The following is a 221,620-nucleotide window of genomic DNA, read 5'->3' on the forward strand; positions in this document are numbered from 1 at the left end:
CGAAGGGCTCGCCGTTCTACTCGGCCGCGGGCGCCGACCAGTACAACCAGCGCAACGCCGCCAAGGCCAAGGAAGCCGCCGCCAAGGCCGGCTACAAGGGCGAGCCGATCCGCGTGCTCACCAGCCGCCAGTACGACTTCCACTACAACATGGCGCTGCTGATGGCCGAGCAGCTCAAGCGCGCCGGCTTCAAGGTCGACCTCAACGTGGTCGACTGGGCCACGCTGGTGCAGCGCCGCAACGACGCCAAGCTGTGGGACATCTACGTCACCCATTCGGGCCAGTTCCCCGAGCCCATGCTCTCGCCGCCGCAACTCGGCGATGGCGCGCCCGGGTGGTGGGAAACGCCTGCCAAGAAGTCGGCGCTGCAGGCCTTCAACGTCGAGAGCGACCCTGCCAAGCGCGGCGCGCTGTGGGGCAAGGTGCAGCAGGTGGTGTACGACGAGGTGCCGTACATCAACGTCGGCAAGTTCAACGGCCTCTCGGCCAAGAGCCCGGCGCTGGACAACTACCAGCCCGCGACCTGGCCGTTCTTCTGGAACGCGAAGATCAAGTAAGAAGGCGGAAGACACAGCCATGCCGTCGCGTCGCCAACTCCTGCAAGCCAGTGCACTGGTCTCCGGCCTCGGGGCCCTCGGCCTCGAATCCTCCCTTGCCTTCGCCGCCCGGGCTGCCGCCCAGGGCCCGGTCTACGCCTACGTCGGCACCTACAGCGACGGCGGCAAGCCGTGGCGCGGCGGCCGGGGGCAGGGCGTGCACCAGTTCGTGCTCGACAGCGCCACCGGTGCGCTCAAGCCGATTCCGGGCGCACCGGCAGCGGTGGCGAGCACGGGCGAGGGCGCGAAGCTGCGCAACCCCGCTTCGCTCGCGCGCCACCCGAAGCTGCCGATGCTCTATGCGGCCAACGAGTTCGAGGCCGGCTCGGTCTCGGCCTTCCGTATCGGCGCCGACGGCGCACTGAGCTTCGTCTCCGAGACGCCCTGTGGCGGCAAGGACCCGGCCTACATCAGCGTGCACCCCGACGGCCGCTTTCTCTTCACCGCCAACTACGCGAGCGGTGACGTCAGCGTGCTCGCGCTGCGCGCCGACGGCACGCCCGACCCGGCCGTCGCAGCCGTCGTCTACAAGGACGCGGAAGCCTGCGGCGCCGGCACGCCCTGCAAGCCCGGCGCCGACGTGGTGCCGCAGGCCGCGCGCTCGCATGAAGGCTTCGCCACCAGCGACCACGACGGCCCGCACGCGCACATGGTGCATGCCGACCCCAAGGGCAACTTCGTGCTGGTGGCCGACCTGGGGCTCGACCGCGTCATCTCCTACCGCTTCGACCGCATCAGCGGCGTGCTGAGCCAGCCCAGCACCGTGGCCGTGTCCGAAAGCTCCGGCGCGCGCCACTTCGTGTTCCACCCGAACGGCAAGTGGCTCTACCTGGTGAACGAGGAGGCCTCGACCATCGCCTTCATGCGCTATGACGACACCACCGGCGTGCTCACGCTGGTGAGCGAGACCTCGGCGCTGCCCAAGGGCTTCAAGGGCACCAGCTACGCATCGGGCATCCGCATGCTGCCCGACGGCCAGCACTTCGTGTCGCTCAACCGCCTGCACGACTCGATCTCGATTTTCAAGGTCGACCCTCGCACCGGCGCGCCCACGCTGGTGCGCGAGGAATGGTCGCGCGGCAACTACCCGCGCAGCTGCACGCTCGACCCGAGCGGCAGGTTCCTCTACGTGTGCCACAACAAGCAGGGCGACAACGTGACCGTCTTCCGCGTCAAGGGTGGCGACATCCAGTTCACCGGCCAGTACGTTGCGGTCGGTTCCGCCGCCGCCCTCGAGTTCTCCGCGTGATGAAGAAATCGCTGTTCCGCTACATCGCCTCCCGCGCCGCGGGCATGCTGGTCGTGCTCGCCATCGTGGCGGTGCTGGTCTTCGTGCTCACGCGCGCCGCATCGGGCGACCCGGTCTCGGTGCTGCTGGGCGACCAGGCGACCGCGGCCGACATCGCCCGCGTGCAGAAGGAATACGGCCTCGACAAGCCGCTGCCCGTGCAGTTCGGCTACTGGCTGCGCGAGGTGCTGCAGGGCAACCTCGGCCAGTCGATCTTCCTGCAGCGCCCGGTGACGCAGGCGCTGTGGGAGCGCTCCGAACCCACCACGCTGCTCGCGCTGATGGCGGTGGCCATCGCGGCGCTGATCGGCGTGCCATGCGGCATCGTCTCGGCCGTGTTCCGGGGGCGCGTGGTCGACCAGCTCTTCACCGGCATCGCGATGCTGGGCGCGAGCATTCCGAGCTTCTGGCTGGGCATCGTGCTGATACAGATCTTCGCCGTTTCGTTCGGCTGGTTCCCGGTGTCGGGTTATGGCGCGCCCGATGCGCCGTTCGCGGAACGGTTGCATTCGCTGGTGCTGCCGGCCACCGTGCTGGGCCTGCTGAACTCGGCGCTCATCATCCGCTTCACGCGCGCCTCGATGCTCGACGTGCTGGGCGAGGACTATGTGCGCACGGCGCGCTCCAAGGGCCTGAGCGAAAGCACCGTGGTGCTCAAGCACGCGCTGCGCAATGCGCTGGTGCCCATCGTCACGGTGATCGGCCTCACGGTGGCGCTGATGATCGGCGGCGCCGTCATCACCGAGACCGTCTTCGGCCTGCCGGGCGTGGGCAATCTCGTGGTCAGCGCCGTGCTGCGGCGCGACTACCCGGTGATCCAGGGCGCGCTGCTCGTCATCGCCGCGATCTACGTGCTCATCAATTTCTCCATCGACCTGCTGTACGCGGTGGTCGACCCGCGCGTGAAGGTCTGAGAAAAATGCAGATGCCCCGAATGCTCCGCCAGCTGATGCACAGACGCATCGTGATGGTGTCCGCGCTGGTGCTGCTGGTAATCGCGGTGCTCGCGATCGGCGCGCCGCTGTTCGCTTCCATCGACCCCAACGACACGGCAGTGCTCGAACGCCTGAAGGCGCCGAGCGCCGAGCACCTGCTCGGCACCGACGAGCTCGGCCGCGACCTGTATTCGCGCATCGTGCACGGCGCGCGCTACTCGCTGGCCATTGCCGCGCTCACCGCGCTGGGCGCCGTGATCGCCGGCACCGTGCTGGGCCTGATGGCCGGCTTCTTCCGCCGGCTCGATGCACCGCTGATGCGCGTGGTCGACGCGATGATGTCCTTTCCCGACATCCTGCTGGCCATCGCGCTGGTGGCGATCCTCGGGCCATCGCTCGTGAACACCGTACTGGCGCTGGTGCTTGTCTACACGCCGCGTGTGGCGCGGGTGGTGCGGGCCTCGACGCTGGTGGTGCGCGAACTGCTCTTCGTGGAAGCCGTTCGCGCGCTGGGCGTGCGCACCTCGCGCATCCTGTGGCGGCACATCCTGCCGAACCTGATGTCGCCGATCCTGGTGCAGGTGTCGTTCATCTTCGCCTACGCCATCCTGGCCGAGGCGGGGCTGTCGTTCCTCGGCGTGGGCGTGCCGCCCGAGATCCCGACCTGGGGCACCATGGTCGCGGGCAGCCAGCAGTACGCGCACCAGGCCTTCTGGGTGGTGCTGTTCCCGGGGCTCGCGATCATCTTCACCGCGCTGTCGCTGCAGCTGCTGGGCGACGGCGTGCGCGACCTGCTCGACCCCAAGCTCAAGAAAGGCGCATGAAAGCACTCCCCCAGGCTTGCCCACTGCGTGTGGGCGCCGACCCCCTCGCCGGGGGCGATACCTGCAGCCCGGCAAAGCCGGTTCTGCGGTATCCCGCGCGAAAGGCATATCCGAGATGAACACTGCTTCCAATTCCCCGCGCCTCACGGTCAGCAACCTGAGCACCAGCTTCCCCACCGAGGACGGCCTCGTGCGCTCGGTCGCCGACGTGAGCTTCTCGATCCAGCCCGGCAAGACGACCGCGCTGGTCGGCGAGTCGGGCTCCGGCAAGTCGGTCACCAGCCTCACGCTGATGCGCCTGCTGCCCAAGACCGCCAACGCGCAGGTCAGCGGCAGCGCCTCATTCGTGACGCGCGAGGGCAAGAAGCTCGATCTGCTGGGCATCGGCGAGCGCGAGATGCGTTCGCTGCGCGGCAACCAGCTGTCGATGATCTTCCAGGAGCCGATGACCAGCCTGAACCCGGTGTTCACCATCGGCGAGCAGATCGCGGAAAGCGTGCGCCTGCACAAGGGGCTCGACCGCAAGGCGGCGCTGGCGCATGCGCAGCGCATGCTGGAGCTGGTGGAGATCCCTGCGGCCGCGCAGCGCATCCACGAATACCCGCACCAGCTCTCGGGCGGCATGCGCCAGCGCGCGATGATCGCCCTGGCGATGGCCTGCGATCCGACGCTGCTGATCGCTGACGAGCCCACCACCGCGCTCGACGTGACCATCCAGGCGCAGATCCTCGAACTCATGCGCCGGCTGCAGGCAGAAACGGGCATGAGCATCCTGTTCATCACCCACAACCTCGGCGTGGTGGCGCACCATGCCGACGACGTGGTCGTGATGTATTCGGGCCGCGTGGTCGAGAGCGCGCCGGTGCGGCCGCTGTTCGCGCAGCCGGAGCATCCGTACACGCAGGGGCTCCTGGCCTGCCTGCCGGGCAAGGCGCGCGAGCCCGGGCAGCCGAAGCCCAAGCGCCTGTTCGCCATTCGCGGCCAGGTGTCGAGCCCGCTGGCGCCGCCGCCGGGCTGTGCGTTCGAGCCGCGCTGCGATCTGGCGTTGGCCGAATGCAGTGCGGGGATGCCGCCGTTGCTGGACATCCGGCAGGGGCGGCAGGCGCGATGTGTTCGTGTGCAGCCTGAACAACCGCTCGCGAGGGCCGCATGACGAACGCGCTGTTCCTGTCTTGCTCCCTCTCCCGCTTGCGGGAGAGGGCTGGGGTGAGGGTGACCCCCGTGGCCCTCGCACGCACCCTCATCCCCCGCCTTCTCCCGCGAGCGGGAGAAGGGGCCAATACCGAATACCCACGATGACCACCGCACCTCCCCTCATCGAAGTCCGCGCCCTCAAGAAATACTTCGGCAGCAGCGACCGCCCGGTGCGCGCGGTGGACGACGTGTCCTTCGCGATCCAGCCCGGCGAGACGCTGGGCCTGGTCGGCGAATCGGGCTCGGGCAAGAGCACCATCGGCCGCACCGTGCTGCGCCTGCTGGAGCGCAGCGGCGGCCAGGTGCTCTATCGCGGCGACGACATCGGCGAGCTCTCTGCCGAGCGCATGCGCCGGCTGCGCAGCAAGCTGCAGATCATCTTCCAGGACCCGTACGCCAGCCTGAACCCGAAGATGCGCATCGGCGCGATCCTCGGCGAGGCACTGTCCACGCACGGCCTGCACAAGGGCGCGGCGGCGCGCGAGAAGCGCATTGCCGAGCTGCTCGAAACCGTGGGCCTGCGCGCGGAGCACGCCAACCGCTTCCCGCACGAGTTCTCGGGCGGGCAGCGACAGCGCATCGGCGTGGCGCGCGCGCTGGCCGTGGAGCCCGAGTTCATCGTGGCCGACGAGCCGTTGTCGGCGCTGGACGTGTCCATTCAATCGCAGGTCATCAACCTGCTGGCCGACCTGCGCGAGCGGCTGGGCCTGACGATGCTCTTCATCTCGCACGACCTCGACGTGGTCGAGTACCTGTGCGACCGCGTGGTGGTGCTTTACCTCGGCAAGGTGATGGAAGTCGCCACCACCGAGGAGCTGTTCGCGCGCCCCTCGCATCCCTACACCCGCGCACTGCTGGCCGCGAGCCCGAAGCCCGACCCGGAGATGGCGACCGAGCGCATCGCGCTGAAGGGCGACATTCCCAGCCCCATCTCGCCGCCTTCGGGCTGCGTGTTCCGCACGCGCTGCCCGCACGCCACGCAAGCCTGTGCGCAGACGGTGCCACCGCTCGAAGAGATTTCGGCGGGACACTACAGCGCCTGCATCAGAACCAGAGAACTCTCATCCAACATCGCTGCATGACTTCCATGACCGCCGCCACCGACTTCACCGACCCGCTGCTGGGCAGCAACTTCAAGGGCTACCCGCGCACCGCCGCGCCGCGCCGCCGCAGCGAGATCGGCGCCGCCGGCTGGAACGTGCTGGCCGGCGACCTGCCGCTGCCGCTGGCCGTGCTCAAGCGCGAGGCGCTGGAGCACAACCTGGCGTGGATGCAGTCGCGCGTGCGCGAGTGGGGCATCGACCTCGCGCCGCACGGCAAGACCACCATGTCGCCGCAGCTCTTCCAGCGCCAGCTCGACGCCGGCGCCTGGGGCCTGACCTTCGCCACCGTCACGCAGCTGGCGGTGGGCGTGGCGGCCGGCGCGCGCCGCACGCTCATCGCCAACCAGGTGGTGAGCGACGAGGACCTGGCCGGCATCCAGCTGCTGCTGAGCGAGCATGCCGACCTGCGCATCGTGTTCCTGGTCGATTCGCTGGCCCAGCTCGCGCTCATCGAAGACTGGTCGAAGCGCCACCCGTCGAGCGTGCCCTTCGAGGTGATGATCGAGATCGGCGTGGACGGTGCGCGCACCGGCTGCCGCACGCATGAAGAAGCCGTGGCGCTGGCCACGCGGCTGCGAGCGAGCGAGGCGGTGCGGCTCGTGGGCATCGAGTGCTACGAAGGGCAGGGTGCCACCGGGCAGAGCGAGCCCGACACAGCCTATGCCAAGGCGCTGATGGACCGCGTGGAAGCCGTGGCCCGCCACTGCGACGAGAACAAACTCTTCGAGACCGACGAGGTGCTGGTCTCGGCCGGCGGATCGGCCATCTTCGACCTCGTGGCCGGGCGCCTGAAGCCCGCGCTGGGCGCACCGGTGCGCGGCCTTCTGCGCTCGGGTTGCTACGTGACGCACGACCACGGCTTCTACAAGCGCATGGTGAGCGCGGTGGACGAGCGCCTGGGCTGCAACTGCGGGGAGAGCCTGGTGCCGGCGATGGAAGTCTGGGCCACCGTGCAGTCGCGTCCGGAGCCGGGCCTGGCGATCCTGGCGGTGGGCAAGCGCGACATCTCCTTCGACCTCTCGCTGCCCGTGCCCATCGCACGCGCGGCGCGCGGCGCGCTGCAGCCGCAGGGCGTGCCCGCCGGCTGGAAGATCACCGCGCTGAACGACCAGCACGCCTACCTGCGCTGGGAAGCGAACGAGGAAGCCGAGGCGCCGAAGGTCGGCGACCGCGTGGGCCTGGGCATCTCGCACCCCTGCACCACCTTCGACAAGTGGCACTGGATGCCGGTCGTCGAGCAGGACTACCGCGTGAGCGACGCGGTGGCCATGCACTTCTGACCGAGCGGCTCCTGAACGCATACCGATGACCCCCTCACTGCTCCAGAAGATCGCGGACATCCGCAGCGACGCTCCGGCGACGCGGCGCGCGATTCTCGACCTGATCCTCGAAGACCCCGACCGCGTGCTCGAAGAAAGCTTCGAGCAGCTGGCCGAGCGCTCGCGCAGCTCGGTGCCCACCATCATGCGCACCTGCCGCGACCTGGGCTTTGCCGGCCTGCGCGAATTCAAGCTCGCGCTCGCGCAGGAACTCGCGCTGGGCGGCTCGCCGCTGCACCGCCGCGTGAACATCGAGGACGCGGCCGACGAAGTGGTCGGCAAGATCGCGCGCAGCGCGGCGGCCTCGGTCTCGGGCGTGCGCGGCCAGCTCGACATGCAGGTGCTCGACGGCGCCGTGGCCGCCATCGCGGCCGCGCCGCACGTCGACCTGTACGGCGCGGGCGCCACCTCGTGGTTCATGGCCAACGACCTGCAGGCGCGGCTCTTCCGCCTGGGCCTGTCGGCCAACGCATGGGCCGACTACCACCTGCAGCAGGTGGCCGGCGCGGCGCAGCGGCCGGGCGGCGTGGTCATCGCCATCTCGCACGTGGGCGGCATGCCCTCGCTGCTCGACGCGGTGGACATCGCGCGCGGGCAGGGCGCCAAGGTGGTCGCGCTCACGCGGCCCGGCACGGCGCTCGCGGCCAAGGCCGACTTTCTTCTCGGGCTCTCGGTGCCCGACGACGCGGTGATGCACGTGGGCATCGACGCCTACCTCACGCACCTCACGGTCATCGAGATCCTCACCGTGCTGGTGGCCCAGCGCCGTGGCGAGCCCGCGGTGCAGCGCCTGCAGCGTGCGCGCGAGGCCTTCCAGCGCCACGGCATCGACGCCACTACGCATCCGCTGCAGAGCTGGGACGGCGGCGGCGTGAACGACGGAGGGAGCGCATCGTGAGCGAGAGCAACAAGAAGGCCGTGCTGCTCGAGGCGGGCCTGGTGGTCGACGGCTCGGGCGGCCCCTCGTGGCCGGGCGACGTGCTGCTGCAGGGCGACCGCATCGTCGCGCTCGGCGAAGGCCTGCGCGGGCGGCTGCCCGAGGGCCTGGCGCTGGCCGACGTCGAAGTGGTCGACTGCCGCGCGAAGGTGATCGCCCCCGGCTTCATCGACGCGCACACGCACGACGACGCCATCGTGCTGCGCGACCCGCTGTGCCTGCCGAAGGTGTCGCAGGGCATCACCACGGTGGTGACGGGCAACTGCGGCATCTCGCTCGCGCCATACCGCACGCCGCAGTCGCTGCCGCCGCTCACGCTGCTGGGCGCCGATTCGTTCAGGCACGCGACCATGGCCGAGTACCGCGCCGCCGTCGATGCGACGCAGCCCGCGCTCAACGTGGCCGCGCTGGTCGGCCACACCACGCTGCGCTTCGCCGCCATGCAGGCGCTGGACCGCCCGGCCAATGCCGACGAGCTGGCGCGCATGGAAGCGCTGCTCGACGGCTGCATGGCCGACGGGGCGCACGGCATGTCGTCGGGCCTGTTCTATGAAGAAGCCTTCGCGGCGCCCGCGGAGGAAGTGACCGCGCTGGCGCGCGTGGTCAGCCGCCACGGCGGCGTCTACGCCACGCACCTGCGCAGCGAGATGCAGCAGATCATCGAGGCGCTGCACGAGGCCGGCGACTGCGCCTTCGAGGCCGGCGTGCCGCTGGTCATCTCGCATCACAAGTGCGCGGGCCCCGCCAACTGGGGCCGCACGAAGGAGACGCTGCCGCTGATCGAATCGCTCGCGCAGCGCCAGAAGATCGCGATGGACGTGTACCCCTACGTGGCCGGCTCCACCGTGCTTCGCGAGGACCTGGTGGACGGCGTGATCGACGTGCTGCTGACCTGGTCAGACCCGCATCCGGAGATGACGGGGCGGCTCGTTTCCGATATCGCGCGCGAATGGGGTGTGAGCGAGCAGGAGGCCTGCCTGCGGCTGAAGCCCGGCGGCGCCTGCTACTTCCAAATGCAGGAGGAGGACGTGGAGCGCGTCATCTCCCACCCGCTCACCATGATCGGCAGCGACGGCCTGCCGCACGACCGCCATCCGCATCCGCGCCTGTGGGGTGCCTTCCCGCGCGTATTCGCGCGCTACTGGCGCCAGCGACGGCTGTTCACGCTGGAGCAGGCGGTGCACAAGATGACCGGCATGACCGCGCGCAACCTGCGCATCGCCGATCGGGGCCTGCTGCGCGCCGGCACCATGGCCGACGTGGTGGTCTTCGACCCCGAGACCATCGCCGACACCGCCACCTACGACAAGCCGCACGGCGTGAGCCTGGGCGTGGAGCGCGTGTTCGTGAACGGCGTGCTGGCCTATCGCGGCGGCGAGGCCGAGGCCCGGGTGCTCGCGCGCGCGGGGCGGATGCTCACGCGCGGGAGCGCGAGCTAGCGTCCGCTTACATCGCGATGTTTCGGGGGGCGCAGGCGCCTCGCGGCCGGCCACTTCGGGCCCTGTGCGGCCCCGGAGCCATCGGGCGGTTCCCTGGATCCGGGCCCTGGAGCTGCTGCTCCGGCAGTGCCATGGTGCACCGCAATATCTGTGTAGCTATAACCTCAAGACCTCTAAAGTTCTAACATTCCGGGCAAAAATCAGTCAAACTGCGCACTTACCAGCCGTCGAATTCCTACTGGAGCAAAGATGGACAAGGACGCCGAAGGCCTTGGCGCCGACTTCGAGTTGTGGCAACAGCTCACTGACGACTACGAAGCAGCACTGGGCGCGCTCGCCCGGGGCGAGCCCGGCGCGCGAGAGCGGGTGCTCCGGCTGTCGCTGGCGTTGCGGCAACTGCATCCGGATCTTTCCCCTGTCGGCGACAACGGCTGACGCAGCGTCGGGAAGGCGTTTTGCCGGCGGCAGCGCTCAGGCCGGGCCCGAATCCCCGGACTCCTCTTCCTCCCCTTCTTCCTCAGCCTGCGCCTGGAACATGCGCGCGAAGTCGCAGCATTCCTGCGCCAGCATCACGATCGACGAGGTGAGCGCGCTGCGGTGCTCGCCCTTGTGCATCGCCACATAGCGGACCACCGGCAGGGCCGGCGCCACTTCGATCACCGCGAGCATGCCCGCCGCCACCAGCGGCTGCAGGCACTCGCGCGGCAGGTAGCTCACGCCCAGGCCCGACACCGTCAGCCCGGTCAGCGCCACCAGGTTGCTCACCACGATCACGTCGGCGGGCTGCACGCCCTGTTCCTTCATCCATGCGTCGTAGGCGCGGCCGGTGCCGGAGTTGTTGCCCTGCACCAGCATGCGGTGGCGCGCCAGCTCGTGCAGCCGCATGGCGCCGCCGTTGGGTTGCGGCACCACGCCGGGCTTGCACATCCACGCGCTCCTCACCTGGCCGATGACCTTGTGAGGCAGGCGCGAGTCGGCGAAGGTCTCGGGCACGATGACCAGGTCGAGTTCGTCGGCCAGCAGCTTGTCGCGCAGCTGCAGGCTGTCGTCCACGTCGGGCTCGAGGATCACCTTGGGGTAGTGCTGCCGGATCAGCCCGACCAGCCGCGGCAGCCAGGTCATTGCCGTCAGCTCGGTCACGCCGAGGCGGATGCGCCGCTCCACGACGCCCGGCTTGCCGAACTGCTCGATGGCCGCGTCGCGCTGCTCCAGCAGCTTGCGGGCGAGCACGAACATTTCCTCGCCCTTCTCGGTGAGGCGGGCGGTGCGCTGGCTGCGGTCGAAGAGCTCGGTGTCGAAGAGCTGCTCCAGCTCGTGCACCCGCTTGGAGATGGCCGACTGCGAGGTGTGCAGCTGGTTGGCCGCCTGCGCGAAGCCGCCCAGGCGGGCGATCCAGTACAGGGCTTCGAGCTGTTTGAAGGTCATCACGGGAAGCTGGCTCCAGAGCAGAAAGAACGCTTTTTCTCATGCGATTCGATCACAAAAAATCGCTTTTGGAAATTGATGGCCAGGCCGAAGATTCGCCGGAACCACCTCACCGACTCTTCAAGGAAACCGCCATGGACTTCAAGAAACTGCCCCTCGCGCTCGGACTCGCCATCGCCTTCACCTGCGGCGCCGCCAGCGCCCAGGACGGCGGCACGCTGCAGAAGATCAAGGACAGCGGCACGATCCAGATCGGCGCGCGCGACAGCCAGATCCCGTTCTCATACAAGCTCAGCGCCGACAGCGCTCCCATCGGCTTCACCACCGACATCTGTCTGAAGATCGTCGACGCCGTGAAGGCCAAGCTGGGCCTTGCCAAGATCGACGTGCGCTACACGATGCTCAACTCGACCAACCGCATCCCACTGCTGCAGAACGGCACCGTCGACCTCGATTGCGCGACCACCACCAACACCACGCAGCGCCAGCAGCAGGTCGACTTCGCGCCCAGCCACTTCGTGACCAACATCACCGCCGCGGTGAAGAAGGCCTCGGGCATCAATGCGCTGGCCGACCTCAACGGCAAGAACGTGGCCACCGTCTCGGGCAGCACCTCCATCCAGCTGCTGCGCGGCGCACGCAAGAGCGGCACCATCGAGGTCAACGAGATCGCGGGCAAGGACACCTCCGACGGCTTCCTGCTGCTATCCACGGGCCGCGCCGACGCCTACGTGCTCGACGACGTGCAGCTCGCCGGCATGATCGCCAGCTCCACCAATCCGGGCGACTACAAGATCCTGAAGGAATCGCTGCGCCAGGAGCCCTACGGGATCATGCTGCGCAAGGACGACCCGCAGTTCAAGGCGCTGGTGGACGAGACCGTCACGGGCCTGATGAAGTCGGGCGCCATCGACCAGCTCTACACCAAGTGGTTCCTCTCGCCGATCCCGCCGAAGAACGCGAACCTCAACTTCCCGATGACGGACGCGGTGCGCGAGATCTACAAGAACCCGAACAACAAGGGCGTCTGAGCGATGGATTCCAAGCTGTCATCGAGCCATCCGAACGGCCTGGCCTTTTCCGACGCGCTCATGCGCGAGGTGAAGAGCTGCTTCCTGCAGGTCGACCACGACCACCACGGCCGCGAGCGCCTGTACTTCGACAATGCCGGCGGCTCCTTCCGCCTGAAGGCCGCGGCCGAGCGATTCGCGCAGGTCGATGCCATTCCCGACAACACCGAGCGCATCCACGCCACGGCCGTCGAGCTGCAGCAGATCCAGGCCAGGGGCTGCGCCGACCTGCGCACCATCCTCAATGCCAGCGGCGGCAGCGTGTACGCCTCGCTCACCGCCTCGGGCGCGATGTTCGACATGGTGCGCGCGGTGGCCGAGAACGTGCCGGGCACGAACATGGTCACCACCGTGCTCGAGCACCCCTCTGCCTTCGATGCGATGAGCCTCTACGCCCAGCGCCTGGGCCGCGAGCTGCGCGTGGCGAAGAGCAACCCCGTCACCGGCGGCGTGGACGTCGACGAGATCGTGCGGCTGGTCGACAAGGACACCTGCCTGCTCAACGTGATCCATGCGTCGAACATCTCGGGCGCCAAGCTCGACATGGAAGCCATCGTGCGCCGCGCGCGCGAGATCAAGCCCGACCTCTACATCCTGGTCGACGCCGTGCAGCACGCGCCGCACGGCCTCATCGACTTGCAGAAGACGCCGGTGGACGGCATCAACCTCGCGCCCTACAAGTTCTTCGGCTGCAGGGGCTCGGGGCTGTCGTGGATGTCCGACCGCGCGGCCGTGCTGCCGCACCACAAGCTCGCGGGCAAGAAGCCCGACTACTGGGACCTGGGCAGCGCCTCGCCGTGGCAGTTCGCGGTGCTCACCGAGATCGTCGACTACGTGTGCTGGCTGGGCTCGCACTTCAGCGATGCCACCGACCGGCGTGAGCTCTTCGTTGCGGGCATCACGCACATCGAGCTGCACGAGCGCGCGCTGCTGGCGGCGCTGCTCGACGGCACCGCGAACGCCACGGGCATGCGCAAGATGGAAGGCGTCAATGTCTTCCTCGACTACCAAGACCTGAGCAAGCGCGACCTGATCCTGGGCATCGGCTTCGACCGTATCGACTGCACGCAGGCGGTGGTCGAGTACGCGAAGCGCGGCGTGACGGTCTACGAGCGTGTGGCGAGCAGCATCTACTCGAAGCGCATGCTCGAGTCCTTCGGGCTCACGGGCACCGTGCGGGTGTCGCCGCTGCATTGCCATTCGATGGCGGACATCGAGAAGTTCCTGCGGATCACACGAGAGATCGCCCGGAACGAGCAGTGAGGGGCACCGCATCGTCCACGCTCCACGGCGCGTACACCTCGGCGTGCAGGTCGGGTGAATTCACCTTGGCCAGCAGGTCTCGCACGTCGTCCTTCACGCGCGCCAGCGAGAGGCGCAGGCCCCGCACGCGCACGTAGGCCGCGAAGTCGCACAGCGCTTCGATGCTGGTCGCGTCGAGGTCGGGCGACTCCTCCAGGCTCAGCACCATGCGCTGCAGGCCCTGCGTGGCGTCGATGCGCGCGCGGATGGATGCGAACACCGCGTCCGCGTTGCCGAAGAAAAGCGGCACCTCGGGCCGCGCGATCAGCACGCCCGGGGGCGCCACCGCCTCCGGGTGGCGCGCGATGTCGACGAAGTCGTGGCTCTGGCCCAGCCTCCCGAGCCAGCTGACCGTGGTGCGCGTGAAGCCGCGCAACAGCAGCAGAATGCTCACGCCGATAGCCGCCAGCAGCCCGTTGAGCACGCCCAGCACCAGCACCGCGGCCACCGCCACCAGCGTCACCAGTCGGTCGCGCCGCCACTGAAAGTAAGGCCGCAGCGCGGCCGGGTTCAGCGTGTGGCTCACCGCGTGGATCACGATGGCCGCCAGCAGCGGCTCCGGTGTGTGCGCGATCCACGGCAGCAGCGTGAGCACCGCCACCAGCACCACCAGCCCCGCCACGATGCCGGCCGCGCGGCTCCTGGCACCCGCAGACTCGTTGGCCGACGTGGCCGAGTAGCCCGCGCCCACCGGCATGCCCTGGAACAGCGCCGACAGCAGGTTCGCGCCGCCCAGCGCGAGCAGGTCGCGGTTGGCCGACACGTTGTCGCCGCGGCGCATGGCGAAGGTGCGGATGGATCCGTACGACTCGGCATAGAGGATCAGCGCCATCGCGAAGGCCAGCCCGCCGAGGTTCTGCCACTGCGCGCGATCGAACTGCGGCACGGCCGGATGCGAGAAGTCGAGCGAGATCGGCCCCACCGCTGCCACGCCCCATGCATGGCAGAAGCCCTGCACGTCGAGCACGATGCCCGCCACGATCACCAGCAGCGCCGCCGGCACCGCGCGCCAGCGTGCGAGTCCGCGCAGCATCACCAGCGCCGCCAGCGCCATGGCCGCGCCCGCGATGTTCCAGTGCCGCCATTCGGCCGCGAGCCCGGCGAGGAGCCTGAAGAAATCGCTGTGTGCCGGATGTACGTCGAGCACCTTGGGCAACTGCTTGACCACGATGGTGAGCGCCAGCCCCAGCGCGAAGCCGCGCAGCACGGGTTTGGCGATCAGGCTCGACACCGCGCCCAGCCGGGCGACGCCCGCGATCACGAAGAAGACGCCCGCCAGCAGCACGATGCCCATGCCCATCGCAAGCCGCGTGGCGGCGTCCACGCCCGTCACCGACGTGGTGGCCGCGAACAGCACCGCGGCGGAAGAGGAGGTGGCGGAAACGATTGCGAAGCGGCTGCTGCCGAAAAGGCCGTAGACCAGCAGCCCCGCGAAGAGCGCGATCACGCCCGCTTGCGGCGGCAGCCCCGCGATGCCCGAATAGGCCACCGCCTCCGGAAGCAGCAGTCCCGCGATGGAAATACCCGCCACCATGTCGGCGAAGCCGGGGCGGCGGGCGTTGGCTGTCGGTGTCGGCGAAGGTTCGGCGGCCATGGGCAGGCAAGTGTGCTGTTGTCGTCCCATGCTGGCAACGGCTGGCGGACCGGAAGCTGACTCACCGAACGGGCATACTCGCGCGCGCCCTAAAAACCATATTTCTCTACAACAAGGATCCCATGTCAGGACACGGCTTTCACGTGCACGGCCCGCACGATCACGAACTCGAACACGCTGCATCGGGTGGCCACGGCGACGGCCATCACGCTGCCCCGGCAGCGGAGCACTCCGGCGGCATGAGCATGACGAGCAAGATCGCCATGTGCACGGCCGTCATCGCCACCTTCGGCGCCATCTTCTCGTACATGGGCGGCGCCACGCAGGCCAACGCGGGCATCTACAAGAACAACGCCGCCATCAAGAAGACCGAAGCCTCCAACCAGTGGAATTACTTCCAGTCGAAGAGCACCAAGCAGGCCCTCGCCGAGTTCGCCCGCGACACCGCGACCGACGACGCACGCAAGCAGGGCTGGCAGGCCAAGGTGGCGCGCTACGAGCAGGAGAAGACCGACATCCAGACGGAGGCGAAGAAGCTGGAGGCGGAAGCGAGCAAGTGGGATGCGCAGTCGGATGAGCAGATGCACCAGCATCATCGGTGGGCGCAGGCTACTACTGTGTTGCAAGTGTCGATTGCGCTGGCTGCCATTGCGCTCCTGACGAAGAACAAGTGGCTCGAGCGGGCGATGTTCGGGGTGGCTGTGGCGGGGTTGGCTGTGGGTGGGCTTGCGGCGTTGCACGTCTAGGCAGCACCGCGACGCTCGCTCAGCGGACCTTCGTCCTCTGCATGCTCGCTGCCATCCTTGTTGTGGCATGGCAGTGAGCGGCAGCGACGGTGAAGAGACGGGCTTATCGCGTACCTCCTTCGCTCAAGGCAGCACGCAACGACTGAAGTGCAGAGTCAGCCGACTCGATCCGCCGCTTCAACTCCTCATTGACCACCCGAACCAGCGCTCCGAGTTCGGTGCGAGTCGGATGAATCTCTTCCGTATCGTTCACGTTCTGTGAAACGATGAGCTTCTCCAGGCCTGCATACGCACGCTGCAGTTCGTGCAGGTTGTCGATGTCATCGGATGCCTGCAACGCAAGCGATTCAACGCCGGCGGCTTCGGGTGATTCGGAGATTGAAGAGACGTGCGCGGATGCGCGAGAGGGTGCAGCCATGAAAGGCCTCCAAGTGATTGCGGTTGCTGAAACCGCCGCACCCAACGCCAATTGAGGGCGGCAGCTCGACGGGTTGGCGTACCGGGCAACCACTTGCGTGAAACCGGCAGGGCGCGAGCCCTCCCGTCGAGCCGCCTAAAAAGGAAGCGTGAACGAAAAAAGCCGCAGACCATGTGCGGTAATGAACTGCGGCTTGTGTCGCAGTGATTGCTCGGGACGCCAATCCCGATCACGCCTCTTTTTGACGTGACCGGCGCAGTATAGCCACGCAGCAGGCCTCACAAAGAGGGACCCGAGCGCGGCTCAAAGCGGATCCAACGAAGCATCGCTCAAACGGACACGGAAGAACCCCCACGGAGGCAGGCTGTTAAAGGAGGGCTGCCACAGCCCGTCCGATAGACTTGCGCGGGTGAACCCATCCTCCGAGCCTCCCAGTAGGCCGCTGGCCTGCGCCAGCTTTTCTCTCGCGGCCCCAGCCCGCATCTTCTTCCCCACGCCGTGCTACGCGGCCCGCACCATGCCGGGCCGTGCCTGTTCGCGCGCCATCGCACTCCCGCGGAAACCATGATCGAACTGCTCTCCGACCCGGCCGTCTGGCTCGGTCTTCTGACGCTGGTCGTCCTGGAGATCGTGCTGGGCATCGACAACCTGATCTTCATCGCGATCCTCGCGGAGAAGCTGCCGCCTCGCCAGCGCGACAAGGCGCGGCTCATCGGCCTGAGCCTCGCGCTCTTCATGCGGCTGGCGCTGCTGTCCATCGTGTCGTGGCTCGTGACGCTGACCACGCCGCTGTTCTCGCTGTGGGGGCAGGGCTTCTCGGGGCGCGACCTGATCCTGCTGGGCGGCGGCCTGTTCCTGCTGTTCAAGGCCACTTCGGAGCTGCACGAGCGGCTCGAAGGCGTGACGACGCGGGCGAGCGCCGGTACGGCGGCCTATGCGAGCTTCTCGCTGGTGGTCACGCAGATCGTGGTGCTCGACGCGGTGTTTTCGCTCGACGCGGTGATCACCGCGGTGGGCATGGTCGACCACCTGCCGGTGATGATGGCGGCGGTCATCATCTCCATCGGCATCATGTTGTGGGCGTCGAAGCCGCTCACCCGTTTCGTGAACGCGCACCCCACGGTGGTGATGCTGTGCCTGAGCTTCCTGCTGATGATCGGCCTGAGTCTCGTCGCCGAGGGCCTGGGCTTCCACATTCCCAAGGGCTACCTGTACGGTGCCATCGGCTTCTCCGTGATGATTGAGGCGTTGAACCAGTGGGCGCGGCGCAACGAGCTGAAGCACGAGGCGCGCCGCCCGTTGCGCGAGCGCACGGCCGAATCGGTGCTGCGGCTGCTGGGCGGCAGGGTCCGCGGCGAGCCTGTGCCGCCCGGTGCGACTGCATCGGACGAGGTGCCCGAAGACCAGGAGCAGCCGGCCTTCGCCCTCGAGGAGCGCAACATGGTGAGCGGCGTGCTCACGCTGGCCGAGCGCACCGTGCGTTCGGTGATGACGCCGCGCGCCGACATCTCGTGGGTGGACCTCAACGACGCCCCCGAGGCGGTGCGCGAGCAGCTGCTCGACACGCCGCACGGCATCTTCCCCGTGTGCCGCGGCTCGCTCGACGAGGTGGTGGGCGTGGCACGCGCCAAGGACCTGCTGGGCCAGCTGCTGCGCAACGGCCGCATCGACGAGAGCGCCGGCCTGCGCGCGCCCATCTACGTACCCGAGTCGACCACCGCGATCCGCCTCATCGACACGCTGCGCGGCGCGCGCGGCCAGCTCGCGCTGGTCAGCGACGAGCACGGCACGCTCACGGGCGTGGTGACGCCCATCGACGTGCTGGAGGCCATCGCGGGCGAGTTTCCCGACGAGGACGAGACGCTCGAGATCATGCAGACCGCGCCCGATGCATGGACCGTCTCCGGCAGCGCCGACCTGCACCTGCTGGAGCAGGCGCTGCAGACGCACGGCCTGGTGGGCGACGACGACAGCTACACCTCGGTTGCCGGCCTGCTGCTGGCGCGCTTCGGCGGCTTGCCACCGCGCGATGCCCACTGGACGCACGACGGGTACGATTTCGTGGTGACCGACGTCGATGCGCAGCGCATCCGCACGGTCGTCGTCCGCCGGCTGCCGGTGGATGAGCCCGAAACCTGACTCGCACCGACCGCCATGAATGCCACCCACCGCCAGCCCGTCGCCCTGAACAAGGCCTACCGCCTGCTGAACCACGGCCCCACCGTGCTCGTGAGCGCCGCGCACGGCGGCAGGCGCAACATCATGGCCGCGGCCTGGGCGATGCCGCTGGACTTCGATCCGCCCAAGGTGGCGGTGGTGCTCGACAAGAGCACGTGGACCCGCGAGCTGCTGGAAGGCGCGGGCACCTTCGCGCTGCAGGTGCCGGTGCGCGCGCAGCTCGACCTGACGGAGGCGCTGGGCAACAGCTCGGGCCGCGAGATCGTCGAGAAGTCGGGCCAGGACAAGTTCGCCGCCTATGGCCTCTCGACCTTCGCGGGCGCTGCCACCGATGCGCCCCTGCTCGAAGGCTGCGCCGCATGGCTCGAATGCCGGCTGCTGCCCGAGCCCGCCATCCAGCAGCGCTACGACCTGTTCCTGGGCGAGGTGATCGCCGCGCAGGCCGACGAGCGCGTGTTCTCCAACGGGCGCTGGCATTTCGACGGACACGACGACCTGCGCACGCTGCACCACGTGGCGGGCGGGCATTTCATCGTCGATGGCGAGGCGGTCGACGCGCGGCCGCTGCCCCGCTAGCCGAGGCGAGGCAAGGAGCTCAGGCCGAGCTGCCGCCGCGCGCCGTGCGCGGCACCAGCATCGCGCGCAGCACCAGCGTGCCGAATGCGGCGGCGGCCAGCGCCAGCAGCGCGATCCAGAGCAGGCGCGACGGCGAGGCCGCATCGAGCCAGTCGGCCAACAGCAGCGTGGTGGTGTTGTAGGCCGCGTGCAGCGCGATGCACGGAATGAGCGAGCGCGTGCGCTCGTAGAGCCAGCCGAGCACTGCGCCCATCACCAGGCCGACCACGAACTGGTAGATGTTCATGTGCGCCGCGCCGAAGAGCAGCGCCGACATGAAGATCGCCTGCCATCGCGGATAGCGCTGCAGGAAACCGCGCAGCACGATGCCGCGGAACAGCATCTCCTCGAGCAGCGGCGCCATGACGCACACCGCGAGCACGGCGGCGACGCTGCCGTCCGCCATGCGGCTGAACATCGCTTCTTCCCATGCCGAGGGCGGAAGGATGCGCATCATCAGGTTGAGCGCGGAGGTGATCGTCAGCAGCAGCGCGGGCACGAGCAGCAGCGCAGGCGGCACCACCAGCAGCAGCGTCGCGCCGGCCGAGGCCTGCGACTGATGGAAGAGCGCGCGGTAGGTGAGCTTCTGCGAGTGCATCAGCACCGCGAACACGCAGCCGTTGCCCAGCACGGCCGCGAGCACGCCGATCTGCATGCTGCTGAGGCCGAGCCATCCGTTGGCATCGCTCAGCGCAGCGCCGACGACGAGCTCGACGAGGAACAGCGCCACGAACAGGAGGACGGCCTGCGTCGCCGAGGGGAAGGCGGCGCTTTTCTGGGAAGGCATGGGGCGGGCGAACGGGCGCTGGAGGAGGGTGGCGCGGATGTTACGCGACCGGCCGCGTCAGGTCGGCTCGACCACCGGCGCCGTGCCGCCGGCCTGCGCCGCCGGCCGCGTGTAGCGCCACGCGATCAGCACGCCGATGCCCAGGAACATCGCGGCAATGAAGAACGGCGCGCCCGGCAGCTGCACAGGCGAGTCCGCGGCGATGAAGTAGCCGAAGCTGCCAGCGAACATCGCGGGCCCCACGATGCCGGCCACCGACACGAGGCTCGTCAGCGCGCCCTGCACCCGGCCCTGCTCGGCGGCCTCGACCTGCCGGGTGACGAGGGCCTGCGCCGCCGGTGCGGCAAAGGCCAGCAGCGTGCCGAACGGCAGCGCGGCCAGGAAGATCCAGGCCGCGTCGGCAAGGCCGTAGATCACGAAGCCGAGCACACCGCAGCCCAGCCCGAAGAGCAGGGCGTTCCGCTCGCCGAAGCGCTTCACGCCCGGCCCTATCAGCAGCACGTTGACCAGCACGCTGAGCACGCCCACGAGGCCGAGCACCCAGCCCACGGTGTCTTCCTTCCAGCCGAACTGCCGGTCGGCGAACAGCACGAACACGCTGGGGTACACGTACTGCGCGAGGTTCATGAGGAAGATCACCGCCGCAAGGCCGAACACCTGCGGATGGCGCTTCAGCAGCACCAGCGAGCCGATCGGGTTGGCATGCGACCAGTCGAACCTGGGGCTGCGCCGCTGCGGAGGCAGCGACTCGGGCAGCACGAACCAGCCGTAGCAGACGTTGAGCATCGTCAGGCCGGCCGCGAACCAGAAGGGCAGCCGCGCATCGATGTGGCTCAGCTGCCCGCCGAGCACAGGCCCGAGCACCAGGCCCACGCCGAATGCCGCGCCCACGATGCCGTAGCTCCTGGCGCGTTCTTCCGGCGTCGTCACGTCGGCGATGTAGGCGTTGGCCGCGGTGAGGCTGGCCGAGAACACGCCCGACACCACGCGGCCGATGAAGAGCCACGGCAGGCTGTTGGCCAGGGCCATGAACGCGAAGTCCACGGCCAGCCCCAGGCACGACAGCAGGATCACCGGCCGCCGCCCGAAACGGTCGGACAGCACGCCCTGGATGGGCGAGCAGATGAACTGGATCACCGCGAACGCCGTGCCGAACACCGCGATCCAGTAAGCCGCCGTCGCGGTGCTGCCGCCGGCCAGGCGCTCCACCAGGTGCGGCAGGCCCGGAAGGATCAGCCCGAACGCCAGGAAGTCGATCAGGACGGTGACGAAGATGAAGGCGAGCGCGGCGCGGCGCGCTCGTGGTGCTTGAAGGGGCTGGCTCATCGCGATGTTCGTTCGGGCCCGTTGTGCTCAGCCGCTCTTGCGGCTCAGGTACTCGCCCACGCGGGGGCGCGCCTCGCGGATGCCGCCCAGCCGGCCGAGCAGGCCGTCGAGCACGCCGAACATCAGCGCGAGGCTCTTGCGCAGGCGGTCGCGTTCGAAGATCAGCATCGGCAGGATCTGCTTCAGCGTGTAGACATTGATGAACAGGATCGCGGGGAAGGCACGCACGTGCGCGAGCGAGAGGTCGAGCGCGTTGCGCGTGATGTAGTAGCGCCGCGCGGCCGGGTAGTTGATGACGTGGATCTTCCAGCCGAACAGCGACCTGGCCTGCAGGTCGCCGATCTGGTGCCGCAGCACGACGGCCGGGTTCAGGTAGAGCGGCACCTCGCTGCGCAGCGCGCGCATGCAGTAGTCGGTGTCGACGTGGTCGATCACGTAGCGCTCGTCGAAGCGGCCGATCTTCGTCCACGCGGCGCGCGAGATCAGCGAGCCCGAAGAGATCATGAAGGCGCAGCGGACCAGCGGTTCGATGAAGGGCTTGCGCAGGTCGAACTGGTAGACGCGCTTGCCCTCGAGGCCGAACTGTGGAATGAGCGCATCGAGGTTCGTGTCGTGCACGAGAGGGCCGATCAGGAAGGCGGCGCCTTCAGCTCTTTCGCCAGCCGAAGTTGCGGCCTTGCACATGTCGTCGAAGTAGCCGGGCGGCAGCACGGAGTCCTGGTCGAGCAGGAAGAAGAGTTCGGCGCCGCGCGCCTCGAGCTCCGCGATGCCTCGGTTGAACGCACCCGCGATGCCGCCGCGGTTGCCGTTGTGCAGTACGGCGATTCCTGCTTCGACAAGATCGCCATGCCAGTCGCCTGCCTCCGGCGTGTTGTCGACGACGCACAGGCGCGGGCATGAGCGCAGGAGCGTGTGGAGATTCGCCAGCTGCCCGTCGGTGGGAAAGTACGTGACGACGACTGCACCGAACGACAAGGACATCGCGTTTCTCCGGAGAGTGAAGGCCGGAGCGCGAGCCCGAACCGACGGCGATTCTAAGCATCGCTTCGCGTGCGAATGAGCGATGTCGCGCCCCTCGGAGGGGCACGGGGAGCGGCTTCAGGAGGGCTTCGGCCCTTGTTTCTGCCCTTGTTGATACGGAAGTGTGAGCCTGGGCGGTGTGCGCGTTCGTTCGCTATAGCGAATTCGTATCCAATCGCCGGATATTGCAGGCTGCGAGCGGCTCATGAAATTTTTTGATGGCGTCAGCCATCAGGCCTGCCGCAAGGTTTGCGACAGCGGCGCGAGCTCGATCCTTTCACTTCCACCGGCCGCTTCGAGCCGCAGCCCGAGCAGCGCCGTGTACTCGCGCAGCCGCGCGCCGCCGTGCGGATCGCCGGGCGCGATGCCGGCGGAGGGGTGGCACATGAGCACGTCGCCGGTGCGGCAGGCCGACAGCCAGTCGGACAGGCGCCGCTCGTGCTGCTCGATGTCGCCGGAGAAATCGTAGACACCCAGAAGCCGGCTGCTGGTGGGAATGCCGCGCTTCGCGGCCAGCGCGTTCAGCCGCGAGCCGCCCAGCGAATGGATGATCCGCGCCTTCAGCCGATCGGGACCTTGGCGCAGGCCCGGCGCCGTGCTGCGAATCCATGGCGGCGAGCCCGCATAGCGCCGCGCGATCTCTTCCACCAGCAGCTCGCGCACCACCGGGAACTGGTGCACGTGCCGGTGCCCGTCCACGAAGGCGGGCGCGCGGCCCATCGCGTCTTCGAAGCGCGTCAACTGGTCGCGGATGTCGGCCTGCACGCCCGGCGCGAACACGGTGCGCGTGTAGGTGCGCGCGATCAGTCCACCGAGCCCGGGCTCGGCGCCGCCGGCATGCGCGGGGCGCGTGAGATCCAGATGCAGGCCGGCGTCGAACCTCGCCGGGTCGAGGCGCCTGAGCATCCTCGCGCCGGCAAGCCACACCTCGCGGCGCACCATGGCGCTGGTCGCGGAAATCCTGCCCTGTTCGGCGAGGTCGAGCACGGCCGAGTTGATGCCCGCGCTCATGCCGAAGTCGTCGGCGCAGATGCAGAGGTAGCGCAGCGGTTCACTCATCGCCATGCGTTTGCGAGGACTGCGCGGAAGCGGGTGCGGGTGCCAGCGGCGCATCCAGGCAGTGCGGGTCGCCGGTGGGGCTGCCCGCGAAGCGCCAGGCGGCGACGCCGTCGTTCACCGCCACCAGTTGCGCCCGGAAGAGCCAGGGGTTCGCGAGCTGCGCCGTGTTCGAGCCCACGAGCCAGGTGGTGCGGGGCACGCACAGCGTGTCCGCGAGCTGCGTGCGCTCCACCAGCGTGCGGGCGGCGCGTGCAGGGTCGAAACTGGCGGCGTCGGAGATCTCCTTGCGCCAGTTGTCGCGCGTGTCGAGGGCGGCGGCCTTCCAGTCGTCGGACACCAGCACCGGCTCGCGCAGGTTCCAGTAGAAGGGAATCTCGTAGTGGTAGCTGTCGAGCATCAGCACCTGGTCAGCCGGTGCCACCGCTTGCCCAGCCGGCAGCTTCAGCCGCGTGCCCGGAGGCGAGGCATACATCGCCACGGCGATCACGCAGCCCATGCACACCGCCGCGGCCGCCAGCGCCGTCGCGCGCACCTTCGGCAGCAGCGCGTCGAGCGAGCGGCCCGCGAGTACGCGCTGCGAGATCAGGTACGCCAGCGGCGGCAGCGCGGGCAGCACGTAGCCGATGAGCTTGGAGCGTGGCAGCGAGAAGAACACCACGATCACCGCGAGCCAGATCCACATCAGCCGGTCGATGTCGGGCGCCCTCGCCGCGTCGTTCGATTCGTTCCCGCCGCGAGGCACCAGCACCCATGCGAACCAGGGCAGCGTGAGGCCGGCGAGCACCGGCAGGTAGAACCAGAAGCCATGCTCGTTGTTGAAGCCCGTGGACGCGAAGCGGCGGAAGTGCTGCGTGACGACGAAGTAGTCGAAGAACTCCGGGTACTTCATCTGCATGGCAACGAACCAGGGGCCGGCCACGATCAGCAGGACGGCCCAGCCCGGCAGCCACAGGGCGAGCCGCAGCGCCGCGAGCCTGCGCGTCGCGGCGCACCACGCCGCGATCACCATGGCGGGCAGCACGAGGCCGATCAGCCCCTTGGCCAGCAGCCCGGCCGCGCCGAACAGGTAGGCGCCGGCCAAGAGCGCCCGCCATGGTTCCTCGCGCTCCCTTGCCAGCGCGGCGCCGGCCGCCAGCAGCACCGTGCCCGAGATGCAGCCCGCCACCAGCATGTCGAGGTTCGCGAACTGCGCGCCGATGAAGAAGAAAGGCGTGGTCACCAGCACCACCGTGGACAGCAGCGCCAGCCGCACCGTCGACCACCGGCGCAGGAAGAGGAAGAGCGCCGCGGCCGCCGCGCCGCCGCCGAGGATCGAGGGCAGCCGCGCCGCCCACTCGACCGGGCCTGCGACCGCCATCGCGGCCGCGCCGATCCAGTAGAACAGCGGCGGCTTGTGGAAGAAGGGCAGGCCGTCGAGCCGGGGCACCAGCCAGTCGCCCGAATGCAGCATTGCCAGCGCGACGCTGCCGTAGCGGCCTTCGTCGGGCGCCATCAGCGGGCGGATCCATGCCGTGGCCAGCAGCCAGGCGAAGAGGGCGACGATGAGCCATAGCGGTTGCGGGGCGGTCCACCATGCGGGGGCGGATCGTTTCATGTCTTCCCGGTCTCGAGCCCCGTGCCGCGTTCGTGGCGCACCACGTACAGCGGCCGTCCCTTGACCTCCTCGTAGATGCGAGCGATGTACTCGCCCACGATCCCGGTGGAGATCATCTGGATGCCGATGAAGAACATCAGGCTCACGACGATGGTGGTCCACCCCGAGACCTCGTTGCCGAACAGCAGGTAGTCGATGACCACGTAGGCGCCGTAGGCGAATGCCGGCACCGCCAGCATCAGGCCCGCCACGCTGACCGCGCGCAGCGGCCACGTCGTGAAGGCGGTGAGCCCGTCGATGGCCAGCCGCACCAGCCGTCGCGTGTTGAAGGTGCTCCTGCCTTCGGCGCGCGGCGCGGGCGTGTAGGGCAGCGCCACCGCGCGGAAGCCCACCCAGGCGTACAGGCCCTTCATGAAGCGGCTGCGCTCGGGCAGGCTCATGAGCGCGTCGACCACCTTGCGGTCCATCAGGCGGAAGTCGCCCGCGTCCTTGGGCACGGCGAAGCGGTCCGACGCGTTGAGCAGGTTGTAGAAGAGCCTGCTGCCGATCTGCTTGAAGCGGCTCTCGTCGCTGCGCTGCTCGCGCACCGCGTACACCACCTCGGCGCCGGCCACCCACTGCGCGATCATGGTGTGGATGAGCTCGGGCGAGTGCTGCAGGTCGCCGTCGAGCAGCACCACCGCGTCGCCCGTGGCGGCGGCGAGGCCCGCGGTGAGCGCGGCTTCCTTGCCGAAGTTGCGCGACAGCGAGATGCAGCGAAAGCCCGAGAGCTCGCACCATGCCTCGGCCACGGCCACGGTGTCGTCGGTGCTGCCGTCGTCCACCACGATGATCTCCCAGCGCATGTGCGTGTCCCAGAGGATGTCTTCCAGCAGCGGCAGCAGGTGCCGCAGGTTCGCGGCCTCGTTGTAGCAGGGGATCACGCAGGAGATGCTGCGCGGCCCGGCCGATGGCTCGGACGGCACTGCGGCGTCGGTACGCGGCGCCGGGGCATCGGGCTGCGGCAGGCGCACCGGCGGGCGCGAATGCCTGCTGTTGTCGGTCGACGAGATCATGGAAGCCTCCAGGGCGAAGCGGCCGCGTTCCTGTTGTCGCGAGTGCGGCCGGCCGGCGACATTGGAAAAGAAACGAATCGGTGCGCGAGCCGCTGCGCGATGGCGGCCAGGCCGGCGATCGCGGCGCCGAGCAGCAGCCCGGCCGCGATGTCGATGGGGAAATGCACGCCCACGTAGATGCGCGCCCAGCCCGTGGCGGCGGCCAGCACCAGCAGCGGCACGCCGAGCCTGCGCAGGCTGGGGCGCAGCAGGAAGGCGAGCGCAACCATGAACATCACGGTCGCGTGCGTGCTCGGCAGCGAGCCGCGGCCAGCGTGCTCGATGTAGGAGGGCACCAGCCCCAGCACGAAGGGGCGAGGCGTGTTCAAGGAGCTTGCGATCGCATGCGAGACCATCGACGCGAGGCCCGAGAGCGCCGCCACGACGAACAGGTAGGCGCGATCGGCGCGATGCCGCCACAGCGCGTAGACGAGCACACCCGCGCACAGCCAGGCGCCCCAGAGCGCGAAGGCCAATGCAACGGACAGCACCCACGGAGTCGGCTGGCTGCCGGCCGCGAGCCATTGGAAGAGCGTGAGGTTCAGCGCATTCATGACGCCACCTTGGGCGGGTTCTGGAAAACGGAGGGCGTGCGATGCCGCGCGGCGCGATAGACGCGATCGGCGCAGCAGGAGAAGCTGGACATGTCGGACCTTTCGACAGGGAAGAGAAGGCCCGCCGCGTGGCGCAGCGGACCGCCCGACGCGCGAGGCGCCGTGTCTCAGGTGGCGGAAGGTGGAGCGACGGTCGGCGGCAGGCGCCGCCATGGTTGCGCTGGAGGCGGTGCGCCGCCGTGGGGCGGCACGTGTTCGGGCGCTTCACGCGCGACGGGAACGGCCAATCGCGAAAGGGCCACCGCCAGCGGCAGCAGTGCGAGCACCATCGCCATCAGCGCGTTCAGCGCAAGGTCGAACGCGTCGGGCAGATCGATGCTCGCGGGCGCCTGTGCGAACAGGGTGGTCTCGCGGTCCGCCGGATGATCCGCGCGGTCATCGGCCTCGAACTGAGTGGTGTCGCTCGCGCTGCGCACCCGCAGCATCGGCTCGTCTTCCAGCCCGTCGCAGCGGAAATGCACCGCGATGAAAGGCTGCAGAAGAACCAGCAGCATGCCCGCCACACACCACGCCTTGTGGTGTGCCTCGACAAAACGGCGAACGCGCGCGAGCAGCAGCATGCAGGAATGCTAGGAGGCTCGTGTGAACGGAACCTGATCGGGCGGGTCAGCATCCCGCAAGGTTCAGGATGACGCCCGTATCAAAGGGGCGTCGAGGATGAGGCGCATTGGCACCAGCAGGGCCGCACCGGCCTGCGGTGGCCGATGCGTGGCGCCTTCGCCAGGACCTGCTTACTGGGAGACCGGCTTCAGGTAGATCTCGACGCGGCGGTTCTGCATGCGCCCGTCCTCGGTGGCGTTGCTCGCCACGGGCTGGGTCTGGCCTCGCCCTTCGGTCGTGAGGCGCGCGCTCTTCACGCCATGGTCGACCAGGTAGGCGCCCACGCTTTGCGCGCGTCGCTGCGACAGCGCCATGTTGTGCTCGGCATTGCCGGTGCTGTCGGTGTGGCCGACCACGCGCGCGTTGATGTTGGGCTCCTGCGCGATCGTCTGGGCCACGCCGTCCAGGACGTTGCGGAACGACGGCTTGATGGTGGCGCTGTCGGTGTCGAAGGTCACCTGGCTGGGAATGTTGAGCTTCAGCGAGCCGTCCGGTTGATCGATGATCTGCGTGCCGGTGTCCGCGGTCTGGTTGCTGAGCTTGTTGCGGATGTTGGTCCAGTTGTAGCCGACGCCTGCCCCCACGGCCGCACCGACCGCCGCGCCGATGGCCGTGCTCTTCTTGTCGCGACCGATGAGGTTGCCCACCCCCGCGCCGACCGCCGCGCCTGCGCCGGTGCCTACGGCCGTATGGGTTGCTTGCTCGGATGCGCAGCCCGCGAGGAGCGCGGCAGCGATGGCGAGAGAGGTCAGTGTGATCTTCATGTTCTTCCCTTTTCGATGTTTCGGATCCGGATCGGCGACGTCCGCGGTCTGCCGCGTCGGCGTTCGATCCGAAGGGGAACAACTCATGCAGGCGCAATCGCGCCGACAGCGAAGGCCTCGCAGAGGCCGCGAAGCCTCATCTCTTCCTTGCGGGCGTGAAATAGGTCTCGCGCCGTACGGCTCGTCACACATCGGCGTGAACATTCGTCAACTGCGTTGCCGCATGGGCGTTGGTCGCTACATGCACGTGCTTTCGTGCGATTCACAAGGAGCGATCTTGAAGAAGACCCTTTTCCTGCTGGCGACCAGTTCCGTCCTCGCCGTCTCTGCCTTTGCACAGCAACCAGCCGCTCCCGCGACGACCAGCCCTGCCACGGCGCCGGCTGCTGCCACCGCACCTGCTCCTGCGGCGACGAAGCCCGCTGCTGCGCCTGCTGCCGCTGCGCCCGCCACACCCGCAACAACCGCTCCCGCAGCGGCCAAGCCCGCAGCCGCGCCTGCCGCCGCCACGCCTGCAGCGGCACCCGCCGCCGGCCAGGTATGGGTCAACGGCAAGGTCTATCACTGCGCCAACGACAAGTACTTCGGCAAGACCAAGCGCGGCTCGTACATGTCCGAAGCCGACGCGAAGGCCAAGGGCGCGCACGTCGCCCACGGCAAGGCTTGCTGAGCGTCGAGGCCACGTGAATAGCGCCCCTGACGGGGCGCTTTCTCTTTGCTGCAGCGGAAAGGTGTTGCCCGCTCTTGAGCAGAGCGGCAGCCCTAGAACACGAACGGAATGAAGCGCCTGGTGCCGCGCATGTATGCACGGTAGTCGTCGCCGAAGTGCGCGATGCATTCCTGCTCGTCGCGCAGCGCCGTCATGAACAGCAGCACCGTGGCCGCCAGCACCAGCGCCAGCGTGAGCCAGCTGAACTGCTTCATGAATGCACCCCAGGCCAGCAGCATCAGCGCCGTGTACATGGGGTGGCGGATGTAGCGGAAGGCGCCGCTGCTGACGATGGCCGATGTCTTCTCGAAGCCGTAGAGCGCGGGATCGTCGTTGCGCGCGTCGCTGGGCTTGCCCTGGGCCTTGAGCAGCCGAACCGCATGGATCGGCAGCCAGATCGACGCCACGAAGAAGAGCGAGGAAACGATCTGCCTCGGCGAGAACGGATCGTCATGCCACCAGGGCAGGTTGACCACGATCAGCACCAGCATGCACTCCCACGCGAAGAAGCGGTAGAAGCCATGCGAGCCGGGCTGGCTCAGCGGGCCGCGCGACACGTACACCAGCGCGGCCGTGCCGACGATGAAAAGGAAGATCTGGATCCAGAAGAGCATGGCGGGCGAATTTACACGGCCCGCGGGCTTCAGCCCGAAATGGAGAAGCCGCCGTCTACGGGTATTGCGGTGCCCGTCACGTAGTCCGACGCGGCGCTGGCGAGGAACACGGCGGTGCCGGCGATGTCGGCCGGCTGGCCCCAGCGGCCCGCGGCGGCGCGGGCGTTCACCCGTTCGTACAGGCCCGGCACCTGGCTGCGCGCACCGTCGGTCAGCTCGGTTTCGAACCAGCCGGGCAGGATCGCGTTGACCTGGATGTTGTCGGGAGCCCACGAGAGCGCCGTCGACTTGGTGAGCTGCACGATGCCGGCCTTGCTCGCCGCGTAGGCCGGTGCGTAGGCCGCGCCGAAGATCGACATCATCGAGCCGATGTTGATGATCTTGCCGCCGCCCGCGGCCTTCAGGTGCGGGTGCGCGGCGCGGCTGCAGAGGAAGGCGCTGGTGAGGTTGGTGTTCATCACCTTGTGCCAATCGTCCAGCGGGAGCTGGTCGACCGGCTTGCGGATGTTGGTGCCGGCGTTGTTGACGAGGATGTCGAGCTGCCCGGTGCGCGCGGCGGCCTCGTCGAAGAGCCTCTGCACCGAGGCCTCGTCGCTCACGTCGGCCTCCAGCGCGAAGCTGTCGCTGCCGAGCGCCTTCAACGCCTCGACCGCCGCGGCCGACTTCTGCGTGTTGCGTGCGGCCACGATGACGCGGGCGCCGGTCCTGGCCAGCCCCTGGGCCATGCCGAGGCCGATGCCCCCGTTGCCGCCCGTGACGAGCGCGACTTTGCCGGTGAGGTCGAACATGGAGGACGAGGAAGATGGCATCAGGCGTTGGCCGAGGCCGCGGCGGCTTCGGGCTTCTTGGAGACGAGCGTCAGGATATCGTAGCTGGCGACCAGCTCGCCGTCCTGGTTCGTCACTTCCACGTCCCATGCGACCACGCCCTGGCCCTGGCCGCTCGCGTCCTTCTTGTTGCGGTCGATCTTGCGCTTGCAGGTCAGGCGCGCGCGGATGGTGTCGCCGATGGCCACCGGCTTGGTGAAGCGCAGCGTGTCCAACCCGTAGTTGGCCAGCACCGGCCCAGGCGCGGGCGACACGAACAGGCCCGCCGCTGCCGACAGCACGAAGTACCCGTGCGCGATGCGCTTGCCGAAGGGCGATTCCTTGGCCGCCACCTCGTCGAAGTGCATGTAGAAGTAGTCGCCCGAGATGCCGCCGAAGGCCACGATGTCGGCCTCGCTCACCGTGCGGCGGTGCGTGAGCAGCGAGTCGCCGACGCGCAGGTCCTCGAAGTAGCGGCGGAAGGGGTGCACCTCGCTCTCGTGCACGGCCGCGCCGCGCACGTGCTCGCCGGTGATGGCGGCCAGCATGGTGGGCGAGCCCTGCACGGCGGTGCGCTGAAGGTAGTGCTTCACCGCGCGCAGGCCGCCCAGTTCCTCGCCGCCGCCCGCGCGGCCAGGGCCGCCGTGCTTGAGCTGCGGCAGCGGCGAGCCGTGGCCGGTCGACTCGGCGGCGGCCTCGCGGTCGAGCACCAGCAGGCGGCCGTGCCATGCGGCGACCACCGGAATCGCCTTGGCCGCGGTGGCCGGATCGCGCGTGACCAGCGTGCCGACCAGGCTGCCGCGGCCGCGTGCGGCCAGTGCCAGCGCCTCGTCGATGCCGTCGTAGGGCATCAGCGTGCTGACGGGGCCGAAGGCCTCCACGTCGTGCGCTGCGTCGTGCTCCAGCGGCTTGCGGCTCAGCAGCAGCGTGGGCGCGAAGAAGGCGCCTTCGCTCACGCCGTCGCCCACCGGCGAGAAGCCGTCGCGCTCGCCGTAGACCAGCTCGGCGCCCTTGAGCAGCGTGGCCACGCGCTCGGCCACGTCGGCCTGCTGGTCGCGCGAGGCCAGCGCCCCCATGCGCACTTCCTCGCGCGAGGGGTCGCCCACGACCGTCTTCGCGAGCCGCGCGCGCAACCGTTCGGCCACCGCGTCGAGGTGCTGGCGCGGCACGATCGCGCGGCGGATGGCCGTGCATTTCTGGCCGGCCTTGATGGTCATCTCGCGCGCAACCTCCTTCACGAAGAGATCGAACTCCTCGTCGTCGGGCGTCACGTCGGGCGCGAGGATCGCGCAGTTCAGCGAGTCGGCCTCGGCGTTGAATGGGATCGACTGGCGCACGATGTTCGGGTGCACTCGCAGCTTCGCGGCCGTGTCGGCCGAACCGGTGAAGGTGACCACGTCGGCCCTTCGAGCCGGTCGAGCAGGTCGCCCGTGCTGCCGATGACCAGCTGCAGGCTGCCCTCGGGCAGGATGCCCGACTGCACGATCAGCCGCACCAGCGCCTCGGTGAGATAGCTGGTGGCCGTGGCCGGCTTGCCGATGCAGGGCATGCCCGCCAGGAAGCTGGGCGCGAACTTCTCGAGCAGACCCCACACCGGGAAGTTGAAGGCATCGATGTGCACTGCCACGCCGCCGCGCGGCACCAGGATGTGCGTGCCCGCGAAGCCGCCCTTCTTGCCCAGCGGGAAGGCCGGACCTTCATGCACCAGGTTGCCCGAGGGCAGCTCGTTGGTGCCGATGCCGGCGTAGGCGCTCAGCGTGCCGGCGCCGCCCTCGATGTCGATCCAGCTGTCGGCGCGCGTGGCGCCCGTGTGGGCCGAGATGGCGTAGAGCGTTTCCTTGTTCGCGGGGAGGAACTTGGCCAGTGCCTTCAGGCGCTCGGCGCGCTGCTGGAAGTCGAGCTTCATGAGCGCGGGAATGCCGGTGCGGCGCGCATAGGCCAGCGCCTCGGCGAAGTCGATGGCCTCGGCGTGCGTTGCGGCCACGGGCTTGCCGTTGACGGCGCTGCGCAGCTGCTGCGCGGCCTGCTGGCCGATCCAGCGGCCGGCGATGTAGCTTTGGAGGGTGGTGGTCATGGGCGGTGTCCTTTCGCGATGTCTGTCTTGCTCCTTCCCCCCTCTAGGGGAAGGTTGGGATGGGGGCAGCCCCGTCCTCGAAGGCTGCGCGGCGGTGGAGGCCGCATGCCCCCACCCCAACCCTCCCCCAGCGGGGGAGGGAGGAAATCAAGTCACTCTTTCTTGCCGATACCCAGATAGGTATCGATGATCCGTTGGTCGTGCAGCAGGTCGCGCGCCTTGCCTTCGAGCGCCACGGCGCCCATCTCCAGCACATAGGCGCGATCGGCCACCTGCAGCGCGGCGCGGGCGTTCTGTTCCACCAGCAGCACCGACACCCCGTGGCTGCGCAGCTGCGACACCACGCGCAGCACCTCGCGCACCACCAGCGGGGCGAGGCCCAGCGAGGGCTCGTCGAGCATCAGCAGGCGGGGCCGCGCCATCAGCGCGCGGCCGATGGCCAGCATCTGGCGTTCGCCGCCCGAGAGCGTCGATGCCATCTGCGCGCGGCGTTCCTTCAGGCGCGGGAAGATGGCGAAGATCTCGTCCATGCGCGCACGCTGGTCGCGCTTGCCCTTGCGCCACTGGTAGAAGCCGCCGAGCAGCAGGTTGTCTTCGACCGACATCTCACCGAACAGCTCGCGCCGCTCGGGCACCAGCGCGACGCCGCGCGACACCATGGTCTCGACGCTGGGGCGCGAGACGCGCTCGCCGTCGAGCAGCAGCTGGCCGGTGGAAGGCAGCAGCCCCATGGCCGCGCACAGCAGCGTGGTCTTGCCGGCGCCGTTGGGACCGATGACCGTGACGATCTCGCCCTCGTTCACCTGCAGGCGCACGCTGTGGACCGCCTCGACGGTGCGGTAGGCGACGCAGAAATCCTCCAGCCGAAGAATGGGGTGGCTCATCGTGCGTCCTCCAGCAGTTCGTCGTCTGCGCCGCCCAGATAGGCTTCGAGCACGCGCGGGTTGGCCTGCACTTCGGCGGGCGTGCCGGTGGCGATGACGGTGCCGAACTCGAGCACCGTGATGCGGTCGGCGAGGTTCATCACGAACTCCATGTCGTGCTCCACCACGAGGATGCCGAGACCTTCGGCGCGCAGCTGCGCGAGCAGCTCCGAGAGGGCGCGCTTCTCCAGGTGGCGCAGGCCGGCGGCGGGTTCGTCGAGCAGCAGCACCGAAGGCTGGCCCGCGAGCGCGCGGGCGATTTCCACCACGCGCTGCTGGCCGAGCGAGAGCGACGCGGCGGGCGTGTCGGCATGAGCGCCCAGGCCGCAGCGTTCGATCTGCTTGCGGGCTTCGGCCATCAGCGCGGCCTCTTCGGCGCGGTCCAGGCGCAGCATGGCCGACAGCCACCCGCGCTTCGCACGCAGGTGTGCGCCGAGCGCCACGTTCTCGACCACGCTGCGCTGGCCGAGCAGCCGCACGTGCTGGAAGGTGCGGCCCAGGCCCAGCGAGGCGAAGGCGCGCGAGGGCTTGCCCGACATGGGCTGGCCGACCAGGCGCACTTCGCCGGTGGTGGGGTCGTCCACGCCAGAGATCATGTTGAAGAAGGTGCTCTTGCCCGCTCCGTTGGGCCCGATCAGCGCGTGCACCTCGCCGGCCTTCAGCGTCATCGAGATGTCGTTGTTGGCCACCAGCCCGCCGAAGCGCTTGCTCACGCCGTCGGCCTGCAGCAGAAGCGTGCCGGCGGAAGGCACCGCGCGCTGCGCGAGCTGCACCGTGGCCGATGCGGCCGGGCCGGCACCTGCGGCGCGCGGCACTTCGCGCACCCAGCGGCGCAACAGTCGCGCTAGCGTGGGCCAAAGCCCATCGGCAAAGCGCTGCAGCACGAAGAGCATCAGCAGGCCGAACACCACCACCTCGAAGTTGCCGCTGGTGCCCAGCAGCGCGGGCAGCACGTCCTGCAGCTTTTCCTTCAGCAGCGTGATCAGCGTCGCGCCGAGCACCGCGCCCCACAGATGACCTGCGCCGCCGACCACCGCCATGAACAGCATCTCGATGCCGATGTTCAGGTTGAAGGGCGTCGGGTTCACGAAGCGCTGCATGTGCGCATAGAGCCAGCCCGAGATGGCCGCGAGCAGGGCCGCCAGCACGAAGAGCTTGATGCGGTGGCGCGCGGTGTCCACGCCCATCGACTCCGCCATCAGCCGGCCGCCCTTGAGCGCGCGGATGGCGCGGCCCTCGCGCGAGTCGAGCAGGTTGTGCATGGCCCACAGCGCCAGCAGCAGCACCGCCCAGATCACCACACCCAGCATGCGCGGCGTGGCGAAGGACACGCCCGCCACCACCAGTGGCGGAACGCCGGTGATGCCGGTCTGGCCGCCGAGGAACTCCATGTTGCCCAGCAGGAAGTAGAGGCTCAGGCCCCAGGCGATGGTGCACAGCGGCAGGTAGTGGCCCGAGAGCTTGAGCGTGACCGCGCCGAGCGCCCACGCCAGCGCGAAGGTCAGCACCAGCCCCAGCAGCAGGCCCAGCCACGGCACCAGCGCGGAGCCCGCGAGGCCGCCGAGCCAGCCGGCCGCGGTGGGCGATGTGCAGATCCACGCGGTGGCGTACGCGCCCATGCCGACGAAGGCGGCCTGGCCGAAGGACGTCATGCCGCCCACGCCGGTCAGCAGCACGAGGCCGACCGCCACCAGCGCGTACAGGCCGATGTTGCTGAGCACGCTGACGGTGAACTCGGGCAGCCAGCCCCAGGCCAGGGCAAGCGCGACGATGAAGACGAGGGTGAGCACGCGCGGCGTCACGAGCGGGCGGCCTTCGGGTGCCGCGTTGGCGGCGGTGGATGCGGTTGCGTGTGAAGACGACGGATTCATTCCTCGTCCTCCACGTGATGGCTGTTCAGCGAGCGCCACAGCAGCACCGGGATGATCAGGGTGAAGACCAGCACTTCCTTGTACGCGCTGGCCCAGAAGGAGGAGAAGGCTTCCAGCAGGCCGACCAGCAGCGCGCCCGCGAGCGCCAGCGGATAGCTCGCGAGCCCGCCCACGATGGCGGCCACGAAGCCCTTCAGGCCGATGAGGAAGCCGGTGTCGTAGTAGACCGTGGTGATCGGCGCGATCAACAGGCCCGAGATGGCGCCGATTACCGCCGCCAGCGCGAAGCTCAGGTCGCCCGAGAGCTCGGTGGGAATGCCCGACAGCCGTGCGCCCACGCGATTGATGGCGGTGGCGCGCAGCGCCTTGCCGATCATCGAGCGGCCGAAGAACCAGAACATCGCGATCACCAGCACCAGCGTGACGCCCACCACCACCAGCGACTGGCCGTTGACGGGAATGCCGCCGAGGTCGAAGCGCATTTCGGAGAACGCGCTGGTGCGCGAACCCTCGGCGCCGAAGAAGAAGAGGCCCAGGCCCACCAGCACGCCGTGCAGCGCCACCGACACGATCAGCAGCATCAGCACGCTGGCATCGGCCAGCGGGCGGTAGGCGACGCGGTAGAGCAGCGGACCCAGCGGCGCGATCAGCACCAGCGTGGCGACCGACTGCATCGCGAGCGACGTGGGTTTGAAGCCGAGCACCAGCACCGCGGCGATGGCCGGGAAGGCCACGCACCAGGTCAGCGCCGAGCGCCAGTCGACGGTGGCGCCGCGCTTCCAGCGCCAGGCCTCCACCACCAGCACGATTGCCGCCAGCGCCAGCAGCAGCCACAGCGTGGAGGGCGCGCGCCCGCCCTGCAGCGCGGCCATCGACAGCGCACCGAAGGCGACGAATTCGCCCTGCGGGATGAAGATCACGCGCGTGACCGAGAACACCAGCACCAGCGCGAGCGCCATCAGTCCGTAGACCGCGCCGTTCACGATGCCGTCCTGCCCCAGCAAAAGGGCAATCTGCAAATCCATAAAACAACCTTCGGGCGTCGCCCGTGACTCAATTCAGGAACACCGAGGAACCGGCTTTGCCGGGCCTCTGGTGTTGCCCCCGGTAGGGGGTGGGAGAAGCGACACGAAGTGCGCGGAGCCTGGGGGCGAGCTTATGGTTGGTATTTCCAGGCGCCGTTCTCGATCTTCACCATCACGCGGGCACGCTGGTCGAGGCCCAGGTGGTCCTGCGCGGTCATGTTGAACACGCCGTGCGCGCCGGCCACTTCCTTGGTCTGCTCCAGCGCGTCGCGCAGCGCGGCGCGGAACTCGGGCGTGCCGGGCTGGGCCTTCTTCAGCGCGACGGGCACGGCCGAGCTCATCAGCAGGCCGGCGTCCCAGGCGTGGCCGCCGAAGGTCGAGACAGAGCCCTTGCCGTAGGCGGCTTCATAGGCGGACACGTAGGCGAGCGCGGACTTCTTCACGGGGTTGCCGGCGGGCAGCTGGTCGGCCACGAGCACCGGGCCTGCGGGCAGGAAGGTGCCTTCCACGTCCTTGCCGCCCACGCGCAGGAAGTCGGCGTTGGCCACGCCGTGGGTCTGGTACATCTTGCCGGTGTAGCCGCGTTCCTTCAGCGTCTTCTGCGGCAGCGCGGCCGGCGTGCCGGAGCCGGCGACGAGCACCGCGTCGGGCTTGGCGGCCATGATCTTCAGGGCCTGGCCGGTCACCGAGGTGTCGGTGCGGGCGTAGCGCTCGTTGGCCACGATCTTGATCTTCTTCAGGTCGGCGGCCTTGGCGAACTCCTGCGACCAGCCTTCGCCGTACGCGTCGGAGAAGCCGATGAAGGCGACGGTCTTCACGCCGTTGGCGGCCATGTGCTCGGCGATGGCCAGCGACATCATGATGTCGTTCTGAGGCGTCTTGAACACCCACTTCTTCTTGGCGTCCATCGGCTCGATGATGCGCGCCGACGCGGCCACCGAGATCATCGGCGTCTGCGCCTCGCTGGCCACGTCGATCATGGCGAGCGAGGCCGGCGTGGTGGTCGAGCCCAGGATCACGTCGACCTTGTTCTCCGCGATGAGCTTGCGCGTGTTGTTGACGGCCGCGGTGGTGTCGGAGGCGTCGTCCAGCACGATGTAGTTGATCTTCTGCCCGCCGATCGTCTTGGGCATCAGCGAGATGGTGTTCTTCTCGGGGATGCCCAGCGAGGCTGCCGGGCCGGTGGCCGAGATGGTCACGCCGACGTTGACGTCGGCCCAGGCCGCGAGGGCCGTGGCGCACAGGGCGGAGGTCAGCAGGGGCTTGAAGAATTTCATGGTTGGTTTGTCTCCGTTTGAAGTAATGGTTGAGGCCTGAAGTATCTCAGCGCTCGTCGAAAGAGAGAGTGACTCGTTCGGTCAGGGGGTGCGCCTGGCAGGTCAATACGAAACCCGCGGCCACTTCATTCTTGTCGAGCGCGAAGTTTCTTTCCATGCGGACTTCCCCGTCCACGCACTTCGCGCGGCAGGTGCCGCACACGCCAGAGGTGCACGAGAACGGCACCTCGAGCCCCGCGGCCGATGCCGCATCGAGGATGCTGGGCTGCCCTTCGGTGAAGGTGATCTCGCGCTGCAGGCCGTCGCGCACGATCGTGATGCGCGACTGCTCGGCGTCGCCCGGCTGGGCCTCGTGCACCACCGCGCCCACCTGGCTGGCCGAAGGCAGCGCGACGCCGAAGCGCTCGATGTGGATGCGGTCTTCCGGCACGCCAGCGGCCAGCAGCGCGGCCTCGGCCTCGTCGTTCATCTGGAAGGGGCCGCACACGTAGACGTGGTCGATGTCCGCGGCGGGCACCACGCTCGCCAGGAACTCGCCGATCTTCTCGCGGTTCATCACGCCGAAGCCCAGGGGCGAATCGGTGTGCTCGTCGGAGAACACGTGCTGCAGCACGAGGCGCGTCATGTAGCGGTTTTTCAGGTCCTCGATCTCTTCCTTGAACATCGTGGACTGCAGCTGGCGGTTGCCGTAGATCAGCGTGAAGCGGCTTTGCGGCTCGCGCGCCAGCACCGTCTTCATGATCGACAGGATGGGCGTGATGCCGCTGCCGCCCGCGATGCCGACATGGTGGCGCGCCGAGTCCGGCTCGATCGGCACGAAGAAGCGGCCCTGCGGCGCCATCACCTGGAGGGTGTCGCCCGGCTTCAGGCTGGCGTTGATCCAGTTGGAGAACACGCCGCCGCGCACCTTGCGCACGCCCACGCGCAGTTCGCCGTCGTCGAGGCCGGCGCAGATCGAATAGGAGCGGCGCAGGTCCTGGCCGTCGATGTCGTGGCGCAGCGTGAGGTACTGGCCCTGCGTGAAGCCGAAGACCTGCTGCAGGTCGGCCGGCACCTCGAAGGAGACGATGACGGCCTCGGCCGTGTCGGGCTCGATGGCCTTCACGCGCAGGGGGTGGAAGAGAGTGCTCATCGCGGGGTGCGTCTCAGATGGGTTTGAAGTGTTCGAAGGGTTCGCGGCAGGCCATGCAGCGGTACAGCGCCTTGCAGGCGGTGGAGCCGAATGCGGAAAGCCGCTCGGTGAGCTCGCTCGCGCAGCGCGGGCAGGCGATGCGCTCGCCGGCGATGCGGCCGAAGAGCCTGATCGGCATCGCGGTGCCGGCGGCCTGCTCCGCGTTCAGGTGCGCGGGCGGCGCGATGCCGTAGGCCTTGAGCTTGGCGCGGCCCTCGTCGCTGATCCAGTCGCTGGTCCATGCCGGCGCGCGGCGCAATGTGGCGCGCGCGCGGCCCAGACCGGCCTGCTCGATGGCGGCGAGCACGTCGTGCTCGATGGCCTCGGTGGCGGGGCAGCCGGAGTAGGTCGGCGTGAGCACGATCTCCAGGCCGTCGTCGTGTTCGATCACCTCGCGCACGATGCCGAGGTCGCACACCGACACGGCCGGCACCTCGGGGTCGGGCACCGTGTGCAGCACGGCCCATGCCGCATCGACGCGCGAGGCCAGGGCATTCATCACCACACGCCTCCCGGGTAGGAGCGCTGCAGGTGTTGCATCTCCGCGAGGATGTAACCCATGTGCTCGCTGTGCACGCCGTGCTTGCCGGTGCTGCGGAAGGCGGCTTCCTTCGGCATGGCGAGGCCGGCCGCGTCCAGCACCTGCTGCATCTCGGCGAGCCAGGGTTCGCGCAGTTCGCTCCATGCGGGGCCGAGGCCGCTGGCGCTGGCCGCGGCATCGACCTCGTCGCTGAAGAACAGCTCGGGCATGTAGAGCCACAGCTGCTTTAGCGCCTTCTCGGTGCGGCGGCGCGATTCGTCGGTGCCGTCGCCCAGTCGCACCACCCAGTCGCCCGAGTGCTGCTGGTGGTAGCGCGCTTCCTTCAGCGCCTTGCCGGCGATGGCCGCCACCTCGGGGTCGTTCGATGCGGCCAGGCGCTGCCACAGCAGCTTCAGCAGCGTCGACACCATCGTGTTGCGCACGACAGCGAAGGCGAAGTCGCCGCGCGGCAGTTCGGCGATGGTGAGGTTGAAGTAGTCGCGTTCGTCGCGCAGGTAGGCGAGCTGGTCTTCGTCGTGCTCGCGGCCGGTGCCTTCAAGCTTGCCGGCGTGCGTGAGCAGCGCGCGGGCCTGGCCGACGAGGTCGAGCGCGATGTTGGCCATCGCGATGTCTTCCTCCAGCACGGGCGCGTGGCCGCACCATTCGCCAAGCCGCTGCGCCAGCACCAGGCAGGTGTCGCCGATGCGCAGCAGGTATTGCACGGCGGGCGTGCGGTTCAGTTCGATCGATGCTTGCATGACGTTCTGTCCGCTCACATGTGGTCGACCGACTTGGGCAGGGCGTAGAAGGTCGGGTGGCGGTACACCTTGTCTTCGGCCGGGTCGAAGTACATGTCCTTCTCGCCCGGGTCGCTGGCCACGATCTGGTCGGAGCGCACCACCCAGATGCTGCTGCCTTCCTGGCGGCGGGTGTAGACGTCGCGCGCCATCTGGATCGCCATCTTCGGGTCGGCCGCGTGCAGGCTGCCGCAGTGCTTGTGGTCGAGGCCTGCCTTGCTGCGCACGAACACCTCCCACAGAGGCCATTCCTGTTTCGCTTCGGTGCTCATGCTGCTTCCTTGATCGGTTGATGTTGCTTGTTGGCGTGGGCCAGCGCGGCTTCGCGCACCCATGCGCCGTCTTCCCAGGCGTCGACGCGGGCCTGCAGGCGTTCGCGGTTGCAGGGGCCGTCGCCGCCGATCACGCGCCAGAACTCGCTCCAGTCGATGGCGCCGAAGTCGTGCGCCTGGCGCTCCTCGTTCCACTTGAGGTCGGGGTCGGGCAGGGTCACGCCGAGGATGCGCGCCTGCTCCACGGTGGCGTCGACGAACTTCTGGCGCAGCTCGTCGTTGCTGAAGCGCTTGATGCCCCAGCGCATCGACTGCGCGCTGTTGGGCGACTGGTCGTCCGGCGGGCCGAACATCATGATCGAGGGCCACCACCAGCGGTTGACCGCGTCCTGCACCATCGCCTTCTGCGCCTCGGTGCCGTGGGTCATCATGGTCAGCAGCGACTCGTAGCCCTGGCGCTGGTGGAAGCTCTCCTCGCGGCAGATGCGGATCATGGCGCGCGCATACGGCGCGTACGAGCAGCGGCAGATCGGCACCTGGTTCATGATGGCCGCGCCGTCCACCAGCCAGCCGATGGTGCCCATGTCGGCCCAGGTCAGCGTGGGGTAGTTGAAGATCGAGCTGTATTTGGCCTTGCCGCTGTGCAGCGCCTCGAACATCTGGTCGCGCGAGGTGCCCAGCGTCTCTGCAGCTGCATAAAGGTAGAGGCCATGGCCGCCCTCGTCCTGCACCTTGGCCAGCAGGATCGCCTTGCGCTTGAGCGTGGGCGCGCGGCTGATCCAGTTGCCCTCGGGCAGCATGCCGACGATCTCGGAATGCGCGTGCTGGCTGATCTGGCGCACCAGCGTCTTGCGGTAGTGCTCGGGCATCCAGTCTTTCGCCTCGATGAATTCTCCGGCGTCGATGTGCGCGTCGAAGCGTTCCTCGAGGCGCATCTCCTCTGCGGAGCGCACGGCCTTCTGCTTGCCGTCGCCTGCGTCCTTGCCCATGGTGTCCATCGCCTGGGTGTACATGTGCGTGTCCTTTCGGTCGGTGTTGGTAGTGGCTGGTCTCAGCGCGGGCGCGTGTCGATCACGCGGCGCGCCTTGCCGGTCTGGGTGCGTTCCATCTCGTCGGGGCCGTGCACCACCACGCGGGTGGAGATGCCGATGAGCGTCTTCACGCGGTGCTGCAGCCAGTCGCCGATCGCGGCGCGGTCGGCCGACGCGGCGTCGGCGGGCTTGAGCTCGCAGTGGATCTCGACTTGGTCGAGCTTGTCGGCGCGGCTCACGTGCACCTGGTAGAGACCCGAGAGCGCCTGGTGCGCGAGCACGATCTCCTCGACCTGCGTGGGGAAGACGTTGACGCCGCGGATGATCATCATGTCGTCGCTGCGCCCGACGATCTTGCCCATGCGGCGGAACGAGCGCGAGGTGGGCGGCAACAGGCGCGTGAGGTCGCGCGTGCGGTAGCGCACGATGGGCATGGCCTCCTTGCTCAGCGAGGTGAAGACGAGCTCGCCTTCCTCGCCGTCGGCCTTCAGCTCGCCGGTCTCGGGGTCGATGATCTCGGGGTAGAAGTGGTCTTCCCAGATGACGGGGCCGTCCTTGCTCTCCACGCATTCGCTGGCCACGCCGGGCCCCATCACTTCGCTGAGGCCGTAGATGTCGACCGCGTCGATGCCTGCACGGGCCTCGATGTCGCGGCGCATCGCCTCGGTCCACGGCTCGGCGCCGAAGATGCCGACCTCGAGCGAGCTCTCCTTCGCGTCGAGCCCCTGGCGCTCGAACTGCTCGATGATCACCTGCATGTAGCTGGGCGTGACCATGATGATGTTCGGCTTGAAGTCCTGGATGAGCTGCACCTGCTTCTCGGTCTGGCCGCCCGACATGGGGATGACGGTGCAGCCCGCGCGCTCGGCGCCGTAGTGCGCGCCCAGGCCGCCGGTGAAGAGGCCGTAGCCGTAAGACACGTGCACCATGTCGCCGGGCCGGCCGCCCGCGGCGCGGATGGAGCGGGCGACGAGGTCGGCCCAGGTGTCGATGTCCTGCAGCGTGTAGCCCACCACGGTGGGCTTGCCGGTGGTGCCCGACGATGCGTGGATGCGCGCGACCTTCTCGCGCGGCACGGCGAACATGCCGAAGGGGTAGTTGTCGCGCAGGTCGCTCTTCACCGTGAACGGGAACTTCGACAGGTCGGCCAGCGACTTCAGGTCGTCCGGGTGCACACCCTTGGCATCGAAAGCCTTGCGGTAGTGCGGCACGTTCTCGTAGGCGCGCTGCAGCGTGGTGCGCAGGCGGGCGATCTGAAGCGCAGCGATCTCGTCGCGGCTGGCGGTTTCGATGGGCTCGAGCTCGCCGGGAGCGGGGCGTTTGACTGTCATGGTGTGTTGTCTCCTCAGGCGGCTGCAGCGGCGGGCGGAACGGCCGGGCGGCCCTTGGCGGTGTAGGAGCGGCCGCGGAAGATCGCGATGCGCTCGCCGCGCTGGTTGGTGATTTCGGTGTCGTACACGCCGGTGCGCCCGGCCTTCGACACCTCGTGGCAGCGCGCGGTGAGCACGTCGCCTTCGCGCGCGGGGGCGATGAAATCGATGGCGAAGCCCGAGGCCACGGTGAGCTCGTCGTACGAGTTGCAGGCGAAGGCGAAGGTGGAATCGGCCAGCGTGGCCATGAAGCCGCCATGGCAGATCGCGTGGCCGTTGAGCATGTCGGGGCGCACGCGCATCTCGATGGTGGCCTGGCCGGGGCCGACCTCCACGATGCGCATGCCCAGGCCCTTGCTGGCGTTGTCGTTGGCGAACATGCCGTCGCGGACGTACTCGGCCGTCTGCTGGGGCGTGCGTTGCTGGTTGTTGTCGGTCATGGCTTCAGCGGTCCTTGAAGACGGGCGCGCGCTTGGTGCGGAAGGCCTCGACGCCTTCGCGGTAGTCGTCGGCGTTGCCCATCTCGCGCTGGATGCGGGCTTCCTCGGCCAGCGCCGCGCGCAGGTCCATGTGTTGCGCGGCGGCCATGGCCTCGCGAGTGGCGACGAGGGCGCGCGTGGGCATGCCGGCGAGCTTCGATGCGAGTGCGGCCGCCGTTTCGGCGAGCGCTGCGTCTTCCACGCACTGCCAGATCAGGCCGATGCGCGCGGCTTCCTCGGCGGGCAGCTTGTCGCCCAGCATCGCGATGCCCAGCGCGCGCGCCGAACCCACGAGGCGCGGCAGCAGCCAGGTGCCGCCGGTGTCGGGCACGAGGCCAATCTTGGTGAAGGCCTGGATGAAGCTGGCGGAACGCGCGGCCACCACGAGGTCGCAGCACAGCGCGAGGTTGGCGCCCGCGCCGGCGGCCACGCCGTTGACGGCGGCGACAACCGGCACCGGCATCGAGCGCAGTCGGGCGACCAAAGGGGCGTACCAGGTGGAGATGACATGGCCCAGGTCCTTGGGCGCGGCGCCGGGCGTCGAATCGGGCGCGACGGACGGGTCGGCCAGGTCCTGCCCCGCGCAGAAGGCGCGGCCGGCACCCGTGAGCACCACGCAGCGCACGCTTTCGTCGGCTGCCGCGGCTTCCAACTCGGCCATCAGCGCTTCATGCAGTTGCGTCGTGAAGCTGTTGAGGGCAGCCGGCCGATTGAGGCTCAGCGTGCGGACGGCGCCGGCGTTGCTGGTGAGTACCAAAGGCTCAGTCATCGCTTGTCTCTTTCATCCTTTGTGGGTACGAGTCGGCGTGCAAACACTATTGACCGACCGTTCGGTTGATTTTAGGATCGACCTCGATGGGGGCACAAGGCGGCTCGATCAGGGCAAACCCTGAGAGCGCACCGAAAGCCAGCCAAGACAAGACAAGGAGACAGACCGAATGCCCAGCTATTCCATCGACGGCGTGATCCCGGTCGTCGACCCGAGCGCCTACGTGCATCCCACGGCCGTGCTGATCGGCGACGTGATCGTCGGCCCCAACTGCTACGTAGGCCCCTGCGCCAGCCTGCGCGGCGACTTCGGCCGCATCGTGCTGGAGGAGGGCTCCAACGTGCAGGACCACTGCTGCATCCACGGCTTTCCCGACAACGACACGGTGGTGGAGGTCAACGGCCACATCGGCCACGGTGCGATCCTGCACAGCTGCATCGTGCGGCGCGACGCGCTGGTGGGCATGAACGCGGTGGTGATGGACGAGGCCGAGATCGGCGAGAAGGCCATCGTCGCCGCATGCGCCTTCGTGCCCGCCGGCATGAAGGTGCCCGCGCGCACGCTGAGCGCCGGGATTCCCGCGAAGGTGAAGCGCGAGCTGAGCGACGACGAGATCGCCTGGAAGCTCGAAGGCACCCAGACCTACCAGGCGCTCACGGTGCGCAGCCTCGCGAGCCTGCGCGAGGTGGAGCCGCTTTCCAGCGTGGAGAAGAACCGCCCGAGCCTGCCGGCCACCGAGGTGCGGTCGCTCATTGCCACCAAGCGGGGCTGACGACTGCCTTCGCGCTTCGTGCAAGATCGCCCGTTTCCTTCAACACCGAACGACAACCGAGGAACAGCAACCGATGCCGCGTGGAAGATCCGCCACCTACGAGGACCAGCGTGAATTCATCCTCGCGCAGGCCGCCCAGTTGTTCGCGCGCAGCGGCTATCCCGCCACCTCGATGAACCAGGTGGCCGAGGCCTGCGGCCTCTCGAAGGCCACGCTCTACCACTACTACAAGGACAAGAGCAGCCTGCTCATCAGCATCGCCGAGACGCACGTGTCGAAGCTGGCCGCGCTGGTGGCCGAGGAAGAGGCCTCCACGCACACCGACGAGGAGCGCCTGCGCCGCTTCATCTACCGCATCGTCGAGGAGTACGCCGGCGCGCAGGACGCGCATCGCGTGCTGACCGACGACGTGCGCTTTCTGGAAGAGGCCGACCGCGAGCGCGTGCTCGACAAGGAGCGCGAGGTGGTCGCGGGCTTCGCACGTGCCGTGTCGGCGCTGCGCCCCGGCGCGCCCAGCGACGACCTCGCCAAGCCGCTGACCATGCTGCTGTTCGGCATGATCAACTGGATGTTCACCTGGATGAAGCCCGACGGCCGGCTCGACCACGCGGCCATCGCGCCGATCGTGGCCGACCTGTTCCTGGGCGGCATCGGGGCGGTGAAGTCGCCCGAGGCGCCGGCCGCCCCGCGAGGCGTCAAAGAATCCGGTTGAACCAGAGCAGCGAGAGCCCGGCCGACAGCAGCGTCAGCACCGCCGCGCACATCGCGAACAGCGCGGAGATCTCGGTTTCCTTCTTCTCCACCGTGAGCTTGGAGCTCAGCGTCTCGTAGACCTTCTTCAGGTCGTTGGCGGTGCCTGCGTAGAAATACTCGGCGTTGGTCTTGTTGGCGATGGCCTTGAGCGTGTCCTCGTCGAGGCGCACGCGCATCGACCAGCCCTCGAAGCCGATGGTCTCGCCGTCGACCGTGCCCACGCCCACCGTGTAGATGCGCACGCCGCGGTCCGCTGCCGCCTTGGCCGCGTCCAGCGGATCGACGCCGGTGGTGCGCTGACCGTCGGTCAGCATGATGACCGCGGCCGATGTGAACGAGCCCGGCGCCACCGGCGTGAATTCCTTGAGCTTCTTCTCATTCTGGTCGATGGCCGCGCCGCGCTGGCGGCTGGGCGAGCTGAACTGCTCGACGTCGATGCCCGCGTCGGGGAAGAGCGTCGCCAGCGACACCACGATGGCGTTGCCCGTGGCGGTGGCGCGCTGCAGCTGGAAGCTGTCGATGGCGGTCACCAGGTCTTCGTGGTTGGTGGTGGGCAGCTGCGCCACCTGCGCGCTGCCCGCGAAGGCGACGATGCCCACCTTCACGGTGCGCGGCAGGTCCTTGATGAAGCTCTTGGCCGCCTCCTGCGCCGCCACGAGGCGGTTGGGCTGCACGTCGGCAGCGCGCATGCTGCCCGAGACGTCCATCGCCAGGATGATGGTCTGCTGGTTCGACGGCAGCACCACCACCGCCATCGGCCGCGCCGCGGCCACCAGCATCGCGGCCATGGCCAGCAGGAACAGCAGGGGCGGCAGGTGCCGCCGCACGCTCTGCCCGGCGCCCATGGCCTCGCGCACGATCGACAGGCTGGCGTAGCGCACCGCGAGCTTCTTCTTGCGGCGCAGCAGCCACAGGTAGAGCAGGATCAGCAGCGGCAGCGCCGCCAGCAGCCAGAGGAATTGGGGCCAGAGAAAAGTCATGCTGCCACCGCCTTCAGGCCAGCCGGGCCGATGCGCGCGCGGCGCTTGCGCAGATCGGCGAAACGGACGATGGCTTCCACCAGGTCGTCATTGGTCGAGAGTTCGAGTGCATCGACGCCGGCCCGCGCCAGCGTCTCGCGCAATGTAGTTTCGCGCTCGGCCGCCAGCCGGGCGAAGCGCTTGCGAAAGCCCGCGTCGTGGGTGTCGACCCAGAGCTGCTCGCCGGTCTCGGCATCGCGCAGCGGCACAAGGCCGAGGTCGGGCAACTCCAGCTCGAGCGGGTCGAACAGGCGAACCGCGACCACCTCGTGGCGCTGCACCAGGTGGCCCAGCGGGCGTTCCCAGCCGGGCTCGCTGAGGAAGTCGGACACCACGAACACCGTGGAGCGCCGGGGCATCAGCGTGGCGGCGGACTTGAGCAGGTCGGCCAGGCGCGTCATGCCTTTCTGCGTGGGCGCGGCCTCGGCCTTGCCGGCGCGTTTTTCCATCGCATGCAGCAGGTGCAGCACATGGCGCCGGCCGCTGCGCGGGGGAATCACCGCTTCGAGGTCGCTGCCGTAGACCAGCGCGCCGACCCGGTTGCCGTGCCGCGTGAGCAGCCGCGCCAGCACGCCGACGAAGCCCGCCGAGATCTCGCGCTTGGCCTTCAGGCCAGAGCCGAAGTCGACAGAGCGGCTCAGGTCGAGCACGAACCACGCGGCCATCTCGCGGTCTTCGGTGAACACGCGCACGTGCGGCGTCTGCAGCCGCGCGGTGACGTTCCAGTCGATGTGGCGCACGTCGTCGTGATGCTGGTACTCGCGCAGGTCGGCCAGGTCGAGCCCGGTGCCGCGCATCAGCGTGCGGTAGTCGCCCTGCAGCAGGCCGTCGAGGCGGCGGATCACGGTCCATTCGAGCCGGCGCAGCGCGCGTTCCGCCCCGCCGGCTTCCATGGCGAGCCGGTCGTCGTTCGCGGCCGCGGGGGCCTTACGCCACCAGCTTTTCATGTTCCAGGGGCTTCGGAGGAGCGGGGACCGCGCGCATGATCTTCTCGACCAGGCTGTCGGGCGTCAGGCCTTCGGACAAGCCTTCGTAGGAAAGCGTCACACGATGGCGCAGCACGTCCGGCACCAGCGCCGTCATGTCCTCGGGCAGCGCGTAGCTGCGGCCGCGCAGCAAGGCGAGTGCGCGCGCGCCCTCGGTCAGGCTGATGCTGGCGCGCGGGCTGGCACCGAAGGTGATGAAGCGGCGCAGCTCCTTCAGCCCATGCTTCTCGGGCGTGCGCGTGGCCGACACCAGCTTCACCGCGTACTGGATGAGCGAGGGGTCGACGTACACGCGCCGCGCCTCGGCCTGCAGCGCCGCGAGCTGCTCGGTGGTGGCGACCGGCGTGGCGTTGACCGCGGGGCCGATCACGCGCTGGACGATGACGAACTCTTCCTCGTCGCTCGGATAGTCGACCAGCACCTTCATCATGAAGCGGTCGACCTGCGCCTCGGGCAGCGGGTAGGTGCCCTCGGTCTCGATGGGGTTCTGCGTGGCCATCACGAGGAACGGGCGCGGCACCTTGTGCGTCTCGCCGGCAATCGTCACCTGGCGCTCCTGCATCACCTCGAGCAGCGCGCTCTGGACCTTGGCCGGCGCGCGGTTGATTTCGTCGGCCAGCAGCAGGTTGGCGAACACCGGGCCCAGCGAGGTGCTGAAGTCGCCGGTCTTCTGGTTGTAGATGCGCGTGCCCACCAGGTCGGCTGGCACCAGGTCGGGCGTGAACTGGATGCGCTTGAACTGGCCGCGCACGGTGTCGGCCAGCGTCTTCACCGTGAGCGTCTTCGCCAGTCCCGGCACGCCTTCGACCAGCAGGTGCCCGCCCGCGAGCATGGCGACCATCACGCGCTCCAGGAAGCGGTCCTGGCCCACGACCACGCGCTTCACCTCGTAGAGGATCTGCTCCATCAGTTCGGCCGTGCCGGCTGGCGTGGGGTTGGCGGTGGTCTCTGCTGTGCTCATGCGAAGGGCTTTCGAGAGGAAGGGAAGAGAAGAAGATCAGAAGGGCGGCGAACCCGCGGCCGAGGCTGCGTTCTCTATGGGCACGGCGAAGCCGATGCCGATGAAGGTGCGCTGCTGCGTCGGGTTGAGGATGGCGGTGACGATGCCGAGCACCTCGCCGTCCATGTTGATGAGCGGCCCGCCCGAATTGCCAGGGTTGGCCGCCGCGTCGAACTGGATCAGGTTGCCCAACTCCTGCTTGCCCTCGGGCGAGCGGAACGAGCGCTTCAGGCCCGACACCACGCCGGCCGAAACCGAGGGCCCGATGCCGAACGGAAAGCCCACCGCCGCCACCTGGTCGCCGGGGCGCAGGTCGGCGGTGGAGCGCATGGTGGCGGGAATCAGGTCGTCGGGAATCTTCTGCGCCTGCAGCACCGCGAGGTCGTTCTCGGGCTGCACGCCGGTGATGGTGGCCGGGGCTTCCAGGCCGTCGTAGAAGGTGACCTTGATCTTGTCGGCGCCCGCGACCACGTGCAGGTTGGTGAGGATCACGCCCTTGTCGACGATCACCACGCCCGTGCCCACGCCGCGTTCGACTTCGCCCGGACCGGCTCCATCGTTGGGCGCCTCGGGCGGCTTGCCCTTGGCCATGTTGCGGCCGCGCTTCTGGATCTTGGCCTCGGGCGTGTTCTTCTCCTCGCCGTAGCTCACCACCCGCACCACAGAAGGCCGGATGATGTCGGCCGCCTTGGCCGCAGGCGAGGGCAGGGTGTTGGTCTGCAGCGTGCGCAGCACGGCCGCGTCGATGTCTTTCTGCGTGAGGGCCTTGGCGCCGGGGCGGGGCATCCACAGCGCGGCGCCGGTGACCATCGCGGCCGACAGCAATATGAGCAGTGCGAAGCTGCGGCGGCCGGGCTGCCAGCCGGCTTTCTTCACGTTCACGGGAGCCGCTGGCGGGGCCGAGTCCGATGCGGCGCCCTCGGGCGATGCCGCAGCATCCGCCCGCTCGGCCGCTTCGTCTGCGGCCGAGGGCAGCACGCGGGGCGAGCGGCTGTAGAAAGCGGGCCTGCGCATCGGAGTACCTCCGGCTAAAAAATCGCAAATCGCGTGTACAGGAGTTCACAGTAGCACGCTTTCCGCGCCTGCGCATCCCATCGGGCATCATCGAGCGATGGCTACCTTCATCGATACCCACTGTCATCTGGACGCGCCCGAATTCGGTGCGGAGATGCCGGTCCTGCGCGCCCGCGCCGCCGAACGGGGGGTGGCGATGTGCGTGATTCCGGCCGTGGCCGTCTTCAATTTCGCCACCGTGCGCGAGCTGGCCCACGTGCAGGGCGATGCCTATGCCCTGGGGATCCACCCGCTGTGCACCGGCGAGGCGAAGGACGAGGACCTGGAAGCCCTCGACGCCGAACTGGCCGCGCGGCGCGACGACCCGCGGCTGGTGGCGGTGGGCGAAATCGGGCTCGACTATTTCGTCGAGGGGCTGGACGGCGAAAAGCAGGAGCGGTTCTTTCACACTCAGTTGCAACTGGCACGCAAGCACGGGTTACCCGTGCTCATCCACGTGCGGCGCTCGGTGGACAAGGTGCTCAAGCACCTGCGGCAGACGGCGGGCGGCAAGCCGTGGCCGGGCATCGCCCACGCCTTCAACGGCAGCGAGCAGCAGGCCGGGGCGTGCATCGAGCTCGGGCTCAAGCTCGGCTTCGGCGGCGCGGTGACCTTCGAGCGCGCATTGCAGCTGCGGCGCCTGGCCTCCACGCTGCCGATGGAATCGATCGTCATGGAAACCGACGCGCCCGACATCCAGCCGCACTGGATCTACCGCACGCAGGCCCAGCGCGATGCCGGCGAGCCGCAGGGCCGCAACGAGCCGGCGCAGCTGCCGCGCATCGCGCAGGTGGTGGCGGATCTGCGGGGCATCGGCATCGACGTGCTGGCCGAAGCGACCACCCGCAATGCGGTCTCGGCGCTTCCGAAGCTCCAAAGTCTGCTGTCCGCGTCGGATGGCCGGCCGCACTCCGCGTAGGCCGATTTCCCGAGTTGCGCCCGGGCGCGTCATCGGGCCTTTTTTGCTGTCATCCTTGAAGTTCGGAGTGGCGTTGGTTGTGCAGTGGCACATCCGTCACTCCCATACTTCACTCAAAAAAGGAGTCTTTCGATGACCAAATCCTTCGTACGCACCGTTCCTGTCGTGGTCGCCCTGGCGCTCGCATCCATCGGCCTGTCGGCCGCCGCGCAGACCGCAGCCACCACCACCGAGCCCTCCACCACCGAGAAGGTGAAGGAAGCCGGCAAGGACGCAGTGAACGCCACCGAGCGCGGCGCGGAAAAGGCCTGGGACACCACCAAGAGCACGACCAAGAAGGCCGTGAACGCCACCGAGCGCGGCACCAAGAAGGCCTGGAACGCGACCAAGCGCACCACCAAGAAGGCGACCAACGCCACCAAGAACGCAGCCGCGAAGACCGGCGACGCCGTCGAGAACGCCGGCCACAAGACGGCAGACGGCATGCGCAGCACCGGCAAGGCCATCGGCGAGAAGATCCCGGGCACGGCCGAGAACGAAGCCGCCAAGAAGTAAGCGATCAGCCACAGGGCAGGTCCGGCAGCGTTCCGGGCCTCGCGAACGAATGAAAGAACCCGCCCCGGCGGGTTTTTTCATGCCCGCTCGCCGGCAGGGCCGTGGTGTGCTGCCAGTCAGGTGACGGTGCTACGCTGGACGAGGTCCGTCTCCGGGGCTCCGGGGCCCCGGGATCAGGCGGAAGGATGGAGAAGGAAGAAGTGACTTACTCCAGCGCCTCGCAAGTCGTGCGGCAGATCCTCGAAGGGCCGGTCACCCGGCCGGCGCTGCTGCGCTGGCGGCGCCAGCAGTTTCTTTCCGCGGCCGGCTTCGGCAGCTACTTCGGGCTGTTCGAAAGCTTCGCGCAGGCGCGCGACTGGCTGCCGGCCAGCCCAGAGTTCGACAACGCGGCCCTTGCGTCCGAGTACGTGGACGTGCGTGCGAAGAAGGTCTTCGCCTACGACTACCCGGTGATGTGGTGGCTCCAGCGTGCATTCGGCGAAGGCGCCGCGAGCGTGCTCGACATCGGCGGCTCGGTCGGCGTCCACTTCCATGCGTATGGCCGCTATCTGCGGATGCCGCCCGGGTTGTCGTGGCGCGTCGTCGAGGTGCCCGCCATCGCAGCCGTCGGCCGGGACATGGCGGCCCAGGCCGGCGCCATTGCACTGAGCTTCGCCGGCGACCTCGACCAGGCGCTGCGTGAAGGCGACGAGATCTGGATCGCCGCGGGTTCCCTGCAGTATTTCGAGGATGCGCGCCCCGGCGACCTGCTGCGGCGGAGCAGGGCGCGGCCCCGGCACCTGCTGCTGAACAAGCTGCCCCTCTACGACGGCCAGGACTACGTCACCACGCAGAACATCGGTTCCGGCTGCTTCGCGCCGGCGCATGTCTATAACCGCCGGCGCTTCGTCGAGGAAGTGGAAGAGCAGGGCTACGTCCTGCGCGACCAATGGCAGGTGCTGGAGCGCTCCCTCTACCTGCCGGGTTTTCCCGAGTGCTGCGTTCCATCGTTCAGCGGACTCTGCTTCTCGGCTTCATGAGCCGGGCGCCCCGGGGGGCATCCGGGCGGTGGCACGATACCGTCCATGAAGCTTCCCGTCGTACCCGATGCAGCCGCCGGACCCGTGCTCACCGGCCTGCCGCCCATCGTCTCGCCGAAGACCGTCGTGCTCGTCCTCGGCAGCTTCCCCGGGGTCAGGTCGCTAGAACTGCAGCAGTACTATGCACACCCCCAAAACCAGTTCTGGAAGATCCTGCAAGCCGTGTGGCCCGATATTCCCCTTCCCTCGGGCGTAGACAGCTACGCGCGGCGCTGCCGGTGGCTGCTCGACCGCGGCCTGGGCGTGTGGGACGTCTACGCGTCCTGCGAGCGCGAGGGCAGCCTCGATTCGGCCATCCGTGCGCCGGTGGCGAACGACATCGCCGGCCTGCACCTGCCCAAGCTCGCCGCCATCGCGCACAACGGCGGCGAGAGCTTCAAGCATGCGCGCCACACCCGCACCCTCGGCGTGCCGGTCTACCAGCTGCCTTCCACCAGCCCCGCCAACGCGTCGTGGAGCTTCGAGCGCAAGCTCGCGGCCTGGCGCGAGGTTCTGGCCGCCCACAAACTAGTCGCCTGACCCGCAGCATCGATGGCATCGAGCAAAACTCCCATTTCCCTACCCGAAGTCAATTTTTCCGACTGGGGCGACATCCGTTATCTGCACCTCGGCACCGAATGGGTCCAGGGCTCCATGAAGCTCGATGCGCCCTTCGAGATCGAGCTTGAGTACGTGCAGCGCATGATGGCCTGGCTGCTCTTCGCCGATCCCAAGACCGTGGCCAGCCGCCACGCCATGCAGCTCGGCCTGGGCGCGGCCACGCTCACCAAGTTCAGCCGCAAGATCCTGCGCATGCGCACCACCGCGATCGAGCTCAATCCGCAGGTGGTGTCGGCCTGCCGCGGCTGGTTCAAGCTGCCGCCGGACGACCCGAAGCTGCGCGTGGTGATCGCCGATGCCGCGGCCGAGATCCGCAAGCCCGAATGGCATGGCACGGTCGACGCGCTGCAGGTCGACCTGTACGACCACGAGGCCGCCGCGCCCGTGCTCGACAGCGAAGACTTCTATGCCGACTGCCGCGCGCTGCTCACCGATGACGGTTGCATGACCGTCAACCTTTTCGGCCGCTCGTCGAGCTACGAGCGCAGCCTCGAGAAGATTTCGGCCGCCTTCGGCGCCGATGCGGTGTGGGCCTTCAAGCCGACGCGCGAAGGCAACACGGTGGTGCTCGCGCAGCGCACCCCGAGCCGCCCGAAGCGCGAGGCGCTTGCCGAGCGCGCCCAAACGATCCAGACTCGCTGGGGCTTGCCCGCACCCAAATGGCTCCGGGTCTTCAAGCCGCTGAATCCGACACTCACCCGAACCTGAACCCGAACGACACACGGCTCATGAGCGCTGTACCCGCTGCTTCCGCCCCCGCCACGCTGGCCGCGCGCCACGAAGGCCCGCTCGACCTGCGCCGCCTGATCGAATGGCTTGCCGCCGACGGCGTGATTTCCCCGCACGAGGCCAAGCGCACCATCGCCCGCTGCGCGCAGGCCGAGAGCCGCCAGGCGCCGCTGGTGCGCCTGGCCAACGTCGCCATGACCCGCGAGAGCGACAACAAGCCGCTCGACCTCGAAATGCTCACGCAGTGGCTCGCGGGCCGCGCGGGCCTTTCCTATTTGCGCATCGACCCGCTCAAGGTCGACGTGGGCAAGGTGGCCGACACCATGAGCGCGGCCTACGCCGAGCGCCACAAGGTGCTGCCGGTGCAGGTGCTCCCCAACGAGGTGGTGGTGGCCACGGCCGAGCCCTTCCTCACCGACTGGATCGCCGAGGTGGAGCGCCAGGCGCGCCGCTCGGTGCGGCGCGTGGTGGCCAATCCGGCCGACATCCAGCGCTACACGGCCGAGTTCTTCGCGCTCGCGAAGTCGGTGCGCGCCGCACAGAAGGCGGGCGGCAGCACCAGCACCACGAGCTTCGAGCAGTTGGTGGAGCTCGGCAAGAGCAACAAGCAGCTCGACGCCAACGACCAGAGCGTGGTGCAGGTGGTCGACTGGCTGTGGCAGTACGCCTTCGACCAGCGCGCGAGCGACATCCACCTGGAGCCGCGCCGCGAGCAGGGCGTGATCCGCTTCCGCATCGACGGCATCCTGCATCCGGCCTACCAGATGCCCATGGGCGTGATGAATGCGATGGTCGCGCGCATCAAGCTGCTGGGCCGCATGGACGTGGTCGAGAAGCGCCGCCCGCTGGACGGCCGCATCAAGACCCGCAACATGCGCGGCGAAGAAGTCGAAATGCGCCTGTCGACGCTGCCCACCGCCTTCGGCGAGAAGATGGTGATGCGCATCTTCGACCCCGACACCGCGGTGAAGGACCTCGACGCGCTGGGCTTCGCGCAGCACGACGCGCAGCGCTGGGAGCAGCTGGTCACGCGGCCCAACGGCATCATCCTGGTGACCGGGCCCACGGGCTCGGGCAAGACCACCACGCTGTACTCCACGCTCAAGCGTGTGGCGACCGAGGAGGTCAATGTGAGCACGGTGGAGGACCCGATCGAAATGATCGAGACCTCCTTCAACCAGACGCAGGTGCAGCCGCAGCTGGACTTCGGCTTCACCGAGGGCCTGCGCGCGCTGATGCGGCAGGACCCGGACATCATCATGGTCGGCGAAATCCGCGACCTCGCCACCGCCGAAATGGCGGTGCAGGCCGCGCTCACCGGCCACCTGGTGTTCAGCACGCTGCACACCAACGATGCGCCCAGCGCCATCACCCGGCTCATGGAGCTGGGCGTGCCCTCGTACCTCATCAACGCCGTGATGCTGGGCGTGCTCGCGCAGCGCCTCGTGCGCACGCTGTGCCCCAACTGCAAGCAGCCCGACGACACCGTCAACCGCGAGAAGCTCGAAGCCATCGTCAAGCCCTGGCAGATCACCGGCTCGGTGCGCGCCTACAAGCCGGTGGGCTGCGTCGACTGCCGCATGACCGGCTACATGGGCCGCATGGGGCTCTACGAGCTGCTGAGCGTCAGCGAGCCGTTCAAGAGCCAGGTCACGAAGGAGCCCAACCTCGCCGGGCTGCGCCGCCAGGCCGTGATCGACGGCATGCGGCCGCTGCGGCTGGCCGGCGCGCTGCGCGTGGCCGAGGGCGTGACCACCATCGAAGAGGTGCTAAGCGCCACGCCTCCGCTGGAGTGACCCGCGCCGCGCTCCAGCCACCCCGGGAGCGGCGAATGCTCCCGGGTTATCCCTAAGACTTTGGTTAGTGGAATCCACATCGGGCTGACCGGAAGCTGACTCGACAATCCCGCATCGAAATTTGTTCGAGGAGACTGTTCGTGAAGATCAAGAGTCAGAAAGACTTTTTCTCGGGTCTGATGTTCACGGTGGTGGGCGTGGCGTTCGCATGGGGCGCCACCACCTACACCGTGGGCACCGGGGCCCGGATGGGACCGGGTTACTTCCCGTTGATGCTCGGCATTCTGATGGCCCTCATCGGCCTCGGGATCATGTTCACCGGGCTCAGCGTCGAGACCACCGACGGCGAGAAGATCGGCAAGTGGGCCTGGAAGCAGGTGGTGTACATCCTCGGCGCCAACCTGGCGTTCGGCGTGCTGCTCGGCGGCCTGCCGAGCCTCGGCATTCCGGCCATGGGCATGATCATCGCCATCTACGCGCTGGTGATCATCGCCAGCCTCGCGGGCCACGAGTTCAAGCTGCCCAGCGTGCTGGTCCTGGCCACCGTGCTGGCCGTCGGCAGCTACGTCGCGTTCATCTGGGCGCTCAAGCTCCAGATCCAGGTCTGGCCGACCTTCATCACCGGTTGAGACGAAAGCCGATTCCACCATGGACCTGATCCACAACCTTTCCGTCGGTTTTGGCGTCGCCTTTACCTTCACCAACCTGCTGTACTGCCTGATCGGCTGTATCTTGGGCACGCTGATCGGCGTGCTGCCCGGCATCGGCCCGGTCGCGACCATCGCGATGCTGCTGCCGGCAACCTACGCGCTGCCGCCGGTTTCGGCGCTGATCATGCTGGCCGGTATCTATTACGGCGCCCAGTACGGCGGCTCCACCACTGCGATTCTGGTCAACCTGCCCGGTGAGTCTTCATCGGTGGTGACAGTGATCGACGGCTACCAGATGGCGCGCAAGGGCCGAGCGGGCCCGGCGCTCGCCGCCGCCGGCCTGGGCTCGTTCTTCGCGGGCTGCGTCGGTACGCTGATCCTGGCTGCCTTCGCGCCGCCGCTGACCGAGCTGGCCTTCAAGTTCGGCCCGGCCGAATACTTCTCGCTGATGATCCTGGGCCTGATCGGCGCCGTGGTGCTGGCCTCGGGCTCGCTGCTGAAGGCCATCGCGATGATCGTGCTGGGCCTGCTGATGGGCCTGGTCGGCACCGACGTGAACTCGGGCGTCGCCCGCTACAGCTTCGACATTCCTGAACTCACCGACGGCATCGGCTTCGTGGCCATCGCCATGGGCGTGTTCGGCTACGGCGAAATCATCGCGAACCTCTCGCGTCCCGACGACGAGCGCGAAGTGTTCACCGCCAAGGTTTCGGGCCTGTTCCCGACCAAGGAAGACTTCAAGCGCATGACGCCCGCCGTGCTTCGCGGCACGGCGCTGGGTTCCGCACTGGGCATCCTGCCCGGCGGCGGTGCGCTGCTGGCTGCCTTCGCTGCCTACACGATCGAGAAGAAGACCAAGCTGAAGCCGGGCGAAGTGCCCTTCGGCAAGGGCAACATCCGCGGCGTGGCGGCTCCCGAGTCGGCCAACAACGCCGGTGCGCAGACCTCCTTCATCCCGCTGCTGACGCTGGGCATCCCCCCCAACGCCGTGATGGCGCTGATGGTGGGCGCGATGACCATCCACAACATCCAGCCGGGCCCGCAGGTGATGACCAGCAACCCCGAGCTGTTCTGGGGCCTGATCGCCTCGATGTGGCTGGGCAACGCGATGCTGATCATCCTGAACCTGCCGCTGATCGGCATGTGGATCAAGCTGCTGTCGGTGCCCTACAAGTACCTGTTCCCGGCCATCGTGCTGTTCTGCGCGATCGGGGTGTACTCGACCAACAACAACACCTTCGACATCTGGATGGTGGGCATCTTCGGCCTGGTGGGCTACACCTTCTTCAAGCTGGGTTGCGAGCCTGCGCCGCTGCTGCTGGGCTTCATCCTGGGCCCGATGATGGAAGAGAACCTGCGCCGCTCGCTGCTGCTGTCGCGCGGCGACTGGAGCGTGTTCGTCACGCGCCCGATCTCGGCGAGCCTGCTGGCCGCGGCAGCCCTGCTGCTGATCATCGTGCTGCTGCCGGCCGTGAAGTCGAAGCGCGAAGAGGCTTTCGTCGAGGACTGATCCCGGCTTTGCACTCTCTGCACAACGGCGCCTTCGGGCGCCGTTTTTGTTTGCAGGCTTCTTTTTCTTCAGGGCTTCTGTGCGCGCGGCTTCATGTGTTGCCGCGCCATCGCCAGGAAAGCCATCGCTGCCGGGCTCAGCGGATGCTTGGCCAGCCGGATGGCGACCACCGGGTACTCGAGCACGGGCCGCGTCACGCCCACGGCGCGCAGGTTGCCGGGCATCAGCACTTCGACGTAGCGGGGTGCCAGCGCGACCCCCGCGCCGGCCTGGATGAGGCCGAAGGCTGTGGAGAGCATCGAGACGTGGTGCACGACCTGCGGGTACACGTTGGCCACGCTCGCGAGCTGGCGGCTCACGGCGCGCCACACGTTGGCATCGGGGTTGACGTGGATGAAGGGCAGGCCTTCGAGCCGCCTGGCCTCGACCGTCTCGTGCTGTGCGAGCGGATGGTCGTCGCGCACGAAGAGGGCCATGCGCTCGGTGAAGAGGGGCTCGGTCGCCAGCTCGGAGTGCTTCTGGCCGATGTCGGAGCCGAAGCCCAGGTCGGCCTCCTGCGAGAGCACGCGCGAGATCATCTGCTCGGCGGTGCTGTCGAGCAGCGTGGCGGCGAGCGTCGGATGCGTTTGCGAGAAGCGGCCCAGCAGCGGCGGCAGCAGGGCGCCCGCCGTCAGGTGGCCCACCGCCAGCACGATGCGGCCCTCGCGCAGCTGCGACTGCGAGCGGCAGGCGACGACAGAATCGTCGATCAGCCGCAGCGCCCGCACGGCGGTGTCGACCATCATCTGGCCCGCGTTGGTCATGCGGATGCGGCGCCCGCGCACCACCAGCGGCTGCGCCAGTTCTTCCTCGAGCCGCTTGATCAGGTGGCTGATGGCGGGCTGGGTGAGCTGCAGTGCCTCGGCCGCCAGCGTGAAGCTGCCGGTCTCGGCCACTGCCGCCAGCGCCCGCAGCTGCTGCAGCGAGATTTCCTCGGCGGGGGCTCGTGTCATAAACAGCGTTGATAGTTGAATAAGCTGGATTATCTGGCTTGATCCACCGCCGCTGCATAGCATGCTCGGTCCCCCTCACTGGCACAGAATTCCTTCCCGCACATGAAACGCCTCCAGTTCCTCCAGGTGCTCGCCGTCGCGCTCGGCATGGCCGCCTCGTCCGCCAGCCTGGCGCAGGGCTATCCGAACAAGCCGATCCGGCTGATCGTTCCGTTCCCGGCCGCGGGCGCCACCGACCTCTTCGCCCGCACGCTGGGGCAGAAGATGGGCGACAAGCTGGGTACCACGCTGGTGGTCGACAACAAGCCCGGCGCCGGCGGCGCCATCGGCTCCGACCAGGCCGCCAAGGCCGCGCCGGACGGCTACACCATCCTGCTGGCCACCACCAGCACGCACTCCATCGGCCCCGCAATCAGCAAGCTGCCCTACGACACGGTGCGCGACTTCACGCCCATCGCGCACGTGGGCGATGCCGCCAGCATCATGCTGGTGCCGGTCAATTCGCCCGCAAAGACGGTGCGCGAGTGGATCGATTACGCGAAGAAGAACCCGGGCAAGCTCAACTACGCATCGAGCGGCAACGGCACCATCGTGCAGCTCACGGCGGAGCTCTTCAAGGCGCAGGCCGGCGTGTTCGTCACGCACATTCCCTACAAGGGCACGGCCCTGGCCATTCCCGACCTGATCAGCGGCAAGGTCGACGTGCTGTTCGACTCGCTGCCCACCGGCATGCCGCACGTGCGCGACGGCCGCCTGCGCGCGCTGGGCGTCACCTCGCTCAAGCGCAGCCCGCTGGCTCCCGAGCTGCCGGCCATTGCCGACACCCTGCCGGGCTACGAGTCGAACACCTGGTTCGGCTTCTACGGCCCGAAGAACCTGCCGGCGGACATCGTCGCGAAGATCAACAAGGCCGCCAACGACGCGCTGGCCGACCCCGAGGTGAAGGAAAAGCTGGCGCGCCTGGGCATCGAGCCCGCCGTGCCGGGCACGCCGGACCAGTTCGCGAAGATGGTCGCGACCGATGCGGCCAAATGGAAAAAGATCGTCGTAGACCGCAAGATCACCAACGAGTAATGGCTCTCCCCCAGGCTGCGCGAACTTCGTTCGCTTCGCCAACCCCCTTCCGGGGGCAACACCTGCGGCCCGGCAAAGCCGGTTCCGGCGGTGTTCCCGATTGTTCAAGTCATCTCTGAAGGCACGTTATGAAGTTTGACTACGCCAACCCCTACCTCTCCACGCGCATCCCGATCTTCGCGCGCAACGTGGTGTCGACCTCCCACCCGCTGGCCTCGCAGGCCGGGCTGCGCATCCTGCAGCAGGGCGGCAACGCGGTCGACGCGGCCATCGCCACCGCGGCGGTGATGACGCTGGTGGAGCCGGTGAGCAACGGCCTGGGCAGCGACGCCTTCTGCATCCTGTGGGACGGCGAGAAGCTGCACGGCCTCAACGCTTCGGGCCCTGCGCCCAAGGCCTGGACGCCCGAATACTTCAAGGCCAAGTACGGCGCCGACGCAGCCAATCCGCCGATGCGCGGCATCGACTCGGTCACCGTGCCGGGCGCGGTGCGCGGCTGGGTGGCGCTGAGCGAGCGCTTCGGCAAGCTGCCCTTCGCCGACCTGCTGGCGCCGGCCATCGACATCGCCGAGCGCGGCTACCTCGTGCCGCCGGTGGTGCAGGGCAAGTGGGCCGCGGCCACGCCGGTGCTGCAGTCGCAGCCGGGCTTCGCGCAGACCTTCCTGCCGTGGGGTCGCGCGCCCGAGGTGGGCGAGATGTTCCGCTTCACGGCCGCAGCGCGCGCGCTCAAGGCCATCGCCCGCACCAAGGGCGAGGCCTACTACAGCGGCGAGATCGCCGACGCGCTCGCCAGGTTCTCCGCCGAGCAGGGCGGCGCGCTCACCGTGGCCGACCTCGCGGCCTACCAGCCCGAGTGGGTCGAGCCCATCTCGCGCGACTACCGCGGCCACACGCTGCACGAGATCCCGCCCAACGGCCAGGGCATCGCGGCGCTGATCGCGCTGGGCATCCTGGAGAAGTTCGACATCGCCTCGCTGCCGGTCGACTCGGTCCAATCGCAGCACCTGCAGATCGAGGCCATGAAGCTGGCCTTCGCCGACGTGTACCGCTACGTGTCGGAGCGCAAGACCATGGAAGTGACCACCGAGCAGATGCTCGACGACGCCTACCTGGCCTCGCGCGCACGCCTCATCGACGTGAAGAAGGCGCAGGACTTCAAGGCCGGCAACCCGGTGAAGGGCGGCACCATCTACCTCACGGCCGCCGACGAGAGCGGCATGATGGTCAGCTTCATCCAGAGCAACTACATGGGCTTCGGCTCGGGCTGCGTGGAGCCCGAATACGGCATCAGCCTGCAGAACCGCGGCCACGGCTTCAGCCTGAAGGCTGAGAGCCCGAACGTGGTGGCGCCGGGCAAGCGGCCCTTCCACACCATCATCCCGGCCTTCCTCACGAAGGGCGGCCAGCCGGTCATGAGCTTCGGCGTGATGGGCGGCAACATGCAGCCGCAGGGCCACATGCAGACGCTGGTGCGCATGCTCGACTACGGGCAGAACCCGCAGGCCGCCTGCGACGCGCCGCGCTGGCGCTTCAACGCGGGGCTGGAGATCAACGTCGAGGCCGCGATGAACCCGGCCACGGTGCAGGGCCTGCGCGAGCTGGGCCACCACCTGGAAGTCATCAACGATTCCTACCAGGACTTCGGCGCCGGCCAGTTCATCTGGCGCGCGGGCGAGCCCTCGGTCGAAGGCTACGTGGCCGCCAGCGACCCGCGCCGCGACGGCGCGGCTGCGGGGTACTGAGCGCGGGCGAGGCAAGGGTTCGGGCTTGCCGCGATGATCGGGGGATGAACAAGACTGCCGCGTCGACCGGCGACTCCCCCCAGCCAGCCCTCCAACCCCTGCGCGACAGCGCGAAGAAGGGCGTCGCCACCGGCCTGGTGCTGGCCACCTTGGGCGCCATCGCGTTCAGCGGCAAGGCCATCATCGTCAAGCTCGCGTACCGCTACGGCGTGGACGCGGTCACGCTCATCATGCTGCGCATGCTGTTCGCGCTGCCGCTCTTCGCGCTGATGGCGTGGTGGGCCGGGCGCGGCAAGCCGGCGCTCACCGGGCGCGACTGGATCGGCGTGGTGGGGCTGGGCTGCTCGGGCTACTACCTCGCGAGCTTCCTCGACTTCGCGGGGCTGGCCTACATCTCGGCCAGCTTCGAGCGGCTGATTCTTTATCTCAACCCCACGCTGGTGCTGTTCTTCGGCTGGTTGATGTACCGGCGCAACCCGACGCGCCCGCAGGTGCTGGGCATGGTCGTGAGCTATGCCGGCGTGCTGCTGGTGTTCGGCCATGAGCTCTGGACCGGTGGCGGCGGCAAGGGCGGCGGCGCGGCGGCCTGGGGCGCCTTCCTGGTGTTCCTGAGCGCGGTGAGCTATGCGGGCTACCTCGTCTACAGCGGCGAGTTCGTCAAGCGACTGGGTTCGCTCAGGCTCGTGGGCCTGGCCACCACGGTGGCCTGCGTGCTGTGCATATTGCAGTTCGCGCTGACGCGGCCCATGAGCGTGGCGATGGAGGTGGCGCCGGAGGTGATCTGGCTGTCGGTGCTCAATGCCACGCTGTGCACGGCGGTGCCTGTGCTGATGGTGATGATGGCCATCGAGCGCATCGGCCCCGCGATGGCGGCGCAGACCGGCATGATCGGGCCGCTGTCGACCATCCTCATGGGGGTGGTCATACTCGGCGAGCCGTTCACGCCGTGGATCGCGGCGGGCACCGTGCTCGTGATCGCGGGCATTTTCGTTTTCACGCGCAAGGGGCGCTGAAGCCCCCGGCGCTTCTGCTTCTGTTTCACTGGAGAAAGAACATGGATCTGGGTATTGCAGGCAAGACCGCGCTGGTGTGCGGCGCGAGCAAGGGCCTCGGCTACGGCTGCGCCGAGGCGCTGGTGCGCGAGGGCGTCAACGTGGTGATCGTGGCGCGCGGCGCCGAGGTGCTGGAAGCCGCCGCGAAGAAGCTGGCCGAGGTGGCCGGCGGATCGGGCAACCCGTTCGTCAAGCACGTGGCCGCCGACATCACCACCGAAGCCGGCCGCGCCGCGGTGTTCGCGCTGGGCCATGACTTCGACATCGTCGTCACCAACGCGGGCGGCCCGCCGCCCGGCGACTTCCGCAACTGGGACCGCGAGGCGTGGATCAAGGCGGTCGACGCCAACATGCTCACGCCCATCGAGCTCATCAAGGCCACGGTGGACGGGATGGCCAAGCGCGGCTACGGCCGCATCGTGAACATCACGTCGAGCTCGGTGAAGTCGCCCATCGACATCCTGGGGCTGTCGAACGGCGCGCGCAGCGGCCTCACCGGCTTCGTGGCCGGCGTGGCGCGCACGTCGGTGGCGGCGCAGGGCGTGACCATCAACAACCTGCTGCCGGGCGCCTTCGACACCGACCGCCTCAAGGGCACGATGGCCGGTTCCGCGCAGAAGTCGGGCCAGGACTTCGACACCGTGTGGGAAGCCCGCAAGAAGACCATTCCGGCCAAGCGCTTCGGCACGCCGGCGGAGTTCGGCGCCATCTGCGCCTTCCTGTGCAGCATGCAGGCCGGCTACATGACCGGCCAGAACATCCTGGCCGACGGCGGCGCCTACCCCGGCACGTACTAGGGCTCGCCCCCAGGCTGCGCGCACTTCGTGTCGCGCACGCCTTCCCCCTGCCGGGGGCAACACCTGAGGCCCGGCAAAGCCGGTTCCTCGGTGTTCGCTTGAAGGGGCCGTCCTTCGCTCAGCGCCGCGAGGCCACGACGATCCCGCTCACGATCAGCAGGAACGCCGCACCGTGGTACCAGTGCGGCGGCTCCCGCAGGAAGGCCGCCGACAGCACCGCCGCGAACAGCGGCGTGAGGTTCATGAAGATGCTCGCGCGCTGCGGCCCCGCGCGCTGCACGCCGGTGCCCCAGCAGCGATACGCCACCACGGCCGGGCCGATGCCGATGAACAGCATCGCCGCGATCAGCGGCCAGCCGAGTTCGAGGTGCGCGGGCGTCAGCGTCCATTCGCCTGCGGCCAGCGCGCCCGACCATGCGAGGCCGAACACCAGCTGCGCCATCAGGAACGCGGCCCAGTCCCTGCGCACGGCCGCCGGCTCGTGCGTGCGCGCCGGCAGCCAGCTGTAGAAGGCCCACGCGATGGTGCCCAGGATCATGTAGAGGTCGCCCGGCACCAGCCGCAGCCCGAGCAGCTGCCGCCATTCGCCGCGGCTGAGCACCAGCAGCACGCCCGCCATCGACAGCAGCGCGCCGCCGATCTCGCGGCCGCTGATGCGCGCGCGGAAGAAGAGGGCGCCCACCGCGAGCATCCACAGCGGCAGGCTAGAGCCGACCAGCGTCACGTTGATGGGCGTGGAGGTCTGCAGCGCCAGGTACTGGAAGGCGTTGTACAGGCCGATGCCCAGCAGGCCGAGCACCGCATAGCGCCTCCAGTGCGCCCACAGCGGGCTGTCGCGCCGCAGCACCTGTGCCGCCAGCGGCAGCAGCAGCGCGAAGGCGATGACCCAGCGCACGAAGTTCAGCGTGAGCGGCGAGACCAGCTCCCGCACCATGCGGCCGACCACGGCATTGCCGGCCCACAGCAGCGGAGGAACGAGGAGCAGGAAGACGGTGAGGGGAGCGAGGCGCTGCGGCTGTGTCTGCATGGGCGCCGACTCTACCGGGCAATGATTCCCCGCGCCGTCGCCGGAAGCTCGAACATGGCAGGATGCCTTCCCCTTCTTTCCTTTCCAGAGCTTGGAGACTGCAACGATGAAGAGCAAAGCCGTCCGTATCGACCGCCATGGCGGTCCCGAAGAACTGAAGATCGTCGAGGTGGAGGTCGGCGAGCCCGGCCCGGGCGAGATCCGCATCCGCCACAAGGCCGTGGGCCTGAACTTCATCGACACCTACCAGCGCAGCGGGCTCTACCCGTTCCAGATGCCGCTGCAGCTGGGCATGGAGGCCTCGGGCGTGGTCGAGGCGGTGGGCGAGGGCGTCACCCACCTCAAGGCCGGCGATCGCGCCGCCTATGCGAGCCAGCCTCCGGGCGCCTACAGCGAGCTGCGCGTGATGCCGGCGAAGAACGTCTGCAGGCTGCCGGACGACATCTCCTTCGAGACCGGCGCGGCCATGATGCTCAAGGGCCTGACCACGCAGTACCTGCTGAAGAAGACGCTGCCGGCCGAAGGCCTGCAGGCCGGCGACTTCATCGTGTTCCATGCCGCGGCCGGCGGCGTCGGCCTGATCGCCTGCCAGTGGGCCAAGGCGCTGGGCCTGCAGCTGATCGGCACGGCCGGCAGCGACGCCAAATGCAAGCTCGCGCTGGAGCACGGCGCGGCCCACGCCATCAACTACAGCACCGAGAACTTCGCGGCGCGCGTGAAGGAGATCACCGGCGGCAAGGGCGTGAAGGTGGTGTACGACTCGGTGGGCAAGGACACCTTCGAGGGCTCCATCGACTGCCTGCGCCCCTTCGGCCTGCTGGCGATCTTCGGCAACGGCTCCGGCCCGGTTCCGCCGGTCAACCTCGGCGTGCTGGCCTCCAAGGGCTCGCTCTACATCACCCGGCCCACGCTCTTCACCCACATGGCCACCCGCGAAAGCACGCAGGCGATGGCCGATGACCTGTTCGCGGTGGTGCGAAGCGGCGCGGTGAAGATCCCGATCGACCAGCGCTACCCGCTGGCCGACGTGCAGCAGGCGCACCGCGACCTGGAAGCGCGCAAGACCACGGGCTGCACCATCCTCACGCTCTGAGGGAGCCGGGCCGGTCTTGTCCTACCGGCGCAGTGGTGTCATGCCTTCGACTTGTGCCGGGAGCACTTTGTAGCCTGTGGCCACAGCCAGAGGCAGACAATCCCAGAGGCAGACATTCCCATGACCACCGTTCGCACCTTCATCGTCGAGGACAACCCCACCATCCGCCGCAACCTCGCGGGCACGCTGCGGGAGGTGGCGAGGGTCGAGCCCATCGGCGAGGCGGAAACCGAGGCCGAAGGTTCGCGCTGGCTCTCGGGCAACCTGTCGCAGTGGGACCTGGCTATCGTCGACCTGTTCCTGAAGGACGGCACCGGCTTTCGCGTGCTGGAGGCCTGCCGCAACCGCAGCCCGTGGCAGAAGATCGTGGTGCTCAGCAACTACGCCACGCCGGACATGCGCCGCAAGTGCGCCCACCTGGGCGCCGATGCCGTGTTCGACAAGGCCACCGAGATCGACGACCTGATCGACTACTGCCTGCGCCGCCGTCAGGCGCAGTTCAGTTCGACCACGGCACACTGAAGCGCCGTGGCGGGGCATTCCACGGCCGTCGGCAGCGATGCCGGAATTGGCCGAAAATCACCCCCCTGAAGGCGCGAGGAGCACGCGCCGGGCTCCGCAAAGTGGCGACCAGATTCATGCGCGGAAATCACACATTCCCCTGCTGAGTCGGCCTGCGCGCCTGCAACGCGCGTGGCGTTCGTCCCGAGTTGCAACATGTCCCGCCCCCGTTTTCTTCCCGACAACTTCACCCTCGCGCTTCTCTCGGTCGTGACCCTCGCCAGCCTGCTGCCGGCCAGCGGGCGCCTCGCGCATTTCTTCGAGGGGCTGACCACGGTCGCCATCGGCCTGCTGTTCTTCCTGCACGGGGCCAAGCTGTCGCGCGAGGCGATCGTCAACGGGCTCATGCACTGGCGGCTGCACCTGCTGGTGTTCGGCAGCACCTTCGTGCTGTTCCCGGTGCTCGGGCTGGCGCTCAAGCCCTTCCTGCTGCCGCTGGTGACGCCCGAGCTCTACACCGGCGTGCTGTACCTGTGCGTGCTGCCGGCCACGGTGCAGTCGGCTATCGCCTTCACTGCGATGGCCAGAGGCAACATGCCGGCCGCCATCTGCAGCGCATCGGCCTCCACCCTTTTGGGCGTTTTCATCACGCCGGTGCTGGTCAACCTGGTGGTGCTGCCCAGCGGCGGCCATGCGGCCTCCTCGTCGCTGGACTCCATCGGCCGCATCCTGCTGCAGCTGATGGTGCCCTTCGCGGCGGGCCACCTGCTGCGGCCGCTGGTCGGCAAGTGGATCCAGCGCCGCGCCGCGGTGCTGAAGTTCGTCGACCAGGGCTCGATCCTGCTGGTGGTCTACACCGCCTTCAGCGCGGCCGTGATCGAGGGCCTGTGGAAGCAGGTGCCTGCGCATGCGCTGGTCGGCCTGCTGGTGGTGTGTGCGGTGGTGCTGGGCCTGGCGCTGAGCCTCACGACGCTGCTGGCGCGCAAGCTGGGCTTCGACACGGAAGACGAGATCACCATCGTCTTCTGCGGCTCCAAGAAGAGCCTGGCCAGCGGCATCCCGATGGCGAAGGTGCTCTTCGCCTCGCACGCGGTGGGCGCGATCGTGCTGCCGCTGATGCTGTTCCACCAGATGCAGCTGATGGTCTGCGCGGTGCTGGCGCAGCGCTATGCGCGGCGCGGGCGTGGCGAGACTCCGGTGCTGAAGACGGCCGGGCAGGTCAAATAGCAACCGGCGGGGGCGCTCAGCCCTCGATCTTCCCCAGCCGCGATTCCCTCAGCCGGCTGGGCGCCAGCGCTCCGGCAGACTCCAGGATCGGGTACGCGATCGAGCAGATGTGCGAGTTGATGCGCTTCAGGTCGCTGATCAGGTCGATGTGCAGCGAGCTAGTCTCGATGCTCAGCGTGGTGCGGTCCGAGAGCCGGTCGAGGTGCGTGGTGGCATAGGCCCGCTCCAGGTCGCGAAAGCGCGCCTTCTCCTCCAGCAGCTTCTGCGCGTCGCGCACGTTGCCGTTGAGGAACACGCTCATGCTCAGCCGCAGGTTGGCCACCAGCCGCCCGTGCAGCTCGACGATCTCGGCCATGCCGGCCTCGGAGAAGTTGCGCTGCGGCCTGATCTTCTTGTCTTCGACGTCGATGATCACCCGCTCGATGATGTCGCCGATCTGCTCCATGTTGATCGTGAAGCTGATGATGTCGGTCCAGCGGCGGCTTTCCTCCTCGCCCAGGGCCTCGCGCGAGATGCGCGTCATGTAGTACTTGATGGCCGAGTAGAGCTGGTCCACCGTGTCGTCGAGCTGCCGGAGCTCCTGGGCCAGCCGCAGGTCGTTGTGGCGGATCACGTCGAGCGTGCCGATCAGCATGGTTTCCACCACGTCGGCCTGGTGCAGCGCTTCGCGCGCGGCGTTGGAAATCGCGAGCGAGGGCGTCGACAGCGCCGAGGGGTCCAGGTGGTGGGGCCGGCTCGTGCCGGCCGGCTGCTGCGGCTCCGGCAGGATGCGCGTCACCAGCTTGGCGACCCATTGCGTGAGGCCGATGAAGCCCACGCTGATCACCACGTTGAAAGCCAGGTGGAACAGCACCACGCCGTGGGTCTGGTTCGGCAACTGGGGCTGCACGTAGCGGATCCAGAGTCCGACGAAGGGCGCGACGATGGCCACGCCCAGCACCTTGAAGAGCAGGTTGCCGATGGTCACCTGCCGCACCGACACCGCCGACTTGGCCGTGGTCAGCACCGCCAGCAGGCCGCTGCCCAGGTTGGCGCCGAGCACCAGTCCGAGCGCAACGTCCAGCGGCACCACGTTGGAGGTGGCCATGGCCGCCACCAGCAGCACCACCGCGAGGCTCGAATAGGCCACGATGGCCAGCACCGCGCCGATGGTGATCTCCAGCAGCACGTCGCTGTTGATGGACGCCAGCAGCGCGCGGATCGCCGGCGACGAGAACAGGGGCTCGGTCGCTTCCACCACCAGCTGCAGCGCCAGCAGCATCAGCCCCAGCCCGATCAGCACCCGCCCGATGCGCCCCGCCACGGTGGCCGAGCGCGTGATGAAGAGCACCACCCCCACGAAGATGAACATCGGCGAGAGCCACGAGAGGTCTGCCGAGAACAGCACCGAGATCAGCGCCGTGCCCACGTCGGCGCCCCGCATCACCGCCAGCGCCGCGGGCAGCGTGACCAGCCCCTGCCCGACGAAGGACGAGGTCATGAGCGAGGTGGCGGTGCTCGACTGCACCAGCGCCGTCACGCCGATGCCCGAGAGCGCGGCGGTGAAGCGGTTGCGCATGCTCTGCACGAGGATCTTGCGCAGGTTGGCGCCGAACACGCGCAGCACGCCGGTACGCACCAGGTGCGTGCCCCACACCAGCAGGGCCACTGCCGCCAACAGATTCAGGAGGTGCTTCATGGGTGTCGGGCTCTATCCTTTCTTTTCGTTATGGTTCGTTTCGACCCCATTTTCCACAAGCCGGGGCTTCAGTCGATAAGCGCTCCGTTGTCGTGGAACGGGTAGGGGCCTTCGAAGCTGCCCGAGGCAGCCAGATGGGTGACGAGCCGGCGCCCGCGGGCGGACCAGGCGTGCACCCGGAACGATGGCGGCTCCAGCGTCCAGGCCGAGTCGGCGTCTGGCGCAAGGTCGAGGCAGACCTGGTGGGCCTGCGCCGGCGAGGTGGAGGCGATGGTGCCGCCGAAGCGCACGTCGATCGCGCGGTGCAGGTGGCCGCAGATGATGCGCTCGACGTTAGGGTAGCGCGAGACCAGCGCCTCCAGCGCGTCGGCGCCTTCCAGCAGGCCGATCTCGTCCATGTGGCCGATCAGCGTCTCGAAGGGCGGGTGGTGCATCGCGATGACCACCGGCTCGTCGCGGCTGGCGTCGAGCTGCGCTTCGAGCCAGGCCAGGCGCTTCTCGCACAGCGCGCCGTGGCTGGCGCGCGGCACGCAGGTGTCGAGCGTGAGCAGCCGCAGGTCGCCGACACGCACCGAATACTGGACGAAGCCATCGCCGTCCGTGCCCAGGTAGGCGTGATCGGGAAAGCTGCGGCGCAGTTGTTCGCGGTCGTCGTGGTTGCCGGGCAGCAGGTAGACCGGCATGGTCAGCGGGGCCAGCAGGCGCGCGAGATGCTCGTATTCCGCGGCGCGGCCGAAGTCGGTGAGGTCGCCGGTGACGACCACCGCGTCGGGCTGCTGGCGCAGGGCCAGCACCGACTGCACGGCGCGCTCCAGGTACGGGGCAGTGTCGATACGCCCGTAGGCCAGGCGGCCCGGCTCGCGGATGTGCAGGTCGGTCAGCTGGACCAGGATGGTGTTGCGAAGTGCTTGTGTGGTCATGCGCTGGTTTCCTGCGACGTCATCAGCCGGTCGGGGTGGATGCGCAGGCCCACCGCGTCGCCCGGCCCGAAGGGATTGTCGCGACCCACGTCGGCCACCAGCATCGGCTGGTCCTGGGCGCGAAGGTGAAGCTGCACGCGGTCGCCGAGGAAGGTGCGGCGCTCGACGACAGCGGCGGCCCAGTCCAGCCGGGGCGCGCCGACCTCGATGTCCTCTGGCCGAACCAGCAGCGTCGCATGGCCCTGCCAGGCGCCGGGGCAGGGCAGGGTCGTTCCTCCGAGTCGGACAACGCCCTGGGCGATGGCGTCCTGCGCGCGCTCCAGCCGGTTGACCCGGCCCAGGAACTCGGCCACGAAGGGATGCGAGGGCGAGCGGTACAGGTCCTCGCCGCGGCCCACCTGCACGATGCCGCCGGCGCGCATCACCGCGAGCCGGTCGGCGATGGCAAGCGCCTCCTGCTGGTCGTGGGTGACGTGGATGGCCGTGATGTGCAGCCGGCGCAGCAGTTCGGCGAGCTCGTCGCGCAGCGATTCCTTGAGCTTGGCGTCGAGCGCGGCCAGCGGCTCGTCGAGCAGCAGCACGCGCGGGCGCACCGCCACCGCGCGCGCCAGGGCCACGCGCTGGCGCTGGCCGCCGGAAAGCTCGGCCGGGCGCTTGTTCTCCAGTCCGCCCAGCCGCACCAGGTCGACCAGCTCGCCGACGCTGCGCTTCTCCTCCTCGGGCGAGACGCCCCGGATGCGCAGCCCGTAGCCGATGTTGGCCGCCACCGTCATCTGCGGAAAGAGCGCGTAGCTCTGGAACACCATGCCAACGCCGCGCTGCTCCACCGGGCGCTGGGTGACGTCCTGGTCGCCGAACACGATGCGGCTGCCCGCATCGGGCGACTCCAGCCCGGCGATCAGCCGCAGCAGCGTGGTCTTGCCGCAGCCCGAGGGCCCGAGCAGCGCCAGCACCTCGCCGGCCTCCACGCGCAGGCTGGTGGGTTGCAGGCCGCGCGTGCCGTCGGCGTAGGTCTTCGCGCAGTTGGCGATGTCGATGGGGATGCGTTCAAGTTCCATGGCGTTTCTGAATCAGGTTGGCGAGGTACTGCAGGCCCCACAGCACCGGAAGGATGACGGCGAAGAAGATCAGCGTGTAGGCCGATCCGATCTCGATGCGCATCGAGGCGTAGCTGTCGGCCAGCCCCACGGGCAGCGTGCGGGTGAGCGGCGTGTGCAGCATCCAGGTGAGGTTGAATTCGCCCACCGAGAGCGTGAACACCATCAGGCTGCCGGCCACGATGGCCGGGAACACGGCAGGCACCAGGATGCCCATGAAGCGCTGGCGGAAGTTGGCGCCCAGCGATCGCGCGGCCTCCTCGAGCGCGAGCAGTTCGTCGCGCTGGAAGGCCGAGCTCACGGTGCGCACCATGAAGGGCAGCGTGAAGACGATGTGCCCCACGAGGATGAACGCGAAGCTCTGGCGGAAGGCCGTGAGCTGGCCGTAGGCGAGGATCAGCGCCAGCGCAGTGGCCAGGCCCGGCACCGCGACCGGCAGGGTCAGCAGCTCCTCGAAGATGCGCGCCGCCCGCGAGCGGCTGCGCGCCAGCGCATAGGCGCAGGGTACGCCCAGCAGCACGGTGCCGGCGACGCAGGCGACCGCCAGCGCGAGCGACCACCGCACCGTGCCTCCATAGTTCTCCCACACCTCGCCTAGCCAGCGCAGCGTGAGGCCGCTCTTCAGGCCGGTGCTGTAGTTGTTGACCAGGCCCGCCATCACCGACAGCAGCATCGGCGCGATCATGAAGAGGCTCACGATCACCGTGACGGCGAGCAGGAAGGGGGCCTTGGCCTGAGTGTTCTTTCGCATGGTGTGTGCCTCAGCGCGCGACGGGGCTCGCACCGAAGCGGCGCGCCACGAAAAGCACCAGCCAGGTCACGACGCCCAGCGAGATCGACAGCGACGCGGCGAGCGCGAAGTTGGCGTAGTTGGTGAACTCGTTGTAGATGGTGATCGGGATCACCTCGAACTTGCTGGCCAGCGTGAAGGCCGTGCCGAAGGCGCCCATCGAGGTCGCGAACAGGATCGCGCCGCAGGCCAGCGTGGTGGGCGCCAGCTCGGGCAGCCACACGTCGCGCGCCACGCGCAGCCGCGAGGCGCCCAGCGAACGCGCGGCTTCTTCGAGCTGCGTGTTCATCGACTCGGCCGCCGCCGCGTAGGTGGCAATGGCGCGCGGCAGCGAGAAATACAGGTACGCCAGGAACAGTCCGAGCAGGCCGTAGGCGAAGGTGATGCGCTCGTCGAACAGGCTGTCGCTGATGCTGGCGATCACGCCTTGCCGGCCGCCGAGCAGGATCACGAAGAAGCCGATGATCACGCCCGGAAACGACAGCGGCAGCGTGAGCAGCGACAGCAGCATGCGCTTGCCCATGAAGGAATGGCGCGCGAGATAGATGCCCACGGCAGCGCCCAGCACCAGCGTGGCCAGCGTCACCGCCACTGAGAGCACGACGGTGTTGGCCATGCTCGCCAGGTAGCGCGAATCCGTCAGTACGGCGAAGTAGGTGGCCCAGCCCTTGTCCGCCGGCAGCGCGAGCAGGCGCACCGCCGGCAGCAGCCAGAAGGCCGCGAAGAAGGCGGCCGCGGGCGCGACGCAGGCCAGCAGGCGCCAGCGCGGGTTCCAGGCGCTGGATGCGTTGTGAGAAGCGGCTTGCGTCATCGCACGCGGCGCCCGCTCAGCGGACTTCCTTCAGGTACTCGTCGGAGAAGGCCTTCTGCGCGGCGGCCATGCGGCCGTAGTCCACGCTCTTGGCGCGGGCGTACTCGCTGGCCGGCAGGAACTGCGCCTCGACTTCCTTGGGCATCGCGCTGGCGCGCACCGGCCGCAGGTAGGCCTTGGCCCAGATGGCCTGGCCTTCGTCGGACAGGGTGAAGTCGAGCACCTTCTTCGCGTCGGCCGCGTGCGGGGCCTTGGCGACCAGGCTCATCACGTAGGGCACGGCCAGCGTGCCTTCGCTCGGGATCACGAAGGCGACGTTGGCCTTGTCCTTGTACTTGGCGCGGTAGGCATTGAAGTCGTAGTCGAGCAGGATCGCGATCTCGCCCGAGAGCACGCGTGCATACGAAGTCTGCTTCGGCACGATCGGCTCGTTCTTCTGCAGCGCCTTGAAGTAGTCGATGGCCGGTTTGAAGTTGTCGAGCGTGCCGCCGCGCGCCTCGTTCACCGCGACAGCGCCGACGTAGCCGACGAAGGCCGAGGCCGGGTCGAGGTAGCCGATCAGGCCCTTGTATTCGGGCTTGAGCAGGTCGGCCCACGACTTCGGCACCGGCTTGCCCTTGAGCGCGTCGACGTTGACCATGAAGCCCAGCGTGCCCGAATGGATGGTGAACCAGTTGCCGGCCGGGTCCTTCAGGCCGTCGGGAATGTCTTTCCACGCGGCGGGCTTGTAGGGCTCGACCACGCCGTCCTTGGCGGCCTGCACCGCGAAGGTCACGCCGAGGTAGGTGACGTCGGCCACGGGGCTGGCCTTTTCGGCGACCAGCTGCGCGAGCGACTGGCCGGAGTTCTTGTTGTCGGCCGGCACGGTGATGCCCGTCTTGGCCTTGATGGCCTTCAGCTGGGTGCCCCAGTCGGCCCATTCGGTCGGGCAGTTGTAGCAGATGGCGGTCTGCGCCATGGCGCTGCCGGCGGCGAGCGTGGCGGCGAGCAGGCCGAGGCGGGCCAGGCGGTGGATGCGAAGGGACATGATGGGGAAGCTCCTTGGATGGATGTAGGCAGGTAACAAGGTTTTCTGAGGGTCAGGCAATCGCGGCGTTGTTGTCGTCGTTGTTCTCGTTCTCGTGCGCCGAAGCGCACGACTCGCCGTCTCGGAAGGAATGGGGAAGCAGCAGGCTCGCATCGGCCTGCAGCGCGGCGCCGCTGGCCATGGCCTGGATCAGCAGTTCGACGCCGTGCCGGCCGATGTCGCTGTTGGGCTGGGCGATGGTGGTGAGCGCGGGCGTGAGGTCTTCGCCGAGCGCGATGCCGTCGAAGCCGATCACGCTGAGGTCGCCGGGCACCGACAGCCCGCTGAGGTGCGCCGCGCGGATGCTGCGGATGGCCAGCAGGTCGTTCGAGCAGATCAGTGCGGTGGGTCGGTTGCGCGACTGCAGCTGGGTCGAGAGCGCATCGACGGCCGTCTCCACGAAGGGCACCTCGATGAGCGCGGGCGCCGCCAGCCCGGCCTCGGCCATTCCCTGGCGGAAGCCCCGGTAGCGCTGCTGCGCGCGATCGGACGCGGCGAGCGTGCCGCTGACCATCGCGATGCGCCGGTGGCCCAGCAGCACGAGGCGCGTGACCGCGTCGGCCACGGCGGCTTCGCTGTCGACCGACACGCAGGGGTGGTCGGGATGCCGGTTGTAGGCCAGCACGTAGGGCACGCCGGCGGCCTGCAGGCGGGGCAGGGTGGCAGACGTGGAAGGGTTCGACACCACGAGGATCAGGCCGTCGACATTGCCCGCCAGCAGCAGGTGCACGGCGCGCTCCTCTTCGTCGATCCGGTAGCCGGTGGTGACCGGAATGATCGCGTAGCCCCCCGCGACGGCCGCGCGCGCAATGCCCTGCAGGCATTCGGCGAAGGTCGGGTTCAGCAAGGTGGGAAGCACCACGCCGAGCACGCGGCTGCGCTGGGTGCGCAGGGTGCGTGCGCTGGCGTTCGGCACGTAGTCGAGTTCGCGCGCCACGCGTTCCACCAGCTCGCGCGTGGCGGGCGTCACCTTGTCCGGAAAGTTGAAGGCGCGCGAGACCGTGGCCACGGAGACCCCGGCTTTGGCTGCAACGGCTTGGATGCTCATCGTGCGGTGTTCATGTAATCGATTACATTGAACCGCAGCAGTATGTCTTTGTTATGACATCGGGAGAAAGCGGGAGAAACCCTGGCTTCGGCGGGCGAGGGGCGGCCCAAAGAGAAAGGGGCCCGGCGGGCCCCTTTCACGAGAGTTGGAGAGACAGCTCTACTTGCCCCGGCGAACCCGCCGGATCTCGTCCACGATCAGGCAGATCGCCCCGAGCGTGATGGCGCTGTCCGCCGCGTTGAAGGCCGGGAAGTACCAGTTGCCCGCGTGGAAGCTCAGGAAGTCGACCACGTAGCCGTGCATCATCCGGTCGACCACGTTGCCGATGGCGCCGCCCAGGATGCAGGCCATGGAGAACGAAAAGAGCTTCTGGCCCGCGTGCGACTTCAGCATCCACACGATGAACACCGCCGCGCCCACGCCGATCGCGGTGAACAGCCAGCGCTGCCAGCCCGAGTGGTCGGCGAGGAACGAGAAGGCGGCGCCCGTGTTGTGGGCGCGCACGACGTTGAAGAAGCTCGTGACGTAGGTCGCGTCGCCGAGCTTGTAATAGCCCAGGATCAGCGTCTTGGTGAACTGGTCGATGATCACGATGATCACCGCCAGCCCGAGCCAGGGCCAGATGCTGCCGCCGCGCGAACGCGAAGCAGCCGACATGGAACGGGCGGCGGCCATCAGGCAACGCTCCGCGATTCGCCGGCACCGAAGAGGTTGCTGGTGCAGCGACCGCAGATCGTCGGATGGGCCGGGTCGTGGCCCACGTCGTCGCGGTAGTGCCAGCAGCGCTCGCACTTCTGCGCGGCGCTCGGCGTGACCACCGTCGAGAGCGCCTCGCCCGCGGCCAGCGCGATCGCCGAGGTGATGAAGACGAACTTCAGGTCCTCGCCCAGCGAGCCCAGCAGTGCGAAGTCGTCGGCCGGGGCCGTCAGCTGCAGGTTGGCCTGCAGCGACGAGCCGACCTTGCCTTCGGCGCGCACGGCCTCGATGTCCTTGTTGACCACGTCGCGGATCTCGCGGATGCGGTTCCACTTGGCCAGCAGGGCCTCGTCGGGCGCGTCGAACTGGCTGTAGGTCTGCGTGAAGATCGAGTCGCCCGGCTTGCCGGTGCCCACGATCTTCCAGGCTTCTTCGGCGGTGAAGCTCAGGAACGGCGCCATCCAGCGCAGCATCGCCTGCGAGATGTGCCACAGGGCCGTCTGCGCGCTGCGGCGCGCCAGCGAACCCGGAGCCGTCGTGTAGAGGCGGTCCTTCAGGATGTCGAGATAGAAGCCGCCCAGGTCTTCCGAGCAGTAGATCTGCAGCTTGGCCACCACCGGGTGGAACTCGTACACCTTGTAGTGAGCGAGGATCTCGGCCTGGAACTGCGCGGCGCGCGCGAGCGCGTAGCGGTCGATCTCGAACAGCTGGTCGAGCGGCACGCCGTCCTTCTCGATGTCGAAGTCGCTCGTGTTCGCGAGCAGGAAGCGCAGCGTGTTGCGGATGCGGCGGTAGGCATCGACCACGCGCGCCAGGATCTTGTCGTCGCCCGCGATGTCGCCCGAATAGTCGCTCGCGGCCACCCACAGGCGGATGATTTCGGAACCCAGCTTGTTGCTGATTTCCTGCGGGTCGATGCCGTTCTTGAGCGACTTGCTCATCTTGATGCCCTTGGCATCGACCGTGAAGCCGTGCGTCAGCAGGCCGCGGTACGGCGCGCGGTCTTCCAGCATGCAGGCGATCAGCAGCGACGAGTGGAACCAGCCGCGATGCTGGTCGTGGCCTTCCAGGTACAGGTCGGCCTCGGGCCCCGTCTCGTGGTGCACGGTGGGGTGCGTGCCGCGCAGCACGTGGGAGAAGGTCGAGCCCGAGTCGAACCACACCTCGAGGATGTCGGTGCTCTTGGTGTAGTGCGGCGCGTCTTCCGCGCCGAGGATTTCCTCGACGGTGACGCGGCTCCAGGCCTCGATGCCGCCCTTCTCGACGATGTCGGCGGCCTGGTCGAGGATTTCCATGGTGCGCGGATGCAGCTCGCCCGAATCCTTGTGCAGGAAGAACGGGATCGGCACGCCCCAGCTGCGCTGTCGGCTGATGCACCAGTCGGGACGCCCGGCGATCATGTCGTGCAGGCGCGCGCGGCCGTTCTCGGGGTAGAAGCTGGTCTGCTCGATGGCGTCGAGCGCGGTCTGGCGCAGCGTCTTGGGCGCCTTGTCCTTGGTGAACACGCCTTCGCCTTCGTCCATCCGCACGAACCACTGCGCCGCGGCGCGGTAGATCACCGGCGTCTTGTGGCGCCAGCAGTGCGGGTAGCTGTGGGTGATGGTCTCGGTGGTCAGCAGGCGGTTGGCCTCGCGCAGCGCGGCGATGATCTCCGGCACGGCCTTCCAGATGTTCTGGCCGCCGAAGAGCGGGAAGTCGGGTGCGTAGCTGCCGTTGCCCTGAACCGGGTTCAGGATGTCGTCGTAGGCCACGCCGTGGGCGATGCAGGAGTTGAAGTCGTCCACGCCATAGGCGGGCGAGGAGTGCACCAGACCCGTGCCGTCGGTGGCGGTGGCGTAGTCGGCCAGGTACACCGGCGACAGGCGCCGGTAGCCGGCGTCCGCGTCGTACAGCGGATGTTCGAACTCCAGGCCGCCGAGCTTCTCGCCCTTGACCGTGGCCAGCACCTTGCCGTCGAGCGCGTAGCGCGTCATGCACATCTCGACCAGCGAGTTGGCCAGGATCAGCAGGCCGCGCTCGGTGTCGACCAGCGAGTATTCGAGCTCGGGGTTGAGGTTGATCGCCTGGTTGGCGGGGATGGTCCAGGCGGTGGTGGTCCAGATCACGGCGAAGATGTCGCCCAGGATCGTGTGGTCGGTGCCGAAGGCCTTGAGCACCTTCTCGCGCTCGTGCGCCTTGAAGGCGACGTCGATGGTCTGGCTCTTCTTGTCGGCGTACTCGATCTCGAACTCGGCCAGCGACGAGCCGCAGTCGAAGCACCAGTACACCGGCTTCAGGCCGCGGTAGACGAAGCCGCGCTCGATCACGCGCTTGAAAGCGCGCAACTCGCCGGCCTCGTTGGCGAAGTCCATCGTCTTGTAGGGATGGTCCCATTCGCCCAGCACGCCCAGGCGCTGGAAGTCGGCCATCTGCTGGGCGATCTGGCCGGTGGCGAAGGCGCGGCTCTTGGCCTGCATCTCGTCGCGGCTCAGGTTGCGGCCGTACTGCTTTTCGATGGCGTTCTCGATCGGCAGGCCGTGGCAGTCCCAGCCGGGCACGTACAGCGCGTCGTAGCCCTCGAGCTGGCGCGCCTTGGTGATCATGTCCTTCAGGATCTTGTTCACCGCGTGGCCCATGTGGATCTGGCCGTTGGCATAGGGCGGGCCGTCGTGCAGGATGAACTTGGGCGCGCCATGGCGGGCGTCGCGCAGGCGGTGGTAGACGCCTTCGTCATTCCATTCCTTCACCCAGCCCGGCTCGCGCTTGGGCAGGTCGCCGCGCATGGGGAAGGGGGTGTCGGGCAGGTTCAGCGTGGAACGGTAGTCTTTGGGAGAAGCAGCGTCAGACATGTTGGGGTGCGAAACAGGGGGCTTGGACAGGCTCAGCCCGAACTGCATGAAGCGTGTCGGTGCGGAAGGTAAAGCCGTTCGCCCTGAGCTTGTCGAAGGGCGGCAGCACGGTGCGTGCAGGGCTAAATTCGGTCCCGCGTGGTCTGGCGGTGGGTTTCGGCGTGGGTCGATGCGAAGAACGCGCGAGCGTCGCGGCCATCCTTGGCGATGCCCGCGGTGAGGGCTTCGAGGCTGGTGTAGCGCAATTCGTCGTGCAGTTTGTGCAGGAGTTCCACGCGGACGATTTTACCGTAGGCCCCTTCGGCACCCAGATGGGAGGGCCACTCCAGGCAATGGGTTTCGAGCAGGACCCGCCCGGCGTTGACGTCGTTGGCGTCCAGCGAGGGGCGCACGCCCAGGTTGGCCACGCCCGGCAGGGGCTGTTCGGACAGGCCATGCACCAGCACCGCGAAGATGCCGCTGGCGGCCGGCTTCCAGTGCTTGAAGCGCAGGTTGAGGGTGCGAAAGCCGTCGTCCTTGCCCGGCGCCGAGGCGCCCAGCGCCCGGCCCAGCTTGCGGCCGTGGACCACGTGGCCCGAGATGGCGTACGGACGGCCCAGCAGGGTGTGGGCGTCGGCCATGCGGCCTTCGGCCAGCGCCTCGCGCACGGCGGAGCTGGACACCCGCAGGCCGTGCACCTCGTAGCTGTTCATGCGCGCCACGTCGAAGCCGTGGGCATCGCCGGCCGCGTCGAGCATGGCGTAGTCGCCGGCCCGTTTTGCGCCGAAGCGGAAGTCGTCACCCACCAGCACGTAGCGCGCGCCCAGGCCGTCGAGCAGCACGTTCTGGATGAATTCCTCGGGCGACTGCGAGGCCAGCCGGGCGTCGAAGGGCAGCACGACGGTCTGCGCCACGCCGCAGGCGGCCAGTTCGCTGAGCTTGTCGCGCAGCGTGCCGATGCGCGCCGGCGCCAGGTCGGGCTTCTTGGTGACGGCGGCGAAGTAGTCGCGCGGATGGGGCTCGAAGGTGAGCACGCAGCTCGGCAGCCCGCGCTGGCGGGCCTCGGTCTGCAGCAGGGCGAGCATGGCCTGGTGGCCGCGGTGCACGCCGTCGAAATTGCCAATGGTCAGGGCGCAGGCGGGGGCTACGCCAGGATGCCGGAAGCCACGAAAAACCTGCATCGGTGAGTATCTTTTTGATAGCGCCTTTCGCCCGTCGATTGGGCGAATCAGGCCGATTTGTCACAAAGCCGGTATATTGTGACGCAGTGCGTTGATCGGCGTGGGTCTCCAACGCGCTCCGTGTCCCTGGTCTTTCCGTGTTCTCTCCCTTTTCGAGGAGGCGTGTGTGAAGGTCTTGAAGCTGTCGGCCCAAGGGCTGCCCCAGTCATGGATTTCGCTGGAACAGGCGGTCATCCACTACGCGGCGGACGAAGTCCGCTGGGAAGTGGGTGCGCAGGTGGCGGTGTTCCGTGGCGGCCACAACGCGATCACGGGCGAGCAGTCGCAGATCGCGATCAACAGCATCATCGGCACCAAGGGCGTGCCTCGCATCAACCCCTTCGCGCTGCGCCCCGGCCTCACCAACAGCAAGCTCTTCGCGCGCGACCGCAACGTCTGCGCCTATTGCGGTGGCCACTTCCACGAAGACGAACTCACGCGCGAGCACATCATCCCGTTCGCCCAGCGGGGCATCGACACCTGGATGAACGTGGTCACGGCCTGCAGGCCCTGCAACCACCGCAAGAGCAGCCGCACGCCCGAGCAGGCCGGCATGCCGCTGCTGTATGCGCCCTACGTGCCCAGCCTCTGGGAAGACTTCATCCTGCGAAACCGCCGCATCCTGGCGGACCAGATGGAGTTTTTGATGGCGCACCTGCCGCAGAGCTCGCGGCTGCACGATTCCTAGCTGGCTTCCTGGCTGGCTGGGCGTCTGATCAGCCCTTCCAGGCCGGCGGGCGCTTCTCGATGAAGGCCTGCACGCCTTCCAGCGCGCTCTCGTCCATCATGTTGCAGGCCATGGTCTGGCTCGCGTCTGCCAGCGCGGCTTCGATGCCGGTTTCGAGCTGGCGGTAGAACAGGGCCTTGCCCAGCACGAGCGCGGTGCGGGGCTTGGCGACGATGCTGGCGACCAGCGATTCGAGCGCCGCATCCAGTTCCCCGGGCGAAGCCACGCGGTTGACCAGCCCCTTCTCGCGCGCTTCTTGCGCACTGATGAATTCGCCCGTCACCAGCATCTCGAAGGCTTCCTTGCGCCCGAGGTTGCGCGAGAGCGTGACACTCGGGGTGGCGCAGAAGAGGCCCACGTTCACTCCGCTGACCGCGAAGCGCGCATCGCTCGAAGCCACCGCGAGGTCGCAGACCGCGACCAGCTGGCAGCCGGCTGCCGTCGCGATGCCGTGCACCCGCGCGATCACCGGCACGGGCAGCTTCTGGATCGACAGCATCATCGCGCCGCAGCGCTCGAACAGCTGCTCGTAATAGTCGAGCGAGGGCGCGGCGCGCATCTCCTTCAGGTCGTGTCCGGCGCAGAAGGCCTTGCCGGCCCCGGCGATGACCACCGCGCGCACGCTGCCGTCGGCGGCGATTTCGCCCAGCGCCTGCTCGAGTGCGCCCAGCATGCCTTCGGAGAGCGCGTTGAACGCGGCTGGCCGGTTCAGTGTCAGGGTGACCACGCCGCGTGCGTCGCGCGACTGCAGGACGAAGGGAGATTCGGTGTCGCTCATGGCCAGGCCTGCCTTCGAATCAGTAAGTCAGCTCGAGCACCGTCACATGCTCCTTCACCGCCGGCCAGGTCAGGCCGGTGATGCGCTCGTCGTTGAACTCGCCCGTCACCGCGCGCTGCGGCTCGGCGGCCGCCACGCGCAGCCGCGAGCTCGACACGCCCGAGCCTTTGGGCGGCACGCCCGCCGGCGGGCTCTGGCCGTCGAAGCGCATGGTGTCGCGCTGCGCGTCGAAGTAGCCGCGGGGCCGGGTGAAGACGACGACCGCGCCGGCGCTGCCGTCGGCCGGCGTGACGCGCTCGGGCCGCAGGTTCACCACGCCGCTGCTGCGCGGGAACGGGCTGCGGTAGATGTGGGTGGTGCCGTAGCTGGGCGTGGCCAGCACGAATTCGTAGGCTGCGTCGCCGCGCGCCTTGAACGGGCCCCAGCGGCCGTCGGCGCCGACGGACTTCGTGAAGACGGCTTCGCCGAGCCGCGCGCCGGTGGCCGGGTTGACCGCGTAGACGGTCACCGTGGCGCCGTTCAGCGGAAGGTTCTCGGCGCCGATAGCGCGGCCGTTGAGCACCACGTTCGTCTCCGGTGCGACCTCGGTGCTCTTGGGCGCCTGGCCGGTCAGGAACTGCCAGGTCGTGGCGAAGGCAGCGGGCGAGAACGAGGTCTCGCGGTGATCGACGCGCGGCAGAACGATGTTGGTGGCGCCCTTGAGCGCCGGCCCGTCGAAGCCGATGTTGGTCGGCTTGCCGGGAGCGCCGATCCACACGCCGTCGGGCTGGGCGTACTTGTCGTTGTTGTCGGAGCGCAGCGTCAGCCATTTCACGCCGGGCGTGACTTCTTCGCCGTTCGGCCCCTTCGGCGCATTGAGCTGCTGCATGAAGCCGGAGAGCCCCGAGAACTCGTTGTTCTCGCGGAAGCCCTTCACCGCCCAGATGCCGTGCGCCGGGTTGCCGCCCAGCACCACGTGGCTCACGACCGCCGCACCGCCGCCGTTCTGCACGTAGTTGCGGATGGTGTTGCCGCCGCGCGAGTTGCCGATCAGCACCACCTTGCTCGCGCCGGTGGCCTTCAGCACCTTGTCGACCTCGGCCTTGAGGAACACGGCCGATTCCCCGGTCGAGCTGCGCCCGGGTTGCGCCACGGCGTCGTCGTCGCGTGCGACCGGGTTGGGCTGGTCGACCGCGAACAGCCGGTCGCGCGGCCAGCCGTTCGATTCGAAGCGCCAGATCGTCGTCTGCCAGAGCGCGGCCGAGTCGCCGTTGCCGTGCATGAACACGATGGGCGGACGTTCGGTATAGGACGGCGTGGGTGAGGTGGCGCAGGCGGTCAGCATGGCGGCGGTGGTTCCGGTGGCGGCCATGGCGACCAAAAGAGAGCGGCGAGTCTGCATGTTTCGTTCCTGGGGTCCTGTATGAGAGTCCAAGTGGAAACGCCCGCCAGCGTGAAGCGGGCGGGCGTTGGATGCTAGGTGAAAACCGCGGTCAGGCGAAGACGCCGGCAGTGTCCTGCATGCGGGCGGAGACCTCGCCCAGATGGTGCAGCGTGTCGCCGAAAGTCATTTCCATCTGCGTGAGCTTGCGGAAGTAGTGGCTGCCGATGTATTCGTCGGTCACGCCGATGCCGCCGTGCAGCTGCACCGAGTTCGCGGCGATGTAGCGCATCGACACGCCGAGCTGGTACTTGGCGCGGGCCAGCGCCTGGCGGCGCTCGTCGGCCGGGGCGTTGAGCTTGAGCGTGGCGTAGTAGCTCATCGAGCGGGCGAGTTCCAGCTGCATCTTCATGTCGGCGACGCGGTGGCGCAGCGCCTGGAAGCTGGAGATGACCACGCCGAACTGCTTGCGCTGGTTCAGGTACTCGACGGTGAGGTCCACGGTCTTATCCATCACGCCCACGCCTTCGGCGCAGAGGGCGGCGATGCCGACGTCCACCGCGTACTCGAGCGCGGCGAGGCCGTCGAGCGTGAGCAGCGTGGCGTCGGCCTTGTCGAACACGACCTCGGCGGCGCGGGAGCCGTCCTGCGTGCCGTAGCCGCGCGCTTCCACGCCGCTGGCGCTGCGCTCGACCAGGAAGAGGGCGATCTTGCCGTCCACCTTGGCCGGCACCAGGAAGGCATCGGCTTCGTCGCCCACGGGCACCACGCTCTTGGCGCCGGTCAGCGACCAGCCGTCGCCCGCCTTCGCGGCATGCGCCTCGCACACATCGAGGCGATAGCGCGCCTTGCGCTCCTGGTAGGCCAGCACCACGATCGCCTGGCCGCCCGCGATGCGCGGCAGCCAGCTTTCCTTGGTGTCGGCGCCGGCGTAGGCGCTGAGCACCGCGCCGGCGATCAGCGTCTGCGCGAAGGGCTCCAGCACGATGCCGCGGCCCAGCTCTTCCATCACGACCATGCCGGCCACCGGGCCCATGCCCAGGCCGCCGTCGTCCTCGCTGATATAGAGGCCGCCCAGGCCGAGCTCGGCCAGTTCGTCCCAGGCCTCGCGCGAGAAGCCGCCCTTGGCCTCGATGCCGCGGCGGCGCTCGAAGTCGTAGCCCTTGTCGACCCACTTGCGAACCGCGTCGCGCAGCTGTTCCTGGTCGTCGGTGAAATTGAAGTCCATGCTTTTTGTCTCCTCAGCCCAGAACCGTCTGCGCGACGATGTTGCGTTGCACTTCGTTGCTGCCACCGTAGATGGTGGTCTTGCGCATGTTGAAGAAGGTCGACGCCAGCGGGGCGAGCGCCGGGTTGCCGCCCGGGAAGTTGCCCTGCCAGCCGGCTTCCATCGCCTCGCGGATCAGCGGCAGCGAGTAGGCGCCGCCGGCCAGCATCATCAGTTCGCTGTAGCGCTGCTGGATCTCGCTGCCGCGGATCTTGAGCAGGCCCGCCACGTCCAGCGAGTTCTTGCCCGAGGTGGCGGCCGAGAGCACGCGCAGCACCATCATCTCGAGCGCGACGATGTCGACTTCGAGCTTGGCGATCTCGTCGCGGAAGCGCTGGTCTTCGTAGACGCCTTCGCTCTTGGCGATGCGCTTGAGACGCTCGAGCTCGCGCTTGGCGCGGTTCACGTCGGCGATGTTGGTGCGCTCGTGCGAGAGCAGGTGCTTGGCGTAGGTCCAGCCCTTGTTCTCCTCGCCGATCAGGTTCTCGGCGGGCACCTCGACGTTGTCGAAGAACACTTCGTTGACTTCATGGCCGCCGTCGAGCAGCTTGATCGGGCGCACGGTGACGCCGGGCGACTTCATGTCGATCAGAAGGAAGCTGATGCCGGTCTGGGGCTTGCCCTCGTTGCTGGTGCGCACGAGGTTGAACATCCAGTCGCCGTACTGGCCGAGCGTGGTCCAGGTCTTCTGGCCGTTGACGATGTACTTGTCGCCTTTGCGTTCGGCCTTGGTCTTGACCGAAGCCAGGTCGGAACCCGAGCCCGGCTCGCTGTAGCCCTGGCTCCACCAGACTTCGCCGCTGGCGATGCCGGGCAGGAAACGCTTCTGCTGCTCGGCGTTGCCGAAGGCCATGATCACCGGAGCGACCATCACGGGCCCGAAGGGCACGATGCGCGGAGCGCCCGCCAGCGCGGTTTCTTCCTCGAAAAGGTGGCGCTGCACGGCGGTCCAGCCCGGGCCGCCGAATTCCTTCGGCCAGCCGTAGCCCAGCCAGCCCTTCTTGCCGAGGATCTTGGCCCAGCCTTGCAGATCGTCGCGCGTCAGTTCGAGCGCGTTGTGTACCTTGTGCGAAATCTCCTTGGGGAGGTTGTCCTTGACCCAGGCGCGAACCTCTTCGCGGAACTTCTGTTCTTCGGGTGTGAAGCTCAAATCCATGCGTGCCTCGCTGTGTTGATCGGTTCACCGCAGACGCGGCTTGTCTCCGGAACCACGAGTTTTAGCACGGTCGTGCTGTGAAGCGGTGTCCGCGCCGCGACAAGCCGCGCGCCACGGATAATCCCGCCTCCCATGAAGAACATCGTGATCCTGATCTCCGGCGGCGGCTCCAACATGGAGGCCATCGTGCGCGCCGCCGGGCGCGACCGCTGGGCCGAGCGCTTCGGCGCGCGCATCGCCGCCGTCGTGAGCAACAAGGCCGACGCCGGCGGTCTGGCCATCGCCAGGGCCCAGGGCATCGACACCGCGGTGGTTCCGCACAAGGACTTCGCGACCCGCGAGGACTTCGACGAGGCGCTGGCGAAGGTGGTCGACGGCTACGCGCCGACGCTGGTGGTGCTGGCGGGCTTCATGCGGATTTTGACGCCGGGCTTCGTCAACAGCTATGCCGGGCGACTGGTGAACATCCATCCCTCGCTGCTGCCTGCATTCCCAGGGCTGAACACGCACCAGCGCGCCATCGACGCGGGCTGCAAGGTGGCCGGCGTGACGGTGCACCAGGTAACAACCGAGCTCGATCATGGGCCGATCCTGGCGCAGGCGGCGGTGCCGGTGCTGCCGGACGATACGGCCGACACCCTGGCCGCCCGGGTACTCTCGCAGGAGCATCTGTTGTATCCGCGAGCCATCGCGCAGTGGCTGTCGGATACATAGTGTGACAATGAGTAAAGTTGTTTATATTCGCGGGTTTTCGGGAGTCAGAAAGTGAAGAACCAATCGTTGCTGCTGGCGCTTGCCGGCGCCGCCCTGATGGCGGGCTGCGCCGCTCCTGCGCCTGCGCCCGCCCCCCGCGGCGCCTCCTGCGCCGCCGCCGGAGCCTGTTTACCAGTGCAATGCGGACGGTGCCCGCTTTGCCGTCGGCCAGCCACTGTCGCCGCAGCTCGAAGCCGCCGCCCGCGTACGCTCCGGCGCCGGCACGGTGCGCACGCTGAAGCCGGGCGAGGCCACCACGATGGAACTCAACGGCGGGCGTCTCAATCTCGATGTCGATGCCCGCAACCGCGTGACGGACGTCCGCTGCGGCTGAACCCCATTCAGGTTGCTGCAAGAAAAGTAGCAACCTGTCCAGGCAGGAAGGGCTCGCGCAGCCTGCCTGGCTAGATCGGTGTGAATCTTCTCCGGGCGATGCCGTCTATCTCTACGGTTTCGCCGAACATGGCGGCCGGCCGGACCCAAAGGCCGCGGGCGCCATACAGGGCACGGTACAGCGTCATCGGCTCCAGCGTCTCGCTGTGGCGCACGGTACCGAGCACTTCGTATTCGCCGCCCTTGTAGTGGCGGTAGCGCCCGAGGGGCGTCTCGATCAGGGGAGGGAGGTCTTCGTCGTTCAACGGCGGCATGCCTTTCTTCAGAAACTGTCGGAGCTTGATTTGACGGGAGTCGGATGGATCGCGCTGATTTTGTTCACCTGGTTCGACTGAGCGAGCATGCCAGTGCGGACGACAGCGCGCGCTATCGACGCAGCGTCGCGGCCTTTGCCGCGCTCGGCTACCTGTGGGTGCTGGGCTGCCTCGGGCTGTCGGTGGGCATCATCGGCTGGGTTCTTTCCTCCATAGGCGAGGAGCGCTTCAACTTCACGCGCGGCTGGCTGCTGCTGTTCGCCCTGGGGCTGCTGTGGGCGACGCTGCGCGCGCTGTGGGTGCGCTTCGACGATCCCGAGGGCATCGAGCTGCGTCGGGAAGACGCGCCGGCGCTTTTCGAGGCGCTCGATCGCATCCGCGCCCGCATCAAGGGGCCGCCGGTCCACCGCGTCTACCTCGACGACGATTTCAACGCCAGCATCCGGCAGGTGCCGCGTTTCGGGCTGTTCGGCGGCGCGGTCAACTCGCTGAGCATTGGGCTGCCGCTCTTGATGATGCTCGACCGGCGGCGGCTGCTGTCGGTGCTGGCCCACGAATATGGCCACCTGCGCGGCAACCACGGCAAGCTGAGCGCGTGGATCTACCGCACCCGGCTGTCGTGGCTAAAGCTCGACGCGAGCCTGCAGCGCAACGAAGGCGTGATGGCGCTGTTCTCGCAGGCCTTCTTCCGCTGGTACTTCCCGCGTTTCGCAGCCAAGACCTTCGCGCTGGCCCGCCAGGACGAATACGAGGCCGACCGCATCTCGGGCAGGCTGCTGGGTACGTCGGTGGCCGCCGCCGCGCTGACCGAGATCGCCATCAAGGGCAACTGGTACGCCAACGAGTTCTGGCCCTGGCACTGGGCCCGGGCAGAGCATGAGCCGCAGCCCCCGGGCCCGTTCGAAGCCCTGCGCAAGCGCGTGCGCACGCCGCCCGACGACGACTTCGCGCGCCAGGCGCTGCGCGAAGCGATGCGCCGCGTGAGCGACCTGGAGGACACCCATCCGGTCCTGAGGGACCGTCTCGAGGCGCTCGACCAGAAGGCGGTGATGCCCGAATGGTCGGCGAGGCCGGCGCTCGACCTGCTGGTCGACCGCAGGAAGTGGATCGAGTATTTCGACAATCAGTGGCGCCGGGCCCACGCGGCCGACTGGAAGCAGCACCACGCGCACCGAGCGCGCATCCGCGAGCGCATCGAGGTGCTGGCCGCGCGCGGCGAGCGCAACACGCCGGACGAGATGGTCGAGTGGGCCGATTCCGAGCGCCGGCTCGACCCTTCCGCCCCCGTGCGCGTGCGCTACGAGAGCGCGCTGCAGATTGCGCCGGAGCATCCCGGCGCGCTGCGCGGGCTGGCCCAGATGCTGCCCGCGAGCGACCGCGAAGCGCGCCTTGCGGTGCTCGAGCGGCTGCACGGCTCGGGCGCGGCCAGCCGGTGGTGGGCGGCCAAGAGCGCCGTCGCCTCGCTCGAGGACCCCGACGCCGGGCCGCACGACGAAGAGGCCCTGAAGCTGTGGCGCGGCCGCCTCAAGGAAGCGGAAGAGGCGGAGGCGCGCGCCTGGGAAGAGATCACCGGCACGCCGTTCTTCAGCCAGATCTCGCGGCACGACCTCAACGACTACGAGCTGGGCGAGCTGCGGGCCGACCTCGTGCGCTGCCTGCCGGCCTCGCGGGCCTGGCTGGTGCGGAAGAACCTGCGCGAATTTCCGTGGCGCCGCGCCTACATCGTGTTCGTGGAGCTGCCGGGGCTGGACGACGAAGACCGCTGGCACCTGTGCCGCGAGCTGGAGCAGACCCTCACCCTGCCGGGCGCCGCGCTGGTGCTGTGGGCTGGCCATTCGCCGAAGCTGGAAGACATCGAGCGCGAGGCGTTCGGGGTGGTCTGGACGCGCGGCGCGTAGGCTCCGGGGCCGGGCCGCCCGCGGCTGAGACAATCGGGGGATGCATCCCAAAGCCCTGTTGGAGGCCGCCGCCGATCTGGTTGGCCTCGTCCTGAAATTCGATCACCCTGCCGACCAGGTCGTCTCGCGCTTCTTCCGCGAACACCGCGAGTTCGGCCCGCGCGAGCGCGCGACGCTCGCCGAAACCGTCTACACCGTGCTTCGCAAGAAGCTGCTCTTCGACCACCTTTCGCCCTCGGGCAGCGGCTCCAAGGAGCGGCGGATGGCGATCCTGGGTTTTCACGGCCCGCGCGACTTCCTGAAGAGCGCGCTCAACGACACCGAGAAGCGCTGGCTCGACAACTGCGATGCCGTCAAGCCGGACGACCTGCTCGAGCGTCATCGCCACAACCTGCCCGAGTGGCTGGTCGCGCCGCTGAAGGCGCAGCTCGGCGACGGTTTCTGGCCGCTGGTGCAGGCCTTGCAGGAGCCCGCGCCGCTCGACCTGCGCGTCAACGCCCTGACCGACAAGCGTGCGGACGTGAAGGCGGAGCTTGCGCTGGCTGCTATCAAATCGGAAGCGACGCCGTTTTCGCCGTGGGGCCTGCGCATCGAAGGCAAGCCGCCGCTCACCAAACTGGATGCCTTCGCGCGTGGCGCCATCGAGGTGCAGGACGAGGGCTCGCAGCTGCTGGCACTGCTGCTGGACGCCAAGCGCGGCGAAATGGTGGTCGATTTCTGCGCGGGCGCCGGCGGCAAGACGCTGGCCATCGGCGCCACGATGCGCAACACCGGCCGGCTGTACGCCTTCGACGTCTCGGCGCACCGGCTGGACGCGCTCAAGCCGCGCCTGGCGCGCAGCAAGCTGTCGAACGTGCATCCGGCGGCCATCGCCCATGAACGGGACGACCGGGTCAAGCGGCTGGCGGGCAAGATCGACCGCGTGCTGGTCGACGCGCCCTGTTCGGGGCTGGGCACGCTGAGGCGCAATCCCGACCTGAAGTGGCGCCAATCGCCCAAGTCGGTGGAGGAATTGACGGTCAAGCAGTCGGCCATTCTGCAGAGTGCGGCACGGCTTGTTAAATCGGGCGGGCGTCTGGTTTACGCCACGTGCAGTGTGCTGCCGGAGGAAAACGAGGCGATCGCGGAAGCTTTCGGCGCCGCCAACCCCGATTTCGTGCCCGTGGACGCGGCGGAGCTGCTTCAGGGCCTCAAGGTCGAGGGCTTCGAGGCCCTGTGTTCGGGCGGGGAGGGCGCCAGGCGCTACCTGCGGCTGTGGCCGCACCGCCATTCGACCGACGGTTTCTTTGCCGCGGCCTGGAACCGCAAATAGGTGCCGGACTCCAAACTAGGGTTAATCTGCGCCTTTCTTGAAGGTTTAAAGGGCTTGTTTTAAGCCCTGCCACCTTAAAATCGCGGGTTATCTGAAGGCTGCACCTTCGTGCGGCCATGATGGAGTACCTGACTCAATGTTGCTTCCTGACTCCGCCGTCCTCAATGCGGCCATCGAATGGCTCGGACACGGCCTTTGGGATCTCAGCTGGTGGCAGATCGTGCTTTACACGCTCGCCACCACGCACATCACGATTGCCGCGGTCACGATCTTCCTGCACCGCACGCAGACGCACCGGGCCATGGATCTGGGCCCGATCCCGTCGCATTTCTTCCGCTTCTGGCTCTGGATCGGCACCGGCATGGTGACGAAGGAGTGGGTTGCGATCCACCGCAAGCACCACGCCAAGTGCGAAACCCAGGACGACCCGCACAGCCCGCAGGTCAAGGGCATCGAAGAGGTGCTCTGGCGCGGCGCCGAGCTGTATCGCGCCGAGTCGAAGAACAAGGAAACGATGGAGCGCTACGGTCACGGCACGCCCGATGACTGGATCGAGCGCAACCTGTATTCGCGCTACAGCTGGCAGGGCGTCGGCCTGATGCTGGTTTTGAACCTGGCGCTGTTCGGCACGCTCGGCATGGCCGTGTGGGCCGTGCAGATGCTCTGGATCCCGATCACCGCCGCCGGCGTGATCAACGGCATTGGCCACTACTGGGGCTACCGCAACTTCGAGGCGCCCGACGCCAGCCGCAACATCATGCCCTGGGGCCTGATCATTGGCGGCGAAGAGCTGCACAACAACCACCACACGTACCCCACCTCGGCCAAGTTCTCGGTCAAGAAGTACGAGTTCGACATCGGCTGGATCTACATCCAGGCACTGCAGAAGCTGGGCTGGGCCAAGGTCAAGAAGGTGCCGCCGAAGATGCTGATGGGCGACATCCAGCCTGTGGCCAACGAGAAGACGCTCGAGGCCGTCATCGCCAACCGCTACGAAGTCATGGCCGGCTATGCGCGCGAAATGCGCCGTGTCACCAGCCAGGAACTCGATGCACTGAAGACCAAGGGTGCTGACCTATCGGTGCTCAAGGCCGCCAAGCGCTGGCTGCATCGCGACGACGACAAGGTGCCTGCCTCGGCCCGTACGCACGTGGTGCAAGCCCGTGCCGCGCATCCGGTTCTGGACAAGATGGTCACGATGCGTGAAGAGCTGCGTCAGCTGTGGCTCAACACCTCGCAGTCGCGCGAGCAGCTGGCGGCCGATCTGGCGGCCTGGTGCCATCGTGCGGAAGCCAGCGGCATTGCAGGCCTGCGCGACTTCTCGACCCGTTTGCGTGCTGCCCGCGCCTGAGGCGTTTCAGCCTTGATCGAAAAGCCGGCCCACGGGCCGGCTTTTTAATGCCCGCCGCAGTCGTAAATGCGGCCAACCCGTTCGATCAAATAGACGGGCAATAAAAACCCGCTGAATCATCAGCGGGTTTTTTATTTGGGGAAAACCGGAGCCGAATTACTTCAGCTTGATTTCCTTGTATTCGACGTGCTTGCGCGCCTTGGGGTCGAACTTCATGATCGACATCTTTTCAGGCATCGTCTTCTTGTTCTTGCTGGTCGTGTAGAAATGGCCGGTACCCGCGGTGGATTCCAGCTTGATCTTTTCGCGTCCGCCTTTGCTCGTTGCCATGATTCAGCTCCTTAAGCTTGGCCGCGTGCGCGCAGGTCTGCGAGCACGGCGTCGATGCCGTTCTTGTCGATCAGGCGCAGTGCAGCGCTCGAAACGCGCAGGCGAACCCAGCGGTTTTCAGTCTCGACCCAGAAACGGCGGTATTGCAGGTTCGGCAGGAACCGGCGCTTGGTTTTGTTGTTGGCGTGGGAAACGTTGTTTCCGACCATCGGGCCCTTGCCCGTTACGTCGCATACGCGTGCCATGAGGACACTCTTTCTTGAACAGCTGGCACCGGCGCAATCAGGGCGATTGCAGGTGTTTTGCAGCTTGACCTCGCCAGAAAACGGGTGGCGGTACCCCGGCTTTGCCGTAGCTCGTGAGAGAGCCAAGTTTCGGCAAAGCCTCGGATTATAGCCCTTTTGGGCTCCCCGTTGGTTACAGCGTGCCGTCCTGCTCCAGGAAGCGCTGTGCGTCGAGCGCTGCCATGCAGCCGGTGCCGGCGCTGGTAATGGCCTGGCGGTAGATGTTGTCCTGCACGTCGCCGGCGGCGAAGACGCCCGGAATGCTGGTCATCGTGGCGAAGCCCTGCAGGCCGGAACGAGTGAGGATGTAGTTGTCCTTCATCTCCAGCTGGCCCTGGAAGATGTCGGTGTTCGGGTGGTGGCCGATGGCGATGAAGCAGCCCTTGAGGTCGATCTGCTCGGTGGCACCGGTCTGCGTGTTCTTGATGCGGATGCCCGTCACGCCGGAGTCGTCGCCCAACACCTGGTCGAGCTCGCTGTGCAGCTTCAGCACGATCTTGCCCTCGGCGACCTTCTCCTTGACCTTGTCGATCAGGATCGGTTCGGCGCGGAACTTGTCCCGGCGATGCACCAGCGTGACCTTGTTCGCGATGTTGGCGAGGTAGAGCGCCTCCTCGACGGCCGTGTTGCCGCCGCCGATCACGCAGACCTCCTGCTCGCGGTAGAAGAAGCCGTCGCAGGTTGCGCAGGCGGAGACGCCGCGGCCCATGAACTTCTGTTCGGAATCCAGGCCGAGGTACTTGGCCGAAGCGCCGGTGGCGATGATCAGCGCGTCGCAGGTGTAGGTGCCGCTGTCGCCGGTGAGGGTGAAGGGGCGCTTGCTCAGGTCGACCTTGTTGATGTGGTCGAAAACGATTTGTGTCTTGAAACGCTCCGCGTGCTCCAGGAAGCGCTGCATCAGGTCGGGGCCCTGCACGCCGTGCACGTCGGCCGGCCAGTTGTCGACCTCGGTGGTGGTCATCAGCTGTCCGCCCTGGGCGATGCCGGTGATGAGCAGGGGCTGGAGGTTTGCGCGCGCCGCATAGACGGCGGCGGTATAGCCGGCGGGGCCGGAGCCCAGAATCAAAACCTTGGCGTGTTGGGGTGCGGACATGAGTAGAAAACCTAGGATGGACGCTGCTTCAGCGTGTACATTTTCAGGGTGGTAGCGATATATATGGAGTATCACTGCCCGGTTCAACACCGGGTAAACGGTGTTTTCAATGCGCGCGATTGTAGTAATCCATCGACTTGCTGCTTTCTGGATTGCTCCGCCCGCTGTCTCAGGGATTGATAAATGTCGATGCTGTCCAACCTCGAATTGCTTCGGCGCGTTCCATTGTTCGCGTCGTTGACAGCCACGCAGTCCGCTAGCATCGCGGACGCGATCATCAAGAAGCGCTTCAAGCGCGCGGAAGTCGTCGTGGAGCAGGGCAAGAAGTCCGATGCGCTCTACATCATCCTGACTGGCCGTGCACGCGTCACGAGCGCCGACAGCCGGGGGCGCGAGGTCATCCTCGCCACGCTGCATCCGGGCGACTACCTGGGCGAGATGAGCCTGATCGACGACGAGCCCCATTCGGCCACCGTGCGCACCGAGATCCAGTGCGACGTGCTCATGCTGGGCCGCGACGCCTTCGCGCGCTGCCTGCCCGAGAACTCCTCCATGGCGTACAACATCATGCGCGGGCTGGTGCAGCGCCTGCGCCATGCCGACCGCAAGATCGAGTCGCTGGCGCTGATGGATGTCTACGGGCGCGTGGCCCGCTCGCTGCTCGAATTCGCCGTGGAAGACAGCGCCGGCAATCTCAAGGTGCGCGACAAGATCTCCCGCCAGGACCTGGCCAAGATGGTCGGCGCCTCGCGCGAAATGGTGAGCCGCGTGATGAAGGACCTGGAAGAGCGCGGCTTCGTCCAGACGCTCGACGACGGCTCGATGATCGTCAAGGAACGGCTCCTGTCGCTGGCATGAGCCTCCAGGGCCGGGGCCGCCGTTGCAGGCGGCCCCGGCCTTTTGTTGTAGTGTTCGTGCGTCCGCCCCCTGTTTTCCGGGGCCGGCCGCCGTGTTTTTCATGACCTATTCGCTGAATACGCTTCAATCCTCCTCTGCCGCCGAAGGGCAACCCGTGCGCCTGCGCGCGATGCGCTTCGCCCACGAGATCACGCTGATCGCGGGATTCGCAGCACTGCTGTTCTGGCTGATCTCGATGCTGAGCTTCACGCCTTCGGACGCCGCCTGGTCCACCTCGGGCACCGGGGGCGAAAATCAAGAACTGGGGCGGCCGCATCGGCGCCTGGCTGGCCGATGGCAGCTACTACGCGGCTGGCTATTCCGTCTGGTGGTGTCTCTTCGCGGGGCTGCGCGCCTGGCTGTCGTCGCTGGCCAACTGGCTGCGCGGCGGCGAGCACTCGGCCGCCGAGCAGGCAACGCCGCGCGGACGCTTCAACCGCAGCCGCCTTGCCTTCTGGCTCGGCCTGATCCTGCTGCTGTGCGCGAGCACCGTGCTCGAATGGTCGCGCCTGTACCGGCTCGAAGCCCATCTGCCGGGTTCCGGCGGCGGTGCGCTGGGCTATCTCGTGGGGCCCGCCAGCGTGCGCTGGATGGGCTTCACCGGTTCGGCGCTGGTGGCCATTGCCGGCGGCGTGATCGGCTCCGCGCTGGTGTTCCGCTTCTCCTGGAGCCTGATCGCCGAGCGCATCGGCGCACGCTTCTATTCGCTGTTCGAGTCGCGCCGCGAGAAGCGCGAACTGGCCGCCGACATCGCCATGGGCAAGCAGGCCGCCCGCGAGCGCGCCGAAGCCGACGAGCCCGCCTTCACGCGCGGCGACACCGATTCCGGCCGTTCCGAGCCCTCGCTGGCGCCGTCCTCCGCCGCCTTCGCCGGTGGTGGGGACGAGGACGAGCTCCACATCGAACCGCGCCCCAAGCGCCGCCCGCCCTCGCCGCCGGTGCAGATCGAGCCCGCGATGACCGAGGTGCCCCGCAGCGACCGCGTCGTCAAGGAGCGCCAGAAGCCGCTCTTCAAGGAACTGCCCGACAGCAAGCTGCCGCAGGTCGACCTGCTCGACCCTGCCCAGGCACGCCAGGAGACGGTCTCCGCCGACACGCTCGAGATGACCTCGCGCATGATCGAGAAGAAGCTCAAGGACTTCGGCGTCGAGGTGCGCGTGGTGCTCGCCTCGCCGGGCCCCGTCATCACGCGCTACGAGATCGAGCCGGCCACGGGCGTCAAGGGCTCGCAGATCGTCAACCTCGCGAAGGACCTGGCGCGTTCGCTCTCGCTGGTGTCGATCCGCGTGGTCGAGACGATCCCGGGCAAGAACTACATGGCGCTCGAGTTGCCGAACGCCAAGCGCCAGTCGATCAAGCTCAGCGAGATCCTGGGCTCGCAGGTCTACAACGAAGGCAAGTCGATGCTCACCATGGGCCTCGGCAAGGACATCATAGGCAACCCGGTGGTGGCCGACCTCGCGAAGATGCCGCACGTGCTGGTGGCCGGTACCACCGGTTCGGGCAAGTCGGTGGGCATCAACGCGATGATCCTGTCGCTGCTGTACAAGGCCGAGGCGCGCGACGTGCGCCTGCTCATGATCGACCCGAAGATGCTCGAAATGTCGGTCTACGAAGGCATCCCGCACCTGCTGGCGCCCGTGGTCACCGACATGCGCCAGGCCGCGCACGGCCTGAACTGGTGCGTGGCCGAGATGGAGCGCCGCTACAAGCTCATGAGCAAGCTGGGCGTGCGCAACCTGGCCGGCTACAACACCAAGATCGACGAAGCCAAGGCGCGCGAGGAGTTCATCTACAACCCCTTCAGCCTCACGCCCGACGATCCCGAGCCGCTCAAGCGCGAGCCGCACATCGTCGTGGTCATCGACGAGCTGGCCGACCTGATGATGGTGGTCGGCAAGAAGATCGAAGAACTGATCGCCCGCCTCGCGCAGAAGGCGCGCGCCGCCGGCATCCACCTCATCCTTGCCACCCAGCGCCCCAGCGTGGACGTGATCACCGGCCTCATCAAGGCCAACATCCCGACCCGCATCGCCTTCCAGGTGTCGAGCAAGATCGACAGCCGCACCATCCTCGACCAGATGGGCGCCGAGGCGCTGCTCGGCATGGGCGACATGCTCTACATGCCCAGCGGCACCGGCCTGCCGATCCGCGTGCACGGCGCCTTCGTCAGCGATGACGAGGTGCACCGCGTGGTCGCCTATCTCAAGAGCCAGGGTGAGCCCGACTACATCGAGGGCGTGCTCGAAGGCGGCACGGTCGATGGCGACGGTGACGGCGACCTGCTCGGCGGCGGTGGCGACGGCGAGAAGGACCCGATGTACGACCAGGCGGTCGAAGTGGTGCTCAAGAACCGCAAGGCCAGCATCTCGCTGGTGCAGCGCCACCTGAAGATCGGCTACAACCGCGCCGCGCGCCTCGTCGAGGACATGGAGAAGGCGGGCCTCGTCAGCGCCATGAGCGGCAGCGGGCAGCGAGAGATCCTGGTCCCCGCGCGCGCGGCCGAATGACGGGCTGCGGAGTCCCGATCGCCCAGGTTACGTGCTGAAAGGCAATTTGCAGAAACGCCTTTCGGCATTGCAAATCTTCATCAAGGCCTACACCTGCCGCAATTTGCGGCGGGTAGGGTCGAAAGCCTGGTGCCACAGCCATTCAGAGGAATCCAAATTGAAATTGCGTCACTGGCTACTGATCGGCCTGCTGAGTTCCGTCAATGCCTGGGCAGGCGGGCTCGACAGCCTTGAAACCTTCGTGAAGACGGTGAAGTCCGGCCGCGCCGACTTCACCCAGACCGTCACCGCGCCCGCGCGTGAAGGTCAGCCGGGCCGTACCAAGACCTCGGCCGGCACCTTCGAATTCCAGCGCCCCGGCAAGTTCAAGTTCGACTACCAGAAGCCCTTCGCACAGAGCATCGTGGCCGACGGCAAGACGCTGTGGCTCTACGACGCCGACCTGAACCAGGTCACGCAGCGTGCGCAGGCGCAGGCGTTGGGCTCCACGCCCGCGGCGCTGATCGCGGCGGCGCCCGACCTGAAGGCCCTGCAGGCCGATTTCACGCTGGAATCCGCGCCCGACCGCGACGGCCTCCAGTGGGTCAAGGCCACGCCGAAGAACAGGGACGGCCAGTTGCAGAGCGTGCAGGTCGGCTTCCAGGGCGACGCGTTGGCGGCGCTCGAAATCCTCGACAGCTTCGGCCAGCGCTCGGTGCTCAAGTTCAGCAAGGTCGAGGTGAACCCCTCGCTGCCCGCCAGCGTTTTCGACTTCAAGCCGCCCGCCGGCGCGGACGTCGTCAAGCAGTAAGCAGGCAGACAGGCAAGCTCCCGGATTGGCCTCGACCGCGCATCAACCCCTCGCCGAACGCCTGCGTCCCAAGACGCTGGGCGAGGTGATCGGCCAGCAGCACCTGCTCGGCCCCGGGATGCCGCTGCGCATCGCCTTCGAATCAGGCCAGCCGCATTCCTGCATCCTGTGGGGCCCGCCGGGCACCGGCAAGACCACCATCGCGCGCCTGATGGCCGATGCCTTCGACGCGCAGTTCCTGAGCATCAGCGCGGTGCTCGGCGGCGTGAAGGACATCCGCGAAGCCGTTGAGCGCGCCACCGCCGCGCGCGACGGGCTGACGCAGCAGCGCACCATCGTCTTCGTCGACGAAGTGCACCGCTTCAACAAGAGCCAGCAGGATGCCTTCCTGCCGCACGTGGAGTCGGGCCTCTTCACCTTCATCGGCGCGACCACCGAGAACCCTTCGTTCGAGGTCAACTCGGCGCTATTGTCGCGCGCCGCCGTCTACGTGCTGCAGTCGCTCGACGAGGGCAACCTCAAGCAGATCGTGGCGCGCGCGCAGGCCATACAGGCCGTGCCCGCCATCGATGACACCGCGGTCGACCGCCTCGTGGCCTATGCCGACGGCGACGCCCGACGGCTGCTCAACACGCTCGAAACGCTCGCGGTCGCGGCGCGCGCCGAGAAACTCGACCACATCACCGACGAGTGGCTGCTGCGCGTGCTCGGCGAGCGCATGCGGCGCTACGACAAGGGCGGAGAGCAGTTCTACGACACGATCAGCGCGCTGCACAAGTCGGTGCGCGGCAGCGACCCCGACGCCGCGCTCTACTGGTTCGTGCGCATGCTCGACGGCGGCGCAGATCCGCGCTACATGGCGCGCCGGCTGGTGCGCATGGCCAGCGAAGACATCGGCCTGGCCGACCCGCGCGCGCTGCGCCTCGCGCTCGATGCGGCCGAGGTCTACGAGCGACTGGGTACCCCCGAGGGCGAGCTGGCGCTGGCCGAGTGCGTGGTCTACCTGGCAATCGCGCCCAAGTCGAACGCTGTCTACAAGGCCTACAACGCGGTGCGCGCCCTCGTGAAGACCGACAGCACGCGCCCGGTGCCCATGCACCTGCGCAATGCGCCGACCAAGCTCATGAAGGAGCTCGACTACGGCAAGGGTTACCGCTATGCGCACGACGAGGAGGGCGGTTTCGCCGCCGGCGAGCGCTATCTTCCCGCTGGACTGGAAGATCAGGTCTTCTACGAACCGGTAGAGCGTGGACTCGAAATCCGCATCGCGGAAAAGCTTCGCGACCTGCGCCGGCGCAACGACGAAGCCAAGGGCTGATACAGCCTTCTATACCCTGTTGCAGCATGCGCGCAAAGCGTGCATGACCCCACGCGCATACAGCATGACGTGAGCGGGTAAACCCCGGTCCGCGCGCACCGAATCGGCGCTGGCGCGTGACTACAATCCCGCCCACAAATCCGCCGGCGACACATGTTGGCTGGTTTTTTGCTTGTCAAGCCAGGGGCGCCAAACCGGTGACCCGGTGGGTGAATGGCACCCCAACGGTGCAACACATAGGAAATCGCGTTATGGACATTTTGCTGCAGCAGATCATCAACGGTCTGGTTCTCGGCAGCATGTACGCCTTGATAGCCCTGGGCTACACAATGGTGTACGGCATCATCAATCTGATCAACTTTGCGCACGGTGAAGTGCTGATGGTGGGGGCGCTCACGAGCTGGACCATCATCGGACTCATGAAGGACGGCATGCCCAACACACCGGGCTGGCTGATCCTCTTCATCGCGCTGATCATCGCCTGCGTCGTCGCGGCAACCCTCAACTTCGTGATCGAGAAAGTGGCCTACCGGCCGCTTCGCAACAGCCCCAAGCTCGCGCCGCTCATCACCGCCATCGGCATGTCGATCCTGCTGCAGACGCTGGCAATGATCATCTGGAAGCCGACCAACAAGGCGTATCCCACACTCCTGCCTTCCGACCCCATCCACCTCGGCGGTGCGGTCATCTCCCCGACCCAGGTCATGATCCTCAGCGTCACGGCGTTCTCGCTCGTGGTGCTCATGTGGCTGGTCAACTACACCAAGCTCGGCCGCGCGATGCGCGCCACCGCCGAGAACCCGCGCGTCGCGGCACTCATGGGCATCCGCCCCGACATGGTCATCTCCGCCACCTTCATCATCGGCGCCGTGCTCGCGGCCATCGCCGGCGTGATGTACGCCTCCAACTACGGCATCGCGCAGCACGCGATGGGCTTCCTGCCCGGGCTCAAGGCCTTCACCGCGGCCGTGTTCGGCGGCATCGGCAACCTGGCCGGCGCAGTGGTCGGCGGCATCCTGCTGGGCCTCATCGAGGCCATCGGCTCCGGCTACATCGGAACCATCACCGGCGGCGTGCTGGGCAGCAACTACAGCGATATCTTCGCGTTCATCGTGCTGATCGCCATGCTCACGCTGCGTCCTTCGGGCCTGCTGGGCGAACGCGTGGCCGACCGCGCCTGAGGAGCTTGCCATCATGAAGAACAGCAAGAACCTCGCTCTGTACCTCATCGGCGCCATCGCCGTGCTCGCGCTGCCGCTGCTGCTGCAGATGCAGGGCAACGCCTGGGTGCGCATCGCCGACATCGCACTGCTCTATGTGCTGCTGGCCCTGGGCCTGAACATCGTGGTCGGCTACGCCGGCCTGCTCGACCTGGGCTACGTGGCCTTCTTCGCGGTGGGGGCGTACCTCTTCGCGCTGATGGGCTCGTCGCACCTGTCCGAGACCTTCGAGTGGTTCAAGATCACCTTCCCGAACGGCATGCACACCTCGCTGCTGATCGTGATACCGGCAGCCTTCGTGCTGGCGGCGGTGCTCGGCGTGCTGCTGGGCGCGCCCACGCTCAAGCTGCGTGGCGACTACCTCGCCATCGTCACGCTCGGCTTCGGCGAAATCATCCGCGTGTTCCTGAACAACCTCGACCAGCCGGTGAACATCACCAACGGTCCGAAGGGCATCACCTCGATCGATTCGATCAAGTTCTGGGGGCTCGACCTGGGCAAGGCGCTGAAGCTGGACGGCTTCACCATCTCGTCGGTCACGCTCTACTACTACCTGTTCCTGGCGCTGGTGCTGGTCACCATCCTCATCTCGCACCGCCTGCAGCTCTCGCGCATCGGCCGCGCCTGGATGGCCATCCGCGAGGACGAGATCGCCGCCAAGGCCATGGGCATCAACACCCGCAACATGAAGCTGCTGGCCTTCGGCATGGGCGCGAGCTTCGGCGGCGTCTCCGGCGCGATGTTCGCGGCCTTCCAGGGCTTCGTGTCGCCCGAGTCCTTCAGCCTGATGGAGTCGGTGATGATCGTGGCCATGGTCGTGCTCGGCGGCATCGGCCACCTGCCCGGCGTGATCCTGGGCGCCATCCTGCTGGCAGCGCTGCCCGAAGTGCTGCGCTACGTGGCCGGCCCGCTGCAGTCGCTGACCGACGGCCGCCTCGACGCTTCCATCCTGCGCCAGCTGTTCATCGCGCTGGCCATGATCGTCATCATGCTGGTGCGTCCGCGCGGCCTGTGGCCCTCGCCGGAGCACGGCAAGTCGCTGACGAAGAAGGGTGGCGTGCCCGTCGACCCGACCCATGCCACTGTGGCCCCCGGCTCGCTGCAGACCCACGCACCGGGCATCGAGACGCCCGCCGACGAGCTGCCCGGCGCCGCTTCCCGTCCCATGTCGATCAATCCCTGAACGCACGAGGAAGAATCAACATGACGACTGACACCATCCTCGACGTCCGGGGCATCTCCAAGCGCTTCGGCGGGCTGCAGGCCCTGTCCGACGTGGGCATCACCATCAAGCGCGGCCAGGTCTACGGCCTGATCGGCCCCAACGGCGCGGGCAAGACCACGTTCTTCAACGTGATCACCGGCCTGTACACGCCCGACAGCGGCACCTTCGAGCTCGCGGGCAAGCCCTACCAGCCGACGGCCGTGCATGAAGTGGCGAAAGCCGGCATCGCACGCACCTTCCAGAACATCCGCCTCTTCGCCGAAATGACGGCGCTGGAGAACGTGATGGTCGGGCGCCACATCCGCACCCATTCGGGCGTGCTGGGCGCGATGCTCCGCACCGGCGGCTTCAAGGCGGAGGAAAAGGCCATTGCCGACCGCGCGCACGAACTTCTCGACTACGTGGGCATCGGCAAGTTCGCCGATTACAAGGCGCGCACGCTGTCGTACGGCGACCAGCGCCGCCTCGAGATTGCGCGCGCCCTGGCCACCGACCCGCAACTCATCGCGCTCGACGAGCCCGCGGCCGGCATGAACCTGACCGAGAAGGTCGCGCTGCGCGAGCTGATCGACCGCATCCGCCGCGACAACCGCACCATCCTGATCATCGAGCACGACGTCAAGCTCATCATGGGCCTGTGCGACCGCGTCACCGTGCTGGACTACGGCAAGCAGATCGCCGAAGGCACCCCGGTGGACGTGCAGAAGAACGAGAAGGTGATCGAGGCCTACCTCGGCACCGGAGGACATTGAGATGAGCGCAGCAACGATGACGAGCGAACAAGACACCGCGACGAAGACGGCGGGCAATGTGCTGCTGAAGGTCAATGGCCTGAAGGTGGGCTACGGCGGCATCCAGGCCGTCAAGGGCGTGGACTTCGAGGTGCGCGAGGGCGAACTGGTCTCGCTGATCGGCTCCAACGGCGCCGGCAAGACCACCACCATGAAGGCCATCACCGGCACGCTGCCGGCCGGGGCCGGCCACATCGAGTTCCTAGGCCGCAGCATCAAGGGCCGCGGCGCCTGGGACCTGGTGGAAGAAGGCCTCGTGATGGTGCCGGAAGGCCGGGGCGTGTTCACGCGCATGACCATCACCGAGAACCTGCAGATCGGCGCCTACATCCGCAAGGACAAAGCCGGCATCGCGAGCGACATGGAACGCGTGTTCGTCACCTTCCCGCGCCTGCGCGAACGCAAGGACCAGCTGGCCGGCACCATGTCGGGCGGCGAGCAGCAGATGCTGGCCATGGGCCGCGCGCTGATGGCGCGCCCCAAGGTGCTGCTGCTGGACGAGCCCACCATGGGCCTGTCGCCGATCATGTGCGACAAGATCTTCGAGGTGGTGCAGACAGTCGCCTCGCAGGGCGTGACCATCCTGCTGGTGGAGCAGAACGCCAACCGCGCACTGCAGCTGGCCGACCGCGGCTACGTGATGGAGTCCGGGCTCATCACCATGAGCGGCGATGCCAAGGGCCTGCTGAGCGACCCGCGCGTGCGGGCCGCGTACCTGGGCGAATAAGCGGGCGCTACGTTCGCCAGGCAAAGGCGGTGCGAACCGCCTTTTTCTTTTTCAGCCGGCTACATCATCGCGGCGGCAGCTTTGATCGCCTCGCGGATGCGCCCGTAGGTGCCGCAGCGGCACACGTTCTCGATGGCGTCGATGTCGGCGTCCGTCGGGTTGCGCGTGCGGCGCAGCAGGTCCACCGCGGCCATGATCTGCCCCGGCTGGCAGAAGCCGCACTGCGGCACGTCGAGGTTCAGCCAGGCCTGCTGCACCGGATGCAGCGTGTTGCCGTTGGCCAGCCCCTCGATGGTCGTCACCTGGCGGCCGCGCACGTCGGACACGCGCACCGAGCACACCGTCACCGCCTTGCCGTCGACGTGGCAGGTGCAGGCCTTGCACACGTTGATGCCGCAGCCGTACTTCGGCCCGGTGATGCCGAGCTTGTCGCGCAGCACCCAGAGCAGGGCCATGTCGTCAGGCGCCTCGACGTCGACGTTCTGGCCGTTCACCTTGAAAGATTGCACGGGCATGGGGAGTCTCCTCAGGTCGGGATCTGGACGTTGACGGGCGTGGGCAGCTTGCCCGGCGGGATCGGCGTGAAGTCGACCGGGAAGTTCAGCGGGAAGCTGCGCGGCCTGGTGCCGGTGGCGCGCGCATAAGCGTTGGCGATGGCGCCCGAGCTGGCCGACAGGCCGACCTCGCCCAGGCCGCCAATGGCCTCGGCGCTGGGCGGCATGATGATGATCTTCACGTCCTTCGGGTAGTTCTTCATGCGCGAGAAGTGGTACTGCGAATAGCTGCCTTCCAGCGGCAGGCCGTTCTGGATGTGCAGGCCCGCGCTGAGCACCAGCGCGATCGACTCGCACAGGCCGCCCTGCAGCTGCGCCTCGATGCCCGAGGGGTTGATCGGCGTGCCCACGTCGATCGCGATGGTGGCGCGAACCACCTTCGCCGCCGACGGCACCCGCGCGTCGATCTCGACGATGCAGGCGGTGAACGACTTCGTCTCCTGGTGCACGCCCACGCCCTGAGCGAAGCCCGCGGGCATCGCCTTGCCCCATTGCGCCGCCTCGGCCACCGCCTTGAGCACCGCGCGGGCGCGCGGCAGCCGCAGGTACTCGAGCCGGAAGGCGACCGGGTCCTTGCCCGCCGCCCTGGCCATCTCGTCGACCAGGATCTCCTCCACCAGCCGCGAGGGTTGGATGTGCACCGAGCGGTACGAGCAGGTGTTCATGTCGATCGGCACGGGCGTCAGCAGCTTGGTGGTCACGCCGAAGTTGTAGGGCGAGGAGACCATGGTCTTGAACATGATCTGCTCGATCGCGAAGTTGCCCACCGTCTGCGGAAAGGCATTGGGCAGCGCGATGGCCGCGGCCTCCAGCATGTTGCCGAAGCCGTGGCGCGTGTCGAGCCGCACGCCGGCGATGCGCTGCTCGAAGGCGATCACCTGGCCCAGCAGCATCGTGGCGCGCGCCTTGTGGAACATCGGCGGGCGCATGCGCGTGTGGCGCATGTCGTCGGTGCGGTGGTACATCAGGCGGCAGGGCCGCCCGAGCGCCTTCGATACCTGGATCGCCTGCAGCACCGGGTCCCAGAAGAGGCGCCGGCCGAAGGAGCCGCCCGAGGGCACCACGTGCACAGTGACGTTGCCCAATGGCAGGCCGAGTTCGGCCGCCACCGCCTGCTGGGTGACGATGGGGCTCTGCAGCCCGGCCCAGATCTCCGCCCGGTCGGGGCGCACGTCGGCGATCGCGCATTCCACTTCCATCGGGCAGTGCGAGACCGGCGCGAACTCGAACTCGCCCTCCACGGTCAATGCGCCCAGCGGCGGCAGCGCGAACGGCAGCAGCGCCGACTTCAGCTTGCGCATGATGGTGGCGTTCGACTCGCCGTCGATCGGGCCGGCGGCCCAGGTCACGTCGAGCGCGTTCACCGCGGCCCATGCCTGGCCGAAGGTCTCGGCCATCACGGCCACGCCGGGCGGCGTCGGCGTGATGCCGTTGGTCGATGGAATCGGCACCACGCCGATCACGCCCGGCATGGCCATCACCGTGTTCATGTTGTTGATGCTGACGAACTTGCCGTTGATGGTCGGCGGGCGCCGCACCATCGTCGGCATCGCGCCGGGCACTGCCTGGTCGAGCGTGAACCTCTTGCGCCCGGTGACGATGTCGAGTGCGTCGAGCCGCGTGACGCGCTGCCCGACCACCGAGGGCGTCGAGCCCGAGAGTACGCCGCCCAGGCCGCCCAGCAGCGGCATCCCTGCGTGCAGCGAGCGCACGCTCGACGAGCCGCCGGTGAGCTGGTTCCAGATCAGCTCGGGGCTGGCGTCGGCCGAGGTCACCTCGATCGCGCTCAGCGGCAGCCGCAGCTTGTCGGCCAGCATCATCGCGGTGGCCGTGGCGATGCCCTGGCCCACCTCCAGCCGCGGCAGCGCGAGCCGCACGCGGCCGTTCTCGCTGTTCGTCACCTTCACCAAGGGCATGGTCGGCAGCGAAGTCACCGTCACCGCATCGCCGATGTCGAAGAGGTCGGTGGTGTCGGGAGGCGTCATCGGCAGCAGCGCGGCGACTGCCCGGGAGGATGCCGTGAGTCCGGCCAGGCCGGCGGTCGCCGACACCAGCGGCGCGGCTGTCGCATAACCCAGCACGTCGCGCCGGCGCAGGCCGGGCGTGTCACCGTCGTCCGGCCCGAGCGGGGGCCGCGGGCTCTCGTTCGAACGCTTCATCGCTGTCTCCTTGTTGTGGTGGCGAACGCGAGCGACTGTGGCATCATCGCCGCGCCCGGGATGTCGTTGGAACGACATTCCTTACGGCCCGCGATGGACCGGCTCGCGCGACGGGCCGGCAGTGTCCTGGGAGGAGACCCGACGATGTCGACGAGCGCGCTGGAGAACATGCTCCGCGAGAGCCTGTGGGCGCGAGCCCTCACGAGCGAGGAGCTCGATCGTGTCGTGCAGGAGTCCCATGAGCGCACCGTTCCTGCTGGAGGTTTCGTCGTGCGGCGCGGCGAGCCCGCCGATCACTGGGTCGGCGTGATGGACGGCCTGCTGAAGATGTCCGTGTCGCTGCCCGACGGGCGTGTGTCCACCTTCACCGGCGTCACCGCCGGCGGCTGGAGTGGCGAGGGCTCCCTGCTCACCCCCGGACCCTGGCGCTACGACGGCGTGGCGCTGCGGCCGACGCGGGTTGCATGCATTCCGCGGCACAGCTTCGAGCGCCTTTTGGCCTCGAACATCGAATTCAATCGGTTTCTGTTGTTACACATCAATGCGCGACTGAGCCTGTTCATCGGGCTCATGGAATTCGACCGGCTGCTGGGGCCCGACGCGCGCGTGGCGCGCTGCCTCGCCAGCCTGTTCGACCCCATCCTCTATCCACGCGCCGACCGCTTCGTGCGGCTGAGCCAGGACGAGATCGGCCTGCTCTCGGCGGTGTCGCGACAGCGCGCCAACCGGGCGCTGCACGCCCTGCAGCGCGACGGCCTGCTGCGCGTGGAGCATGGCGGCGTCGAGGTGCTCGACCTCGCGGGGCTGCGCAGCTATTCGGGCGATGCCTCCTCGGTGGCGTTGCGCCGCGAGGAGGCCTTGCCCGAGGACCTCGTCAGTCCACCTTCGCGCCGGTGGCCTTGACGACCTTCTCGTACTTGGCGAGCTCGCTCTTCATGAAGGCGCCGAACTGCTCGGGCGAGCTGCCCACCGGCTCGGCCAGCAGCGAGGCGAAGCGGGTCTTCGTCTCCGGCGCATTCAGTGCCGCAACGAAGGCCTGATTGAGCTTCACGACCACGTCGTGCGGCGTGCCGGCCGGTGCGACCAGGCCCCACCAGGTGTCGATCGAGAAGCCCTTGAGCGTGTCGGCCACGGGCGGCACCTCGGGCAGCGAACTGCTGCGCTGCAGCGTCGTCACCGCGAGCGCCTTGAGCTTGCCCGAGCGGATGTTCGGGGCGGCGGTGGCGAGGTTGTCGAAGTTGAAGTCGACCTGGCCCGAGATCAGCGCCAGCTGCGCCGGATTGCCGCCGTTGTACGGAATGTGCAGCGCGAAGATGCCCGCTTCCTTCTTGAACAGCTCGCCCGCGAGGTGCCCCGCGCTGCCGTTGCCGCCGCTGCCGTAGTTGAGCTTGGCGGGGTTGGCCTTGGCGTAGCGGATCAGGTCGGCCACGCTGTTGATGTTCAGGCGCTTCGCGGTGTCGGCGTTCATCACCAGAACGTTGGGCACGCGGACCATCTGCGTGATCGGCGCGAAGTCGGTGGCGGCGTTGAACGGCATCTTGCTGTAGAGCCACGGGTTCACCGCGTTGGTTGCGGTGGCCGCGATGCCGATCGTCAGGCCGTCGGCCGGTGCCTTCGCCACGGCGTCGGCGCCAATGTTGCCACCCGCGCCGGGCTTGTTGTCGATGATGACCGTGCCCAGCGAGTCCTTCACGCGCTCGGCCAGGATGCGCGCGGTGTTGTCGATCGGCCCGCCGGCCGCGTAGGGAACGATCAGCCGGATGGGGCGCTGCGATTGCTGCGCCATGGCCTGGCCGGTGCCCAGCAGGGCGGCGGCGCTTGCGATGAGGGTGAGGAGGAAGTGTCTCGTCTTCATTTGTTCTTGGGTCTGTCGTTCTCGGGGAGCCGGTGGAACCGGGGAATCTCAGGGCAGGGCCTTGTCCGCCTCGGTGGTGAATGCGTCGGCGAAGAATTCTTCCTCGGGCAGGCCCGCCAGTGCCACGTAGTCGCGCTTGGCCGAGTCGACCACGATGGGCGCGCCGCAGGCATACACCTGGTGGCCCGACAGGTCGGCGAAGTCCTCGAGCACGGCTTTGTGGACGAAGCCGGTGCGGCCGGTCCAGTTGTCCTCGGGCGTGGCGTTGGAAACCACCGGCACGTAGCGCAGGTTCGGCATCTGCGCCATCTGCTCGCGCAGCCAGCCGTCCATGTACAGGTCTTCGGGACGGCGGCCGCCCCAGTACAGCGTGGCGGGGCGGTCGATGCCCTTGAACTGCATGTGCTCCAGCAGTGCCTTGATGGGCGCGAAACCGGTGCCGGAGGCCAGCAGGATCATCGGCTTGTCGGAGTCCTCGCGCAGGAAGAAGCTGCCGAAGGGGCCTTCGATGCGCAGGATCTCCTTTTCCTTCATCGTGCCGAAGACGTGGTCGGTGAACTTGCCGCCGGGCAGGTGCCGCAGGTGCAGCTCGATGCCCGTGCCGGGCTGCGCCAGCGTGTGCGGCGCGTTGGCCATCGAGTAGCTGCGGCGCGAGCCGTCGCGCAGGATGAATTCGACGTACTGGCCGGCGTAGAACTGCAGGGGTTCGCCAGCGGGAAGCTGCAGGCGCACCAGCATCACGTCGTGCGACTGGCGCGTGAGGGCCATCACGCGCACCGGCATCTTGCGGATCGGCAGCGCACCGGCCTCCGTGACCTGGCGCGATTCGAGCACCACGTCGCTCGTGGGATGGGCGCAGCAGGTGAGCACGTAGCCAGCGAGCTGCTCCTCGGCGCTCAGCGCCTTGCTCTGGTGCGGGCCGAGGGTGACTTCCCCCGAGAGCTTCTTGCACTTGCACGAGCCGCAGGCGCCGTCCTTGCAGCCGTAGGGCAGGCCGATGCCCTGGCGGATTCCCGCGGCCAGGATGGTTTCGTCGCCCTGGACCACGAAATGGCGCCCGCTGGGCTCGACGGTGATGGAAAAGCCCGCTTCATGCGGCGCTGTGGCAGTCATCGGTATTCTTCGAGGGGTAACGCTCCCTCCGGGCCGTTGGCGGCCAGGGGAGCTGGAACTGAATTGGGAAGACGGGAACAGGATTTTGCCTTCAATCAATAGTCCCTCCGGCGCGCTGCCAGCGCGGTTCCGGCGAGAACGCCTGCTGATCGTCGGCTGCGGCGACGTGGGCCAGCGCGTGGCGCGCGACCTGCGCGGGCGCATGCAGCTGGTGGCGCTCACTTCATCGGCCGGACGGATGGATGCCCTGCGCACGGCCGGAATACGCCCCCTGTTGGGCAATCTCGACGATCCACGCACCCTGCGCCGGCTCGCCGGCATCGCCACCCGGGTGCTGCACCTGGCGCCTCCCGCGCGCGACGGCGGCCCCGCCTGGTGGCGCGACCAGCGCACCACCACGCTGGCGCGGGCGCTGCGGCTGCGGTCCGTGCCCTCGGCCTTCGTCTACGGCTCGACCAGCGGCGTCTACGGCGACTGCGGCGGCGCACGCATCGACGAAACCCGCGCCGTGCGCCCCGACACCCCACGTTCCCACCGCCGCGTCGACGCCGAACGCGCCGTGCGCTGGCTGGGCCGCAGTGCAGGCGTGCGCGCCAGCATCCTGCGCATCCCCGGCATCTACGCCCCCGACCGCGAGAACGGCACCCCCCGCGCCCGCCTGCAGCGCGGCACCCCCGTACTGCGGCGCGAGGACGACGTCTACACCAGCCACATCCACGCCGACGACCTGGCCCGCGCCTGCATCGCCGCGCTCTTCCGCGGCAAGCCGCAGCGCATCGTGCACGCCGCGGACGACACCGAACTGCGCATGGGCGACTACTTCGACTTCGCCGCCGATCTCTACGGCATGCCCCGCCCGCCCCGCGTGGCCCGAGGCGAGGCCGAGCGGCAGCTTCCGCTGCAGCTGTTGAGCTTCATGGGGGAATCGCGCCGGCTGGACAACACGCGGCTGAAGCGCGAACTGAGGGTGCGCTTGGCGCACCCGACGGTGCACACCGGCCTGCAAGAAAAGACCGAATCGAGATAGGACAGGGGGTGTCCAATTCCAGGGACACCGTGGAACCGGCTTCGCCGGGCCACCGGTGTCGCCCCCGGAAGGGGGTTGGCGTAGCGACACGAAGTGCGCGAAGACTGGGGGAGAGCCAAGCTCTGCCGGGCCACCGGTGTCGCCCCCGGAAGGGGGTTGGCGAAGCGACACGAAGTGCGCGAAGCCTGGGGGAGAGCCAGAACCTGTGGTGCCCGGGGCCGGAATCGAACCGGCACGCCTTGCGGCGGGGGATTTTGAGTCCCCTGCGTCTACCAATTTCACCACCCGGGCAGGGTTCTGAACGAAGCCCAAAATTATGGCACAGTGGCTGGCATGAACTATCCGACGATCGAAGACGCCATCGGCAAGACCCCCCTGGTCGCACTGCAACGCATCAATGCCGCAGAAAATGCCCGGCGCGGCAACGTGATTCTCGGCAAGCTCGAAGGCAACAACCCCGCCGGTTCGGTGAAGGACCGGCCCGCTCTCTCGATGATCCGGCGTGCCGAGGAGCGCGGCGAGATCAAGCCCGGCGACACCCTGATCGAAGCCACCTCCGGCAACACCGGCATCGCGCTCGCGATGGCCGCGGCCATCAAGGGCTACCGCATGCTGCTCATCATGCCGGAGGACCTCTCCGTGGAGCGCGCGCAGACCATGAAGGCCTTCGGCGCCGAGCTCGTGCTCACGCCCAAGAGCGGGGGCATGGAATACGCCCGTGACCTCGCCGAGCAGATGGTGGCCCAGGGCAAGGGCCGCGTGCTCGACCAGTTCGCCAACCCCGACAACCCGCGCATCCACTACGAGACCACCGGCCCCGAGATCTGGGCCGACACCAAGGGCAAGGTCACGCACTTCGTGAGCGCCATGGGCACCACCGGCACCATCACCGGCGTGTCGCGCTTTCTGAAAGAGAAGAACCCAGCGGTGCGCATCATCGGCGCGCAGCCGGCCGAAGGCTCGCGCATTCCGGGCATCCGCAAGTGGCCGGCCGAATACCTGCCGAAGATCTTCGATCCGAGCCGCGTCGATGAAGAAATCAGCGTGAGCCAGAGCGATGCCGAAGAGATGTGCCGCCGCCTCGCGCGCGAGGAGGGCATCTTCGGCGGCATCTCGGCCGCAGGCGCGCTGTGGGCTGCGCTCGAGGTGTCGAAGACGGTCGAGAACGCAACCATTGTGTTCGTGGTCTGCGACCGCGGCGACCGCTACCTCTCCACCGGCGTCTTCCCGCCTGACAACAAGGTCCGCCTCCAGGCTATGCGCACTTCGTGTCGCTTCGCCAACCCCCTCCGGGGGCAACACCTGCAGCGCGGCAAAGCCGGTTCTGCGGTGTTCCTGGAAGGGGCCACTACTCAACAACAAGAAGGCTGAGAACCCCATGCCCCATCCCAAGTTCTGCCAGGTCTGTGCCACGCCGCTCGAGTGGATCGCATTGATGGAAGACGGCGGCCCCAAGGAGCGCCTGCGCTGCCCCAACTGCGGCCACACGCACTGGAACAACCCGACGCCCGTGCTCGCGGCCATCGTCGAGTACCGCGGCCAGGTGCTGCTGGCGCGCAATGCAGCGTGGCCGGGCAAGATGTTCGCGCTCATCACCGGCTTCATGGAGGCCGGCGAGACGCCCGAGGAGGGCATCGCGCGCGAGGTGAAGGAGGAAACCAACCTCGACGTGAGCGCCACGAAGATCGTCGGCGCCTACGACTTCCAGCGCATGAACCAGGTCATCATCGCCTACCACGTGGTGGCCGACGGCGAGGTGAAGCTCTCGCCCGAGCTGGTCGACTATCGCCTCTACGACCTGCCCGACCTCAAGTGCTGGCCCGCCGGCACCGGCTATGCGCTGGCCGACTGGCTGCGCACGCGCGGGCACGAGCCCGTGTTCTTCACCGCCGCGGAAAACGAGGAGCGCCGCCGCGGCCTGAACCTGCCGCCGGAACCTGGCAATGCAAGTTGATCGCGAGCTTGATACGCGCGGGCTGAACTGCCCGTTGCCCATCCTCAAGGCGAAGAAGTCGCTCAACGACATGGCGAGCGGCCAGCTGCTGAAGGTGGTGTCGACCGACCCGGGCTCGATCCGCGACTTCCAGGCCTTCGCGCGCCAGACCGGCAACGAACTGATGGAGCAGGAAACCGTCGGCACCGACTTCATCCACGTGCTGAAGCGCCGCTGAGAACAACGGCGACGAGAAGAAAAAAGGGCCGCTGTTGCGGCCCTTTCTGCGTGTGCTCGAAGCAGCGATTACAGCTTCAGGCTCTTGAGGTACTCGCGGAAATCCGCGCCCACTTCGGGGTGCGCGAGCGCCAGCTCCACCGACGCCTGCAGGAAGCCTTCCTTGCTGCCGCAGTCGTAGCGGATGCCCTTGTACGAGTACGCGTAGACGGATTCCTTCTTCATCAGCGCCGCGATGCCGTCGGTCAGCTGGATCTCGCCGCCCGCGCCCTTGGGCTGGTTGCGGATCTCGTCGAACACGCCCGGTGTGAGGATGTAGCGGCCGGCCACGCCCAGGCGCGAGGGCGCCTCTTCGGGCTTCGGCTTCTCGATCATGCGGCTGACCTTCACCAGGCCCTCTTCGACCTTGTCGCCGGCCACGATGCCGTAGCGCTTGACGTGCTCAAGCGGCACTTCCTGCACTGCCAGCAGCGAGCCGCCGAGACGGCCGAAGGCTTCGGTCATCTGCGCCAGCACCGGCTGGCCGCCGTCGGGGCCGACCATCAGGTCGTCCGCCAGCAGCACGGCGAAGGGTTCGTTGCCGACCAGGTGTTCGGCGCACAGCACCGCGTGGCCCAGGCCCAGCATGCGCGGCTGGCGCACGTAGGAGCAGGTCATGTCGTCGGGCATGACCGAGCGCGCAATGTTGAGCAGCGCGGTCTTGCCGCTGGCTTCGAGCTGGCTCTTCGAGCTCGTAGGCGGTGTCGTAATGGTCTTCGATGGCGCGCTTGTTGCGGCCGGTCACGAAGATCATGTCGCGGATGCCGGCTGCGTACGCCTCTTCGACGGCGTACTGGATCAGCGGCTTGTCGACCACCGGCAGCATTTCCTTGGGTTGCGCCTTCGTGGCCGGCAGGAAGCGGGTGCCGAAGCCTGCAACGGGAAATACGGCCTTGCGGATGCGGGTCGCGGATGTGGACATGGGCGGTTCAGCGTCTTTCGTCAAAGAGGGGATGGCAGGATGCGAAACGGCGCGAAGCCGCTCCAGGCATCCTATACGCCTTCGACGCCCCCGGTCTGTCAGCCGAGGCGTACAAGCTGGTCGCGCAGGCGCTCCAGAGTGGCCGTGAAGTCAGTCAGACGTTTACGTTCCTGCTCGATCACGGCTGGCGGAGCCTTCGCGACGAACGCTTCGTTACCAAGCTTCGAGTGCACCTTGGCGATTTCGCCTTCGACGCGCGCGACTTCCTTGCCGATACGAACCTTCTCCGCGGCCTTGTCGATCTCCATGTGCAGGCACAGGCGCGCGGCACCCACCACGGCCACGGGCGCAGCCTCGGCAGCAGCCGACCACGAGGCCTCGTCGTCGAAGACCTTCACTTCCTTGAGCTTGGCGAGCGCCTGCAGCACCGGGGCCGATTCGCGCAGGAAGGCCGCGCCTTCGGCATCGTCGGCCACCGCGTAGAGCGGCAGGCGCGTGGCGGGCGACACGTTCATCTCGCCGCGCAGCGTGCGGCACGCGTCCACCAGCGCCTTCAGCCGCGCCACATACGCCTCGGCCGCCTCGTCGATCTTCTCGGGCTGGCTCTTCGGATAGGCGGCGATCATGATCGACTCGCCCTCACGTCCTGCAACCTTCGACACCTTCTGCCACAGCTCTTCGGTGATGAACGGAATCACCGGATGCGCCAGGCGCAGCAGCGTCTCGAGCACGCGGATGAGCGTGCGGCGGGTGGCGCGCTTCTGCGCGTCGTCGCCGGTCTGGATCTGCACCTTGGCGATTTCCAGGTACCAGTCGCAGAACTCGTCCCAGGCGAACTGGTAGATCGCGGTGGCCACGTTGTCGAGGCGGTATTCCTCGAAACCCTGGGCCACCTCGGCCTCCACGCGCTGCAGCTTCGACACGATCCAGTAGTCGGCGCGGCTGAACTTCAGGTAACCGTGGGCCTTACCGCCGACCTGGCACTCTTCCTTGGTGTGCTCCAGCAGGCCGCAGTCCTGGCCCTCGCAGTTCATCAGCACGAAGCGCGTGGCGTTCCACAGCTTGTTGCAGAAGTTGCGATAGCCCTCGCAGCGCTTCGAGTCGAAGTTGATGCTGCGGCCCAGCGAGGCGAGCGAGGCAAAAGTGAAGCGCAGCGCGTCGGCGCCGAAGGCCGGAATGCCCTCGGGGAACTCTTTTTGCGTGTTTTTGCGAACGGTGGGCGCCGTCTCGGGTTTGCGCAGGCCCTGCGTGCGCTTGTCGAGCAGTGCGGGCAGCTCGATGCCGTCGATCAGGTCCACCGGGTCGAGCACGTTGCCTTCCGACTTGCTCATCTTCTTGCCCTGCGCGTCGCGCACCAGGCCGTGGATGTACACGTGTTTGAAGGGCACCTTGCCGATGAAGTGCTTGGTCATCATGATCATCCGGGCGACCCAGAAGAAGATGATGTCGTAGCCGGTCACCAGCACCGTGGAGGGCAGGTACAGGTCGAGGTCCTGCGTCTTCTCGGGCCAGCCGAGCGACGAGAAGGGCACCAGCGCCGACGAATACCAGGTGTCGAGCACGTCCTCGTCGCGCGTCAGTTTCTTGCCGGGCGCCTTGGCCTGGGCGGCGGCTTCGTCCTCCGCCACGTACACATTGCCTTCCTCGTCGTACCAGGCCGGAATCTGGTGGCCCCACCAGAGCTGGCGCGAGATGGTCCAGTCCTGGATGTTCTCCATCCAGTGGTTGTAGGTGTTGACCCAGTTCTCGGGCACGAAGCGCACCTCGCCGGACTTCACCACGTCGATGGCCTTCTGCGCGATCGACTGGCCGTCGGCGCCGGGGCGCGTCATGGCCACGTACCACTGGTCGGTGAGCATGGGCTCGACGATGGCCCCCGAGCGCGCGCAGCGCGGCACCATCAGCCGGTGCTTCTTCACCTCGACCAGCAGGCCCAGCGCGTCGAGGTCGGCCACGATGGCCTTGCGAGCCACGAAGCGGTCGAGGCCGCGGTACTTCTCGGGTGCGTTGTCGTTGATGGTGGCGTCGAGCGTGAGCACGCCGATCATCTCGAGCTTGTGGCGCTGGCCGACCGCATAGTCGTTGTAGTCGTGCGCGGGCGTGACCTTCACCACGCCGGTGCCGAATTCCTTGTCGACGTAGTCGTCCGCGATGATCGGGATCAGCCGGTCCACCAGCGGCAGCTTCACGCGCTTGCCGATGAGATGTTTGTAGCGCTCGTCCTCGGGGTGGACCATCACGGCCGTGTCGCCGAGCATGGTCTCCGGCCGGGTGGTGGCCACGGTCAGCGTGCCGCTGCCGTCTTCGAGCGGGTAGGCGATGTGCCAGAGCGAGCCGTCTTCCTCCTCGCTCTCGACTTCGAGGTCGCTCACCGAGGTCTTGAGCACCGGGTCCCAGTTGCCCAGGCGCTTGCCGCGGTAGATCAGGCCTTCTTCGTACAGCTTCACGAAGGTGTGCGTGACCACCTTGGACAGGTCGTCGTCCATCGTGAAGTACTCGCGGCTCCAGTCCACCGTGTCGCCCAGGCGGCGCATCTGCTGGGTGATGGTGTTGCCCGACTTCTCCTTCCATTCCCACACGCGCGCCACGAAGTTCTTGCGGCCCAGGTCGTGGCGGCTGACCTTCTGCTCCTGCAGCTGGCGCTCCACCACGATCTGCGTGGCGATGCCGGCGTGGTCGGTGCCGGGCACCCACAGCGTGTTGTCGCCCTTCATGCGGTGGTAGCGCGTGAGGCTGTCCATGATCGTCTGGTTGAACGCATGGCCCATGTGCAGCGTGCCCGTCACGTTGGGCGGCGGCAGCTGGATCGCGAACGACTCGGCGCCTTCCTTGGGTTGCTGCGTGCCTCGGAAGCCGGCCTTGGCGTAGCCGCGCTTCTCCCATTCGGGGCCCCAGTGCGCCTCGATGGCGGCGGGCTCGAACGATTTGGAAAGGCTGTCCAGACCAGGCTGGGCGGGAGGGGTGGTGGGTTCGCTCATGGGAAATGCAGGAACGGCCCTTTGGGGAGCCGTTGGGGACACAGGGAGGTAGCCGGCGATTTTACCGGGGCGGCCCCTGTCATGGCCGCCACTGATAATTCCGGGATGCTCTTCCTGCTTTCCCCTGCCAAGTCGCTCGACTACGAAACCCCCGTCCCTTCCGAAATCCCCGCCACCCAGCCCCATTTCGAATCGCCCCGCGGCCCTTCGGTCGAACTGATCAAGCTGCTGCGCGAGAAGTCGCCCCAGCAGATCTCCGAGCTCATGAGCCTGTCGGACAAGCTCTCGGCCCTGAACGTGGCCCGCTACGAGGCCTGGTCGAGCAAGAGCACCCCGAAGAACGCCCGCCAGGCGGCCTTCGCCTTCGACGGCGACGTCTACGGCGGCCTCGACGCCCGCAGCCTCACGAAGGCCCAGCTGGCCTGGGCGCAGGAGCATGTCTGCATCCTCAGCGGCCTCTACGGCCTGCTGCGCCCGCTCGACCTGCTGCAGCCCTACCGCCTGGAAATGGGCACCCAGCTGGCCAACCGCCACGGCAAGGACCTGTACGCCTTCTGGGGCCCGCGCATCGCCGAGCACCTGAACGAGCGCCTCGCGGCCGACCGCACTCCCGTGGTGGTCAATGTCGCGTCGCAGGAATACTTCAAATCGGTCGATTTGAAGGTGCTCAAGGCCCGCGTGGTCGAATGCGTCTTCGAGGAGTGGAAGGGCGACCGGTACAAGATCGTGAGCTTCTTCGCCAAGCGCGCCCGCGGCCTGCTGGCGCGCTGGGCCGTGCAGCACAAGGCGGCCACGCCCAAGGCACTGGAAAAGTTCGACCTCGAAGGTTATGGTTTCGATGCATCCGTATCCAGGCCCGACAGGCTGGTATTCAGGAGAAGGCTGAGCTGACCTCCAGTCTTCGCGTACTTCGTGTCGCTTCGCCAACCCCCTTGCAGGGGGCAACACCGGCGGCCCGGCAAAGCCGGTTCCGCGGTGTTCCTGGAATGGGGCGTGGCTGTTTTTTCATGCGTTGCGGGGCTTGCCGCAGCGTGGAGGAGTAATTGATATGTCGCAAGCGATCAGTCCGGAACTGCGCGAGTGGCTGGTAGCCCAGCTCGCCGCCGGGCATTCGGTGCCGGCGCTGCGCGCTTCCATGCGCGCGGCCGGCTGGCACGACGCGGCCGCCGATACGGCGCTGGCGCAGCTCGAAGCCGGATTTCCCAACGTGGAGGTCGCGCTGCCGGCCGTGCAGGCGAAGATGCCCGGGCCCGACCTCGACGGCGCGCCGCTGTACATCGACGCGGGCGACCGCCGCGTGCAGGTGCTGCAGACCATGCGGCATCCGCGCGTGGTGGTCTTCGGCAACCTGCTGTCGGCGGAGGAATGCGAAGGCCTGATCGCCGCCGCGCGGGTGCGGCTCGCGCGCTCGCTCACGGTGGAGACGCGCACCGGCGGCGAGGTGCTCAACGTCGACCGCACCAGCGACGGCATGTTCTTCGAGCGCGGCGAGAACGAGATCGTCGCGCGCCTCGAGCAGCGCATCGCCGCGCTGCTGCGCTGGCCGCTCGAGTTCGGCGAGGGCCTGCAGATACTGCGCTACGCACCCGGCGCGCAGTACCGCCCGCACTACGACTACTTCGACCCCAGCGAGCCCGGCACGCCCACCATCCTCAAGCGCGGCGGCCAGCGCGTGGCCACGCTGGTGATGTACCTGCAGGAGCCCGAGGGCGGCGGTGCCACCACCTTCCCCGACGTGGGCCTCGAAGTGGCCCCGGCGCGCGGCTGCGGCGTGTTCTTCAGCTACGACCGGCCCGACCCCGTTACCCGCACCCTGCATGGCGGCGCGCCGGTGCTGGCGGGCGAGAAGTGGGTCGCCACCAAGTGGCTGCGCGAGCGCGAGTTCAAGTAAGAAACAAGAAGCACAGGCACGACGAAGCAATCGATGAAAGTCACCGCCAACGGACTGCAGATCGAGGTCGACGACACCGGAGGCGACGGGCGCCCCGTCATCCTGCTCATCATGGGGCTGGGCATGCAGCTCGTCGCGTGGCCGACGGCCTTCGTGCAGCAACTGGTGGACGCGGGCTTTCGCGTGGTGCGCCACGACAACCGCGACATCGGCCTGAGCCAGGGCTTCGACCACGCGGGCGTGGGCAACATCGTGTGGGAGACCATCCGCCACCGGCTCGGCCTGAAGGTGCGATCCGCCTACACGCTGCAGGACATGGCCCTCGATTCGCTCGGCGTGCTCGACGCGCTGGGCATCGAAAGGGCCCACATCGTCGGCGCCTCCATGGGCGGCATGATCGCCCAGCGCATCGCGGCCTCCGCGCCGCAGCGCACGGCCAGCCTCGTGAGCGTCATGAGCTCCAGCGGCGCGCGCGGCCTGCCCGGTCCGCGCCGCGAGGTCACCTCCATGCTCATGCGCCGGCCGATGGGCCGCGACGAGGCCGCGCTGGTCGCGCACAGCATCCGGCTGCTGCGGCTCATCCAGAGCCCGGCCTATCCGCAGACCGACGAGGAGCTTTCCGAGCGGCTCGTCTTCAGCATGCGCCGCTCCTACCACCCGGCGGGCCTGATGCGGCAGATGCTCGCCATCGGCGCCGACGACGAGCGCCCCGCGCTGCTGCCGCGCATCCAGCCGCCCACGCTGGTGCTTCACGGCGAGGCCGACGCGCTCGTGCCCATCGCCTGCGGCGAAGACACGGCGCGGCGCATCCCGGGCTCGAAGTTCGTTTCCATTCCCGGCATGGGCCACGACCTGCCGCCCCAGGTGTGCACCATCCTCGCCAACCACATCGCGCCCTTCGCGCACGCGGCGGATGCCGCACAGAGAAGACCATCATGAGCCACGACCCGAACCCCGCGAACCCCAACACGCCCGAGCAATCCCAGCTGGGCCGCACCTCGGCCTACGCCGACCACTACGACCCGACGCTGCTCTTTCCGATTGCGCGCGCCACGCAGCGCGAGGCCATGGGCATCAAGGCCGGCGCGCTGCCTTTCTTCGGCGCCGACCTCTGGACCGCCTTCGAGGTGAGCTGGCTCAACCTGCGCGGCAAGCCGCAGCTGGCCATCGCGCACTTCACCATCCCCTGCGAGACGCCCAACATCATCGAGAGCAAGAGCTTCAAGCTCTACCTCAACAGCTTCAACAACAGCCAGTTCGCGAGCGTCGACGCGGTGCGCGAGCGCCTGCGCGCCGACCTGTCGGAGGCGGCATGGCGCGGCAGCGACCAGCAGGCCACCATCGGCGTGACCCTGCTGGCGCCCGACATGTTCGACCGCGAGCCGGTGCACGAACTCGACGGCCTCGACCTCGACCGCCTCGACATCGAGTGCAGCCACTACCAGCCCACGCCCGAGCTGCTGAGCAGCGACGCCACGCAGGCGCCCGTCAACGAGACCCTCACCAGCCGGCTGCTGAAGAGCAACTGCCTCGTCACCGGCCAGCCCGACTGGGGCAGCGTGCAGATCCGCTACAGCGGCCCGCCCATCGACCAAGCCGGCCTGCTCGCGTACATCGTCAGCTTCCGCAACCACAACGAGTTCCACGAGCCCTGCGCCGAGCGCATGTTCACGGACATCTGGACCCGCTGCAAGCCGAACAAGCTCGCGGTGTACGCGCGCTACACGCGCCGCGGCGGGCTCGACATCAACCCCTTCCGCACGAGCTGGCCGCAGGCGCTGCCGCCCAACATCCGGACTGCGCGGCAGTAAGGACGTAGCGAGCCACCCCCAATGTTGTATCCCGGACAGGAGATCGTGAAGGAAGGCGTCTTTCTTTACGACGGCGAGGTTGAGTGTGATATCCGGATCATTCGTTCGCCCGTTCGCTTCGGAACGGGAGACCATGAAGACGAGCCGCATGTCGGGGACGACGTCGAGCAGATCGTTTTCTATGTGCTGTACGGTTCGACGACCGAGCGTGGAGTGTTCGGTTCAGGCAGCGGAGCTTATGAGTCTCTGCAAGAGGCCATGACGCAGCTCGCTGCGACAGCTATCGGGCCTACCTTGCGTTGGACGACTTAGGCCGCCAGGCGATTCGACGCGCGGTCTCCTGAAGCCCCTCTTCGGAAACCCGAAACCCGCTCCGACCTGCCCTGTGGCATTCTGGATTTCGCCCGCGACCCCGCGGGCGAACGAACATCTACAGCAGAGGCAAGCATGGTTGAAGGAAAAGTGGTCGTCGTCACTGGCGCGGGCGGTGGCATCGGGCGCGACATCGCGCTGGCGATGGCGGCGCATGGCGCGAAGGTGGTGGTCAACGACATCGGCGCGGCGCTCGACGGTGTCGGGGGCAGTGCAGGCCCCGCACAGCAGGTGGTCGACGAGATCCGCGCGGCCGGCGGGCTGGCGGTGCCCAGCACCGACAGCGTGGCCGATGCCGCGAGCGCCGCGCGCATCGTGCAGTGCGCCATCGAAAGCTTCGGGCGCATCGACGCGGTGGTGAACAACGCGGGCATCCTGCGCGACCGCTTCTTCCACAAGATGTCGGTCGACGAGTGGGACTCGGTGCTCAAGGTGCACCTGTACGGCGCGTACTACGTGAGCCGCGCGGCGGCCACGCATTTCAAGGAGCAGGAGTCGGGCGCGCTGGTGCACATGACCTCCACCTCGGGCCTGATCGGCAACTTCGGCCAGGCCAACTATGCGGCGGCCAAGCTGGGCATCGTGGCGCTGTCGAAGTCGATCGCGCTGGACATGCAGAAATTCAAGGTGCGCTCCAACTGCATCGCACCCTTCGCCTGGAGCCGCATGATCGGCGCCATTCCCACCGACACCGACGAGCAGCGCGCCCGCGTCGACAAGATCAAGCAGATGACGCCCGCCAAGGTCGCTCCGCTGGCCGTGTACCTCGCGAGCGATGCCGCGGCGGCGGTCAACGGCCAGATCTTCTCGGTGCGCAACAACGAGATCTCGCTCATCAGCCAGCCGCGGCCGGTGCGCTCCATCCACCGCTCCGAGGGCTGGACGCCGCAGAGCATCGCCGAGCACGCCATGCCCGCGATGCGCGCCAGCTTCTTCGATCTCGACCGCTCGGCCGACGTGTTCAGCTGGGACCCGGTCTGAGGACAAACCCGCATCAGGCCGTTCGGGAGGCCATTCGCCGGACAATGCGTGTTCCCTTCCTCCTTTCTCGCGGCCGCGCCCGGTGAACCTGCACTTCGACCTGTTCGACCTGAAACTGTTCGTCTATGTGGCGGACGCGCACAGCCTCACGCGCGGCGCGGAGAAGGCCTGCATCTCGCTGGCCGCCGCCTCCACGCGCATCAAACAGATGGAGGAGGCCGTGGGCGGCAAGCTGCTGCACCGCAGTGCGCAGGGTGTGAGCCTCACGGCGGCGGGGCAGGCGGTGCTCTACCACGCTAAGCGCGTGATGCAGCAGATGGAGCACCTGCGCTGCGACATGCAGGACTTCGGCAAGGGCATCAAGGGCCACGTGCGGGTGTTCGCCAACACCACCTCCATCACCGAATACCTGCCGCAGAAGCTGGCGGGCTTTCTCACGCAGCATCCGGCCGTGCAGGTGGACCTGCGCGAATACCTCAGCGAGGAGATCGTGCGCGCGGTGGCCGACGGCGAGGCCGACATCGGCATCCTCGCGGGCGACGTGCACACGGGCGACTTCGATGCGCAGCCCTTCGGCAGCAACCAGCTCGTGCTGGTGGTGCCGACCACGCACCCCCTCGCAGGCGTGCCCTCGGTGGCCTTTGCCGACACGCTCGACGAGCAGCACGTGGGCCTGCACCACGGCAGCGCCATCCACCGCTTCCTGCAGCGCCGCGCCGAGCTCGCGGGCCGCGGCTTCAATCCGCGCATCCAGGTCAGCAGCTTCGAGGCCATCTGCCTGATGATCGAGGCGGGCGTGGGCGTCGGCGTGCTGCCGGCATCGTCGGCGCAGCGGCTGTCGATGGCCATGCGCATCTCGACCGTGGCCCTCAGAGACGCCTGGGCCGAGCGCGAGCTGAAGCTGATCGCGCGCAGCCGCGAGCAGCTGCCGGCCTCCGCGCGCGAGCTGTTCGACCATCTCGTCGCGTCATGAGGCTCACCCCCAGGCTTCGCGCACTTCGTGTCGCTTCGCCAACCCCCTTGCAGGGGGCAACACCTGCGGCCCGGCAAAGCCGGTTCCGGCGGTGTTCCTGAGCTTGGCCGTGGCGAGTGTGCGCATCGTGGGCGATGCATCGGCTCGTCGAAAAACCTGAACGACGGGGGCGTATGTCGGCCGACCTGAAGTCGCTGCGCCTGTTCGTGGCCGTGGCGGACCACGGCAGCATCAGCGAAGGCGCGAAGCGCTGCCACATCGCGCTGGCCGCGGCCAGCAAGCGCATCTCCGATCTCGAGGCCCGCGCGCGGCTGCCGCTGCTGGTGCGGCATGCGCGCGGCGTCACGCTCACCTCGGCGGGCCATGGGCTGCTGCTGCACGCGCGCGCGGTGCTCTCGGCCATGGACCGTCTCGGCGCGGAGCTCGACGACTTCCAGAACGGCGTGGCCGGCGTGGTCAGCATCACGGCCAACGCATCGACCATCGCGCAGTTCCTTCCGTCGCAGATCGGCTCCTTCCTGCGCCTGCATCCGGTGCTGAAGATCGACCTGCAGGAGCGCGCCAGCACCGAGGTGGTGAAGGCGGTGCAGGCCGGCCTGGCCGACATCGGCGTGATCGAGGGCAACACGCCCGCCGAAGGGCTCGAATGCCTGCCGTATCGCACCGACGAACTGGCGGTGGTGGTGGCGCGCGACCATCCGCTCGCGCGGCGCAGGCGCATCGGCGTCGACGAGGTGCTGAGCCACGACCACATCGTGGTGCGCGAAGGCACGGCGCTGCACCGCGTGCTGCTGTCCGCCGCATTGGAGGCCGGCGTGCCGCTGAAGGTGCGCATGCAGGTGGGCAGCTTCGACATGGTCTGCCGCATGGTGGAGCAGGGCGCGGGCATCGGCGTGCTGCCCTATGCGGCCATCCTGCCGCAGCTGCAGATACTGAAGCTGCGCTGCCTGAAGCTCGACGCGCCATGGGCCCACAGGCGTCACCTGCTGTGCGTGCGCAGGCAGCAGGAGCTGACGGTGGCCGCGCGATCGGTGCTGGAGCACCTGGGCCGGCCCGACTGAGCCTGCCCGCAGGCCAGCCTTCGTGGCGCGCGAAGGCTCGGACTCGCCAAAAACGAATTGTTCTCCCGCGGCTCGCACGCAAAGATGCGCGCACCAACGAAGGAGACAGACTTGAAGATCGTTCGCGTCAGCGCCACGCCGCTGAACATTCCCGTGACCATCGACGTGGTCGGCATAAACAAGCAGACCTCGCTGTCGCTGTGCCTCACCGAGATCGAGACCGACACCGGCATCGTCGGCCACGGCATGACGGCCATCACGGAAGAAGAAATCATCGCCGCCGCCGTGCGCGAGGTGGCGGGCCCCGCGCTGATCGGTGAGGACCCGATGGCCACCGAGCGCCTGTGGGAGAAGCTCTACTGGCTGCTCTCGCCGCGCGGCCAGACCGGCTACGCCAGCCACACCATCGCCGCGCTCGACATCGCGCTGTGGGACATCAAGGCCCGCGCGCTGGGCCAGCCGCTGTGGCGCCTGCTCGGCGGCGCGCGCGCGAAGGTGCCGGTGTATGCCACCTTCGGATTCGGCTTCTTCGAGCGCGATCAGCTCGCCGCTGCCGCCAGGCTGTGGGTGTCGCAGGGCTTCCAGCGGCTGAAGATGACGGTGGGCAACCATGCGCTCGCGCGCCGCGACGAGCCGCGTCCGCTCGACGAAGTCATCGCGGAAGACGTGCGCCGCGTGGCTGCCGTGCGCGAGGCGGTGGGCCCCGACGTCAAGCTCTACGTCGACGCCAACTGCGGCCTCGACCTGTTTCACGCCACCGAACTCGCGCACCGCATCGAGCCCTACGGCATCAGCTTCTTCGAGGAGCCGCTCACGCAGAACGACGTGCGCCAGATGGCCCAGCTGCGCGCGCGCACCCGCATCCCGCTGGCCTGCGGGCAGAACGAGGGCCTGGCCTTCCGCTTCCGCGACTTGCTGGTGAACCAGGCGGCCGACGTGCTGCAGCCCAACGTGACCATCTCGGGCGGCTACTCGCAGGCGCTCAAGATCGCCGGCATGGCGCAGGCCTTCAACGTGCCCATCGACAACGGCGGCGCCTGGCCCTTCCACAACATGCACCTGCATGCGGGTGTGTCGAACGGCGGCCTGGTCGAGTACCACTACGTCGCGGTGCAGATGCTCAAGCAGATCTTCGACGGCCTGCCGGTGCCCGAGCAGGGCTGGCTCACGCTGCCCGAGACGCCCGGCCTGGGCTTCGCGCCGAACGCCGAGCGCGTGCGCGAGCTGGCGAAGCTGCCGACCTCGCACGGCAAGGGCAAGGCCTGAGCCAAACTTTCTTCCCTCACGACCAGGCCGCGACAGACGGCCGGCGTCCGATCAAAGACAACGGAGACATGATGAAAGCCACACAAGCGATTCGACCACCGGCGCGCCGCCATGCATTGCGCGCGATGGCCGCCCTGGGCCTCGCTGCCGCCCTCTCGGCGCCGGCGGCCTGGGCCCAGGCCCAGAAGTACCCCGACAAGCCCATCCGCCTCATCGTCGGCTACTCCGCCGGCGGCGGCGTCGATGCGGTGGCGCGGCTGCTCGGCACGCGCCTGTCGAACGTGCTGGGCCAGCAGGTGCTGGTGGAAAACCGCACCGGCGCCACCGGGCTCATCGCGGCAGACTTCGTCGCCAAGGCGCCGCCCGACGGCTACACGCTGATGATGGGCGACAGCGCACTGCTCGCCGCCAAGCTGCTGCAGCCGAAGATCGCCATCGACCCGCTCACCAGCTTCAGACCGGTGGCGGGGGCCTTCATCTCGCCGCTGATGATCGTGACGGGCAACGACTTTCCCGCGAAGACGCCGGCCGAGCTGGTGAAGGAGCTCAAGGCCAACGCCTCGCGCTACTCGTACGCCACCTCGGGCGTGGGCACGGTGCAGCACCTGGGCTTCGAGATGCTCAAGCAGGCCACCGGCAGCCCGGTGGTGCACGTGCCCTATCGCGGCGCGGCGCAGATCGTGCCCGACGTGATCGGCGGCCAGATTCCGATCGGCGTGGTGAGCGCCACGGCCGGCATGGCGCAGGCCAAGGCGGGCAAGCTGCGTGCGCTCGCGATGATGAACACCGCCAAGCTCGAGGGCGCCGAGAGCGTGCCTCCGCTGGCCGACGCCTTGCCGGGCTTCGACGTGGCGCCGCGCATCTTTGTGCTGGCACCGGCCGGTACGCCCAACGACATCGTCGACAAGCTCTCGGCCGCGGTGAAGGCTGTGCTCGACACGCCCGAGACCGGCGCCGCGGCGGCCGCGCAAGGCACGCTGCGCGCGTACGCCACGCCGGCCCAGCTCGGCAAGGACATGGCCGCCGAGACCGCGCGATGGAAGAAGATCATCGCGGACCAGCGCATCGTGGCCGAGGGGAGCTGAGCATGGCGCAGCCTCACCTGGGCCTGATCGTGCCACCGGCGGCTGGCGAGGTGCCGGTGGACGGGCCGCTGCTGTACGGCGAGCGCATCCGCTTCAGCGCGCGCGGCCTGGGCCTCGGGGAAATCTCCACGCGCGGGTACCTCGACGTGATCGACTCGGTGGTCGAGAAGGCGGTGGCGCTGAAGAAGGAAGAGGGCGTTTCCGCGATCTCGCTCATGGGCACCTCCCTGAGCTTCTTCCGCGGCGCGGCCTTCAATCGGCAGCTCGAGATCGAGATGGCGCGCGCCACCGGCCTGCCCTGCACGACCATGAGCAACGCCATCGTCAACGGGCTGCGCCACCTGAAGGTGCGGCGCGTGGCGGTGGCCACGGCCTACATCGACGAGGTCAATGCCCAACTGCGCAGCTACCTGGAGCAGAGCGACTTCGAGCCGCTGGCGCTCGAAGGCCTGTCGATCTCCGACGTGCAGGCCGTGGGCAAGGTGCCGACGAAAGCGCTGGTTGACCTGTGCGTGAAGGTGTTCGAGGCGCAGCCTGGTGCCGACGGCATCCTGATCTCCTGCGGCGGGCTGGTCACGCTCGATGCGGTGCGCGAGGTGGAGGCGCGCCTGCAGGTGCCCGTGGTGTCCAGTTCGCCCGCCGGCTTCTGGGACCTGGTGCGCACCGCAGGGCTCGATGCGCGCTCGCCGGGCTGCGGCCGGCTCTTCGCCTGGACCGCGCCGGCCTGATCCCCCTCAAGCCAGCCAGCGCCCCACGCGCGGCGTGTCGGCCAACTGCCAGACGCGCCGGCACAGCGCCTTCGCCTCTTCGGCCGTGGCGCCTTCGCCGTAGTGCGCGAGGCGCTGCATCTTGTCCTCGATCTCGGCGCGGCTCAGGCTGTTGCCGGGGTCGCCCTTGGGCTCGTCCACGCGGCCCTGCAGCGTGCGGCCGTCGGCGGTCTGCACGCTGACCTTGCCGATCCAGCGTGCCGGGTAGGCCGTGTCGACTTCCTCGTCGAGCTGCATCGTCACCTTCTCGCGGAAGGCCGAGACCTCGGGCGCGAGGAAGTCGCGGTCGAACTCGCCCAGGCCCGCGCGGCCGTGCACGGCGATCAGGCCCAGCACCGTGCCCATCGAGAACTTGCCCTGGTGCACCGTGGCGGGCACGTCCACGCGGCCCAGCACGTCGATGGCGCCCTGGTGCACGTGCGTGGTCACGCGCGACACGTCGGCGGGCTTCAGCTTGTTCTGCTGCATCACCTGCAGCAGTGCGTCGGCGGCGGGGTGGGTGTGGCGGCAGGAGGCGTGGTACTTGAAGGAGGTCTCGGCCAGCGTCCAGCGCGTGCCCAGGCCGTCGGTGAGCCTGGCCGGATCGGCATCGCTGGACATGCCAACGCCCAGGCCCTGCGCGCCTTCGAGGATCCTGGCCGCGCCCGTGAAGCCGTCCTGCGCGAGGTAGGCCGACATCAACCCGCTGGCAGCAGCGTGCGCGCAATGCAGCTGCTTGGAATCCGCCGCGTCGCGCAGGAACTCCCACACGCCGGCCGACTGCGTGCCGGCCGATCCGAAGGCATGCAGCATCTGCTGCGGCGTGAGTTCCAGCAGTCTGCCCACTGCAGCGGCCGCAGCTAGCGTGCCGGCCGTCGCCGTCGTGTGGAAGGTCTTGTAGTGCGAGCGGCCGAGGAATTCGCCCACGCGGATGCCGACCTCATAGCCCGCGACCACGGCCGTGAGCAACTGCGCACCGCTCGCGCCGACGCTCTGCGCCACGGCCAGTGCAGGCGCGATGACGACGGCGGCCGGATGGAACACCGAGCCGTTGTGCACGTCGTCCTGCTCCACGAAATGCGAGGCCGCCGCGTTGACCAGCGCGGCGAACACCGGCGACGTGGTGCGGCGCGAAGTCAGCAGCTCGCTGGGCCCTTCGGCGGGGCCCATCATCTGAGCGAAGCGCTCGATGCTGCGCACTGGCCGCGCCGTGCGGGCCGCGAGCACCGAGCCTAGCCAGTCGAGCATCAGGTCTTCTGTGCGGCGCAGCACGGGTGCGGGAATGTCGGCGAACTTCAGGTCGGCCGCGAAAGTCGCGAGCACCTTGCTCGGGTGATCGATGGAGTTCATGGGAAGTCCTTCAGAACGAACGGGGGAGGCCGAGCATGTGCTCCGCCACGTAGCTCAGGATGAGGTTGGTGGAGATCGGCGCCACCTGGTACAGCCGTGTCTCCCTGAACTTGCGCTCGATGTCGTATTCGCAGGCGAAGCCGAAGCCGCCGTGGAACTGCAGGCAGGCGTTGGCCGCCTCCCAGCTCGCCTTGGCCGCGAGGTACTTCGCCATGTTGGCCTGCGCGCCGCAGGGCTGGTGCGCGTCGAAGAGCCGGCAGGCCTCGTAGCGCATGAGGTTGGCAGCCTCCACCTCGATGAACGATTCGGCAATCGGGAACTGTACGCCCTGGTTCTGGCCGATGGGCCGGCCGAACACCACGCGCTCCTTCGTGTACTTCGTGACCCGGTCGATGAACCAGTAGCCGTCGCCGATGCATTCGGCTGCGATCAGCGTGCGCTCGGCGTTCAGCCCGTCGAGGATGTACTTGAAGCCCTGGCCCTCCTCGCCGATGAGGTTCTCGGCCGGGATCTCCAGGTTCTCGAAGAAGAGCTCGTTGGTCTCGTGGTTGACCATGTTGAGGATGGGCCGTACTTCCAGCCCCTTGCCGATGGCCTCGCGCAGGTCGACGATGAAGATCGACATGCCTTCCGACTTCTTCTTCACCTCCGCCAGCGGCGTGGTGCGCGCCAGCAGGATCATCAGGTCGGAGTGCTGGATGCGCGAGATCCACACCTTCTGGCCGTTGACGACGTAGCGGTCGCCCCTCTTCACGGCGGTGGTCTTGATCTTCGTCGTGTCGGTGCCGGTGGTGGGCTCCGTCACGCCCATCGATTGCAGGCGCAGTTCGCCGTTGGCGATCTTCGGCAGGTAGGCACGCTTCTGAGCCTCGCTGCCGTGGCGCAGCAGCGTGCCCATGTTGTACATCTGGCCGTGGCAGGCGCCGGAGTTGCCGCCGCAGCGGTTGATCTCTTCCATGATGACCGATGCCTCCGTGAGGCCCAGGCCGGAGCCGCCGTACTCCTGCGGAATGAGCGCGGCCATCCAGCCGGCCTTGGTGAGCGCATCGACGAATTCGGCGGGGTAGCCGCGCGCCTCGTCGACCTTGCGGAAGTAGGCATCGGGAAACTGCGCGCACAGGTCGCGCACCGCATCGCGGATGTCGGGAAAGTTCTTGTCGTTGGCGTTGTTCATCGGTTCGTCGCTGCTGCTGTTCAGTCCTGGCGGGGCTCGCCCGCTTCCTTCTCTACACGCTGCCAGATCTCGACGGCCATCGGATCGTCGATCTCCTCCAGGATGTGGCCCACCAGCCCGATGGCGCGCGCCATCACGCCGAAGCCGCGGATGATCTTCCAGGGAAAGCCGAACTCGGCCGCGATCGCGCCGATGGCGCCCGTCGCGTTGATCGGCAGCGACTTGCCCGACACGCGCTCGGCCTCTTCCTGCACCGCCTGCATCAGCGCGACGTAGTGCGTGGAAAGTCCGTTCTCCGCCGCGATCTGGAAGAGACGCGGCGTGCGCGGATCGATGGGCTTGTGCAGCGGGTGGCCCAGCCCCGGCACGATCAGCTTGCGCGCGCGGTGGTCGGCCACGATGTCCTTCGCCATGTCGGCGAGCGGGCGAGAGGGCTTCTCGCCGAAGGGGATCGCCTCGTAGAGCATCTTGGCGGCGCCCTCGGTGCTGCCGACGAACACCGTGCCCAGCCCGCACAGGCCCGCCGCCACGGCCGCCTGCAGCGCCTCGGGCGCGCCCGCGTAGGTGAGGCGCGCAGCCAGCGCGCTGGGCGTGACGCCGTGCTCCACCAGCGTGACGACGATGGCGTTGAAGGTCACCGACTCCTGCGGCGTGGGAATGCGCCCGGTCAGTTCCAGGAAGGCCATGTCGCCCAGGTTGAGGTGGCCGAGGATCTCCGAGGGCAGGTCGCGCCCGCGCACGGTGATCCTGTCGGGCGTGCTGTGGCCCAGCGCCGTATGCAGAGACTTTTTGATCTTGGTGGTCATGGGCCGAATCTAGCCCGCACGCGCGCGCAGCGGCTCTCTGATTGCGAAACCCTCCCTTCGGCAAATGCAAATGCCGCTTTGCAGGGCCTTCTGTCACGCTGCGGCGATGGACCTCGAATCACTTGCGGCAGTGCGCGAATCGGCACTGGACTACTTCGAACGCAGCCGTGCCCTGCAACGCCGGCGCGAACGCATGGAGCGCCCCGGCGGCGACGAGGCCGAGGGCTGGCAGGACATCGCCGCGCTCGGCTGGAGCGGCATGCTGGCGCCCGAATCGGCCGGAGGGCTGGCGCTGGGGCTCGACGGCATGGCCGAGATCTTCCGCGCGGCCGGCGAGCATGCGGCACCCGAGCCGCTCTTGGCCGTGGCCGGCCTTGGCGCGCTGCTTCTGGCGCGGCTGGGCACGCCCGGTGCGAACGCGCTGCTCGCCGAGCTCGTCGCAGGCCGCAGCCTGCCCGCGCTGGCCTGGCAGGAGAGCGCAGGCGACCTGAGTGCGGTGCCGCTGGCCTGCGGCTGCGAGCCACGACCCGGAGGCGGCGTGCTGCTGCAGGGCGAGAAGCTCATGGTGCTGCCCGGCGCGGCCGCCAGCGGCTGGCTGGTGTCGGCGCGCGGTGACGACGACGCCGTGCTGCTGTGGGTGCCGCGCGGCACCTCGGGCGTGATCGAAACGCCGGTACCGCTGGTCGATGGCAGCCAGGCTTCGAACCTGCGCTTCGAGCAGGCCGTGCTGCCGGCCGGTGCGGTGCTCGCCGATGGCCCGGCCGCGCAGGAGGCGCTGCGCCATGCGCTCGCGGCCGGCCAGATCCTGCAGTCGGCGGAGCTGCTGGGCGCGGGGCAGGCGATGCTGGCGCAGACGCTGGCCTACCTGCGCACCCGCTCGCAGTTCGGCAAGCCCATCGGCAGCTTCCAGGCGCTGCAGCACCGCTGCGTCGACATGTTCATCCACCTCGAAGTGGCGAAGGCCACGCTGGACGAGGTGCTCGCGTTGGCCGCGCAGGGCTTGCCGGCGCAGCGGCTCGAAGCCGAGGCCAGCCGCGTCAACGCGCGCTGCACCGCCGCCGCGCTGCAGGCCTCGCGCGCTTCCGTGCAGCTGCACGGCGCCATCGGCTACACGCAGGAGTGCGACCTGAGCCTTTTCTACAAGCGCGTGCTGTGCCTCTCGGCTTGGCTGGGCAACGTGAGTGCGCATCAGCGCAGGCATTCCGTGCTGTCGGGCGATGCGGACGCCGCGCCCGGCGTGGCCGAGTGGAACGGCGGGTTTCCGAGCACCGCCGACTGGTCCGCCATGCCCGAGGCCGACTTCCGCCGCATGGTGCGCGCCTTCCTGCAGCAGCGATATCCGCAGCAGCTGCGCTACCTCTCGCACCGCGCACGCTGGAGCGAGATGCGCGAGTGGTATCTCATGCTCTCGGCGCAGGGCTGGATCGCGCCCGCATGGCCGCAGTCGCACGGCGGCATGGGGCTGCCTGCGGACAAGCTCATCGCGTGGATCGAAGAGCTGGAGCAGTACGGCGTGGCGCGCGCGCCCGACCAGGGCATCGTGATGATCGGGCCGCTGCTGATTCAGCATGGCACTGCGGAGCAGCAGCAGCGCTTCCTGCCGTGCATCCTCAGCGGCGAGCATGTGTGGTGCCAGGGCTATTCGGAGCCCAATGCCGGCTCCGACCTCGCGGGCCTGCGTACCGAGGCGATGCCGGCGCGCGACGCGCAGGGCGAGCACTTCATCGTCAACGGCCAGAAGATCTGGACCACGCTCGCACAGGACGCCAACCACATCTTCATGCTGGTGCGCACCGACAAGGACGCGCGCAAGCAGGAGGGCATCAGCTTCCTGTTGTGCGACCTGCGAACGCCGGGGATCACCATCCGGCCGATCCACACGCTGGCGGGCGAGCCGGAGTTCTGCGAAGTGTTCTTCGACAACGTGCGCGTGCCGGCCGCAAACCTCGTGGGCAAGCTGCACGGCGGCTGGAGCATCGCGAAGGCGCTGCTGGGCTTCGAGCGCATCTTCCTGGGCAGCCCCAAGCAGTCGCAGTACGCGCTGGGCCAGCTCGCGCGGCTGGCGCAGGCGCGGCGGCTGTTCGCCGACCCGGTGTTCGCACAGCGCTTCGCGGCATTGCGGCTCGACGTGCTCGATCTCTCGGCCGCCTACACCGGCTTCGCGAACATCGTGCGCGCGGGCAAGCCGCTGCCGGCTTCGGTGTCGCTGCTGAAGATCTGGGCGAGCGAGACCTACCACCGCATCGGCGCGCTGCTGGTCGAGGCCGGCGAGGAGCAGGGCGCGGTGGCCGGCGACCAGGTGCTCGACGGCCAGACCTTCAACGTGCTCTCGCCGCTCATCGGCTCCACCGCCGCAATGATCTACGGGGGCACGAACGAGATACAGCGCAACATCCTCGCGCGGCAGGTGCTCGACTTGCCTGTGTGAGCGAGGGCGTCGAAGAAATTCAAAACAGGAGACAACGCTCATGACATCGATCCACTTCTCGCGCCGACAGCTCATGGTCGCGGTGGCCGGCGGCGCGGCACTCGGCGCGCTGCCACACCGTGCATTCGCGCAGCAGCCACTTCCATCGCTCATCAAGCTCGTGGTCGGCTATTCGGCCGGCGGCCCGGTGGACGGCGCCGCGCGCCTGCTCGCGCCCGCGCTGAGCCAGGAGCTGGGCACGCAGGTGATCGTGGACAACCGCCCCGGCGCCAGCGGCTCGCTGGGCGGCGACGCGGTGGCCAAGGCCGCGCCCGACGGCGCCACGCTCTTCTTCGGCGCGAGCCCGACGATCACGATCAACCCCAACGTGCAGCGCCACATGGCCTTCGATCCGATGAAGGACCTTGCGCCCATCGCGCCGCTGGTGGACTACACCAACGTGCTCGTCGTCAACAACGAAGTGCCGGTGCGCAGCGTGGCCGAGCTGCTGGCCTATGCGAAGGCGCGGCCGGGCAAGGTGTTCTACGGATCGGCCGGCGTGGGCGCTTCCAACCACCTGAGCGGCGCGCTGCTGGAGAAGATGGCCGGCGTGCAGCTCACGCACGTGCCTTACAAGGGCAGTGCACCCGCGCTCGCCGACGTGATGGCCGGCACCGTGACCATGATGTTCGACATCATCGCCACCTCGAAGCCCTTCATCCAGTCGGGCAAGGTGCGCGCGCTGGCCGTCACCTCGCGCCAGCGCAACCGCATGCTGCCGGAGGTGCCGACGATGGTCGAGTCGGGCCTGCCGGGCTACGACGTGGGTGGCTGGTTCGGCCTGTACGGGCCGGTGCGCATGGACCCGGCGCTGGTCGCGCGCATCAACGCCGCCGCGCAGAAGATGCTGGCGCGCGAGGACATCGCCAGCCGGCTGCGCGAGCAGGGCTACGACGTGTGGTCGGGCGCGGCCCAGGTGCTGGCCGCCAAGGGCAAGTCCGACCGGCAGCTGTGGGCGACGGCCTCCAAGGGCATCGAGGCGGAATAGGCGATGCGGCGGATCCATCACTTGCTGGAGGAGCGTGCGGCGAGCACGCCGGAGGCCGTCTTTCTCTTCGAGCCCGGCGGCACGACGACTTATGCGCAGCTTCAGTCCATGGCCGATGCCGCCACGCAGGACCTGATGGCCGCCGGCGTGCGGCCTACCGACCGCGTGCTGCTGGTGGCGGAGAACTGCGCCGCGCACATCGCGCTCATCATGGCCTGCAGCCGCGTAGGCGCATGGTCGTGCGGCGTGAACGCGCGCATGTCGCCGGGCGAGATCGCAGCCATCGCCGAGCGGGCGGATGCGCGGCTGTGCTGCTACACCACCGGCACGTCCGAAGCCGCCGCGCAGCATGCGGGCAGGGCCGCTGCGAAGCCGACCCCGCTGGAAGGCGTGATGCGCTCGGCCACTCGCGACGACGCGCGCACCGAGCCCGACCCGGCGCTGGCCGACACGGCCGCCATCATCTTCACATCCGGCACCTCGGGCGCGCCCAAGGGCGTGATGGTGTCGCACCGCGGCCTGCTGCACTTCGGGCGCGTGTCGGCGCGTATTCGCGCGCTGGACGGGCGCGACCGCGTCTACGCCTTCCTGCCGATGACGCACATCTTCGGCATCGGCACGGTGCTGATGGCCGCGCTCACCGGGGGCGCGTCGCTGGTGCTGCGCGGCAGCTTCTCGCCGGCCGACGTGCTGCAGGCGCTGGCGAACGAGCAGGTGTCGAACCTGCTCGGCCCGCCGACGATGTATGCGCGGCTGCTCGCGCACATCGAGGCCGGGCATGCGGTGCCGCGCTTTCCGCACCTGCGCTATGTCTACACAGGCTCGGCGCCGCTCGATCCGGCGCTCAAGCAGCGCGTGGAGCGGCTCTTCGGGCAGCCGCTGCACTACGGCTACGGGCTGTCGGAGTACGCGGGCTCGGTGTTTCTCACGCGCACCGAGTCGCCGCGCGCCGATACCTCCGCCGGGCATGCGGTGGAAGGCGGCGAGGCGCGCATCGTCGACTCCGATGGCAACGACGTGGCCCAGGGCGACACCGGCGAGATCTGGCTGCGCGGCCCCGGCCTGATGCTGGGCTACTTCCGCGACGCGGCCGCCACCGCGCAGGTGATGCGTCCCGGCGGCTGGTATGCCACCGGCGACCTGGGGCGCTTCGGCGAGGACGGCGCGCTCTTCGTGGTCGGACGGCTGAAGGAAATGATCATCCGCTCGGGCTTCAACGTGTACCCGGCGGAGATCGAGGCGGTCATCGGCCGCTTCGAGGGCGTGCACCAGTGCGCGGTGATCGGCGTACCGGAGGCCGACGGCAACGAGCAGGTGGTCGCCTTCATCGAGCTGAAGGCGGGCGCGACGCTCGACGAGGCTGCGCTGCGCGCACACCTTGCCGAGAACCTCTCGCCCTACAAGCGCCCGGCGCGCATCGAGCTGATCGATGCGATGCCGACCACGGCCAACGGCAAGCTGCTCAAGCGTGAGCTGCGGGCGCGCTGCCTCGTGGCCGCAGTGGGTGTGGCTCGCAGCTAAGCGCGGGCAAGGGCGGCAGCGCGCCGCTTCCGGACATCTCCAGCCGCGGCCGCTTCGGACTTCTCCTGCAAGCGGGTGCGCTGCCGTCCGCCATGAGGAGCCGCGCGGGCGTCGCAAGGTGAAGCCTTCTCTAAGGTAAACACAGGAAACACACCATGGCCGATGACCTGAGCAAGCGCGGGCCGCAGGATGCCGCCCGCATCAACGTGAACGAGGCGCACGAGGTGCGCTACTGGACCCAGACGCTCGGCGTGACCGAGGCGCAGCTGCGCTCGGCCATCGCGGCGGCCGGTGTCGAGGTGAAGGACGTGCGCGCCTACCTCGGCAAGCCCTGAGCGCCTGGCGGCAGCCGGTGGCCGCCCGGGGCGGAGGCCGGAGGCGGCACCACGGTAGGCACCCTCCTACACCTGGGGGTGGGCTTGATACTTCATACTTGTTACCAGAACGTTTCTGGAGGCAAGCTGTTCTTGATCCTGCCGATGTCGAACCCGATGCCCGTGGCCGCCGCCCGATGAAATCCTCCCCCAGCGCGCGCAGCTGGATCGCCGCCGGCGTGCGCCACGAACTTCTCACCCGCGCATTGCCCGCCCTGCGGCACGACATGGCCGCCCCGGTCTCGGTGATCCGCATGGCACTGCTGATGCTCAAGCGGCAGATCGGCGCGCCCACCGTCGATGCCGCGGCCTGCGAGGAGCGGGTGGGGCTGATCGACAACCAGGTCTCGGAGCTGGTGGAGGCCATCCGCTCGCTGCGCGACTGGGAGCTCGCCACCGTCGACGACGGCATCACCCGCAGCGCGCTGGTGGCCCAGTGCGTGACGCTGATGCGCTCCGCCTTCGACCTTCACGGCGTGGCGCTGGAAACCGACGCTTCGCTGACCCCTTCCGACGACGAACACCGCTGGCCCGCCGCCGCGGCCCTGCGCTATCTGTTCCTTGGCGCGATGGGCTACCTGCACGACGGCGCCGACGAAGCCGGCACGATCCGCATCGAGGCCGATGGCGCGAACGCGCTGCGTCTCACGGCGTTGCCACGCGAGCCCGGCGCCACCGAGGCTGTGCTCGACGCGCACCGCGCGCCGCGCGCGCTGGCCATCGACGCCGTGGCGCTGCAGAACCTCGCGGAAGACCTGGGCTACGCGGTGGCGCTCGATGCCGCCAGCGTGCGCCTCGTGCTCGCCACGCGGACCTGAGCTTTTCCGGTCTTTCTTCCGGCGGCTGCCGCGGTACGCCGTTGCTCGCACCGGTGCGCCTTCAGGAACGCGAGCAGCCGTCGCTCCGCCGCATACAGTCCGCGAGAAGGCCTTGCGGTGCGGCTGCCGCCGATCTTCTCGAACAGTGCGGCGGTGGCCTCGTCGCCGTCCGACAGCGCGCTGCCCAGCGCCAGCACCGCAGGGTGCACGTAGGCCTTCTTGCAGACGGCGGGTGTGTTGCCCAGCTGCTTGGCCACCGCACCGAGGATGTCCTTGGCGCTGTAGCGGCTGCCGTCGGCGGCGGTGCGGCCGGGCTCGCAGGCCAGCCGGGTGAGTTCCAGCGCCTGCACCGTGCCGTGCCAGGTGCGGAAGTCCTTCGCGGTGAAGCGCTCGCCGCCCGCGGCTTCGGCCAGGTAGTCGTTGACGTCGGTGGAGGAGACGCCGCGCAGTTCGCCGGCCTTGCCATCGCCTTCCTCGTCCGCGTCGACGTACTGGAAGAGCGCCTGCCCCGGCAGCTGCTGGCACTGCCGCACTATCTTTGCGACGCGCGGGTCGTCCAGCTGCGCCTCGTGCATCACGCCGCTCTTGCCGCGGAAGCGCAGCCTGAGCGCCTGTCCTTTCACCGCCGCATGCCGGTTGCGCAGCGTGGTGAGGCCGAAGGAGCCGTTAGTGCTCGCGTATTCCTCGTTGCCCACGCGCAGCAGCGTGGTGTCGAGCAGGCGCACCAGGGCCGCGAGCACCTGGGCGCGGCCGGGAGCCTTGCGGCCCGCAGGCAGTTGCAGGTCGCGCGCCACGCGGGCGCGGATGCCCGGCAGCGCGAGCGCGAAGGCCTCGAGGCGCTCGAACTTGGTCTCGTCCTGCATCGAGCGCCAGTCGGGGTGGTAGCGGTACTGCTTGCGCCCGCGCGCGTCGATGCCGGTGGCCTGCAGGTGGCCGTTGGGCAACGGGCAGATCCACACCTGCGTGTAGGCCGGCGGAATGGCCAGCATGCGGATGCGCGAGAGTTCGTCCGCGTCGCGCACCCATCTGCCCTTGGCGTCGCGGTAGCGGAAACGGTCGCCGTGCTTCAGGCGGCGGATGCCGGGCATGTCGGGGTTCACGTAGACCAGGCCGTTGGCGATGGGCGTCGGCCTGGAGGGTGGCTTGGCGGGCGTGGAAGAGGAAGCGGAGAAAGTGGAGGAAGGGGCCGGCATGGGGCTTGCGTGGTGGCGTTACACCGTGCTTTTGCCAGCACCGACAATCGCCGGTTGTAGGACGCCGCAGGCGCCGGCGGTGCGCCGGGCGCGCTTGCGGCGCCGGTCCTGCTGTTTTCTTTCTCACCGGGTTCCAGAATGAATTCTTCCAAGCCTTCCTTTTTCGCCGCCCGCTGGCTGGCCGTGCCCGCCGCGGCACTGCTCTTCACGGCCTGCGCTTCCACGTCCACCACGACCGCCTCGACGCAGGCCCCGGCCGCGCCTGTGAAGGTCAAGGTCTTCGTCGCCGCCATGTTCGAGATCGGCAAGAACACCGGCGACCGCGCCGGCGAGTTCCAGTACTGGTACGAGCGCTACTGGAAGGACGCCAAGCCCATCGCCGTGCCCGGCGCGCTGCAGCCCGTGTATTGCAACGCCGACGGCGTGTGCGGATCTGTGCTCGGCATGGGCAAGGTGAATTCTTCCTCGTCGATGCAGGCCATCCTGCTGAACCCGCAGTTCGACTTCTCGCAGAGCTACTACGTCATCTCGGGCGTGGCCGGCACGCCGCCCTCGCGCGGCACCATCGGCGAGGTGAGCTGGGCGACGTGGCTGGTCGACTACGACCTCGGCCACCGCTGGGCGCCCGAGGAGAACAAGCCCGGCGAGCCCACCTTCATGCCGCGCAAGGGCTACGAGGAATACCGCCGCTTCAAGCTCAACCCCGACCTCGTGAGCTGGGCCATGAAGCTCTCGGCCGACACGCCCCTGAAAGATTCCGACTCGGCGCGCAAGTATCGCCTGCGCTACCCCGACGCCGCCGCGCGCCGCGCGCCCTTCGTCGGCACCGGTACCCACATGACCGGCGACACCTTCTTCCACGGCCCCGGCATGTCGAAGCAGGCGCAATACATCGCCAAGCTCTACGGCGCCGACGACTACGTCATCACCGAGATGGAGGCGGCAGCCATCACCCTCGTCATCAAGCGCACCCACGGCACCGACCGCGTGATGAGCCTGCGCGGCGCCGTCAACTTCGACCAGGGCAACCCGAAGGAAACCACGCTGCAGCACCTCGACCCGGCACCGGGCGAGACGGCAGGCGGCTTCGCCGAGACGGTGGAGAACATCGAGCTGGTGGGCTCGCGCGTGGTCGATCACATCGTTGCGAACTGGCCGAAGTGGTCGGGCGGGGTGCCGAAGCCCTGAGCATGACGGACGATCCCGCCATGTGGCTGGCCGTGCAGAGCATCCGCTGCCTCTGGACGAAGGCCGGGCGCGATGCGGAGCAAGGCAGGCTGCGCAACCAGGCGCCGATGCGCCTGCCCCTCGCCGGGCTCGAGGCGCAGTTGCTGCAGCCGCCCGTCGCGGGCGGCGTGCTGTGGCAGGAGATCTCGTTGCGTTCCGACGGCGGGGCGTTCGAAAACCAGCCTGTTGCGCCGGTCGCCTGGAAGTCATGGAATGCGCAGCAGCTGCGCGAGCAGGGTTATGAATGGCACGAGCACCGGGGCGGCATGGCCATCGGTTGGTGGCACGGCGACGCGGTGCGGCACACCGGTCAGCCGCAACCGCTGGGCTTGCGGCCCGGCCAGTGGCTGCGCGTGGTGACGCACCGGCGCGCCAACGGCTGGGATCACTGGGCCTGGGAGAGACGCGTGACCAACCTGATGTGCGTGGACCGCACGCATGCGCTCGACGTCTTCGCGAGCACGCCGCCGGTGCGCGTGCTCGACGAGGAGCCGCACCTCTACTGACTTCTACCGGATCGCGCCGGGCGGCACCGGCTTCAGGTGCCACGTCACCGTGAAGTCGAACGGCGTCCAGCGGCTGACGGTGACGCCTGCGCGCCGCAGGCCGCGGCCGGTCCAGGTGTTGCAGGTCTCGAAGAGGTTGTAGGCGCCTTCGGCTTCGTAGAAGGCGTCCTGGCTGTCGTAGTGGGCGCCCGCGATGGGTGTGGCGCGGCCCGATGGCAGTGCGGCGCGCACGTAAACCGCGAGCTGCGCGTACTGCGCCTGCGTGAGCGGCAGCGCGAAGGCGCCTTGCCCGAGCTGGCTGCGCCGCAGGTAGCTCACATGAAGCAGCGCGCGGTTGCCTCCGGCCAGGGCGCCGAAGGCGCGCGATGCGGTCAGGTCGGCCCAGGTGGGCGTGTTCAGGTAGAACTCGCGGTCGCCCCAGCCGATGGCGATGAATTCGGCGTCGGGCGGCGGCGCCCTGAAGTCCTTCAGCGGAAAGAGTTGCAGCCAGTCGATGGTGGCCGAGCGGATCGGGAACACGTAGTCGGTGTGCACGCCGTTGCTCAGCACCCAGGCCTGCACTTCGGCGACGGCATTCTTCGGTGGTTCGGCGTTGGCAGGCCAGAGCACCAGCGCGCAGGCCGTGGCCACGTACAGGCCCACGAGCATGACGAAGCCCAGCAGGGCGAAGACGATGCGCCGCAGCCAGCGTCCGACCATCTCGCCCTCAGAAGAGCGAAGCGGTGGTCGCCACCGGTTCGGCCGCCGCGCGGTGCGTGCCGGCGCCGGCGGGCGCCAGCGCCTCGGGGCTGCCGGCCTTCGCCAGCGTGCCCACGCGCACGCCCAGCAGCCGCAGCGGGCGCTCCAGCGGCACGCGCTTCAGGCACAGGCCGCCGGTGTGGCGGATGGTCTTCGCGTCGTCGGTGAAGCGGTCGATGGTCTGGTCGCGCGTGGCGATCTTGAAGTCGTCGTAGCGCAGCTTGATGCCGATGGTCTTGCCCACGTAGCCCTTGCGCTGCAGGTCGGCGGCCACCTGCTCGCAAAGCCGGGTGAAGATCGCGCCCAGTTCGGCGCGGTCGCGCACCGCGTGCAGGTCGCGGTCGAAGGTGGTCTCGCGGCTCATCGACACGGGCTCGCTCTCGGTCACCACGGGGCGGTCGTCGCGGCCCCATGACACCTCGTGCATCCACGCGCCGGTGGCCTTGCCGAAGTTGGCGATGAGCCAGTCGCGGTCGCGCGCCGCGAGCTGGCCCACGGTCTCGATGCCGAAGCGCTTGAGCTTCTCGTCGGCCTTGGGGCCGATGCCGTTCACCTTGCGGCAGGGCAGGGGCCAGATGAGCTTCTCCAGGTCGTCCTCGTAGACGATCGAGATGCCATTGGGCTTGTTGAACTCGCTCGCCATCTTGGCGATGAGCTTGTTGGGAGCCACGCCGATGGAGCATGTGAGCCCCGTGGCGTCGAAGATGGCCTTCTGCAGCAGCCGCGCCAGCGAGCGCCCGCCCTCGCGCTGGCCGCCGGGCACGTCGGTGAAGTCGATGTAGACCTCGTCCACGCCCCGGTCTTCCATGAGCGGCGCGACCTCCAGGATGATCTTCTTGAAGGCGCGCGAATAGCGCCGGTACTCGTCGAAGTCCACCGGCAGGATGATCGCCTGCGGGCACAGCTTGGCCGCCTTCATGAGCCCCATCGCCGAGCCCACGCCGAACTGCCGCGCCGGGTAGGTGGCGGTGGTGATCACTCCGCGGCCGGTGTAGTCCTTCAGCAGCGGAAAGGAGTCGACAGGAATGTCGGCCAGCGTGCCGCCCTCGGGCAGGTTGCGGATGGCCTCGTCAACGCGCCTGCGGCCCCCGCCGATCACCACCGGCAGGCCCTTGAGCTGCGGATAGCGCAGCAGCTCGACCGACGCGTAGAAGGCGTCCATGTCGAGGTGCGCGATGCGGCGGATCTTCGGTGCCGATGGGGTCTGGGAGCTCACGGAAACAATTGTCTCGCGGCTGGGCGCCGCTTGCGCACGCGGGGCGATTCGCCCGGCCCGCGTCAGCGCGTCTCCACCGTCACCAGCAGGGGCGAGTCGAACATCGCCACGGGGGAGATCACCGGTTCGTCCATCGGCACCTTGTCGCCGTAGCGCTCGCGCATCTTGGCGCGCACGGCCGGGTCGGTCAGGTTGAATTCGCGGATCTTCTGCAGCTCGCCGATGCGCACGCCCAGCGCGCGCTGGTAGAGCTTCCACACGAGTTCGGAGCAGTAGATGCGCTGGTCGGACCATTCGAAAGTCAGGTCGTAGGGGCGGCCCTCGAAGGCGGAGGTGCCGGCGCGCAGTTTTGCAATGGCGCCCGGCGTGAGCAGCGTGTCGGCGTTGCGCAGCCGCTTGACCACGTAGTGCCCGCCGTTGCCGCGCGCCGTCCATTGCGCGAGCGGCGTGTAGCGCACGGTGGAGACCGCCTCGAACACGTAGGGCTTGCCGTCTTTCGTCAGCACGATGCCCATGTGGCTGTAGCGCGAGCCGGTCGCACGCTGCACCGCGAGGCTCTGGGCCGAGCGCGAGGTGTGGAAGATGATGTCGCCGTCCTTCAGCTGCGTCGATGCGCGGGCAGCGCCGGCCAGGGGCAAGGACAGGGCGAGTGCGATGACTGCAGGGAGCCGGAAGGTCATGGACGCGCATTGTGCGGCACGCCATGCGCGGCTGTTTCTATTCTTGCGGCGGGGCGCTGTCGCCCGTATCGGGCGGCGCCATCTCGCGCATCAGGCGCTCCACCGCCTCGTCGTTCATCGGCTCGGCGGGCGCGAGCGCGGTGGGCGAGGTGCGCAGCCAGCGCGTGGTCTGAGGCAGCGCCATCACCAGCGCGGTGACCGCGGCGAGCACCGCGAGGTACGGCGCCAGCACCCGCGCGATGGCGGCCGCCGGCGGGCGCGGCTTCACCTGCCCGCGCGCCAGCACCAGCGCGTAGCCGAAGGGCGGCAGCAGGAAGCCGGCCTGCAGCACCAGCAGCGTGAGCGTGGCGATCCAGGCCGCGTCGTCCAGCTGCGCGAGCACCGGCGGCATGACGATGGGCACGATCAGGAAGATCAGCTCGAAGGCGTCGAGCACGAAGGCGAAGGCGAGCAGCACCGCCAGCACCACCGCGAGCCCGAGCATCGGATGCTGCTGCAGCGACAGCATCAGCCGCGCGATCAGCCCGTCGGTGCCGAAGCCGCGCAGCAGCAGCGAGAAGGTGGTGGCCGCGACCAGCAGCGCATAGAGCGCACCGGTGAGCGCCATCGCGTCGTCGAGCACCTGCCACAGCACCGCGCGCGTGAGCTGGCGCGACACCAGTCCCCACGCCAGCAGCAGCACGCAGGCGGCGGCCGCGCCTTCCACCGCGCGCACCTTGCCGAGCGTGACCAGCACCAGCAGCGAGCCGATCAGCAGCGGCACCAGCAGCAAGGTCCAGCCCTCGCCGCGGCTCAGCGGTTCGCGCGGGGCGGCGTCCCGTGGCTTGCCGCGCACGCCGAACCATGCCACGGCGAGCCAGCCGACCAGCAGCGCGGCGGCCGGCACCAGCGCGGCCTGCAGGATGTCCTGCGTATTGACGACGCGGCTGGCGGCACTCGCCGAAGGCAGCGCCAGTTCGCGCGCCATGTTCATGCCCTCGGTGTGGGCGCGCAGCATCGCGTCGCCGAGAAGAAGCAGCACCAGCGAAGGCGGCACGATCACGCCCAGCGTGCTGGTCACGGCCACGAGCGCGGTGCGCCGCGCCGGGGGCAGGCCCTCGCGCGCCCAGCCCTGGCCGGCGGTGCGCGCCAGCGTGAGCAGGCTGGCGCCGACCGAGCCGTTCATCGGCGCCAGCAGCAGCCCCAGCACCATGCCCGCCAGCTCGGGCGCGGCGCGCGGCGCGACGAAGGCCAGCAGCTTGCGCAGGCCTTCGTACAGGTGGCCGGCCAGCGCCAGCCGGTTGAGCAGGGCGCCCACCAGTGCATAGAGCGCAAGCGCCTGCAGCAAGTCGTGCTCCAGCAGGCCGACGATGCGCCACGGCAGGTTCTGCAGCAGCGCCAGGTCGAAGGCGCCCAGCGCGAGGCCGGCCAGGGCGCCGACGGTGCATGTGCCCAGCAGCACGGCATAGGTCGGCCAGCCGGTGGTCATCATCAGCGCCAGGGCCAGCGCGAGCAGGGCGAGTCCGAGCCAGGGCATCTACGGGCCGGGTTGTCCGGGTTGCCCGGTGTCTTCGGGCGGGTCCGCCGGGCGCAGCTCCTGCCGGAGGTCGAGCGCGCTCTGCACCGCCAGCAGCGCGGCGAGCAGCAGCAGTGCCACCTTGATCATGAAGTAGCCGGGGTTGAATGTGTCGGGGAAGAGTTCGAGCGCCTCCACCGAGCGCATCACCGGCGCCGCGGCGGTGAAGACCAGGAACAGCGACCACGGCAGCACGCACAGCGCCGCGCCGATGCGGCGCAGGCGCGCGTGGCGCCCGGCGGTGGCGGCCGCCAGGTCGGGCCGGGCCACGAGGTGCGCGCCGCGTCGCCCGGCATGCCGCAGCGCCACCGCGACGTACAGCGCGAACAGCCACTGCGCCAGGTCGTTGGCCTGCGTCGGGCCGTTGCCGGAGCCGGCGAGGTCGCGCAACGGCCATTGGGCGAAGAGCAGCAGCGCGATGGCGATGGCGAAGGTCATCGCCACGCGGTCGATCCAGTCGAGCCAGCGCGGCGCGGTCGAGCCGGATGGCTGCCCGGGGCCTACGGGGGGAGGGGTGTCTGCCGATGGCGTCATGCGCGGAAATCGTCTCCCCCCAACCTGACTGGCACCTGCGGGGCGGCGGGTCATTGCTTGCGCGCCGCAGCATGCCGGTGCCATCATGCGCGCCATGCAAACGGTCGCCTCCATCCTCTGGCGCAGGCTCGACGTACCGGGTCACGATGCCTGCCGCCTCGAACGCAATGCCTCGGCCTGGCAACTCGACGGAGCTGCCGTGTTCCGTCTGGAAGACGGCCGCATCGGCCAGCTGCACTACCGCGTGCGCTGCGACCTGCTATGGCACACCCAGTGGGGCACGGTGCGCGGATGGCTCGGCGACTCGGCGGTCGACCTTTCGATCGCCCGCGACGCGCGCGGCCACTGGAAGCTCAACGACGAGCCCGTGTCCGACCTCTCGCACTGCATCGACCTCGACCTGGGCTTCACGCCCGCCACCAACCTGCTGCAGCTGCGCCGCCTGGGCCTCGCGAAAGGCGAGGGTGCCGATGCCCCCGCGGCGTGGCTCGACATCGACGGCGGCGGCGTGCTCAGCGAACTGATGCAGCGCTACGAGCGGCGCAGCGAGAACGAATATGCCTACGAGGCGAAGCGCTTCGACTACGCGGCCACGCTGAGCGTGACGGCCGACAGCTTCGTCAGCGACTACCCTCGGCTCTGGGTGGCCGAGAAGTAGTCGGCCAGGCACCGCATTCAGTCGAACTGCGACCGGTCGCCCGCGACCAGCTCCCGGTTGCGCCGCCGGTCCTGTGCAATCTCGTACGCGAAGGCGTCGCTGCTGCCACCCGCCGGCAGGTTGTAGGCCGCGCGCAGCCGCGAGCGCACCGCTTCGCTTTCGAGCACGCGGTTGATCTCCGCGTTAAGCATCTGCACCACCGCGCCCGGCGTGCGTGCCGGCGCGAAGATGCCGAAGAGCGAATCGCGGTTGGCCTTCTCGAAGCCCAGTTCCGCGAGCGTGGGCACCGCGGGCAGCGCCTCGATGCGCGCCGGGGCGCCCACGGCCAGCGCCTGGAAGCGGCCGCCTTCGATGTACCGCAGCTGCTGCGCGGCGACGTTGGTCGAAAGCACCTCGAACTGGCCGCTGAGCGCATCGTTGAGCTGCGGGCCGCCGCCTTGGTAAGGGATGTGCGTGATGTCGGTGCCGCTTTGCACGCGCACCTGCGCCAGCACCAGGTGGCCGATGGTCGCCACGCCCGAAGTGGCCCATCGCACTTCGCCGGGCTGCCTGCGCGCCTGCGCGATCAGCTCGCCGAAGCCGCGGCCGGTGAAGGCGGGCGTGCCCACCACCAGCACCGGCGTGCGCATCACGCTGGCCACGGGCATGAAGGCGCGCATCGGGTCGTAGGGGACGCGCGCGAGCAGCGGGTGCAGCGTGAGCGGGCTGATGGCGGAGAAGGCCAGCGTGCTGCCGTCGGGGGCCGAACGGGCGAGCGCGTCCATGCCGAGGCTGCCGCCCGCGCCGGGGCGGTTCTCGATGATCACCGGCACGCCGAGCGAACGTGCGAGCGGCTCGGCCAGCACGCGCGCCATGCCGTCGCTCACGCCGCCGGGCGGGTAGACCACGATCAGGCGAACGGGCTTGTTCGGCCGCTGCGCGGGCGCCGCGCGCAGCACGCCCGGCAATGCACAGGCCGCGGCCAGCAGGGTGCCGGCGCGCTGCAGCAGTTGGCGGCGGCCCGGCCGTGTCATGAGCCGGCGTTCTCCTGCGCCAGCCGGCGCAGCAGCGCCGCGAAATTCAGCGCGGGCAGGTTGTCTTCCTCCGCACGCGAGACCAGCGTGAGCGGCGCGTCGAGCTGGCCACCATCGGCCAGCCGCGCATAGGCGATGGCGTGCGCGTGCACGCCGTGCATCGACGCCGGCACCACCGACAGGCCGACGCCTGCGGCCACGAGATTGAGGTTGGTCATCATTCGATCGACTTCGGCCACCACGCGCGGGCGCAGTCCCTTGGCGTGGCACAGCGCGAGCAGGTCGGCATAGAGGCCGGGCGCGCCCGGGCGCCGCACGAGGATGATGCCCTCCTCGCAAAGCTTGGCGAGCGGCAGCGCCCGCGAGTCCTTGTCGCGGCCGCGGGCAAGGCGGTGGTCGCTGGGCATGGCGACCAGCACCGGCTCGCGCAGCAGCGTCTCGAACAGCAGCCCCTCGGGCCGCGCGACCGGCACGCGCAGCAGGCCGCAGTGAAGGCGTCCGGCGGCCAGTGCCTCGGTGAGTTCGGCCGCGTTGTCTTCGCGCAGCTGCAGCTCGACCTCGGGGTAGGCACGGCGGAATTCGCGCAGTGCGTCGGGCATGAAGCGATGCGCCGCCGCGGAGCTGGTGAAGCCCACCGCGAGCCTGCCGGCCTGGCCCTTGGCCACGCTCGCCATGCGCTGCTTCATCGCATCCATGTCCTGCAGCATGCGCAGCGCCTCGGCCTGGAACAGCCGGCCCGCGTCGGTGAGCGCCACGCCGCGCGGATGGCGGCGGAACAGCAGCACGCCCAGCTCGCGTTCGAGCGCCTTGATCTGCAGGCTCAGCGGCGGCTGCTGGATGCCCAGCTGCTCGGCCGCGCGCGTCATGTGGCCGGTCTCGGCGACGGCGGCGAAGTAGCGCAGTGCGCGTATGTCCATATGTTTTTGATATGAAAAGTGCCTTTTTATTTTATTTGACCCTAGGTCACACCGAATCTATCTTCCGGCCGCCCATTCAAGAACAAGCGGTCCAACGAGGCCGCATGCCGGAGACAAGTCCATGCGCAAAGAGCGCCCTGCATCGAAGTTTCTCGCCGTCGCCAGCGCGATCGGCATCTCATTGGCCCTGGCCGCGTGCGGCGGCGGAGGTGGGGGAGGAGGCGGCAGCTTCGCCTTCCTGCCCCCGACCAGCACGCCGCCCGCCGGCAGCGGCGACAACCCACCGGCAGGCGACCTGCCCGACAACCCGCCGCCTCCACCCGTGCAGCCGGTCACATCCTGCGCCGACCTCGCGGGCCGGAGCCTGCCGGCCTCGCTGATCAGCCTGCCCACGCAGGGCGCCACCGTCACCAGCGCCACGCCCGTCGCCGCGAGCGACGCGGGCAACACGCTCGGCGACTACTGCCGCGTGCGCGGCACCATCCAGCCGGTCGACCCGAATTCGCAGTCCATCAACTTCGCGGTCAACCTGCCCGAGACGTGGAACCGGAAGACCATCCATTTCGGCGGCGGCGGCTTCGACGGCGTGCTGATCGACGGCACCGAGGTCATCCGCTTCGGCCCCGCCGGCAAGCCCGCGCCGCTCGCGCTGGGCTACGCCACCTACGGCGACGACTCGGGCCACCAGTCGGGGAGCATCACCGACGGCAAGTTCGCGGCCAACGACGAGCAGCTCGCCAACTACGGCGGCAACTCGCTCAAGAAGACGCGCGACGTGGCGCAGGCCCTGGTGCTCGCGCGCTATGGCGTGGCGCCTAGGCACGCCTACTTCCTGGGCACCTCCACCGGCGGGCGCGATGCGCTGAGCTACATCCAGCGCTGGCCGCTCGACTACGACGGCGTGATCGCCAACGAGCCCGCGCTCAACTACACCGGCACGCGCCTGTCGAACGTGGCCGTGGGCCGCGCGCTTTACAACAACGGCGGCGCCGGCTGGATGGACCTGAGCGAGACGCTGATGGTGCAGAAGGCCGCGATGCAGGCCTGCGACAAGCTCGACGGCGCGGCCGACAACATCGTGAGCAACGTCGAGAGCTGCCGCCAGCTCAATGCGCAGATCCTGGCGTCGCTGACCTGCCCCGGCGGCACGAAGACGGCCAAGACCTGCCTGTCGGACGCGCAGATCGACACCGTGCGCGCCATCGAGTCGCCGCTGGATTTCACGACCTACTCGCTGGCCAACGGCGTGAAGCGCGCGGGCGGCTACAACCTGCTCGAAGGCGCGCTGGTGGCCGGCCCCTTCACCACGCGCGACCTCGGCACGCGCAAGGTGCCCGGCAACCCCGCCACGTCGGCCGACGCCAACATGTACGTCACCGGCGACCAGTGGGTGAAGTTCTTCGTCACGCGCATCGCCGACTTCGACACGCTGGGCTTCGATCCGCTGAACCCTGGCAGCTACGCGGCGCGCGTGACCGAGGTATCGAACCTCACGGACGCCACCAACCCGAACCTCGCGCCCTTCTTCGCGCACGGCGGCCGGCTCATCATGCTGCACGGCCTGGCCGACGAGGTGATCAGCCCGAACTCGACCATCGACTACTACAAGCAGCTCGTCGCCACGCTGGGGCAGGCCTCGGTCGACCGGAGCGTGCGCTTCTACACCGTGCCCGGCATGGGCCACGGCACCGGCAGCTTCATTCCCAACTGGGACTCTCTGGCCGCGCTCGAAGGCTGGGTGGAGAACGGCCTCGCGCCCGCCACCGGCGTCGCGGTCGACGCGGTGGCCGGCACCTATGGCCGCACGCGCCCGCTGTGCCTGTTCCCGGCCTGGCCCAAGTACCGCGGCAGCGGCAGCCTGGACGCAGCGGTCAACTACAGCTGCGTGACGGAGGTCGGTGATCCGCTGGCCTGCCCGAACCTGCCTGCGGCCGTGACCACCTACAAGGGCGGCGACAGCTTCGGCGAGGAACTGCGCGTGCAGATAGACCCGGCCACCATGGCCTACACGGTGACCATCGATGCGAGCCTGCAGCGCACGGTGGGCACGGTGCGCAGCGGCACGCTGGTGTCGGAGGGCAACTGCAGCTATGCCAGCGCCGAGAGCGGGGCGGTGTTCAGCTTCGGTGCGGGCGGCGTGCTGTCGGGCGGCGTGAACGCGCCGAGCGGCGGCGGCTTCGCGCCCCTGCTGGCGTTCCAGAACACCTTCCAGAACGCGGCGACGCCGACGGTGTTCAACCCCGTGGCGAACATCTTCAACGCGGTGGGTGTGCAGCAGGGCACCGGCGGCACGGCCGCACAGGCGCTCGCGGTGCGGCTGCGCAATGCCGGCACCTTCCAGTACTGCCGCGATGCCGCCAACGGCTTCATGATCTACGACACGACCTGCGCGCAGACCGAGAAGGGCTACATCGCCTACAACGGCACGCGCGGCGCCTTCGACCTGTTCACCACTTCGCCCACCGGCAGCGCCGTGACCACCGGCGGCACGCTCACCGGCTCGATGGTGATCGGGCTCGTCAACGGCGCGGCGGTGCCGATGCACCTGGTGCGCGAGTCGGCAGCGAACGCGGGCATGCGCCTCTTCGGCACGCAGCAGAGCCTGGTCAGCGGCACGGCGGACGGAAGCTATGCGCTGCTCAGCGTCAAGGGAGAGAACCACGATGCCACGGTGGCCGGCAGCGGCTTCAATCTCGCAGGTGCAGCCGCCACGCTGAGCTACGACACGCCGGTGCTCGGCGTGGCGCAGGCCGATGCCGGCCGGCCGGGCAATTTCATCTTCAACAGCGGCGTTCTCGCATTCGTTTCGACGGACACGGCGAAGGCGGCGCTCGAACTCGGAGTACGCCATTGAAAGAACGACTCTCCCGCCTCGCGGCTTCCGCAGCCTTCGCACTGCTGGGTGCGGCGTCGGGCATGCATGCACAGGCCGCGCCCTCCGGCCCCAAGCCCGCCGCCTGCCCCTCGCCCGTGCCCGAATCGGCCCACTGCTACACCGGTGAAGACGGCGCCGGCTCCTTCTACTGGATCGCGATTCCTCAAGACTGGGCCAGCAACGCCGGCCGCGTTCTCGTGATGCACGCGCACGGCGGCCCCGAGACCGGCCCGCCCAAGCTGGAGCGCAGCGAGGAAGACCTGAAGCGCTGGGCCGTCACCGTCAAGGCCGGCTATGCATGGGCCGCTTCCACCTACCGGCGCGGCGGCTACGGCGTGACCATGGCGGCGGAAGACACCGAGCGCCTGCGCCGGATCTTCGTGCGCCATTTCGGCCAGCCGCACCGCACGCTGCTGCACGGGCAGAGCTACGGCGCGGGCGTGGCGGCGAAGGCGGCGGAGCTCTATGCGCCGGCCGGCGGCGCCAAATCGCCTTACGACGGCCTGCTGCTCACCAGCGGCGTGCTCGGCGGCGGCAATAGCGCCTACGACTTCAGGCTCGACCTGCGCGTGGTCTACCAGTACGTCTGCCGCAACCATCCGCGCCCCGACGAGCCGCAGTACCCTCTGTGGATGGGCCTGCCGCTCGATTCGAAGCTCACGCGTGCCGAGCTCGCCGCGCGCGTGAAGGAATGCACCGGCGTCGGCCTGCCCGCCGCGCAGCGCACGCCCGAGCAGGCGGCGCGGCTGAAGACCATTCTCTCGGTCGTGAAGATCCAGGAGCGCTCGCTGCTGGGCCATCTCACCTGGGCGACGTGGCTGTTCCAGGACCTGGTGCAGAAGCGTCTGGAGGGCCGCAACCCCTTCGGCAACATCGGCGTGGCCTACAGCGGCTCGGCCGACGACGCGGCGCTCAATGCCGGCGTGCTGCGCTACGCGGCCGACCCGCAGGCCAAGGGCGCGCTCGCGGCCGACAGCCAGCCCACCGGCCGCACCGCGCTGCCCACCGTGGGCCTGCATGCCATCGACGACCCGACTGCCTTCGTCGAGCTGGAGAACTCCTACCGCCGCATCCGCGACGCAGCCGGCACCGGCGACCTGCTGGTGCAGAGTTTCAGCAGCGAGCGAGAGCACAGCTATTTGAGCGATTCGGAATACCCCGCGCTCTTCGCCGCGCTGCTCGACTGGATCGACAAGGGCGAGAAGCCCACGCCCGAGGGCCTCGCGCAGCGCTGCAAGGCGCTGATGCCGCGCTACGACACCGACGGCAAGAACGGCTGCCACATCCAGCCCGCATGGCAGCCGCCCGCGCTCGAAAGCCGCGTGCCGGCGCGCGCGCCCTGAATCTTTTTTCAATCCAACGTCACGGAGACATCATGAAGAAACTGTTCGCCCTCGCGGCGATCGCCGCCGCCGCAGTCGCTGCCCATGCGCAGGACTTTCCGGGCGGCAAGCCCGTCACCATCGTCGTGCCCTTCGCGGCCGGCGGCCCGACCGACCGCGTCGCGCGCGACCTGGCCGAGGCGCTGCGCAAGCCGCTGGGCGGGGCCAGCGTGATCATCGACAACGTGCCCGGCGCGGGCAGCTCCATCGGCGCGACCAAGGTGGCGCGCGCCGCGCCCGATGGCTACACGCTGCTGCTCAACCACATCGCGATGGCCACCGTGCCGAGCCTGGTGCGCAACGTGCCCTTCAAGGTCGAGACCGACTTCGAGTACCTGGGCATCGTCAACGACGTGCCGATGACGCTCATCTCCAAGCCGGGCATTCCGGCGGCCAACTACAAGGAACTGAGCGGCTGGATCGCCGCCAACAAGGGCAAGATCAACATCGGCAACGCGGGCGTGGGCTCGGCCTCGCACCTGTGCGGGCTGCTGTACCAGAGCGCGACGAAGACGGAGATGACGCCCGTGCCCTACAAGGGCACCGCGCCCGCCATCACCGACCTGATCGGTGGCCAGATCGACCTGCTGTGCGACCAGACCACCAACACCACGCCGCATATCCAGGCGGGCAAGGTGAAGGCCTTCGCGGTCACCACCTCGAAGCGCCTCGCGCTGCCGATGCTGAAGGACCTGCCCACGCTCGACGAGGCCGGCCTGAAGAACTTCCAGGTCACGATCTGGCACGGCCTGTACGCGCCCAAGGGCACGCCCGCGCCGGTGCTGAAGAAGCTCAACGATGCGGTGAAGCTCGCGCTGAAGGACCCGGACTTCATCCATCGCGAGGAGCAGCTCGGCGCCGTGGTGGCGACGGACGGGCGCGTAGAGCCGGCGGGCCACAAGAAGTTCGTGATCGACGAGATCGCGAAGTGGACGCCGGTGATCAAGGCGGCCGGCGTGTACGCGGACTAGGGCCTGTTCACACTATTTCCGGGGTCGCGAAGGGCAGCAAGGGCGGGCCAATCAAGGCGCGTGACGATGCGTGTGCATGCGCACACGCTAGGAGCGCAACGCCGAGTGGCCCGCCCTTGCTGCCCTTCCCGTAGGGTTGGCGCTCCAAGGGGCCGTCTGCGGCGTTGCCCGCGCTTGCAAGGCTTCAGCCTTGCTGCGCACGGGCGCCTTGCAGCCAGCCCCTTGGAGCACCAACGCGACCCCGGAAATAGTGTGAACAGGCCCTAATGCCGCCCCGGGGCCTGCGTTCAGCGCATCGAGCGCGACCAGGCCTCGTACAGGTCTTCGCCCTCGTCGCGCACGGGCAGTGATCGCACGGGCATCTCGCGCTGCTCCAGCGGCCGCGCGATCTCCAGGTAGCCGCGTTCGGCCGAGAGGTCGTGCGGCTCGCCGTCTTCGTTGGAGTAGGCGTAGTACACCTCCTTCACGCCGGCCAGGTACATGGCCGTGAGGCACATGGGGCACGGGTAGCCACTGGCGTACACCACGCTGCCCGACAGGTCGGTGCCGCCCTGCGCCTTGGCGGCGGTGCGCACCGCCTGCATCTCGGCATGGGCCGTGGGGTCGCACAGCGCGTCGACCTCGTTGACCGCCCGCGCCAGCACCTTGCCGTCGCGCACCAGCACGGCGCCGAAGGGCCAGGTCCTGCGTTCGCGCACGTTGCGCATGGCCAGCCGGATGGCGTCGACCATGTACTTCTCCGAGTCTTGATCGGGATGGGACATCTGCAGAAACTCCTGCGGCGAATCGGCTGCCGCGGTAGGTTGAAAAGAGCCAGGGCGCGCACAGCATCGGCACGCGGTAGCGCTGCGCGGCGTCGAAGAACCAGTAGTAGGGAAGGGGAGGCGCGCCGGAGGCTTCAGCCGTCCAGCAGGGCGTCGATGCGCCCGCGGGTGATGAGGCCGATCTGGTCGAGCGCGGCACGCTGCTCGGTTTCCGTGCTCGCCGCCGTGCGCATGCGCATCGCCTCGAAGATCTGCTGCCTGGTGTTGCGGCGCACGGCGATGATGAAGGGGAAGCCGTGGCGCTCGCGGTAGGCGCGGTTCAGGCGCTGCATCTCGCCCAGTTCGTCGCGGCTGAGCGCGTCGAGCCCGGCGCTGCGCTGCTCGCCGACGGACTCGGCCGTCATCGTGCCGGACTGGGCTTCGCGGCCCGCCAGCTCGGGGTGGCCGCAGAGGAAGGCGATGCGGCGCTCCTGCGGCGCCTGCCGCACGACGTCGAGCATCGCGGCATGCAGCGCGTCGACGTCGGCGAAGGGGCGGCGCGCCCACGCGGCCTGCGCGACCCAGGGGGAGTTCTCGAAGGTCGGCCCGACGGCGGCGACGAAGGCGTCGCGGTCCATCGCATTGAGCGCGGCCAGGTCCAGGCGGGTGGTGGTGAGGGGCATCGGTCGTTCTCGGTGATGGCTGGCGCGATGGTTTCCGCTCAGCGTGCCGCGGCCGGCTGCCTGCGGTGCGAGGGCACGCAGGCCAGGATCAGCAAGGTGGCGCAGATCTCCACCGCCGCCACCACGTACAGGCCGGGCGAGAGGCTGCCGGTGGAGGTCTTGATCAGGCCCAGCATCCAGGGCGCGCCAAAGCCCGCCAGGTTGGCGATGGAGTTGATCAGCGCCACGCCGCCCGCTGCCGCGGTGCCGGCCAGGAAGCGGTTGGGCATCTGCCAGAACACGGGGATGGCGCTCATGGTGCCGACGATGGCCAGCGTCAGGCCCACCAGCACGGCCAGCGCGCTGTGCCCGAGGAAGAGCGCCACGCCCAGCAGCGACACTGCGCCCAGCGCCGCGGCCAGGCCGCAGTGCCAGCGCGACTCTTGCTGCTTGTCGGAGTGGAAGCCGTTCCAGATCATGCCGATGGCGCCGCACAGGTAGGCCACGGCCATGATCCAGCCCACCGCGACCGGGCTGGCGAAGCCCACTTCCTTGACCAGCGTGGGGCCGTAGAAGGTCAGCGAGGAATTGGCTGCGATGATGCAGAAGAAGATCAGGATCAGCAGCCAGATGCGCCCGCTCCTGAGCGAGGCCAGCATGCTGTGCTCGCGCTGGCCCAGCGAGCGGCCGTCGCGTTCCAGGTCTTCGTGCACCAGCTGGCGTTCGCGCGCCGTGAGCCAGTTGGCCTGCTCGGGCCTGTCGGTCAGGTAGAAGTACGTGACGAAGCCGGCGATGACCGAGGGAATGCCCTCCAGCAGCAGCACCCACTGCCAGCCCGACCAGCCGTTCACGCCGTGCATGCCGGTCATGATGGTGCCGGCCAGCGGCCCGCCGATCACGCCCGCGAACGCGGAGGCCGACATGAACATGCCGAAGGCCTTGGCGCGCCGGTCGTTGGGGAACCAGTAGGTCAGGTACAGGATGATGCCGGGTAGAAGCCGGCCTCGAACACGCCCAGCAGGAAGCGCAGGAAATAGAACATCTCCGGCGTCTTCACGAACATCGTGGCGATGGAGGTCAGGCCCCAGCCGATGGTGATGCGCATGATGGTCTTCTTGGCCCCGATGCGCTGCAGCAGCAGGTTGCTGGGCACCTCGAAGAAGAAGTAGCCCAGGAAGAAGATGCCCGCGCCCAGGCCGTACATGGCCTCGCTCCACTTGAGCTCGTCGAGCATGGTGAGCTTGATGAAGCCGATGTTGACCCGGTCGATCCAGGCCAGCACCCACAGCAGCATCAGGAAGGGAATGAGCCGCCAGATGATCTTGCGGTAGACCCCGTCCAGCTCGGACGGGGTGTCGGAAGGCCGGGCGGATGCGGCCGCTGTGGTCGATGTCATGCTTTTCTCCAGGTCCTTGGTGTGGGGCACTGCGATCCGGGCCGGCAAAAGGAGCGCCGCCTGCGTGGGCACTGTAGGCACAATGGTCCGGCCGCGCGCACGGCGCGCGGAATGTGCGGCATAAACCAGAGCGATAGGTCGCGACCCGCGGCGGCGCGCCATCCGGTCGAACCCCTACACACATGACCAGAAGCCAGGACCTTGTCGACATCCACCTGCTGCGCGTGCTGGCGGTGCTGGTGGCCGAGCGCAGCGTTTCTCGCGCCGCGGTCCGCATGAACCAGACGCAGCCGGCCGTCAGCGCGGCCCTGCGGCGCCTGCGCGACGCCTTCGGAGACCCCATCCTGGTGCGCGAGCGCGGCGGCATGGTGCCCACCGCACGGGCGCTGCAGCTGCGCGACAGCGCGCGCGAGGTGCTCGGCGAAATCGACCGCATGCTGGCCGGCCCCGAGCGCTTCGAGCCCGCCTCCAGCACCATGACCTTCACCATCGCTACGCCGGACTACCTGGCCGCGAGCTTCATGGCCGAGGTGGTGGCGCGCTTCCGCGCCGAGGCGCCGCAGGCGCGCCTGCTGGTCCACCCGCTGACGCCCGGCTACGACTACGAGCGCTCTCTGGCGCAGGGAGAGCTCGACATCGTGATCGGCAACTGGCCGCTGCCGCCCGAGCGCATGCACCTGTCGCTGCTGATCGAGGACGAGCTGGTGTGCATGATGAGCCCGCGCAACCCGCTGGCCGCGCCGGGCGCGATGACGCTGCCGCGCTACCTCGCGGCCGCGCACGTGGTGCCCACGCCGTTCGCCAAGTCACACCGCGCGGTGGTCGACAGCCACCTGGCGGGGCTGCGGCAGACGCGCGACGCGCGCGTCTTCGTGCCTTATTACGCGATGGCGCCCTACCTCGTGGCCGAGAGCGACCTCGTGTTCACCACCGCGCGCCACTTCGCCGGGCAGTTCACGCGCAGCCTGCCGGTGGTGTGCGTGGATGCGCCGGAGGGCTTTCCGCGCATGCGTTTCTACCAGCTGTGGCACGAGCGCTCGCAGCACCAGGGCGCCCATCGCTGGCTGCGTGGCCTGCTCTCGACGGTGGGCGGCCACCTGGCGCAGGCGGCACCAGGCGCGGCGAGCGGGCCACCGGCGTGTTGAGAAGCGGCAAGGCGAAGGACCCTATCGATGGGCGAGAGGCGGTGCTACCGCCGCCTCACGTCGCGAAGCGCCTGCGGTACTCCACCAGGCTGACCCCCAGGCGCCGCGAGAACGCGCGCCGGAAGCCGTCGACGTTCGCGTAGCCCACCGCGTCGGCCAGGCGCTTGGCCGGCGCGTCCGACTCCTCGGCCAGGCGGCGGGCGGCGTCGATCCTCGCGTTCTCCACGAACTCGGCGGGCGTCGTTCCCGTCTCGCTGCGGAAGATGCGCGCGAAGCTTCTCTCGCTCATGCCCGCGCGCGCGGCGAGGGCGGGCACGGACAGGTCGTCCTTCAGGTTCGCGAGCACGTGGTCCTGCACCTCGCGCATGGCGGATCGCTCCGAGGTCTGGGCTGCGAGGTGGGCGCTGAACTGGCTCTGGCCGCCAGGGCGCTTGAGGAACATCACCAGCTGGCGCGCCACGCGTAGCGCCAGCTCGCGGCCGTGGTCTTCCTCCACCATCGCGAGCGCGAGGTCCATGCCGGCCGTGACCCCGGCCGAGGTGAAGAGATTGCCGTCCTTCACGTAGATGGCGTCCGCCTCCACGCGCGCACGCGGGTACGCGGCCGCGAGGCCGGTGGCGACGTTCCAGTGGGTCGCGACGCGCTTTCCGTCGAGCAGCCCCGAGGCCGCCAGCACGAAGGCGCCGGAGCACACCGAGCCGTAGCGCCGAACGGCGCCCGCCTGGCGCCGGAGCCAGTCTTGCAACTGCGTGTCGCTTTCCATGTCCTCGATGCGGGGGCTGCCCGCGACCAGCAGGGTGTCGATGGCGCCGCGGTGCGTTTCCACGGTGGCGTCGACGGCCAGCTTCAGGCCGCCGCTGCTCTTGAGCACGCCTGCCTTGGTGCCGATCACCTGCACCTGGTAGGCGCGCGGATTGCCGAGCTGGTGCGAGGCTTCGGCGAAGACGTCGGCGGGCCCGGCGATGTCGAGCAGCTGGAAACGGGGAAAGGCGAGGATGGCGATGCGCATGGCTGACAAGGCCCGGGGATTGGCGGAAAACGCCGTGAGTTGAGGGAGATGGCCCGGTGAGTCTGGCGGAAAATACCAACTAATGCAAATCCAGCCAAGGAGAACAACATGCAAGAACAGGCTCTGAATCCGTCTTCCCCGGTGCTTTCGCCCGTCGCGGCGGCCGCGCCGCGCGCGCAGGCCTCCGTGCGCAATCTCCCGGTCAACCTCTTCGCCTCCGTGATGGGGCTGTCGGGCCTGGCCCTCGCCTGGCGGCTCGCGCATGAAGGCCTGGGCGCGCCGGCTATCGTCGGCGAGGCCGTCGGAGCCTTCGCGCTGGGGGTGTTCGTGCTGATCTCGGCGGGCTACCTGATGAAGCTTGCCAGGCACCCTCAGGCGGTGCAGGCCGAGTTCAGGCACCCGGTGGCGGGCAACTTCTTCGGCACGATCGCGATCTCGGTGCTGCTGCTGTCGGTGGTGATCGCGCCCTACAGCCCACCCGTCGCGCACTTCGCCTGGGCCGTGGGCCTGCTCGCGACCTTCGCGCTGAGCTTCGTCGCGCTGTCGCGGCTGCTGAAGGGCCAGGTGGACGCGTCGCTCGCCGTGCCGGCCTGGATCATCCCGGGCGTGGCGACGCTCGACATTCCCGTCACCGGCGCCCACATGCCGATGGCGTGGGCCGGCGAAGTCAACCTGGCTGCGAGCGCGATCGGCGCCGTGCTGGCGCTCGTGCTCTTCACGATGATCATCGGCCGGCTCGTGCACCGCGACCCGCTCGCCCCCGCCATGGAGCCTTCGCTGATGATCCTGGTGGCGCCCTTCGCCGTGGGCTTCCTGGCCTACACCAACATCGTCGGCGAGATCGACCGCTTCGCCTCGATGCTCTTCTACTTCGGCCTCTTCATCTTCGCGGTGGTGGCGCCGAAGGTGTTCCGTCGCGGCGCGACGTTCTCGCCGAGCTGGTGGGCGATCGGCTTCCCGATGGCGGCGCTGGCCAATGCCGCGCTGAAGTACGCCGAGTCGCGTGCGAGCGCCCCGTTGTGGGTGGTTGCGGTGGTGCTGCTGGTCGCGTTGAACCTGGCGCTGGCGGTTCTCACGGTGAAGACGGTGCGCATCGCGCTCAACGGAAAGCTGTTCGCCTGAGCTTCAGGCCGCCGCGCAGCCGGTGTGAAGAAAAGCGGCCGCGCGGCATCCAGGCGATCCGTCGGCCGACCAGTGCATCGGCGGGCAGCTTCGCGGTCTCAGGCATCGGCATGCCCCTTCTCCGGTGCGCGTGCGACGGCCAGCCAGCAGGCGGCGGTCAGGCGGACCTCGTCGCCGTGCACGTACGGCTCGAAGGCGGCGCGCACCGTATCGATGACCCGTGCGCGCGTCTCGTCGTCGGCCTGCAGCAGCGCGATGCCGACAGGGCCGAGGCGGCTCAGGTAACCGACGAGTTCTTTCTCGGGCAGCGTGCAGGGCAGGTCGACGGGCTGAATGTCGATGTGGCGCCAGCCGCTTTTCTCGAGGATGGCCTGCACCCGCTGGTCGTCCGCGAAGGCGAACTGGCCCGGCGCGCCCGGCTGCCGAGGCGGCAACTGCGGCAGCAGCGGCGCGGCCGCGCGCTCGGCGGTGGTCATGAACGGGTTCTCGGCCGCGCTTCGCCATGCGATGAAGCGCAGCGCGGCGCCGGGCTTCGCCGCATGCAGCAGGTTGGCGAAGGCGCGCACGGGGTCGTCGAAGAACATCACGCCAAGGCGCGAGACGATGCCGTCGAAGCTCGCGGGCTCGAAGGCTTGGGTCTGCGCGTTCGCGCATATGAAGCGGGCGGAAATTCCGTCGCGGCCGGCGCGGTTGCGGGCGGCGGCGATCATCGGCTGCGAGATGTCGATGCCGGTGCACTCGGCGCCGGCACCCAGCTTGCGCGCGATGGCCAGCGTGGTGCCGCCGGTACCGCAGCCGACGTCGAGAACGCGGGTCGCGCCGGTGGCGCAGGTGGCCTCGACGAGCAGTTTCTCCAGGGGCTCGAAAAGCCGGTCCAGCGTCTGCTGGGCATCGACCCAGGCGTTGCCGGCCGGGCCGTTCCAGAGCCTGGCTTGTTCGTCGCCGGCCGCTTGCGTGTTTGCTTGCATGGTTTTCTCCATGATCGTTTCCTCTTGCTTGCCTTCGCGAGGCGGAAGCCGCACTATGCAAATTCAAGCCGGCTTGAAGTCAAGAGGAGGAAGCACATGGATATCGCCGAAGTGGCCAGGCGCTCCGGCCTGCCCGCGTCTACGCTGCGCTATTACGACGAGAAGGGGCTGATCGCCTCCACCGGGCGCCTGGGCCTGCGCCGTACTTTCGACGACGGCGTGCTGGAGCGGCTGGCGTTGATCGCGCTGGGCCGCGCCGCCGGTTTCTCGCTCGACGAGATCGCGCGCATGTTCGGCCCCAACGGGCAGCCGCGCATCGACCGGCTCATGCTCGGCGCCAAGGCGGACGAACTCGACCGCACGATCCGCAACCTGAGCGCGATGCGCGACGGCCTGCGCCATGCGGCCGTCTGCCGCGCGCCCAGCCACATGGAGTGCCCGACCTTCCGGCGCATCCTCGGCGCCGCCGCATCGGGCGCGATCGGCGGGCGTACGGAGAAAAAGAAGAAGCCACCGAAACCGTAGAAGGCGGCGCAGGGCTGATCAGTCAGGCGTTCGCCAGCAGCGAGAGATCGCGCGCGGCCTGCAGCATCAGCTCGCGCGCGCGGTCCAGCGACGGAATCGCATGCCGGTCGATGCGACGGATGTACGGCGTGGTGAGCACCGCCAGCGCATGCCCGCGCGGGCCGAGGATGGGACAGGAGATGTCGATCACCCCGAAATACTGCATGCTCTCGCGCTGCCGGTAGCCGGTGGCGCGCACGGCCTCCAGCATGTGCTCCAGCTCGTCGGGCGGAATCTGCACTTCGCCGTCGAGCGCGACGTGCTCGGCCAGCATCTGCCGGCGCCGCTCTTCCGATTCGCAGGCCAGCAGCACCTGGCCCGAGCCGGTGTCGAGCAGGTTCACGCGCGTGCCAGGCCGCACCGTCATGCTGCTCGCGGCGGGGCTGTTGACCTGCGCCACGATCTGCACGTTGCCCCGGTCGTACACGCCCAGATGGCACGACTGCTCGGCTTCCCTCACGTAGCGGTCCATCACGGGCAGCGCCTGCGTCACCAGCCTGTGGTTCGGCGGGTAGCGGTGGGCCAGGTCGAACATCTTCAGGCTCAGGCTGTAGCGGTCGCCCGCGAGCGAGCGCAGCACGTACTGCCGCGCCACCAGCCGCTCCAGCATTCGGTAGATCTCGCTCGGGCCGCGGTCCAGCGCCTTCACGATCTCGCCGCGCGTCAGGCCCTCGGGCTGGTCGGCGAGCAGTTCGAGGATGTCCAGGCCCTTGTCGAGCGCGGGGGCGCGGTAGCGATCCTGCGGCTCCTGGTCGTCGGAGGGCTTGCTCGAGTTATCAATTTGAATGTTTTTGTTCACCAATGAATTTCACCAGCAAGAGACGTGGCTTGCAAGTTTCGTTCTACGGGAAAGCACTCATGAGGGAAGGTTGACGCAGAAAGTTCGTATGTAAATACTATGTTCAGTAATGGACTAAAGAGACAAGGCGACCGGCAAACCTGCTGCGAGCGACCCGAAAAATGATCCAGCGCATCGACTCGCATCAGCACTTCTGGCGGCCCGCGCGCGGCGACTACACGTGGCTGCGCGCCGACGTACCCGCGCTGGCGCCGCTGCTGCGCGACTTCATGCCCGAAGACCTGGCGCCGCTGCTGCAGGCCCACGGCGTGAGCCGCACCGTGCTCGTGCAGGCCGCCGATTCCCATGCCGAGACCGACTTCATGCTCGACCTCGCGGGCAGCCGCGACGAGATCGGCGGCGTGGTCGGCTGGGTCGACCTGAGCCGGCCCGACGCCGCCGCCTCGCTGGAGCGGATGGCGCAACATCCCAAGTTCAAGGGCGTGCGGCCGATGCTGCAGGACCTGCCCGACGACGACTGGATCGCGCGCCGCCCGCACCGCGATGCGGTGAACGCCATGCTGACGCTTGGCCTGCGCTTCGACGCGCTCGTGAATCCACGGCACCTTCCGTGGCTCCTGCAGTTCGCGAAGCTGTGGCCGCAACTGCCAATGGTGATCGACCATGCGGCCAAGCCGCCGGTGGGCGCGCACGGCGGCGAAGAATTCGCCCGCTGGCGCGAAGACATCTCGGCCCTGGCCGCGCTGCCCCAGGTCTGCTGCAAGTTCTCGGGCCTTTGGACCGAGGCGCCGCCCGCGATGCAGCGCGATGCGGATGCCGTCGCGCGAGCGGTGCGCCCCGTGTGGGAGCACCTGCTCGAGGTCTTCGGCCCCGCGCGGCTGATGTGGGGCAGCGACTGGCCCGTGCTCACGCTGGCCGGCGACTACGCGGGCTGGATCGCCGTGAGCGAAGCCTGCATCGGCGGCCTTTCCCCGCACGAGCAGGCCCAGGTGTGGCACGGCACCGCGCAGCGCTTCTACGGCCTGCCATCCCACCAGGAAAGCCAATGACGCAACCCGTCGTCTCCATCCGCGACCTGAGCAAGGCCTTCGCCGGCGTGCGTGCACTCGACAAGGTGCAGTTCGAGCTGCTGCCCGGCGAGGTGCATGCGCTCATGGGCGAGAACGGCGCGGGCAAGTCCACGCTGATGAAGGTGCTGGCGGGCGTGTACCGAAAGGACTCGGGCGAGGTGCTGCTCGACGGTCGGCCCGTGGACATCGAGAGCCCGCGCGCCGCGCAGGCATTGGGCATCGGCATCATCCATCAGGAGCTCAACCTGATGAACCACCTGAGCGCCGCGCAGAACATCTTCATCGGCTGCGAGCCGCGCGGGCGCTTCGGCCTTTTCATCGACGAGGAGGCCATGTGCTGCGAGGCGCAGCGCATCTTCGAGCGCATGAACCTGAAGCTCGACCCGCGCACGCCGGTGGGGGAACTCACGGTGGCCAGGCAGCAGATGGTGGAGATCGCCAAGGCGCTGTCTTTCGATTCGCGCGTGCTCATCATGGACGAGCCCACCGCCGCGCTGAACAACGAGGAGGTGGCCGACCTGTTCCGCATCATCGGGCACCTGCGCTCGCGCGGCGTGGCTGTGGTCTACATCTCGCACAAGATGGATGAGCTCAAGCGCATCGCCGACCGCGTGACCGTGATGCGCGACGGCCAGTACATCGCCACCGTGCCGATGGCGGACACGCCGATGGACACGCTCATCGCCATGATGGTGGGCCGCCAGCTCGCGGAGGCCGAGCACGAGATGCCCGACACTTCCGGCAACGAGATCGTGCTCGAGGCCAGGGGCATCCGCCGCGGGTCGATGGTGCGCGACGCGAGCTTCGTGCTGCGGCGCGGCGAGATCCTGGGCTTTGCGGGGCTGATGGGCGCGGGCCGCACCGAGTTGGCGCGCGCCGTGTTCGGTGCCGACCGCATCGAGGCGGGAGAAGTCTTCGTGCGGGGCCGCAAGGTGTCGATCCGCTCGCCGGAAGACGCGGTGGCCCATGGCATCGGCTACCTGTCGGAAGACCGCAAGCACTTCGGCCTGGCCACCGGCATGGACGTGGAAACCAACATCGCGCTGGCGAGCATGAGGAGCTTCCTGTCGGCGGGCTTCTTCATCGACCAGGCGGCGGTGGAGTCGGCCGGCGAGCGCTACGTGCGGCAGCTCGGCATCAAGACGCCTTCGGTGCGCCAGCAGGTGCGGCTGCTGTCGGGCGGCAACCAGCAGAAGATCGTCATCGCCAAGTGGCTGCTGCGCGACTGCGACGTGCTCTTCTTCGACGAGCCCACGCGCGGCATCGACGTGGGCGCCAAGGCCGAGATCTACCGCCTGCTCAACGAACTGGCCGCGCAGGGCAAGGCCATCGTCATCATTTCCTCGGAGCTGCCCGAGGTGCTGCGCATGAGCCACCGCGTGCTCGTGATGTGCGAGGGCCGCATCACCGGCGAGCTCTCGGCGCGCGAAGCCTCGCAGGAAAAGATCATGCAGCTCGCCACCCGGCGCGAAGCCGCGGCCTTCGCTCCATGACCACCCATGACCACGACTGGAGACTCCCCTTGACGACCCCGACCGCCACCGCCGTCAGCCCCGGTTTCTCGCTGAGGACGCTGAAGTCCCGGCTCTTCCGGCCCGCCACGCGGCAGAAGCTGCTGGCCTTCGCCAGCCTCGTCGCGCTGATGGTGTTCTTCAGCTTCGCGTCGCCGCAGTTCCTGCAGGCCGACAACCTCGTGGGCATCCTGCAGTCGACCGCGGTGAACGGCGTGCTCGCCATCGCCTGCACCTTCGTCATCATCACCTCGGGCATCGACCTGTCGGTGGGCACGCTGATGACCTTCTGCGCCGTCATGACCGGCGTGGTGCTCACCTACATGGGCATGCCGCTGTGGCTGGGCATCTGCGCGGCCATCTTCTTCGGCGCGCTCAGCGGCTTCGTCTCGGGGCTGCTGATCGCCAAGCTGAAGATCCCGCCCTTCATCGCGACGCTGGGCATGATGATGCTGCTCAAGGGCCTGTCGCTGGTGATCTCGGGCACCAAGCCGATCTACTTCAACGACACGCCGGGCTTCACCGCCATCTCGCAGGACTCGCTGATCGGCGACATCGTGCCGGCGCTGCCCATTCCCAATGCGGTGCTCATCCTGTTCCTGGTGGCGGTGGCCGCGAGCATCGTGCTCAACAGGACGATCCTCGGGCGCTACACCTTCGCGCTCGGCAGCAACGAGGAGGCGGTGCGCCTGTCGGGCGTGAACACCGACTTCTGGAAGATCGTGGTCTACACGGTGAGCGGCGGCATCTGCGGCATCGCGGGGCTGCTGATCGCGTCGCGGCTGAATTCGGCGCAGCCGGCGCTGGGGCAGGGCTACGAGCTCGACGCCATCGCGGCGGTGGTCATCGGCGGCACCTCGCTCAGCGGCGGCACCGGCACCATCGTGGGAACCATCATCGGCGCCTTCATCATGAGCGTGCTCACCAACGGCCTGCGCATTCTCTCGGTCGCGCAGGAATGGCAGACGGTGGTCACGGGCGTGATCATCATCCTGGCCGTGTACGCCGACATCCTGCGCCGCCGCAGCGGCAGCAAGGCGCACTGAATTCCCTGAGTTTTCGATCCGTCCGTTCCTTACAACCGCAGGAGACTTCGCATGATCCAGAGAAGAACAGCCGTTGCGTACACGCTGGGCGCGGTGATCGCCGGCATGGCCGGCTTCGCGCAGGCACAGCAGGCGCAGGAGATCTACATCCCGCTCGTGTCCAAGGGCTTCCAGCACCAGTTCTGGCAGGCCGTGAAGTCGGGCGCCGAGCAGGCCGCCAAGGACCTGAAGGTGAAGGTGAGCTTCGAAGGCCCCGAGACCGAGGCCATGGTCGACAAGCAGATCGACATGCTCTCGGCCGCGCTCGCCAAGAAGCCGCAGGCCGTCGGCTTCGCCGCGCTCGACAGCCAGGCCGCCATTCCGCTGCTGAAGAAGGCGCAGGCCGCGAAGATCCCGGTGGTGGCTTTCGACTCAGGCGTGGACAGCGATATTCCGGTGACCACGACCACCACCGACAACAAGGCCGCCGCCGCGCTGGCTGCCGACAAGATGGCCGAGCTCATCGGCAAGAGCGGCGAGGTGGCGCTGGTGGTGCACGACCAGACCAGCCGCACCGGAGTCGACCGGCGCGACGGCTTCGTCAACCGCATTAAGTCGACCTACCCCAACATCAAGATCGTGAGCGTGCAGTACGGCGGCGGCGACCAGCTGAAGTCGACCGAGATCACCAAGTCGATATTGCAGGCATCGCCCAACATCAAGGGCATCTTCGGCGCCAACGAGGGCTCGGCCATCGGCGTGGTCAACGGCGTGAAGGAGATGAAGCGCACCGGCAAGGTCGTGATCATCGGCTACGACTCGGGCAAGCAGCAGAAGAACGCGATCATGGACGGCAGCATGGCCGGCGCCATCACGCAGAACCCGGTGGGCATGGGCTACAAGACCGTCGAGATGGCGGTGAAGGCCGTCAAGGGCGAGAAGCTGCCGAAGATCGTCGACACCGGCTTCTTCTGGTACGACAAGACCAACATCGCCGACCCCAAGATCGCTGCGGTGCTCTATGACTGACCCCCAGGCTGCGCGCACTTCGTGTCGCTTCGCCAACCCCCTTCCAGGGGGCAACACCTGCGGCCCGGCAAAGCCGGTTCCGGCGGTGTTCCCCGAAGGAGCCTCCTTTCCCCTGCCGGCAGTTGTCATGACCATCGTCCGCTCCATGCGCGTGCTCGACGTGCGCTTTCCCACCTCGCAGCATCTGGACGGCTCCGATGCGATGAATCCCGATCCGGACTACTCGGCGGCGTACGTCGTTCTCGAGACCGACCAGCCGGGGCTGGAAGGTCATGGCCTCACGTTCACCATCGGCCGGGGCAACGAGATCTGCTGCGCGGCCATCGAGGCGATGAGCCACCTGGTCGTGGGGCTCGATCTCGCATGGGTGGCCGAGGACATGGGCCGCTTCTGGCGGCATGTGACCTCCGACAGCCAGCTGCGCTGGATCGGCCCCGACAAGGGCGCGATCCATCTGGCGACGGGCGCCGTGGTCAACGCGATGTGGGACCTGTGGGCCAAGTCCGAAGGCAAGCCCGTGTGGCAGCTGGTGGCCGACATGTCACCCGAGGAACTGGTGCGCTGCGTCGACTTCCGCTACATCACCGACTGCATCGCGCCCGACGAGGCGCTCGCATTGCTGCGCGAGGCATCGAAGGGCAAGCAGGAACGCATCGCCACGCTGAAGGCCGAGGGCTACCCTTGCTACACCACCTCCGCCGGCTGGCTGGGCTACCCCGACGAGAAGCTGCGGCGGCTCGCGCAGGAAGCGATCGACGCGGGCTTCAGCCACATCAAGCTCAAGGTGGGCCGCGACCTGCAGGACGACATCCGCCGCCTGAAGGTGGCGCGCGAGGTGCTCGGCCCGGATCGGCACCTGATGATCGACGCCAACCAGGTTTGGGAGGTGGGCCAGGCCATCGACTGGGTGCGGCAGCTCGCCTTTGCCAAGCCGTGGTTCATCGAGGAGCCCACCAGCCCCGACGACGTGGAGGGCCACCGCAGGATCCGCGAGGGCATCGCGCCCGTGAAGGTGGCCACGGGCGAGATGTGCCAGAACCGCATCATGTTCAAGCAGTTCATCATGCGCGGCGGCATCGACGTGGTGCAGATCGACGCCTGCCGTCTCGGCGGCGTGAACGAGATCCTCGCGGTGATGCTGATGGCCGCGAAGTACAAGCTGCCCGTGTGCCCTCATGCGGGCGGCGTGGGGCTGTGCGAATACGTGCAGCACCTCTCGATGATCGACTACCTCTGCATCTCCGGCACGCGCGAGGGGCGGGTGGCCGAGTACGTCGACCATCTGCACGAGCATTTCGTGGAGCCTTGCGAGGTCCGCAACGCGGCCTACATGCCGCCGAAGGGGCCGGGCTTCTCGATCGAGATGAAGCCGCAATCGCTGGAGCAGTACCGCTTTCGCGGATAAGAAGGAAAGGCATCGCACGACATGGACCTGAACCTGAAAGACAAGGTGGTGATCGTCACCGGCGGCGGCAGCGGCATCGGCGCGGCCATCTCGACGACGCTGGCGCAGGAAGGCGCGGTGCCGGTGATCCTCGGCAAGAACCCGCTCGATGCATCTTTCGAGGAAGGGCTTCGCAAGCTGCAGCCGCGCACGCGCTTCTTCCAGCTGGAACTGATGGAAGAGGCCGCGTGCGCCAAGGCCATCGGCGATACGGCTGCAGAGTTCGGCCGCATCGACGGGCTGGTCAACAACGCGGGCGTGAACGACAGCGTGGGACTGGAGGCGGGGCGTGATGCCTTCGTCGCCTCGCTCGAACGCAACCTGATCCATTGCTACGTGATGGCGCACCACTGCCTGCCGCACCTGAAGGCAAGCAAGGGCGCCATCGTCAACATCTCTTCGAAGACGGCGGTAACGGGGCAGGGCAACACCAGCGGCTACACGGCGGCCAAGGGCGCGCAGCTGTCGCTCACGCGCGAGTGGGCCGCTTCGTTGCTGGAAGACGGCGTTCGCGTGAACGCGGTGATTCCGGCCGAGGTGATGACGCCGCTCTACCAGCGCTGGATTTCCGCCTTCGACGAGCCCGACCGCAAGCTGGCCGACATCACCGACAAGATCCCTCTCGGCCGTCGCATGACGACCCCCGAGGAGATCGCCGACAGCGTCGTGTTCCTCCTGTCCGAGCGTGCCTCGCACACGACCGGGCAATGGGTGTTCGTGGACGGCGGCTATACGCATCTGGACCGGGCGCTGACCTGATCCTCTCCTCTTTCCGATTGGAATTGCCCATGCGCCATTTCCTGGCTCTGGATTTGAAGGACGACCCGGCCCTCATCGCCGAATACGAGGCTTATCACCGAGATATCTGGCCCGAGGTGCGCGCGCATCTGAATTTGCACGGCGTGACGGCCATGGAAATCCATCGGCTCGGCACGCGGATGGTGATGCTGATGGAGACCGACGACGCGCGCTACGACCCTGCGGCAATGGCGCTCGCGACGCGCGGCAACCCGAAGATCGCCGAATGGGAAGAGCTCATGTGGAAGTTCCAGGCGCCCACGCCATGGACGCCGGAAGGCGAGAAGTGGGTCGAAATGACGCGCATCTTCCGGTTGTAATCAAAAGATTCTTTTTTGATCCGGATTTGAGATTTTTGCCATATGTTTACATTTGCTGGGCAAAATGCCGGGCATGCCAAACATCGCATCCATTCTGAAATCCGAGATTTCGCGTGTCGCCCGCAAGGAAGTTCGCGCGGAAATGGAAACCCTCAAGAAGGCATCCGTTCACCATCGCGCGGCCATCGCGGCGCTGCGCCGCCAGGTGAGTTCGCTGGAGAAGGAGCTGCGCAACGTCGCCAAGGGCACGGCCCGCAATTCGCGCGCGAGCGCACCGGAGGAGGCTGGAGACGACAGCCCCAAGCGCCGGTTCAGCCCTGGCCGGTTGGCTGCCCACCGCGAGAAGCTGGGTATTTCCGCCGCTTCCTACGGGAAGCTGGTGGGCGTATCGGGCCAGACGATCTACCACTGGGAGCAGGGCAAGGCACGCCCCCGCGCCGCGCAGCTCGAAAGCCTCGCCGCCGTGCGCGGTCTGGGCAAGCAGCAGGTGGCCGAGCGGCTGGGCGAGGCCGGATAACCAGCCCCGGCTCTTTTTTCTTCTCCCTTTTCCTGCGTCAGTGATCGTGATGCAGGTAACTCGCCTGCCTCGGCAGCCTCAGGCTCACGAGGAAGGCGACGACCATCATCGCGCTCACGTACCAGAAGAAAGCCGACTCGTGCCCCAGTGACTTGAGGCCCAGCGCCACGTATTCGGCCGAGCCGCCGAAGATCGCGTTCGCTACCGCATAGGCCAGCCCCACGCCCAGCGCGCGCACTTCGGGCGGGAACATCTCCGCCTTCACGATGCCGCTGATCGAGGTGTAGAAGCTCACGATGGCCAGCGCCGCGATGATGAGCACGAAGGCCAGCACGGGGCTCGTGGTGTGCTGCAGCGCTGTGAGGATGGGCACGGTCGTCAGCGCGCCCAGGCCGCCGAACAGCAGCATGTTGTTGCGCCGCCCGATGCGGTCCGAGAGCGCGCCGAACACCGGCTGCATGCACATGTAGACGAAGAGCGCGCAGGTCATCACGTAGCTCGCCGTCTTGATCGGCAGGTGCACCGTGTTCACCAGGTACTTCTGCATGTAGGTGGTGAAGGTGTAGAAGATCAGCGAGCCGCCGGCCGTGTAGCCCAGCACCGTGAGGAAGGCCGGCGTGTGGTGCCTGAAGAGGCCGCCGATGCTGCCGGCTTCCTTGTTCTTCCTGGCCTCGTCGGTCTGCGTCTCGTGCAGCGTGCGGCGCAGCAGCAGCGCCACCACCGCCGCGATGGCGCCGATCACGAAGGGAATGCGCCAGCCCCAGGCCTTGAGTTCGGCCTCGGTCAGCAGCTGCTCCAACACCACGATGACGAGCACCGCGAGCAGCTGCCCGCCGATCAGCGTGACGTACTGGAACGACGAGAAGAAGCCGCGCTGCCCGCGCAGCGCCACCTCGCTCATGTAGGTGGCTGTGGTGCCGTATTCGCCGCCCACCGAGAGGCCCTGGAACAGCCGGCAGACCAGCAGCAGGAAGGGCGCCCACGCGCCGATCTGCGCATAGGTGGGCAGGCAGGCGATGACCAGCGAGCCGCCGCACATCATCGTCACCGAGATCAGCATCGAGGTCTTGCGCCCGAGACGGTCGGCCAGGCGGCCGAAGAGCCAGCCGCCGATGGGCCGCATGAGGAAGCCCGCCGCGAACACGCCGGCGGTGTTCAGCAGCTGCGCGGTGGGGTCGGACTTGGGAAAGAAGGCCGGCGCGAAGTACAGCGCCGAGAAGGCATACACGTAGAAGTCGAACCACTCGACCAGGTTGCCGGAAGAGGCCGCCATGATCGCGAAGACGCGGTGGCGTTTTTCTTCGGCCGTGTAGTGCGGGGGAGATGAAGCAGAGGCCGCTGGGCCTCCCGAGGTAGGCGTGACTGCGCTCATGGTGCCTTCTGTCCTGTTCTTTGCCGTGCGGCAGATGTTGTCGTTTGCGAAAACATTCTGCGCCGGCACCGGAAGGCGGCGTGTCGGCCGATGCCGCATCGGCCTACCCCCGGAATGGCCTTCCCCGGGGGCTTCGGCAGGATCAGAAAGTACCGGGCAGCAGGATGCTCGAATCGACCTCGTCGATGTTCGTGCGGCCGCAGAAGGCCATGGTGATGTCGAGTTCCTTCTGGATGATCTGCAGCGCGCGCGTCACGCCTTCCTGCCCGAAGGCGCCCAGGCCGTAGAGGAAGCTGCGGCCGATGAGCGTGCCGCGGGCGCCCAGCGCGCGGGCCTTGAGCACGTCCTGCCCGCTGCGGATGCCGCCGTCCATCCACACCTCGATCTCGGTGCCCACCGCGTCGACGATGGCCGGCAGCGCCGCGATGGAGGAGGGCGCGCCGTCCAGCTGGCGGCCGCCGTGGTTCGACACGATGAGCGCGTCGGCGCCGCTGGAGGCCGCCAGGCGCGCGTCCTCCACGTCCATGATGCCCTTGAGGATCAGCTTGCCGCCCCAGAGCTTCTTGATCCATTCCACGTCGGCCCAGCTCAGCGCGGGGTCGAACTGCTCGGCGGTCCACGATGAGAGCGACGACAGGTCCTTCACGCCCTTGGCGTGGCCCGCGATGTTGCCGAAGGTGCGGCGCTTCGTGCCCAGCATGCCCATGCACCAGCGCGGCTTGGTGGCCAGGTTGATGAGGTTCTTGATGGTGGGCTTGGGCGGCGCGGTCAGGCCGTTCTTGATGTCCTTGTGGCGCTGGCCGAGGATCTGCAGGTCGAGCGTTAGCTGCAGGGCGGTCACGTTGGCGGCCTTGGCGCGCTCGATCAGGCGCTCGATGAAGTCGCGGTCCTTCATCACGTAGAGCTGGAACCAGAAGGGATGGCGGCCGGTGTTCTCGGCGATGTCCTCCAGCGAGCAGATGCTCATGGTCGACAGCGTGAACGGAATGCCGAAGGCCTTGGCCGCGCGCGCGCCCAGGATCTCGCCGTCCGCGTGCTGCATGCCGGTGAGGCCGGTGGGCGCGATGGCCACGGGCATCGCGGTCTCCTGGCCGACCATGGTGGTGCGCAGCGAGCGGCCCTCCATGTTCACCGCCACGCGCTGGCGCAGCTTGATCTTCTGGAAGTCGCTCTCGTTGGCGCGGTAGGTGCCCTCGGTCCACGCGCCGGAGTCGGCGTAGTCGTAGAACATCTTCGGCACGCGCCGCTTGGCGATCACCCGCAGGTCGTCGATGTTGGTGATCTTGGAAAGGTCGGACACGGGCGGTCTCCTGCAGTTTCTTGTGGTGGATCGGCGGAAGCTAACCGGCCATTATCAGCAGGCGCCCAGGGGCGCCATCTGAAAAATTCCGACCCTGCTGCTGAAAAGAATTCAGCTCGCCCGCTCGCGCAGCGCCTCGCGCAGCCACTCGACGAAGGTGGCGCACTCCCACCGCTCCATGGCGCCCGGCTTCCAGCACAGGAAGTAGGCGTTGGGCGAGGGCACGCTGCGCCGCGACAGCCGCACCAGCCGGCCGTTGTCGAGCCAGGCGCTGCCCAGGCGCAGGTGCATGAGCACCACGCCGAAGTCCTCGGCGGCGGCATCGAGCGCCAGCCCGAGGTCGTTGAACTGGTGGCCCGTGGCGGGCTCGGGCAGGCCGATGCCGCAGGCCTTGAACCAGGTGCGCCACGACTCCAGCGGCGTGCGCAGCAGTTGCGCGCGCGACACCTCGGCGTCGGTCTCGAAGCTTTCGAAGGGGCCGTGGCGCTCTAGGTAGGCGGGGCTGCACACCGGCGAGACGTCGTCGGCCAGAAGCTGGACGAACTCGCGGTCATGGAAGGGGCCGGTGCCGAAGCGCAGCTCGATGTCGGCTTCTTCCGCCGTGGTGTTGCGCACCGGCATGGTCACCTGCAGCATCAGCTCGATGTTCGGGTAGGCATCGCGAAAGCGCGCCAGCCGGGGCAGCAGCATCTGGCGCGAGAAGGTAGGCGTGACGGCCACGCGCAGCCGCCGCACCTGCGACTCGGGCTCGCGCCCCGGCACCTGCCGCAGCGCCGCGATGGCCTCGCGCACGCGCGCCAGGTAGGCCATGCCGTCGGCGCTGAGGCTGAAGTCGCTGCCGGTAAAGAACTTGAGCCCGAGCAGCAGCTCGAGCTGGCGGATGCGGTGGCTCACGGCGCTGGGCGTCACGGCGAGCTCCTCGGCCGCGAGGTTCACGCTGCGCAGCCGTGCGACGGCCTCGAAGGCCTGCAGGCCCTGTGTCGAGGGGAGACGCGGAGAAACCATCTTTTGTCGGGAGGGGTAGCGGGGTAGGATGGTAGCGAACGCTTCCGGTCCTGCCCGGCCGAAGCACCGGCTCAGAAGAATTCCCAAAACAACAGGAGACGAGCGCATGGTCTGGCAACAGGTTTACAACCCCTTCGGCAACATGATCGTATCGACGGCGCTGGCCGCGATACCGGTGGTGGTGATGCTGGTGTGCCTGGGGTTGCTTCACGTCAAGGCGCACTACGCGGCGGGGCTGGGCCTGCTGAGCGCGGTGCTCATCGCGGTGTTCGCCTTCGGCATGCCGGCCGACATGGCGGGCAAGGCCGCCTTTCTCGGCGGCATCACCGGCCTGCTGCCCATCGGCTGGATCGTGCTGAACATCATCTTCCTGCAGCAGCTCACGCAGCAGAACGGCAGCTTCCAGATACTGCAGGACTCCATCGCCGGCATCACCGAAGACAGGCGCCTGCAGCTGCTGCTCATCGCGTTCGCCTTCGGCGCCTTCTTCGAGGGCGCGGCGGGCTTCGGCACGCCGGTGGCCGTCACCGCGGCCATCCTCATCGGGCTCGGGTTCTCGCCGCTGGCGGCATCGGGGCTCTCGCTCATCGCGAACACCGCGCCGGTGGCCTTCGGCGCATTGGGCACGCCGGTCATCACGCTGGCCAAGGTGCACGGCTACGACCTGATGGCTGTCACCGCGATGATCGGGCGGCAGCTGCCGTTCTTCTCGCTGCTGGTGCCCTTCTGGCTCATCTGGGCCTTCGCGGGGCGCAAGGGAATGATGGAGGTGTGGCCGGCCATCCTGGTGACGGGCGTGTCCTTCGCGATTCCGCAGTTCCTGGTGTCGAACTACATCGGGCCGGAGCTGGTGGACATCATCGCGGCCATCGTCTCGATGGTGTGCCTGGTCGCGTTCCTGCGCGTGTGGAAGCCGAAGAAGGTCTGGACCTCCGTGTCGCTCAAGGGGCATGAGGCCGATGGCGGCGAGGCTTCCGCTGCCGTCGCGCCGACGAAGCATTCGAGCGCCGCCGTGATCCGCGCCTGGACGCCGTGGCTCATCCTCACCGTGTTCGTGTTCATCTGGGGCCTGCCGGTGGTGAAGACCTGGCTCAACGGCATCTTCGCGCCGAGCTTCCCCATCGACGGGCTGCACAACATGGTCGAGAAGGTGGCGCCGGTGGTGCCCAAGCCGACGAAGGAGGGCGCGGTGTACCAGCTGCTGCTGCTCTCGGCCACGGGCACCGGCATCCTGGTGTCGGCCATCGTGGGCGGGCTGGTGATGAAGTACAACCCGATCCAGCTCGTGGCCGCCTACGGCCGCACGCTGTGGCTGGTGAAGTTCTCGCTGCTCACCATCGTGCTGATGCTCGCGCTGGGCACGCTCACGCGCTACTCGGGGCTGGACACCACGCTGGGCCTGGCCTTCGCCAACACCGGCGTGCTGTATCCCTTCTTCGGCACGCTGATGGGCTGGCTGGGCGTGGCGCTCACGGGCTCCGACACCGCATCGAACGTGCTCTTCGGCGGCATGCAGAAGGTGGCGGCCGACCAGCTCGGCCTGAGCCCGAACCTGATGGGCGCGGCCAACAGCTCGGGCGGCGTGATGGGCAAGATGATCGATGCGCAGTCGATCGTGGTGGCTTCCACCGCCACGCGCTGGTTCAACCACGAAGGCGAGATCCTGCGCTACGTGTTCTTCCACTCCATCGCGCTGGCCTGCCTCGTGGGCTTCTACGTGACGCTGCAGGCCTATGTGTGGCCGTTCACTCTGATGGTCGTGAAGTAACGGCTGGCGAGGCGGGCAGCGTGGCCGCCAGCGCCTGAAGCAGCCGGCGCAGGTCGTCGACCGCTTCGCGCGCGAGCGCCGCGCCGCCCATCTGCGCCTTGACGATGGCGCCGTCGACGCCCAGCGCAGCCGCCTGCGCGATGGCCATGCGCTGCGAGCCCTCCAGCGTTTCGGGCAACAGCCCGGCGATCACCTCGACCATCTCGCGCTTGTGCTCGCGCGAGATGTCGCTCGCGCCGCTCACGCTGCCGCCGACCTCGACCACCGAGTTGATGAAGGCACAGCCGCGGAAGGCCGGGTCTGCGAACCATTCGGCCATGGCGTCGGCCAGCACCTCCAGCGCCTGGCCGCCGCCGATGCGCTGCTGCGCGCCGAGCCGGCCGAGCGCATCGACGAACCACGCCATCCACAGGCCGTGGCGGTGATCGAGGAAGGCCCGCACCAGGTCGTCCTTCGACGGGTAGTGCCGGTAGAAGGTGACCTTGGTGACGCCCGATGCGGCGATCACGCGGTCGATGCCGGTGGCGCGGATGCCGTCGGCGTAGAAGAGGTCGTGCGCGGTGCGCAGGATGCGCTCGCGCGCCGGCAGCTCGGAGATGGAAGAGATGTCCATGGCGTGATTGTAGGCATGTAGACAGGTCTGTCTACATGTGGCACATTTCAACGCATCCCCTTCAACCTCCATCGAAAGAACCACCATGGAATCACGCCCGCCGCTGCCGCCCTTCACCCTCGAATCCGCCATCCAGAAGGTCCAGGCCGCCGAAGACGCCTGGAACTCGCGCGACCCCGTTCGCGTGAGCCTGGCCTACACGCCCGGCACCGAATGGCGCAACCGCGCCGATTTCGTCAACGGCCGCGAGCAGGTGGTGGAGTTCCTGTCGCGCAAGTGGACGCGCGAGCTCGACTATCGCCTCAAGAAGCAGCTCTGGGCCTTCATGGACAACCGCATCGCGGTGCGCTTCGAGTACGAATGGCACGACGACTCGGGCCAGTGGTACCGAAGCCATGGCAACGAGAACTGGGAGTTCGCGGAGAACGGCCTGATGCAGAGGCGTTATGCAAGCATCAACGACCAGCCCATCAAGGAATCGGACCGCAAGTTCCACTGGGCGCGCACCTGACGCGCCAGCCTCTCCGGGCACGGCTGTTGCTTGCTTTTGGTGCATGGAGACGCCCGTACTGAACCCCGCCGCCAGCCACCCGCTGTGGCAGCACCAGCTTGGCCTGCTGCTGGAATCGACGGGCGAGGGCATCTTCGGCATCGACCTCGACGGCCACTGCATGTTCATCAACCGGGCCGGCGCGCAGATGCTCGGCCATGAGGTGGGCGACGTGCTCGGCTCGAACATGCACGAGCTCACGCACCACTCGCACCCCGACGGCTCGCACTACGCCGACACCGACTGCCCCATCTTCAACGCCTTCCGGCGCGGCCTGCCTTGCCGCATCGACACCGAGGTGTTCTGGCGCCGCGACGGCAGCGCCTTTGCCGTCGAGTATTCGAGCCACCCGATCATGGACGGCGCGCAGGTGCGCGGCGCCGTCATCACCTTCGTCGACATCACCGAGCGCCGGCGCCAGGCGGAGGCGCTGCAGCAGGCCAAGGACGAACTCGGCCTGCGCGTGCAGGAGCGCACCCGCGAGCTCAGCGACGCGCTGGCGCAGCTGCGCGAGCTTTCCGCGTGGCTCGACAAGGTGCGCGAGGAAGAGCGGACCCGCATCGCACGGGAGGTGCACGATGAGCTCGGCAGCCTGCTGGTGGCGCTGAAGATGGACGTCAACTGGATCGGCAAGCGCCTGGGCGAACAGCAGGAGCGCACGCCCGACGCGGCGCAGGCCATGCGCGAGCAGATGCGCTGCAAGTGCACGAACATGAGCCAGCTCATCGAGCGCGCGGTCGACAACGTGGGGCGCATCATCACCGATCTGCGCCCCAGCATCCTCGACCACCAGGGCCTGTGGGCCGCGCTCGAATGGCAGGCGCACGAGTTCGTGCAGGCGGCCGAGCTGGAGCTGGACTGGCGCTTCGACGTGCCGCCCGGCGTGGAGCTGCCCGAGCCCGCAGCCATCGCGGTGTTCCGCATCTTCCAGGAGATGCTGAGCAACGTCGGGCGCCACGCGAAGGCGAGCAGCCTCGGCATCCGCATCGGCGTCGAGCAGGCGCGGCTGAGCATCAGCGTGCGAGACGACGGCGTCGGCGCGCCGGCGCAGGCCTTCGAGGCCGCCACCTCCTACGGCGTGCTCGGCATGCGCGAGCGAGCGCGCCACTTCGGCGGGCGCATCGACATCGAGAGCCGCGTGGGCGAGGGCAGCACCTTTCGCCTTCAACTGCCGCTGCACGTGGATGCGCACGGAGGCGCGCAATGAGCGACATCCGCGTGCTCATCGGCGACGACCACCGCATCGTGCGCGAGGGCCTGAAGCAGATGCTGGGCGACCTCTCCAACGGACTGCCCGCGATGGTCGTGCGCGCCGAGGCGCAGACCGGCCCCGAGGTGCTGGAAGCCGTGCAGGCGCTCGGCGGACCCGAGGGCCTCGACGTGGTGCTGCTCGACATCGCCCTGCCTGGCCGCGACGGGCTCGACGTGCTGCAGGCGCTGCGCAAGCGATGGCCGTCGCTTCCGGTGCTGATGCTGAGCACCTATCCGGAGAAGCAGTACGCGGTGCGCTGCATCAAGCTGGGCGCATCGGGCTATCTCAACAAGAGCGCCGACGCCGACGACATGGTCGGCGCGGTGCGCAAGGTGGCGGCCGGCGGGCTCTATGTGTCCGCTGCCACGGCCGAGGCATTGGCCACGGCCGTGGGACGCGGCGCTGGGCAGGGCGCCGAGATGCTCTCGCACCGCGAGCACCAGGTGTACCGGCTGCTCAGCGCGGGGCACAGCGTGAGCGAAATCGGTGCGCAGCTGGGCCTGGCGCCCAACACCGTGAGCACCTATCGCGCACGCATCCTCGAAAAGACCGGCACCAAGAACGATGTGGAGCTGGCCCTGTATGCCGAACGCCACGGCAAGCAGGGCTCTCCCGGCTGAAAAAAGCCCGAAGACGCCGTTGGCGTGCATCGGCTTGTAGTGCCAGCCCTACAAGGCCTCGACGCCGGCGGCACGATCTGATGCCGCAGGCTGCGCAACGGCTTCCACAGCGCCTTTCCGGCCCGGCGCTTGCAACGGCGGCTGCATCTTTCCAACGAGGTGCACCACCATGTCCCACCCGCAAGAACCGACCGCCTGCGATCCCTACGATGCCGACCGGCCGCTGAACATGCGCTGCGCCTGCGGGCGCGTGCATGGCGCGCAGCGGGCAGGCGTGCTGCCGGAGGACAAGCTAGAGGCCAGCCTCATGAAGGCGCTGTTCCCCGTCGACAGCGTGCGGCGCGGCTTCCTTCGCGCCGTGGGCGCGGGCGCCGCGCGTGCCGCCATCGCCTCGGTGTTCCCGCTCGGCGCGCTGCAGGCCATGGCGCAGGAGAAGGCGCCGCTGGAGAAGACGAAGCTCAAGATCGGCTTCATTCCCATCACCTGCGCCACGCCGCTCATCATGGCGCACCCGCTGGGCTTCTATCAGAAGCAGGGCCTCGACGTGGAGGTGGTGAAGACGGCGGGCTGGGCGCTCATCCGCGACAAGATGCTCAACAAGGAGTACGACGCCACGCACTTCCTGTCGCCGATGCCGCTGGCCATCTCGATGGGCGCGGGCTCCAACGCGGTGCCCATGAACGTCGCGACCATCCAGAACACCAACGGCCAGGCCATCACGCTGGCCAACAAGCACAAGGACAAGCGCGACCCCAAGACCTGGAAGGGCCTGAAGTTCGCCGTGCCCTTCGAGTACAGCATGCACAACTTCCTGCTGCGCTACTACGTGGCGGAAGCGGGCCTGAACCCCGACACCGACATCCAGATCCGCGTGGTGCCGCCGCCCGAGATGGTGGCCAACCTGCGCGCCGGCAACATCGACGGCTACCTCGGCCCCGATCCGTTCAACCAGCGCGCGGTGTTCGAGGAGATCGGCTTCATCCACCTGCTCACCAAGGACCTGTGGAACGGGCACCCCTGCTGCGCCTTCGGCACATCGACCGAGTTCATCGAGAAGAACCCCAACACCTTCGCCGCGCTGGTGCGCTCGGTGCTCACCGCCTCGGCCATGGCGCGCGATCCGAAGAACCGCGAGCTCATCGCCAAGGTGATCGCGCCCGCGCAATACCTGAACCAGCCCGAGACCGTGCTCACGCAGGTGCTCACCGGCAAGTTCGCCGACGGGCTGGGCAACATCCGCACCGTGCCCGAGCGCGCCGACTTCGACCCCATTCCCTGGCAGTCGATGGCCGTGTGGATGCTCACCCAGATGAAGCGCTGGGGCTACGTGAAGGGCGACATCGACTACAGGCGCATCGCCGAGAAGGTCTTCCTGCTCACCGACGCGAAGAAGCGCATGAAGGACCTGGGCCAGGCCGTGCCCGACGGGGCGTACCCCAAGTTCACCGTCATGGGCAAGGTGTTCGACCCGGCCAAGCCCGACGACTACCTCAAGAGCTTCGCCATCGCGAAGATGGCCTGAGCCATGCGCAAGAAGGCTCTTTCGTTCAAGGCGGCGCTGGTGTCGCTGCTGATGTTCCTGCTGCTGGTGGGCGTGTGGCAGGTCGCCACCGCACCGGCCGGCGGCACCTCCGCCGCGGCAGGCATGACCGCCGAGCAGATCGAATACCAGAAAATGCTCGGCAAGGACCCCACACAGGGCCAGGTGAAGAGCTCAGGCTTTCCCACGCCCGCCGAGATGGCCGCCACCGCGTGGAAGCATTTGTCGAATCCGTTCTACGACAACGGCCCCAACGACAAGGGCATCGCCATCCAGCTGGCGTGGTCGCTGGCGCGCGTGGGCCTGGGCTTCGCGCTGGCGTGCGTGGTGGCGGTGCCGCTGGGCTTCGTCATCGGCATGTCGCCGCTGCTGCACAAGGCCTTCGATCCCTTCATCCAGGTGCTAAAGCCGATCTCGCCGCTGGCGTGGATGCCGCTGGCGCTCTACACCATCAAGGACTCGTCGGTCAGCGGCATCTTCGTGATCTTCATCTGCTCGGTGTGGCCGATGCTGCTGAACACTGCCTTCGGCGTGGCCTCGGTCAAGCGCGAGTGGCTCAACGTGGCCAGCACGCTCGAAGTGAAGCCGCTGCGCCGCGCGTTCCGAGTCATCCTGCCGGCGGCGGCGCCCACCATCCTCACGGGCATGCGCATCAGCATGAGCATCGCGTGGCTGGTCATCGTGGCGGCCGAGATGCTGGTGGGCGGCACGGGCATCGGCTACTTCGTGTGGAACGAGTGGAACAACCTGTCGCTCACCAACGTGATCTTCGCGATCCTGCTGATCGGCGTGGTGGGCATGCTGCTCGACCAGGCCTTCGCGGCGCTGCAGCGGAAGGTGACCTATGTGGAGTGAGCGCGCCGTTCTTCCGGCCCGAGGTGAAGCCATGAACCAGCCTGTCGTTTCCGCCGCCGTGGAGGCGCCCGGCGCCCGCGGCTTCCTGCGCGTGGAGGGGCTGGCCAAGGCCTTCGCGCCCGCGCGGCCCGTGTTCGCCGACGTGTCGTTCACGCTCGAGCGCGGCGAGTTCGTCTGCGTCATCGGCCACTCGGGCTGCGGCAAGACCACCATCCTCAACGTGCTGGCGGGCCTGGACCAGGCCAGCGCGGGCCACGTCTTCATGGACGGGCGCGAGGTGGCAGGCCCCAGCCTGGAGCGCGGCGTGGTGTTCCAGAGCCATGCGCTCATGCCGTGGCTCACCGTGCGCAGGAACATCGCCTTCGCGGTGGTCTCGCGCTGGCCCGGGTGGTCGGCCGCGCAGGTCGATGCGCAGGTGGAGCGCTTCGTCGCCATGGTCGGCCTGCAGGGGGCCATCGACAAGAAGCCCTCGCAGCTCTCGGGCGGCATGAAGCAGCGCGTGGGCATCGCGCGCGCCTTCGCCATCAGCCCCAAGATGCTGCTGCTCGACGAGCCCTTCGGCGCGCTCGACGCGCTCACGCGCGGCACCATCCAGGACGAGCTGATGGCCATCGTGCGCCAGACGCAGCAGACGGTCTTCATGATCACGCACGACGTGGACGAGGCCATCCTGCTGGCCGATCGCATCCTGCTGATGAGCAACGGCGTCGACCTGCCGCAGGGCGGGTACCGCGCGGGGAACATCGTCGAGACGGTGGTCAACCCGCTGCCGCGCGAGCGCACGCGCGCGTCGCTGCACCACCTCGACGGCTACTACGCGCTGCGCAACCACATCGTCGATTTCCTCGTCACGCGCGCGAAGGCGGCGTGACCTCGCCTTCACCCCTTCATCACGTTCATATCGATCAGGAGCAAACCCCATGAACCGCAACGACGTCACCGAGAAGATCATCGCAACCAAGGTCAGCAAGGGCATCCAGTGGGCCGACGTGGCCACGAAGGTCGGCCTCTCGAAGGAGTGGACCACCGCCGCCTGCCTCGGCCAGATGACGCTCGACGACAAGCAGGCGAAGATCATCGGCAAGATCTTCGGCCTCACCGCCGAGGAGCAGAAGTGGCTGAAGGTCGTGCCCTACAAGGGCTCGCTGCCCACGCCGGTGCCTACCGACCCGCTCATCTACCGCTGGTACGAGGTGGTGAGCGTGTACGGCACCACCATCAAGGAACTGATCCATGAGGAATTCGGCGACGGCATCATGAGCGCCATCGACTTCAGCATGGACATCCAGCGCGAGGCCGACCCGAAGGGCGACCGCGTCAACGTGGTGCTGTCGGGCAAGTTCCTGCCCTACAAGACCTACTGAGCGTACTCGGCCGGGCGCGGCCTTTGCTGCTGCTGATGGTGCTGCCTGGCGGGCGGACGCACCGCACCGGCCGTGATGCCGTAGCCCTCGATGGCCCCCGCGATCGAGCGCGCCACCGCATCCACCGGCACCGCGATGCGCCGGTTGGTGCGCATACGTTCGCGTGCGTAGCTGGCCGCGATGCGCTCCGCCAGCGGATCGATGGGGCCGTGCACGTCGGGGCTCACCACCGTCACGTGCAGCCGGCCGGCATGCTCCTGCCGCAGGCCCTCGGAGACCGCGTTCACCGCGTACTGCGTGCCGTGGTACACCGCCGAGCCTGGCGACAGCCCGTGCATCGCCACCGGCGCCACGTTCACGATGTGGCCCCAGCCCTGCTCCTGCATCGTCGGCAGCACCGCCGCGATGCCCAGCAGCACGCCGCGCAGGTTCACGTCGATCATGAGTTCCCACTCCTCGATCTTGCGGTTCCACAGCGGCGACATCGGCATCACGCCCGCCGCGTTGACGAGCACGTCGATCTGCTCGTGCGTCTCGAGCGCGAATTCGGCGAATGCTTCCATGTCGGGCCGGTGCGTCACGTCGAGCCGCTGGAAGCTCGCCGTGCCGCCCGTGGCCGTGATCTCGGCCGCGAGCGCGGCGAGCCTGTCGGTGCGGCGCGCACCGAGCACCACCTTGGCGCCGCGCCGCGCAAGCAGCCTGGCGGTCGCTTCGCCGATGCCGCTGCTCGCGCCGGTGATGAGTACGACTTTTTCCTGGATCGTGGTCATGGTGAACTCCTCGTGCTGATCTGTCTGCCGTGGGGCGCACACTGAAATGAGCGTGAGCCGGGCATGCAGAGAAGTGTGCGTTTTCACGAGCCCGAAGCGGTAGACGAATCGAACGCGGTTTTTGCCTGATCCTGCAAAACGCAATGCCGACTGGGGCCGTCGCTTCCCTTGCTCGGCGCCGCGTAGTGCTTTCGCGGTAGAGAAGGCGCGAGCGGGGCGTTGGTCCCTTCGTGCGAGTTTCTTGCCTGATTCCCCGAAGCCGCAGCGGCCGGTGCTGCCGGCCGTTGCATCCATCGGTAATTCGCTTTGCACCATGTCGCAAGGATTGAGCAAGAGCCCGAAATCGCCGATGCTCCGCCGATGGACAACCAGCCTCCCCGGAACACGGCCCGCCCGCGCATCTACCTTGCGGGGCCGGACGTCTTTCGCCCCGACGCGAGGGAGCATTTCGTCAGGCTGTCGGCCGCCTGCGACGCAGCCGGACTCGCGGCGCTGCTGCCGGCCGACGGCAACGAGGAACTGAGCTCCGAAGCGCCCGAGAAGCAGATCTACGAAGCCAACATGCAGCGCCTTCGCGGTGCGGATGGAGTCGTCGCCAATCTCGCGAGCTTCAGGGGCATGGAGCCCGATTCCGGCACGGTGTTCGAAGTCGGCGCGGCGATCGCGCTGGGCATCCCGGTCGTGGCCTACGGCGTGCCCGAAGGCAGCTACGCAGATCGCGTGCGCGCCGGGCTGCCATGCGAAGTTGACGTGAACGGCGTGCTGCGCGAACGCGGCACCGGCATCGCGGTCGAGGACTTTGGGCAGCAGCTGAACCTGATGCTGGCTTGTTCGATCCACATCGAGGCCACGCCGGAGGCGGCGCTGCGGAAGATGGCCGCGCTGCTCGCCGGCGGCGGGCCACGATAGACGGCGAGTTACGCGGGTTTCGCGGGCGTCTCTTCGGCGATCAGCGCGTCATGCAGTTGCGATGTGCTGCTCTCGACTGCGCTGATGCAGCGCTGAAGCTCTGCGTTGGCCAAACGAAGCAGCGCACCCAGTTCGCTGCGTGAGGTCGCCATCTCTTCGAGTTCGCTTGTGCGTTCGGGAGCGATGAGCTTTTCGATGCAGGCATGGGCTTGCAGAACCTCATTCAATTGCGCTGCGTCGTCGCAAGCCTGTCGAGCGAGCGCGTCGATTGCGGAATCGGTGGATGCGGCAGAGGTGCCGGGGTGCGTGAAAACGGAAGCGGGTCGAGCCACGAGTGATCTCCATGTGTGCGGTTGTGTCGCAGAGGTGAATCAGGCTTCCAAACCCGGTCACGCCAGCTCGGCGCGACGCGGCAGTATATCCAGGGGAAGTCACCGAGTGCTGTCGTGCCGGGAGGCAGAAGCGGATGCATGTCTGCTGTCCACCGCGCGACAAAAGCAGGAAACCCCTGATCGAATCGCCGCGCGCCAGCACCTAGGATCGGCTCCATCGATCACTGTATGGAGCACTGCATGCCGACCACCGAGACCCACTTCGAGCTCACCGCCAACGACGGCGTCACGGTGGAGGTCCATCGGTGGCTGGGCACGGCGACGGTGCCGCGCGCCATCGTGCAGCTCGCGCACGGCATGGGCGAGCATTCGCTGCGCTATCGGCATCTGGCCGAATCGCTGGTGCGCGCGGGGTACGTGGTCTATGCGAACGAACATCGCGGCCATGGCAAGGGTGCGCAGGCGCGCGGCGAGCTGGGCGAGTTCGGGCCGCGCGCGTTCGCCGGGCTGGTGGACGACATGGCGCTGCTGAGCCGCCATGTGCGCGGCGTGCACCCCGGGCTGCCGCTGATCCTGCTGGGCCACAGCATGGGATCGTTCGCGCTGCAGTACTACCTCGTCGAGCACGGCTCGCTGCTCGCGGGCGCGGCGCTGTCGGGCACCTCGGCGCTCGACCTGCTGGGAACCGCGCTGCAGTCGGGCTTCAAGCTGGAAGACATGAACGCCGCGCTGCCCGACGTGCGCACGCCCTTCGACTGGCTCAGCCGCGATCCGGCGCAGGTCGATGCGTACATCGCCGATCCGCTGTGCGGCTTCACGGTCTCCCCGGAGGGGCTGGGCTCGATGTTCGCGAAGCTGGGCGACCTCACGCCCGAGGCCATGCGCAAGACCATCCGCCCCGAGCTGCCCCTGTACCTGTTCATCGGCGGCGAAGACCCGGTGAGCAACAAGGCCGAGTGGTTCTATCCGCTGGTGGAGCGCTACCGCGAGGCGGGGCTGCGCGACGTGTCGTGCCACGTGTTCGGCGGCGCGCGCCACGAGGCGCTGAACGAGACCAACCGCGACGAGGTCGAGGCGGTGCTGCTCGCGTGGATCGCGCGGGTGGTGGCGAAGGGCTGACGAGCCGGAAGACTCCGGCCGCGAGATTGGGTGGTGCGGGCAGGGCCGGGCGGCGGGCGCCGCCGGGTTGCCGCTACTGCTTCCTGCAGTTGCCCATGGTCACGGTGCCGTCCTTGCACTCGGTGATCATGGGTTCGTCCGTGCCCTGCGCCGGCTTCGGCATCGGGGCAGATACGGGGGTAGATGCAGGAGGAGCCGGTGCGGCCCCCGCGTCCTTCAGATAGACGACCTTCTTCGTGCCGAGCTCGCAGCTGCCCACCACCTGGCCGTTCGCCGATGCGTTCGCATCGATGACGGTGACGGTGAAGCGCGCCACGCCGCTCGCGGCGATCTTCTGTTCGATGCGGGTGCGCAGCGCCTCGCAGTCCTCTGCGCCGTGGGCGGCACCTGCGAATGCCAGCATGAGGGAAATCAGCAGACAGTGTTTCATGGTGGGCCTGTCTCACTCGGCGAGCTTTGGGTGAGCCAACAGTCTAGTTGTGAAGGGCGGGGCAAAATCCCCGTTCTTGTAACGTGCGTGTGCCGTATTGCATCAGCCCAGTACCTGGCGGCGCGGGCGCGGCTGGTTCTGAGCCGCGCCGATGGGCTGGCCCGATGCCGGCACCGCGCGCTCGCGGCCCCAGGCACGGATGCTCTCGATCTGCTCGGGCGCGGTCTTCGACAGCGGCACGACATTCATGAAGGCGCGGCGAAACAGGTCGGGCGTGACGGCTGCGTCGCCGTTCAGGTAGGCCTCCTTGACCACTTCGCGTACCGCCGATTCGAGGTCGGATCCCGCGAAGCCGTCCGACAGGCCGACCAATTCTTCCATCAGTTCCTCGGGCGGCGTCTGCTTGAGGCCCCGACGCGTGTAGATGTCGATGATCTCGCGGCGTTCCAGCGGCGTCGGCAGGTCGACGAAGAACAACTCGTCGAAGCGGCCCCGGCGCAGCAACTCGGGCGGCAGTTTGGACACGTCGTTGGCGGTGGCCACCACGAACACCCGCGAGCGCGCCTCCTGCAGCCAATACAGGAACTGCCCGATGAGGCGCGTCGAGGTGCCGCCGTCGCCGCTGCCTTGCGCGCCGGCCAGGCCTTTTTCGATCTCGTCGATCCACAGTACGCAGGGCGAGACGTGATCGGCCGTGGCCAGTGCGTCCTTCAGGCGAGATTCGCTCTGTCCCAGATACTGGCCGTGGATGGTCGACAGGTCGAGCCGGTACAGCGGCAGGCTCCAGTTGGCCGCGATGGCCTTGGCCGAGAGCGACTTGCCGCAACCCGGTACGCCCACCAGCAACACGCCGCGCGGCGGGCGGATGCCGCGTTCGCGCAGGTCGGCGGTGAGCAGTGGCCGTTCCTTGTCGAGCCATGCCTTGAGGCCGCCGAGCCCGCCCACGTTCAGCTCCGTGCCGCGCACGCTGACTCGCTCGATACCGGAGATGTCCGCGAAGATGCGGTCCTTGGCGTGCATCAGCTCGACCATGTCGGCCTTGGTCACGCGGCCGTTGGCCAGCAGCGTGGCGATGATGTTCTCGGCCTCGATGCGCGAAATGCCCGCGAGGATGGCCGCGGCTCGGCGCTCGTCGTCGGCATCCCATTCGATGGGGAAGTGGCCTCGATAGGCGTCGAGGTTCTCACGGATGATCGCGAACATCTCGTCCTCGCTGGGGGCCGAGAGCGTCAGCGACATGCCGGCGCGCTGCAACTGGCCCCACACGGGCTTGGTCGTGATGACCATCACTACCCCACTGTGTTCGGCGGCCAGCATGACCACGTCGAGCAGGTGGCGCGCGGAGGCTGTGTCGTCCTCGATGTCGGACACCTCCGTCAACACCATCGACAGGTTTTGCCGCTGCGCGAACTGCTGGCTCGCGAAGTCGACGGCTCCGGCGGACGACCGGTCTTCATTGACGCTGCGGCCGGTCGCGAGCTCGCGGGTGCCCTGGGAGAGCGTGTGCACGTACACCGGCGCGTTCAGCGTGGCACCTACCTCGCGCAGCAGGTCGAGCACGCGGGCGCGCTCCGCGCTGCGGATCGAGATGAACGGAATGCGCGCCTTGAGGTAGCGCGTGAGGGTGGCCTTGAACTCGGTGGTGTCGCTCATCGGTACTCTTCAAATCAGGATGTTGCGCCGCCGCGTACCGGAAGAAGGCATGTCCGTGGGGGCGCTTGAAGCTTGCATGGAAGGCGCGGCGACCCCGGAGGCGGCCAGCGCGTCGTAGCGCAGCAGGTTGTTGTTCTGCAGCAGCAGGCGCAGGCGCCCGCTGCGGTCGGCTTGGGCCGAGTCTTCGAGCGACTTCTGCGAGCGCTCGGCGAACTTGCGCACTTCGCTGGTCAGGTGCGCGCGCAGTGTTTCGGCAAAGACCGGGAGCTGCGCGAGCCGGTGCAGAAAGAACAACGACTGGCGCGCGTTGAGGATCGCCCGCACCACGCTGCCTTCGTCCGCGCCCATGCGCAGGTCGCGCGTCAGGTGCTCGGAACAGCGCGTCAGCCGGGCGCTGAACTCATCGGTAAGTCGCTGCGCGAACAGCGGACCGACGCCGCCGCTCCACGACAGCCCGCCGCCGCTCATGTGCGCGAGGCAGGCCTCGTCTTGCGTGCCCGAGGCCAGGCGGTCGAGGCATTCGCTCCACTGCGCATAGGTCCGGGGGCCTTCCGTGGGCGCCGGCATCTACTTGACGCGGCGGATGAAGGGCGTGGCCGGCAGCAGGTCCCAGGCGGGCAGGGCGCCGGCCAGTGCGTCGGGCGCTTCGGCCGGGGTTTGGTGCGGGGTCGCGGGGGGGGTTGCCGGAGCGAGATCAGCGGGCAATGTGGGCGCGGTCGCTCCAGGGATGATGACGCGGTTCATGCGTAACTCCTTCTTGTCGGTTTCTCAGCCATTGACCAGGACGCGGCGCACCGTGTCGTGCGACGAGAGGATGTGTTGCCCGGGAGTGATGCTCTCGAGCAGCGCCGTCACGTCCGCCGCCACTGCGTCGCGCTTGGCGATGTCGCGGCGCAGTTCGACAACCTCGGCCACGCAGGCGCGCAGTGCCTGGCTCGATTGTTCGAGGAGCGTAGCGAAGTCGGCCCTGATCTTGTCGCGCGTCTTGTCGAGCTGGCGATAGGCCAGGAACACCCACGTCAGGCAGCCCGCGCCGATCAGGAACGGGAATAGGCCGGCGCCAAAGGCCACCAGCATCAGCAGGACACCGATCACCAGGCCGGCCCAGTGCATGCCCGTGAGCTTCACCTGCGCCAGCGCATCGGCTTCGCGCCTGGCGATGTCTTCCTTCAGGCTGGCGAGCAACTCTGTCTCGTCCTCGCCGTTGGCGGTGCTGCCCTTCCAGTCTTCGATGGTGATGTCGATGCGCGTCGGTACGGCCATGCGTACGCCGGCGGTGACATCGGCATGGGCGTCCACGATCCAGTCGCGCGAATGCGCAATGGCAAAGCGCTGCGTGGCGCGCGTGACGTACGAGGTCTCCGGATGCATGGCCGCGTTGGTCAGCAGTTGCGTGAAGTCGACCTGCTCTTCGAGCGCGGTGCTTTGCAGGTCATGGCGCTTGCGGGCTGCGTTCTTGTCGCCGCTTTCCTCGATGATGAAACGGCACATTTCTTCCTGGCGGCGCAGCGGCAACTCTTCGTCGTCGAAGCGCGTTACCAGCTTGTTCAGCAGGTCGTCCACCGCCGTGAGGATGCTGGGCGCGGCCTTGATCTCGCCCTTGAAGACGCCGTCGAAGTGCGTCAGCACGGCCTGGTGCATGGCCACGCCATTGAGCGCGTGGTTGACGTCCGTCCAGGTCGGGCTGAAGCGCTTGAGGTGGCTGTAGCGGCCGCCGTGGTCTTCGTTGGGCGTCTTGGAGAGCAGGCCCTTGCTCCACTGGCTGCGCTGCGTTTCCACGAAGCCGGCTTGCTGCGAAAGCTCGTCGATCCAGGCGGAGATGCGCTTGCTGCAATACATGCTCACGTCGGCACCGAACACGCCGTTGGCCATGGCATCGATCATGACGACGGTCTGGCGGTCGAGCTTGTATGGGTTTTGCAGCGCGAAGTAGCGGTCGAGCCAGGTGCGGTTGGCTTCAGTGCGGTTGGCGCGGCGCGACACGAGCGCGAAGAACAGCGAGGTCTTCTCGTCGTCGCGACGTACTGCTTCAGCCAGCGCGCGTGTCGCCAGCTCGCGGTTGTCTCCGAGCCAGGCCGACAGGGCCACCAGCGCAGGCGCCAGCCAGTAGCGGGGCGCAGAGATCATCAGTTCTTCAGTGGCGCTGCGCAGCGTTTCGTTGCGCACCAGCTGAACGTCGGAGGCCTGCAGGATACCGGTGGCCTGACGGCGCACTACGGCGTAGTAGCCGAAGGCAGTTTCCAGTTCCTGGCGCACTTTGACCTGACGGGTCTCTGCCAGCGAGAGTTCCTTGGCCTTGAGGTCGGCCTCGACGAAGTCGGCAAAGGCCTGTTCGAGCCGCGAGAGCTCGGAACGGGTCTGCGTCAGGTCGCGCCCGACCGATTCGACCTGACCGGAGACCGTGCCGATGTCGCCCTGCAGGCTGCGCAGTGACCCCAGGATCATGCTCAGGTCGGCGAGTTGAATGATGCGTTCTGAACTCATGGGTCGCCTTTCAAATGTCGATGATGGCCGTCTGGCCGGAGGCGCTGACGGTGATCAGCCGGTTGGAATACACCTCGATGAAGGCGTAGCCGGGATGTTGCGCGAGCGAGCGGGCGCGCTCCATCAGGGAAGGCAGCGCCTCACCGGCCTTGAAGTGCTGGATGATGCTGCCGGCACAGGTCAGGGTATGCACTTCATAGGGCACGCCCAGGTAGCACTTGGCGACGATGCCGATTGGCAGCGCGTCGATGGCCACATCGGGGAGCTCCTGGCGTATGGCTGCCAGCAGATCTTGCGTGGCTTGGGCCGCCTGGGCACCGTGCAGGTGCGTCCCGGCGTCGAGCCGGGTCATGGCCTCGATATAGGCGGTCGAGCGCTTCTGGCGCAGGCGCGCCTGCAGCGCGGCCCCGCCCAGCACGGTGCGGGTGGCTGTCTGTGTGTCGGTGGGGCGCAGCGACAGCTGCGGCCCGGCTTCTGCGGGCTTTGCGCCCATGATGGCTCGTGCCATTTGCCTCCCTCCTGTTGAACTCCGTGGTGTGCGCTTCGTTGGCGCTGGCATGCTCGTTGTCGCCCGGTGTCCGGAGCGCGAGTCGGTATTCTGACGTGAATGCACCGGCGGCAGGCCTTGTGGCCCGAGCGCCGGTGCAGCAGTTTGAGCCGGGAATTCAACTGTGCGGCTCTGGCCTCCGCACCGCGATTCCCGTGAGCCTTACGCCGAAGCCAGCGCCGCGTTCAGCGTGGCGCTCGGGCGCATGATGGCCGAGAACTTGACCGGGTCGGCCAGGTAGTAGCCGCCGATGTCCACCGGCTTGCCCTGCACGGCGGCGAGCTCGTCGACGATCTTCTGCTCGTTGGCGGTGAGCGTCTCGGCCAGCTTCGCGAAGGCGGCCTGCAGTTCCTTGTCCTCGGTCTGCGCGGCCAGTTCCTGCGCCCAGTACATCGCCAGGTAGAACTGGCTGCCGCGGTTGTCGAGCTGGCCGGTCTTGGGCGAGGGGTTCTTGTTGTTGTCGAGCAGCTTGCCGGTGGCGGTGTCCAGCGTCTTGGCCAGGATGGCCGCCTTCTTGTTGTTCGTCTTCAGGCCCAGGTCTTCCAGGCTCACGGCCAGCGCGAGGAATTCGCCCAGCGAGTCCCAGCGCAGGTGGTTCTCTTCCACCAGCTGCTGCACGTGCTTGGGAGCGGAGCCGCCCGCGCCGGTCTCGTACATGCCGCCGCCGGCCATCAGCGGAACGATCGACAGCATCTTGGCCGAGGTGCCCAGTTCCATGATGGGGAACAGGTCGGTCAGGTAGTCGCGCAGGATGTTGCCGGTAGCGCTGATGGTGTCTAGGCCGCGGACCACGCGCTCCAGCGTGTAGCGCATGGCGCGCACCTGGCTCATGATCTGGATGTCCAGGCCCGTGGTGTTGTGCTCGTGCAGGTACATCTTGACCTTGGTGATCAGCTGCGCCTCGTGCGGGCGGTAGGCGTCGAGCCAGAACACTACCGGCATGCCGGAGTTGCGCGCGCGGTTGACGGCCAGCTTGACCCAGTCGCGGATCGCGGCGTCCTTGACCTGGCACATGCGCCAGATGTCGCCTTGCTCCACTTCCTGGCTCATCAGCACTTCGCCGGTGTCCAGGTCGGTGATGTTGGCGACGCCGTCTTCGGCGATCTCGAAGGTCTTGTCGTGCGAGCCGTATTCCTCGGCCTTCTGCGCCATCAGGCCCACGTTGGGCACGGTACCCATGGTCCTGGGGTCGAAGGCGCCGTGCCACTTGCAGAAGTTGATGATCTCCTGGTAGATGCGGGCGAAGGTCGATTCGGGCATCACGGCCTTCACGTCCTTCAGGCGGCCGTCGGCGCCCCACATCTTGCCGCCGTTGCGGATCATCGCGGGCATGGAGGCGTCCACGATGATGTCGTTGGGCGAGTGGAAGTTGGTGATGCCCTTGGCCGAGTCGACCATCGCCAGCTCGGGGCGGTGCTCGTGGCAGGCGTGCAGGTCGCGCTTGATCTCGTCCTGCGTGCTCTGCGGCAGCGTGGCGATCTTGTTGTAGAGGTCGACCATGCCGTTGTTGACGTTGATGCCCAGTTCGTCGAACAGCTTGCCGTGCTTCTCGAAGGCTTCCTTGTAGAAGATCTTCACGCAGTGGCCGAACACGATGGGGTGCGACACCTTCATCATGGTGGCCTTCACGTGCAGCGAGAACATCACGCCGGTCTTGTGCGCGTCCTCGATCTCCTTTTCATAGAAGGCCAGCAGCGCCTTCTTGCTCATGAACATGGAGTCGATGATCTCGCGGTCGAGCAGGGCGACCTTGGGCTTGAGCACGATGGTCTTGCCGCTCTTGGTGATGAGCTCCATCTTGACGTTCGCGCGCGCGGTCGAGCGTCATGGACTTCTCGCCGTGATAGAAGTCGCCGCCGTGCATGTGCGAGACGTGCGAGCGCGAGGCCTGGCTCCACTCGGCCATGCTGTGCGGGTTCTTGCGCGCGTATTCCTTCACGGCCTTGGGCGCGCGGCGGTCGGAGTTGCCTTCGCGCAGCACGGGGTTCACGGCGCTGCCGGTGCACTTGTTGTAGCGCGCGCGGATGTCCTTCTCTTCGTCCGTGGTCGGGTTCTCGGGGTAGTCGGGAATCTTGTAGCCCTTGCCCTGCAGTTCCTTGATCGCCGACTTGAGTTGGGAGACCGAGGCGCTGATGTTGGGCAGCTTGATGATGTTGGCCTCGGGCTTGAGCGTGAGCTTGCCCAGTTCGGCGAGGTTGTCGGGCACCTTCTGGTCGTCGCTCAGCAGATCGGGGAATTCGCCCAGGATGCGGGCCGCCACGGAGATGTCGCTGGTCTCGACGTTGATGCCGGCCGGATTCGTGAAGGCGCGGATGATGGGCAGGAAGGCGTAGGTCGCCAGCAGGGGCGCCTCGTCGGTGAGGGTGTAGACGATGGTGGGTTGCTTCGAGCTCATGCGCTTCTTCCGTAGATCCTGGTTGTCGGGGTGGCTGGAACTTCCGGCGGTCGGGAGGTAGCCCGCTTTTTTCCGGAATCCCCGATTGTCGCCCGCCGGGACCGGGTTTCGCCATGCGGGTTGCCAAGCCCCCGGCGCGAAGCGCGTCTTAGCGGGGTTCCGGCCGGCCGGATGCTTCTTTTTCGAGCATTTCCCGGGCCAGGTCGACAAACGCGCGCAGCTTGGGCGCCTGGGCCGCGCGGCGCGGAAAGTACAAGAACAGCCCCGGCTCCTCGAAGGCCGAATGCGGCAGCACCTGGCGCAGGCGGCCCTCGCGCAGTTCGGCGCGCACCAGCGGCTCGAAGATATAGGCGATGCCCACGTCGGCCAGGGCCAGGTCGCGGGCGTAGAGCGCGTCGGTGACGCGCACCGTGCCCGGCACCTCGACGGACACATGGGCGCCGCCTTGGTCCCGCAGGTCCCAGGCGTAGATGCCGCCCGAGGTCACGAAGCGAAAGCCGATGCAGTTGTGCTGCTGCAGTGCCTCGATGCTGCGCGGCTCGCCAGCCGCCTCCAGATAGCGCGGAGTCGCGACCATGATGGCGTGGAAAGGCGGGGTGAGCCGCACGGCCACCATGTCCTGCGCCACGGTGTGGCCCAGCCGCACGCCGGCGTCGTGGCCGCTTTCCACGATGTCGGCCAGCCCATCTTCGCAGGTGATCTCCATCGTCACCCCGGGGTGGCGGCGCGCCATTTCGGCCACCAGCGGCGTGATGACGAGCGGCAGCGCCACGTGCGGCGCGTTGATGCGCAGCACGCCGCCCACGCGGCCCGACGACTCGCCGAAACGGTCGACCGCGTCGGCAATCTCGCCCATGGCCGGCGCGAGCAAGCCGATGAAGCCGGCGCCGGCCTCGGTGAGCCGCACGCTGCGGGTGGTGCGCGCGAAGAGCGGCTGGCCCAGGTGGTCCTCGACTGCGCGCACCGCATGGCTCACGGCCGAGGCGCTCATGCCCAGCTCGGCCGCGGCGGCCGCGAAACCGCCGCGCCGGTGCACCGCCAGCACGATGGCGAGATGCGGGAGCAGGGAGCGGTCCATTCATGCATCGTATCGCACAGTGCATTCGATTTGAGCCATCTAGTCGATGAGTGGCGTTGGTGGAACAGTCACGCCATGCCTTCACGGCAACCCATCAACCCTCAAGGAGCAAGCTTCATGACCACCGCCGCCAACACCGTTTCGCAAATCCGCAAGACCTGGTTCATCACCGGCGCCGCCTCCGGCTTCGGCCATGCCTTCGCCGAACATGCGCTGGCCCGGGGCCACAACGTGGTCGCCACCGCCCGCGACGCGAGCCGCCTGGCCGACCTCGTGGCGCTGGCGCCCGATCGCGTGCTGGCCACGCCGCTCGACGTGGATGTGGCCGGCGCGGCCGAAGCCGCCGTGCAGGCCGCGGTCGAGCGCTTTGGCCGCATCGACGTGCTGGTCAACAACGCGGGCTATGGCGTGGTCGGCGCGCTCGAGGAGACGCCCGACGCCGAGCTGCGCGCGCTGATGAACACCAACTTCTTCGGCGCCATGGCCGTCACCCGCGCCGCGCTGCCGGTGCTGCGCGCGCAGAGGTCGGGCGCCATCGTCAACATTTCCAGCCTGGGCGGGCAGCTGTCGTTCTCGGGCTTCAGCGCCTATTCGGCCTCCAAGTTCGCGCTGGAAGGCGCCTCGGAAGCGCTGGCGCAGGAGGTGGCGCCCTTCGGCATCAAGGTGCTGATCGTCGAGCCGGGCCAGTTCCGCACCCAGCTCGCGGGCAGCGGCATGCGCCACATGCCGGTGATCGAGGCCTACCAGCCGGTGGTGGGCGCCACCCGCGAGTTCGCGCACAGCATGCACAACACGCAGGCCGGCGATCCGCGCAAGGCCGCGGTGGCCATCGAGAAGGCGCTGGACGCCGAGCACACGCCGCTTCGCCTGCAGCTCGGCGACGATTCGGTCGATGCCGTGCGCGCCCATGCGCAGGCGATGCTCGAGGACATGGAGGCCTGGGAGTCCGTGAGCCGCAGCACGAACTTCGACGCGGCCTGAAGGCGGGCTTCAGGCGAGGGGCAGTTCGATGGTGGCCGCGAGCGGCACGGTGTCGATGCGCGCCGCGCTGGCCACCAGGACGGCGCGGCCTTGCCGCCCGTCGAAGCCGGAAAGCGTGCCCCAGAGGCAGCGCGTCGAGGGCATGTCGAGCCCGGCCGTGGGTTCGTCCAGCAGGACCAGCGGCCGGCCCGACGCGAGCCCGGCCGCCATCCACACCTTGCGCTTCGAGCCGGTCGAGAGCATGAACATCTTCTTATCCAGGTGCGGCGCCAGCGAGAAGCCGTCGGCGATGGATTGCCACTTCGCCTGGTCGAAGCCCGCGTCGCCCTCGGCGAGCGAGGCGGTGCATTCGCGGGCCGTGAGCTGGTCGAAGCGGTCGGTCGTCGGGTCGACGAAGAACACCTGGCGGCGATAGGCCTCCGGCGCGGCGTCGAGGCTCGCGCCCGCCACCGTCAGCCGGCCCGAAGAGGCGGGCAGCGTGCCGGCGATCACCTGGAGCAAGGCCGACTTGCCCGTGCCGGTGTCGCCGTAGAGCAGGGTGACGCCGGGGCCGATGGATGCATTCCAGCCGGACACCAGCGCGGGTTGGTCGGGGTAGGCGAAGCTCAGCGCGTCGATCCGGAGGAGGGCGGGAGAAGAAGGATTCATGGTCGCGTGCGACTTTATCAACCGCCCGCCACCGCCGGTGGCTACCATCCGGCTCCATGAGAAAACAGTCGTTCCTGCTCGCCCTGTCGTTCGCCGTTCCCGTGTTCGCCGCACCGTCGGCGCAGGTGTTCGATGCGGTGAAGAAGCCCGAGTCGATCGATGCGCAGTGGCGCGCGAATCTCTGCAGCCTGCTGCCGCAGCCCTGCAATGCGCAGCAGCTTGGCCTGTATCGCCCGCGAGGCGCCGCGCCCAACAACTACGTGGTGCTCTCGGCCGAGCCGCTGGCCATGGCGCGCATCAGCCGGGCCGATGCCAGGAGCTGGAAGCTCGACCGCCTCCACGATTTCTCCGACTACGCGCAGGCCCAGAAGAAAGACAGCGACGCCAGCCGCTCCGAGGCGCGCCTCTCGCTCGCGCCGGCGCTCTACCCGGTGGCCGAGGGCAAATGGGCCGTGGCCGTGCTGCAGACGGTGTCGGAAGGCTATTCGGGCGGCGGCGCGTCGTTCGACACCGCCGATTTCGTTCCGCTCGAAGGCGGCAAGGCCGTGCAGGAGGACATCCCGTTCTCGTGCTCCAAGATGATCCGCGCCTGCTTCAGCGAGAAGGAATACAAGACCTCGAAGCACTGCCACGACGAGAGCTTCGGCAGCCTGCGCATCGCCTACGGCGAGACATTCAAGCCCGGCGCCCCCTACGACTGGCAATACACCTGGGTGCAGACCGAGTGGCCGCAGAACGAGCCGCGCAGCGCGGCGACCACCACGCGCGTGCTGTTCACCGCGAAGACCACCGAGCGCGCAGGCTTCTGCGGCGGGCCGCAGTAGGCAGCGGACGTTCTGCGCCTCAGTGGCGCGGCACGGTCGTCGTGCCCACGTGCATCGTGCGTCCAGCCCCCAGCCCCGCGATCACGAGCGCGATGCCCAGGCCGATGAAGAGCCACGACGAGGCGCGGAAGCTCCCCGTCCAGCCGTGCAGTAGCCCGGCCACCAGGGGCCCGAAGGCCGCCACCATGTAGCCCACGCCCTGCGCCATGCCCGAGAGATGCGCGGCCACATGCGAATCGGGCGAGCGCAGCACGATCATCGTGAGCGCCAGCGCGAAGGTGCCGCCCTGCGCGATGCCCAGCAGCACCGCCCAGGCCCACACGCCGAAGAAGCCGCCCAGCGGCGCGAACAGCATCGCCAGCATCGCGCCCACAGTGAGCAGCGCGAGCACGACGGCGAGGCCGCGCTGGTTGCGCAGCCTCACCGCCAGCGCCGGCACCACGAGGCAGGTCACCACCTGCGTCATGACCGAAAGAGACACCACGTAGCCGGCCGTCTCGCTGCCCAGGCCGCGCTCGCGCAGGATCGGCGCGAGCCAGCCCATCACGATGTAGGCGAGGGCGGACTGCAGGCCCATGAAGAAGGTGACCTGCCAGGCCAGCCGGTCGCTCCAGAGCCCGCGCACGGTGAAGCCAGATTCGCTCGCCACCGGCTTCAGCGGCAGCGCCTGCGGCGCCCAGATCAGCGTAACCAGCGCGGCCGGCAGCGCCCACATTGCCAGCGCCATGGTCCAGCCGCCGCCCAGCGCGTGCTCGATGGGTACCGTGAGCCCGGCCGCGCTGGCCGCGCCGCCGCACACGGCCATGGTGTACAGGCCCATCATCAGCGCCGCCTGCGAGGCGAAGTCGCGCTTCACCAGGCCCGACAGCAGCACGTTCGACACCGCGATGCCGCTGCCCGCGATGGCCGAGGCCAAAAAGAGCAGCGGGATGTTGCCGGTGCCGCGCAGCACCGTGCCAACGAGGATCAGCACCATGCACCCGAGCAGCGTGCGCTCGGTGCCGAAGCGCCGGCCCAGGCCCGGCGCGAGCGGCGCGAACACGCCCAGGCAGACGATCGGCAGCGTGGTCAGCAGGCTGGCGGCGGTGGCCGAAAGTCCGGTGGCCTTGATGATTTCGGGCAGCACCACCGAGAGGCTGGCGAACACCGGGCGCAGGTTGAAGGCGATCAGCACCACGCTGGCGCCCAGCAGGATGCGGCGCGCGAGGGTGGGCGCGGGCGTGGGGCGCGGCGCGGGCAGGGTGTCGGCTTCGGCGTCGATCAGCAGTTCGTCGCCCGAATGACGCGCCGTGGCGACGGTGGCCGTGCTCATCACGAGCCCAGCGCCAGCGCGTTGATCATCGGCGCCATGAAGGTGCGCACCGCGGCGGCGGCCATGTCGGGGTCGCGGCTGGCGATGCCTTCGATGACGGCGCGATGCGCGGCCTCGTCGGGCTCGGGCAGGGCGGTGCCCAGCGAGCTGGCGATGGTTTCCTTGATGTAGCCGGTGATGAAGCGGCAGGTCTCGGCCAGCGCGAGATTGCCCGACACGTCGACGATGGCCAGATGGAACGCGAGGTCGCGCTCGATGAAGGCCGCGCCGTTGTCGGCCTCGTCGGGCACGCCGCGCCTGTCGAGCAGGGTGTGCAGGCGGCGCAGGTCGCGTGCCGTGTGGCGCACCGCCGCGAGCCGGGCGGCTTCCACCTCGAGCGCCTGGCGCACCTCGAACTGGTCGCGCAGGCTGGCCAGGCGCATCTTCTGCAGGCTGGATGAAGGATCGAAGCCGGAGCGCACATAGGTGCCCGAGCCCTGGCGCACCTCGAGCAGGCCGCGCGACACCAGCGTCTTGACCGCCTCGCGCACCGTGCCCCGGCTCACGCCCAGCAACTGCGCGAGCTGCGGCTCGATGGGGATGCGGGAGCCGACGGCCCAGCGGCCGGCGGAGATTTCGCCGCGGATGCTGTCGGCGGCGGTGTCTGCGAGGGAAGTGCGGGGGGCTTGGGCGAGCATCAGTGGGAAGTCTGGACGTTCAATGATTGGATGAATTCTGCTACCAAACAGAGACCGGGCTCGGCACGCGGCGATTGATTTGCACGACGCCTTCGCAAAAACCGCAACCCTGTTCGAGGATTGCGCAAGGCGATTTCGCGGATTTGTCCGCATTAAGTGAATTTTTCCCGGCCTTGGCCATCTGTTGCCGAAAGTGTGATTCGTCGGGAGCGGACTGTCAGAGAATGAAACTAAAGGTAGCTTGTGAATCCGCAAGTCGCCCTGCTCCCTGGTTCGGCACTCCCTTCCCCGACCGCTGGACGGAGCGTTCAGGGAGAGCAAGAAAAACGGACCCCGTCGAAGCGAAATGAAGGACTTTTCTTTGTCGGACGTGCGGCTCTTCACCAAGGCCGCGCAGCTTGGCGGGCTCACCCCGGCCGCCGAACTGCTGAACGTGCCGAAGGCGTCCGCGTCGCGCCAGCTCCAGAGACTCGAGGCCACCGTCGGGCACCTGCTGCTGCATCGCGGCGCCACCCGCTTCGCGCTGACCGAGGAAGGCCGCGAGTTCCTCGCGGCGGCCCAGCATGCGCTGACCATCCTCGACGACGTCATGCTCGATCTGTCGTCGGAAGGCGGCGCCGTCACGGGGCGGCTGCGCATCGCCGTGCCGCACTACTACGGCAGGGAACTGCTGATGAACCACCTCCCGGCCTTCATGACCGCCTACCCCCGGCTGGAGGTGACGGTCGAGACCGGCAGGGACCGCGCCGACCTGCTCCACGGCGGGGCCGACGTGGCCATCCGCTGCGGGCGCGAGGAAGGCGACGAACTGGTGGTGCGCCACCTGAAGCAGGAGCCGCTCATGCTGTGCGCCGCGCCGGCGTACCTCGCGCGGCACGACCCGGTGCAGGGCCTGCCCGACCTGGCGGCGCATCGCTTCCTGACCACCGAGGCCGATGGGCGCAAGCGCGAGATCAGCCTCGCGACCGTCGAGAAGACGCACCGGATGCGCGTGGAAAGCGTGTTCCGCTCGGACGACCCCGAGATGGTCCTGCGGCTGGCGCTGTCGGCCCGGGGCATCGCGCTGCTGCCGGTGTCGCTGGCGCGGCCTCAGATCGACGGCGCGACGCTGGTGCCGGTGCTGCCCTCGCTGGCGCTGAAGCCGCACGACATCGACCTGAGCTACCTGCCCGCGCGCCGCAACACGCCGAAGATCAAGATCTTCGTCGACTACTTCCTGGACGTCTTCAGGTCGGCCTGAAACCCGCCGGCGGCCTCAGCGCCGGGTGTTCTTCGCCACCACGCCCGCGCCGCGCACTTCCAGCCTGCGCTGGTCGACCACCTTGCCGCTCGCGTCCACCAGCTCGATCACGTGCCGTCCCGGCCAGGGGAACCATTGCACGCTGTTGCCGCGCGCCAGCGGCTTGCCGTCGATGCGCCACTGCACGCCGCGGCCTTCCGAGTCGAAGCGCACGCGCTGGCGCTGCGGCGGGATGTCGGGGTCGAGCGCGATGATGGTGCCGTCGGCCGGCGCAGTGATGCGTGCCGAGGCGGCGTCGGTCGCCATGCCGGTGTCGAGCGCGAACAGCGGCTGCTCGGTGCCCTGCAGGAACCATTCGCTGCGCGCCGCTTCCAGCGGGTTGCCGTCCGCCCCGGGTCCGAAGCTTACGCGCGCCTCGACAACACCCGGCGGCGGCGTGGGCGCGCGGCTCGGTTCGCGCGCGTGCAGGAAGCGCATCACCTCGGCCCACACCGGCGCGGCGCCGCTAGTGCCGCTCACGTCCCACATCGATTCGCCGCTGGCGTTGCCCACCCACACGCCCACCGTGTAGCGCTGCGACCAGCCCACCGCCCAGTTGTCGCGCATGTCCTTGCTGGTGCCGGTCTTCACGGCGGTCCAGAAGCGGGTGGAAAGAATGCTGTCGAGGCCGAAGGTGCGTGTGCGCGCGTTGGGGTCCGAGAGGATGTCGCCGACGATGTAGGCGGCGCGCGGGTCGAGCAGCGGCGCGGGCGCGGCGGAAGAGGTCTTCGGTTTCTCCGCAGGTCTCGGCATCAGCGTCGTCGTCGCGTAGCGCCCGCCGTTGGCCAGCATGCGGTAGGCGTTGGTGAGCGACAGCAGCGACACCTCGGCGCTGCCGAGCGCGAGGCTGTAGCCGTAGTAGTCGCCGCTCTCGCGCAGCGGCAGGCCGGCGGCGCGCAGCTCGCGCGCGAAGGCCTCGGGCGACACCATCACCAGCGTGCGCACGGCGGGCACGTTGAGCGATGCGGCCAGCGCGGTGCGCGCCGACACCGGGCCCTTGAAGCGGCGGTCGTAGTTCTGCGGAATGTAGAGGCCGCTGGCGGTGCTGATCTGCGCCGACGAGTCCTCGATCAGCGAGGCCGCCGTGATGCGCTTCTCGGCGATCGCCTGGGCGTAGAGCAGGGGCTTGAGCGTGGAGCCGGGCTGGCGCAGCGCGGTCACGCCATCGACCTCGGCGGCCTGGCTCAGCGGACCGGAGGAGCCGACCCAGGCGAGCACCTCGCCGGTCGCGTTGTCGAGCACGACGAGGGCGCCGTCTTCCACGTGGCGGTCGCGCAGCTCGCGCAGGTGGCGCTGCAGGGTGTCGAGCGAAAAGCGCTGCAGCGATGCGCGCAGGGTGGTGCGCACGCCGGGGTCCTTGTCCTTGCCTTTCGAGGAAGTCGTCGTGGCGGCGGCAACGGGCGACGCCCCCGCGTTCGCATCCCTCAGCTCGCGCAGCACGCGCCGCGCGGCATGCGGCGCGATCCCTTCGTTGGGCTCGAAGGCGCGCCGCTGCACCGCCGCGCTGGTGAACATGTCGAGCGCCTCGCAATCGGTCTTCTGCTGCGGTTCCATCGTGCGCAGCACTTCGCAGGCGCGCTGCGCCACCACGGCCGGCTTGGCGTTGGGCGCGCGCACCAGCGCCGCCGCCACACTGGCCTCGCGCGCGTCGAGGCCGCTGGGCGCCTTGCCGAAGAGCGTGCGCGAGAGCGCGTCGATGCCGACGATCTCGCCGCGGAACGGCACGGTGTTGAGGTACGCCTCCAGGATCTGGTCCTTGCGCCAGTTGCGCTCCAGCTGAGCGGCGGCCACCGTCTGCCCGATCTTCTGCGTGAAGCTGCGACCGCCCGAGCTGCGGCGCAGCTCCTCGTCGAGCAGGCCCGACAGCTGCATCGTGATGGTCGAGGCGCCGCGCGTGCGCGTGTTCCAGAGGTTGCCCCACGCGGCAGCCGAGACGGCGCGCCAGTCGATGCCGCTGTGCTCGTAGAAGCGCTTGTCTTCGCTCAGCACCATGGCCGTGCGCAGCGCGGGCGACACGTCGGCCAGCGCGGTCCACTGGCCGCGCCGCACCGTGGGGTCGGTGCGCACGCGCTGCAGCAGCTCGCCGCTGCGGTCGAGCACGGCGGTGTCGGAGGAGCGGAAGTCGCGCTTCACTTCCTCGAAGCTCACCACGGCCCGGGCCGGAAGCGACCATGCCGCGACGATCAGCAGGGCTGCGAGGGTCTTGCGGGACAAGGCGAGGGCGAAGGGCGCGGACTGCATCGGAGAAGAAGGGAACACCGGTATCCAGAAGCAAAAGCGTGGGTGCCGGCATTCTCTCTCGGCGATGCACCACGGGAACCCCGCCTACCGCGCAATGCGCCGCCGGCCGCCTCGTGCAGGCGCCGCAGAGGGCCAGAGTTCAAGCCCGGGACCACATCCGGTAACGAACTTCACGCGAGGGCTTCAATGCGGAAACCCGGCGCGTACCGGCGTGGCCTTCAATGCAATACCGGCTCGCAGGAGGCGAGCCCCGGTTCCACAAACATTCCAAGGAGAACTCGCATGACGAAGACATTGGCGATCCTGTTGGCCGCATCGGCCATCCTGGCCGGCTGCGTGGTCGCACCCTACGACCGTCCGCCGCCGCCGCGCCCGCACTATGGCTACGGCGATCGCGACCGCGACGGCGTGCCCAACCGCTACGACCGTGACCGTGACGGCGACGGCGTTCCGAACCGCTACGACCGCAATCCCAACAACCCCTACCGCAACTGATCCGCAACTGATCCGCGGAACAACGAAAAAGGCCGCGAAGCATTGCGCTTCGCGGCCTTTTCGTTTTTGGGGGCGGAGCTCAGCCCGGCCGGCGCGCCATCAGCGCCCAGACGCCGGCCGCGCTCAGCAGCGATCCGCCCGCGAAGTTGAAGCGCCGTTGGGCGCGCGGCGAAGACAGCAGCCTGCGCGCCGATCCCGCGAACACCGCGTAGAGCGTGGCGTTGGTCGCTGCCAGCACCACGAAGGTGACGGCCAGCACCCAGAGCTGGCGCGTCACGTCGGCCGCCGGGCTGATGAACTGCGGCAGGAAGGCCACGAAGAACACGATGCCCTTGGGATTCAGCGCGGTCACCAGGTACGTGTTGGCGAACAGGCGCAGCCGCGAGGCGGGCGCGGCCGGCGCGGCGATCTCGGACGACGAGATGCCCGCGCGCAGCAGCTTCACGCCGAGATACAGCAGGTACAGCCCGCCCACCCACTTCACCACCGTGAACCAGAAGGCCGAGGTGGCGAGCAGCGCGCCCAGCCCCAGCAGCGACACCACCAGCGCGGTGGAGTCGCCCAGCGCCACGGCGGCCACCAGCGGCAGGTCGGCGCGGCGCCCGTGCGACATCGAATAGCTGATCACCGTGAGGATGGTCGGCCCCGGAATGATCAGCATGACGGCGGAGGCCGCGACGAAGGCGAGCCAGAGTTCGATGGGCATGTGCTTTTGTCTCCAGATGGTGGTTGTTGCGGAAAACGGTTCTTTCGTCGTCAGATGCCGATGGCCGTGCGCGCGACGTGCCAGGTGCCGCGGTGTCCGTCCACGTAGCTGATCGGCGAGCGGGCGAGGTCGTCGAGGTCCACGTCGTCCAGGCAGGTCACGTTCACGCCGTAGGCGTTCTCGCCGGTCTGGGGCGAGTGGCCCACGCCGAAGGAGCGCACGCTGCAATGCCTGCAGACGATGTAGTGGCTGTTGCGGGTGTCGAGCATCTGCTCGCTGAGTTCGGATTCCCCTTCGATCAGCCGGAAGGCGTCGGTCGCGACGATGGCGGGCCAGAAGCGGGTGCGGGTGCAGATCGCGCAGTTGCAGCGCAGCGTGCCAAGGCTCAGGTCGATGTCGGCCTCGAATCTCACGGCGCCGCAGTGGCAGCCTCCTGTATAGGTCTTTTTCATACGCTCGGAATTCGCATGGTGGTGCTGGATGGCACCATATCAAAGGCGATGCCGCGGCGCTGCGCAGAGGTCATTGGCGGGGCTCGGTTCTCCCGCCGCATCCGATCAGGCGGGGCCGCCGCCGAAGCGGATGGCCGCGCGGGCCTTGGCGCGCTCGGCCTCCACGGCGCGGTCGCGCGGCTCGGCCGTGGTGACCAGCGAGTCGATCAGCCGCGCCGCCGTGGCCGCCACCTCGTCGACCGCCCGGCCGAAGGCTTCCTCATTGGCCTTCGAGGGCACGCTGAAGCCGCTGAGCTTGCGCACGAACTGCAGCGCGGCGGCGCGGATTTCCTGCTCGGTGGCGGGCGGCTCGAAGTTGTAGAGGGTCTTGATGCTGCGGCACATGGAATCTCTCCGTTGCGTGGTCGGTCGCTGGTTGTTCCCCGGTCGTTCCGAAATCGTTCACGAGCGGAAAAGTCGCGCCTCCAGCTGCTGCCGCACTTGCGGCCACTCGTCGTCGATGATGCTGAAGCGCACCGAGTTGCGCTTGCGGCCGTCCGGCATGATGCGCTCGTTCCGCACGATGCCTTCCTGCTTTGCGCCCAACCGCAATATGGCGGCCCGCGATTTGGCATTGATCTCGTCGGTGGTGAGCTGCACGCGCACGCACTGCAGCTCCTCGAATGCGTAGCGCAGCATCAGCAGCTTGGCCTCTGTGTTGACGAAGGTCTTCTGCCACGAGGCCGAGATCCAGGTGCTGCCGATCTCCAGCTTGCGGTTGACGCGGTCGATCTTCCAGAAGCGCGTGGAGCCGATGACCTTGCCCGTTTCGCGCACCACGGTGGCGAAGGGCATCACCGTGCCGGCGTCGCGCCCCGCGAGGGCGTTGCCGATGTAGGCGCCTACCGTTTCGGCCGAAGGCACGAGGGTGAACGGCAGCTTCCAGAGCTCGCCGTCGGAGGCGGCCTCCACGAGTGCCGCCGCGTCGGATGCGAGGAGCGGGCGCAGCAGGAGACGGAGACCGGTCAGCGATGGTTGTGCGATCGACATGGGCCGCACGATAGCCGATGGACGGCCCCGCGCGCCGGACTGTTCCCACACGCATCGGCACTTCCTTCCCACCGTCGGCGGCGCGTGTCGGCTGAACATGGGGCAGTGAACAAGCCAGGAGGCCCATCCATGACTTCGAAGCAGCAGCAGGCAGAACAGAAATCAGAGCAATCGCCGGAATCGCCGGGCAAGTTCCCCTTTCCCACGTCCGGCGACCCCGAGAAGGGAAAGGCCGAGATCGCCAAACCCACGCCGCAGCCCTCCAGCGAGGAGGCCCTGGACAGCGGCGTGGAAGAGTCCTTTCCGGCCAGCGACCCGGTTTCCGTGACCGTGACGAAGGTGAAGCTTCCTTCTTCCGATGAGAAGGAGGACGCGGAAAAGAAGAAGGCCGGCAGGAACGCCGGCTCCAAGGGCTGAAGCCGCCGTGCAAGCGCTCCCCCGAGACCAGGAAGGGGCCGGCCCCGTGGATGCCCCGGAAGAGGCCGGCCTTGCCCCGGGGCCATGCAGCGTCGTCACCTGGGACGTGGACCCGCGCGGCTACTGCAGCGAGCACGAGCACGCCACCCGCGCCAACTACGGACAGCGGCTGGCGGCGCTGATGGACTGCGCCTTTGCTGGCGAATACGACGAATACGACGGCGCCCGGCAAGCCGGTGGCTCTTCGGCGTCCCCGGCCTCGCGGCACTACTTCGTGCCCAGCGACACCCTTTCCGACCCCGTCCGTGCGCGGGCCATGGGCATCGTCGGCGTGGACGACCTGTTCGGCGGCGTGGTGCCGCACGCCTTCGTCGCCACCAAGGTCATCTCCCATCCGCTGATCGACGACGGCAGCGCCGCCAGGCCGGAGGGCTGGTCGGAGCGCTTTGCGTCGGAGGTGGGTGAGGCGGTGTTGCCGGGCTACTCGTGCTTCTCCGCCGACGAGGCGGCGAGGGCGGGGCGCGCGATGCTCGAAGCGGGCGCCGTGCGCCTCAAGCCGGTGACCGCGACCGGCGGACGCGGGCAGATCGTGGCGGAGAGCGCCGGCGCGCTCGAAGCCAGCATCGGCGCCATGGACCCGGCCGAGATCGCACGCACCGGCCTGGTCCTGGAAGCGAACCTCGAAGACCCGGTCACCTGGAGCGTCGGGCAGGTGCTCGTGGCGGGCATGGTCGTCAGCTACTGCGGCGTGCAGCGCACCACCGGCGACAACGCCGGCCAGGAGGTGTACGGCGGCTCCGACCTGATGATGGTGCGCGGCGATTTCGACGTGCTCATCGCCGGCGTCGCGTCGCCCTCGCTGCGCCGCGCGATCGAACAGGCGCGGCGCTACCACCGCGCCGTGATCGACTGCTACCCCGGCTTCTTCGCCTCGCGCGTGAACTACGACGTCGCGCAGGGCGTCGATGGCCGGGGCGAGTGGCGCTCGGGCGTGCTGGAGCAGTCGTGGCGCGTGGGCGGCGCCACCGGCGCCGAGATCGCGGGGCTCGAAGTGTTCCACCGCGACCCGGCGCGCAGCGAGGTGCGCGCGTCGTGCTTCGAGGTGTACGGCCCCTCCGTGCTGGTGCCCGCCGATGCCATCGTGGCCTACCAGGGGACCGACAGCCGGGTCGGGCCGTTGGCGAAGTACACGATCCTGCCCGGAGACCGCCATGCCGACGCGCCATAGCACCATCGACATTCCGGTGGACGGCCAGCACATCGAGGGCACGCTGTTCGCGGCCTCGACGACGGTGCCCGGCGTGCTGCTGGTCCACGGCTGGGACGGCAGCCGGGAGCAGTACGCCAAGCGCGCGCACGAGCTCGCGGCGCTGGGCTGCGTGTGCCTGACCTTCGACCTGCGCGGCCACGCGCGCCACGCCGCGCAGCGCATGGAAGTGACCCGCGAGGACAACCTGCGCGACGTGCTGGCGGCCTACGACGCGCTGGTCGGGCACCCGGCGGTCGATCCGGAGGCGGTCGCCATCGTCGGCAGCAGCTACGGCGGCTACCTGGCCGCGCTGGTCACCGCCATGCGGCCGGTGCGCTGGCTGGCGCTGCGCGCGCCGGCGCTCTACCGCGACGGCGAGTGGGACACCCCCAAGGGGCAGCTCAGCCGCTCCGACCTCGTTGCCTACCGCCGCTCGCTGGTCGGCCCCAAGGACAACCGCGCGCTGGCCGCCTGCGCCGACTTTGCCGGCGACGTGCTCATCGTGGAATCGGAGCACGACCAGATCGTGCCGCACCCGGTGGTCGAGAACTACCTGGGCGCCTTCAAGCGCGTGAAGTCGGTGACCTACCGGGTGCTCTCCGGCGCGGACCACGCGCTGTCGAAAACAGGAGTGGCGCCAGGCCTACGGCTCGCTGCTGGTGTCGTGGGTCACGGAGATGACGCTGGGCGCCAAGGCCACGGCCACCCTCACCAAGCCGCTGGCCAGCACCACCGCCTGAGAGACGACGCCGCGGGGCGGCGATCTCCCACAGCCTGTCGCGGCGCCCGGGCGGAGAACGAACGCGAAAGGACACCCACCCATGTCGAACACCAACATCGAAGAAGCCGTGGAACGCGGCACCGGAGGCGCCGGTTCCGCAGCGGATGCCGGCCGCCTCAACCGCTGCATCGCGCTGTGCAACGCCTGCGCCGTGGCATGCGAACGCTGCGCGTCGGCGTGCATCGCCGAAGGGGCGGGCGCGCGCATGGCCCGCTGCGTGCTGCTGGACCTGGACTGCGCGGCGATCTGCACCGCTGCCGCCGGCATCATGGCAAGGAACAGCGAGAACGCTGGCCTCATCTGCAGCCTGTGCGCCGACATCTGCAGGCTCTGTGCCGCGGAATGCGCCAGCCATTCGCAGCCGCACTGCAGCCGCTGCGCGGAGGCCTGCAACCAGTGCGAGGCCGAATGCCAGCGCATGGCCACGGCTTGAGCGGATCGGCCGTCAGCCCGGCGCGCGTTGCTGCAGCGCCGCCTCTGCGGCCAGCGCCACCGCGGCCAGCCGCGCGTCGTCGCCGCGCACCGACGCCAGCATCAGCCCCACCGGCAGATCGCCCGGCGCCTGGCATGGCAGGCTGAAGGCGCAGCCGTCGAGCAGGTTGATCGCGAAGGTGTTGCGCAGCAGCAGGCCGTTGGCCCTGAAGAAGGCCGCGTCTTCCGCCAGCGCCGCGATGGGCGGCGCAACGATCGGCACGGTCGGGCACACGAGCGCGTCGAAGCCCTCGATGGCGCGCTCGACGCGGCCGATCCAGTTTCTCCGGCGGTCCTGCATGGCGATGTAGTCGGCCGCGCGCACCTCGGTGCCGAGGGCGATGCGGGCGGCCACGCGCGAGTCGAAACCGTCGCGCTTGGCGGCGAAGCGTTCGCGATGCACGGCCGATGCCTCCACCGGCGAGAAGCCGCCGGGCGCGTTGACGGTGGCGATCTCCGCGAGCTCGGCCAGCGTGATGTCCACGATCTGCGCGCCCGCGGCCGACAGCGTCTGCAGCGCACCGTCGAAGGCGCGTGCGACGGCGGGTTCGATGTCGTCGAACATCAGCGTGCGCGGCACGGCCAGGCGCACGCCCTGCAGCGGACGTCGGCGCACCGCGAGCGGCGCGTCGGCGATGGCGGCATCGGCGGCCAGGCAGTCTTCCACTGTGCGCGCCATGGCGCACACCGTATCGAGCGAGCGCGCGAGTTCGAACGCACCCGTGCGCGGCACGCGCGACTGCGTACTCTTGAAGCCGACCAGCCCGCACAGCGCGGCGGGAATGCGGATCGAGCCACCCGTGTCCGAGCCCAGCCCCGCCACCGCGAGGCCCAGCGCCACCGACACCGCCGCGCCGGACGACGAACCGCCCGGAATGCGCGCCGTCTGTGCATCGGCCGGATTGCGCGGCGTGCCGTAGTGCGGATTGATGCCCACGCCCGAGAACGCGAACTCCGTCATGTTGGTCTTGCCGACGATGGCCGCGCCCTGCGCGCGCAGCCGCGCCACGGCAACCGCGTCGTGCGCGGCCGGCGGCTCGCCCGCGCAGACCGCGGAGCCGGCCATGGTGGTCTCGCCGGCCACGTCGTAGAGATCCTTGACCGAGACGGGCAGGCCGGCGAGCGGGCCGAGCTCGATGCCCGCCTTGCGCGCCGCGTCGGCATGGCGCGCGGCGGCGCGGGCCGCGTCGGCGTAGAGCCGCGTGAAGACATGGGCCGCGGCGGGCTGCGCGGCGGCATCGAGCACCTGCTCGACCAGCGCCTCGTGTGACAGCTCTCCACGCGCGATGCGTTCGCGCAGGGCCGCAATGGTGAAGCCGTTCTTCGTCGTCATCACGCCACCACCGGCAGTGCTTCCACCGCATAGCGATGCACGATGCGGCGCCGGAGCTTCGGGTCGTGCAGTTCGATTTCCATCTGCGCGGCGGGACGGATGCCTTCGCCCTTCGCGTTGGGCAGCGCGCCCAGCGTGCCGCAGGTCATGAAGAGGCCCTCGGGCGCGGAGCCTGCGCCGGGCATGCCGTCGCGCAGGCCGGCCAGCGGGCGGATCGAGGCGAGCGTGCCGCGCTGGTAGTCGATCCAGCGGCCGTCTTCGAGGATGCGCGAGCGCAGCTCCAGCGTGTCCTGGTGCGCCTGCACGTCGCGCCAGCGCCAGGCGGTCTCGGCCACGGGCTTGGCGCACATCTGCTTCGACACGGCCACCGAGTAGCTCTCGACCTTGCGGTCGGTGTGGTCCGAGGCCACGCTCAGCCACCACTCGCCCTGCGAGAAGAACAGCACCGGCTCGGCCTCGCCGGAGCTCTGGTCGCCCAGCGCCTCGATGGCGGGCGATTGCGTCAGCAGCTGGGCCGCCACGCGGTAGTACAGCGGCACGCTCGAAGGGCGCGGCACGCCGAGCGCCGCAAGCTCCTCGATGTGGTGCTCGATGGCGGCAATGTCGCGGCCGGTCCAGCCGGCCACCACCAGCGCGCGGGGCGCGACGAGGTGGATGGCCGCGGAGCGCGTGTCGTCGTCGGCGATGCCCTCGCAGGCGAAGCGCAACAGGGAATTCATGTTGTTCGTGCTCGCCATCGATCAGCTCTCCAGCGGGCGCTTGGCGGTTTCGCGGGCCACCGCGAGGGCGATCAGCGTCACGCCCAGCGCGGCCACCACGTAGAACGACACGGCCACCGTGCTGCCCCAGGACTTGAACAGGCTCGCGATGATCAGCGGCGCGAAGCCGCCGCCCACGATGCCCGCCAGCGTGTAGGCCAGCGAGGCGCCGGCGTAGCGCACGCGGCCGGGGAACTGCTCGGTGACGAAGGCGGCCTGCGGGCCGTACATCATCGCGTGGATCAGCAGGCCCACCACCACCGCCGCGCAGATCGCGACCGGGTGCGCGCTGTCCATCAGCACGAAGAACACGAAGGCCCACACCATGCCCAGCAGCGCGCCGGCGATGTACACCGGCCGGCGGCCGATGCGGTCGGAGAGGCTGCCGAACCACGGCACCGCGATCGCGTTGCAGGCCGCGCCGATCATCGTGGCGGTGAGCGCCAGCGGCCGCGACAGGTGCAGCACCGTCGTCACGTAGGTCAGCGTGAACACCACCACCAGCGCATACAGCACGTCGGAGCCGATGCGCGAGCCGCCGGCCACCAGCAGGCGGCGCCAGTGCTGGGTGAGCACTTCCTTGATGGGCGTCTTGGCCGTGGCCTTCTTCTCTTCCATCTCGCGGAAGACGGGCGTCTCGTCCACGCCGCGGCGCAGCCACAGGCCGAACAGCACCAGCGCCACGCTGGAGATGAAGGGAATGCGCCAGCCCCAGTTCTGGAAGTCTTCCGGGCTCAGCCAGGCCGACACCGCGGCGATGAAGCCGGTGCCGATCAGCGTGCCGCACGAGGGGCCCACCTGCGTGAACGAAGCGTTGCGGCCGCGCTCGTCGGGCTTGCCGTGCTCCATCGACAGCAGCACCGCGCCGGCCCATTCGCCGCCGAGCGCCACGCCCTGCACGAAGCGCAGCGCCACCAGCGCGACGGGCGCCCAGATGCCCCAGCTCGCGTAGGTCGGCAGTAGGCCCATGAGCCCGGTGGAGACGCCCATGATGACCAGCGTGGCCACCAGCACGAAGCGCCGGCCCAGCCGGTCGCCGAGGTGGCCGAACACCACGCCGCCCAGCGGACGCGAGATGTAGCCGACCGCGTAGGTCGAGAACGCGAGGATGGTGCCCGTGAGCGGGTCGAACGACGGGAAGAACACCGCGTTGAAGACCAGCGCGGCCATGATGTTGTAGACGGTGAAGTCGTACCACTCCAGCGTGGTGCCGATGGAGCTGGCCATGGCCAGCCGGCCCATCTTCGCGGACCCGTGCGCAGGCGGCGTGGCTGCGGTGGCCGCAGCGGGGAGAACATGTTCGGTCATGGAAATACCTTTGTTCGGTGAAGACATGGAAGTCGGTTCAGGCCAGCTCGGCCGCGCCCAGCTTCCAGCCGAGCGCGAGCAGCCAGCCGGTGGCGGGATCGGCGTCGAGGGCGGAGGCGGCCGCGGCGCGCGCGGCGCGGGCCGCGGCTTCGCTGCTGGTCTCTATCACCAGCATCGGCTGCAGCACGCGGCCTTCGGTGGATTCGCGCGGCAGCGGCGTGCTGAGCGCAACGTCCGGCACGAGCAGGTACGACTGCACGAGCAGGTACGACTGCACGAAGCCTGCGTGCTCCTTCCTCAGCCGCTGGCCGATGCGCTCGGCGCCTTGCACCAGCGCCCCGGCATCGGCGGCCGCGGCCAGCGGCAGCACGACCACGTGGCTGCCGCTGCCGAAGCCCGTCACGGCGCGCACGGCGCACACGCGGCGCACCGGCTGGCGCATGCGCTCGAGATTGGCGACCGACCACGGCGTCTGCTTCTCGAACGCGGCGCGGTAGCCGGGCGAGCCGAACACCGCGAGCGATTCGGTGCGGTACAGGCCCAGGTACTTGCGCCCGCCCTCGAGCGAGAAGTAGCGCGCGCCCGAGAGAAAGCCTGGAATGCGCACGCGCTCTTCCACGTGCTCCTGGTCGTACCAGCGGTTGAAGTCGGCCTCGTCGGCCGGCTCCACGTCGGACGCGACGAACAGCATGCCGTTTGCCGTCGCTGCTGCGGAAGAAGAGGAGTCAGTGGTGTTCATGGCGGCGGAAGAGCGTCGGGCCTTCGAAAAAATGAAGGCGCGATCTTCCGTCGCAGGGTCGGACTGTCACAAACGAGTTTTTCTGGGCGACAGCCACAAGAATTACTGGCCCCTTTTCGGGGCCTGGATGCGCCATTTCGAGGGTTAACCCTCTGTGGAGGCGCTCCATGTTGGTGCGACGGCCGAGGTCGTGAACTGGTCGGAGGCCCGGCAGGCCAGCTCGGCCACGAGCCGGATGGCATCGGAGTCGGCGGCTTCGAGGTGGCTCACGACGATGCGCTGGGGCGAGATGAGCGCGTCGCACTCGATGATGCGCACGTCGCCGGTGGCCACGTATTCGAAGCAGGGCGGCAGCGGCACCAGCGCGTTGCCGAAGCCCGCCTTCACCAGCCGCGCGAGCGCCGAGATCGAACTCACGCAGTGCACCTTGCCCAGCGGAATGCCTGCCGCGCGGAACAGGTTCTTCAGCGCCTCGTGCGGCTGCGAGCCGGGGCTCATCGTGAGCACGGGCTGGCGCAGCAGCTGCTCGACGGTCTGCGTGCCCTCGGCGCCGGGCGGCCCGACCCAGCCCATTGGCATCGGCAGGCAGGGCGTGCTCACGATGCCCGCGCCGGCGATGTGGTCGGTCTGCAGCGCGATGTCGAGCGCGCCTTCGCGCAGTCCGCGGTGCAGCGCCAGCGTGGTCTCGGAGGTCAGCTGCACCTCGATGCCCGGATAGGTGGAGCGCAGGTTGGTGAGAAAGCCCAGCAGCCAGGTGTGGACCACGGTCTCGATGGCGCCGATGCGCACCAGCCCGAGGATGTCGCCGCGCGGACGGCCGAGCGAGACGATCTCGCGGCGCAGCTCCAGCAGCCGCTCGCCGTAGTCCATCAGCCGCACGCCGACGGGCGTGAGCCGCAGCTCGCGCGCGTCGCGTTCGAACAGGCGCGCGCCGATGTCTTCTTCGAGGGAGGCGACGCGGTTGGAGACCGCCGCCTGCGTGATGTGGAGCCGGTCGCTCGCGGCGCGGAAGCTGCCCAGCCGCGCGGCCCAGAGAAAGGCTTCTACAAATCTTGTGTTCATGGGGGCACCTGCGGGCCATTCTGCCCGCATCGCGCCTGCACGAGAACTTGTGTCCTACCGCGGCCGCTTGCTAGCCGGCGTCGTAGAAGAACTCTTCCCGCACGATCTTCCCGTCCTTGACGGTGTAGAGCGCCATTTCCTCCATGGTGAAGCGGTGGCCGGTGGCCTTCATCGTCACGTCGAAGCGGAAGCCGACGATGAAGCGGTCGTCGTGCGGCCACGGGCCGGCGACCTGCATGGCATGCACTTCATGGTTGGAGGTCCACCATTCGCCCTTGGCCCTGATGGCCGCAAGGCCGACCGCCTCGCGCGCCTGGCCGGGCGGGGCGCTGGCCTCGACGCTCACGGCCTCGGGTGCATAGAGCACCTGGGCACCTTCGAAATTTCCGTCCTTGCACAGCGCCACGAGCCTGTCGGCGATTTCCTTGGTGTTCATGAGTTGTTTCTCCTGCGAACGTTGGGGGGGAACGAGCGAACGAACGAAGACCGGGGGCGCAGTTTAGGCCTGCGGTGCCTGTCTTTTCCCGGCTTTTGTTTCTCAGCGGGAATCGGGGCCGTTGAGCATGCGCATGCTGTCGACGGCTTCGGGCGAGGCCCACAGCAAGGTGTTCAGGTAGGTCTCGATGCGATCCACCAGCGCGCCGCGCGGTCCCTCGCGCCATTCCGCGGAGCCGTAGAACGCGGCCTGCTCGGCTTCGAGCGCTGCGCGGTCGGCATAGGCGCGCACGAGGTGGTAGGTCTCCTCCTCGTGGTCCGACCTGCCGTAGGCGACCACGTCCATGCCCTTGTCGCGCAGCATCGGCACCGCGCGTTCGTGCATGGCCTGGTGGAAGGCATCGAGGGTGCCGGGCTTGAGCCGGTAGGTTCGGATCTCCAGCAGCATCTGCTTCATGGCGGCGGCCTTTCTCCAGCGTCGGACCTGCCCGGCCGCAGCACCCAGCCGAGCGAGAACACATAGCGGCTGCCGCCCACCACCCGCGTCACGCTGTGCTCGCAGGCATCGGGGCGGAACAGCTTGATGCGCCGTGTCGCGAAGATCGGCGTGGCGCAGACGAACTCGCCGCCCGAGCGCGGCGACTTCAGCACGATGTTCAGCCGGTAGTGCCGCCCAGCCTGCACCGGGTCGGTGTGCGGCGTGATCTCCGAGCCCTCGGGGTAGCGGATGAGGTAGCTGTCGAACGGCAGCGGCCAGCGCGCCGTGAGCAGCAGCATCTTGTCGTAGCCCGAGCCCTGGCGTCCGCGCTGCCAGCGGAAGGCCAGGGAGAAGTAGTTGCGCAGTTCGGTGGCAAAACTCATGCGGGATGTCGGGGAGCCTCCAGGCCGCGCATTCTGAACCGATTCAGCAGAAGACGATCGCCGTCTTGTGCTCGATGCTCAGCCGCGCCGATTCGTACAGCAGCAGCCACGACACGTACTCGCGGTACAGGCTGTCGTCTTCCTCGACCAGGCCGTCGATGCGTTCGGCTTCCTCGTCGGAGAGCTTGCCGTTCTCGAGGCGGATGCCCAGGGCGGGGGCGACGAACACCAGCTCGTCGAGCAGCCGCTGGGACGAGCCGAGCATGCCGCCGGGCAGGCCGCCGGCTTCTTCATCCTCGCTGCCGCTTTCCTCGTCGAACAGCACTTCGTCGAAATCGACTGGAACGTAGAAGCCTTCCGCATCCGAATGGCACAGCAGGTGGCTTTCGCAGCCGTCTAGCAGCGCCTGGATCTTCGGGTCGGCCGTGGGATCGACGTCGTCGGCCAGCGGCGTGGCCACCCAGTCGGGCGACAGCACGCGGTGCGCGTAGGCGCGGCGCAGGTAGTGGATGAAGGAGTACGGAAAACTGTCGATCGACGCGCGCGAGTCGAGTTCGAGCGGCCCGCGCGGTTCGGTGTGCGGGGGAAGCCCCGCGGCTGCGAGCACGCGGTTGACTTCGGCCAGTTCCTCCTCGAAGCCCTCGGCGCTTTCGGGGTCGTCTTCCAGCAGTTCGGCGAGCATGCCGACGCAGACAGCCAGGCCCATGGTGTTGTCCTCCAGGTTGTGGGTTCGCCGCGATGGTGAGGGCGGCCGGTGAAGGAGCGATGACCGGTCGATGCTCCTTCACCGTTTTCCAGCAGGGCCGTTTGCCTACTTCGCCGCCTCCACCTTCACCCGCGCATTCGGCGCCTCGCCGAACATCTCGGGCGCGTACATCGCCTCGACGCGGCTGGGCGGCAGCGCGAAGTCGCCGACGTTGTTCAGGCGCACGGTGTACTCCATCTTCACCACGCCCTTGGGCAGGTACTCGTAGTAGCTGCGGAAGGCCTCGAAGCTGCGTTCCTCGAAGGCCGGCCAGCCGGCGCCCGACTTCTTCTCGCCCTGGGTGGCGATCTGCGAGTCGCGGCCCAGGCCGCCGCCGAGGATGGTGGCGCCGCCCGGGATCGGGTCGCTGATGACGACCCAGGTCATGTCGGCGCTGGCGTTCACCTCCAGTGTCACGCGCAGCACGTCGCCGCGCGTGTACTTGCCCGCGGTGGCCTGCTCGACCGGGGTGATGGTCTTCTTGATGGCGTAGCCGGCCGCGAACGGCGCCTTCAGCTGCACGGCGGCGATCGACTGCAGCGTGAGCCACGGCTTGCCGGTGCCTTGCTGGGTGACCAGCAGCGTGTCGCGCACGGGGGCGCCCGAAGGCGACGCTGCCCACGGCAGGAACATCGTGTTGTTCTTCAGGTTGCCCGGCGAGGCGGGTGCGCCGAAGAAGGTGCTCTGGTTGGGCGCGCCGGCCGCGTCGCTGGTCTTCACGCGCTCGACCCTGCTCCAGTCGACCTGCGCCTTCACCGCGCCGAGCGTGGCGGCGGTGACGCCGGCCACCGGCGTGCTCTCGAACACCTTGCTGAACTTCTCCAGCGCCAGTCCGCCCCACAGGTTGGCGGTGGTGGTGTGCCAGGCGCCGTTCTGCTGGCGGCCGATGAAGCCGTTGGCGAGCTTGGCCGTCTCGTCCTTCCAGGCCGGGTCGTCCATCACGCTGAGCAGCAGGCGGGCGGTGTTGACGTCGCCGTTGGTCATCAGCCACCACCAGTAGTCGTCCTGCTCGGTGCTGAAGATCAGCTTGGTGCCCTGGTACGACAGGCGCGCCTTCAGCACGTTGTTGGCCTCGTCCAGGCGCTGCTGGCGCTGCGGCACGTCGTTCACGCGCTTGAGGATGTTGAGCCAGTCGATCACCGCGCTGGTGGGCCACTGGTTCGGCGCGATGGTGATGCTGCCGACCATTGCCCCACGGGCCTTGCCGTAACGCGAGAGCGCTTCGAGCGCGGCCAGCTTGCGCACGTCGAGGTCCTTGCGCGGGCTCCAGAAGTCGCGCGTGATGCGGCCTTCGACGAAGGCGATCAGGCCCGATTCCATCGGCGCGCGCACGTCGTCGGCGAGCGCGAAGGCGGGGTTGAGCTGGGCCGCTTCATCCGTCGCCGCGAGCAGGTACGAGGTGAGGATGTCGCTGCCGCGGTTGGCCTCGCCGTCGCGCGGCGGAAAGTAGTTGGCCAGGCCGTCGCTGTCGAGATAGGTCGGCAACTGGGCCAGCACGCCCTGCCACATCTTCGCGTCGCGCAGGCCGACCGACTTGCTGGTCTTCTGTTCGAGGCAGATGAAGGGATAGTTCGCGAACCAGTCCCGCACGCCCGGCAGGCCTTCGGCCAGCTTGGGCTGCAGAGACAGCTTGAGGCCGCCGCGGCCGGGGATGGCGTCGGCGGGTGGCGCCACGTCGAGCGTGAACGGCCCATCGACCTGCACCAGCGTGGCCTGCTGCACCGTGAGCGGCACGGAAGGCACGATGCGCTGGCGCACCTTCAGCGCATCGCGGGCACCGCCGATGGTGTCCTTGGCTTCGATCTCCCACAGGATGGCTTCGGCGCGCGTCTGCCCGAGCTGCGGGGGCGCGGTCACGGTCCATGCCACCTCGCGTGCCTCGCCGGCCGGGATGTCGACCGTCTGCGGCTCCAGCGTGAGCAGGGTGGCGCGCGGCGTGGCCTCGACCTTCATCGGCTTCTGCGTGGTGTTGCGCAGGGTGACCTGGGCGCGGAACTGGTCGTCCTCGCGCACCAGCGGCGGCAGGCCGCTGATGATCTGCAGGTCCTGCGTGGCCTGGATGCTGGCCTGTCCGGTGCCGAACAGGTTGGCGCCCGAGTCGGCCACCGCCACGATCTTGAAGGTGGTGAGCGCGTCGTTCAGCGGCACCGTCACCACGGCCTGGCCGTTGGCGTCGAGCACCACCTTCGGGTTCCACACGAGCAGGGTGTCGAGCAGCTCGCGCGTCTGTCCCTTGCCGCCGCCGCCGCCCGCGGGCACGGCCTTGCGGCCGTAGTGGCGCCGGCCGACGATTTCCATCTGCGCGGTGGAGGTGCTCACGCCCCAGCTTCGGCGCTGCAGCATCGCGTTGAGCAGGTTCCAGCTGTCGTTGGGCATCAGCTCCAGCAGGGCCTGGTCGACCGCTGCGAGCGCCACTTCGGCGCCGGCGGCCGGCTTGCCGTCTGGCAGCTTGGCGCTGATGGTGATCTGCGCCTTGCTGCGAATGGGGTAGCTGGGCTTGTCGCTGGTGACGGTCACGTCGATCTGGTGGGCGCGCGTGCCGACGCGGATCTCGGCCATGCCGAGGCGGTAGGCGGGCTTGCTCAGGTCGACCATGGCGGTCGGCGCCACGTATTCCTTGCCTTCGTACCAGAAGGCCGTCCACCACTCGCGCGGCGACTTGAAGCCCCAGGTGAAGAAGCTGTACCACGGCACCTCGCGCAGGCGGCCGCGCAGCGCGAGCACGCTCACGTAGGCGTTCGGGCCCCACTCGGGCTTGACTTCGAGGGTGACGGTCGGGTCCTTGCCGTCGAGCTTGACCACGTGGGTTTCGATGATGCCTTCGCGTTCCACCGCGACCAGCGCGGTCGCGAAGCGGAAGGGGCTGCGCACCTGGAACTTGGCGATCTCGCCGGGCTGGTAGCTCTTCTTCTCGGGCAGCACGTCGATGCGGTCGTTGTCCTCGCCGCCGAACCAGAGTTCGCCCTGCTTGGTCACGTAGACCGAGCTCACGGCCCGGGCGTCGCGGCCTTCGCTGTCGGTGGCGCTGGCGATGAGCTCGACCTCGCCGGCTTCCTTCAGCTCCGACTCGCACAGCAGCAGGCCGCGCGCGTCGCTCTTGCCGCTGCAGACGGTGCCGATGTCTTTTGTCTCGGTCTTGTTGTCGTAGGTGTAGAAGCCGCCCACCATGCGCTTGCGGCTGGTGGTGGTGATGCGCGCCACGGCGCGCACGTTGAGCGTCACGTTGGCCTGGGGCTTGCCCGAGAGGTCGAGCGCCAGCGCCTGGAACTTCAGCTTCTGGGCCGTAGAGACCCAGCCCTCAGTCTTGATGCCGGCGATGACCGAAGCGGGCCACAGCGTCTGCGTGCTGCGGATGGTCTGCACCTCGCCGTTCGGGTCGGCGTACGTGGCTTCGAGCAGCAGCTCGCGCGCGGCCTTGACCTTCGGCACCTTGTCGATGGTGACCTTGCCGGCGCCGTCCTTGTTCAGCGTGAGCGGCAGCTTGTCTGCGATCACGCGGGTGTCGTTCACGCTGTTGAGGTCTTCCTCGCCCGCGTTCGAATCCGACGCGGGCGCTGCAGCCTCGCTGCCGTCGCCCTGCGTGGCGCGCGGCGGGTTGAAGCTGAAGGCGTCGTAGTCGGGAAAACTCAGGCTCTTGCCGCGCACCATGGCCGACACGCGCACCGGCAGGTTGGCCGCGCCGCCGCCGGAGACGTAGTTGATCTGCACGTCGGCGGGCACGCTGGTGGCGGCCACCAGCGGCTTCTTCTCGGTGGGCGCGATGCGGCCTTCGAGCACGGGCAGGCGGAATTCCTCGACGCGGAAGCTGCCGGTGGAGAAGCTGCGGCCGTAGCCGTCGTCGCCATCGCCTTCACCCTCGCTGTCGCCGTTGGCGTCCTTGCCGCCGCCGGTGCGCAGCATCACCGCGTACACGCCGAGCTTGGCGGCCGGTGGAATGGCGAAGCTGTTCTCGGCGCTCAGGCCGCCGGTGGCGGTCTTGCGCCAGTTCAGCGGCTGCGTGAAGCGCTGGCCGCTGCCCACGTGGGTGATGACCAGCGTGTCGGGGCGGTTCTCGGGCAAGCCGAAGCCCTTGCTGGTCTGCGTGCGGATCAGGCTCTTCATCGACACCGTCTCGCCGGCGCGCAGCAGCGTGCGGTCGAAGATGGTGTGGGCGACGCGGTCGGCCTCGGCCTGCAGGCTGGTGGGCACGTTGAAGCGCCAGGGCTCGATGCCGCGCTGCCAGTCGCTCCAGGTGAAGGCGAGGTCTTCCACGCCCTTCTCGTCCTTGGCGCGGGCGCTGACGAACCAGGCGCCGTTGTCGTATTCGTTCGGCCCGTTGCACGAGGGCGCCTGCGGCGACACGCCGCTGAGCATGACGACGCCGTTGGCGTCGGTGGTGCCGGTGGCCACGGCCTTGCCGTCGCAGCTGGAGACGCGCACTTCGGCGCCGGCCACGACCTTGCCCTTGTCCAGCGTGGTGACCCAGGCCATCGAGTTCTCGCGGCCCAGCTTGAAGTGCACCGCCAGGTTGGTTGCCAGCGCGGTGGTGCGCACGTACATCGTGCGCCCGGCGTTGTAGCGCTCGTCGAGCAGCGCCTCGCCCAGCTTCTGCGAGGCGATCTCCAGCACGTGGAAGCCCGGCGTCAGCGGGATGCCGATGACTTCGAACGGCCGCGGATCACCCGACTCGGCCTTGGGCATGTCCAGCGCCTTCACGCCCGGCTGGCCGGCCAGCAGCGACAGCATGCGGGTCTGCAGCGAAGTGCGGTCGTCCTTGTCGATGACCGGGGGCAGCGGGCCCTTCACGTCCTTGCGCGCCTGCTCGCGCGAGACGGTGAAGCTGTCGTAGCGGCGGACCTTGCGGAACCACGCGATGATCTCCGCGTCGGTCTTCGGGTTCATGTCGCTCACCTTGCCGGGCGTGAGCGCATTTACCATCAGCTTCGGTTCCACGCGGCGCACGGTGACCGGCATCATGGCCGGCGTGTCGGGCTCGGCCAGGCGCTCGACCACGCCGAAGGGCGAGGCGGCGAACTTGGCCAGCGGCGGCATCGCGCCGGTGGCCACCTTCAGCGGGAAGTTGCCGGGCGTGGCCAGCGGGCGGCCCGAGGCGTCCTCGAACTTCGAGGGCAGCTCGATGCTGTATTGCGTGCTCTCGGCCAGCGGCGGGCCGAAGTACACGCCGTTGACCACGTCGTCGTCGCTCTGCGTGCCGCCTTCGAGCTGGGCCTTGACGGTTTGCCCGTTGCCCTTGAGCTCGATCTGCGAAGCCAGCTTGCGCGTGACCGGCGCGTTGAACGTCAGTTGCATCGGGCGCAGCGGCAGGCAGGCGGCCTGCGCGTTCTCGCGCTCGCAGCTGAAGGAGACGGCGAAGGGCTCGCGCACCTGGAACTCGATGCGGCGCTCCACGTTGTTGGCAACGCCCGAGGGCGTGGCCACGCCCTTGCCGTAGACGACCTGCACCTTGGCGCCGGGCGTGAGCGTGCGGTTGCACTGCATCGTGACGAAGCGCAGCGGGTCTTTCTCGGCCGCCTTGTCGCGGCCGAAGGCCTTGAGCAGGCCGGCGCGCTGCTCGCCGTCGAGCAGCTTCACGGGAATGCGCTCGCCCACGCCGTCGGCCGTGCACCAGACGTTCTGGCGCACGCTCTCCAGCGTGGCCGCGCCGTTGAGCTCCAGCATGAACATCTGCTGCTCGTCGATGCGGCTGTAGCTGCCCGGCATGTAGTTGCGCACGAAGGGGCCGCCGGTGTTGAACTGGTAGCGCTCGGGGCCGGTGAGCTCGCCGCTGGCGGGCTTGAAGGTGGGAATGCGGGTGACCGTGCAGCGCACGCCGGGCGGCAGGTCGTTCTCGAAGTCGTAGACCCAGGCCTTGGCGTCGGTCCAGCGCCCGGTGCCCTTGGCGGCCTGGGCGTCGTTGCAGCTCACCGCGAGCGGGGCGGGGGCCTTGGGGTCGCCGAAGTTGACGGCGGGCTGGTCGAACTTGGCGACCACCTGCCGCACGCGCGCCACTTCGCCCTGTGGCGAGAGGCTGACGATCTGGAGGGCAAAGCCCGGGCTGGACGCAAGAACGCCGCCGGCCAGGAGCAATGTTGGAAGGAAACGGTTCACTTTTTTATATCTCCACCTGAGAGGCAGCGCGCAGCGTAGCCGATTTGCACGACGGTTCGGGAGTGCCAACAGTCATAGGCCGTTGGCCCGGCCGCCGGGCGCGGGGGGCACCGTGGGCTTTACACAGCTCTTCTTACAATCGGGGCCGTCGTGCGTGCGCCGCGCGGACCGCAATCAAGACCTCGCCGCCGACCGATGAAACGCTACTGGGAAATAGACGCCTTGCGCGGGCTGATGCTCGTGCTGATGACCGTCACCCACCTGCCCACCCGGTTGACCGACCCGCTGGGCCAGCCCTTCGGCTTCGTCTCGGCCGCCGAGGGCTTCGTGCTGCTGTCGGCCTTCGTCGCCGGCCTGGTGTACAGCCGCATCGGCCACGTGCGCGGCGTCGACTCGATGCGCCAGGCCTTCTGGCGGCGCGTGCTCAAGGTCTACCTGGCCCAGGCGGCGACCCTGCTGTTCCTCTTCACAGTGATCACCGCGGTGGGCCTGCACATCGACCAGCCGGCGGTGAAGAACCTTGTGTCGTACTACCTGGCGGAGCCGCGCGAGGGTTTCATCTACGGGCTGCTGCTCATCTACGAGCCGGCGCTGCTCGACATCCTGCCGATGTACATCTTTTTCATGCTCATGAGCCCCTGGGTGCTGGCCTTCGCCATGCGCCACGGGTGGACCTGGGTGATGGCGGCGAGCGCCACCGTGTGGGCGGCGGCGCAGTTCGGCATCAGCGAATGGGTCTACGGGCTGGCGGTGCACTACCTGGGCGTGCCGGTGCCCTTCCACGAGATGGGCGCGTTCAACACCTATGCGTGGCAGTTCCTGTGGTTCGCGGGACTGTGTATCGGCGCGACCCGCAACGATCCGGGCGCGCGGCCGCTGCGCTTTCCGGCCTGGCTGGTGGCGCTGGCGGCGGGCATCGCGCTCTATGGCCTCTACTGGCGCCACACCGGCATCAATGGGCAGGCGCCGTTCGGCGGCGACGTGGAGCTGAACCTGTTGTTCGACAAGTGGCAGCTCGGCCCGCTGCGGCTGGTGAACCTGGTGGCGCTGGGCATCCTGGCGGTGCGCTTCGGGCCCTGGCTGATGCGCCGCATCCCGCGGCTGCGCTGGCTGGAGGCGATGGGCTCGGCCTCGCTGCCGGTGTTCTGCGCGCACCTCGTGGCGGTGCTGCTGGTGCTGGCCTTCTACGGCGACAGCCAGACGGCGCGGCCCTGGTGGGGCGACGGCCTGCTGCTGGCGGCGGTGTTCTCGGGGATGTATTTCGTCGCGCGCTTCACGCGCGGTGCCGACGTTCCACCGCCGGCGGACGACGTGCCATCCGAGCCCGCGCCGGCCTGAACTCGGCCTGAACCTGGCCTGAACCCGGCCTCGTCCGGCCCGGTCAGGGCAGCCCGGCCGTCGGCGTCGCCGGAGGGGCTGGCAGATGCGGCGCGATCACCGCATGCCACAGCCGGTAGCCTTCATCCGTCATGTGCAGCCTGTCGGCCCGGAAGAGCTCCGGCCGCGGACGGCCGTCGGCGCCCAGCATGGGCGTGTAGATGTCGATGAACTCGCTGTTGGGCAGCAGGTTCAGGTAGGCCGCGACGACGTGGTTGGTCTCGCGGATCTGCGGCATCAGCTGCTCGCGCGAAGGGCTGGGCTTGACCGAAATGAAGCTGATGCGCGCATCCGGTAGTTCGGCGCGCACCGCATTGGCGAAGCGCGCGAAGCTGTCGAGCACCTGCAGCGGCGTGCGGCCTTCGGCCAGGTCGTTGTCGCCCGCGTACACCATCACCTGGCGCGGCTTGTAGCGCACTACCAGGTCGCGCGCGAACAGGGCGCAGTCGGCCAGCGTGGAGCCGCCGAAGCCGCGGTTGACCACGCCGCCGGGAACGCGCGCGAAGTCCTGCTGCAGCCGGCTCCACATGCGCACCGTGGAGCTGCCCACGAACACCACGCCGCCGGGCGCCGGAAAGCGCTCCTGGTCGGCCCGGGCGAAGGCCGCGAGCTCGTTGTGCCAGCGGTCCTTGGCGGCCAGGTAGTCGCGCGCGGCCGCTGCCTCGGCGGCGGCCGTCTCGGATTCCTGGGGGAAGAAGGAAGACTGGGCATTCGCGGCCAGCGCCGCGGTCAGCAGTGCCGACCGCGGCGAGCGCGGTTTTCATCGGATGCATCGGAAAGACGGAAATGAAGGGCGGAAGGCGACTGTTGGACGGATTTTCCCTCACGACGCTCCAGCGGCCGCGATCGTTGACAGCCTGGGCCCCGCCTAGAGGGTTTTCTCGACGAGCGCGCCCTTGAACAGGATGGGCCCCTTCGGTCCGCTGCCCGGCGGCACGCCGCCCTTGGCTTCGAGCGAGATGGCCAGGGCCGGAACGGCCACGTCGGACTCCGACGCCGCCAGGCGCAGGCCCGGCGCGTTGCCGAGCACGCCCAGCGAACGCGGTGCGCCGCCCGGTGGCAGGGCCCAGAGCTGCAGCGACTTGTCGTCGCCTTCGCGGTAGCTGCCCACGCGCTGCAGCACCAGCTGCTTCTTCTTCGGATCGAAGGTCACGAGCATCGAGGCCGCGTCCTTGTCGTCGCTGAGCACGGCCACGTACTGCACCGCGGGGGCGTTCTGCAACTGGTCGCGCAGGTTCAGGCCGACCGCCACGGCCAGCACGGTGGCCAGCGCGCCGGCGGCCGTGGCGGTGCGCCACAGCGCGAGGCTGCTCAGCCAGCCGCCCTGGCGGGATTCGCCGGCGGCCCGCGCCGCCTCGCGCTGGCGTTCCAGGGCGAGCGCCGACTGCTCGGCGTCGATCATGTTGCGGATGCGGGTCCACACGGCCGGATCGGGCGCGACCGAGGGCTGCAGTTCCGTCATGCTCGCGAGCCGGCCTTGCCAGACCAGCGCGGCGGCGCGCACCGGCGCCTGTTCGCGCGCCAGGGCCTCGAAGCGGCGGCGGGCGCCGCCGCGCAGGGTGCCCAGCGCGTGGCTTGCGGCCAGCAGCTCGAGCAGTTCGGGGTGTGCGAGGAGGTTCATGGGGTGACAGCCTTTTTCTTCGTCGCCATCGCTCTCACGCAAAGCGCCCCATGCAGACGCGCAGCTTCTCCAGCCCGCGCCGAATCCATGTCTTGACCGTGCCGAGCGGCAGCCTGAGCTGTTCGGCCAGCTCTCCATGGCTCATGTCGCGCAGGTAGGCCAGGCTGACCACCTCGCGCTGGCGGCCCTCGAGCTGGCTCAGGCACTGGTGCAGCGCCCAGGCCTGCTCGCTGGCATCGGCCGTGTCGGCCGGGCTGGGCGCGTCCGATTCGAGCTGGTCGGCCAGCTGCTCGTCGAATTCCTGCGTGAGCTGGGCGCGGTCGGCGGTGCGGCGGCGCAGCAGGTCGAGCGCCCGGCTGCGCACGATGAGCCCGAGCCAGGCCAGCGGCGGGCTGAGCGAGGCGCGGTAGTCGCCGGCAACCCGCCAGACTGTCAGAAAGCTCTCCTGCAGCACGTCTTCCGCCCATTCGCGCTGTCGCACCACGCGCATCGCCAGGCCCATCAGCCGGGGGGAGGTCCGGTCGTAGAGCTGCCGCAGGGCGGCTTCGTCGCGATGGCCGATCCGGTCGATCAGCGCCATCAGTTCGGCGTCGGGGCTGGGTGCTGGCATCCGCGGATTGTGGAGCATCGATGCGCATGCCCGGTATACGGAGCGGCCGGGCCGCCGGATTCAATGCGCCGCGCAAATGAAGCCTTTTGGAAACATTTGTGACCGTATACTGCCTTGCAAAAACCGAGGGACCGCGCACGCGCGGACGGAGAAGAATGAAGCGAATTGTGATCGTGATCGCGCTCTGCGTGGGCGCGTGGTACTTCTTTATCGGCGGGCGCAAGCTCGACGAGCCGATGGTGCGCGACTACTACCAGAAGGAAGCCCACGCCATCTACTCGCGCGATGCCGAGGCGCTGTGCAAGCAGCTCAGCCGCAAGGCCCGCATCGAGAGCAAGACCACGATGATGGGGAAGACGGTCGAGAGCTCCCACAACCGCGACGAGGCCTGCCAGGCGACCCGCGATGCCTTCGAGACCTTCATCAAGGTCGGCGAACGGATGGGCGGCATCCTCACCATCGAGTACGAGTACCACATCGACGGCATCGAGGTGGCCCCCGACCGCAAGAGCGCCACCGTCAAGGGCACCAGCGTGCTGAAGATGGGCGAGTCGCTGCTGCAGTACAAGACCAGCTTCACCCAGCGCCTGGAGCGCGAACTCGGCCAGATGCGCCTCGTGCGTGCCGACGAGGCCACGGTGATGCGCATGGGCGGCGCCGGCGCCATGAGCCAGAGCGATTTCTTCCGCAAGTAGCAAGAAGAAAAGAAAAGGAAGCAGGGGAGTTGCCATGATCGTCGTCAAGGATGCGCTGCGGTCGCCACCGCCTTTCTGGCACCGCCTGAACAGCTTCTTCGCCTTTCCTTTCCAGATGCGGCCGCTGGCCTACGGCCTGCTGCTGTCGTTCTGCAGCCTGCTCTTCGACGCCATCTTCTTCCTGCCCGATGCGCTGGCGCTCTTCGTGATCGAGGTCGGCATCATGCTGGCGGCCAGCCGCTACGGCTTCAAGATCATCGCGCTGGGCGCGCGCGGCATCCGCGACTCGGCCGACTTCGGCCGAGAGTCGAGCGACGACTGGACCTACATGCCCTGGAAGCTCTTCGCCATCTCGCTGGTGCAGGCCTTCCTGATCGGCTGGCTGGCCTGGTACGCGCCGATCCTGGGCACGGTGGGGCTCTTCGTGATGTCCTTCACCTTCCCGGCGGCGGTGATCGTGCTGGTGCAGTCGGCCAGCTTCTTCCAGGCGATGAACCCCGGCCACGTGATGGACGCGATGCGCACCATCGGCTGGCCTTACGCGCTGCTGTGCTTTTTCCTCTTCCTGCTGAGCACCGGCGCGCAGGTGGCGTTGGCGATGGTGCTGCCGATGTTCGACGGGCGCATCGTGCTGCCGATCGTCAACTTCGCCTTCATCTACTTCGGCTGGGTGATGGCGAGCCTGCTGGGCTACGTGATGTTCCAGCACCATGACGCCTTCGGCTTCGACGCCGTGCCGGGCAGCGAACTGCCCGACGGCGCGCCGGTCGACCGCCGCACGCCCGCGCAGATCGAGGCGCAGCGCATCGACGCCGAGGTGGCGCAGTTCATCACCGAAGGCGACCTCGCCGCGGCGCTGGGGACGGCCTACGAGGCGCAGCGCACGGCCGACTCCAACGACCTCTCGGCGCAGCGCCGCTACCACCGCGTGCTGGCGCTGATGCCCGAGAAAAAAGACACCATGCTCGACCAGGCGAAGCGCTTCATACCGCTGCTGATGCGGCGCGACCTGGGCTCCGAGGCGCTCAAGGTCTTCAAGGCCTGCAAGGAGCGCGACAAGGCTTTTGCGCTCGACGACCCGGCCATGGTCATCGCCATGGCCCGCGCCGAATGGCGCAACGGCGACGCGCACGCCACGCTGGCGCTGCTGTCGGGCTTCGACAAGCGCTTCCGCGGGCACGAGGCCATTCCGCAGGCTTACGAGCTCGCGGCGCGCGCGCTGGTGCAGGGGCTTGGCCGCGCCGACATGGCCCAGCCGATCCTCGCGACGATGGAAGCGCGCTACCCCGACAGTGAGCAGACGCAGGAAGTGCGCTGGCTGCTGCGGCCGGCGGCGCCGCC

Annotated in this window: 208 protein-coding genes, 1 tRNA gene and 7 pseudogenes (2 of these 216 cut by a window edge); 106 read left to right on the forward strand and 110 right to left on the reverse strand. The window is 68.4% G+C overall.

From position 1 onward, the window contains the following. The 10 genes from ACHMXA_RS09975 to ACHMXA_RS10020 form a co-directional block, all read left to right on the forward strand. A protein-coding gene (locus ACHMXA_RS09975; protein WP_395320507.1) for an ABC transporter substrate-binding protein crosses the window boundary here: on the forward strand, positions 1 to 557 show its 3' end. Its footprint begins 1,018 nt before the window's first position; the window shows 557 of its 1,575 coding nt (coding positions 1,019-1,575); its start codon lies beyond the left edge, outside the window; the stop codon is at positions 555 to 557. A gap of 19 nt (positions 558 to 576) precedes the next feature. Beyond that, on the forward strand, positions 577 to 1,845 hold the full coding sequence (locus tag ACHMXA_RS09980) for a lactonase family protein (RefSeq protein WP_395320509.1): 1,269 nt from the start codon (positions 577 to 579) through the stop codon (positions 1,843 to 1,845). Positions 1,846 to 1,856: 11 nt separating this feature from the next. Beyond that, positions 1,857 to 2,798 (forward strand): ABC transporter permease, encoded by a 942-nt coding sequence (locus ACHMXA_RS09985; RefSeq protein ID WP_305144337.1) that lies wholly within the window; start codon positions 1,857 to 1,859, stop codon positions 2,796 to 2,798. 5 nt (positions 2,799 to 2,803) lie between these two features. Further along, a complete protein-coding gene (locus ACHMXA_RS09990) occupies positions 2,804 to 3,643 on the forward strand; it encodes an ABC transporter permease (protein WP_093196271.1) in 840 nt (279 codons plus the stop codon). Between the two features lie 115 nt (positions 3,644 to 3,758). After that, the gene (locus ACHMXA_RS09995; protein WP_395320512.1) at positions 3,759 to 4,796 is read left to right on the forward strand and encodes an ABC transporter ATP-binding protein; all 1,038 of its coding nucleotides are present in this window, start codon (positions 3,759 to 3,761) and stop codon (positions 4,794 to 4,796) included. Positions 4,797 to 4,938: 142 nt separating this feature from the next. After that, complete coding sequence (locus tag ACHMXA_RS10000; RefSeq protein ID WP_395320514.1) at positions 4,939 to 5,919, forward strand: ABC transporter ATP-binding protein; 981 nt, start codon at positions 4,939 to 4,941, stop codon at positions 5,917 to 5,919. A 5-nt stretch (positions 5,920 to 5,924) separates the two neighbouring features. Next, positions 5,925 to 7,220 carry an amino acid deaminase gene (locus ACHMXA_RS10005; RefSeq protein WP_395321279.1) on the forward strand — a complete coding sequence of 432 codons (1,296 nt, stop codon included), beginning with the start codon at positions 5,925 to 5,927 and terminating at the stop codon, positions 7,218 to 7,220. Positions 7,221 to 7,245: 25 nt separating this feature from the next. After that, the gene (locus tag ACHMXA_RS10010; RefSeq protein ID WP_176667998.1) at positions 7,246 to 8,157 is read left to right on the forward strand and encodes a MurR/RpiR family transcriptional regulator; all 912 of its coding nucleotides are present in this window, start codon (positions 7,246 to 7,248) and stop codon (positions 8,155 to 8,157) included. After that, the gene (locus ACHMXA_RS10015) at positions 8,154 to 9,635 is read left to right on the forward strand and encodes an amidohydrolase family protein (protein WP_395320516.1); all 1,482 of its coding nucleotides are present in this window, start codon (positions 8,154 to 8,156) and stop codon (positions 9,633 to 9,635) included. Before ACHMXA_RS10010 ends, ACHMXA_RS10015 begins: the two co-directional genes overlap by 4 nt. A 249-nt stretch (positions 9,636 to 9,884) precedes the next feature. After that, a complete protein-coding gene (locus ACHMXA_RS10020; RefSeq protein ID WP_176668000.1) occupies positions 9,885 to 10,070 on the forward strand; it encodes a hypothetical protein in 186 nt (61 codons plus the stop codon). A gap of 36 nt (positions 10,071 to 10,106) precedes the next feature. Here ACHMXA_RS10020 and ACHMXA_RS10025 read toward each other — a convergent pair whose 3' ends face one another. Then, complete coding sequence (locus tag ACHMXA_RS10025; protein ID WP_395320519.1) at positions 10,107 to 11,060, reverse strand: LysR family transcriptional regulator; 954 nt, start codon at positions 11,058 to 11,060, stop codon at positions 10,107 to 10,109. Positions 11,061 to 11,194: 134 nt separating this feature from the next. Here ACHMXA_RS10025 and ACHMXA_RS10030 point away from each other — a divergent pair, with 134 nt between their 5' ends. Together ACHMXA_RS10030 and ACHMXA_RS10035 are read left to right on the forward strand one after the other, a co-directional pair. Continuing rightward, the gene (locus tag ACHMXA_RS10030; RefSeq protein ID WP_395320521.1) at positions 11,195 to 12,091 is read left to right on the forward strand and encodes a transporter substrate-binding domain-containing protein; all 897 of its coding nucleotides are present in this window, start codon (positions 11,195 to 11,197) and stop codon (positions 12,089 to 12,091) included. A gap of 3 nt (positions 12,092 to 12,094) precedes the next feature. After that, positions 12,095 to 13,393: an aminotransferase class V-fold PLP-dependent enzyme gene (locus ACHMXA_RS10035; protein ID WP_395320523.1), complete on the forward strand. Its 1,299-nt coding sequence runs from the start codon at positions 12,095 to 12,097 to the stop codon at positions 13,391 to 13,393. Here the strand turns inward: ACHMXA_RS10035 and ACHMXA_RS10040 are convergent. Continuing rightward, on the reverse strand, positions 13,362 to 15,026 hold the full coding sequence (locus ACHMXA_RS10040) for a SulP family inorganic anion transporter (RefSeq protein ID WP_395320525.1): 1,665 nt from the start codon (positions 15,024 to 15,026) through the stop codon (positions 13,362 to 13,364). The two genes, ACHMXA_RS10035 and ACHMXA_RS10040, sit on opposite strands and share 32 nt — an antisense overlap. 122 nt (positions 15,027 to 15,148) lie before the next feature. Between ACHMXA_RS10040 and ACHMXA_RS10045 the strand changes: the two genes are divergently transcribed. After that, entirely contained in the window at positions 15,149 to 15,772 is a 624-nt protein-coding gene (locus tag ACHMXA_RS10045; RefSeq protein ID WP_395320527.1) for a DUF4337 domain-containing protein, read from the forward strand. Between the two features lie 103 nt (positions 15,773 to 15,875). Here the strand turns inward: ACHMXA_RS10045 and ACHMXA_RS10050 are convergent, their stop codons facing one another. Continuing rightward, positions 15,876 to 16,190: a hypothetical protein gene (locus ACHMXA_RS10050; RefSeq protein WP_395320529.1), complete on the reverse strand. Its 315-nt coding sequence runs from the start codon at positions 16,188 to 16,190 to the stop codon at positions 15,876 to 15,878. 567 nt (positions 16,191 to 16,757) lie between these two features. Between ACHMXA_RS10050 and ACHMXA_RS10055 the strand changes: the two genes are divergently transcribed. Both ACHMXA_RS10055 and ACHMXA_RS10060 read left to right on the forward strand, forming a co-directional pair. Then, positions 16,758 to 18,329, forward strand: coding sequence for a transporter associated domain-containing protein (locus tag ACHMXA_RS10055; RefSeq protein WP_395321280.1), 1,572 nt, complete (start codon positions 16,758 to 16,760; stop codon positions 18,327 to 18,329). A 15-nt stretch (positions 18,330 to 18,344) separates the two neighbouring features. Beyond that, the gene (locus ACHMXA_RS10060) at positions 18,345 to 18,944 is read left to right on the forward strand and encodes a flavin reductase family protein (protein ID WP_395320531.1); all 600 of its coding nucleotides are present in this window, start codon (positions 18,345 to 18,347) and stop codon (positions 18,942 to 18,944) included. A 19-nt stretch (positions 18,945 to 18,963) separates the two neighbouring features. Here the strand turns inward: ACHMXA_RS10060 and ACHMXA_RS10065 are convergent, their stop codons facing one another. The 9 genes from ACHMXA_RS10065 to ACHMXA_RS10105 form a co-directional block, all read right to left on the reverse strand. Then, complete coding sequence (locus ACHMXA_RS10065) at positions 18,964 to 19,770, reverse strand: lysostaphin resistance A-like protein (RefSeq protein WP_395320533.1); 807 nt, start codon at positions 19,768 to 19,770, stop codon at positions 18,964 to 18,966. Between the two features lie 57 nt (positions 19,771 to 19,827). Continuing rightward, on the reverse strand, positions 19,828 to 21,096 hold the full coding sequence (locus ACHMXA_RS10070) for a TCR/Tet family MFS transporter (RefSeq protein WP_395320535.1): 1,269 nt from the start codon (positions 21,094 to 21,096) through the stop codon (positions 19,828 to 19,830). 27 nt (positions 21,097 to 21,123) lie between these two features. After that, a complete protein-coding gene (locus tag ACHMXA_RS10075; RefSeq protein WP_395320537.1) occupies positions 21,124 to 22,077 on the reverse strand; it encodes a glycosyltransferase family 2 protein in 954 nt (317 codons plus the stop codon). 270 nt (positions 22,078 to 22,347) lie between these two features. Next, positions 22,348 to 23,175, reverse strand: a complete 828-nt coding sequence (locus ACHMXA_RS10080) for a ChbG/HpnK family deacetylase (RefSeq protein WP_395320539.1) — start codon at positions 23,173 to 23,175, stop codon at positions 22,348 to 22,350. Continuing rightward, positions 23,168 to 24,769 (reverse strand): ArnT family glycosyltransferase, encoded by a 1,602-nt coding sequence (locus ACHMXA_RS10085; RefSeq protein ID WP_395320541.1) that lies wholly within the window; start codon positions 24,767 to 24,769, stop codon positions 23,168 to 23,170. Before ACHMXA_RS10085 ends, ACHMXA_RS10080 begins: the two co-directional genes overlap by 8 nt. Next, a complete protein-coding gene (locus ACHMXA_RS10090; RefSeq protein ID WP_395320542.1) occupies positions 24,766 to 25,824 on the reverse strand; it encodes a glycosyltransferase family 2 protein in 1,059 nt (352 codons plus the stop codon). Before ACHMXA_RS10090 ends, ACHMXA_RS10085 begins: the two co-directional genes overlap by 4 nt. Then, a complete protein-coding gene (locus tag ACHMXA_RS10095) occupies positions 25,821 to 26,417 on the reverse strand; it encodes a phosphatase PAP2 family protein (RefSeq protein WP_395320543.1) in 597 nt (198 codons plus the stop codon). The genes ACHMXA_RS10090 and ACHMXA_RS10095 overlap by 4 nt, the downstream gene beginning before the upstream one ends. A gap of 167 nt (positions 26,418 to 26,584) precedes the next feature. After that, positions 26,585 to 27,037, reverse strand: coding sequence for a hypothetical protein (locus ACHMXA_RS10100; protein ID WP_395320544.1), 453 nt, complete (start codon positions 27,035 to 27,037; stop codon positions 26,585 to 26,587). 171 nt (positions 27,038 to 27,208) lie between these two features. Next, positions 27,209 to 27,841, reverse strand: coding sequence for an OmpA family protein (locus ACHMXA_RS10105; RefSeq protein WP_395320545.1), 633 nt, complete (start codon positions 27,839 to 27,841; stop codon positions 27,209 to 27,211). A 277-nt stretch (positions 27,842 to 28,118) separates the two neighbouring features. On the opposite strand from ACHMXA_RS10105, the gene ACHMXA_RS10110 reads away from it, so the two are divergent. Beyond that, positions 28,119 to 28,511, forward strand: a complete 393-nt coding sequence (locus ACHMXA_RS10110; protein ID WP_395320546.1) for a hypothetical protein — start codon at positions 28,119 to 28,121, stop codon at positions 28,509 to 28,511. Positions 28,512 to 28,603: 92 nt separating this feature from the next. Here ACHMXA_RS10110 and ACHMXA_RS10115 read toward each other — a convergent pair whose 3' ends face one another. The 15 genes and pseudogenes from ACHMXA_RS10115 to ACHMXA_RS10185 form a co-directional block, all read right to left on the reverse strand. Continuing rightward, on the reverse strand, positions 28,604 to 29,164 hold the full coding sequence (locus tag ACHMXA_RS10115) for a methyltransferase family protein (protein WP_395320547.1): 561 nt from the start codon (positions 29,162 to 29,164) through the stop codon (positions 28,604 to 28,606). Positions 29,165 to 29,193: 29 nt separating this feature from the next. Then, a complete protein-coding gene (locus tag ACHMXA_RS10120; protein WP_395320548.1) occupies positions 29,194 to 29,952 on the reverse strand; it encodes an SDR family NAD(P)-dependent oxidoreductase in 759 nt (252 codons plus the stop codon). Positions 29,953 to 29,972: 20 nt separating this feature from the next. Then, a pseudogene (gene paaZ / locus ACHMXA_RS10125) lies at positions 29,973 to 32,044 on the reverse strand (phenylacetic acid degradation bifunctional protein PaaZ). A 152-nt stretch (positions 32,045 to 32,196) separates the two neighbouring features. Then, complete coding sequence (locus tag ACHMXA_RS10130; RefSeq protein ID WP_395320549.1) at positions 32,197 to 32,928, reverse strand: ABC transporter ATP-binding protein; 732 nt, start codon at positions 32,926 to 32,928, stop codon at positions 32,197 to 32,199. After that, complete coding sequence (locus ACHMXA_RS10135) at positions 32,925 to 34,838, reverse strand: ATP-binding cassette domain-containing protein (RefSeq protein WP_395320550.1); 1,914 nt, start codon at positions 34,836 to 34,838, stop codon at positions 32,925 to 32,927. The genes ACHMXA_RS10130 and ACHMXA_RS10135 overlap by 4 nt, the downstream gene beginning before the upstream one ends. Beyond that, a complete protein-coding gene (locus tag ACHMXA_RS10140; RefSeq protein ID WP_395320551.1) occupies positions 34,835 to 35,863 on the reverse strand; it encodes a branched-chain amino acid ABC transporter permease in 1,029 nt (342 codons plus the stop codon). Before ACHMXA_RS10140 ends, ACHMXA_RS10135 begins: the two co-directional genes overlap by 4 nt. 131 nt (positions 35,864 to 35,994) lie before the next feature. Next, positions 35,995 to 37,140, reverse strand: coding sequence for an ABC transporter substrate-binding protein (locus tag ACHMXA_RS10145; RefSeq protein ID WP_395320552.1), 1,146 nt, complete (start codon positions 37,138 to 37,140; stop codon positions 35,995 to 35,997). A gap of 46 nt (positions 37,141 to 37,186) precedes the next feature. Further along, positions 37,187 to 38,272 (reverse strand): 1,2-phenylacetyl-CoA epoxidase subunit PaaE, encoded by a 1,086-nt coding sequence (gene paaE, locus ACHMXA_RS10150; protein WP_395320553.1) that lies wholly within the window; start codon positions 38,270 to 38,272, stop codon positions 37,187 to 37,189. Between the two features lie 13 nt (positions 38,273 to 38,285). Then, a complete protein-coding gene (gene paaD / locus ACHMXA_RS10155; protein WP_395320554.1) occupies positions 38,286 to 38,810 on the reverse strand; it encodes a 1,2-phenylacetyl-CoA epoxidase subunit PaaD in 525 nt (174 codons plus the stop codon). After that, complete coding sequence (gene paaC / locus ACHMXA_RS10160) at positions 38,810 to 39,589, reverse strand: 1,2-phenylacetyl-CoA epoxidase subunit PaaC (RefSeq protein WP_395320555.1); 780 nt, start codon at positions 39,587 to 39,589, stop codon at positions 38,810 to 38,812. The genes paaD and paaC overlap by 1 nt, the downstream gene beginning before the upstream one ends. A 14-nt stretch (positions 39,590 to 39,603) precedes the next feature. After that, complete coding sequence (paaB, locus tag ACHMXA_RS10165; protein WP_019654318.1) at positions 39,604 to 39,900, reverse strand: 1,2-phenylacetyl-CoA epoxidase subunit PaaB; 297 nt, start codon at positions 39,898 to 39,900, stop codon at positions 39,604 to 39,606. Further along, a complete protein-coding gene (paaA, locus tag ACHMXA_RS10170) occupies positions 39,897 to 40,913 on the reverse strand; it encodes a 1,2-phenylacetyl-CoA epoxidase subunit PaaA (RefSeq protein WP_395320556.1) in 1,017 nt (338 codons plus the stop codon). Before paaA ends, paaB begins: the two co-directional genes overlap by 4 nt. A gap of 38 nt (positions 40,914 to 40,951) precedes the next feature. Next, positions 40,952 to 42,262 (reverse strand): phenylacetate--CoA ligase PaaK, encoded by a 1,311-nt coding sequence (gene paaK / locus ACHMXA_RS10175; RefSeq protein ID WP_395320557.1) that lies wholly within the window; start codon positions 42,260 to 42,262, stop codon positions 40,952 to 40,954. Positions 42,263 to 42,276: 14 nt separating this feature from the next. Next, a complete protein-coding gene (gene paaI / locus ACHMXA_RS10180) occupies positions 42,277 to 42,741 on the reverse strand; it encodes a hydroxyphenylacetyl-CoA thioesterase PaaI (protein WP_126182732.1) in 465 nt (154 codons plus the stop codon). Positions 42,742 to 42,745: 4 nt separating this feature from the next. After that, positions 42,746 to 43,549 carry an enoyl-CoA hydratase-related protein gene (locus ACHMXA_RS10185; protein WP_395320558.1) on the reverse strand — a complete coding sequence of 268 codons (804 nt, stop codon included), beginning with the start codon at positions 43,547 to 43,549 and terminating at the stop codon, positions 42,746 to 42,748. A gap of 169 nt (positions 43,550 to 43,718) precedes the next feature. Between ACHMXA_RS10185 and ACHMXA_RS10190 the strand changes: the two genes are divergently transcribed. Further along, a complete protein-coding gene (locus ACHMXA_RS10190) occupies positions 43,719 to 44,321 on the forward strand; it encodes a phenylacetic acid degradation protein PaaY (protein WP_395320559.1) in 603 nt (200 codons plus the stop codon). Between the two features lie 73 nt (positions 44,322 to 44,394). After that, positions 44,395 to 45,033: a TetR/AcrR family transcriptional regulator gene (locus tag ACHMXA_RS10195; protein ID WP_176668030.1), complete on the forward strand. Its 639-nt coding sequence runs from the start codon at positions 44,395 to 44,397 to the stop codon at positions 45,031 to 45,033. On the opposite strand, the gene ACHMXA_RS10200 is transcribed toward ACHMXA_RS10195, so the two are convergent. The 4 genes from ACHMXA_RS10200 to ACHMXA_RS10215 are packed head-to-tail and all read right to left on the reverse strand — an operon-like array spanning position 45,017 to position 49,093. Further along, positions 45,017 to 46,054 carry a VWA domain-containing protein gene (locus tag ACHMXA_RS10200; protein WP_176668031.1) on the reverse strand — a complete coding sequence of 346 codons (1,038 nt, stop codon included), beginning with the start codon at positions 46,052 to 46,054 and terminating at the stop codon, positions 45,017 to 45,019. The two genes, ACHMXA_RS10195 and ACHMXA_RS10200, sit on opposite strands and share 17 nt — an antisense overlap. Further along, positions 46,051 to 47,040, reverse strand: a complete 990-nt coding sequence (locus ACHMXA_RS10205) for a DUF58 domain-containing protein (RefSeq protein WP_176668032.1) — start codon at positions 47,038 to 47,040, stop codon at positions 46,051 to 46,053. Before ACHMXA_RS10205 ends, ACHMXA_RS10200 begins: the two co-directional genes overlap by 4 nt. Next, positions 47,021 to 48,040 carry an AAA family ATPase gene (locus tag ACHMXA_RS10210; protein ID WP_395320560.1) on the reverse strand — a complete coding sequence of 340 codons (1,020 nt, stop codon included), beginning with the start codon at positions 48,038 to 48,040 and terminating at the stop codon, positions 47,021 to 47,023. Before ACHMXA_RS10210 ends, ACHMXA_RS10205 begins: the two co-directional genes overlap by 20 nt. 36 nt (positions 48,041 to 48,076) lie before the next feature. Next, on the reverse strand, positions 48,077 to 49,093 hold the full coding sequence (locus ACHMXA_RS10215) for a S1C family serine protease (protein WP_395320561.1): 1,017 nt from the start codon (positions 49,091 to 49,093) through the stop codon (positions 48,077 to 48,079). 97 nt (positions 49,094 to 49,190) lie between these two features. Between ACHMXA_RS10215 and ACHMXA_RS10220 the strand changes: the two genes are divergently transcribed. The 8 genes from ACHMXA_RS10220 (at position 49,191) to ACHMXA_RS10255 (ending at position 56,970) form a co-directional block, all read left to right on the forward strand. After that, positions 49,191 to 50,051, forward strand: coding sequence for a TatD family hydrolase (locus tag ACHMXA_RS10220; protein ID WP_395320562.1), 861 nt, complete (start codon positions 49,191 to 49,193; stop codon positions 50,049 to 50,051). 132 nt (positions 50,052 to 50,183) lie between these two features. Further along, positions 50,184 to 50,606, forward strand: a complete 423-nt coding sequence (locus ACHMXA_RS10225) for a hypothetical protein (protein WP_395320563.1) — start codon at positions 50,184 to 50,186, stop codon at positions 50,604 to 50,606. 200 nt (positions 50,607 to 50,806) lie between these two features. Continuing rightward, complete coding sequence (locus tag ACHMXA_RS10230) at positions 50,807 to 51,625, forward strand: methyltransferase, TIGR04325 family (protein WP_395320564.1); 819 nt, start codon at positions 50,807 to 50,809, stop codon at positions 51,623 to 51,625. Between the two features lie 45 nt (positions 51,626 to 51,670). After that, entirely contained in the window at positions 51,671 to 52,204 is a 534-nt protein-coding gene (locus ACHMXA_RS10235; protein WP_395320565.1) for a DNA-deoxyinosine glycosylase, read from the forward strand. A gap of 12 nt (positions 52,205 to 52,216) precedes the next feature. After that, positions 52,217 to 52,993, forward strand: a complete 777-nt coding sequence (locus ACHMXA_RS10240) for a spermidine synthase (RefSeq protein ID WP_395320566.1) — start codon at positions 52,217 to 52,219, stop codon at positions 52,991 to 52,993. Between the two features lie 20 nt (positions 52,994 to 53,013). Then, entirely contained in the window at positions 53,014 to 54,810 is a 1,797-nt protein-coding gene (locus ACHMXA_RS10245; RefSeq protein ID WP_395320567.1) for a GspE/PulE family protein, read from the forward strand. A 140-nt stretch (positions 54,811 to 54,950) separates the two neighbouring features. Then, positions 54,951 to 55,439: a tripartite tricarboxylate transporter TctB family protein gene (locus ACHMXA_RS10250; RefSeq protein WP_176668040.1), complete on the forward strand. Its 489-nt coding sequence runs from the start codon at positions 54,951 to 54,953 to the stop codon at positions 55,437 to 55,439. Positions 55,440 to 55,458: 19 nt separating this feature from the next. Continuing rightward, a complete protein-coding gene (locus tag ACHMXA_RS10255; RefSeq protein ID WP_019654301.1) occupies positions 55,459 to 56,970 on the forward strand; it encodes a tripartite tricarboxylate transporter permease in 1,512 nt (503 codons plus the stop codon). Positions 56,971 to 57,038: 68 nt separating this feature from the next. On the opposite strand, the gene ACHMXA_RS10260 is transcribed toward ACHMXA_RS10255, so the two are convergent. Continuing rightward, entirely contained in the window at positions 57,039 to 57,962 is a 924-nt protein-coding gene (locus ACHMXA_RS10260) for a LysR family transcriptional regulator (protein ID WP_395320568.1), read from the reverse strand. A 102-nt stretch (positions 57,963 to 58,064) separates the two neighbouring features. Here ACHMXA_RS10260 and ACHMXA_RS10265 point away from each other — a divergent pair, with 102 nt between their 5' ends. From ACHMXA_RS10265 to ACHMXA_RS10280, 4 genes are all read left to right on the forward strand, one after another. Then, on the forward strand, positions 58,065 to 59,036 hold the full coding sequence (locus ACHMXA_RS10265; RefSeq protein WP_395320569.1) for a Bug family tripartite tricarboxylate transporter substrate binding protein: 972 nt from the start codon (positions 58,065 to 58,067) through the stop codon (positions 59,034 to 59,036). Between the two features lie 128 nt (positions 59,037 to 59,164). Then, complete coding sequence (locus ACHMXA_RS10270; protein ID WP_395320570.1) at positions 59,165 to 60,778, forward strand: gamma-glutamyltransferase family protein; 1,614 nt, start codon at positions 59,165 to 59,167, stop codon at positions 60,776 to 60,778. A 44-nt stretch (positions 60,779 to 60,822) separates the two neighbouring features. Further along, positions 60,823 to 61,791: a DMT family transporter gene (locus ACHMXA_RS10275; protein WP_395320571.1), complete on the forward strand. Its 969-nt coding sequence runs from the start codon at positions 60,823 to 60,825 to the stop codon at positions 61,789 to 61,791. A gap of 41 nt (positions 61,792 to 61,832) precedes the next feature. Continuing rightward, positions 61,833 to 62,627: an SDR family oxidoreductase gene (locus ACHMXA_RS10280; protein WP_019654296.1), complete on the forward strand. Its 795-nt coding sequence runs from the start codon at positions 61,833 to 61,835 to the stop codon at positions 62,625 to 62,627. 118 nt (positions 62,628 to 62,745) lie between these two features. Here the strand turns inward: ACHMXA_RS10280 and ACHMXA_RS10285 are convergent, their stop codons facing one another. Continuing rightward, positions 62,746 to 63,654 carry a DMT family transporter gene (locus ACHMXA_RS10285; protein WP_395320572.1) on the reverse strand — a complete coding sequence of 303 codons (909 nt, stop codon included), beginning with the start codon at positions 63,652 to 63,654 and terminating at the stop codon, positions 62,746 to 62,748. A gap of 106 nt (positions 63,655 to 63,760) precedes the next feature. Here ACHMXA_RS10285 and ACHMXA_RS10290 point away from each other — a divergent pair, with 106 nt between their 5' ends. The 3 genes from ACHMXA_RS10290 (at position 63,761) to ACHMXA_RS10300 (ending at position 66,475) form a co-directional block, all read left to right on the forward strand. Further along, on the forward strand, positions 63,761 to 64,747 hold the full coding sequence (locus ACHMXA_RS10290) for a quinone oxidoreductase family protein (RefSeq protein ID WP_395320573.1): 987 nt from the start codon (positions 63,761 to 63,763) through the stop codon (positions 64,745 to 64,747). 120 nt (positions 64,748 to 64,867) lie between these two features. After that, entirely contained in the window at positions 64,868 to 65,269 is a 402-nt protein-coding gene (locus ACHMXA_RS10295; RefSeq protein ID WP_176668046.1) for a response regulator, read from the forward strand. A gap of 195 nt (positions 65,270 to 65,464) precedes the next feature. Further along, complete coding sequence (locus ACHMXA_RS10300; RefSeq protein ID WP_395320574.1) at positions 65,465 to 66,475, forward strand: bile acid:sodium symporter family protein; 1,011 nt, start codon at positions 65,465 to 65,467, stop codon at positions 66,473 to 66,475. A gap of 16 nt (positions 66,476 to 66,491) precedes the next feature. Here the strand turns inward: ACHMXA_RS10300 and ACHMXA_RS10305 are convergent, their stop codons facing one another. The 10 genes from ACHMXA_RS10305 to ACHMXA_RS10350 form a co-directional block, all read right to left on the reverse strand. Then, positions 66,492 to 68,153, reverse strand: a complete 1,662-nt coding sequence (locus ACHMXA_RS10305) for a Na/Pi cotransporter family protein (RefSeq protein WP_176668048.1) — start codon at positions 68,151 to 68,153, stop codon at positions 66,492 to 66,494. A 68-nt stretch (positions 68,154 to 68,221) separates the two neighbouring features. Then, the gene (locus ACHMXA_RS10310) at positions 68,222 to 69,073 is read right to left on the reverse strand and encodes a phosphodiesterase (RefSeq protein WP_395320575.1); all 852 of its coding nucleotides are present in this window, start codon (positions 69,071 to 69,073) and stop codon (positions 68,222 to 68,224) included. After that, positions 69,070 to 70,131 (reverse strand): ABC transporter ATP-binding protein, encoded by a 1,062-nt coding sequence (locus tag ACHMXA_RS10315; protein ID WP_395320576.1) that lies wholly within the window; start codon positions 70,129 to 70,131, stop codon positions 69,070 to 69,072. Before ACHMXA_RS10315 ends, ACHMXA_RS10310 begins: the two co-directional genes overlap by 4 nt. Beyond that, the gene (locus ACHMXA_RS10320; RefSeq protein ID WP_395320577.1) at positions 70,121 to 70,921 is read right to left on the reverse strand and encodes an ABC transporter permease; all 801 of its coding nucleotides are present in this window, start codon (positions 70,919 to 70,921) and stop codon (positions 70,121 to 70,123) included. The genes ACHMXA_RS10315 and ACHMXA_RS10320 overlap by 11 nt, the downstream gene beginning before the upstream one ends. A 10-nt stretch (positions 70,922 to 70,931) precedes the next feature. Continuing rightward, positions 70,932 to 71,771, reverse strand: coding sequence for an ABC transporter permease (locus ACHMXA_RS10325; protein WP_395320578.1), 840 nt, complete (start codon positions 71,769 to 71,771; stop codon positions 70,932 to 70,934). Positions 71,772 to 71,787: 16 nt separating this feature from the next. After that, entirely contained in the window at positions 71,788 to 72,798 is a 1,011-nt protein-coding gene (locus ACHMXA_RS10330; RefSeq protein ID WP_395320579.1) for an ABC transporter substrate-binding protein, read from the reverse strand. A gap of 52 nt (positions 72,799 to 72,850) precedes the next feature. Next, positions 72,851 to 73,885 carry a LacI family DNA-binding transcriptional regulator gene (locus ACHMXA_RS10335; protein WP_395320580.1) on the reverse strand — a complete coding sequence of 345 codons (1,035 nt, stop codon included), beginning with the start codon at positions 73,883 to 73,885 and terminating at the stop codon, positions 72,851 to 72,853. Between the two features lie 159 nt (positions 73,886 to 74,044). Next, on the reverse strand, positions 74,045 to 74,560 hold the full coding sequence (gene lspA, locus ACHMXA_RS10340; protein ID WP_176668055.1) for a signal peptidase II: 516 nt from the start codon (positions 74,558 to 74,560) through the stop codon (positions 74,045 to 74,047). Beyond that, the gene (gene ileS, locus ACHMXA_RS10345; protein ID WP_395320581.1) at positions 74,560 to 77,409 is read right to left on the reverse strand and encodes an isoleucine--tRNA ligase; all 2,850 of its coding nucleotides are present in this window, start codon (positions 77,407 to 77,409) and stop codon (positions 74,560 to 74,562) included. The genes lspA and ileS overlap by 1 nt, the downstream gene beginning before the upstream one ends. A gap of 122 nt (positions 77,410 to 77,531) precedes the next feature. Continuing rightward, positions 77,532 to 78,569, reverse strand: coding sequence for a bifunctional riboflavin kinase/FAD synthetase (locus ACHMXA_RS10350; protein WP_395320582.1), 1,038 nt, complete (start codon positions 78,567 to 78,569; stop codon positions 77,532 to 77,534). A gap of 166 nt (positions 78,570 to 78,735) precedes the next feature. Between ACHMXA_RS10350 and ACHMXA_RS10355 the strand changes: the two genes are divergently transcribed. Beyond that, on the forward strand, positions 78,736 to 79,296 hold the full coding sequence (locus ACHMXA_RS10355; protein WP_176668058.1) for an HNH endonuclease: 561 nt from the start codon (positions 78,736 to 78,738) through the stop codon (positions 79,294 to 79,296). Between the two features lie 28 nt (positions 79,297 to 79,324). On the opposite strand, the gene ACHMXA_RS10360 is transcribed toward ACHMXA_RS10355, so the two are convergent. From ACHMXA_RS10360 to ACHMXA_RS10375, 4 genes are all read right to left on the reverse strand, one after another. Continuing rightward, entirely contained in the window at positions 79,325 to 80,113 is a 789-nt protein-coding gene (locus tag ACHMXA_RS10360; protein WP_395320583.1) for an enoyl-CoA hydratase, read from the reverse strand. Positions 80,114 to 80,132: 19 nt separating this feature from the next. Then, positions 80,133 to 81,494: an alpha/beta fold hydrolase gene (locus ACHMXA_RS10365; RefSeq protein WP_395320584.1), complete on the reverse strand. Its 1,362-nt coding sequence runs from the start codon at positions 81,492 to 81,494 to the stop codon at positions 80,133 to 80,135. Between the two features lie 91 nt (positions 81,495 to 81,585). Further along, a complete protein-coding gene (locus ACHMXA_RS10370) occupies positions 81,586 to 82,701 on the reverse strand; it encodes an acyl-CoA dehydrogenase family protein (protein WP_395320585.1) in 1,116 nt (371 codons plus the stop codon). A 13-nt stretch (positions 82,702 to 82,714) separates the two neighbouring features. Then, positions 82,715 to 83,896, reverse strand: coding sequence for an acyl-CoA dehydrogenase family protein (locus tag ACHMXA_RS10375; protein WP_176668062.1), 1,182 nt, complete (start codon positions 83,894 to 83,896; stop codon positions 82,715 to 82,717). Between the two features lie 132 nt (positions 83,897 to 84,028). Here ACHMXA_RS10375 and purN point away from each other — a divergent pair, with 132 nt between their 5' ends. Then, the gene (gene purN / locus ACHMXA_RS10380; RefSeq protein ID WP_395320586.1) at positions 84,029 to 84,610 is read left to right on the forward strand and encodes a phosphoribosylglycinamide formyltransferase; all 582 of its coding nucleotides are present in this window, start codon (positions 84,029 to 84,031) and stop codon (positions 84,608 to 84,610) included. A 214-nt stretch (positions 84,611 to 84,824) separates the two neighbouring features. After that, a complete protein-coding gene (locus ACHMXA_RS10385; RefSeq protein ID WP_395321282.1) occupies positions 84,825 to 84,983 on the forward strand; it encodes an I78 family peptidase inhibitor in 159 nt (52 codons plus the stop codon). Between the two features lie 70 nt (positions 84,984 to 85,053). Here ACHMXA_RS10385 and ACHMXA_RS10390 read toward each other — a convergent pair whose 3' ends face one another. Further along, positions 85,054 to 85,287, reverse strand: coding sequence for a DUF1653 domain-containing protein (locus tag ACHMXA_RS10390; protein ID WP_176668065.1), 234 nt, complete (start codon positions 85,285 to 85,287; stop codon positions 85,054 to 85,056). Positions 85,288 to 85,340: 53 nt separating this feature from the next. Here ACHMXA_RS10390 and ACHMXA_RS10395 point away from each other — a divergent pair, with 53 nt between their 5' ends. The 3 genes from ACHMXA_RS10395 to ACHMXA_RS10405 all read left to right on the forward strand — a co-directional run bounded on the left by ACHMXA_RS10395 (position 85,341) and on the right by ACHMXA_RS10405 (position 89,857). Beyond that, on the forward strand, positions 85,341 to 87,194 hold the full coding sequence (locus ACHMXA_RS10395; protein WP_395320587.1) for a M48 family metallopeptidase: 1,854 nt from the start codon (positions 85,341 to 85,343) through the stop codon (positions 87,192 to 87,194). A 40-nt stretch (positions 87,195 to 87,234) separates the two neighbouring features. Continuing rightward, positions 87,235 to 88,506 (forward strand): RsmB/NOP family class I SAM-dependent RNA methyltransferase, encoded by a 1,272-nt coding sequence (locus ACHMXA_RS10400; RefSeq protein ID WP_176668067.1) that lies wholly within the window; start codon positions 87,235 to 87,237, stop codon positions 88,504 to 88,506. 136 nt (positions 88,507 to 88,642) lie between these two features. Continuing rightward, entirely contained in the window at positions 88,643 to 89,857 is a 1,215-nt protein-coding gene (locus ACHMXA_RS10405; protein WP_395320588.1) for a fatty acid desaturase, read from the forward strand. Between the two features lie 156 nt (positions 89,858 to 90,013). On the opposite strand, the gene rpmG is transcribed toward ACHMXA_RS10405, so the two are convergent. From rpmG to trxB, 3 genes are all read right to left on the reverse strand, one after another. Next, positions 90,014 to 90,187 (reverse strand): 50S ribosomal protein L33, encoded by a 174-nt coding sequence (rpmG, locus tag ACHMXA_RS10410; protein WP_007830291.1) that lies wholly within the window; start codon positions 90,185 to 90,187, stop codon positions 90,014 to 90,016. An 11-nt stretch (positions 90,188 to 90,198) separates the two neighbouring features. Continuing rightward, positions 90,199 to 90,432, reverse strand: coding sequence for a 50S ribosomal protein L28 (gene rpmB / locus ACHMXA_RS10415; RefSeq protein WP_007830293.1), 234 nt, complete (start codon positions 90,430 to 90,432; stop codon positions 90,199 to 90,201). Between the two features lie 172 nt (positions 90,433 to 90,604). Next, positions 90,605 to 91,564: a thioredoxin-disulfide reductase gene (gene trxB / locus ACHMXA_RS10420; RefSeq protein ID WP_176668069.1), complete on the reverse strand. Its 960-nt coding sequence runs from the start codon at positions 91,562 to 91,564 to the stop codon at positions 90,605 to 90,607. 183 nt (positions 91,565 to 91,747) lie between these two features. On the opposite strand from trxB, the gene ACHMXA_RS10425 reads away from it, so the two are divergent. The 8 genes and pseudogenes from ACHMXA_RS10425 to ACHMXA_RS10460 all read left to right on the forward strand — a co-directional run bounded on the left by ACHMXA_RS10425 (position 91,748) and on the right by ACHMXA_RS10460 (position 101,042). Further along, positions 91,748 to 92,422 carry a Crp/Fnr family transcriptional regulator gene (locus ACHMXA_RS10425; RefSeq protein ID WP_176668070.1) on the forward strand — a complete coding sequence of 225 codons (675 nt, stop codon included), beginning with the start codon at positions 91,748 to 91,750 and terminating at the stop codon, positions 92,420 to 92,422. 100 nt (positions 92,423 to 92,522) lie between these two features. Then, positions 92,523 to 94,971: pseudogene (locus ACHMXA_RS10430) on the forward strand (DNA translocase FtsK). 157 nt (positions 94,972 to 95,128) lie between these two features. After that, positions 95,129 to 95,761 (forward strand): outer membrane lipoprotein chaperone LolA, encoded by a 633-nt coding sequence (gene lolA / locus ACHMXA_RS10435; RefSeq protein ID WP_395320589.1) that lies wholly within the window; start codon positions 95,129 to 95,131, stop codon positions 95,759 to 95,761. 25 nt (positions 95,762 to 95,786) lie between these two features. Next, positions 95,787 to 97,079, forward strand: a complete 1,293-nt coding sequence (locus ACHMXA_RS10440) for a replication-associated recombination protein A (RefSeq protein WP_395320590.1) — start codon at positions 95,787 to 95,789, stop codon at positions 97,077 to 97,079. A 251-nt stretch (positions 97,080 to 97,330) separates the two neighbouring features. Continuing rightward, a complete protein-coding gene (locus tag ACHMXA_RS10445; protein ID WP_176668074.1) occupies positions 97,331 to 98,260 on the forward strand; it encodes a branched-chain amino acid ABC transporter permease in 930 nt (309 codons plus the stop codon). A gap of 13 nt (positions 98,261 to 98,273) precedes the next feature. Then, positions 98,274 to 99,482 carry a branched-chain amino acid ABC transporter permease gene (locus ACHMXA_RS10450; RefSeq protein WP_176668075.1) on the forward strand — a complete coding sequence of 403 codons (1,209 nt, stop codon included), beginning with the start codon at positions 98,274 to 98,276 and terminating at the stop codon, positions 99,480 to 99,482. A gap of 20 nt (positions 99,483 to 99,502) precedes the next feature. Beyond that, complete coding sequence (locus ACHMXA_RS10455) at positions 99,503 to 100,276, forward strand: ABC transporter ATP-binding protein (protein ID WP_395320591.1); 774 nt, start codon at positions 99,503 to 99,505, stop codon at positions 100,274 to 100,276. Between the two features lies 1 nt (position 100,277). Continuing rightward, positions 100,278 to 101,042 (forward strand): ABC transporter ATP-binding protein, encoded by a 765-nt coding sequence (locus ACHMXA_RS10460; protein ID WP_256099211.1) that lies wholly within the window; start codon positions 100,278 to 100,280, stop codon positions 101,040 to 101,042. Positions 101,043 to 101,101: 59 nt separating this feature from the next. Here ACHMXA_RS10460 and ACHMXA_RS10465 read toward each other — a convergent pair whose 3' ends face one another. Both ACHMXA_RS10465 and ACHMXA_RS10470 read right to left on the reverse strand, forming a co-directional pair. Further along, entirely contained in the window at positions 101,102 to 101,557 is a 456-nt protein-coding gene (locus ACHMXA_RS10465; protein ID WP_019654260.1) for a (2Fe-2S)-binding protein, read from the reverse strand. An 11-nt stretch (positions 101,558 to 101,568) separates the two neighbouring features. Next, positions 101,569 to 103,755: a molybdopterin cofactor-binding domain-containing protein gene (locus ACHMXA_RS10470; RefSeq protein ID WP_395320592.1), complete on the reverse strand. Its 2,187-nt coding sequence runs from the start codon at positions 103,753 to 103,755 to the stop codon at positions 101,569 to 101,571. A 144-nt stretch (positions 103,756 to 103,899) separates the two neighbouring features. Here ACHMXA_RS10470 and ACHMXA_RS10475 point away from each other — a divergent pair, with 144 nt between their 5' ends. Further along, entirely contained in the window at positions 103,900 to 104,658 is a 759-nt protein-coding gene (locus ACHMXA_RS10475) for a Crp/Fnr family transcriptional regulator (protein WP_395320593.1), read from the forward strand. Here ACHMXA_RS10475 and ACHMXA_RS10480 read toward each other — a convergent pair. After that, positions 104,630 to 105,610, reverse strand: coding sequence for a tripartite tricarboxylate transporter substrate binding protein (locus ACHMXA_RS10480; RefSeq protein WP_176668080.1), 981 nt, complete (start codon positions 105,608 to 105,610; stop codon positions 104,630 to 104,632). The genes ACHMXA_RS10475 and ACHMXA_RS10480 overlap by 29 nt on opposite strands. 48 nt (positions 105,611 to 105,658) lie before the next feature. After that, positions 105,659 to 106,723 (reverse strand): CDP-6-deoxy-delta-3,4-glucoseen reductase, encoded by a 1,065-nt coding sequence (locus ACHMXA_RS10485; protein ID WP_176668081.1) that lies wholly within the window; start codon positions 106,721 to 106,723, stop codon positions 105,659 to 105,661. Between the two features lie 85 nt (positions 106,724 to 106,808). Here ACHMXA_RS10485 and ACHMXA_RS10490 point away from each other — a divergent pair, with 85 nt between their 5' ends. Continuing rightward, positions 106,809 to 107,750 carry an SDR family oxidoreductase gene (locus ACHMXA_RS10490; RefSeq protein ID WP_395320594.1) on the forward strand — a complete coding sequence of 314 codons (942 nt, stop codon included), beginning with the start codon at positions 106,809 to 106,811 and terminating at the stop codon, positions 107,748 to 107,750. 206 nt (positions 107,751 to 107,956) lie between these two features. Here ACHMXA_RS10490 and ACHMXA_RS10495 read toward each other — a convergent pair. Further along, positions 107,957 to 108,041 (reverse strand) — tRNA-Leu (locus tag ACHMXA_RS10495). A gap of 42 nt (positions 108,042 to 108,083) precedes the next feature. Here ACHMXA_RS10495 and cysM point away from each other — a divergent pair. From cysM to ACHMXA_RS10510, 3 genes and pseudogenes are all read left to right on the forward strand, one after another. Beyond that, positions 108,084 to 108,980, forward strand: a pseudogene (gene cysM / locus ACHMXA_RS10500) (cysteine synthase CysM); the annotation flags it as partial. A 148-nt stretch (positions 108,981 to 109,128) separates the two neighbouring features. Further along, entirely contained in the window at positions 109,129 to 109,704 is a 576-nt protein-coding gene (locus tag ACHMXA_RS10505) for an NUDIX domain-containing protein (RefSeq protein WP_019654253.1), read from the forward strand. Then, on the forward strand, positions 109,694 to 109,921 hold the full coding sequence (locus ACHMXA_RS10510) for a sulfurtransferase TusA family protein (protein ID WP_019654252.1): 228 nt from the start codon (positions 109,694 to 109,696) through the stop codon (positions 109,919 to 109,921). Before ACHMXA_RS10505 ends, ACHMXA_RS10510 begins: the two co-directional genes overlap by 11 nt. Positions 109,922 to 109,989: 68 nt before the next feature. Here the strand turns inward: ACHMXA_RS10510 and galU are convergent. Continuing rightward, a pseudogene (gene galU, locus ACHMXA_RS10515) lies at positions 109,990 to 110,881 on the reverse strand (UTP--glucose-1-phosphate uridylyltransferase GalU). A gap of 98 nt (positions 110,882 to 110,979) precedes the next feature. Next, the gene (locus ACHMXA_RS10520; RefSeq protein ID WP_395320595.1) at positions 110,980 to 113,859 is read right to left on the reverse strand and encodes a valine--tRNA ligase; all 2,880 of its coding nucleotides are present in this window, start codon (positions 113,857 to 113,859) and stop codon (positions 110,980 to 110,982) included. 105 nt (positions 113,860 to 113,964) lie between these two features. On the opposite strand from ACHMXA_RS10520, the gene yaaA reads away from it, so the two are divergent. From yaaA to ACHMXA_RS10575, 11 genes are all read left to right on the forward strand, one after another. Further along, positions 113,965 to 114,750 (forward strand): peroxide stress protein YaaA, encoded by a 786-nt coding sequence (yaaA, locus tag ACHMXA_RS10525; protein WP_395320596.1) that lies wholly within the window; start codon positions 113,965 to 113,967, stop codon positions 114,748 to 114,750. Positions 114,751 to 114,907: 157 nt separating this feature from the next. Next, positions 114,908 to 115,750, forward strand: coding sequence for a 2OG-Fe(II) oxygenase (locus tag ACHMXA_RS10530; RefSeq protein ID WP_395320597.1), 843 nt, complete (start codon positions 114,908 to 114,910; stop codon positions 115,748 to 115,750). A gap of 33 nt (positions 115,751 to 115,783) precedes the next feature. Continuing rightward, entirely contained in the window at positions 115,784 to 116,689 is a 906-nt protein-coding gene (locus tag ACHMXA_RS10535) for an alpha/beta fold hydrolase (protein WP_395320598.1), read from the forward strand. Beyond that, positions 116,686 to 117,561 carry an NADPH-dependent 7-cyano-7-deazaguanine reductase QueF gene (gene queF / locus ACHMXA_RS10540; protein ID WP_395320599.1) on the forward strand — a complete coding sequence of 292 codons (876 nt, stop codon included), beginning with the start codon at positions 116,686 to 116,688 and terminating at the stop codon, positions 117,559 to 117,561. Before ACHMXA_RS10535 ends, queF begins: the two co-directional genes overlap by 4 nt. A gap of 21 nt (positions 117,562 to 117,582) precedes the next feature. Further along, on the forward strand, positions 117,583 to 117,873 hold the full coding sequence (locus ACHMXA_RS10545) for a hypothetical protein (protein ID WP_395320600.1): 291 nt from the start codon (positions 117,583 to 117,585) through the stop codon (positions 117,871 to 117,873). A gap of 135 nt (positions 117,874 to 118,008) precedes the next feature. Next, a complete protein-coding gene (locus ACHMXA_RS10550; protein ID WP_395320601.1) occupies positions 118,009 to 118,914 on the forward strand; it encodes an SDR family NAD(P)-dependent oxidoreductase in 906 nt (301 codons plus the stop codon). An 82-nt stretch (positions 118,915 to 118,996) separates the two neighbouring features. Next, positions 118,997 to 119,887: a LysR substrate-binding domain-containing protein gene (locus tag ACHMXA_RS10555; RefSeq protein WP_395320602.1), complete on the forward strand. Its 891-nt coding sequence runs from the start codon at positions 118,997 to 118,999 to the stop codon at positions 119,885 to 119,887. A 173-nt stretch (positions 119,888 to 120,060) separates the two neighbouring features. Beyond that, complete coding sequence (locus tag ACHMXA_RS10560; protein WP_176668090.1) at positions 120,061 to 120,948, forward strand: LysR family transcriptional regulator; 888 nt, start codon at positions 120,061 to 120,063, stop codon at positions 120,946 to 120,948. 111 nt (positions 120,949 to 121,059) lie between these two features. Next, positions 121,060 to 122,214 (forward strand): mandelate racemase/muconate lactonizing enzyme family protein, encoded by a 1,155-nt coding sequence (locus tag ACHMXA_RS10565; RefSeq protein WP_395320603.1) that lies wholly within the window; start codon positions 121,060 to 121,062, stop codon positions 122,212 to 122,214. 71 nt (positions 122,215 to 122,285) lie between these two features. Further along, positions 122,286 to 123,299: a Bug family tripartite tricarboxylate transporter substrate binding protein gene (locus tag ACHMXA_RS10570; RefSeq protein WP_395320604.1), complete on the forward strand. Its 1,014-nt coding sequence runs from the start codon at positions 122,286 to 122,288 to the stop codon at positions 123,297 to 123,299. Between the two features lie 2 nt (positions 123,300 to 123,301). Further along, on the forward strand, positions 123,302 to 124,027 hold the full coding sequence (locus ACHMXA_RS10575) for an arylmalonate decarboxylase (RefSeq protein WP_395320605.1): 726 nt from the start codon (positions 123,302 to 123,304) through the stop codon (positions 124,025 to 124,027). 6 nt (positions 124,028 to 124,033) lie between these two features. Here the strand turns inward: ACHMXA_RS10575 and ACHMXA_RS10580 are convergent, their stop codons facing one another. From ACHMXA_RS10580 to ACHMXA_RS10590, 3 genes are read right to left on the reverse strand one after another with little or no spacing between them, the layout of a single operon-like run. Continuing rightward, positions 124,034 to 125,395: an MmgE/PrpD family protein gene (locus ACHMXA_RS10580; protein ID WP_395320606.1), complete on the reverse strand. Its 1,362-nt coding sequence runs from the start codon at positions 125,393 to 125,395 to the stop codon at positions 124,034 to 124,036. A gap of 10 nt (positions 125,396 to 125,405) precedes the next feature. Next, positions 125,406 to 126,569: an acyl-CoA dehydrogenase family protein gene (locus ACHMXA_RS10585; RefSeq protein WP_395320607.1), complete on the reverse strand. Its 1,164-nt coding sequence runs from the start codon at positions 126,567 to 126,569 to the stop codon at positions 125,406 to 125,408. Between the two features lie 20 nt (positions 126,570 to 126,589). Next, on the reverse strand, positions 126,590 to 127,375 hold the full coding sequence (locus tag ACHMXA_RS10590) for a citryl-CoA lyase (protein WP_395320608.1): 786 nt from the start codon (positions 127,373 to 127,375) through the stop codon (positions 126,590 to 126,592). A 106-nt stretch (positions 127,376 to 127,481) separates the two neighbouring features. Between ACHMXA_RS10590 and ACHMXA_RS10595 the strand changes: the two genes are divergently transcribed. The 5 genes from ACHMXA_RS10595 to ACHMXA_RS10615 all read left to right on the forward strand — a co-directional run bounded on the left by ACHMXA_RS10595 (position 127,482) and on the right by ACHMXA_RS10615 (position 133,543). Beyond that, entirely contained in the window at positions 127,482 to 129,803 is a 2,322-nt protein-coding gene (locus tag ACHMXA_RS10595) for an acyl-CoA dehydrogenase (RefSeq protein WP_395320609.1), read from the forward strand. Between the two features lie 40 nt (positions 129,804 to 129,843). Next, positions 129,844 to 130,830 (forward strand): Bug family tripartite tricarboxylate transporter substrate binding protein, encoded by a 987-nt coding sequence (locus ACHMXA_RS10600; RefSeq protein ID WP_395320610.1) that lies wholly within the window; start codon positions 129,844 to 129,846, stop codon positions 130,828 to 130,830. Between the two features lie 3 nt (positions 130,831 to 130,833). Beyond that, positions 130,834 to 132,351, forward strand: coding sequence for a class I adenylate-forming enzyme family protein (locus tag ACHMXA_RS10605; protein ID WP_395320611.1), 1,518 nt, complete (start codon positions 130,834 to 130,836; stop codon positions 132,349 to 132,351). Between the two features lie 155 nt (positions 132,352 to 132,506). Continuing rightward, entirely contained in the window at positions 132,507 to 132,686 is a 180-nt protein-coding gene (locus tag ACHMXA_RS10610) for a DUF3606 domain-containing protein (RefSeq protein ID WP_176668100.1), read from the forward strand. 176 nt (positions 132,687 to 132,862) lie between these two features. Further along, complete coding sequence (locus ACHMXA_RS10615; protein WP_176668101.1) at positions 132,863 to 133,543, forward strand: hypothetical protein; 681 nt, start codon at positions 132,863 to 132,865, stop codon at positions 133,541 to 133,543. On the opposite strand, the gene ACHMXA_RS10620 is transcribed toward ACHMXA_RS10615, so the two are convergent. Further along, positions 133,486 to 134,736 carry a DNA topoisomerase IB gene (locus tag ACHMXA_RS10620; protein ID WP_395320612.1) on the reverse strand — a complete coding sequence of 417 codons (1,251 nt, stop codon included), beginning with the start codon at positions 134,734 to 134,736 and terminating at the stop codon, positions 133,486 to 133,488. The genes ACHMXA_RS10615 and ACHMXA_RS10620 overlap by 58 nt on opposite strands. 138 nt (positions 134,737 to 134,874) lie before the next feature. On the opposite strand from ACHMXA_RS10620, the gene ACHMXA_RS10625 reads away from it, so the two are divergent. Then, the gene (locus ACHMXA_RS10625) at positions 134,875 to 135,924 is read left to right on the forward strand and encodes a purine-nucleoside phosphorylase (protein ID WP_395320613.1); all 1,050 of its coding nucleotides are present in this window, start codon (positions 134,875 to 134,877) and stop codon (positions 135,922 to 135,924) included. A 2-nt stretch (positions 135,925 to 135,926) separates the two neighbouring features. Next, positions 135,927 to 136,469 carry a hypothetical protein gene (locus ACHMXA_RS10630; RefSeq protein WP_395320614.1) on the forward strand — a complete coding sequence of 181 codons (543 nt, stop codon included), beginning with the start codon at positions 135,927 to 135,929 and terminating at the stop codon, positions 136,467 to 136,469. Positions 136,470 to 136,472: 3 nt separating this feature from the next. Here the strand turns inward: ACHMXA_RS10630 and ACHMXA_RS10635 are convergent, their stop codons facing one another. From ACHMXA_RS10635 to ACHMXA_RS10655, 5 genes are all read right to left on the reverse strand, one after another. Then, the gene (locus ACHMXA_RS10635) at positions 136,473 to 137,168 is read right to left on the reverse strand and encodes a TIGR02117 family protein (protein WP_395320615.1); all 696 of its coding nucleotides are present in this window, start codon (positions 137,166 to 137,168) and stop codon (positions 136,473 to 136,475) included. A gap of 7 nt (positions 137,169 to 137,175) precedes the next feature. Continuing rightward, positions 137,176 to 138,369, reverse strand: coding sequence for a DNA polymerase IV (gene dinB, locus ACHMXA_RS10640; RefSeq protein ID WP_395321284.1), 1,194 nt, complete (start codon positions 138,367 to 138,369; stop codon positions 137,176 to 137,178). Positions 138,370 to 138,485: 116 nt separating this feature from the next. Then, the gene (locus ACHMXA_RS10645; protein ID WP_395320616.1) at positions 138,486 to 139,103 is read right to left on the reverse strand and encodes a YiiX family permuted papain-like enzyme; all 618 of its coding nucleotides are present in this window, start codon (positions 139,101 to 139,103) and stop codon (positions 138,486 to 138,488) included. A 37-nt stretch (positions 139,104 to 139,140) separates the two neighbouring features. Beyond that, entirely contained in the window at positions 139,141 to 140,619 is a 1,479-nt protein-coding gene (locus ACHMXA_RS10650) for a TRAP transporter large permease subunit (RefSeq protein ID WP_395320617.1), read from the reverse strand. Next, entirely contained in the window at positions 140,620 to 141,192 is a 573-nt protein-coding gene (locus tag ACHMXA_RS10655; protein ID WP_395320618.1) for a C4-dicarboxylate ABC transporter substrate-binding protein, read from the reverse strand. Between the two features lie 85 nt (positions 141,193 to 141,277). Here ACHMXA_RS10655 and ACHMXA_RS10660 point away from each other — a divergent pair, with 85 nt between their 5' ends. Then, a complete protein-coding gene (locus ACHMXA_RS10660; protein ID WP_395320619.1) occupies positions 141,278 to 141,850 on the forward strand; it encodes a putative glycolipid-binding domain-containing protein in 573 nt (190 codons plus the stop codon). A gap of 17 nt (positions 141,851 to 141,867) precedes the next feature. On the opposite strand, the gene ACHMXA_RS10665 is transcribed toward ACHMXA_RS10660, so the two are convergent. Then, positions 141,868 to 142,863, reverse strand: a complete 996-nt coding sequence (locus ACHMXA_RS10665; RefSeq protein WP_395320620.1) for a Bug family tripartite tricarboxylate transporter substrate binding protein — start codon at positions 142,861 to 142,863, stop codon at positions 141,868 to 141,870. Then, complete coding sequence (locus ACHMXA_RS10670; protein ID WP_395320621.1) at positions 142,860 to 143,780, reverse strand: LysR family transcriptional regulator; 921 nt, start codon at positions 143,778 to 143,780, stop codon at positions 142,860 to 142,862. The genes ACHMXA_RS10665 and ACHMXA_RS10670 overlap by 4 nt, the downstream gene beginning before the upstream one ends. A gap of 121 nt (positions 143,781 to 143,901) precedes the next feature. Between ACHMXA_RS10670 and ACHMXA_RS10675 the strand changes: the two genes are divergently transcribed. From ACHMXA_RS10675 to ACHMXA_RS10685, 3 genes are read left to right on the forward strand one after another with little or no spacing between them, the layout of a single operon-like run. Further along, positions 143,902 to 146,634, forward strand: a complete 2,733-nt coding sequence (locus ACHMXA_RS10675; protein ID WP_395320622.1) for a tannase/feruloyl esterase family alpha/beta hydrolase — start codon at positions 143,902 to 143,904, stop codon at positions 146,632 to 146,634. After that, on the forward strand, positions 146,631 to 147,998 hold the full coding sequence (locus ACHMXA_RS10680; protein WP_395320623.1) for a hypothetical protein: 1,368 nt from the start codon (positions 146,631 to 146,633) through the stop codon (positions 147,996 to 147,998). Before ACHMXA_RS10675 ends, ACHMXA_RS10680 begins: the two co-directional genes overlap by 4 nt. A 32-nt stretch (positions 147,999 to 148,030) precedes the next feature. Beyond that, on the forward strand, positions 148,031 to 149,008 hold the full coding sequence (locus tag ACHMXA_RS10685) for a tripartite tricarboxylate transporter substrate-binding protein (protein ID WP_395320624.1): 978 nt from the start codon (positions 148,031 to 148,033) through the stop codon (positions 149,006 to 149,008). A 287-nt stretch (positions 149,009 to 149,295) separates the two neighbouring features. Here the strand turns inward: ACHMXA_RS10685 and ACHMXA_RS10690 are convergent, their stop codons facing one another. The 3 genes and pseudogenes from ACHMXA_RS10690 to ACHMXA_RS10700 form a co-directional block, all read right to left on the reverse strand. Continuing rightward, positions 149,296 to 149,772: a nucleoside deaminase gene (locus tag ACHMXA_RS10690; protein ID WP_395320625.1), complete on the reverse strand. Its 477-nt coding sequence runs from the start codon at positions 149,770 to 149,772 to the stop codon at positions 149,296 to 149,298. Between the two features lie 134 nt (positions 149,773 to 149,906). Then, positions 149,907 to 150,434, reverse strand: coding sequence for a 2-oxo-4-hydroxy-4-carboxy-5-ureidoimidazoline decarboxylase (gene uraD / locus ACHMXA_RS10695; RefSeq protein WP_395320626.1), 528 nt, complete (start codon positions 150,432 to 150,434; stop codon positions 149,907 to 149,909). A 38-nt stretch (positions 150,435 to 150,472) separates the two neighbouring features. Then, positions 150,473 to 151,809, reverse strand: a pseudogene (locus ACHMXA_RS10700) (MFS transporter). 182 nt (positions 151,810 to 151,991) lie between these two features. Between ACHMXA_RS10700 and ACHMXA_RS10705 the strand changes: the two are divergent. Continuing rightward, a complete protein-coding gene (locus tag ACHMXA_RS10705; RefSeq protein ID WP_395320627.1) occupies positions 151,992 to 152,954 on the forward strand; it encodes a LysR substrate-binding domain-containing protein in 963 nt (320 codons plus the stop codon). A gap of 55 nt (positions 152,955 to 153,009) precedes the next feature. On the opposite strand, the gene ACHMXA_RS10710 is transcribed toward ACHMXA_RS10705, so the two are convergent. After that, positions 153,010 to 153,963 carry a GlxA family transcriptional regulator gene (locus tag ACHMXA_RS10710; protein WP_395321285.1) on the reverse strand — a complete coding sequence of 318 codons (954 nt, stop codon included), beginning with the start codon at positions 153,961 to 153,963 and terminating at the stop codon, positions 153,010 to 153,012. 108 nt (positions 153,964 to 154,071) lie between these two features. Here ACHMXA_RS10710 and ACHMXA_RS10715 point away from each other — a divergent pair, with 108 nt between their 5' ends. Continuing rightward, positions 154,072 to 155,085, forward strand: coding sequence for an SLAC1 anion channel family protein (locus ACHMXA_RS10715; protein WP_395320628.1), 1,014 nt, complete (start codon positions 154,072 to 154,074; stop codon positions 155,083 to 155,085). A 98-nt stretch (positions 155,086 to 155,183) separates the two neighbouring features. Here ACHMXA_RS10715 and ACHMXA_RS10720 read toward each other — a convergent pair whose 3' ends face one another. Then, on the reverse strand, positions 155,184 to 156,053 hold the full coding sequence (locus ACHMXA_RS10720) for a class I SAM-dependent methyltransferase (protein WP_395320629.1): 870 nt from the start codon (positions 156,051 to 156,053) through the stop codon (positions 155,184 to 155,186). Between the two features lie 96 nt (positions 156,054 to 156,149). Here ACHMXA_RS10720 and ACHMXA_RS10725 point away from each other — a divergent pair, with 96 nt between their 5' ends. Then, positions 156,150 to 156,578, forward strand: coding sequence for a helix-turn-helix domain-containing protein (locus tag ACHMXA_RS10725; RefSeq protein WP_395320630.1), 429 nt, complete (start codon positions 156,150 to 156,152; stop codon positions 156,576 to 156,578). Between the two features lie 22 nt (positions 156,579 to 156,600). On the opposite strand, the gene ACHMXA_RS10730 is transcribed toward ACHMXA_RS10725, so the two are convergent. Next, positions 156,601 to 157,416, reverse strand: coding sequence for an IclR family transcriptional regulator (locus tag ACHMXA_RS10730; protein ID WP_395320631.1), 816 nt, complete (start codon positions 157,414 to 157,416; stop codon positions 156,601 to 156,603). Between the two features lie 161 nt (positions 157,417 to 157,577). Between ACHMXA_RS10730 and ACHMXA_RS10735 the strand changes: the two genes are divergently transcribed. The 8 genes from ACHMXA_RS10735 to ACHMXA_RS10770 all read left to right on the forward strand — a co-directional run bounded on the left by ACHMXA_RS10735 (position 157,578) and on the right by ACHMXA_RS10770 (position 165,130). Beyond that, complete coding sequence (locus ACHMXA_RS10735; RefSeq protein WP_395320632.1) at positions 157,578 to 158,465, forward strand: amidohydrolase family protein; 888 nt, start codon at positions 157,578 to 157,580, stop codon at positions 158,463 to 158,465. Then, positions 158,462 to 159,979: a sugar ABC transporter ATP-binding protein gene (locus ACHMXA_RS10740; protein ID WP_395320633.1), complete on the forward strand. Its 1,518-nt coding sequence runs from the start codon at positions 158,462 to 158,464 to the stop codon at positions 159,977 to 159,979. The genes ACHMXA_RS10735 and ACHMXA_RS10740 overlap by 4 nt, the downstream gene beginning before the upstream one ends. A gap of 29 nt (positions 159,980 to 160,008) precedes the next feature. Further along, complete coding sequence (locus ACHMXA_RS10745) at positions 160,009 to 161,043, forward strand: ABC transporter permease (RefSeq protein WP_176668124.1); 1,035 nt, start codon at positions 160,009 to 160,011, stop codon at positions 161,041 to 161,043. A gap of 105 nt (positions 161,044 to 161,148) precedes the next feature. Next, positions 161,149 to 162,051, forward strand: a complete 903-nt coding sequence (locus ACHMXA_RS10750) for an ABC transporter substrate-binding protein (protein WP_395321287.1) — start codon at positions 161,149 to 161,151, stop codon at positions 162,049 to 162,051. A 127-nt stretch (positions 162,052 to 162,178) separates the two neighbouring features. Then, positions 162,179 to 163,456, forward strand: coding sequence for an L-fuconate dehydratase (locus ACHMXA_RS10755; RefSeq protein WP_395320634.1), 1,278 nt, complete (start codon positions 162,179 to 162,181; stop codon positions 163,454 to 163,456). Between the two features lie 21 nt (positions 163,457 to 163,477). Further along, positions 163,478 to 164,254, forward strand: a complete 777-nt coding sequence (locus ACHMXA_RS10760; protein ID WP_395320635.1) for an SDR family oxidoreductase — start codon at positions 163,478 to 163,480, stop codon at positions 164,252 to 164,254. Positions 164,255 to 164,283: 29 nt separating this feature from the next. Then, complete coding sequence (locus tag ACHMXA_RS10765) at positions 164,284 to 164,613, forward strand: L-rhamnose mutarotase (protein ID WP_395320636.1); 330 nt, start codon at positions 164,284 to 164,286, stop codon at positions 164,611 to 164,613. Positions 164,614 to 164,686: 73 nt separating this feature from the next. Next, positions 164,687 to 165,130: a DNA-binding transcriptional regulator gene (locus ACHMXA_RS10770; RefSeq protein ID WP_176668129.1), complete on the forward strand. Its 444-nt coding sequence runs from the start codon at positions 164,687 to 164,689 to the stop codon at positions 165,128 to 165,130. A gap of 37 nt (positions 165,131 to 165,167) precedes the next feature. On the opposite strand, the gene ACHMXA_RS10775 is transcribed toward ACHMXA_RS10770, so the two are convergent. The 3 genes from ACHMXA_RS10775 to ACHMXA_RS10785 form a co-directional block, all read right to left on the reverse strand. After that, a complete protein-coding gene (locus ACHMXA_RS10775; protein WP_395320637.1) occupies positions 165,168 to 166,502 on the reverse strand; it encodes an MFS family transporter in 1,335 nt (444 codons plus the stop codon). Between the two features lie 142 nt (positions 166,503 to 166,644). Continuing rightward, a complete protein-coding gene (locus ACHMXA_RS10780; protein WP_176668131.1) occupies positions 166,645 to 167,802 on the reverse strand; it encodes an alpha-hydroxy acid oxidase in 1,158 nt (385 codons plus the stop codon). A 111-nt stretch (positions 167,803 to 167,913) separates the two neighbouring features. Continuing rightward, positions 167,914 to 168,807 (reverse strand): LysR substrate-binding domain-containing protein, encoded by an 894-nt coding sequence (locus ACHMXA_RS10785; protein WP_395320638.1) that lies wholly within the window; start codon positions 168,805 to 168,807, stop codon positions 167,914 to 167,916. 106 nt (positions 168,808 to 168,913) lie between these two features. Here ACHMXA_RS10785 and ACHMXA_RS10790 point away from each other — a divergent pair, with 106 nt between their 5' ends. Continuing rightward, positions 168,914 to 170,575: an L-lactate permease gene (locus tag ACHMXA_RS10790; protein ID WP_395320639.1), complete on the forward strand. Its 1,662-nt coding sequence runs from the start codon at positions 168,914 to 168,916 to the stop codon at positions 170,573 to 170,575. Here the strand turns inward: ACHMXA_RS10790 and ACHMXA_RS10795 are convergent. After that, entirely contained in the window at positions 170,553 to 171,188 is a 636-nt protein-coding gene (locus ACHMXA_RS10795) for a TetR/AcrR family transcriptional regulator (protein ID WP_395320640.1), read from the reverse strand. The genes ACHMXA_RS10790 and ACHMXA_RS10795 overlap by 23 nt on opposite strands. A gap of 85 nt (positions 171,189 to 171,273) precedes the next feature. Between ACHMXA_RS10795 and ACHMXA_RS10800 the strand changes: the two genes are divergently transcribed. The 7 genes from ACHMXA_RS10800 to cynS all read left to right on the forward strand — a co-directional run bounded on the left by ACHMXA_RS10800 (position 171,274) and on the right by cynS (position 177,369). Next, complete coding sequence (locus ACHMXA_RS10800) at positions 171,274 to 171,699, forward strand: DUF1348 family protein (protein WP_395320641.1); 426 nt, start codon at positions 171,274 to 171,276, stop codon at positions 171,697 to 171,699. Between the two features lie 43 nt (positions 171,700 to 171,742). Beyond that, positions 171,743 to 172,945 carry a PAS domain S-box protein gene (locus ACHMXA_RS10805; protein ID WP_395320642.1) on the forward strand — a complete coding sequence of 401 codons (1,203 nt, stop codon included), beginning with the start codon at positions 171,743 to 171,745 and terminating at the stop codon, positions 172,943 to 172,945. Beyond that, a complete protein-coding gene (locus ACHMXA_RS10810; RefSeq protein ID WP_395320643.1) occupies positions 172,942 to 173,610 on the forward strand; it encodes a response regulator in 669 nt (222 codons plus the stop codon). Before ACHMXA_RS10805 ends, ACHMXA_RS10810 begins: the two co-directional genes overlap by 4 nt. Before the next feature lie 169 nt (positions 173,611 to 173,779). Further along, entirely contained in the window at positions 173,780 to 175,132 is a 1,353-nt protein-coding gene (locus tag ACHMXA_RS10815) for a CmpA/NrtA family ABC transporter substrate-binding protein (RefSeq protein WP_395320644.1), read from the forward strand. Between the two features lie 3 nt (positions 175,133 to 175,135). Further along, positions 175,136 to 176,005, forward strand: coding sequence for a nitrate ABC transporter permease (ntrB, locus tag ACHMXA_RS10820; RefSeq protein WP_126022575.1), 870 nt, complete (start codon positions 175,136 to 175,138; stop codon positions 176,003 to 176,005). Positions 176,006 to 176,036: 31 nt separating this feature from the next. Beyond that, a complete protein-coding gene (locus ACHMXA_RS10825) occupies positions 176,037 to 176,876 on the forward strand; it encodes an ABC transporter ATP-binding protein (protein ID WP_395320645.1) in 840 nt (279 codons plus the stop codon). A 49-nt stretch (positions 176,877 to 176,925) separates the two neighbouring features. After that, positions 176,926 to 177,369, forward strand: coding sequence for a cyanase (gene cynS / locus ACHMXA_RS10830; RefSeq protein WP_019654195.1), 444 nt, complete (start codon positions 176,926 to 176,928; stop codon positions 177,367 to 177,369). Here cynS and ACHMXA_RS10835 read toward each other — a convergent pair. After that, positions 177,363 to 178,139, reverse strand: coding sequence for an SDR family oxidoreductase (locus ACHMXA_RS10835; protein WP_395320646.1), 777 nt, complete (start codon positions 178,137 to 178,139; stop codon positions 177,363 to 177,365). The two genes, cynS and ACHMXA_RS10835, sit on opposite strands and share 7 nt — an antisense overlap. A gap of 360 nt (positions 178,140 to 178,499) precedes the next feature. Between ACHMXA_RS10835 and ACHMXA_RS10840 the strand changes: the two genes are divergently transcribed. Then, positions 178,500 to 179,048: a nucleoside 2-deoxyribosyltransferase gene (locus tag ACHMXA_RS10840; protein ID WP_395320647.1), complete on the forward strand. Its 549-nt coding sequence runs from the start codon at positions 178,500 to 178,502 to the stop codon at positions 179,046 to 179,048. A gap of 8 nt (positions 179,049 to 179,056) precedes the next feature. Here the strand turns inward: ACHMXA_RS10840 and ACHMXA_RS10845 are convergent, their stop codons facing one another. After that, positions 179,057 to 179,380 carry a hypothetical protein gene (locus ACHMXA_RS10845; protein WP_395320648.1) on the reverse strand — a complete coding sequence of 108 codons (324 nt, stop codon included), beginning with the start codon at positions 179,378 to 179,380 and terminating at the stop codon, positions 179,057 to 179,059. 240 nt (positions 179,381 to 179,620) lie between these two features. Here ACHMXA_RS10845 and ACHMXA_RS10850 point away from each other — a divergent pair, with 240 nt between their 5' ends. Continuing rightward, complete coding sequence (locus ACHMXA_RS10850; protein WP_176664387.1) at positions 179,621 to 180,499, forward strand: alpha/beta fold hydrolase; 879 nt, start codon at positions 179,621 to 179,623, stop codon at positions 180,497 to 180,499. 73 nt (positions 180,500 to 180,572) lie between these two features. Here the strand turns inward: ACHMXA_RS10850 and ACHMXA_RS10855 are convergent, their stop codons facing one another. The 8 genes and pseudogenes from ACHMXA_RS10855 to ACHMXA_RS10890 form a co-directional block, all read right to left on the reverse strand. Next, positions 180,573 to 180,929, reverse strand: a complete 357-nt coding sequence (locus tag ACHMXA_RS10855) for a DUF1161 domain-containing protein (RefSeq protein ID WP_395320649.1) — start codon at positions 180,927 to 180,929, stop codon at positions 180,573 to 180,575. A gap of 102 nt (positions 180,930 to 181,031) precedes the next feature. Beyond that, complete coding sequence (locus ACHMXA_RS10860) at positions 181,032 to 182,582, reverse strand: AAA family ATPase (protein WP_395320650.1); 1,551 nt, start codon at positions 182,580 to 182,582, stop codon at positions 181,032 to 181,034. Between the two features lie 9 nt (positions 182,583 to 182,591). Then, positions 182,592 to 183,149 (reverse strand): hypothetical protein, encoded by a 558-nt coding sequence (locus tag ACHMXA_RS10865; RefSeq protein ID WP_395320651.1) that lies wholly within the window; start codon positions 183,147 to 183,149, stop codon positions 182,592 to 182,594. Next, entirely contained in the window at positions 183,150 to 183,326 is a 177-nt protein-coding gene (locus ACHMXA_RS10870; protein ID WP_395320652.1) for a hypothetical protein, read from the reverse strand. A 24-nt stretch (positions 183,327 to 183,350) separates the two neighbouring features. Further along, positions 183,351 to 185,066, reverse strand: coding sequence for a hypothetical protein (locus tag ACHMXA_RS10875; RefSeq protein WP_395320653.1), 1,716 nt, complete (start codon positions 185,064 to 185,066; stop codon positions 183,351 to 183,353). 10 nt (positions 185,067 to 185,076) lie between these two features. Then, positions 185,077 to 185,574: a hypothetical protein gene (locus tag ACHMXA_RS10880; protein ID WP_395320654.1), complete on the reverse strand. Its 498-nt coding sequence runs from the start codon at positions 185,572 to 185,574 to the stop codon at positions 185,077 to 185,079. Positions 185,575 to 185,775: 201 nt separating this feature from the next. Continuing rightward, a pseudogene (locus ACHMXA_RS10885) lies at positions 185,776 to 188,008 on the reverse strand (NADP-dependent isocitrate dehydrogenase). Positions 188,009 to 188,156: 148 nt separating this feature from the next. Beyond that, positions 188,157 to 189,086: a LysR family transcriptional regulator gene (locus ACHMXA_RS10890; RefSeq protein WP_395320655.1), complete on the reverse strand. Its 930-nt coding sequence runs from the start codon at positions 189,084 to 189,086 to the stop codon at positions 188,157 to 188,159. Positions 189,087 to 189,203: 117 nt separating this feature from the next. On the opposite strand from ACHMXA_RS10890, the gene ACHMXA_RS10895 reads away from it, so the two are divergent. Continuing rightward, entirely contained in the window at positions 189,204 to 190,067 is an 864-nt protein-coding gene (locus ACHMXA_RS10895) for an oxidoreductase (protein WP_395320656.1), read from the forward strand. A gap of 9 nt (positions 190,068 to 190,076) precedes the next feature. On the opposite strand, the gene ACHMXA_RS10900 is transcribed toward ACHMXA_RS10895, so the two are convergent. Continuing rightward, positions 190,077 to 190,715 carry an ATP-binding cassette domain-containing protein gene (locus tag ACHMXA_RS10900; RefSeq protein WP_395320657.1) on the reverse strand — a complete coding sequence of 213 codons (639 nt, stop codon included), beginning with the start codon at positions 190,713 to 190,715 and terminating at the stop codon, positions 190,077 to 190,079. A gap of 56 nt (positions 190,716 to 190,771) precedes the next feature. On the opposite strand from ACHMXA_RS10900, the gene ACHMXA_RS10905 reads away from it, so the two are divergent. Continuing rightward, the gene (locus ACHMXA_RS10905; protein ID WP_395320658.1) at positions 190,772 to 191,539 is read left to right on the forward strand and encodes a hypothetical protein; all 768 of its coding nucleotides are present in this window, start codon (positions 190,772 to 190,774) and stop codon (positions 191,537 to 191,539) included. Between the two features lie 19 nt (positions 191,540 to 191,558). Here ACHMXA_RS10905 and ACHMXA_RS10910 read toward each other — a convergent pair whose 3' ends face one another. Further along, positions 191,559 to 192,851, reverse strand: a complete 1,293-nt coding sequence (locus ACHMXA_RS10910) for a CynX/NimT family MFS transporter (protein ID WP_395320659.1) — start codon at positions 192,849 to 192,851, stop codon at positions 191,559 to 191,561. Then, complete coding sequence (locus ACHMXA_RS10915) at positions 192,851 to 193,528, reverse strand: FadR/GntR family transcriptional regulator (protein WP_395320660.1); 678 nt, start codon at positions 193,526 to 193,528, stop codon at positions 192,851 to 192,853. The genes ACHMXA_RS10910 and ACHMXA_RS10915 overlap by 1 nt, the downstream gene beginning before the upstream one ends. 346 nt (positions 193,529 to 193,874) lie before the next feature. Between ACHMXA_RS10915 and ACHMXA_RS10920 the strand changes: the two genes are divergently transcribed. Further along, positions 193,875 to 194,768, forward strand: coding sequence for a LysR family transcriptional regulator (locus ACHMXA_RS10920; RefSeq protein ID WP_395320661.1), 894 nt, complete (start codon positions 193,875 to 193,877; stop codon positions 194,766 to 194,768). Positions 194,769 to 194,783: 15 nt separating this feature from the next. Here the strand turns inward: ACHMXA_RS10920 and pbpC are convergent, their stop codons facing one another. Beyond that, positions 194,784 to 197,048, reverse strand: a complete 2,265-nt coding sequence (gene pbpC / locus ACHMXA_RS10925; protein ID WP_395320662.1) for a penicillin-binding protein 1C — start codon at positions 197,046 to 197,048, stop codon at positions 194,784 to 194,786. A gap of 282 nt (positions 197,049 to 197,330) precedes the next feature. Here pbpC and ACHMXA_RS10930 point away from each other — a divergent pair, with 282 nt between their 5' ends. Beyond that, positions 197,331 to 197,543 (forward strand): hypothetical protein, encoded by a 213-nt coding sequence (locus ACHMXA_RS10930; protein ID WP_176664397.1) that lies wholly within the window; start codon positions 197,331 to 197,333, stop codon positions 197,541 to 197,543. 79 nt (positions 197,544 to 197,622) lie between these two features. Here the strand turns inward: ACHMXA_RS10930 and ACHMXA_RS10935 are convergent, their stop codons facing one another. The 4 genes from ACHMXA_RS10935 to ACHMXA_RS10950 form a co-directional block, all read right to left on the reverse strand. Next, the gene (locus tag ACHMXA_RS10935; RefSeq protein WP_395320663.1) at positions 197,623 to 198,249 is read right to left on the reverse strand and encodes a LysE family translocator; all 627 of its coding nucleotides are present in this window, start codon (positions 198,247 to 198,249) and stop codon (positions 197,623 to 197,625) included. Between the two features lie 50 nt (positions 198,250 to 198,299). After that, positions 198,300 to 198,662, reverse strand: coding sequence for a GFA family protein (locus ACHMXA_RS10940; protein WP_395320664.1), 363 nt, complete (start codon positions 198,660 to 198,662; stop codon positions 198,300 to 198,302). 144 nt (positions 198,663 to 198,806) lie between these two features. Beyond that, positions 198,807 to 199,085, reverse strand: coding sequence for a DUF2277 domain-containing protein (locus ACHMXA_RS10945; RefSeq protein WP_176664400.1), 279 nt, complete (start codon positions 199,083 to 199,085; stop codon positions 198,807 to 198,809). 57 nt (positions 199,086 to 199,142) lie between these two features. Beyond that, the gene (locus ACHMXA_RS10950; protein WP_395320665.1) at positions 199,143 to 199,730 is read right to left on the reverse strand and encodes a GNAT family N-acetyltransferase; all 588 of its coding nucleotides are present in this window, start codon (positions 199,728 to 199,730) and stop codon (positions 199,143 to 199,145) included. A gap of 129 nt (positions 199,731 to 199,859) precedes the next feature. On the opposite strand from ACHMXA_RS10950, the gene ACHMXA_RS10955 reads away from it, so the two are divergent. From ACHMXA_RS10955 to ACHMXA_RS10970, 4 genes and pseudogenes are all read left to right on the forward strand, one after another. Next, positions 199,860 to 200,147 (forward strand): hypothetical protein, encoded by a 288-nt coding sequence (locus ACHMXA_RS10955; protein WP_395320666.1) that lies wholly within the window; start codon positions 199,860 to 199,862, stop codon positions 200,145 to 200,147. A gap of 46 nt (positions 200,148 to 200,193) precedes the next feature. Further along, a complete protein-coding gene (locus ACHMXA_RS10960) occupies positions 200,194 to 201,375 on the forward strand; it encodes a DUF3182 family protein (RefSeq protein ID WP_395320667.1) in 1,182 nt (393 codons plus the stop codon). Further along, positions 201,359 to 202,136, forward strand: a pseudogene (locus ACHMXA_RS10965) (alpha/beta hydrolase family protein). The gene ACHMXA_RS10960 and the pseudogene ACHMXA_RS10965 overlap by 17 nt, the downstream one beginning before the upstream one ends. 81 nt (positions 202,137 to 202,217) lie before the next feature. Further along, positions 202,218 to 202,610, forward strand: a complete 393-nt coding sequence (locus ACHMXA_RS10970) for a four-helix bundle copper-binding protein (protein WP_395320668.1) — start codon at positions 202,218 to 202,220, stop codon at positions 202,608 to 202,610. A gap of 12 nt (positions 202,611 to 202,622) precedes the next feature. Here the strand turns inward: ACHMXA_RS10970 and ACHMXA_RS10975 are convergent, their stop codons facing one another. From ACHMXA_RS10975 to ACHMXA_RS11020, 10 genes are all read right to left on the reverse strand, one after another. Next, a complete protein-coding gene (locus ACHMXA_RS10975) occupies positions 202,623 to 203,981 on the reverse strand; it encodes an amidase (protein WP_395320669.1) in 1,359 nt (452 codons plus the stop codon). Then, complete coding sequence (locus tag ACHMXA_RS10980; RefSeq protein ID WP_395320670.1) at positions 203,981 to 204,700, reverse strand: DUF2848 domain-containing protein; 720 nt, start codon at positions 204,698 to 204,700, stop codon at positions 203,981 to 203,983. Before ACHMXA_RS10980 ends, ACHMXA_RS10975 begins: the two co-directional genes overlap by 1 nt. 21 nt (positions 204,701 to 204,721) lie before the next feature. After that, a complete protein-coding gene (locus ACHMXA_RS10985) occupies positions 204,722 to 206,047 on the reverse strand; it encodes an MFS transporter (RefSeq protein ID WP_395320671.1) in 1,326 nt (441 codons plus the stop codon). A 37-nt stretch (positions 206,048 to 206,084) separates the two neighbouring features. Then, on the reverse strand, positions 206,085 to 206,786 hold the full coding sequence (locus ACHMXA_RS10990; protein WP_395320672.1) for a hypothetical protein: 702 nt from the start codon (positions 206,784 to 206,786) through the stop codon (positions 206,085 to 206,087). Positions 206,787 to 206,930: 144 nt separating this feature from the next. Beyond that, positions 206,931 to 207,848: a LysR family transcriptional regulator gene (locus tag ACHMXA_RS10995; protein ID WP_395320673.1), complete on the reverse strand. Its 918-nt coding sequence runs from the start codon at positions 207,846 to 207,848 to the stop codon at positions 206,931 to 206,933. 70 nt (positions 207,849 to 207,918) lie between these two features. Next, positions 207,919 to 208,284 carry a SnoaL-like domain-containing protein gene (locus ACHMXA_RS11000; protein ID WP_395320674.1) on the reverse strand — a complete coding sequence of 122 codons (366 nt, stop codon included), beginning with the start codon at positions 208,282 to 208,284 and terminating at the stop codon, positions 207,919 to 207,921. Between the two features lie 102 nt (positions 208,285 to 208,386). Next, on the reverse strand, positions 208,387 to 208,740 hold the full coding sequence (locus ACHMXA_RS11005; RefSeq protein ID WP_395320675.1) for an NIPSNAP family protein: 354 nt from the start codon (positions 208,738 to 208,740) through the stop codon (positions 208,387 to 208,389). Then, positions 208,737 to 209,144, reverse strand: coding sequence for a 2OG-Fe(II) oxygenase (locus ACHMXA_RS11010; RefSeq protein ID WP_395320676.1), 408 nt, complete (start codon positions 209,142 to 209,144; stop codon positions 208,737 to 208,739). Before ACHMXA_RS11010 ends, ACHMXA_RS11005 begins: the two co-directional genes overlap by 4 nt. 43 nt (positions 209,145 to 209,187) lie before the next feature. Beyond that, positions 209,188 to 209,850 (reverse strand): hypothetical protein, encoded by a 663-nt coding sequence (locus ACHMXA_RS11015; protein ID WP_395320677.1) that lies wholly within the window; start codon positions 209,848 to 209,850, stop codon positions 209,188 to 209,190. A 105-nt stretch (positions 209,851 to 209,955) separates the two neighbouring features. Then, the gene (locus tag ACHMXA_RS11020; RefSeq protein ID WP_395320678.1) at positions 209,956 to 215,976 is read right to left on the reverse strand and encodes an alpha-2-macroglobulin family protein; all 6,021 of its coding nucleotides are present in this window, start codon (positions 215,974 to 215,976) and stop codon (positions 209,956 to 209,958) included. A gap of 195 nt (positions 215,977 to 216,171) precedes the next feature. On the opposite strand from ACHMXA_RS11020, the gene opgC reads away from it, so the two are divergent. Then, the gene (gene opgC, locus ACHMXA_RS11025; RefSeq protein ID WP_395320679.1) at positions 216,172 to 217,314 is read left to right on the forward strand and encodes an OpgC domain-containing protein; all 1,143 of its coding nucleotides are present in this window, start codon (positions 216,172 to 216,174) and stop codon (positions 217,312 to 217,314) included. Positions 217,315 to 217,357: 43 nt separating this feature from the next. Here opgC and ACHMXA_RS11030 read toward each other — a convergent pair whose 3' ends face one another. The 3 genes from ACHMXA_RS11030 to ACHMXA_RS11040 all read right to left on the reverse strand — a co-directional run bounded on the left by ACHMXA_RS11030 (position 217,358) and on the right by ACHMXA_RS11040 (position 219,584). Continuing rightward, positions 217,358 to 217,903 (reverse strand): SGNH/GDSL hydrolase family protein, encoded by a 546-nt coding sequence (locus tag ACHMXA_RS11030; RefSeq protein ID WP_395320680.1) that lies wholly within the window; start codon positions 217,901 to 217,903, stop codon positions 217,358 to 217,360. A 318-nt stretch (positions 217,904 to 218,221) separates the two neighbouring features. Then, the gene (locus tag ACHMXA_RS11035; RefSeq protein ID WP_395320681.1) at positions 218,222 to 218,974 is read right to left on the reverse strand and encodes an anti-sigma factor domain-containing protein; all 753 of its coding nucleotides are present in this window, start codon (positions 218,972 to 218,974) and stop codon (positions 218,222 to 218,224) included. 34 nt (positions 218,975 to 219,008) lie between these two features. Continuing rightward, positions 219,009 to 219,584, reverse strand: a complete 576-nt coding sequence (locus ACHMXA_RS11040) for an RNA polymerase sigma factor (protein WP_395320682.1) — start codon at positions 219,582 to 219,584, stop codon at positions 219,009 to 219,011. A 155-nt stretch (positions 219,585 to 219,739) separates the two neighbouring features. Between ACHMXA_RS11040 and ACHMXA_RS11045 the strand changes: the two genes are divergently transcribed. Both ACHMXA_RS11045 and ACHMXA_RS11050 read left to right on the forward strand, forming a co-directional pair. Then, positions 219,740 to 220,279, forward strand: a complete 540-nt coding sequence (locus ACHMXA_RS11045) for a hypothetical protein (protein ID WP_395320683.1) — start codon at positions 219,740 to 219,742, stop codon at positions 220,277 to 220,279. Positions 220,280 to 220,313: 34 nt separating this feature from the next. Continuing rightward, positions 220,314 to 221,620: the 5' portion of a hypothetical protein gene (locus ACHMXA_RS11050; RefSeq protein WP_395320684.1), read on the forward strand. The gene runs 16 nt beyond the window's last position; 1,307 of the gene's 1,323 nt are visible here — the first part of the coding sequence; the start codon lies at positions 220,314 to 220,316; the stop codon falls past the right edge of the window.

The organism is Variovorax sp. UC74_104 (assembly GCF_044055375.1).
Lineage (GTDB): Bacteria > Pseudomonadota > Gammaproteobacteria > Burkholderiales > Burkholderiaceae_C > Variovorax.

Excerpts from the sequence above, each read along its gene's own strand:
- ACHMXA_RS09980 (WP_395320509.1), top strand. The coding sequence starts at position 577 with ATGCCGTCGCGTCGCCAACTCCTGCAAGCCAGTGCACTGGTCTCCGGC.
- ACHMXA_RS09990 (WP_093196271.1), top strand. The coding sequence starts at position 2,804 with ATGCAGATGCCCCGAATGCTCCGCCAGCTGATGCACAGACGCATCGTG.
- ACHMXA_RS09995 (WP_395320512.1), top strand. The coding sequence starts at position 3,759 with ATGAACACTGCTTCCAATTCCCCGCGCCTCACGGTCAGCAACCTGAGC.
- ACHMXA_RS10000 (WP_395320514.1), top strand. The coding sequence starts at position 4,939 with ATGACCACCGCACCTCCCCTCATCGAAGTCCGCGCCCTCAAGAAATAC.
- ACHMXA_RS10005 (WP_395321279.1), top strand. The coding sequence starts at position 5,925 with ATGACCGCCGCCACCGACTTCACCGACCCGCTGCTGGGCAGCAACTTC.
- ACHMXA_RS10010 (WP_176667998.1), top strand. The coding sequence starts at position 7,246 with ATGACCCCCTCACTGCTCCAGAAGATCGCGGACATCCGCAGCGACGCT.
- ACHMXA_RS10020 (WP_176668000.1), top strand. The coding sequence starts at position 9,885 with ATGGACAAGGACGCCGAAGGCCTTGGCGCCGACTTCGAGTTGTGGCAA.
- ACHMXA_RS10025 (WP_395320519.1), bottom strand. The coding sequence starts at position 11,060 with ATGACCTTCAAACAGCTCGAAGCCCTGTACTGGATCGCCCGCCTGGGC.
- ACHMXA_RS10030 (WP_395320521.1), top strand. The coding sequence starts at position 11,195 with ATGGACTTCAAGAAACTGCCCCTCGCGCTCGGACTCGCCATCGCCTTC.
- ACHMXA_RS10035 (WP_395320523.1), top strand. The coding sequence starts at position 12,095 with ATGGATTCCAAGCTGTCATCGAGCCATCCGAACGGCCTGGCCTTTTCC.
- ACHMXA_RS10040 (WP_395320525.1), bottom strand. The coding sequence starts at position 15,026 with ATGGCCGCCGAACCTTCGCCGACACCGACAGCCAACGCCCGCCGCCCC.
- ACHMXA_RS10045 (WP_395320527.1), top strand. The coding sequence starts at position 15,149 with ATGTCAGGACACGGCTTTCACGTGCACGGCCCGCACGATCACGAACTC.
- ACHMXA_RS10050 (WP_395320529.1), bottom strand. The coding sequence starts at position 16,190 with ATGGCTGCACCCTCTCGCGCATCCGCGCACGTCTCTTCAATCTCCGAA.
- ACHMXA_RS10060 (WP_395320531.1), top strand. The coding sequence starts at position 18,345 with ATGAATGCCACCCACCGCCAGCCCGTCGCCCTGAACAAGGCCTACCGC.
- ACHMXA_RS10065 (WP_395320533.1), bottom strand. The coding sequence starts at position 19,770 with ATGCCTTCCCAGAAAAGCGCCGCCTTCCCCTCGGCGACGCAGGCCGTC.
- ACHMXA_RS10070 (WP_395320535.1), bottom strand. The coding sequence starts at position 21,096 with ATGAGCCAGCCCCTTCAAGCACCACGAGCGCGCCGCGCCGCGCTCGCC.
- ACHMXA_RS10075 (WP_395320537.1), bottom strand. The coding sequence starts at position 22,077 with ATGTCCTTGTCGTTCGGTGCAGTCGTCGTCACGTACTTTCCCACCGAC.
- ACHMXA_RS10080 (WP_395320539.1), bottom strand. The coding sequence starts at position 23,175 with ATGAGTGAACCGCTGCGCTACCTCTGCATCTGCGCCGACGACTTCGGC.
- ACHMXA_RS10085 (WP_395320541.1), bottom strand. The coding sequence starts at position 24,769 with ATGAAACGATCCGCCCCCGCATGGTGGACCGCCCCGCAACCGCTATGG.
- ACHMXA_RS10090 (WP_395320542.1), bottom strand. The coding sequence starts at position 25,824 with ATGATCTCGTCGACCGACAACAGCAGGCATTCGCGCCCGCCGGTGCGC.
- ACHMXA_RS10095 (WP_395320543.1), bottom strand. The coding sequence starts at position 26,417 with ATGAATGCGCTGAACCTCACGCTCTTCCAATGGCTCGCGGCCGGCAGC.
- ACHMXA_RS10100 (WP_395320544.1), bottom strand. The coding sequence starts at position 27,037 with ATGCTGCTGCTCGCGCGCGTTCGCCGTTTTGTCGAGGCACACCACAAG.
- ACHMXA_RS10105 (WP_395320545.1), bottom strand. The coding sequence starts at position 27,841 with ATGAAGATCACACTGACCTCTCTCGCCATCGCTGCCGCGCTCCTCGCG.
- ACHMXA_RS10115 (WP_395320547.1), bottom strand. The coding sequence starts at position 29,164 with ATGCTCTTCTGGATCCAGATCTTCCTTTTCATCGTCGGCACGGCCGCG.
- ACHMXA_RS10120 (WP_395320548.1), bottom strand. The coding sequence starts at position 29,952 with ATGTTCGACCTCACCGGCAAAGTCGCGCTCGTCACGGGCGGCAACGGG.
- ACHMXA_RS10130 (WP_395320549.1), bottom strand. The coding sequence starts at position 32,928 with ATGAGCCACCCCATTCTTCGGCTGGAGGATTTCTGCGTCGCCTACCGC.
- ACHMXA_RS10135 (WP_395320550.1), bottom strand. The coding sequence starts at position 34,838 with ATGAATCCGTCGTCTTCACACGCAACCGCATCCACCGCCGCCAACGCG.
- ACHMXA_RS10140 (WP_395320551.1), bottom strand. The coding sequence starts at position 35,863 with ATGGATTTGCAGATTGCCCTTTTGCTGGGGCAGGACGGCATCGTGAAC.
- ACHMXA_RS10145 (WP_395320552.1), bottom strand. The coding sequence starts at position 37,140 with ATGAAATTCTTCAAGCCCCTGCTGACCTCCGCCCTGTGCGCCACGGCC.
- paaE (WP_395320553.1), bottom strand. The coding sequence starts at position 38,272 with ATGAGCACTCTCTTCCACCCCCTGCGCGTGAAGGCCATCGAGCCCGAC.
- paaD (WP_395320554.1), bottom strand. The coding sequence starts at position 38,810 with ATGAATGCCCTGGCCTCGCGCGTCGATGCGGCATGGGCCGTGCTGCAC.
- paaC (WP_395320555.1), bottom strand. The coding sequence starts at position 39,589 with ATGCAAGCATCGATCGAACTGAACCGCACGCCCGCCGTGCAATACCTG.
- paaB (WP_019654318.1), bottom strand. The coding sequence starts at position 39,900 with ATGAGCACCGAAGCGAAACAGGAATGGCCTCTGTGGGAGGTGTTCGTG.
- paaA (WP_395320556.1), bottom strand. The coding sequence starts at position 40,913 with ATGTACACCCAGGCGATGGACACCATGGGCAAGGACGCAGGCGACGGC.
- paaK (WP_395320557.1), bottom strand. The coding sequence starts at position 42,262 with ATGACAGTCAAACGCCCCGCTCCCGGCGAGCTCGAGCCCATCGAAACC.
- paaI (WP_126182732.1), bottom strand. The coding sequence starts at position 42,741 with ATGACCGACAACAACCAGCAACGCACGCCCCAGCAGACGGCCGAGTAC.
- ACHMXA_RS10185 (WP_395320558.1), bottom strand. The coding sequence starts at position 43,549 with ATGACTGAGCCTTTGGTACTCACCAGCAACGCCGGCGCCGTCCGCACG.
- ACHMXA_RS10190 (WP_395320559.1), top strand. The coding sequence starts at position 43,719 with ATGCCCAGCTATTCCATCGACGGCGTGATCCCGGTCGTCGACCCGAGC.
- ACHMXA_RS10195 (WP_176668030.1), top strand. The coding sequence starts at position 44,395 with ATGCCGCGTGGAAGATCCGCCACCTACGAGGACCAGCGTGAATTCATC.
- ACHMXA_RS10200 (WP_176668031.1), bottom strand. The coding sequence starts at position 46,054 with ATGACTTTTCTCTGGCCCCAATTCCTCTGGCTGCTGGCGGCGCTGCCG.
- ACHMXA_RS10205 (WP_176668032.1), bottom strand. The coding sequence starts at position 47,040 with ATGAAAAGCTGGTGGCGTAAGGCCCCCGCGGCCGCGAACGACGACCGG.
- ACHMXA_RS10210 (WP_395320560.1), bottom strand. The coding sequence starts at position 48,040 with ATGAGCACAGCAGAGACCACCGCCAACCCCACGCCAGCCGGCACGGCC.
- ACHMXA_RS10215 (WP_395320561.1), bottom strand. The coding sequence starts at position 49,093 with ATGCGCAGGCCCGCTTTCTACAGCCGCTCGCCCCGCGTGCTGCCCTCG.
- ACHMXA_RS10220 (WP_395320562.1), top strand. The coding sequence starts at position 49,191 with ATGGCTACCTTCATCGATACCCACTGTCATCTGGACGCGCCCGAATTC.
- ACHMXA_RS10225 (WP_395320563.1), top strand. The coding sequence starts at position 50,184 with ATGACCAAATCCTTCGTACGCACCGTTCCTGTCGTGGTCGCCCTGGCG.
- ACHMXA_RS10235 (WP_395320565.1), top strand. The coding sequence starts at position 51,671 with ATGAAGCTTCCCGTCGTACCCGATGCAGCCGCCGGACCCGTGCTCACC.
- ACHMXA_RS10240 (WP_395320566.1), top strand. The coding sequence starts at position 52,217 with ATGGCATCGAGCAAAACTCCCATTTCCCTACCCGAAGTCAATTTTTCC.
- ACHMXA_RS10245 (WP_395320567.1), top strand. The coding sequence starts at position 53,014 with ATGAGCGCTGTACCCGCTGCTTCCGCCCCCGCCACGCTGGCCGCGCGC.
- ACHMXA_RS10255 (WP_019654301.1), top strand. The coding sequence starts at position 55,459 with ATGGACCTGATCCACAACCTTTCCGTCGGTTTTGGCGTCGCCTTTACC.
- ACHMXA_RS10260 (WP_395320568.1), bottom strand. The coding sequence starts at position 57,962 with ATGACACGAGCCCCCGCCGAGGAAATCTCGCTGCAGCAGCTGCGGGCG.
- ACHMXA_RS10265 (WP_395320569.1), top strand. The coding sequence starts at position 58,065 with ATGAAACGCCTCCAGTTCCTCCAGGTGCTCGCCGTCGCGCTCGGCATG.
- ACHMXA_RS10270 (WP_395320570.1), top strand. The coding sequence starts at position 59,165 with ATGAAGTTTGACTACGCCAACCCCTACCTCTCCACGCGCATCCCGATC.
- ACHMXA_RS10275 (WP_395320571.1), top strand. The coding sequence starts at position 60,823 with ATGAACAAGACTGCCGCGTCGACCGGCGACTCCCCCCAGCCAGCCCTC.
- ACHMXA_RS10280 (WP_019654296.1), top strand. The coding sequence starts at position 61,833 with ATGGATCTGGGTATTGCAGGCAAGACCGCGCTGGTGTGCGGCGCGAGC.
- ACHMXA_RS10285 (WP_395320572.1), bottom strand. The coding sequence starts at position 63,654 with ATGCAGACACAGCCGCAGCGCCTCGCTCCCCTCACCGTCTTCCTGCTC.
- ACHMXA_RS10290 (WP_395320573.1), top strand. The coding sequence starts at position 63,761 with ATGAAGAGCAAAGCCGTCCGTATCGACCGCCATGGCGGTCCCGAAGAA.
- ACHMXA_RS10295 (WP_176668046.1), top strand. The coding sequence starts at position 64,868 with ATGACCACCGTTCGCACCTTCATCGTCGAGGACAACCCCACCATCCGC.
- ACHMXA_RS10300 (WP_395320574.1), top strand. The coding sequence starts at position 65,465 with ATGTCCCGCCCCCGTTTTCTTCCCGACAACTTCACCCTCGCGCTTCTC.
- ACHMXA_RS10305 (WP_176668048.1), bottom strand. The coding sequence starts at position 68,153 with ATGAAGCACCTCCTGAATCTGTTGGCGGCAGTGGCCCTGCTGGTGTGG.
- ACHMXA_RS10310 (WP_395320575.1), bottom strand. The coding sequence starts at position 69,073 with ATGACCACACAAGCACTTCGCAACACCATCCTGGTCCAGCTGACCGAC.
- ACHMXA_RS10315 (WP_395320576.1), bottom strand. The coding sequence starts at position 70,131 with ATGGAACTTGAACGCATCCCCATCGACATCGCCAACTGCGCGAAGACC.
- ACHMXA_RS10320 (WP_395320577.1), bottom strand. The coding sequence starts at position 70,921 with ATGCGAAAGAACACTCAGGCCAAGGCCCCCTTCCTGCTCGCCGTCACG.
- ACHMXA_RS10325 (WP_395320578.1), bottom strand. The coding sequence starts at position 71,771 with ATGACGCAAGCCGCTTCTCACAACGCATCCAGCGCCTGGAACCCGCGC.
- ACHMXA_RS10330 (WP_395320579.1), bottom strand. The coding sequence starts at position 72,798 with ATGTCCCTTCGCATCCACCGCCTGGCCCGCCTCGGCCTGCTCGCCGCC.
- ACHMXA_RS10335 (WP_395320580.1), bottom strand. The coding sequence starts at position 73,885 with ATGAGCATCCAAGCCGTTGCAGCCAAAGCCGGGGTCTCCGTGGCCACG.
- lspA (WP_176668055.1), bottom strand. The coding sequence starts at position 74,560 with ATGGCCGCCGCCCGTTCCATGTCGGCTGCTTCGCGTTCGCGCGGCGGC.
- ileS (WP_395320581.1), bottom strand. The coding sequence starts at position 77,409 with ATGTCTGACGCTGCTTCTCCCAAAGACTACCGTTCCACGCTGAACCTG.
- ACHMXA_RS10350 (WP_395320582.1), bottom strand. The coding sequence starts at position 78,569 with ATGCAGGTTTTTCGTGGCTTCCGGCATCCTGGCGTAGCCCCCGCCTGC.
- ACHMXA_RS10360 (WP_395320583.1), bottom strand. The coding sequence starts at position 80,113 with ATGAGCGACACCGAATCTCCCTTCGTCCTGCAGTCGCGCGACGCACGC.
- ACHMXA_RS10365 (WP_395320584.1), bottom strand. The coding sequence starts at position 81,494 with ATGCAGACTCGCCGCTCTCTTTTGGTCGCCATGGCCGCCACCGGAACC.
- ACHMXA_RS10370 (WP_395320585.1), bottom strand. The coding sequence starts at position 82,701 with ATGGACTTCAATTTCACCGACGACCAGGAACAGCTGCGCGACGCGGTT.
- ACHMXA_RS10375 (WP_176668062.1), bottom strand. The coding sequence starts at position 83,896 with ATGGATTTGAGCTTCACACCCGAAGAACAGAAGTTCCGCGAAGAGGTT.
- purN (WP_395320586.1), top strand. The coding sequence starts at position 84,029 with ATGAAGAACATCGTGATCCTGATCTCCGGCGGCGGCTCCAACATGGAG.
- ACHMXA_RS10395 (WP_395320587.1), top strand. The coding sequence starts at position 85,341 with ATGGATCGCGCTGATTTTGTTCACCTGGTTCGACTGAGCGAGCATGCC.
- ACHMXA_RS10400 (WP_176668067.1), top strand. The coding sequence starts at position 87,235 with ATGCATCCCAAAGCCCTGTTGGAGGCCGCCGCCGATCTGGTTGGCCTC.
- ACHMXA_RS10405 (WP_395320588.1), top strand. The coding sequence starts at position 88,643 with ATGTTGCTTCCTGACTCCGCCGTCCTCAATGCGGCCATCGAATGGCTC.
- rpmG (WP_007830291.1), bottom strand. The coding sequence starts at position 90,187 with ATGGCAACGAGCAAAGGCGGACGCGAAAAGATCAAGCTGGAATCCACC.
- rpmB (WP_007830293.1), bottom strand. The coding sequence starts at position 90,432 with ATGGCACGCGTATGCGACGTAACGGGCAAGGGCCCGATGGTCGGAAAC.
- trxB (WP_176668069.1), bottom strand. The coding sequence starts at position 91,564 with ATGTCCGCACCCCAACACGCCAAGGTTTTGATTCTGGGCTCCGGCCCC.
- ACHMXA_RS10425 (WP_176668070.1), top strand. The coding sequence starts at position 91,748 with ATGTCGATGCTGTCCAACCTCGAATTGCTTCGGCGCGTTCCATTGTTC.
- ACHMXA_RS10445 (WP_176668074.1), top strand. The coding sequence starts at position 97,331 with ATGGACATTTTGCTGCAGCAGATCATCAACGGTCTGGTTCTCGGCAGC.
- ACHMXA_RS10450 (WP_176668075.1), top strand. The coding sequence starts at position 98,274 with ATGAAGAACAGCAAGAACCTCGCTCTGTACCTCATCGGCGCCATCGCC.
- ACHMXA_RS10455 (WP_395320591.1), top strand. The coding sequence starts at position 99,503 with ATGACGACTGACACCATCCTCGACGTCCGGGGCATCTCCAAGCGCTTC.
- ACHMXA_RS10460 (WP_256099211.1), top strand. The coding sequence starts at position 100,278 with ATGAGCGCAGCAACGATGACGAGCGAACAAGACACCGCGACGAAGACG.
- ACHMXA_RS10465 (WP_019654260.1), bottom strand. The coding sequence starts at position 101,557 with ATGCCCGTGCAATCTTTCAAGGTGAACGGCCAGAACGTCGACGTCGAG.
- ACHMXA_RS10470 (WP_395320592.1), bottom strand. The coding sequence starts at position 103,755 with ATGAAGCGTTCGAACGAGAGCCCGCGGCCCCCGCTCGGGCCGGACGAC.
- ACHMXA_RS10475 (WP_395320593.1), top strand. The coding sequence starts at position 103,900 with ATGTCGACGAGCGCGCTGGAGAACATGCTCCGCGAGAGCCTGTGGGCG.
- ACHMXA_RS10480 (WP_176668080.1), bottom strand. The coding sequence starts at position 105,610 with ATGAAGACGAGACACTTCCTCCTCACCCTCATCGCAAGCGCCGCCGCC.
- ACHMXA_RS10485 (WP_176668081.1), bottom strand. The coding sequence starts at position 106,723 with ATGACTGCCACAGCGCCGCATGAAGCGGGCTTTTCCATCACCGTCGAG.
- ACHMXA_RS10505 (WP_019654253.1), top strand. The coding sequence starts at position 109,129 with ATGCCCCATCCCAAGTTCTGCCAGGTCTGTGCCACGCCGCTCGAGTGG.
- ACHMXA_RS10510 (WP_019654252.1), top strand. The coding sequence starts at position 109,694 with ATGCAAGTTGATCGCGAGCTTGATACGCGCGGGCTGAACTGCCCGTTG.
- ACHMXA_RS10520 (WP_395320595.1), bottom strand. The coding sequence starts at position 113,859 with ATGAGCGAACCCACCACCCCTCCCGCCCAGCCTGGTCTGGACAGCCTT.
- yaaA (WP_395320596.1), top strand. The coding sequence starts at position 113,965 with ATGCTCTTCCTGCTTTCCCCTGCCAAGTCGCTCGACTACGAAACCCCC.
- ACHMXA_RS10530 (WP_395320597.1), top strand. The coding sequence starts at position 114,908 with ATGTCGCAAGCGATCAGTCCGGAACTGCGCGAGTGGCTGGTAGCCCAG.
- ACHMXA_RS10535 (WP_395320598.1), top strand. The coding sequence starts at position 115,784 with ATGAAAGTCACCGCCAACGGACTGCAGATCGAGGTCGACGACACCGGA.
- queF (WP_395320599.1), top strand. The coding sequence starts at position 116,686 with ATGAGCCACGACCCGAACCCCGCGAACCCCAACACGCCCGAGCAATCC.
- ACHMXA_RS10545 (WP_395320600.1), top strand. The coding sequence starts at position 117,583 with ATGTTGTATCCCGGACAGGAGATCGTGAAGGAAGGCGTCTTTCTTTAC.
- ACHMXA_RS10550 (WP_395320601.1), top strand. The coding sequence starts at position 118,009 with ATGGTTGAAGGAAAAGTGGTCGTCGTCACTGGCGCGGGCGGTGGCATC.
- ACHMXA_RS10560 (WP_176668090.1), top strand. The coding sequence starts at position 120,061 with ATGTCGGCCGACCTGAAGTCGCTGCGCCTGTTCGTGGCCGTGGCGGAC.
- ACHMXA_RS10570 (WP_395320604.1), top strand. The coding sequence starts at position 122,286 with ATGAAAGCCACACAAGCGATTCGACCACCGGCGCGCCGCCATGCATTG.
- ACHMXA_RS10575 (WP_395320605.1), top strand. The coding sequence starts at position 123,302 with ATGGCGCAGCCTCACCTGGGCCTGATCGTGCCACCGGCGGCTGGCGAG.
- ACHMXA_RS10580 (WP_395320606.1), bottom strand. The coding sequence starts at position 125,395 with ATGAACTCCATCGATCACCCGAGCAAGGTGCTCGCGACTTTCGCGGCC.
- ACHMXA_RS10585 (WP_395320607.1), bottom strand. The coding sequence starts at position 126,569 with ATGAACAACGCCAACGACAAGAACTTTCCCGACATCCGCGATGCGGTG.
- ACHMXA_RS10590 (WP_395320608.1), bottom strand. The coding sequence starts at position 127,375 with ATGACCACCAAGATCAAAAAGTCTCTGCATACGGCGCTGGGCCACAGC.
- ACHMXA_RS10595 (WP_395320609.1), top strand. The coding sequence starts at position 127,482 with ATGGACCTCGAATCACTTGCGGCAGTGCGCGAATCGGCACTGGACTAC.
- ACHMXA_RS10600 (WP_395320610.1), top strand. The coding sequence starts at position 129,844 with ATGACATCGATCCACTTCTCGCGCCGACAGCTCATGGTCGCGGTGGCC.
- ACHMXA_RS10605 (WP_395320611.1), top strand. The coding sequence starts at position 130,834 with ATGCGGCGGATCCATCACTTGCTGGAGGAGCGTGCGGCGAGCACGCCG.
- ACHMXA_RS10610 (WP_176668100.1), top strand. The coding sequence starts at position 132,507 with ATGGCCGATGACCTGAGCAAGCGCGGGCCGCAGGATGCCGCCCGCATC.
- ACHMXA_RS10615 (WP_176668101.1), top strand. The coding sequence starts at position 132,863 with ATGAAATCCTCCCCCAGCGCGCGCAGCTGGATCGCCGCCGGCGTGCGC.
- ACHMXA_RS10620 (WP_395320612.1), bottom strand. The coding sequence starts at position 134,736 with ATGCCGGCCCCTTCCTCCACTTTCTCCGCTTCCTCTTCCACGCCCGCC.
- ACHMXA_RS10625 (WP_395320613.1), top strand. The coding sequence starts at position 134,875 with ATGAATTCTTCCAAGCCTTCCTTTTTCGCCGCCCGCTGGCTGGCCGTG.
- ACHMXA_RS10630 (WP_395320614.1), top strand. The coding sequence starts at position 135,927 with ATGACGGACGATCCCGCCATGTGGCTGGCCGTGCAGAGCATCCGCTGC.
- ACHMXA_RS10635 (WP_395320615.1), bottom strand. The coding sequence starts at position 137,168 with ATGGTCGGACGCTGGCTGCGGCGCATCGTCTTCGCCCTGCTGGGCTTC.
- dinB (WP_395321284.1), bottom strand. The coding sequence starts at position 138,369 with ATGGACGCCTTCTACGCGTCGGTCGAGCTGCTGCGCTATCCGCAGCTC.
- ACHMXA_RS10645 (WP_395320616.1), bottom strand. The coding sequence starts at position 139,103 with ATGACCTTCCGGCTCCCTGCAGTCATCGCACTCGCCCTGTCCTTGCCC.
- ACHMXA_RS10650 (WP_395320617.1), bottom strand. The coding sequence starts at position 140,619 with ATGCCCTGGCTCGGACTCGCCCTGCTCGCGCTGGCCCTGGCGCTGATG.
- ACHMXA_RS10655 (WP_395320618.1), bottom strand. The coding sequence starts at position 141,192 with ATGACGCCATCGGCAGACACCCCTCCCCCCGTAGGCCCCGGGCAGCCA.
- ACHMXA_RS10660 (WP_395320619.1), top strand. The coding sequence starts at position 141,278 with ATGCGCGCCATGCAAACGGTCGCCTCCATCCTCTGGCGCAGGCTCGAC.
- ACHMXA_RS10665 (WP_395320620.1), bottom strand. The coding sequence starts at position 142,863 with ATGACACGGCCGGGCCGCCGCCAACTGCTGCAGCGCGCCGGCACCCTG.
- ACHMXA_RS10670 (WP_395320621.1), bottom strand. The coding sequence starts at position 143,780 with ATGGACATACGCGCACTGCGCTACTTCGCCGCCGTCGCCGAGACCGGC.
- ACHMXA_RS10675 (WP_395320622.1), top strand. The coding sequence starts at position 143,902 with ATGCGCAAAGAGCGCCCTGCATCGAAGTTTCTCGCCGTCGCCAGCGCG.
- ACHMXA_RS10685 (WP_395320624.1), top strand. The coding sequence starts at position 148,031 with ATGAAGAAACTGTTCGCCCTCGCGGCGATCGCCGCCGCCGCAGTCGCT.
- ACHMXA_RS10690 (WP_395320625.1), bottom strand. The coding sequence starts at position 149,772 with ATGTCCCATCCCGATCAAGACTCGGAGAAGTACATGGTCGACGCCATC.
- uraD (WP_395320626.1), bottom strand. The coding sequence starts at position 150,434 with ATGCCCCTCACCACCACCCGCCTGGACCTGGCCGCGCTCAATGCGATG.
- ACHMXA_RS10705 (WP_395320627.1), top strand. The coding sequence starts at position 151,992 with ATGACCAGAAGCCAGGACCTTGTCGACATCCACCTGCTGCGCGTGCTG.
- ACHMXA_RS10710 (WP_395321285.1), bottom strand. The coding sequence starts at position 153,963 with ATGCGCATCGCCATCCTCGCCTTTCCCCGTTTCCAGCTGCTCGACATC.
- ACHMXA_RS10715 (WP_395320628.1), top strand. The coding sequence starts at position 154,072 with ATGCAAGAACAGGCTCTGAATCCGTCTTCCCCGGTGCTTTCGCCCGTC.
- ACHMXA_RS10720 (WP_395320629.1), bottom strand. The coding sequence starts at position 156,053 with ATGCAAGCAAACACGCAAGCGGCCGGCGACGAACAAGCCAGGCTCTGG.
- ACHMXA_RS10725 (WP_395320630.1), top strand. The coding sequence starts at position 156,150 with ATGGATATCGCCGAAGTGGCCAGGCGCTCCGGCCTGCCCGCGTCTACG.
- ACHMXA_RS10735 (WP_395320632.1), top strand. The coding sequence starts at position 157,578 with ATGATCCAGCGCATCGACTCGCATCAGCACTTCTGGCGGCCCGCGCGC.
- ACHMXA_RS10740 (WP_395320633.1), top strand. The coding sequence starts at position 158,462 with ATGACGCAACCCGTCGTCTCCATCCGCGACCTGAGCAAGGCCTTCGCC.
- ACHMXA_RS10750 (WP_395321287.1), top strand. The coding sequence starts at position 161,149 with ATGGCCGGCTTCGCGCAGGCACAGCAGGCGCAGGAGATCTACATCCCG.
- ACHMXA_RS10755 (WP_395320634.1), top strand. The coding sequence starts at position 162,179 with ATGACCATCGTCCGCTCCATGCGCGTGCTCGACGTGCGCTTTCCCACC.
- ACHMXA_RS10760 (WP_395320635.1), top strand. The coding sequence starts at position 163,478 with ATGGACCTGAACCTGAAAGACAAGGTGGTGATCGTCACCGGCGGCGGC.
- ACHMXA_RS10765 (WP_395320636.1), top strand. The coding sequence starts at position 164,284 with ATGCGCCATTTCCTGGCTCTGGATTTGAAGGACGACCCGGCCCTCATC.
- ACHMXA_RS10770 (WP_176668129.1), top strand. The coding sequence starts at position 164,687 with ATGCCAAACATCGCATCCATTCTGAAATCCGAGATTTCGCGTGTCGCC.
- ACHMXA_RS10775 (WP_395320637.1), bottom strand. The coding sequence starts at position 166,502 with ATGAGCGCAGTCACGCCTACCTCGGGAGGCCCAGCGGCCTCTGCTTCA.
- ACHMXA_RS10785 (WP_395320638.1), bottom strand. The coding sequence starts at position 168,807 with ATGGTTTCTCCGCGTCTCCCCTCGACACAGGGCCTGCAGGCCTTCGAG.
- ACHMXA_RS10790 (WP_395320639.1), top strand. The coding sequence starts at position 168,914 with ATGGTCTGGCAACAGGTTTACAACCCCTTCGGCAACATGATCGTATCG.
- ACHMXA_RS10795 (WP_395320640.1), bottom strand. The coding sequence starts at position 171,188 with ATGGACATCTCTTCCATCTCCGAGCTGCCGGCGCGCGAGCGCATCCTG.
- ACHMXA_RS10800 (WP_395320641.1), top strand. The coding sequence starts at position 171,274 with ATGGAATCACGCCCGCCGCTGCCGCCCTTCACCCTCGAATCCGCCATC.
- ACHMXA_RS10805 (WP_395320642.1), top strand. The coding sequence starts at position 171,743 with ATGGAGACGCCCGTACTGAACCCCGCCGCCAGCCACCCGCTGTGGCAG.
- ACHMXA_RS10810 (WP_395320643.1), top strand. The coding sequence starts at position 172,942 with ATGAGCGACATCCGCGTGCTCATCGGCGACGACCACCGCATCGTGCGC.
- ACHMXA_RS10815 (WP_395320644.1), top strand. The coding sequence starts at position 173,780 with ATGTCCCACCCGCAAGAACCGACCGCCTGCGATCCCTACGATGCCGAC.
- ntrB (WP_126022575.1), top strand. The coding sequence starts at position 175,136 with ATGCGCAAGAAGGCTCTTTCGTTCAAGGCGGCGCTGGTGTCGCTGCTG.
- ACHMXA_RS10825 (WP_395320645.1), top strand. The coding sequence starts at position 176,037 with ATGAACCAGCCTGTCGTTTCCGCCGCCGTGGAGGCGCCCGGCGCCCGC.
- cynS (WP_019654195.1), top strand. The coding sequence starts at position 176,926 with ATGAACCGCAACGACGTCACCGAGAAGATCATCGCAACCAAGGTCAGC.
- ACHMXA_RS10835 (WP_395320646.1), bottom strand. The coding sequence starts at position 178,139 with ATGACCACGATCCAGGAAAAAGTCGTACTCATCACCGGCGCGAGCAGC.
- ACHMXA_RS10840 (WP_395320647.1), top strand. The coding sequence starts at position 178,500 with ATGGACAACCAGCCTCCCCGGAACACGGCCCGCCCGCGCATCTACCTT.
- ACHMXA_RS10850 (WP_176664387.1), top strand. The coding sequence starts at position 179,621 with ATGCCGACCACCGAGACCCACTTCGAGCTCACCGCCAACGACGGCGTC.
- ACHMXA_RS10855 (WP_395320649.1), bottom strand. The coding sequence starts at position 180,929 with ATGAAACACTGTCTGCTGATTTCCCTCATGCTGGCATTCGCAGGTGCC.
- ACHMXA_RS10860 (WP_395320650.1), bottom strand. The coding sequence starts at position 182,582 with ATGAGCGACACCACCGAGTTCAAGGCCACCCTCACGCGCTACCTCAAG.
- ACHMXA_RS10865 (WP_395320651.1), bottom strand. The coding sequence starts at position 183,149 with ATGCCGGCGCCCACGGAAGGCCCCCGGACCTATGCGCAGTGGAGCGAA.
- ACHMXA_RS10870 (WP_395320652.1), bottom strand. The coding sequence starts at position 183,326 with ATGAACCGCGTCATCATCCCTGGAGCGACCGCGCCCACATTGCCCGCT.
- ACHMXA_RS10875 (WP_395320653.1), bottom strand. The coding sequence starts at position 185,066 with ATGAGTTCAGAACGCATCATTCAACTCGCCGACCTGAGCATGATCCTG.
- ACHMXA_RS10880 (WP_395320654.1), bottom strand. The coding sequence starts at position 185,574 with ATGGCACGAGCCATCATGGGCGCAAAGCCCGCAGAAGCCGGGCCGCAG.
- ACHMXA_RS10890 (WP_395320655.1), bottom strand. The coding sequence starts at position 189,086 with ATGGACCGCTCCCTGCTCCCGCATCTCGCCATCGTGCTGGCGGTGCAC.
- ACHMXA_RS10895 (WP_395320656.1), top strand. The coding sequence starts at position 189,204 with ATGACCACCGCCGCCAACACCGTTTCGCAAATCCGCAAGACCTGGTTC.
- ACHMXA_RS10900 (WP_395320657.1), bottom strand. The coding sequence starts at position 190,715 with ATGAATCCTTCTTCTCCCGCCCTCCTCCGGATCGACGCGCTGAGCTTC.
- ACHMXA_RS10905 (WP_395320658.1), top strand. The coding sequence starts at position 190,772 with ATGAGAAAACAGTCGTTCCTGCTCGCCCTGTCGTTCGCCGTTCCCGTG.
- ACHMXA_RS10910 (WP_395320659.1), bottom strand. The coding sequence starts at position 192,851 with ATGAGCACGGCCACCGTCGCCACGGCGCGTCATTCGGGCGACGAACTG.
- ACHMXA_RS10915 (WP_395320660.1), bottom strand. The coding sequence starts at position 193,528 with ATGCTCGCCCAAGCCCCCCGCACTTCCCTCGCAGACACCGCCGCCGAC.
- ACHMXA_RS10920 (WP_395320661.1), top strand. The coding sequence starts at position 193,875 with ATGAAGGACTTTTCTTTGTCGGACGTGCGGCTCTTCACCAAGGCCGCG.
- pbpC (WP_395320662.1), bottom strand. The coding sequence starts at position 197,048 with ATGCAGTCCGCGCCCTTCGCCCTCGCCTTGTCCCGCAAGACCCTCGCA.
- ACHMXA_RS10930 (WP_176664397.1), top strand. The coding sequence starts at position 197,331 with ATGACGAAGACATTGGCGATCCTGTTGGCCGCATCGGCCATCCTGGCC.
- ACHMXA_RS10935 (WP_395320663.1), bottom strand. The coding sequence starts at position 198,249 with ATGCCCATCGAACTCTGGCTCGCCTTCGTCGCGGCCTCCGCCGTCATG.
- ACHMXA_RS10945 (WP_176664400.1), bottom strand. The coding sequence starts at position 199,085 with ATGTGCCGCAGCATCAAGACCCTCTACAACTTCGAGCCGCCCGCCACC.
- ACHMXA_RS10950 (WP_395320665.1), bottom strand. The coding sequence starts at position 199,730 with ATGTCGATCGCACAACCATCGCTGACCGGTCTCCGTCTCCTGCTGCGC.
- ACHMXA_RS10955 (WP_395320666.1), top strand. The coding sequence starts at position 199,860 with ATGACTTCGAAGCAGCAGCAGGCAGAACAGAAATCAGAGCAATCGCCG.
- ACHMXA_RS10970 (WP_395320668.1), top strand. The coding sequence starts at position 202,218 with ATGTCGAACACCAACATCGAAGAAGCCGTGGAACGCGGCACCGGAGGC.
- ACHMXA_RS10975 (WP_395320669.1), bottom strand. The coding sequence starts at position 203,981 with ATGACGACGAAGAACGGCTTCACCATTGCGGCCCTGCGCGAACGCATC.
- ACHMXA_RS10980 (WP_395320670.1), bottom strand. The coding sequence starts at position 204,700 with ATGAATTCCCTGTTGCGCTTCGCCTGCGAGGGCATCGCCGACGACGAC.
- ACHMXA_RS10985 (WP_395320671.1), bottom strand. The coding sequence starts at position 206,047 with ATGACCGAACATGTTCTCCCCGCTGCGGCCACCGCAGCCACGCCGCCT.
- ACHMXA_RS10990 (WP_395320672.1), bottom strand. The coding sequence starts at position 206,786 with ATGAACACCACTGACTCCTCTTCTTCCGCAGCAGCGACGGCAAACGGC.
- ACHMXA_RS10995 (WP_395320673.1), bottom strand. The coding sequence starts at position 207,848 with ATGAACACAAGATTTGTAGAAGCCTTTCTCTGGGCCGCGCGGCTGGGC.
- ACHMXA_RS11000 (WP_395320674.1), bottom strand. The coding sequence starts at position 208,284 with ATGAACACCAAGGAAATCGCCGACAGGCTCGTGGCGCTGTGCAAGGAC.
- ACHMXA_RS11005 (WP_395320675.1), bottom strand. The coding sequence starts at position 208,740 with ATGAAGCAGATGCTGCTGGAGATCCGAACCTACCGGCTCAAGCCCGGC.
- ACHMXA_RS11010 (WP_395320676.1), bottom strand. The coding sequence starts at position 209,144 with ATGAGTTTTGCCACCGAACTGCGCAACTACTTCTCCCTGGCCTTCCGC.
- ACHMXA_RS11015 (WP_395320677.1), bottom strand. The coding sequence starts at position 209,850 with ATGGGCCTGGCTGTCTGCGTCGGCATGCTCGCCGAACTGCTGGAAGAC.
- opgC (WP_395320679.1), top strand. The coding sequence starts at position 216,172 with ATGAAACGCTACTGGGAAATAGACGCCTTGCGCGGGCTGATGCTCGTG.
- ACHMXA_RS11035 (WP_395320681.1), bottom strand. The coding sequence starts at position 218,974 with ATGAACCTCCTCGCACACCCCGAACTGCTCGAGCTGCTGGCCGCAAGC.
- ACHMXA_RS11040 (WP_395320682.1), bottom strand. The coding sequence starts at position 219,584 with ATGCCAGCACCCAGCCCCGACGCCGAACTGATGGCGCTGATCGACCGG.
- ACHMXA_RS11045 (WP_395320683.1), top strand. The coding sequence starts at position 219,740 with ATGAAGCGAATTGTGATCGTGATCGCGCTCTGCGTGGGCGCGTGGTAC.